This window comes from Rhodococcus sp. 06-470-2 (assembly GCF_002258235.1).
GTDB lineage: Bacteria > Actinomycetota > Actinomycetes > Mycobacteriales > Mycobacteriaceae > Rhodococcoides.
Map to the genome: position 1 here is coordinate 173,015 of NZ_NOYB01000032.1, position 230,686 is coordinate 403,700.

The following is a 230,686-nucleotide window of genomic DNA, read 5'->3' on the forward strand; positions in this document are numbered from 1 at the left end:
GAAGTCCTTCGGCCCCACGTCCATCTCCACCGACGACTGGGACGCCGAGCCGTACGGCCGCACCCTGCACTTCGGTATCCGTGAGCATGCGATGGGCGCGATTCTGTCGGGCATCGTGATGCACGGCCCGACGCGTGCATACGGCGGCACGTTCATGCAGTTCAGCGATTACATGCGGCCTGCGGTCCGGCTCGCGTCACTCATGGACATCGACCCCATCTACGTGTGGACCCACGATTCCATCGGCCTCGGTGAGGACGGCCCGACGCACCAGCCGGTCGAGCATCTCGCCGCGCTGCGGGCCATCCCCAACCTCTCGGTGGTACGCCCCGGCGACGCCAACGAAACCGCGTTCGCATGGCAGGCAGTGTTGGCCAGGTCCAGCAGCAGCGGACCCGTCGGCCTTGCGCTGACGCGTCAGGGCATCCCGATTCTCGAGGGCACCAGCTACGAGGGCGTCTCCAAGGGCGGATACATCCTCGTCGAGTCGTCCAAGGCGACCCCCGACGTCGTGCTGATCGGTACCGGTTCCGAGCTGCAGTACGCCGTGGAGGCACAGAAGCAGCTCGAGGCGCAGGGCATCGCCGCCCGCGTCGTCTCGATGCCGTGCGTCGAGTGGTTCGAGAGCCAGGATCAGAACTACCGCGACCAGGTGATCCCGCCCACCGTCAAGGCCCGGGTGTCGATCGAAGCCGGCATCGCGATGCCGTGGTGGAAGATCGTCGGCGGCTTCGGCGAGATCATCTCGCTCGAGCACTACGGCGAATCTGCCGACGCTGCAACACTTTTCCGCGAGTTCGGCTTCACGGCCGAGGCCGTCACGGCAGCCGCACAGCGCTCCATCACCAATGTGAAGGGATAATTCATGACCCAGAACAAGAATCTTGCAGAACTCTCCGCCGCCGGAATCTCGGTATGGCTGGACGACCTCTCCCGTGATCGCATCCGCTCGGGCAACCTCCAGGACCTCATCGACACGAAAAGTGTCGTCGGAGTGACCACCAACCCGTCGATCTTCCAGGCGGCCCTGAGCAAGGGCGAGGCGTACGACGAGCAGGTGAACAAGCTCGCCGGTGAAGGTGCCGACGTCGAGACCACCATCCGCACGGTCACCACGGACGACGTTCGCGAGGCCTGCGACATCCTGATGCCTCAATACGAGGCAAGTGCAGGCGTCGACGGCCGCGTGTCCATCGAGGTCGATCCGCGCGTGGCACACGACGCCGACAAGACGTACGAGCAGGCCGTCGAACTGTGGAAGATCGTCGACCGTCCGAATCTGCTGATCAAGATCCCTGCGACCGAGGAGGGGATTCCCGCTATCGCCAAGGTGATCGGCGAGGGCATCAGCGTCAACGTCACGCTCATCTTCTCCGTCGAACGCTACGAGCTGGTGATGAACGCCTACCTCGACGGTCTGGAGAAGGCGCGTGCGGCCGGCCACGACCTCGACAAGATCCACTCGGTCGCGTCGTTCTTCGTCTCCCGCGTCGACAGCGAGATCGATTCCCGTCTCGATGCAATCGGTACCCCTGATGCCGAGGCACTCAAGGGCAAGGCCGCTCTGGCCAACGCTCGTCTGGCGTACGTGGCGTACCAGCAGATCTTCGAGGTGGCCCCTCGGTTCCGCGAGCTCGTCGGCAGTGGCGCACGCCCGCAGCGTCCGTTGTGGGCGTCGACCGGCGTGAAGTCCGACGCCTACCCCGACACCATGTACGTCACCGAGCTCGTCTCACCGAACACGGTGAACACGATGCCGGAGAAGACCATGGACGCGGTTGCCGATCACGGCGAGATCGTCGGCGACACCGTATCGGGCAAGGGACCGGAATCGCAGGAGATCTTCGACCGCATCTCGGCACTCGGGATCGACATCACCGACGTCTTCCTGACGTTGGAGAACGAAGGCGTCCAGAAGTTCGAGGCGGCCTGGAACGAGTTGCTCGAAGCCACCGGCGAGCAGCTTCGCCAAGCGGGTCAGAAGAGCTGACCGACTGTGCCCACCGCAGAAACCGAACCTCTCCACTCCGCGGACTGGGTCAACCCACTCCGCGACGCGCGGGACAAGCGGCTCCCCCGCATAGCGGGCCCGTGCAGCATGGTCATCTTCGGAGTGACCGGCGATCTCGCGCGTAAGAAGCTCATGCCTGCGGTGTACGACCTGGCGAACCGGGGGCTTCTACCCCCCGGTTTCGCCTTGGTCGGCTTCGCCCGTCGGGAATGGCAGAACCAGGACTTCGCGAAGATCGTGCACGATTCCGTGCGCGATCACGCGCGCACCCCGTTCAGCGAGGAGGTCTGGAACACCCTCGCCGAGGGATTCCGGTTCGTCCAGGGCACGTTCGACGACGACGCGGCGTTCGACGAGCTGTCGCGGACACTGACCGAACTCGACGAGACCCGCGGTACCGGCGGCAATCACGCCTTCTACCTGTCCATTCCGCCCAGCGCCTTTCCCGTCGTTCTCGAGCAGCTGTCTCGGTCCGGTCTGGCGCAGGGCGAGGACGGCAACTGGCGACGTGTGGTGATCGAGAAGCCGTTCGGCCACGACCTGCAGAGCGCGAAAGAGCTCAATGCCGTCGTCAACCGAGTGTTCCCCGAGGACACCGTGTTTCGCATCGATCACTACCTGGGCAAGGAGACGGTGCAGAACATCCTCGCACTGCGCTTCGCGAACCAGTTGTTCGATCCGATCTGGAATGCGCACTACGTCGACCACGTTCAGATCACGATGGCCGAGGACATCGGATTGGGTGGTCGCGCAGGGTATTACGACGGAATCGGTGCCGCCCGCGACGTCATCCAGAACCACCTTCTGCAGCTCCTCGCCATCACCGCGATGGAGGAGCCGGTCAGCTTCAACCCCAAGGAGCTGCAGTCGGAGAAGATCAAGGTGCTCTCGGCGACCAAACTCGCCGAGCCACTCGATCGAACCTCGGCGCGCGGTCAGTACACCGCGGGGTGGCAGGGCAGCCAGAAAGTGAAGGGGCTCAAGGAGGAAGAAGGGTTCGACTCCGAGTCGAACACCGAAACCTACGCCGCCATCACCCTCGAGGTGGATACGCGGCGATGGGGTGGGGTGCCCTTCTATCTCCGTACCGGCAAGGCACTCGGGCGCCGAGTCACCGAGATCGCGATGGTGTTCAAACGCGCCCCGCACCTGCCGTTCGACGCCACGATGACCGAGGAACTCGGTCAGAATGCGTTGGTGATCCGAGTCCAGCCCGACGAGGGCGTGACGATGCGGTTCGGCTCCAAGGTGCCGGGTTCGAGCATGCAGGTGCGCGACGTCAGCATGGACTTCAGCTACGGCCAGGCGTTCACCGAATCCTCCCCCGAGGCCTACGAACGACTCATCCTCGACGTGCTGCTCGGCGAGCCGTCGTTGTTCCCGGTCAATGCCGAGGTGGAACTGTCGTGGAAGATCCTCGATCCGATCTTGGAGTTCTGGGCCTCCGGCGGCACCGCGGAACCGTACGAAGCCGGTACCTGGGGGCCCTCCTCGGGTGACGAGATGATGCACCGCACCGGACGCGAATGGAGAAGACCGTGATTGTCGACATCCCCGCCACGACGACGGCCGAGGTCGGCAAGAAGTTGGTGGAGGTGCGCGAAGCAGGCGGTGCGGTGACCATCGGCCGAGTGCTGACTCTGATCGTGGCCAGCCGTGATCCGGCCAAGGCCGAACGAGCGATCGACGCGGCGAACGAGGCGAGCCGTGAGCATCCGTGCCGCGTCATCGTGCTCATCCACGGAGATCGGTCGGCCGAGTCGAGCCTCGACGCGCAGATCCGGGTGGGCGGCGACGCCGGTGCATCGGAGGTCGTCGTGTTGCGCCTGAACGGCGAACTCGCCGACCACGAACACAGTGTCGTCATCCCGTTCCTGCTGCCCGATACCCCGATCGTGGCCTGGTGGCCGGACGAGGCACCGACCGTTCCGGCGAAGGATCCGTTGGGGCGCTTGGCGATTCGACGCATCACCGATGCGACGAACTCCCCCGATACCACCGCGACGATCAAGGGACGGCTCAGCAGCTACACCGAGGGCGACACCGATCTCTCCTGGAGTCGTATCACGTACTGGCGTGGCCTGTTGGCCACCGCGCTCGACCAGGCTCCGTACGAGGCTGTCGTCTCGGCCACGGTGTCGGGACTGGCCGAGGAGCCCGCACTCGACATCCTTGCCGGTTGGCTGGCCGCGAAGCTGGACGTGCCGGTCCACCGCCGTGCGGGTGAGCTGAAAGTCGAGCTGATCCGGGAGAACAGCAGCATCTCGCTGACGCGACCGCAGACCGGTAAGACCGCAACCCTGCGGCGTACCGGTCAGCCCGACGCCGAAGTCGCACTGGCGCGGCGCAACACGCGCGAGTGCCTCGCCGAGGAACTGCGCAGACTCGACACGGACGAGATCTACGAACTCGCCTTGAACGGACTGTCGAAAGTGAGCTATGAGTAAGACATCGGTACTCCAGTACCTGGACGCGCAAGCCCTTGTCGACGCAGCGCGATCGCGCTTCGTCGACGTGATCACCGCCGCGCAGGCCGAGCGAGGATCTGCGTCGGTGGTGCTGACCGGCGGTGGCACAGGAATCGCATTGCTGGAGGCGCTGCGCACGGACTCCGGCTCGATCGACTGGGGCAGAGTGGACGTCTACTTCGGTGACGAACGCTTCCTGCCCTCGGGCGATCCCGAGCGCAACGAAGTTCAGGCCTCGGAGGCGCTGCTCGATCACGTCGATGTCCATCCGGATCGGGTGTTCCGAATGGCCGCATCCGACGGACCACACGGAAGCGACCCCGAAGTTGCCGCGGCAACGTACGCACAGATCCTGCATTCCGGATCCGAAGGCGAGCCGACGCCTCGGTTCGACGTCCATCTGCTCGGCATGGGCGGCGAAGGCCACATCAATTCACTCTTCCCCCACACCGATGCGGTGCGCGAACAGCATCGCTTCGTCGTGGCGGTCGAGGACTCCCCCAAGCCCCCACCGGTGCGCATCACACTGACGCTGCCTGCGGTCCGCCGCGCGCAGCACGTGTGGTTGCTCGTCTCGGGAGCGAACAAGGCCGATGCCGTCGCTGCTGCGGTGGGCGGGGCCGATCCCGACGACGTCCCGTCGGCCGGAGCACTGGGCACCGAATCGACGGTCTGGTTCCTCGATACCGGCGCAGCGTCCAAGCTGGACACGGTGTGAGAGCCCGGAGCTAGTCCGGTTCGACTGCGTCGGGGTCACGTCCCGGCCACGCACCGTCGTAGTCGCCGACGCACCGAACACGTCCTGATGTCGAGCGATCGATCCGCCTACCGTTCGCACGGTAGGCGGATCCGTCGCGCCAGGCATCGGTGTCGTTGCTGCACTGCCTCATACCTCGTTGGACGCTTCTCGCCGCCGACCGGTTCCGCGCCCCTCGTGCGGGTCAGCCGCTGTTGCGCAGTGCCGTCGCGAGACCGTTCATCGTCAGCAGGATTCCTCGCTTGACGCGTTCGTCGTCGTCCCCGTTTCGGTAGCGCCGGAGCATCTCGACCTGCATCTGATTGAGCGGCTCGAGGTACGGGAATCGGTTGTGCACGGAGCGTTCGAGAGACGGATTGTCTTCGAGCAGTCGACTGTGACCGGTGATCTTCAGGTACATCCGCACCGTCGTGGCGTGCTCGGCCTCGATCATGCCGAAGATCCGAGCCCGGAGATCGGCGTCGGGAACCAACTCGGCGTAGCGAGCCGCGATGCCCAGATCGGACTTGGCCATGACCTGCGCGAGGTTGGACAGAACCGTCTGGAAGAACGGCCACTTCCGGTAGAGGTCGGTCAGCACCTCGAGCCTGGAATCGTCGTCGCCGACCCACTCCTCGAACGCCGATCCCGTTCCGTACCACCCGGGCAACATCACGCGGCACTGACTCCACGACATCACCCAGGGAATGGCACGCAGGTCGTACACCGAGTTGGTCGGCTTCCGCGATGCCGGACGGGAGCCGATGTTCAGCTCCCCTACCTCGGCAACGGGAGTCGACGTTCGGAAGTACTCGACGAAACCTGGCTCCTCGTGCACCAGACGGCCGTACGCTGCGCGTGCCTTGGCGGCCAGATCGTCCAGAATGTCGTACGCGGCTTCGGCACCGTCCCCGAGGCCCTCGACGTCGAGCAGAGTCGATTCGAGAGTTCCGGCAACCAGGGACTCGAGGTTTCGTCGCGCCAAGGACGGCTCCGCGTACTTCGCTGCGATGATCTCGCCCTGCTCGGTCAGACGCAGGGATCCCTGCACCACACCGGGCGGCTGCGCCAGGATCGCGTCGTAGCTCGGACCGCCGCCGCGGCCGACCGTGCCACCGCGACCGTGGAAGAGCCGCAACCGGATCCCCGTCTTGCGCGATGCCTCGAGTAGATCCAACTCGGCGCGATACAGCGCCCAGTTGGCCGCGAGGTATCCACCGTCCTTGTTCGAGTCGGAGTACCCGAGCATGACTTCCTGGTTCATGCCGCGACCGGCGACCAGCGCGCGGTAGATCGGAACGTCGAGCGTGGCCAGCAGAGTCGCCGCGCCCTGCTGGAGGTCCTCGATGGTCTCGAACAGCGGAACGACACCGACGGTCGAGGTCGGTGCCGAACCGTCGGCGCCGGGGTCGAAGATACCTGCCTCCTTGAGCAGCAAGGCCGCTTCGAGCATGTCGCTGACCGACTGGCACATGCTGATGATGTAGTTCTGGATGGTGTCGGGGCCCAGGTGGTCGATGGCCTCCTTGGCCGCCCTGACGATGCCCAGTTCCTTCGTCGCGAGCTCACTGAGCTGCGCGTTGGGGCCGACGAGCGGCCGCCTGGTCGCGAGTTCCCGCGACAGCACCGACACCCGCTCGTCCTCGCCCAGGGACACGTAGTCGGGGTGAACACCGGCCCAGGCCAGCAGCTCGGCGACCACCTCTTCGTGGGTCTCGGAGTTCTGCCGCATGTCCAACGCCTGCAGATGGAATCCGAACGTCTCGACCGATTGTCGAAGCCGGAGCAGTCGATCGTCGGCGATCAACGCGTCACCGTCCGCACGAAGTGCCCGGTCGATGATGTCGAGGTCGTCGAGGATGTCCTGCGGGCCGTCGTACTTCTGCGCTCCGAGGTCGATGCCGGAGACCGGTACGGCGTCGAGCACCGCCTCGGCGGTGGCGGTGAGCCGAGCCCGGATGCCGACCACCGCGACCCGATACGGTTCGTCCGATCGGCGATCGTCCGGTTCGGCCGATGCGCCGGCCAGAGCCGCGAGGTCCTCGGTGACATCCACCAGGCGCGCGGACATCGACAGTTCCTTCTCCAGCGCGACCAGCTCGTCCAGGTAGTGCTCGAACGCTACGTAACCCGCCTGATGTGTCGCAGTGTGCACCACGTCGGCGGTGACGTTCGGATTACCGTCGCGGTCGCCGCCGATCCAGGAACCGGGGCGAAGGATGGGGCGCGGCAGTAGATCGTCCTCGGGCCACCGTGCGCGCAGCGCGGCACGCACATCCGCATTGAGGGCAGGCATGACGTCGAACAGAGAAGACTCGAAGTAACGGAGGCCGACCTCGATCTCGTCCTGAATCCGCAACCGCGACAACCGAATCAGAGCTGTCTCCCACAGCGTCAGTACCTGCCTGCGGATCTGCACGTCGATGGCGGCCAGTTCCTTGGCCGCGCTGGCGGCCTTGCCCTCGACCGCCGCAGCGGCGACATCGCGGCGACGCATCAGCTCGGTGATCTTCGATTGCACGTCGAAGATGGTCCGTCGACGTGTCTCGGTGGGGTGCGCGGTGATCACCGGGGCGACCAACGCATCGGTGAGAGCGGCTGCCACCTGCTCGCGCGACGGTGCCGCGGCATCGATCTTGAGCCAGGTGGCGTCGAGGCTGCTGTCCTGCGGCGGATCCTGGCGGTCGAGGTGAATCGCTCGGCGACGTTCGCGGTGCAGGTCCTCGGCGAGATTGGCCAGCAGCGAGAAGTGACTGAACGCGCGAATGAGTGGAACTGCCTGTGCCACTTCCACATCGGTGTAACGTCCGACCGAATCGTCACGCTCGATCTCGGATCTGCGTACCGCGAAGGATTCGACGCGCGCTGCCTCGATCAGGTCGAAGACGTCCTCGCCCTCGTGCTCGCGAATGATCTCGCCCAAGATACCGCCGAGATAGCGGATGTCCTCACGGAGAGGCTCTGTCAACTCTCGACCCTGAGCTGTCGGTGGGACGAAGGCTGGGGAACCGACTGACTCGTAGGAGGATTCGCTCATCCACCCAGTATCGTCGCTCCGTCACCAACTCGCACTCGGAGCCGAATTCGATCAGGTGTACTTGATCTCGAGACCGATACCGAGGATGGCGATGAGCCAGATGATGCCGGTGAAGACCGTGAGGCGATCGAGATTCTTCTCGACGACGGTCGACCCGGAGAGGCTGGACTGCACTCCGCCACCGAACAGGCTGGACAATCCGCCGCCCTTGCCGCGATGCAGCAGGATCAGCAAGATCAGTGCCAGGCTGGTGATGACCAGCAGAATATCCAGAAACAGATCCATGTCCACCTCAAACTCGATTCGATGCCTTCAGCAGCCTACCTGGCCCCGTGAACGGCTTCGGACACCCCGCCGAAGCGAGGTGCCCGAAAACCGTTCGTCGTAGCGTTGCCGATCAGGGCAGGGGTCCTCCTGCAGCGATGGCCGACAACGTGGCGAACTCGTCTGCCTTGAGCGAAGCGCCACCGACCAGTGCGCCGTCGACATCGGGCTGACCGACGATCTCGCCGACGTTCTTCGCGTTGACCGATCCGCCGTAGAGCACGCGTACACCCGCGGCGACCTCGCCCGAGGAGAGCGACTTCAACTCCTCGCGGATGGCACCGCACACTTCCTGAGCGTCCGACGCGGACGCGACCCGGCCGGTTCCGATCGCCCACACCGGCTCGTAGGCGATGACGACCTTCGAGATGTCCTCGGCCGACAGTCCGTCGAGTGACCCGCGGAGCTGCGCGACGTTGTAGGCCACGTGCTCGCCCGCCTCGCGGATGTTCAGACCCTCGCCGATGCACACGATCGGGGTCAGTCCGTTCTTCAGCGCCGCCTTCGTCTTGGCGAGCACGACGGCGTCGTCCTCGTTGTGCAACGTGCGTCGTTCGGAGTGACCGACGACGACGAAGGTGCACCCCAGCTTGGCCAGCATCGATCCGCTGATCTCGCCGGTGAACGCACCCTTGTCCTCGGACGAGACGTCCTGCGCACCGTAGGTGAGCAGGAGCTTGTCGCCCTCGACCAGAGTCTGGACGCTCCGGATGTCGGTGAACGGCGGGATCACCGTGACGTCGACCTTGTCGAAGTACTTCTCGGGCAACGAGAATGCGATCTTCTGCACCAGCGAGATGGCCTCGAGGTGGTTGAGGTTCATCTTCCAGTTGCCCGCGATGAGCGGCTTACGTGCCATGCGTTACGCCTCCAGGACGGATAGGCCGGGGAGCTGCTTGCCTTCGAGGTATTCGAGGGATGCACCGCCGCCGGTGGAGATGTGCGAGAAGCCGTCGTCGGGCAGTCCGAGGGTGCGCACCGCAGCCGCGGAGTCGCCGCCACCGACGACGCTGAACGCGCCCTTCTCGGTGGCTTTGATGATCGCTTCCGCGATGCCCTTGGTGCCGGCCGAGAACTTGTCGAACTCGAACACTCCTGCCGGTCCGTTCCAGAAGACGGTCTTCGCATTCGAGAGCACGACAGCGAAACGACTGACCGAGTCGGGTCCGATGTCCAGGCCCATCCAGCCGTCCGGAATCTCGGACGCCTTGACGGTCTTCGCCTCGGCGTCCGCCGCGAACTTGTCTCCGACGACGATGTCGACGGGCAGGTGGATCACGTCGCCGAAGCGCTCGAGCAGGTCCTTGCAGACCCCGATCTGATCCTCCTGCAGCAACGAGTTGCCGACCGAATATCCCTGCGCGGCAAGGAAGGTGAACGCCATGCCGCCGCCGATCACGAGGGTGTCGACCTTGGGGGCCAACGCCTCGATGACGCCGAGCTTGTCCGAGACCTTGGAGCCGCCGAGCACAACCGCGTACGGACGCGCAGCGTCCTCTGTGAGCTTGGCCAGCACCTCGACCTCGGCAGCGACGAGGGTGCCCGCGTAATGGGGCAGCAGCTGCGCCACGTCGTAGACCGACGCCTGCTTGCGGTGCACGACGCCGAATCCGTCGGAAACGAACGCCGCGTCGTCGCCGGCCAGAGCCACCAGCTCGCGAGCCAGGGCAGCTCGCTCGGACTCGTCCTTGCTGGTCTCGCGCGGATCGAAGCGAATGTTCTCGAGCAGCAGTACGTCGCCGTCCGTCAGACCCTCGGCGCGAGCCTCGGCGTCCTGACCCACGACGTCGCCCGCGAGCTGAACATGGCGTCCGAGCAGCTCGCCGAGTTTCGCGGCGACCGGAGCCAGGCTGTACTTCGCGTCGGGCTTACCGTCGGGACGACCGAGATGCGCGGTGACGATGACCTTGGCACCGGCCTCGACCAGAGCCTCTAGAGTCGGGATCGACGCCTGGATACGGCCGGGATCGGTGATCGTGCCGTCCTCGAGCGGGACATTGAAGTCCGATCGCACGAGGACGCCACGGCCTTCGACACCGGCATCGAGCAGATCCTGCAGTGTCTTGACAGCCATCGGTGTCAGAGGGACTTGCCGACGAGACCGATGAGGTCGGCGAGGCGGTTGGAGTAGCCCCACTCGTTGTCGTACCAGGAGACGATCTTGACCTGGTCGTCGATGACCTTCGTCAGCGGCGCGTCGAAGATCGACGAGTGCGGGTCGGTGACGATGTCCGAGGACACGATGGGATCGGTGTTGTACTTCAGGATGCCCTTCAGCGGTCCCTCGGCAGCAGCCTTCATCGCAGCGTTGATGTCGTCGGCGGAGGCCGACTTCTTCAGCAGCGCGGTGAGGTCGGTGACCGAGCCGGTGGGGATCGGAACCCGGAGCGCGTAGCCGTCGAGCTTGCCCAGCAGCTGCGGGAGCACCAGGCCGATGGCCTTGGCTGCGCCGGTGCCGGTCGGCACGACGTTCAGAGCCGCAGCGCGAGCGCGACGCAGATCGCTGTGCGGGCCGTCCTGCAGGTTCTGATCCTGTGTGTACGCGTGGATCGTGGTCATCAGTCCCGAGACGATGCCGAACTCGTCGTCGAGAACCTTGGCGATGGGGCCGAGGCAGTTGGTGGTGCACGACGCGTTGGAGATGATGTTCTGGCTGCCGTCGTACTTGTCGTCGTTGACGCCCATCACGATGGTGATGTCCTCGCCCTTGGCGGGCGCGGAGATGATGACCTTCTTCGCACCGGCGTCGATGTGACCCTGGGCCTTCGCAGCGTCGGTGAAGATGCCGGTGGACTCGACGACGACGTCGACACCCAGGTCACCCCACGGAAGTGCGGACGGGCCCTCGCGCAGCGACAGTGCCTTGATCTTCTGGCCACCGACGACGATGGTGTCTTCGCCCTCGAGCGAGACATCGTGCGGCAAACGGCCCAGGATCGAGTCGTACTTGAGCAGGTGTGCGAGCGATGCGTTGTCGGTCAGGTCGTTGACAGCAACGATTTCGATGTCGGTGGTACCGAGCGCCTTCTGCGCGTCGACAGCCCTGAAGAAGTTACGCCCGATGCGGCCGAAGCCGTTGACGCCTACCCGGATCGTCACTGTTCGCTCCTAAAAGTTGTGAAAACAGATGTCTGATTGTGCCTGCGTGCGGGGTGCCACACGCGGTTCCCACCCTAGTGTGCGCGCAGGCAGAGCGCGCGCATCACGTGATCGGGCCGATCACGCCTCGTCGAGCAGCTCGGCGGTGACCGCGGACTCGGTGTCGGGAATTCCGGTTTCCTTGGCCTTGCGATCGGCCATGGACAGCAGGCGTCGAATTCGGCCGGCCACGGCGTCCTTGGTCATCGGAGGGTCGGCCAACTGGCCCAGTTCCTCGAGTGACGCCTGCCGGTGCTGGACTCGGAGCGATCCGGCTGCGGCCAGATGGTCCGGCACGTCGTCGCCGAGGATGTGCAGGGCGCGCTCGACTCTCGCTGCGGCGGCGACGGCGGCCCTGGCCGAGCGGCGCAGGTTGGCGTCGTCGAAGTTGGCGAGCCGGTTCGCAGTGGCTCTGACCTCGCGTCGCATGCGTCGTTCTTCCCAGATCAACCGGGTGTCCTGTGCTCCCATGCGGGTGAGCAGGGCTCCGATGGCCTCGCCGTCGCGGACGACCACTCGATCGGTGCCGCGGACCTCACGAGCCTTCGCGGCCACTCCGAGGCGGCGGGCGGCTCCGACGAGCGCGAGCGCCGCCTCCGGTCCGGGGCAGCTGATCTCCAGGGCCGAGGACCTACCCGGTTCGGTGAGGGAGCCGTGCGCCAGAAATGCGCCCCGCCATGCCGCCTCGGAATCCCCCACCGTGCCGCCGACGACCTGTGCGGGGAGGCCGCGAACCGGGCGTCCCCGCAGATCCAGCAGGCCGGTCTGGCGGGCCAGCGCTTCGCCGTCCTTGGCCACTCGGACCACGTACCGCGAGGTCTTGCGTAGCCCGCCTGCGCCGAGCATGTGCACGTCGGAGGAGTAGCCGTACAGCTCGAAGATCTCCCGCCGCAGCCGTCTCGCAATGGACCCGAGGTCCACCTCGGCTTCGACCACCACCCGGCCCGCCACGATGTGCAGTCCACCGGCGAATCGCAGCAGTGCGGACACCTCGGCCTTGCGGCAACTGACCTGGCTGACGGTCAGCCTGCTCAGCTCGTCCTTGACCTCCGCTGTCATGGCCACGAAGTGATCCCCTCTCTGCGTGCGGCAGTCGGTGCGGTGCCGCCGGTGGGCGACACGATGGAGCCGAGAGCCGCGGCAAGCTTGCCGTAATGATGTGCGTGGGTGCCGTTTTCGGCAACGTCGACGTAGACGACCTCGGCACCGAGCCGGGCCGCAGCCCGCGCCACGTGCTCGCGGTTGCTGCCTTCCGGGACCGAGGCGGAATCGACCAACACGTAGTCGATTCCCAAATCCGGTGCGTGTTGGGAGAGTACGTGGACATGGCGCTCGGCGGAGAATCCGGTGGTCTCACCGAGTTCGGGGGCCAGGTTCAGCACCAGTACCTTCGGCGCGCTCGTACGAGCCAGCGCGGTGAGCTGATCCGGCACCAGTACGTGCGGGATCACGCTGGAGAACCACGATCCCGGTCCGAGCACCACGAGGTCAGCCTTCTCGATCGCAGCGAGTGCATCCGCGGACGCCGGCGGTTCGGGTGGAAGCAGCCGAACGCGGCGAACCTTGCCGGGAGTCGTCGCCACCGCGACCTGTCCGCGAATGACGCGGCTCACGCGCGGATCGTCCTCGAGACCGGAGACGTCGGCCTCGATGTCGAGTGCGATCGGCGACATCGGAAGCACTCGTCCGTCTATACCGAGCATCCGCACCATCTCGTCCAGTGCGGCGATCGGGTCGCCCAGTACCTCGGTGAGGCCGGCGAGGATGAGGTTGCCCACCGAGTGCCCGGCCAGCGCGCCCGTGCCACCGAAGCGGTGCTGGAGGACGTCGGTCCACAGCTGTGTTCGCTCGTCCGAGCGTGCCAGCGCGGCCAGCGCCATGCGCAGATCCCCGGGCGGAATGACGCCGAGCTCGGCCCGCAGACGTCCCGAGGATCCCCCGTCGTCGGCGACCGTGACGATGGCGGTGACGTCGTGACCGAGCAACCGGGCCGCCGACAGCGTTGCGTACAGGCCGTGACCGCCTCCGAGTGCGACGATCCTGGGGCCCGATACCGGTACTTCGGTGTCGACCTCGCTCATTCGCGACCCAGATCCCGATGCAGCACCCGCACCGACACATCACCCTGATCGGCGAGAATCGCGGCCAGTGCCTCGGTCATCGCAACACTCCGATGTTTCCCTCCGGTGCAGCCCACAGCCACCGTCATGTATCTCTTGCCTTCCCGCACGTATCCCTCGATCGTCAGATTCAGCAGATGCGTGTACGTCTGCAGGTAGTCGCGTGCCCCGTCCTGCCCCAGCACGTAATCCCGGACGTCCGCGTCCTGGCCGGTGTGTTCGCGCAGCTCCGGAACCCAATGGGGATTGGGCAGAAAGCGAACGTCGCAGACCAGGTCGGCGTCCATCGGCAGGCCGTACTTGAAGCCGAACGACTGCACGGTGACCCCGACGCCGGTGGTGTCGGACTCGCCGAACACCGTCTCGATCTTGCGCCGCAATTGATGCACCGACAGGGATGTGGTGTCCACGGTCAGATCCGCGGCCGCCTTGACCTGGGCGAGTCGCAACCGTTCGGCGGTGATGCCCTCGGTCAAGGTTCCGTCCTGACCGTCGTTCTGCAGAGGATGGCTGCGCCGGTTGGACTCGAATCGACGGATCAGCACGGCGTCGGACGCGTCGAGGAAGAGCACTCTGTTGCGCACGCCCTTGGAATCGAGTTCTTTGACCACCCAGCCCAGATCGCCGGTGAACAGGCGACTTCGAACGTCCATCACCAGCGCCAGTCGCTCGATTCTGGGCTTGGACTCGCGGCCGAGATCGACCATCTTGGAGATGAGCTCCGGCGGTAGGTTGTCGGCGACGTACCAGCCGAGATCCTCGAGAATCTTGGCCGCCGTGCGCAATCCTGCTCCGGAAACCCCGGTGACCAACGCCACTTCGATCTCGTCGTGCCGCGACTCCCCCGCGGAGGGCTGTTCGAGATGGTCTTCGGACGGTGGGTGTCTCTGTCTCTGGTGTTCGCTCACTACGAAGCCTGTCCCGCCGATTCCACGCGCGGTGCGATCGCATGTTCCGCCGTGTTCTCGCCCGATGTCGTTGCAGTTGCGCTGCCATCATCGCCTACATCGGCGTCGTCCGTGTCGGAACCCAGTGCGGCCAGCACCGACTTGGCTGTGGTCTCTCCGATCCCGGGCACCTCGACGATCTCCGCGACCGTCGCACGCTTGAGGTTGGCGACGGAACCGAAGTGTGCCACCAGTGCCGTTCGACGCGACTCGCCGAGTCCGCGAACCGAATCCAGAGCCGAGGCCGTCATGCGTCGCGATCGCTTGCTGCGATGGAACGTGATCGCGAACCGGTGCGCTTCGTCGCGAACCCGTTGGAGCAGGTAGAGCGACTCGCTCGTACGCGGAAGGATCACCGGATCCTCCTCCCCCGGAACCCATACCTCCTCCAGCCGCTTCGCCAGACCGACCACGGCCACGTCGGTCACGCCGAGCTCGTCCAGCACGGCCGCGGCAGCGGCCACCTGAGGGGCACCGCCGTCGACGACGAACAGATTGGGTGGATACGCGAATTTGCGCGGTCTGCCGGTCTGTGGATCCAACGCCGCTTCGGGGGCGAGATCGCCTCCGGTCCCCTCGGCCGAACCGTCCGCGGAGTGCCGTAGGAACCGGCGACGGGTCACCTCGGCGATGCTCGCCACGTCGTCGGAGTGCCCGTCGCCTGCCGCTTCCTTGATCGCGTAGTGGCGGTAGTCGCTCTTGCGGGGCAATCCGTCCTCGAAGACGACGAGCGAGGCCACCACATCGGTTCCCTGCACGTGGGAGATATCGATGCACTCGATGCGCAGCGGTGCCGAGTCCAGATCGAGTGCCTCCTGAATACCCTGCAGCGCAGCCGATCTCGATGTGAAGTCGCCCGCGCGCTTGAGCTTGTGCTGCTGCAGGGCTTCCTTGGCGTTGCGTTCGACGGTCTCGGCCAACGCCTTCTTGTCGCCGCGCTGGGGAACACGCAGAGTCACGTTCGAGCCCCGAAGTTCACTGAGCCAGGCCTGAACCTCGTCGGCGTTGTCCGGCAGGACCGGAACCAGGACTTCCCTCGGGACGGCGTTGGAACCACCGTCGTCACCGCCCGGTGCCTGTGCGGACAGGGCGGCCTGCTCGCCGTAGAACTGCGTCAGGAACTGCTCGACCAGAGCGGGCAGATCGGCCTCGTCCTGGCGTTCGATCACCTCTCCTGCCTTCTCCACCACCCAGCCGCGCTGCCCGCGCACGCGGCCGCCTCGGACGTGGAAGACCTGAACGGCAGCCTCGAGGGCGTCGGTGGCGAAGGCGACGAGATCGGCGTCGGTGCCGTCGCCGAGCACCACCGCCTGCTTCTCCAATGCCCGACGCAGCGCACCGACGTCGTCTCGCAGACGTGCGGCGGTCTCGAAATCCAGGTCCTCGGATGCAGCCTGCATCTTCTTCTCGAGCTGACGAACGAGCTTGTCCGTCTTTCCGGCCAAGAAGTCACAGAAATCCTCGACGGTCGCCCGATGCTCCTCGGCGCTGACCCGTCCGACGCACGGTGCCGAGCACTTGTCGATGTAGCCCAGCAGGCAGGGCCGGCCGATCTGATTGTGGCGCTTGAACACTCCGGTCGAGCACGTGCGCGCGGGAAATACTCGCAGCAACAGATCCAGCGTCTCGCGAATGGCCCACGCGTGCGCGTAGGGGCCGAAATAGCGGACACCCTTGCGCCGGGGTCCGCGGTAGACGAACAACCGAGGAAACTCCTCGTTCATCGTCACCGCGAGCATCGGATAGCTCTTGTCGTCGCGGTAGCGGACGTTGAACCGTGGATCGAATTCCTTGATCCAGTTGTACTCGAGCTGGAGGGCCTCGACTTCGGTGGTCACCACGGTCCACTCCACCGATGCCGCGGTGGTGACCATCTGGCGAGTACGTGGATGCAGCGAGGCTATGTCTGCGAAGTAGGAATTGAGTCGACTGCGGAGGCTCTTGGCCTTTCCCACGTAGACGACGCGGCCGTGCGGATCGCGAAATTTGTACACCCCCGGCTCCACCGGGATGGTTCCGGTGGCCGGGCGGTAGGTAGCGGGGTCGGACACGGCATCCACGTTAGCCGTCGGGTCCGACGTTCTCCGCATCCGCAGCTCAGCCGCGGTGCGGAGGTAGGACGTCAGTCCCGATCGACCGGGATGTCCGGAACGGAGGCGGCGGGCGCGTAGGTGCGTTCGAGAGTGCGGAACTTTCGTACGGCCGCGACCGCATGGTCACGATCGTTGGACTGGATGGCCATCACGTTGATGAACTCGTCGTCGGGAATGTCGATCCTGGCCCACATGGCTCCTTCGGGGAAGGACAGACCACGCACCAGATCCCATTCGATCAGACGCTCCGACAACAGGTTCCGCACCGCGACACCTGCAGGCCCGACGCGAATGCGCGGGCGCGTCAGCACGAGCGCCAGGCCTCCCAGAAGAAGTCCGATACCTGCCATCGCCAGTTGGTCCGCGGTTCTGAAGTACACCCCGGTCGGCGAGACCCTCAGCAGGACGGCAACGGTCGAATGCGCCACCACGAGCAACACCGCCGTCGCGATGGCGTAACGAGCCGACTTGCGCGACTTCACCACCATGTCCCACTCGGTGGACGGTGCGCTGCCGGTCACGTGAACTCCTGATTCGTCCAGGGTTGGCGTAGGTGTTTGAGAGTCAGCGCTGTGTCGATCGCGGCCGCCGTGGCCTGCGCGCCCTTGTCCTCGAACGAACCGGGCAACCCTGCGCGATCGAGCGCCTGCTGCTCGTCGTTGGTGGTGAGCACGCCGTTGGTGACCGGAGTGCCCTCGTCGAGCGAGACGCGCGTCAGGCCTGCCGTGACGGCGTCGCACACGTACTCGAAATGCGGTGTGCCACCGCGGATGACGACGCCGAGTGCGACGACGGCGTCGTGGTTGCGGGCCAACGCCTGCGCGACGACGGGCAGTTCGATGGCTCCGGCCACACGGATGACCGTGACGTCCTCGATCCCGGCCGACTCGGCTTTGCGAAGTGCACCGTCGAGCAAAGCCTGAGAGATCTTCTGGTGCCACTGGCCGGCGACGATCGCCAGTTTGAGATCACTGGCACCTGCGAGCTGCAGGGTGGGTTCGCCTTCGCCGCTCATGAGGTGGCCCCGTTCTCGGATGCAGGAGTTGAGCCTGCGGAACGACCGTTCTCGTACTCGTCCAACCCGGTGAGGTCGTGGCCCATCCGGTCGCGTTTGGTGCGCAGGTAGGTGAGGTTCTCGGCGTTGGCGCGCAACGGCATCGGCACTCGTTCGGTGACGTGCAGACCGTAGCCGTCGAGTCCCACTCGCTTGGCGGGGTTGTTGGTCAGCAGCCGCATCGACGAGACGCCGAGGTCGACGAGAATCTGTGCGCCGATTCCGTAGTCGCGGGAGTCGGCCGGGAGGCCCAGTTGCAGGTTGGCGTCGACGGTGTCGGAGCCTGCGTCCTGGAGCTGGTAGGCCTGGAGCTTGTGCAGCAGACCGATTCCGCGACCTTCGTGTCCGCGCATGTACAACACGATGCCGCGTTCCTCGGCGGCGACCATTTCCAGGGCCGCGTCCAACTGTGGTCCGCAGTCGCAGCGCAGTGATCCGAACACGTCGCCGGTGAGGCATTCGGAGTGCACTCGAACGAGCACGTCGTTGCCGTCTCCGTCGGGGCCCGCGATGTCGCCGCGGACGAGCGCGACGTGCTCGACCTCGTCGTAGATGCTCTGGTAGCCGACGGCGCGGAAGGTGCCGTGACCGGTGGGTATCCGGGCGTCGGCGACACGGACGACGTGCTTCTCGTGCTTGCGACGCCAGGCGATGAGGTCGGCGATGGAGATGAGGGCGAGGTCGTGCTCGTCGGCGAAGACGCGCAGTTCGTCGGTCTGGGCCATCGCACCCTCGTCCTTCTGGCTGACGATTTCGCAGATGACGCCTGCAGGCCGCAGGTCTGCCATGCGGGCGAGGTCGACGGCAGCTTCGGTGTGGCCGGGGCGACGCAGCACTCCGCCGTCCTTGGCGCGCAGCGGTACGACGTGGCCAGGACGGGTGAAGTCGTTGGCCCCTGTGTCGGGGTCGGCGAGCAGTCGCATCGTGGCCGCCCGGTCGGAGGCGGAGATTCCGGTGCCGATGCCCTCGCGGGCGTCGACGGTGACGGTGTACGCGGTTCCGTGCTTGTCCTGATTGGTGGCGAACATCGGCGGCAGGCCGAGTCGGTCACAGTCCTCACCGGAGAGTGGAACGCAGAGATAACCGGAGGTGTAGCGGACCATGAAGGCGACCAGTTCCGGGGTGGCCTTCTCGGCGGCGAAGATGAGGTCGCCTTCGTTCTCGCGGTCCTCGTCGTCGACGACCACCACTGCTTTGCCCGCAGCGATGTCCGCAACTGCGCGCTCGATACTGTCGAACCTGGTCACCACGGTGTGCTCCATACGTCTCGGGCCTGGCTCAGCGCCCTGGAAATTCTCCGATGCACCATCGATTGCGTGCATGTCAACAGTACTTACTGTGCGTCGATCGTCTGCAGCCGCTCCACGTACTTGGCGATGACGTCGACTTCGAGGTTGACCGGCGATCCGACCTCGGCGGTGCCGAGAGTGGTCAGGTCGAGGGTGGTGGGGATCAGGGAGATCTCGAACCAGTGCGCTCCGTCGTCGACGCCGAGTCCGGAGACGGTGAGCGAGACGCCGTCGACGGTGATCGAGCCCTTCTCCACGACGTAGCGCGCGACCGAGGTGGGCAGTGCGATGCGCACGACGGTCCAGTTCTCGGACGGCGATCGGCCGATGATCGTTCCGGTGCCGTCCACGTGACCCTGTACGAGGTGGCCGCCGAGACGGCTGCCGAGCGCGGCCGCACGTTCGAGGTTGACGCGGCTGCCCACCTCGAGGGCACCGAGGCTCGAGCGGTTCAGCGTTTCCTGCATCACGTCGGCGGTGAATCCGCCGTCGGGCAGCACCTCGACGACGGTCAGGCACACCCCGTTCACCGCGATGGAGTCGCCGTGGCCTGCATCCGAGGTCACCACCGGGCCGCGAACGGTGAACCGGGCGGCGTCGGGCAGTTCGTCCTTGGCGACGATCTCGCCGAGCTCTTCGACAATTCCGGTGAACATCTACTTCGCTCCTTCGGGCACGACGCCGATCAGAATGTCGTTGCCGATCATGGTGACTGTCTCCGTGCGGAACCGAATTGCGTCGGCAATTGTTCCGATGCCCGCATTCTCCACCGCTGTGGGCCCGCTGCCCAACACTGCCGGTGCGACGTACGCCACGACGCGGTCCACCAGGCCCGCGGCGAGGAATGCCCCGGCCAACGTCGGGCCGCCTTCGATCTGGATGTCGGTGTGCTCGCTGAGGGCGTCGATCACGGCCGCGGGGTCGTGTGTGTCGAGGAACACCGTGGGGGCGTCCGTCCCACGGATTGCTGCGGTCGACGGTGTCGGCCGCGATCCGACGACGACGCGCACGGGTTGGTGCGGCGCGAGGGTCCCGTCCGGACGTCGTGCGGTCAGTCGCGGGTTGTCGGCCAGCACGGTGCCGGTTCCGACGACGATGGCGTCGAGCTTGGCCCGCTCGGCATGGACGTGCGCCCGGGCCTGCGGTCCGGTGATCCACTGGCTCGTGCCGTCCGCCGCGGCGCTGCGTCCGTCGAGGGTGGCGGCGTATTTCCACGTCACGTGCGGCCGACCGGTGCGTTGCTTGTGCAACCAGGCGCGCAGCGGCCCCTGCCGCACCGCCGTCTCACCGATCCCCTGTTCGACGCGAATGCCCGCGGCGCGCAGGGCCGCCGCGCCGCCCGATGCGAGCGGATTCGGATCGGCGACGGCGTGCACGACCGCCGCGATGCCCGCGTCGATCAGGGCCTGCGAGCACGGTCCGGTGCGGCCGGTGTGGTTGCAGGGTTCGAGGGTCACCACCGCGGTGCCGCCGCGCGCTCGGTCACCGGCATCGGCCAGCGCGACGATCTCGGCGTGCGGACCGCCGGGCGGACGCGTCGAGCCGATGCCGACGACGACGCCACCGGCATCGAGAATCACCGCACCGACCGCGGGATTGGGACTGCTGATGCCCCGGGCGGACTCGGATGCCTCGACGGCGAGGGCCATGGCGTCCGCGACGGACAGTGCTGCGCCCTGGCCGTTCATTACGACAGGTGGTGTGATGCGCGGGCGGCTCGGTCGCGTAGGTCGCGCACTGCGGCTGCGGGGTCGGCGGTGTTGTAGACGGCCGATCCGGCGACGAAGCAGTCGATTCCGGCCTCCGCGGCCTGCTCGATCGTGTCGGAGTTGATGCCACCGTCGATTTCCACGACCAGTCGCAGATCCCCGGAATCGACAAGTGCTCGAACGGCTTTCGCCTTCGCGAGTACCTCCGGCATGAACGACTGCCCACCGAAGCCCGGCTCGACGCTCATCACCAGCAGCGTGTCGAAGTCGCGCAGGATCTCGAGGTACGGCTCGATGGGTGTTCCCGGCTTGACGGACAGTCCGGCTTTGGCTCCCGCCGCCCGGATGTCGCGCGCAACCGCGGACGGGTCGTCGGTCGCTTCGGCGTGGAAGGTGACGTTGTACGCACCCGCCTCGGCGTACGGCGGTGCCCAGCGGGCCGGGTCCTCGATCATCAGGTGGCAGTCGAGCGGAATGTTCGTCGCCTTCAGCAAGCTCTCCACGACCGGCAGCCCCAGGGTGAGGTTGGGTACGAAGTGCGCGTCCATGACGTCGACGTGCAACCAGTCGGCTCCGGACACCGCCTCGGCTTCGGCGGCGAGCCGGGCGAAATCGGCGGACAGAATGGAGGGGGCGATCATCGGGGAAACCACGATTGACGAGCCTAGCCCAGCCGGTATCGTTCGCCCATGACCACCATGGATTCCGTGACAGCGGTGATCGCCGAGTTGCCCGAGGTCACCGAGAGTGTCCGGTACGGCCGTCCGGCGTGGTCGGTGGGCAAGAACGTGTTCGCGTGGGTCCGCCCGTTCAGCAAAGCCGATCTGAAGCGGTTCGGCAGCGAGATCCCGCCCAGCGGACCGATTCTCGCCGTCCGCACCGCGGATCTCAACGAGAAGGAAGCGATTCTCGCCGCACACCCGCGGGCGTGTTTCACCATCTCGCATTTCGACGGGTTCGCTGCCGTTCTGGTCGACCTCGACAACACCGAGGACGACGAACTGCGTGAACTGATTATCGACGGGTGGCTGGTCCACGCCCCGACAGACGTGGCCGAGACGTTCCTGGCCGGCAACTGATCACACCGCTTCCCGGTCACGACGGCTCACCGGTCACATCGGCTTACGCAGCGCCGCCATGAACATTGCGTCCGTGCCGTGTCGATGCGGCCACAATTGCACCGATGTACCGTCGCCGAGTTGCGGCACTCCTGGGACCAGCTCGCGGGTGTCGAGCTGTTCGACGCCGTAGCGGCGGACCGCGTCGGCGACGACGGCGGTGGTTTCGGACAGGTGCGGCGAACACGTCGAATACAGCACCACTCCGCCCGGGCGGACCAGCTCGATTGCCGCGGCCAGCAGTTCCTTCTGCAATGTCACCAGTGCCGCCACATCGGAGGGCAGTCGTCGCCACCGGGCCTCGGGCCTGCGTCGCAGAGCACCGAGCCCGGTGCAGGGCGCGTCCACGAGCACGCGATCGTAGCCGCCGTCGAGTCCGGACTGCCTGCCGTCGACGGTGTGCACCGTCACCGGAAGGTCCTTCGTCGTCTTGGACACCAGATCGGCTCGGTGCGGCGTCGGTTCGACGGCGTCGACCGTGGCACCGTCGATCTCGGCGATGGCACCGAGGAGGGCAGCTTTACCGCCCGGTCCGGCGCACAGGTCCAGCCACCGGCCACCGTCCTCGCCGACGAGCGGCGCCAAGGTGAGCGCTCGGCCGACGAGTTGACTTCCTTCGTCCTGCACCCCGGCCAGTCCGTCCCGGACGGCGTCGAGCTTGCCGGGATCTCCGCCGTCGAGGTGCACTGCGTACGGCGAATAGGGTCCCTCTTCTCCCCCGGTGATCAGCGCCAGTTCCTCGGCGGAGATCTCACCGGGCCGAGCCACCAGGTGGACCGAGGGACGGGCGTCGTCGGCCTCGAGCACCGCGGCGAGTTCACCGGCGTCGGCACCGAGTGCATCGGCGAAGGCCTGCGCGATCCACTTGGGATGGGCGTACTCGAACGCGAGGTGGCCGACGGGATCGGTTGCCGCAGCGGGCGCGAGCTCGTCGACCCACTGGGCAGCCGTCCGCTCGGACACGCGGCGCAGTACCGCGTTGACGAAACCTGCTTTGCCGGTGCCGAATTCGGCCCGAGCAAGGTCCACCGACGTGGCGACGGCCGCGTGCGGTGCCACTCGGGTCCGGAGCAGTTGGTAGGAGCCGAGTCGCAGAATGTCGAGCAGCGGCCCGTCGATCTCGGCGGCAGGCCGACCGGCTGCACGGGCGATCACCGCGTCGAGCACACCACGCGCGCGGGACGCGCCGTAGGCGAGTTCGGTGGCCAGTGCCGCGTCGCGCGAGTCCAGTTTGCGCTCTCGTAGCAGGCCCGGAAGCACCAGATTGGCGTAGGCATCCCGCTCGCGTACCGCCTTGAGGACGTCCCGGGCAGCCCGGCGGGCAGGGTCGATCGCGTCGACGGCACGCGGTCCCGCGCCTTGCGGGGGCCGGTTTCCCTTCGGCCCGCGGGCTCCGGGCGACTTCTTGACGTGCTTGCGAGCTGGACTGGACTCGCGCTTTCGGGGCCTGTCGGGTTCTGTCATCGTGCTACCGCCGTATCGTCCAGCCGAGCGCCGCGCGCCCAGTCGAGTGCCTTCATGAGCTTCTTGCCCTGCGGCTGAACTTCGCCGAGAACCACTGCCGTCGTGCCTGTTCCGATGTGTACGCCGGACTTTCGCACCGATATCTCGCCCGGGGCCAACGTGTCCTCCGAGGGCGTTGTCGGAGCGATCTTGACGCGGAGTTCACCGATCGTGGTCCATGCGCCCGGTGCGGGGGTGACCGATCTGATGTGCCGGTCGACGAATGCCGCAGACCGAGTCCAGTCGATGCGCGCGGCGTCGACGCTCACCTTGCTCGCGTAGGAGATCCCGTCCTCGGGCTGTGGATGCGCGGATGCCGTTCCGTCCTCGATCGCGTCGAGGGTGGCAGCCAGTAGGTCTGCTCCGCTCGACGCCAGTCGGGTGAGCAGGTCCCCCGTCGTATCGGTTGCGCGCACCCGCTCGGTGACGATGCCGAGTACCGGGCCGGTATCCATTCCTGCGTCGAGCAGGAAGGTGGAGGCGCCGGTGATCTCGTCGCCCGCGGCGATGGCGGCCTGTACCGGCGCGGCACCTCGCCACGCGGGCAGCAGCGAGAAGTGCAGATTGATCCAGCCGAAGCGAGGGATGTCGAGCACCGGCTGCGGCAGCAGTGCCCCGTATGCGACGACCGGACACACGTCGGGCGCGAGTTCGGTGAGCTGTGCGACGAAATCCGGATCCGAGGGCTTCGCGGGTGCGAACACGGGGATTTCGTGCTCGTCGGCCAGCAGGCCGACCGGTGAGCGCATCGTCTTGCGGCCCCTACCGGCTGCGGCGTCGGGCCGGGTCACCACCGCGATCACCTCGTGGCGTTCGGACTCCAACAGTCGCTGCAGCGACGGGACTGCGGGCTCCGGTGTACCGGCAAAGACGACGCGCACTCGAGCAACTCCCTGGATGGACGAAAGGATCTCGGGTGTTCATCCTAGGGAGTCGCGAGCGCCGCGGACGATTCCGCAGGTGCCGATCACGTCGCGTCGGGGGCGTCGACCGTGTCGTCGGGATCTCGATCGGTCGGACCGTCGTCGGCGAGGATCCGATACAGCGACCTGCGTGCTTCGGTGAGGATCTCGGCGGCCTGCTCCACCTGTGCCGGTGTGCCGACTCCGGCGACCTGACCGGCTGCGCCCATCAACTGGCCGATCAGGGCCCGAAGATCGCGAGCGTCGACACCGACGGACTCTGCCACGTCGTCCCATGGGCTGCCCAGATCGCCGCGATGAGCGTCGACGTGCGTTCGCCCCTCGTCGGTCAGCGCAGCCGTCTTGCGGCCGGCCACCTTGTCGATCAGGACCAAGCCCTCGTCTTCGAGTTGGGACAGGGCCGGATAGATGGAACCCGGACTCGGCTTCCAGGTTCCGTTGCTCTTCGCGGCGATCTGCTGGATCAGTTCGTATCCGTGCATCGGACGTTCCTCTAGCAGTAGCAGGATCGCAGCGCGCACGTCCCCGCGTCGTCCGCGTCCTCCCCGACCCCGGCCTCGACCGAAGTCTCCGTTCGGCCCGAAACCGCCGGGACCGAAGCCGGGGCGCATGCCTTCCCGTCCGAAAGGGACACCCTCACCGTGCCTGTTCCGTTCACCATGAGCTCTCCTTCCACGGCCTCGTTCTCGCGGACCGTGATCGTCCGACGGGCCTCGATCGTCGCTCTGCGCGACCCACATCTGAAAGGGCGCGCCTCGCATCTGGCGACGTACTGCGCGGCGTCCGAATTCGTGAGCGAATCCCTCGAATGCGTGATTCATGTCGTTCTCCTTTGTATCGATTGACAAGTCGACGATATATCGTCAATAGAACTTTGACAATACCCAGAGGCAACCTCCACGTTTTCCGGATACGAGGAACACGTCGTGGATCGCTTCCGCTCGTTAGAATGGCGCGGTCGGTGCGAGCTCACGTCCAACGAACCGTGTACAGCGGCCGGCTCGACAGCGATCGCTCACGAACGAGGGGGGCCGTGTGGCCGGATCGACGAGGCGACGCGTGACCGTCGTTCTCGGCTGCGTCCTGGCCATCGTTCTGCTCGCCGGCTCCAACGTTCTCGGCCAGAGAATCTCGGTACTGATCGACGACGTCGCACAGCTCGCAGGTGGCATCACCGCAACGGTCGTCTGCTGGCGAACGGCGTCGAGACGGACGGGCTCCGAACGGCAGTGGCGCGTTCTGATGGCCGCGGGAATGGCGTGTTGGAGCGCAGGCATGGCCGTGTGGGCTTTCTATCGATCCGCTCTCGACATGCCGCTGCCGAACACATCGGTCGCCGACGTGGGGTTCTTTCTCTTCCCGATCTTCGCCGTGCCCGCGCTGCTCGCCTTCGTCGGCCCGTCGCCCCGGCGGGCGGCCTCAGGTACACGCCATGTCTGGGTGATGTCGTTGCTCGACGGGGCCGTGGTCGTCGGGTCCCTCTTCGTTCTGTCCTGGGCCACCGTCCTCGGGGCGGTCGTGCACTCGTCGGAATCGGAGTCCATCGCGTTCCTCGTGGCGATCATGTATCCCATCACCGACCTCGTTCTCGTGGCCATGATCGTGCTGCTCGCCGTGATCCCGAAGATCGCGTCGCGTTACCGAACGCAACTCACCCTGCTCGGTGCCGGAATCCTCATGATGGCGGTGTCCGACAGCATCTACGCGTACCTCGTCGCCATCGGTGCGGACTTCATGCCGGTTCTGACCGACGGCGGATTCATCGCAGGCACTGCACTCATCGCTCTCGCGGCCGCCGCCCCGAGGACCGTCGAGGATGATCCGCCTGGTCCGCCGATACACGGCTCGTCACTGCACGGATCGGCGACAGCTGCGCGGGTGTACACCGAGACCGTCACCGGTGAGAGAACACAACTGTTGTTGCCGTACGGGCTGATGGGCGCGATAGGGATCGTGCTGGCGATACTGCGCGTGCAGACCGGGGACCTGGATTCGACGGTGGTGGTACTCGGGGTAGCGGTGGTGCTGCTCTCGCTCGTGCGCCAGGTGATCACCCTGGTTCAGAACGACAATCTGCTTCGGAGCCTGTCTCTGGCACAGGCCGAGCTGACGTATCGCGCGCACCACGACGGACTCACCGGGCTGCTCAACCGGTCGTCGTTCGACGAACACCTTCGAGCGGCGGTGAACGACGCCAGGGCGGGCCGGGGCCGCGCCGTCCTGCTGCTGATCGACCTCGACGACTTCAAGAGCGTCAACGACAGATTCGGCCACGGCGGCGGCGATCGACTACTCGTCGAACTCGCCCGCCGCCTCGACCGATGCGTGGTCGACGGAGTGGTTGCGCGCTTCGGCGGCGACGAGTTCACCGCCCTGGTGAACGCGGATCTGCGAACCGGCCGTACCACGGCGGTCCGCATCGCCGAGGCCATGCGGACCGCGCACGAGATCGACGGCCATTCGGTGTCGGTCGGCGCGTGCGTGGGTGTGGTGCAGATCGGTCGTCCCGACCGCACCGCCGACGGGACGACGACCGTGGCCGGCACCGACACCTCCGACGTCGACGAGGACGAGCTGATGCGCCTCGCCGATCGCGCGATGTACAAGGCCAAGCGCTCGGGCAAGGCCGGCGTCTACGCCTACGACACCGCAGGAATACTCCGCATGGTCCCGAGCGGTTCCGATCAGGGAAGCTTGGGAATCAATCCGAAAATGGTTGCAGGCGAACCGGATCCGGCCCGGTTGATCGGTCCGCCGACCAGAACGTAGGCACCCGTGGTCGGTATCGACTCCAGATTGGTCAGGTTCTCGAGACTGATCCGACGCCGGTCGTAGAGCTTGACCGATACCGGATAGGTTTCGTCGTTGCCCAAGTCGGGTCCGAAGGTGTCGGTTCCGAGGGCACCTCTGTCGGCGAGCCTGCCCGTGTCGATCAACCACTGCGCCGCCTCCGCCGAGAAGCCGGGTTGGTGCGTCACGCCGTCCGCGTCCGCGTTCGCGTAGGCGTCGGTACCCCAGCGTGACGCCCATCCGGTCCACAGAATTACGGCCGCGCCGTGCGGAATGGCTCCGTTGACTGCTTCCCAGTTCTGCAGGTCGGCCACGGTCACGGCGTAATCGGCGTCGGCTGCCGCCCGATCACGAATGTCGATCTTCACCGCGGGCAGAAACAGATCCTCCGGATCGAGCTGGTCGGCGGTCAGCCCACCTTCCTGGAAGTGTGCGGGCGCTCCCCAGTGCGTGCCGGTGTGCTCGCCCTCCTTGACGTACTGGAGGTAGAAACCGTCGTCCGCGACGGTGAACGCCGTCTCGAGCGAGAATTCGGGATCGCCGGGAAAAATCGGGGTGAGCGCCGGATCGTTGACGTGCGAAAGAGACACGATCCGTAGCAGTCGATCCAACGGAACGGCCGGTGTGGGCGGCTGCGCCGAGCCGGTACCGGGCAGGGCGTCGGCGGAGGCAGGTGCCACGAGCCGGGCTCCGATCACCACTGCCAAACCTGTTGTCGCACGGCGAAAGAGCTGCCTTCTCTTCATGTCCCCGACCCACCTCTCATCGGCGCCCCGTGCGCCGCCCCGACGCAACCTTAGGCCACGGCTGCCCCGGACGGCAGTGTCAGCCGATTCGAATCGGGTCTATCTGAACCCGCACTCCGCCGCCGAGCTTCTTGGCGCTACGAGATGCCTGAGCGGCGGCCAGCGCCCGCGCCAAGGCCGCCCCGGTGCTGCGCGGCACGCGTATCAACAGCCGCTGCACATCACCGGGAAGCACGTCCTCACCGCCGCCCGCGGGTGCGCGTTGGCCGTCCGGCAGATCGACCGGTCCGAGTATCTCCACTGCCTCGGGCAGATCTGCACCCTCCACCAGCGCCGTGATCGCATCGGTGGTTCCGTCGATCGCCGCGACGTGTACGGCGGGCGGGAACCGTACCTCCACTCGTTCGTCCAACTGACTTCTGGCGTGCCACAGCGGATCCCAGCGAACCAGCGCCTGCACCGTCGGTATCTCGGACTCGGCGACGACGACGACGCGACCTCCCGCAGAGCCGGGCCGGACCAACGCGGCGGCCGTCATCCACCGACGCAGTGTCTCCTCTGCCGCGCGCAGGTCTGCCCGGCCGAGCAGGGCCCAGCCGTCCAGCAGAAGAGCTGCGCCGTACCCACCGTCGACCGTCGGCTCGGCACCGACGGTCGACACGACCAGACCGGCACCGGGTCGGACGGAGTCGAGCACGGCGGCGCCTCCCGAGTTGTGTATCGGTACGCCGGGAAATGCCCGTCCGAGTTCCTCGGCGGTGCGGCCCGCTCCGATCACGACCGCCCGTAGGTTGCGTGATCCGCATACGGTGCAGCGATGCGCGGTGTCGGCGATTCCACACCACGAGCAGGTCGGACTGCCGGCTCCGTCGCTTCCAGGGGCCGACGGCAGGGCCAACGGCCCGTTGCACCGGCGACACCGAGCCGGGTGCCGACACTTCGCACACGCCAGTGACGGCACGTATCCGCCGCGCGGAACCTGAACCAGCACAGGCGAATCGGCTTTCAGTGCGGTTCGCGCCGCCTCGAACGCGATGGCGGGAAGCCGGGCGACACGGGCTGCCGGGTCCCGCGCGAGCGCATGGTCCGAGTCCGCCAAGGCCACCACATGGGGTTGACGCTCACGGACCAGCTCACGAGGAGCCACCAGATCGTGTGCCCAACCGGAATCGACGAGAGCTTCCGCCTCCGCCGTCCGCGAATGTCCGCCGATCACCACCGCCGCCCCGGATACGTGCGCTCGGAGCAACGCGACTTCTCTGGCGTGCGGATACGGCGAACGGGGCTCGGCGAAGCTGTCGTCACCGTCGTCCCAGACGGCGATCATGCCCAGAGTGGACACCGGAGCGAACACGGCGCTGCGCGTCCCCACCACAACGACCGGGCCCGATCGCAGACCGCGCAACCATTGCCGATACCGCTTCGCCGGACCCAGTCCGGCCGACAACGCCACCACCCGGTCGGCTCCGAGCAGAGCCGTGCAGGCCGTTTCCAGTCGATCGAGATCGCGCTGATCGGGTACCACCACCACGGCGGATCGACCGGCGGCGACGGTCACGGCAGCGGCCTCAGCCAGCCGCACCGGCCACCGCTCACCGGGCAATGCCTGCCACACCGCGCGGGGTACGCGTCCCGATGCCAACGCGTCGAGGAAGTTCGAGCCGTGGGTGTAGGCCGACCATGCCGACCCGTCGACGGCAGGCTCGACCGGGGGCTCGACGACGGGTGTCGGTTCCGCCTCGACTCGGGCGTGGCGAGCCGGGATCGCCAGACGCAGTACGTCCGCTCTGGTGCCGGCGTACCGATCGGCCACCGCCTCGGCCAGTTCCGCGATCTCGGGAGTCAGAACTTGCTCTGCCGACACCACCCGATCGAGCCAGCCGAGCTTGCCGGAGTGCTCGGTCTCGGCCAGTCTGGCCAGCACGAAACCGTCGACCAGTCGGCCCGCGAACCGAATCCGAACTCGCACACCGGGCCGAGCATCGGTGCTCATCTCCTCGGGTACGAGGTAGTCGAACTCTCGGTCGAGATGCGGCAGCGGCAACATCGGGAGAATGCGCGCGATCGGGAGATCCGACGCCGCCACCCGCGCTACGCCCGCCACCGCACCTCCTCCTCGATTCTCACCCCACACTCGATGACGGAGCACCGAGCCGGTGCGAGCAGGGTACGTGCAGAACGGTCGACGCCGAACTCAGAGTCCGGCAGCCTCGCGGAGCTTGCCTGCGCGATCGGTGGACTCCCACGGGAGATCGATGTCGGTGCGGCCGAAGTGTCCGTACGCCGCAGTGGGCGCGTAGATCGGTCGCAGCAGATCCAGATCGCGAATGATGGCACCGGGGCGCAAGTCGAACACCTCGCTGATCGCCGCCTGAATGCGCGCGGGATCGGTCTTCTCGGTGCCGAACGTCTCGACGAACAACCCGACCGGCGCGGCTTTGCCGATGGCGTACGCCACCTGGACCTCGATGCGATCGGCGAGCCCAGCCGCGACAGCGTTCTTCGCGACCCAACGCATCGCGTATGCAGCGCTGCGGTCGACCTTGGACGGGTCCTTGCCGGAGAATGCGCCGCCGCCGTGCCGTGCCATGCCGCCGTAGGTGTCGACGATGATCTTGCGACCGGTCAGCCCGGCGTCACCCATCGGACCACCGAGCACGAACTTTCCGGTGGGATTGACCAACAGACGCACATCGGACGTGTCCAGCGTCGGCACGTCCAACTCGGCGAGTACCGACCCCAGTACCTTCTCCCTGATATCGGGGGTGAGCAGGTTGTCGAGATCGATGTCGGCCGCGTGCTGAGTCGAGATCACCACGGTGTCGAGGCGAACGGCGTTGTCACCGTCGTATTCGATCGTCACCTGTGTCTTGCCGTCCGGACGCAGGTAGGGCAGAACCCCACTCTTGCGGACCTCGGTCAGCCGCCGAGAAAGACGGTGCGCCAACGCGATCGGCAACGGCATCAATTCGGGAGTGTCGGTGTTGGCGTAGCCGAACATCAACCCCTGATCCCCCGCGCCCTGACGGTCGATCTCGTCGTCGGACAGTCCTTCGACTCGGGCCTCGTGCGAATGATCGACGCCCTGCGCGATCTCGGGAGACTGCGCGCCGATCGCGACGTTCACACCGCACGAATTTCCGTCGAATCCCTTGGCCGACGAGTCGTACCCGATCTCGAGCACCTTCTCGCGCACGATCTTGGGGATGTCGGCGTACGCGGTGGTGTTGACCTCACCCGCAACGTGGACCTGGCCGGTGGTGACGAGGGTCTCCACGGCCACCCGAGCACGCGGATCCTCCGTCAACAGAGCATCGAGAATCGAATCGCTGATGGCGTCACAGATCTTGTCGGGATGACCCTCTGTGACGGACTCGCTGGTGAAAAGCCGACTACCGGACTTGCTCACGGACTTCCTCTCGACGCATGTTCCTGTCCGACCCGACGCCGCGCGCCGGTCGGGCACTCCATGAAAATTTGACGTTCCCTCGGTGTTATCGCCCCTGCCGGAGCCAGGCAAACCTCTACGGCCTCACACGTGGTGCTCAGCACGGTAGCCGGTGCGACATCGCTCGTGCACCCTCACCGTCGTCACTGTGTCGACCTCGTTCGGGGACTACGTGCGTCGAGCATCTGCGCCACAGAATCCAGTACGCGGCTCGCGAGAAGCGCTTTGGAGCCCTCGCCGAGCGCATCCTCGGAACCGTCGGAACCGAGCAACCATCCATCGTTGTGGTCGACCTCGAAGGCCTTACCGTCACCGACAGCGTTGACCACGAGCAGGTCGCAGCCCTTGCGTTCGAGCTTGGCCCGCGCGTACGTCAGTACGTCTCCGTCCGCGTCACCGGTCTCCGCCGCGAATCCGACGATGACAGTGGACGATTCGAGCTCACCGTCGCGGCGAGCCGAGACGAGGCCTGCGAGTATGTCGTCGTTGCGGACCAACGGGATCGACGACGGCTCGTTCGCCCCCTTCTTGATCTTGCTGCCCGCGATGGACTCCGGGCGGAAGTCCGCGACCGCGGCCGCCATCACCACTGCATCGACACCGACGGCGAGTTTACGAACCGCATCCTGCATGTCCGAGGCCGTCTTGACGTGCACCACGTCGACCGCGGCCGGATCGTCGAGGTCGCTGGTGTACCCGGCGACCAACGTCACCTGGGCTCCGCGTTGCGCTGCCACGCGGGCCAGTGCATATCCCTGCTTGCCCGAGCTTCGATTGCCCAGAAAACGGACCGGATCGAGAGGCTCACGAGTGCCGCCGGCAGACACCAGAACATGCCGTCCCTCGAGGTCACGAGGAAGCGCATCCGCTCGCTCGGTCACGAGCATCGACAGTGCGAAGATCTCGTCCGGCTCCGGCAGCCGACCCGACCCGGTGTCACGTCCGGTCAGACGACCCGACGCAGGTTCGATCACGTGTGTACCGCGCGAACGAAGCGTCGCGACGTTGGCGACCGTGGCCGGGTGCTCCCACATCTCCGTGTGCATCGCGGGAGCCAGAACCACCGGGCACCGCGCGGTGAGCAGGGTGGCCGTCAGAAGATCGTCGGCGTGTCCCCCGGCGATGCGCGCCATCAGATCTGCGGTGGCGGGGGCCACGACGACGAGGTCCGCCTCCTGACCCAGGCGCACGTGCGGGACCTCCGGCACGTCCGCGAAGACCCCGGTGTGCACCGGTTGGCCGGACAGCGCCTCGAACGTCGCACGCCCGACGAACTCCAGAGCGGACGCGGTCGGAATCACCCGTACCTCGTGCCCGCTCTCGGTGAAGCTGCGAATGAGCGAACAACTCTTGTAGGCGGCGATACCTCCGCCGACTCCGACGACAACGCGCAAGTCAGATGTCCTCTGTGAGGTTCTTATTCGCCTTCGGTGTGCTCGAGCAGATCCGCGTGGATCTCGCGGAGAGCGATCGACAGCGGCTTCTCCTGCAGACCCGGCTCGACGAGAGGTCCGACGTACTCGAGGATGCCGTCACCGAGCTGGTTGTAGTAGTCGTTGATCTGACGTGCACGCTTGGCTGCGTAGATCACGAGGGCGTACTTGGACGAGGTGCGGGCGAGCAGCTCGTCGATGGGTGGATTGGTGATGCCGAGCGGCGTGTCGTAGGCCGGCAGAGCGCTGCGTCCGTCGAAGTCGGAAACGGCCGCTGAAATGCTGCTCACTGATGATCTCCTGAAATTGCATCGTTGGTGCTACGAACTAGCTGGTCGGGGCCTCGTGCGCCGTGAAACTGGTCAGCTGTTGCCGACCGACGACCTACCGACCAACAAGGATACCAACTGTTCGCACGAATGGTCGACATCGGTATTGACAACCACGGTGTCGAACTCGTCCTGTGCGGCCAATTCCACCCGTGCGGTCTCCAACCTCCGCTCGGTGGCAGCGCTCTCCTCGGTCGCGCGCCCGACCAGACGGGCGACCAGGTCGTCCCACGTCGGTGGTGCCATGAACACCAACAAGGCCTCGGGCTTGGACACCCGCACGGCACGGGCACCGGCCAGATCGAGCTCGAGCAGCACCGGGCTGCCCGCCTCCAGCGCGGCCTCGACGGGTGCGGCCGGAGTTCCCGACCGCTGCAGACCACCGTGAATGCTCGCCCACTCGAGTAGCTCGTCGTCGGCGATCATTCGATCGAACTCGCCGGCGGAGACGAAGTGGTAATCCTGCCCGTCCACCTCGCCCGGCCGCGGCGATCGCGTCGTGACCGACACGCTGAAGACCAGCTCGGGCAGCGCCGCACGCACGAGCCGAACGACACTGGACTTGCCGACGCCGGAGGGGCCGGACAGCACCACCAACCGGCCGCGCTCGATCTCCGGGACCGATGTCGCCGCAGTGTCACTCACCGTCGTCAGGCCTCGAAATCGAACTTCGTCAACAGCGCCTTGCGCTGCCGATCACCGAGACCGCGCAGTCGACGGGTTGGCGCGATCTCCAATTCCGTCATCAACTCCGCGGCCTTGACCTTGCCCACCTTCGGCAGGGCCTCGAGCAGCGCGGAGACCTTCATCTTTCCGAGGATCTCGTCCGTCTCGGCGTCTTCGAGCACCTGCTTGAGGTCGGTGCCGCCGCGCTTGAGGCGCTCCTTGAGTTCGGCGCGCGCTTTCCGGGCGATCGCAGCCTTCTCGAGGGCAGCAGCGCGCTGCTCGGGGGTCAACTGGGGAAGGGCCACTGTCGGTTCCTCCGTCTTCTCGTTTCTGGGCGATACGACGCACACGATCGCTGTCGGCACGTCGACCATCGGTCTTCCACTGCCACCGGTCGCAGTCATCAGCGCTGCGCACTGGCGATCAGCACTGTTCGTCGGCAGCGTTAGCGACCGTACCGACGACCCGCGTGAACCGCTAACTCGCCCCCGAGCGCCGATGCGCCGCAGCATCGACTATGCGAGACCGGCTTCGATCTCGTCGCGCAATCGTGTCGCCGCATCACGCAAGGCCGTCACCGACGGGCCAGCGGCCAGGACACCGCGAGAGGAGTTGGGCAGCAACAGCTCACGCGAATAGCTGAAGATCTCCGCGAGATCGGCAACCGTTGCTCCCTGCGCTCCCAGACCAGGCGCGAGAATCGGACCGGTGTAGTTCGACAGGTCGAGACCGTGATCACGAGTGGCACCGACGACTATCCCCACCGTGTCGGCATCGACGCGATTGCGCGCGGCTGCGGCATCGACGATCGACTGAGCCACCGACCCACCGTTCGACGTCGCGGCCTGCTGCAGGGCCGAGCCCTCCGCATTCGAGGTGCGGGCCAGCACGAACAGCCCGCGCCGGTATCGCACCGCTCGATCGACGGTCTCCCCCAGCGAATCGAAGCCCAGGTACGGCGAGACCGTGACGGCATCGGAGGACAACGGCGAATCGGGTTCGAGCCAGGCCTGCGCGTACGCATCCATCGTGGTGCCGATGTCGCCGCGCTTCGCATCGGCGATCACCAGGGTGCCCGCGTCCCTGAGCACACTGACAGTGCGTTCGAGCACCGCGTACCCGGCCGATCCATAGGCCTCGAAGAACGCCACCTGAGGCTTGACGATCGCCACCTCACCGACGAACGCTTCGACACACAGCTCGGCGAACACCTCGAGACCGTCCGCCGAGCGTGGTAGGTCCCATGCCTCGAGCAGAGCCGGATGCGGATCGATACCGACACACAGTCGACCGCGCGCCGCGACTGCCGAACGCAGACGATCCGACCAACTCCGATCGTGCGTCATTCCACTCCCAGCCCATCGGGTCGTTCCGCAGGCTCCACTCCCAGCCCCTGCTTCAGACCCGCATGCAGATCCTGCAACGAGCGAACACCGATTCCGCCGGCGATACCGGCTTCGATGCCCTGCACGGCTGCCGACGCGCCCTGCACCGTGGTGATGCACGGAATGTTCTGCGCCACCGCGGCGCTACGGATCTCGTACCCGTCGACGCGGGGGCCCGAGTTGCCGTACGGGGTGTTGATCACCATGGCGATGTCACCTGCGAGTATCCGGTCGACGATGGTCCGCTCCCCCTCCGGCACGTCCTCGCCGGACTGCTTGTACACCTGCTCACACTTGATTCCGTTGCGCCGCAACACATCTGCAGTGCCTTCGGTCGCCAGAATCGTGAAGCCCAGATCCGCGAGTCGCTTCACCGGGAAGATCAGTGATCGCTTGTCCTTGTTGGCCACCGACACGAACACCGCGCCGCCCGCAGGCAACGAGCCGTAGGCGGCGGTCTGACTCTTGGCGAAGGCGGTACCGAAATCGAAGTCGATTCCCATCACCTCACCGGTGGACTTCATCTCCGGGCTGAGCAGAGTGTCCACTCCGGTTCCGTCCGCACGACGGAACCGGTTGAACGGCAACACCGCTTCCTTCACCGCGATCGGGGCGCCGGCCGGTACGGTGCCACCGTCTCCGGTCTCGGGCAGGATGCCTGCGGTCCGCAGCTCGGCGATGGTCTCCCCCAGCATCACTCGGGCGCAGGCCTTCGCGAGCTGTACCGCAGTCGCCTTGGAGACGAACGGAACGGTGCGGCTCGCACGCGGGTTGGCCTCGAGAACGTACAGGATGTCGTCCTTGAGTGCGTACTGCACGTTGAGCAGGCCGCGCACGCCGATGCCCTTCGCGAGAGCCTCGGTGGACCGTCGGACGTTCTCGATGTCGGTCTTGCCGAGTGTGATCGGCGGCAACGCGCACGCCGAGTCGCCGGAGTGGATACCGGCCTCCTCGATGTGCTCCATGATGCCGCCGATGTAGACCTCGGTGCCGTCGCACAGTGCGTCGACGTCGATTTCGACCGCGTCTTCTAGGAACCGGTCGACCAGCACCGGCCGGTCGTCCGAGATCTCCGTCGCGTTGGAGATGTACGTCGCGAGCGAGGCCTCGTCGTACACGATCTCCATGCCGCGTCCGCCGAGAACGTAGGACGGACGCACCAGTACCGGGTAGCCGATCCCCGCGGCGATCTCACGGGCTCCGTCGAACGTCGTCGCGGTGCCGTACTTCGCTGCCGGCAGTCCGGCTGCGTCGAGCACCTTGCCGAATTCGCCACGATCCTCGGCGAGGTCGATGGCCTCGGGCGATGTTCCGACGATCGGGACGCCTGCGGCCTTCAGTCGCTTGGCGAGTCCGAGCGGGGTCTGCCCGCCGAGCTGGACGATGACGCCCCGCACCGTGCCCGACGCCGCCTCGGCCCGGTACACCTCGAGGACGTCCTCGAAGGTCAGTGGCTCGAAGTACAGGCGGTCCGCGGTGTCGTAGTCGGTGGAGACGGTTTCGGGGTTGCAGTTGACCATCACCGTCTCGTAACCGGCCTCGGACAGGGTCTGCGCCGCGTGCACACAGCTGTAGTCGAATTCGATGCCCTGGCCGATGCGGTTGGGACCCGAGCCGAGGATGAGCACCTTGGGGCGGTCCGGCTGCGGGGCGACCTCGGATTCGGCTTCGGGGTCGAGCTCGTAGGTGCCGTAGTGGTACGGCGTCTTGGCCTCGAACTCGGCGGCGCAGGTGTCGACCGTCTTGTAGACCGGATGCACACCGAGCTCGGTACGGAGCGCCCGCACACCGTCCTCACCGTCGAGTTCGGGGCGCAGAGCCGCGATCTGGCGGTCGGAGAGACCGTGATACTTCGCCTGGCGCAGCAGCGCCTCGTCGAATTCGGCCGCCTCGCGAACCTGAACGCCGAGTTCGTGGATCTGCTGGAACTGGTCGAGGAACCACGGGTCGATCTTGGTCGCCTCGAACAGCTGCTCGAGGGTGGCACCCATCGCGAAGGCCTTCTCGATCCCGTACATCCGACCGTCCTGAGGAACGGACAGATCCTCGAGCAACGCCTCCAGGCTCTCTGCCTCGACCTCGGGGCCGGTCCAGTAGCCCGCGCGCTTGGTTTCGAGCGAGCGCATCACCTTGCCGAAGGCCTCGGTGAAGTTGCGGCCGATCGACATCGCCTCGCCGACGGACTTCATCGTCGTGGTCAGCGTGCCGTCGGCACCGGGAAACTTCTCGAACGCGAACCGCGGAGCCTTGACGACCACGTAGTCCAGGGTCGGCTCGAAGCACGCCGGGGTCTCGCGGGTGATGTCGTTGACGATCTCGTCGAGGGTGTAGCCGATGGCCAGCTTGGCCGCCATCTTCGCGATCGGGTAACCGGTTGCCTTGGACGCCAGCGCCGACGAGCGTGACACACGCGGGTTCATCTCGATGACGACGAGGCGACCGTCCGCCGGGTCCATCGCGAACTGGATGTTGCAGCCGCCGGTGTCGACGCCCACCTCACGCAGGATGTCGATGGAGAGGTCGCGCATCTTCTGGTATTCGCGGTCGGTCAGCGTCATGGCCGGGGCGACGGTCACCGAGTCGCCGGTGTGCACGCCGACGGGGTCCACGTTCTCGATGGAACACACGATGACCACGTTGTCGCGGCCGTCGCGCATCAGCTCGAGCTCGTATTCCTTCCAGCCGAGGATGGACTCCTCGATGAGGACGTTCGCCGTGGGCGAGGCCGCCAGCCCGCCGCCGGCGATCCGGGTCAGGTCCTCGTCGTTGTACGCCAACCCCGAACCGAGACCGCCCATCGTGAACGACGGACGTACGACCACCGGGAAGCCGAGCTCGGCGACGGTCTCGCGGACCTCGTCCATCGTGTAGCAGACGGCCGACTTGGCGGACTCGCCACCGACCTTGGCCACGATGTCCTTGAACTTCTGCCGATCCTCGCCGCGCTGGATGGCGTCGAAGTCGGCACCGATCAGCTCGACGCCGTACTTGGTGAGAATGCCCTGATCGTGCAGAGCAACAGCGGCATTGAGCGCCGTCTGTCCACCCAGAGTGGCGAGCACTGCCTGAATGGGGTGACCCTGCTCGGCTTCGCGGGCGAAGATCTTCTCGATGAACTCCGCCGTGATCGGCTCGACGTAGGTGGCGTCGGCGAACTCGGGGTCGGTCATGATCGTCGCGGGGTTGGAGTTGACGAGGCTGACCCGCAGTCCTTCCTCGCGCAGCACTCGGCAGGCCTGGGTGCCGGAGTAGTCGAACTCGCAGGCCTGACCGATGACGATCGGGCCGGATCCGATGACCAGGACGTGGTTCAGGTCTGTGCGGCGTGGCATTACTTCTTCTCCTGAAGGACGCTGGTGAAACGGTCGAAGAGGTACGCGGCGTCGTGTGGACCGGCCGCGGCCTCGGGGTGGTACTGCACCGAGAAGGCGCTACCGCCGATCAGCTCGACGCCCTCGACGGTGCCGTCGTTGGCGCAGGTGTGACTGATCCGGGCTCGACCGAAGTCGGTGTCGAACTCCTCGCCCGCTTCGCCTTCGAGTGCGAATCCGTGGTTCTGCGCGGTGATCGCGATGCGGCCGGTGGTGTGCTCGATGACCGGGATGTTCATCCCGCGGTGGCCGAACTTCATCTTGTAGGTGCCACGGCCGAGTGCGCGCCCGAAGATCTGGTTTCCGAAGCAGATACCGAACAGCGGCAGCTCACGCTCGAGCACTTGCCTGGTCAGTGCAACGCTGGTGTCGGCCGTGGCCGGGTCGCCCGGTCCGTTCGACAGGAAGACACCGTCGGGGTTCAGTTCCAGAACCTGCTCGATGGTGGTGTTCGACGGCACCACGTGCACGCGGATACCGCGCTCGGCGAACATCCGCGGGGTGTTGGTCTTGATACCGAGATCGACTGCGACGACGGTGAATCGAGCATCCCCGGTCGGCTCGATGGTGTAGCCGGCTCCGGTGGTCACTTCACCGGCGAGGTCGGCACCGAGCATCGACGGCTGACCGACCACCTGCGCGAGCATCTCGTCGGAGGTGCCGAGGGCGTCGCCCGAGAACACTCCCGCACGCATGGACCCGCGGGTGCGCAGGTGCCGGACCAGGGCGCGCGTGTCGATTCCGGCGATGCCGACGACGTTCTGCGCCTCGAGCTGGTCCTGCAGCGTTCCGGTGGAGCGCCAACTCGAGGTGCGGCGTGCCGGATCTCGAACGACGTAGCCGGCGACCCAGATCTTGTTGGGATCCTGCGCGCTTGCGGCTTCACCGTCTTCCTGGTTCCAGCCGGTGTTACCGATCTGCGGCGCGGTCGCGACGACGATCTGTCGGTGATAGCTCGGGTCGGTGAGAGTCTCCTGGTACCCGGTCATTCCGGTGCAGAACACGGCCTCGCCGAGGGTGCGCCCCTGTGCGCCGAATGTGGTGCCGCGGAATGTCCGGCCGTCCTCCAGAACAAGAACTGCGCTGCTCACGCGGTTTCCTCCTTGGTTTCTCCGGTGGAACTCGTTGTCCACACCGGGTAGATCTGCTTGTCGTCGGCCCGGAAGCCGGTGTCTATCTCGGTCCCCGTCGGCAGCTCCCAGCGAATGACCAGGAGTCCGTCCTTGGTCATGACCTTGCCTGCCAACCCGCGTTCGGTACGGATCGCGCGGATCGATTCCGCCGGGATCCAGATGGGAGATTCACCGTCTCGGTCGAGCAGGATGCCCTTCTCGTGTCGGGACAGTTCACCGGTGGCGCGGTGGCCGATGTCGCCGACGGCGATGCGGTCCTGCCAGCTCGGAGCGATGGTGCTGCCGACGTACAGGCCGGTGCTCGGCTCGACGAGGGTTGCTCCCAGATCGTCCGGCACGGCCGGGAAGTCACCGATTCGCTCTTCCTGGCGCTTCTGCCGTCCTCGCCAACCCCAGAAGATCAGCGCGATCATCAGTGCCCAGAACAGGATGAATCCGATGACGATGAGAACTCTGTCCACGGCTCTACTCTCCCGCTCTGTTCGCCACGACTCCGTCGCGGACGGTGATTCGCCCGCGCAGCACCGTCGTGGTCACCTTCGAGGAGAAGCTCATGTCCTCGAACGGCGTGTTGTGTGCGACGCTGGCCAGCTTCTTGCCGGAGACCGTCCAGCTCGCTTTCGGGTCCACCAGCGTGAGGTTCGCGATCTCACCGACCTCGATGGGTCGTCCCTGATCGGCCAATCCGACGATCTGGGCGGGACGCTCGCTCATCACCCGCGCCACGCCGCGCCAATCGAGCAGTCCCGGGGTCACCATCGTGTCGACGACGATGGACAGTGCGGTTTCGAGCCCGAGCATTCCGGGACGAGCGATCGAGAACTCGCAGCACTTGTCCTGCTCGGCATGCGGAGCGTGATCGGTTGCCACACAATCGATAACGCCGTCCGCCAAGCCCTTGCGCAGGGCGTCGACGTCGGACTTCTCACGTAGTGGCGGGTTCACCTTGTTGATCGCGTCGTACGTCTCGAGCCGCGAATCGTCGAGCAGCAGGTGATGCGGGGTGACCTCGGCGGTGATCGAAATACCCTGTCCGCGTGCCCATTTCATCAACTCGACGGTGCCTGCAGTGGATGCGTGACAGATGTGCACCCGCGCACCTGCGTCACGAGCCAGCAGGGCGTCGCGAGCGACGATCGATTCCTCGGCCGCACGCGGCCAACCGGCCAGTCCGAGGCGAGCCGCCGTCGGGCCCTCGTGTGCGACGGCACCGACGGTGAGCCGGGGTTCCTCGGCGTGCTGAGCGATGAGCACACCGAGGGAACTCGAGTACTCCAGCGCCCGACGCATGATCAGTGGATCGTCGACGCAGTGGCCGTCGTCGGAAAACATCTTCACCCGGCCGATTCCCGCGGCCATCGTGGCCATCTCGGCGAGCTGCTTGCCCTTCAATCCGACGGTGATCGCTCCGACGGGGTGGACGTCGACGAGACCGACTTCCTGTCCCCGACGCCATACGTGGTCGGTCACCACCACCGAGTCGGCGACCGGGTCGGTGTTCGCCATCGCGAACACCGCGGTGTAGCCGCCCAGAGCTGCTGCGGCCGAACCGGATTCGATCGTTTCGGTGTCCTCGCGGCCGGGCTCGCGCAGGTGCGTGTGCATGTCGACGAATCCCGGCAGCAGAATCTGGCCGCGGGCGTCGACGACCTCGGCTCCGTCGGCGTCGAGGTCCGAGCCGATCCCCGCGATCTCCTCACCGGCGATCAGGACGTCGGTCTCGGGGCCCTCGCCGTACAGCAGCACGCCGCGGAGCAGAACGGAGGTCGCGGGTGCGGTCACGACGCACCCCCGTCCGAACCGACCAGCAATCGGAACAGCACCGCCATCCGCACGTGAACTCCATTCGTAACCTGTTGCAGGACTGCAGTTTTCGGAGAGTCGGCCACCGAGGACGCGATCTCCATACCGCGCAGCATCGGACCGGGGTGCAGTACGACGGCATGCTCGGGCAGCAGGTCGAGCCTGCGCTGCGAGAGCCCGTACGTGATCGAGTACTCACGAGCGGAGGGGAAGAATCCGCCGTTCATTCGCTCGGCCTGCACTCTGAGCATCAGCACCGCATCCAGTCCGGGCAGTTCGGCGTCGATGTCGTGCGAGACCCGCACCGGCCAGCCGGTCACTCCGACGGGCAGCAGGGTCGGTGGTGCGATCAGCACCACCTCGGCACCGAGCGTGGCCAGCAGGATCGCATTCGAGCGCGCCACCCGGCTGTGCAGGATGTCGCCGACGATCGCGATCCGACGGCCGGCGATGTCGCCGAGTCGTTGGCGCACCGTCAAGGCGTCGAGCAGAGCCTGGGTGGGGTGTTCGTGCGTGCCGTCGCCGGCATTGATCACCGCGGGGCCCCCTCCAGGAGTGGAGCCTGCGGAACGACCGACTAGGCCGGGAGTGGAGCCTGCGGAACGACCGTCGGTGGTGCTGCCGGTGCCCTGATCGGCGGTCCATTGGGCGATCTGATGTGCGGCACCGGATGCCGGGTGCCTGACGATCAGTGCATCGGCTCCGGCGGCGCGCAGCGTCATCGCGGTGTCGCGGAGCGACTCTCCCTTCGACACCGACGAGCTGCTGGCGCTGACGTTGATGACGTCGGCGCTCATCCACTTGCCTGCGACCTCGAACGAGACGCGGGTACGTGTCGAGTTCTCGAAGAACACCGTCATGATGGTGCGTCCGCGCAATGTCGGGAGTTTCTTGACTTCGCGGCCGAGGAGCGCCTGCTCGAATCGTTCGGCTTCGTCGAGGAGTTCGGTGGCCGATTCGGCCGTCAGGTCGGCGACCGAGAGCAGATGCTTCATCGAGCGGATCCTCCCTCGGACAGGCTGACCCCGTCGCGGCCGTCGTGTTCGGAGAGCAACACCGACACGTCCTCGGTGCGCGCTGTGGGGACGTTCTTGCCGACATAGTCCGCCCGAAGCGGAAGCTCGCGGTGGCCGCGGTCGATCAGGACTGCGAGCTGCACGGCGCGAGGGCGGCCGAGGTCACGGAGGGCGTCGAGCGCAGATCGCACGGTTCGGCCGGAGAACAGCACGTCGTCGACAAGCACCACCAGTGCGTCATCGACACCGCCTGCGGGCACCGACGTACGTTCGAGTGGACGGTGCGGCTTGTTTCGCAGATCGTCGCGGTAGAGGGTGATGTCGAGAGAACCCAGCGGGGGGCGTACTCCGGAGAATGCCTCGATACGTTCGGCGAGACGTTCCGCCAACGTGGTCCCGCGGGTGGGAATGCCGAGGAGCACCACGCGCGGCGAGTCGGCGGCGTCGAGGGCCGTCTTCTCGATGATCTGGTGGGCCATGCGGGAGATGGTGCGCCCCACATCGGCCGAGGACAGCAATTCGCGAACGGCGGGGTTCGCGGACGAGCTTTCGGGCGCAGGCAAACTACGACCTCCTTCTCCGCCTCTCTGGACGGATCGTTAAAGGATGTCTGACAACAACTGCGTAGAGCCTAGCAACGCTCTGCGAACCACGACCAGCAGGCTCGCAGAGCGTTCGGTCACACGGGCGTCAACCGTTCGATCACTGCTCGGCGTCGACCGATGCCTCACCGGACGCGTCGGTCTGCGTACGGCTCGAGACCGCCGCGGCCGCGGCGCGTACCTGAGGCGCGACGAGGACGATCTGACCCAGTACGCCGTTGACGAAGCCGGGCGAATCGTCGGTGGACAACTGCTTGGCCAGCTCGACGGCTTCGTCGACGGCCACGACCGGTGGAACATCGGTGGCGTGGAACAACTCCCACACCGCGACGCGCAGGATGGCCCTGTCCACTGCGGGCAGACGGGTGAGCGTCCAGTCCTTGAGGTGATCGGCGATCACGCCGTCGAGGCGATCGAGATTCTCGGCGACGCCCTCGACCAGGGTCGAGGTGTAGTCGCTGACGGGAGCGATGGTGTCGTCGCCGCGTGCGAGTTCGATTCGCTCGGTGGTGAGGTTCACCGGATCGACGTTGCGCGCCTCCGCCTCGAACAGAAAGTCCACCGCGCGCTTGCGGGCCTTGTGGCGCGCACCCAGCTTCTTCGCACCGGGGGCACCGTTCTGCGAGGCGGAGGAGGTCGACTTCTTCGATGACACGTTAGGAGTTCACACGCCCGAGGTAGTTTCCGTCACGCGAGTCGACCTTGAGCTTGTCGCCGGTGTTGATGAACAGCGGCACCGAGATCTCGGCTCCGGTCTCGAGGGTTGCCGGCTTGGTGCCACCGGTGGAGCGATCACCCTGCAGGCCGGGGTCGGTGTGCTTGACCTCGAGCTCGACGGTGACGGGAAGCTCGACGTACAGCGGAACGCCTTCGTGCATGGCGACCTGGACGCGCAGGTTCTCGAGCAGGAAGCGTGCGCCGTCACCGACGGTTGCCTCACCGATCGAGAGCTGGTCGTACGTGTCGGCGTCCATGAACACGTAGTCGCTACCGTCGTGGTAGAGGTACGTCATGTCGCGACGGTCGACCGTTGCGGTCTCGACCTTCACACCGGCGTTGAACGTCTTGTCGACGACCTTGCCCGAGAGCACGTTCTTGAGCTTGGTCCGCACGAATGCGGGCCCCTTACCCGGCTTGACGTGCTGGAATTCGATGATCGACCACAGCTGGTTCTCCAAGTTGAGAACCAGTCCGTTCTTGAAATCGCTGGTGGAAGCCACTTGCTTCGCGTCTCCTCAATCGTTTGTGCGCGTGACGCGCCGTCGGTCACGTGCTTGGATTCGCTCCAGCCCGCGCGCTAGACGGACGTGAGTTCCTTGCTTGTCAGGGTGAGCAGTTCCGGACCCCCGTCGCGAACGACGAGTGTGTCCTCGATCCGAACGCCGCCGCGACCGGAGAAGTAGACACCCGGCTCGACGGTGACCGCTGCACCGCTCAGCAGTGTACCGGTGCTCGTCTTCGCGATTCCCGGCGCTTCGTGGATTTCCAGACCGACGCCGTGGCCGAGCCCGTGCAGGAAGTACTCCCCGTACCCCGCATCCTCGATCACCGAGCGCGACGCGGCGTCGACCGAGGCGGTGGTCACCCCTGGAGCCAGAGCGTCTCGACCGGCTGTCTGCGACCGCTGCACCAGCTCGTACAGATCGCGCTGCCACTGCGCGGGAGTCCCGATGACGAAGGTGCGAGTCATGTCCGAGTGGTAGCCGCCGACGAGTGCACCGAAGTCGAGCTTGACGAAGTCTCCGTCGGCCAGCACCGCATCGGTCGGCCGGTGATGCGGGACCGCCGAATTGGCTCCGGCAGCGACGATGGTCTCGAACGACACAGCATCGGCACCGTGATCGAGCATCGACGACTCGAGCTCGCGGGCGACCTCACGCTCGGTCCGGCCTGCACGGATCCCGCCCCCGCCGATCAGGTCGGCCAGCGCGTCGTCGGCGGCGCGGCAGGCGTCCCTGAGCAATCCCACCTCGAACTCGTCCTTGACCATGCGCAACGACTCCACGACACCCGGTGCGCGCACCAACTCCACGGCACCGTCGAGCTCCGACCACGCTCGGTGTGCATCCACTGTCACCACGTGGCTCTCGAAGCCCACGCGACCGGTGTTGCCCGCGACCGACGATCGAAGCAGATGCATCGCCGACGCCCGGTCGATCTCGGCGCGCAGATCCGGGACCTGTTCGGCCACCTGAGTGACGTACCGACCGTCGGTGCAGATCACCGTCCGATCCTCGTCGCCGGCCGAATCGGCCGCCGAGACCAGCAACGCGGCATTCGAGCCGGTGAATCCGGTCAGGTATCGGACGTTGAGAAGATCGGTGATCAACATCGAATCGAGTCCGTCGGCGGCCAACAGTTCTCGTAGGGCACCACGACGGGCACCGAAATCGGCAGGCATGGTTTCGACATTACCGGGCGTGGCACACGCTCCGTTCGACTCGACCGGGTCATCGAACTTGTGGGCCCCGACACACAAAGTTCGACGTGCGGATATGCTGTGCCGCATGACTGGGTGGGCAGTGCGTGGCATAAGTATGGGATTGGTCAACGTCGTCGTTCGACTGCTGCTGGGGGCGGCAGTGTCGATGTGGCCGCTGAGCGGATCGGCACTGCGCTGGGTGGCCTACGCCCTCGTGCTGCTCGTCATCATCGTGTGGGCCGGCATCGACGGAATCCGCGACCGACGCAAGCACCCCGACCCCGACGACGGCGAGGACCTGACCATGGTCTGGATCAAAGCCGCAGTGGTCGGCGGGCTCCTCGGAGGTCTCCTGAGCTGGATAGTGGACTTCTTCGTCGACTTCAGCCTGGGGCAGAACGGTCTGGTCTTCGAGTTGACGTCCGGAGCCGCGTTTACCATTCTCACCATCTTCATCGCCGCGAGCATCGCGGTGTTCGCGGGAAGGCAGATCGTCAACCGCGAGGCCAAGAAGAAACTGGCCACGTCGGACGCCGAACGCGCGCACGACCGCCAGCTGGTCAACGCCGGTCAGGAGAATCGGTCGAGACAGGGCGAGGCAACGCAGTCCGAACCCGCGCGGTCCGAAACTCAGCGGTCCGAAACTCAGTGGGCCTCCGAGCACGGCGAAGCCGACACCGAGGTGTTCTCGGCGGTGGACGCAGACGGCAAGCCGCGTCTGGACAAGCGTGGACGTCACGGCAGCGCCGACGGTTCCTGACTCCCCCACATCGACCGACGGGCGGTGATCGACGCTTTCGCGTCGATCACCGCCCGTTCTTCGTCCGTACCCGAGTTGCCTCTCACGAGGTCACAACAGAATGGCCGACCCCCCTGCGGCCGGGGCCTCACGACCGACCGCGGAGAATGCGGCGACGAGCAGTGCCGGGTCCGGCCCCTCGAGCCGTCCGGGCTTGGCGAGACCGTCCAGAACCACGAACCGCAACAGCCCGGCCCGGTTCTTCTTGTCCGTCTGCATGCCCTTGAGCAGATCCGAGAACGCGTGCTCGTCGTACGTGACCGGCAAGCCCACCGATTCGAGAATCGAGCGGTGGCGGTCGGCCGTGGCGTCGTCCAGGCGTCCGGCCAGGCGTCCGAGCTCGGCCGCGAACACCAGACCGACCGACACGGCGGCACCGTGGCGCCAGCGGTACTGCTCCCGCCGCTCGATGGCGTGGGCGAGCGTGTGCCCGTAGTTAAGAATCTCGCGCAGGTTCGACTCGCGCAGATCCGCCGCCACGACCTTCGCCTTGACCTCGACGGAGCGCCTGATCAGCTCGGGCAGCACGTCGCCGGTCGGATCCAGCGCTGCGGCAGGATCCGCCTCGATGATGTCCAGGATCTTCGAATCGGCGATGAACCCGGTCTTGATCACCTCGGCCAGGCCGGAGACGATCTCGTTCTTGGGGACGGTCTCGAGCGTCGCCAGATCGATCAACACGGCGGCCGGTTCGTGGAACGAGCCGACGAGGTTCTTTCCCGCATCGGTGTTGATGCCGGTCTTGCCGCCCACGGCCGCGTCGACCATGGCCAGCAGCGTGGTCGGGACGTGGACGATACGAACTCCGCGCATCCAGGTCGCTGCAACGAAGCCGGCCAGGTCCGTTGCCGCGCCGCCGCCCAGACTGACGATGGCGTCGCTGCGGGTGAGACCGATTCGACCGAGAACCTCCCAGCAGAACCCCGCCACTGCCAGATCCTTGCCGTCCTCGGCATCCGGGATCTCGATGCGGTGAGCGTCGATTCCCTTGTCCGCCAACGCAGCTCGCACAGCCTCCGCGGTCTCGGCCAGCGGAGGTTGGTGGAAGATCGCCACGGTGGCCGTTCCGGCGAGCTCGTCGACGAGGTCCGTCAACAGACCTCGGCCGATGATCACCGGGTACGGGTTGGCTGTCTCGACCTGGACGCGCACGGGCTCTGTCATCGAATCACCTTCATCTACTGGGGGTTTCTCTCGTTCGCATCGCGCCCGGGAACAGGGGCGATCGCCGTCAGCTTCGCCACCAACTGGCCCACGACCCGAGCGGGGCTGCGACTGTCGGTGCGCACTCGCACCGTGGCCACCGAACGATAGAGAGGTCGCCGATGACGCATCAGTTGCTGGTACTTCGCACGCGGGTCGGGGCCGGCGAGCAGCGGCCGAACCGTGTTCGCACCGGTTCGCCGAAGCCCCTCGGCCACACTGATCTCCAGGTACACCACTGTGTGCCCGGACAGTAGGGCGCGGGTCGCGGGCGACAGCACGGCACCACCGCCGAGGGAGACGATCCCGTCGTGCGAGGCCAGAGCACCGGCGACTATCCGCTCCTCGATCTGCCGAAACGCCGGTTCGCCGTCGTGCGAGAAGATGTCGGCGATCGTGCGACCGGTGTCTCGCTCGATGGCCACGTCGGTGTCGAACAGGTCCAGGTCCAGCGCCTGTGCCAGCCGTCGACCGATCGTCGACTTCCCTGCTCCCGGCGGTCCGACGAGGACCGCGTACGGGGTCATCGTGGAGGTCGGGCGGCGGTGCCCTTCACGTAGTGGTCGACGTTGCTCGTCGTCTCCGCCAGCGAGTCCCCACCGAACTTCTCCAACGCTGCCTGCGCGACCACCAGGGCGACCATGGTCTCCGCGACGACGCCTGCAGCCGGAACAGCGCAGACGTCCGAGCGCTGATGAATGGCCACTGCCTCGTCACCGGTCGTCATGTCGACCGTTGCCAGCGCACGCGGAACCGTCGAGATGGGCTTCATCGCCGCCCGCACTCGCAGTGCCTCACCGTTGGTCATACCGCCCTCGATGCCGCCTGCGCGGTTGGTCGAGCGCAAGACACCGTCGGGCCCGGGCTTGATCTCGTCGTGGGCGACGCTTCCGCGTCGACGTGCGGTCTCGAAGCCGTCCCCGATCTCGACCCCCTTGATGGCCTGGATGCCCATCAGTGCTGCGGCCAGTCGGGCGTCGAGTTTGCGTTCTCCGGAGACGAACGATCCGAGGCCGACGGGTAGGCCGTGCACGACGACCTCGACGACGCCGCCGAGGGTGTCGCCGTCCTTCTTCGCGGCTTCGATCTCGGCGATCATCGACTCCTCGGCGGCCTTGTCGAAGGCGCGAACCGGGGAGGCGTCGATCGCGTCGAGGTCGGCACCTGCGGGCGGCGGTCCAACGTAGGGGTCGGACGCACCGATGGAGATCACATGGGACACGACGTCGACGCCGAACGCCTGCTTCAGGAACAGACGGGCGACAGTGCCGATGGCGACCCGGGCGGCGGTCTCACGAGCACTGGCGCGTTCGAGCACCGGACGAGCGTCGTCGAATCCGTACTTGAGCATTCCGGAGAAGTCGGCATGACCGGGCCGCGGCCGGGTCAACGGAGAGTTGCGCGCAAGATCCGCGAGCACTGCGTCGTCGACGGGGTCGGCCGACATCACCTGCTCCCATTTGGGCCACTCGGTGTTGCCGACCTCTATCGCAACCGGCCCGCCCATGGTGCGTCCGTGTCGAACACCGCCGGTGAGGGTCACTTTGTCGGCCTCGAACTTCATGCGGGCACCGCGGCCGTAGCCGAGGCGACGGCGCGCGAGTTGAGAGGCAATGTCGTCCGAGGTCACCTCTACTCCCGCGACCATTCCTTCGAGGATGGCGACGAGAGCGGGTCCGTGGGATTCTCCGGCAGTTATCCAGCGCAGCACTCGAACATCTTTTCACGCCAGGGACGCCGCGGATGCCAGCAGGGTGGCCGCGCACATGGACGGGCCGTGCGCGATGCGCGCGCGCCCGTGCCCGAACGCCGCGACGACCGACCCCACCACGGCAGTTACCACCGGTGCCGCCACTGCGGCGATCGCCCATCCTTCTCCGCCGCCCACGCCTGCGATCGAGCCGACCGACCAGGCGAGTTTGACGTCCCCCGCGCCGAACGCGGCGGGCGCGAGAAGGTGAACGACCAGATAGATCGCGAACAGCAGAGCGCCGCCGAGCACTGCGCTCGCCGAGCCGGTGACGACGAGCGCGATCGTCACCACGATCGCTCCGGGGACGGTCAGGATGTTCGGCAACCGGCGCTGCTGCAGGTCGACGGCGCTGAGGGCGGCGAACCACCACATCGTTATGCACAACGAGAACGCGTACTCGGAGCCGCCGAACCGCCACCAGACCCATCCGGTCCCGATCGCAGACAGCAGCGGCAGGAGCCGAGGATTCCATCGGACCAGGCAGCGGCGCATCGTCATCCCCGCGGCGGCGCCGACCACGACCGCGACACACAGACCCGTCATGATCGAAGGGTTGCATCGCGGTGGCGGCCGGCTGTGACGAAAGCCCAGGTGGCAGATTGCCCTGTGTACAACTCACGGCCTGTGGACAACTCGCGGCCCGTGGACTATCGGCGGATGAAGCTCACCGCACGGTGGCCAGCGCGTCCCGCATGATGGCTCGTGGTGCCGGCTTGCCGGTGAATTGCTCCACCTGCCCGTAGGCCTGATTGAGCAGCATCGACAATCCGCTGATGACGGTTCCACCGGCCGCCTCCACGGCAGCTGCCAGGGGCGTCGGCCACGGGTCGTAGATGGCGTCGAGTACCAGCGGCGCATGGGCGAGATCCGACGCGATGGCGGCCGCTCCGGCCGCCGGAACGGTGCTCACCAGTACCGCCGAGGCCGCTGCGACAGTGGCGAGACGAGGGTCTGTCATGTTCACGAACTCCGCGCGCATTCCCGCGGCGACGGCGCAGTCCAGTGTGTCCCGGGCGCGCTCGGCCGACCGCGCGACCACGGTGACCGCAGCCGCTCCGAGCCCGGCCAGCGCCACGATCGCCGGCCTCGACGTTCCCCCGGCACCGACCACCGTCACGGTGCCACCGGACAGGTCCTCGACTCCGGCGTCGCGCAGTGCACCCACGATTCCGTCGACGTCCGTGCAGTCGGCGCGCCAGCCCGACGCGGTCCGCACCAGGGTGTTCGCCGAGCCGGCCAGAACTGCCCGCGCGGTGCGTTCGGTCGCGTACTCCAGAGCGGCAACCTTGCCCGGCATGGTGACCGACACGCCGACCCATTCGGGGCCGAAACCGTCGAGCAGGCCGGGCAACTGCTCACCGGTGCAGTCGATGCGCTCGTAGGTCCAGTCGGTGAGGCCGAGCGCGCGGTACGCAGCGCAGTGCAGCACGGGCGACTTCGAGTGTTCGACGGGGCTTCCCAGCACGGCGGCGCGCACGTCAGCGGCCGCTGTCGAGGAAGCCACCCTCGACCTTGGTGATGTTGGCCAGGTGTTCCTCGTAGCTGCGGGTGAACAGGGTTTCGCCCGCCTGGTTGATGGTCACGAAGTACAACCAGTCACCGTCGGCGGGCATCTCGACCGCCTGCACCGCACCGATGCTCGGCGAGGAGATCGGGGTTGCCGGTAGCCCTTCGCTGGCATAGGTGTTCCACGGGGTGACTCGGGCGCGGTCGGCGTCGGTGGTGGCCACCTCGGTCGTGTCGAGCGAGTAGTTGACCGTCGAGTCGAACTCGAGCTTCTGCGGTACGGCGAGGCGATTGAGAATCACCCGGGCCACTTTGCTGAAGTCCTGGGGCAGGGACTCACGTTCGACGAGCGACGCGGCGACGAGGGTGTCGTACGGAGTCAGCCCGGAGTTGGCGCCCGCGGTGAGAATTCCGGTGTCCTCGTAGCGGGTGGCACTCTCGGACACCAACTGCTCGAGAATGTCGGTCGGAGCCGCGCTGGGATCGAAGTCCCAGGTTCCCGCGGCGATCAGGCCCTCGAGCTGCCGATCGCGGTCCGGGACTCCTTCGACGCGATCGGTGGCCCAGTCGGGCACGCCGAGGGCAGCCGGGTCGTCCACAGCTCCGGCCGCGTTGAGGTCGTCGTAGCTCACGCAGGTGGGGGTTCCACTGCCGGTTCGGTCCACGCAGCTGGCCTCGGAGATCAGGGTGTAGATGCCCTTCTTGACCGCACCGGTGTTCACGTCGCGAGCGTCGTGCAACTGGCGGCCCTCGGAGATCACCATGTTGCCCACTCGGGACGCGGGGTCGACCAGTTCGGAGACGGCCTGCGAGGCAGGCACGTTGCTGGCGAGCAGATAGAAGCCGGGTTGAACCGAGGTGATGGCGTTGTTCGACAGCGCTGCTTCGAGGAACGCCCCCGAGCTGGCCACGACACCTTTGTCCGCTGCCTGGGTACCGATCTGTTGCGCGGTGTCGTTCGGATGAACCTGAATCACCACGCCGTCCCCCGGTGAGCCCGCGGCGAAGTCAGCGTTCGGTGTCGTGCGATTGCCGAACTTGTTCACCGCGAAATACCCTCCGCCTGCCACTGCCACGATCAACACGAGCCCGAGCACCGCAGCCACCAAGCGGCCGCGACGCTTGCGGCTGGACGCGGCTCGGTTCTTGCGGCTCGCAGCACGGCTGCGTCCGACCTCCTGGGGCACCGCTGGGCGCTCGGCCTCGCGATCGCCGTGACGAGAGGCCCGTGGGTGCGGCTCCTGCCGCTGCGGATGGCCGTGCAGGCTGCGGTGGAACTCGCTGCCCTCGTCCACCGAATAGCCGATCGGGTCGGTGTGCGCCTCGTCCGCGCGCGCGTCTCGGCGGTCCCGATCGGGCCCTTGGTAGTTCACTCGTCGACCTCCGTCGATCCTGAATTCGTCGCTGCACGATCCGATACGGCGCGGCGCTCGTCGAGCCACCCCTGCAGTATCGCCACCGCCGCAGCCTGATCGATCACCGATCGTTGGTTCTTGGCTCGCACTCCACTGTCCCGTAAGGCACGCGATGCGCTCACGGTAGTCAGTCGCTCGTCGGCCATCCGAATCGGAACATCACCCAACCGCCGGTACAGGGAACGGCCGAATCTCTCGGCTGCCTCGACGGCGCTGCCGCGTTCTCCGCGCAGCGTCCGCGGAAGCCCGATCACGATCTCGACTGCCTCGTACTCGGCGACGATCTCCGCCACTCGCACCACGTCCGGCGCGTCGGGACCCTTGATCTTCGAGCGTGGCACGGTCTCGACCGGCGTGGCCAGCACACCGTCCGGATCGCTCGCGGCGATGCCGATGCGGACGCTGCCGACGTCGATGCCGATACGACGGCCACGTCCGGGATCGTCGGCACCGGGCCGATCGGGGCCACGCCCCTGAGTCACCACGATCGTCAGTGGGTCGTGAGTTCGGTCAGTCGAGCCCGCGCGGCGTCGATACCGGCGTCGATTCCGGCGACGTCCGATCCCGACCCCTGGGCCAACTCGGGCTTGCCTCCGCCTCGGCCACCGATGCTCGGACCGAAGGCCGTCACCAGATCGCCTGCCGCGACGCCTGCATCCTGAGCTGCCTTGTTGGCGGAGACCACGAACGGGACCTTGCCGCTCACGGTGCCGAACAGCACCACCACGGCCGGATCGGTGCCCAGCCGTCCTCGGATGTCGGTCACCAGGGTGCGCAGATCGTTACCGCCGACACCCTCCGGTGCTCGGGCAACCACCGCTCGCACGTCACCGAATCGCTCGGCCTTGCCGACGAACTCACCTGCCGAGGCCAGCACAGCGGCAGCCTTGACGGCGTCGAGTTCCTTCTCCGCGACCCGCAGGCGCTCGACCAAGGTCTCGATGCGCGCCGGGACCTCCTCGGACGGAACCTTCAGCGAGGACGCGATGCCGGCCAGCAGCGCGCGTTCCTTGGCGAGGTAGCGGTAGGAGTCGAGGCCGACGAATGCTTCGACGCGGCGCACTCCGGAGCCGACGGACGATTCACCGAGAATGGTGACCGGTCCGATCTGCGACGAGTGCTGCACGTGCGTACCACCGCACAGTTCCATCGAGAACGGTCCGCCGATCTCGACCACCCGCACCTCGTCGCCGTAGTTCTCGCCGAACAGGGCCATCGCGCCCATCTTCTTGGCGCTGTCGAGGTCGGTGACCAGGGTGTTGACCGCGAAGTCCGAGCCAACCGCGTCGTTGGCGACGTTCTCGATGTCGTCGCGCTGCGCCTCCGAGAGCGCGCCCTGCCACGAGAAATCGAATCGAAGGTAGCCGGGCTTGTTCAACGAACCCGCCTGCGTCGCGTTCGGACCGAGGACCTGTCGCAGGGCCGCGTGCACCATGTGGGTACCGGAGTGGCCCTGGGTCGCACCCTTGCGCCAGGCGTGATCGACGTCGACGTGGACGGTGTCGCCCTCGGTGATCTGCCCCGACTCGACCACGGACTTGTGAGTCCAGAGCTTCTTGGCGATCTTCTGCACGTCGTCGACCTTGACCGAGAGCCCGGGCGCGGTGATGGTGCCGATGTCGGCGATCTGGCCACCGGACTCGGCGTAGAGAGGGCTGCGGTCGAGAATGATCTCGATCCGCTCTCCCGCAACCGCGGTCGGAACCCGGACGCCGTTGGAGATCAGCGCCAACACCGTTGCGTCGGAACCGAGCTCGTCGAATCCGGTGAACTCGGTCGGCGAACCGTCGACGAAGTCCTTGTAGACCGTCAGGTCGGCGTGTGCGTGCTTACGGGCGCGAGCGTCGTCCTTGGCCCGGTTGCGCTGCTCGGCCATCAGCGACCGGAAGCCGTCCTCGTCGACCGACAACCCCGCCTCGGCGGCCATTTCGAGCGTCAGATCGATCGGGAACCCGTAGGTGTCGTGCAGTGCGAACGCTTCTGCGCCGCCGATCTTCTTCGCACCCGACGCCTTGACTGCCTCGGCGGCACCCTCGAACAGCCGTGAACCCGAGGTGAGGGTCTTGAGAAACGCGGTCTCCTCCCCCACAGCGACGGTGAGAATTCGATCGAAGTCGGTGACGAGGTTCGGATAGGACTCGGCCATCGTGTCGCGCACGACGGTGATGAACTGCGCCATCGTCTCGTCGGGTGCTCCGAGCAGCCGTGCCGATCGCACGATGCGGCGCAGCAACCGGCGCAGCACGTAGCCGCGGCCGTCGTTGCCGGGGTTGACGCCATCGGAGATGAGCAGCGCGGCGGTGCGCGCGTGATCGGCGATGACGCGGAAGCGGACGTCGTCCTCGTGATTCGCACCGTAGGCGCGTCCCGAGAGCTCCTCGGCCTTGGCGATGACCGGTCGGACGAGGTCGGTCTCGTAGACGTTGTCCACGCCCTGCAGTAGGAATGCGACGCGCTCGACGCCCATGCCGGTGTCGATGTTCTGCTTCGGCAGCGGACCGAGAATCTCGAAATCGTCCTTGCTGATCCCCTTGCCGCGTTCGTTCTGCATGAACACGAGGTTCCAGATCTCGATGTACCGGTCCTCGTCGGCCTCGGGACCACCCTCGGCACCGAACTCGGGTCCGCGGTCGTAGTAGATCTCCGAGCACGGGCCACAGGGCCCGGGAATGCCCATGGACCAGTAGTTGTCGGCCATTCCGCGACGTTGAATTCGTTCGTCGGGCAGGCCTGCGATCTCCTTCCAGAGCTCGATGGCCTCGTCGTCGTCGAGATACGCAGTGGCCCAGATCCGCTCGGGGTCGAACCCGTACCCGCCGTCCTCGACACTGTCGGTCAACAGCGACCAGGCATGCCGAATGGCGTCGCGCTTGAAGTAGTCGCCGAACGAGAAGTTGCCTGCCATCTGGAAGAACGTGTTGTGGCGGGTGGTGATACCGACGTTCTCGATGTCGAGGGTGCGCACGCACTTCTGGACGCTCGTCGCCGTCTTGTACGGCGGTGTCTGCTGACCGAGGAAGAACGGGACGAAGGGCACCATGCCCGCATTGACGAACAGCAGATTCGGGTCGTCGAGGATCAACGACGCACTGGGTACTTCGGTGTGTCCCGCCTTCACGAAATGGTCGAGGAAACGCCTGCGGATCTCATGGGTCTGCACTGATACAGGTTAGCGTCCGAGGCCGTGTACCGACTCGAGGGCCTATCGGCCTCGGATGATGCGTCGCAGTTTCCCCACTCTGGTCGCGATTTCTCGCTCGGCGCCGTGTTCGGTGGGCTCGTAGTAGTTCACGCCCACCAGCTCGTCCGGTGGGTACTGCTGCCCCAGCACGCCGCCGGGACTGCTGTGCGGGTACCGGTACCCGACGGCGTTTCCCAATCCTTGCGCTCCCTTGTAGTGGCCGTCGCGTAGATGCGGCGGCACCGATCCCGACTTGCCCGCCGCCACGTCGGCCATCGCCGCACCGAGTGCGCCGATCACCGCCCCGGACTTGGGGGCGGTCGCCAGGTGGATCGTGGCCTGCGCCAGCGCCAACCGCGCCTCGGGCATCCCGATCATCTGCACCGCGCTGGCAGCGGCCGTCGCGGTCTGCAGGGCGGTGGGATCGGCCATCCCGATGTCCTCGCTGGCGTGCACCACCAGACGCCGCGCGATGAACCGCGCGTCCTCGCCTGCCGTGATCATCCGAGCCAGATAGTGCAGGGCGGCGTCGACGTCGGACCCTCTGATCGACTTGATGAACGCACTGATGACGTCGTAATGCTGGTCTCCGTCGCGGTCGTATCGCACGGCGGCCTTGTCGACACTGGCTTCGACCGTCGCGAGGTCCAGCGTTCCGTCGGTCGCGGCACCCGCCGCCGCCTCGAGAGCCGTCAGCGCTCGGCGGGCGTCGCCGGCCGCGAGACGCACCAGGTGATCCATCGCGTCCTCGGCGATGGTCACCGCACCGTCCAATCCGCGCGGATCGTTGGCGGCACGAGTGAGCAACAACTCGATGTCCTCGGATCCCAGCGGTTGCAACTGCAGCACCAACGACCGGGACAGCAGCGGAGACACCACCGAGAACGACGGGTTCTCGGTGGTCGCAGCCACCAACAGCACGATCCGATTCTCGACGGCGGCGAGCAGTGCATCCTGCTGCGTCTTGGAGAACCGGTGCACCTCGTCGATGAACAGCACGGTCTGCTCACCCGAGAGGAGTCGGCGTCGCGCCAGTTCGATGACGTTGCGCACTTCCTTGACTCCGGCCGACAGGGCCGACAGCGCCTCGAACTTGCGTCCGGTCGCCCCCGAGATCAACGACGCCAGCGTCGTCTTGCCGGTTCCCGGTGGACCGTAGAGCATCACCGAGGACGCACCGGAGCCCTCGACGAGCCGCCGCAGCGGTGCGCCGGGAGCCAACAGATGAGACTGCCCCACCACCTCGTCGAGGGTCGTCGGCCGCATTCGCACCGCCAGCGGGGCGTCGGGCCTGACATAGGCGGACGTCGGACGGGATTCGGCGATCGTCGCCTCCGGTGCCGCAGGACTGTCGAAGAGTCCGTCCTCGCCGAACTCGTCGCTCCCCGAGATGTCCCCGCCCGAGATGTCACTTCCGAAACCGCTGCTCACCGGTCGAACGCTACCGATCCGACCGCCGCGAGCGCGAACGACGTCTTCCTCAGCGCTCCCACTTCGTCCGCAGAGCGGTTCCGACCGACGTCGCGTACTCCGCGATGCCTGTTTCGCCGACGCGCGCCGCACTGTCCGCCAGCACCGCCCACCGCGAGATCAGTGCCTGCGACCGCGGAACCGACAGATGGTGCGCCCGCGCGGCTGCGATGCGAGTGTGGTCGTCGGGCAGGAACCAGTAGGTGCTCAGCCATACCCAGATCAGACGCGCGTCGAGGATCTTGCTCGCCAGGGCGGTGTCGTCGGCCAACGCCGGCCAGATGCCCACCACTTCCGCGCGCCAGGCGTCGATCATCGCCTGCTCGCGATCGTGCGAGAGCTCGAAGCTGCACAGGCAACCGGGGAACGACGCCAACGCGTAGGTGATGTCGAGGGTGGCGTCACGGAATCCGCCCCACTCGTAATCGAGGAATCGCACGCCTTCGTCGTTGACGATGATGTTGTCGGGGCACAGGTCGGACGGGCTGAAGGCACGGAAGGCTCCGTGCGCGAACAGCCGTCCGCTGCGAGAGACGCGATCGAGAATCGCATCGGGGGTGGCTCCGACGCCCAGGAGATCGGTCAGCATCCCTGGAACGTCGGCGAGCGCGCCCGGTATCTGGGCGGAGATCCCGTCGGTGGAATCCGGTTGCCCCACCCGACGCAACAGAGCGGCGAAGTCGTCCTCGCGGCCGACGGTGGCGGCATGCATGCGGCCGAGGGCCTGGGCCATGGCCATCAGAGAATTGGTCACCGCGGCTTCGTCGGAATTACGCAGCAGAGTGGTGATGGGACTGGCGTCGCCGAGATCGCTGAGCACCAGCAGCCGCGCATCGAGATCGTAGGCGTGCAGCTCGGGTCCTGGCCTGCTGTCCGTGGCCAGGGCGTTGGCGAACTGGTACGAGGCCGCCTCGCGCAGGAACGCACTCGAGCTGGAGATGTCGGCGAGCTCGGCGGGCTGTCCGGATTCGGCGGGCAGGTCGCGGACCTGCTTGATCACCAGGGTGCGGGGAAGTTGAAACGGGTTCTCGGAGACTCGGACTCGCAACACGATCGCTTGGCCGCTACCCCCCAGGTTCACCGGGTCGATCAACGTCACCGGAGCTCCGGTGCGTTTGGTGAGGAGTCGCTGAGCTGCTGCTACTACCTCTGATACAGGGTCTGCCAGTGTTGCGGTCATCGATGTCCAAGCTACCCGTTCGGTGCGTTCTGCTGTGCTGTGTCGACGACTACGAATGAGACACGATTGTCCGTTTTGCGGCATTTTTCGTTCTGCATCCCCAGATTCGACCAGGTGGTCGGTTACCCCCGAGCCATCAGATTATGCCGGGTTCGCTACAGCGGTGCAACGTCCACCGACACGGCGATGGTGCTCTCCTCCGCTTCGGTGTAGATCACCCCGCGCAGTGGAGGTACATCGGCGTAGTCGCGTCCCCACGCCACGGTCGCGTACCGCTCGTCCACCAATTGATCGTTGGTGGGATCGAAGGCCAGCCAACGATCGTTCGGCATCCACACCGCAGCCCACGCATGGGTCGCGTCGACACCGATCATCCGCTCCTTGCCGGGCGGAGGTTCGGTGGCGAGATAACCCGACACGTACCTCGCCGCGAGACCCTGGGACCGCAAGCACGCGATCGCGAGACGAGCGAAGTCCTGACACACTCCCGATCGCGCGGCGAGCACGTCGACCACGGTGGTCGAGACCGTCGTCGAGCCCGAGAGATAGCGAAAATCGGTGAAGATCCGATGCGTCAGATCGACCACGACGTCCGCCAGAGGACGACCCGGCCAGAAGCTGGGTGCGGCGTAAGCGCGTACCTCGTCGGTGATCTCCGGGGTCGGCAGATCCAGAGCGAACTCCACAGCCGACGCGCGAGCCGGATCGGCAGGCACGTTCGCACCGAACAGCGCCATCCGAGCTGACTCCCACGACGCCGTCGCCGGCCACGACGTGGTTTCGTCCGCCGGGCGCGGATACACCTCCACGAGAGAATCCGCCGTCACCACCAGTTTCTCGTGGTCCTGGGTGACGTGGAAGTACACATCCTCGTTGCCGTAGACGTCGACACCGAAGGATTGATCGGTCGGTGCCGGCTCCACCGTGACCGACTTCTCCACGCAGTGCTGCCCGTCCATGTCGCGCGGAGCCAGGAATCCACGGCCGTAGGACGAGGTCACGCGGTCGGAGTACGTGTAGGTGGTGATGTGCTTGATTCGATACCGACGACTCATCACCGCACCCCGTTCGCAGATCGGATGTTCGAGCTGCCCCACAGCGGCTGCGTGCCGCCGGGCAACGACATGTGCGTGGCGAGGACGACGCGAGACAACTCCTCGAGTGAGTCGTGGATTCCGTCCACCAGTTCGAGCAACTCCACCCGGCGACCGTTCGCGTCGACCGACTCCAGATCGCCCGGGTCGACCCGTCGCAATCGCACCCGCATCTGCTCGACGAGCTGCTCGGGCCGTGACGTGCCCGAGGCATCGGGCAACGAACCCAGATCGTCCCGAAGCCGGTCGAGCTGGTAGACCAGCGCTCGCGGGTTGCCTTCGTCGAACAGCAACAGCTGCGCGACGGCCGCCGGACGCGCGCGCCCACTGTTGCGTCTGCGGTAGATCACCGAGGACTCGGCGGCGGACAACACCGAATCGATGACCGCCTGTTCCGTGGACGGAGTGAGAGCGTGACTCAGGGTGGCCGAGAGCAGCGCAGTCAGCTGCAGACCACGCTCGATCCGCTTACCGGCGTCCATCAGGTACCAGCCCGCGTCTCGCACCATCGATTCCGACGCCAGGCCGGACAGTGCGAGCAGACCACGCAGCACACTCGACTGCGACGACGCCAGTTGCGCGCCGTTGTGAACCGGCGACTCGGCCAGCTCCTCCAGCGCGGTGTCGATGCGGTTCAGCACCGCCCAGGTGTCATTCGAGAGCTGGTCGCGTACCGCGCGCGCCGCTTGCTGCATCCGGTCCACCGATTGCGCCAGCGAACCCATACGGCCCGTCGACAGCATCAGCGAACGCATTTCCACGGTCGCGTCGCCGTGGTTCTTCTCGTCGAGGAACCCCGGCCAGGTACGCGAGACCTTCGTGACCGCTTCGAGCAGGATCGGCAGACTGTCGCTGCCCTCGAGCCACGGCATCGAGCGATAGTCCTGATTGCGTTCGCGCGCAGCGATCAGCAAGCGAGTCATGTCCTCGGCACGTTCGCTGTAGCGCCCGAACCAGAACAGGTCACCGAGCACACGCGGAGAGCTGACGACATCGACGTTGGACGCGGCGTACTGCGGCAACTCCTCCACCGTGGCGGGAGGGGTGTGCGGAGCGGAGTCCGCCGGGGTGACCCGTTCCACCGACTTGACCCACACGTCCTTCGACGCCACCGTGATGAGCGGATCGGTGACCGGTGCGGTGAGCACCACCTGCCCCAGGCCGCCGCGCATCGGTGTGTACCCACCCCGTTGCGCAACCGTGAACAGCCGCATCCCCACCTGCGCAGGGGCTACCGCCAACTGCGACCCCGACTCGCCGTCGATCGACGAACCGACCGGAGCCAGCGAGAACTCGGGGACTTCCTGCCCGGTCCACTTCCACGGCTCGGCCACGATTCGATCCCACAGCTCCCTGGCTGCGACGTCGGTGAGATCGTGCCCCACCACCGTGCGACGCGAGGTGGTCGACCGCAGTACCAGCGAACGCAGCCGGCTGCCGATGTGCGAGAGCTGATTCGGGTCACCGCCCCAGTAGGTCCGTACCGAACCGAGAATCAGATCCTCGTCCAGCAGCGCACGGCTCAACGCCGGAAGCAGCGGAAGCAGAGCCGGGTTCTCGAGCACACCGCTACCGAGGGTGTTCACCACGCTCACGGCCCCGCGGCGTAACACCTCGACCAGACCGACGACACCCAGGTGCGAATCCGGACGTAGATCGAGTGGGTCCGCGAACTCGGCGTCGACTCGGCGCAGCACCACATCCACCCGGCGCAACTTGCCGAGCGACCGCATCCACAGACAACCGTCACGGACCACGAGATCGGCATTCTCCACCAGCGGAAAACCGAGAACCGTTGCGAGATAAGCCTGATCGAATGCCGTCTCGGAGTGCGAACCAGGACTGAGCACCACCACGACCGGATTCTCGGCCGACGCGGGCGCAGCATCGCGAAGCGCCAGGCGCACCGCGCGCGCGAACGTCGAGAGCGGCCTCGGGTTGCTCGCCTGGAACAACTCGGGCATCGCGCGCGACATCACCCGTCGATCGGCGAGCGCGTACCCCACTCCCGACGGTGCCTGCGTGCGGTCGGCGACGACTCGGAACTCACCGTCCGAACCTCGGGCGACATCGGCGGCATGCATGAACAGCTGATGCGGCCCCGGAATGGTGATCGCGTGCGCAGTGCGCAGATAACCCGGATTACCGAAGACCAACTCCGGCGGAATCAACCCCCGACGAACGGTTTCCTGGGCGCCGTAGATATCGGTGAGCACCGCGTCGAGCAGCATCGACCGCTGAACCAAACCGGCTTCCAGACGATCCCACTCATCGGCCGCGACCACCAACGGAACACTGTCCAACCCCCACCGAACAGCACTGGGCAATGCCTCGCTGCCACCCGACGGCGGAATGGGGTTGTACGTGATGCCGTGGTCGTCGACCAGACGGCTCACCCGCGACTGCAACGTCTGCATGGCACCGGAGCCGGCCTCACGCATACCGTCGACCAACTCCGCCCAATGCGGACGAACGGCGTCGTCGGCGTCGAGCAACTCGTCGAACCGATCGACGCGACCGCTCACGGCCTCGCGCCGACCGCGATACGCGAGCCACGGCGACCCGGCACCACTCGAAACACCGTCGTTCCTGCCGGCTCCACTCGAGACATCGTCGTTCCTGCCGGCTCCACTCGAGACATCGTCGTTCCTGCCGGCTCCACTCAGGGTGGTATCCACGGGCACCATCGAGCCGTTGTTCCTTCCGTCGGTCGATCACACTCCGCCGCCGGGCGGCTCCGCTTGCTGCGGACCCACCCGATACGCGTCGGACCGAGATCGCTACCGGTCGACTCGTTCTCCTGTGCAGTCGCGTCTCAGGACGTGATGACTCCGGTCCGGCGCAGGTCGAGCATGCCGGGCGCGGACACATCGATCGCTTGGCGAGCGTGCATCTCGAGCAATCTTGCTACGTCCACCTTCCCCGAGGTGAACCCGCCCTCCTCGAAGCGGCCGTTGCGGCGAGCCTCGGCTTCGACCGAGTTGACGGGAGGCCCCTCGTACGAGCGCCCGCCCGGATGCACGACGTGGTACGAGCATCCACCGACTGCGCGTCCGGTCTGCATTTCCACCAGGTCGAAACGCAGTGGACTCTGCACCTCGATCGTCGGGTGCAGAGCGCTCGGCGGCTGCCAGGCGCGGTAGCGCACACCGGCGACCTGAACGTCCTGACGCTCGGTGCGCACCATCGGTACCGGCACCCCGTTGCACGTCACCATGTATCGGCCCGCGTCGGCTCCGGCGACCCGAACCTGGATCCGCTCCACCGAGGAGTCCACGTACCGCGCGGTGCCGGAGGACGTCGACTCCTCGCCGAGGGTGTTCCAGGGCTCGATCGCGCCACGTAGTTCGATCTCGGCATCGCCGACCACGGTGGTGCCGATCCGCGGGAATCGGAATTCGGTGAACGGATCGAGCCAGCTGGTGTCGAAGTCGATACCGTGCTCACGGAGGTCCTCGGCCACGCGGCCGATGTCGCTGATCACGAAGTGCGGAAGCATGTATCGGCCGTGCAGATTGGCACCGTGCCGGATCAGCGGAGCTTCGAGCGGGGTGTCCCAGAATCGCGAGACCATCGATCGCACGAGCAGTGACTGCACCATCGCCATCTGATGGTGCGGCGGCATCTCGAACCCGCGCAGTTCGAGCAATCCGAGTCGGCCGCGGGTGGAGTCGGGGCTGTAGAGCTTGTCGATGCAGAACTCGGCGCGGTGCGTGTTGCCGGTGATGTCGGTGAGCAGGTGCCGCAGTGCTCGGTCGACCACCCAGGGTGAGGCCGATCGATCGGCCCCGGTCAGTCGCTTGATCTCGCTGAATGCGACCTCGAGCTCGTAGAGCGATTCCTCTCGACCCTCGTCGGCGCGAGGTGCCTGCGAGGTGGTGCCGATGAAGCGGCCCGAGAACAGGTACGACAGCGACGGGTGCCGCTGCCAGTGAGTGAGCAGCGACACCAACAGATCCGGTCGACGCAGAACGGGTGAATCGACCGGCGTCACGCCGCCGAGAGTGATGTGGTTGCCGCCGCCGGTTCCGCGGGTGGTGCCGTCGTTGTCGAATCCTTCGGTGCTCAACCGGGACTGGCGAGCCTCGAGGTAGAGACGCTCCATCAGTTCGTTCTGTTCGGCCCACGAGGAGGTCGGTTGCACGTTGACCTCGATCACACCGGGATCCGGTGTGACAGTGAGGGTTTGGATACGCGGATCCGACGGCGGGCCGTAGCCCTCGATCACGACGGGGGTGTCGATGGTCGACGCCGCCTGCTCGACGCGTGAGACGAGGTCGACGAAATCGTCCAACCGATCCATCGGCGGCATGAACACGTGCAGGATGCCGTCACGGACCTCGGCGACCAGAGCGGTGACGGCGGTGCCGCCGACCCTGGACGTCTCGTCGACCAACTGCGCGTACCGCGACTCGGCCGGGTTCACCGCGCGCGGCGGCTGCTGCGTGAGCTGCGGTGTCGGCAGATCCGGCTTGGGGGCGGTGGGGTCGGCCGGGTTCTCGACCGGTCCCCCATCCCAGGAGATCGCTCGCAGGGGCAGCCGCAGGCCCGCAGGAGAATCGCCTTCCAACAACACGATTCGGCCACGGCGCAACTTCCAGTCCGAGCTCTCCCAGCCGGACCCGTCCTCGGTGCGCGAGATGGGCAGCACGAATGCCGCCGGCTCGTCGGTGCTGGCATCGAGCCGTTCGAGCAGTCGCTTCCTGGCGTCCGCGGAATCGGCTCCAGGTTCGAGGTCGTCGTCGTCGGCGGGCGGGTCACCGTAGGGCTGACGAACCAGGTCCAACAGTTTCACCAACGGGTCCTCGTAGGCGGGACGCGCTTGTGAGGCAGGCAGTCCGAGAGCCTTGACCAACTCGTCGATCAATTCCTGCGACGCCAAGTTGTCCACCGGTTCCGGGCGCAGATCCTCTGCCAACCAGGGATCGGCGATCAGGTCGGAGTCGTGCCACAGGGCTTGACCATCGGTGCGCCAGAACAATCCCACTTGCCACCGTGGCAGCGGCTCACCCGGGTACCACTTGCCCTGACTGCGTTGCACCAGGCCGTCCGGTGCATAGATGGTGCGAAGCCGTTCGGCGAGCACACTTGCCAGCTTGCGCTTGTGTGGGCCATCGGCCGTGGTGTTCCACTCGGGCGCTTCCTGATTCTCGATCGCGACGAATGTGGGCTCGCCGCCGACGGTCAGTCGAATGTCCTGATCGAGCATCCGCTTGTCGATCTTCTCGGCTGTCGCCTTGATCGACTCCCACTGTTCGGCGGTGTAGGGCAACGTCGTTCGCGGATCCTCGTGGACGCGTACGACGGTGTTGGAGAAGTCGAGTTCGGCCTTGCACTTGCTCGTGGCACCGGAGATCGCGGCGGCAGTCGACGGGTGTGGCGTCGCCGACAGTGGAATGTGACCTTCGCCGGCGAACAGGCCGGAGGTCGGATCCATCCCGACCCAGCCCGCACCGGGGAGATAGACCTCGGTCCACGCGTGCAGATCGGTGAAGTCCTCCACCGGCCCGGACGGGCCGTCCAAAGACTTGACGTCGGAGGACAACTGAACCAGGTAACCCGAGACGAAGCGCGCGGCCAGACCCATCTGACGCAGGACCGACACCAGCAACCACGCCGAGTCGCGGCACGACCCGACGGCGGACGTCAGGGTCAGATCCGGGGTCTGCACTCCCGGTTCCATCCGCACCGAGTACCCGACGTCCCCCATCACGGCTTGGTTTGCCATCACGAGAAAATCGATGGTGCGCAACGACTCTCCGCGTTCGACGACGGCTGCCTGTAGCTTCTCCACCCAGGCCGAGACCACCGGGCCCGGTCCTGATCCCGCCTTGCCCTCGTCCACCGGGCGCAGGTACGGCTCGAGGTCGGGAAGGTCGTGCTCCTCGTACGCGAACCCGAAGTGCTCGGCCCATTCCTCGACGAAGAAGTCGAGGGGGTTGATCGACGCCATGTCCGCGACGAGTCCGACGGTGATCGACAGGTGGTCGGTTCGCTCGGGGAAGACCACCCGAGCGAGGAAGTTTCCGAACACGTCCTGCTGCCAGTTGACGAAATGCTCCGCCGGTTCGATCTTCAGCGAGTACGCCTCGATGGGAGTACGCGAATGCGGTGCCGGTCGCAGCCGAATCTCGTGCGGAAAGATCTTGACGGTGCGGTCGAATTTGTAGCTGGTGCGGTGTTCGAGTGCAACCTTGATGCCCACGGCGAGCCCCTCGTGATAGTCCCGGTATGGGTAGAACACCCAACCCTAGTAGGACCGGGCCCGGTGCGCTCGGCGAGAAATCGTGTCCGAAATGTGCCGACCGGGCAGGCGCGTAGTCATTGACACCCCCTTCGTGGTGCGGTTCGCTCAGCGAGAATCGAGTACTCGTTCGACGCACGTCACACTTTGCAATCAAAGGGAATCTCGTGAGCGACAATCCATCCGACGGACCGCACTACGGCTCCGATCCGAACCGACCCCAGTACCCCACGAATCCAGCGTCCGGCTACCCGCCACCCGGCAACTACCCGCCCCCGGGCAACTATCCACCGCCGCCGGTCGGCGGCAACGCGGCCTTCGGCATGGGTTCCCCGCTGCCCGGCGGCGCGCAGCCCGGCAGCCTCGGAGCACGGTTCGCCGCCCGCTTCCTGGATGGGCTCGTTCTCGCGGTCGTCCAGTTCATCCTGTACGTGATTCTCCCGAGCGGGTTCTTCGGAACCGTGCTGCTGAGCCTCGCGTCCGCACTCCTCGGCTTCGCGTACTTCACGCTGCTCGAGTCCTCGCGCGGCCGGACCCTGGGCAAGCAGCTCCTCGGTCTGCGAACCCTCGGCGCATCGGGCGGACTGCCCACCCAGGCCGAAGCGGCCAAGCGCAACGCCTTCCTGCTGCTGAACGTGGTACCGCTGCTCGGCACCTTCCTGGTGATCGTGGCGTACATCGTCATTGCGGTGACCATCAACTCGAGCCCGACCAAGCAGGGCAAGCACGACGAGTTCGCCGGCGGAACCCAGGTCGTCGCCATCTCGTAAACCCCATCCACGCACGAGCGGACCTCCGACACACGGCGGAGGCCCGCTCGTCTGCGTCCGGGTGTTCAAGGGCCTCGACGCCCCGAATGACCCCATTGCTCCCGACCACAGACCAGGAGAACGACGTTGAGCGACAATCCGACCGGCGAACCCCGGCCCGGCGAGGGATCCGATCCCGACCGCACCGACACGCCCAACACTCCCCCGCCGAGCACGGGAAACACCCCGCCGACTCCCGGCGGTCAGTACCCACCCCCGACCGAAAGCTACCCGCCGCAGGGCAACTACCCGCCGCAGGGGAACTACCCACCGCAGGGCAGCTACCCACCGCAGGGTGGCTACCCGCCTCCCGGCAACTATCCACCTCAAGGGAACTATCCACCGCAGGGCGGCTACGCGCCTCCCGGCAACTACCCACCGCAGGGTGGTGCACCCGGCGGCTATCCACCGCCCCCCGGTGTGTACCCGCCGCCGCACGGCACCTGCGGAAACCAGGGTTACGGGCAGACGCCACTGGGTCCGAATCCCGGACGGCTCGACGTCGGGGCAGCGCTGAGTTACGGGTTCGACAAGTTCAAGGCCAACGTCGGCCCATGGCTCGGAATCACCGCCATCGTGTGGGCCGTGACGGCTATCGGTCTCGCCGTGGTCTTCGCCTCGACGTTCACCGCGGCGATGGTGGCAGCCGACAGCGGCGACACGACATTCACGGCCACGACATCCGGGGTGGCCGTCGTCCTGACGGCGATCCTCACGTTCGTGTCGTATTTCGTCAACGCCGCGTACGTTCGAGGTGCGCTGGACGAGACCGGTGCCCCGCAGAAGCCGTCGTTCGGTAGATTTTTCCAGCTCACCAACGTCGGCCAGATCGCCGTTCTCGCGCTGATCTGGACGATCGTGAGTGTGGTGGTCAGTTTCATCCCGTTCCTCGGAACGGTCGTTCTGATCGTGATCGGCTTCCTCGCCAATTTCGCACTGACGTTCCTGATCGATCGCAACCAGACGGCGATCGAATCCATCAGATCGAGTGTCGACCTGACCGTGAAGAACTTCGGTCCCGTGGTGTTGCTTCTGCTGCTGCTGGCCGCGATCAACATCGTCGGTGCGCTGCTGTGCGGTCTCGGTCTGCTGTTCACCATCCCGATCTCGGTGATCGCAACCAACTACGCCTACCGCGTACTGACCGGTGGGCCGCTGTCCCCCGCACGCTGACCTGCTCGACAACAGACGACTGTCCCCGTAGCGCACAGCGCTACGGGGACAGTCGTTTTCGAAACTTCTCAGGCCTCGACCGGTTCTTCCTTCTTCTCCGGCTTGAAGTCGACGCCCGATTCCTTACGCTGCTGCGGGGTGATCGGGGCGGGCGCGTCGGTCAACGGGTCGATGCCGCCACCGGACTTGGGGAACGCGATGACCTCGCGGATGGAGTCGACACCGGCGAGCAGCGCAGTGATGCGGTCCCAGCCGAACGCGATGCCGCCGTGCGGCGGTGCGCCGTAGGAGAAGGCGTCGAGGAGAAAGCCGAACTTCTCCTGGGCTTCTTCCTTGCCGATACCCATGATCGCGAACACCCGTTCCTGAATGTCCTTGCGGTGGATACGAATACTGCCGCCGCCGATCTCGTTGCCGTTGCAGACGATGTCGTAGGCGTAGGCCAGGGCGGATCCGGGATCGGTGTCGAACGTATCCATCGACTCCGGCTTCGGCGACGTGAAGGCGTGGTGCACGGCAGTCCACGCACCGGATCCGACGGCCACGTCACCACTGGCGGTGGCGTCGGACGTGGGCTCGAACAGCGGAGCGTCGACGACCCACACGAATGCCCATGCCTTCGGGTCGATCAGGTCGAGCTTGCGAGCGATCTCGCCGCGCACAGCACCGAGCAATCCACGTGATGCCTTGATCGGGCCCGCGGAGAAGAAGATCGCATCGCCGTTGTTCGCGCCGACGTGCGCGGCGAGGCCGTCACGCTCGGCGTCGGTGAGATTCTTGGCAACCGGGCCACCCAAGGTGCCGTCCTCGCCGACGAGCACGTAGGCGAGGCCTTTGTGGCCACGCTGCTTGGCGAATTCCTGCCACCGGTCCAACTGCTTGCGGGGCTGCGATGCACCACCGGGCATGACGACGGCACCGACGTACGGGGCCTGGAACACTCGGAACGTGGTGTCGGAGAAAAAGTCCGTGCATTCGACCAGTTCGATGTCGAAGCGGAGATCGGGCTTGTCCGAACCGTAGCGACGCATCGCCTCGGCGTAGGTGATCCGTGGAATCGGAGCCGTGAAGTGGTGGCCGACGAGCTTCCACAGCGACGCCAGGATCTCTTCGGCCAGGAGGATGACGTCGTCCTGGGTGACGAAGCTCATCTCGACGTCGAGCTGAGTGAACTCCGGTTGACGGTCGGCGCGGAAATCCTCGTCTCGGTAGCACCTGGCGATCTGGTAGTAGCGCTCGATACCGCCTACCATGAGCAACTGCTTGAACAGCTGCGGGCTCTGCGGCAGAGCGTAGAAGCTGCCCGGCTGCAACCTCGCCGGCACCAGGAAGTCGCGGGCGCCCTCGGGAGTGGATCGCGTGAGCGTCGGAGTCTCGACCTCGACGAACTCGTGGTGCGCGAGTACCGAGCGGGCTGCTGCGTTGACGTGCGAGCGCAGGCGAATGGCGTGGCCCGGTCCCTCGCGACGCAGGTCGAGGTAGCGGTACTTGAGCCGCGCTTCCTCGCCGGGCTGGTCGTCGAGCTGGAACGGCAGCGGCGCGGCCTCGGACAGGACCTCGATCTCGGAGGCCTCGACCTCGATCGCACCGGTGGGGATCTCGTAGTTCGCGTTGCCCTCCGGACGACCCTCGACCTTGCCGGTCACCTTCACCACGTATTCGGCGCGCAGGCGATGGGCCTGCTCGAGTGCTGCGCCCTCACGGAAGACGACCTGGGACACACCGGACGCGTCGCGCAGATCGATGAAGATGACGCCGCCGTGATCGCGTCGGCGGGCCACCCATCCCGTCAGCGTCACGGTTCGGTCGACGTGCTCGGGGCGTAATGAGCCGGCGAGGTGGGTGCGCAGCACGGGTGTCCTTTCGAGAAAAATCCGCTGATCGTGTTGTTCGATCCTCGATCCTACGGAGCACATCGCCGTAGAAGGAAACGAGATCGCAACGCGGCATGCGAAGCTAAGGCCGACAGTGGCGGTATCGGTTCGCATCACAGATGCGCGCTCGGCGGAGGGGAACTCCAGCATGACGTTCAGAGAAGGCTCGCAATCGACACCAGGCCGAGTCTCCGTCGGTGGCAGCGGAGGGGGTGGCGGACGCGGCAAGTTGGCGATCGGAGGCGGCGCGGGTGGACTGGTCGTCATCGTCCTTGCCCTGCTGTTCGGCGGCGATCCCGGCGCAATCCTGAACCAGATCAGCGGCGGCGACAGTTCCGCCGGCCAGAACGACTCCGGGTCGTCCGGAACGCTCGACTGTGACGTCACAGAGGCGAACAGCAACGTCGACTGCCGGGTGGATTTCACGGTGGCGAGCCTCGATACCGTGTGGGAATCGCAGCTGCAATCGCAGACCGGCGTCGCCTACGTCCAGCCGGCCGTGAGATTGTTCTCCGGTTCGACCGGCACCGGCTGCGGCAACGCCACCAGCGCCGTCGGGCCGTTCTACTGCCCGGCCGATTCCACCGCCTACTTCGACACGAGCTTCTTCCAAGTACTCGTCGACCAGTTCGGCTCCAGCGGCGGACCACTCGCACAGGAATACGTGGTGGCGCACGAGATCGGCCACCACATCCAGAATCAGCTGGGCGATATCGGACGCGCGCAGGCCGATCCCCAAGGACCCGAGTCCGGTGGCGTCAAGGTGGAGTTGCAGGCCGACTGCTACGCGGGAATCTGGGCGCACTACGCAGCCGAGACGGTCGACCCGAAAACTGGAGTCCCCTTCCTCGAGCCGCTGACCGCTACCGACATCGACGACGCACTCTCGGCGGCGTCGTCGGTGGGCGACGACCGCATCCAGCAGGCATCCACCGGCCGCGTCAACCCCGAGGGTTGGACGCACGGTTCTTCTGCGCAGCGTCAGGCATGGTTCACCGCGGGCTACGAAACCGGACAGGTGGCGGCCTGCGACACGTTCTCGGCACGCGACCTGAACAACCCCTGATCATCCAGCTCAGAACAGGGTGAGAGCCGGCCCCGAGGTCACCGGTGCTCGGGGTTCGGCAGGCTCGTTGGCGGGCAGCGAGCGGGTCTGCTCGGCGGCGAACCCGTAGGTGTCGAGCAGCGGATCGATTCTCGCTTTGAGCCACTGCTTGTACTCAGGAGTCACATAGGCCCCGTGTCCGTAGAGCTGACGGTACCGACGCACCAACGCGGGGTGTTCCTTCACCAGCCAGCTCATGTACCAGTCCTTGGTGCTCGAACGCAGATGCATCGGCAGCGCCGTCACGGTTGTCGCACCTGCCTCTGCCAGGGCACCGATGAGGCCGTCCAACTGCTTGGCCCCGTCGGTGAGAAACGGAATCACCGGTGCCACCAGAACGCCGCAGTCCAGGCCCGCGTCGCGGACCGCACGAACGAGATCCAATCGCGCTCGTGGACTGGGGGTTCCGGGCTCGAGCTGCTTCTGCAGGTCGGCATCGTGAATGGCCAGGCTGATGCTCACCTGCACCTCCACCTGCTGCGCAGCCAGCGTCAACAGGGGCAGATCACGCCGCAGCAGTGTGCCCTTGGTGAGAATGGAGAACGGCGTCCCGGATTCGGCCAATGCTCGAATGATCCCCGGCATCAACCGATATCGCCCTTCCGCGCGCTGATAGGGGTCGGTGTTGGTCCCGAGCGCCACCGGCTCCCGTTTCCACGACCGGCGCGCGAGTTCCTTGCGCAGTACCGCAGCAACGTTCGTCTTCACGACGATCTGCGAGTCGAAGTCGTTGCCGGAGTTCAGATCCAGATATTCGTGCGTCGGGCGGGCGAAGCAGTATCGACATGCGTGCGAGCACCCGCGCATCGGATTGACGGTCCACGAGAAGGGCACCTGAGATTCGCTCGGCACTTCGTTCAGAGCGCTCTTGCACAACACTTCGTGGAAGGTGATGCCCTCGAACTCGGGCGTCTGGACGCTGCGGACCAGTCCCGATCGCTCGAGCCCCGGTAGCGCCCCGTCGTCCGCGGCATCGAGAGTCTGGCCGGCCCATCGCATGCACACAGTCGAACATTTGTTCTATGTCGTGTCAAGGGCGGCTCTCCCCCGCGGATCCCCGCTCGGGCATGGTCACCGGAAGGCGATAGCGTAGGTCCCCAGCCGATCCTAGGAGTGCACCACAAGTGACCGCCCCGAACACACCGACCCTCGAGCCGATTCTGCGTCTCGGCCTCACCCTCGGACCGGGAATCGACATCGGCTCGGTGCCGGCCGGTGAGCGGGTGGTCACCACCGTGCTCGGCGGCGCAGCTCCCGGCCCCGACATCGAGGGCACCCTCGCCGCCGGGTCGACCGTCGTCAGCGTGACGCGGCCCGACGGATGCACCGAGTTCAGCACCGACCTCGTCCTGGAGTTGGCAACCGGCGGTTATCTCTCGCTCGACTACCGCGGAGTTCAGTTCGGGCCGGCCGAGGTGATCGACGCTCTGAACGATCCCGAGCGTGAGGTGGACCCCGCCACGTACTACTTCCGCGGCACCCTTCGCGTGTCGACCGCGGTCCCGAAGTTCACCTATCTCAACCGTGCGCTCGTCGTCACGTCCGGATCTCGCTCGGCCGAAGCCGTCGTACTCGACGCATTCCTGGTCACCTGATCCCGGCTCAGCCGAGCAGTTGGGCGACCTCCCGGTCGGTCAGAGTCGCCTGCGGAGTTCGTCCCTTGCTACGGACGAGTTCGACGGCGCGGTAGAGCGGCCGTTGGTCGAGCCCGGCGTCGCGTGCCTCGGCGCGCAGCTGATCGACCAGCACCGATGCGATCGCCGCAGCCGGCACCAACTCGGTTGTCCACAGCGAGTCGGCGAGGGTGCGCAACGACAGAATCGGCAGTTCCCGGCCCCCGTCCCTGGTGTAGAGCGCAAGCGGAACCACGACGTGGGTACGCCCGTCGTAGAGCCGTAGCGAGATCTGATCGATTCCGGCCGTCCGAATGGTCAGTTCGGCGGTCACCACCTCCGGCATCTTCAGTCGGCGCGTGCGCAACCCTCGTGCACACAGTTGCGGACCGTCGAGCCAAATCCGGCGGCGCAGACCGAGCCAGCCGGACAGTACCGCGGGACCGCCGACGATCACTCCGACGAGAACTGCGACCCACACCGGCGCGAACAGCGCCAGCACGACGGCGACAACGATCCCGATCGCCGCCGACCCGACCATGATCTTGCGCAGGCGCGGTTTCAGGAACTCCACCGAGACCAGGTCCAGTGCTACCGGCCCCGCGTTGGACCGGGAGTCACCGGGCGGGGACTCACCGGGCAAGACGCGCTCCGAGGGCGTCGACCACGTCGGCCATCGGAACGGTGTCCTGCTCACCGTTCGAAAGGTCCTTCACCAGAACCGCTTCGGCAGCCAGTTCCTGATCCCCGAGCACCAACGCGAAACGTGCTCCGGATCGGTCGGCAGCCTTCATGGCACCCTTGATTCCGCGATTCCCGTAAGCCATGTCCACCGCTATTCCTCGTTCGCGTAGCTGAGCCGCGATGTCGACGATCGCCAGCTTCGCACCGGCACCCATCGGAACACCGAAGACCTGGCATCGTGCCGTCGCGCCCGCAGTCTTGCCCTCGGCGGCCAGGGCCAGCACCGTGCGGTCGACGCCGAGGCCGAACCCGATTCCGGACAGTGCCTGCCCGCCGAGCTGTTCCATCAAACCGTCGTAGCGGCCGCCGCCGCCGATGCCCGATTGCGCGCCGAGTCCGTCGTGCACGAATTCGAACGTCGTCTTGGTGTAGTAGTCGAGGCCACGCACCATTCGCGGGTTCACCAGGTACGGGACGTTCATCACGTCCAGGTAGGCCAGCACTTCGTCGAAGTGTTCCTTCGCCGAATCCGAGAGGTGATCGAGCATCAGCGGTGCGTCCGCGGTCATCGCGCGCACCTCGGGCCGCTTGTCGTCGAGCACACGCAGCGGGTTGATCTCGGCACGTCGGCGAGTGTCCTCGTCGAGCGGAAGAGCGAACAGGAACTGCTGCAACAGCTCTCGGTACTGCGGGCGACAGGTGTCGTCGCCGAGCGAGGTGATCTCGAGCCGGAAGCCGGTCAGACCCAGGGCCCGGAAACCGGCGTCGGCCACGGCGATGACCTCGGCATCCAGCGCAGGGTCGTCGACGCCGATCGCCTCGACCCCCACCTGCTGCAGCTGCCGGTAGCGGCCGGCCTGCGGGCGTTCGTAGCGGAAGAACGGCCCGGCGTAGGCCAACTTGACCGGTAGCGCTCCCCGATCCAGTCCGTGCTCGATCACCGCGCGCATGACTCCGGCGGTGCCCTCGGGGCGCAGCGTCACCGATCGGTCTCCGCGATCGGAGAAGGTGTACATCTCCTTGCTCACCACATCGGTCGACTCCCCGACCCCACGGGCGAACAGGCCGGTGTCCTCGAAGATCGGCAGTTCGATGTGGCCGTAGCCGGCGGTGCGGGCTGCGTCGAGCAACCCTTCGCGTACGGCGACGAACTCGGCCGAGTTGGGCGGGAAGTAATCGGGAATGCCCTTGGGCGCGGAAAAGGCGGTCGGCTTGCTCACGCTCACAGCTTTCCTTGCCCGGGGTCGGTGAGTCCAACGAGGAACGGGTTGGATGCGCGCTCCTGGCCGATCGAGCTCTGTCCGCCGTGCCCCGGGAGCACCACCGTGTCGTCGCTCAGAGGGAGCAGCCGAGTCGCGATGGAGCGCAGCAGTTGATCGTGATCGCCGCCGGGCAGATCGGTGCGCCCGATCGAACCCGCGAAGAGGGTGTCCCCGGTCAGAGCCAACGGAACCGAGCCGTCGGGCCCGTCGGCGTGAGCGAGGAACACCACCGATCCCTGAGTGTGCCCGGGGGTGTGTACCACCGTGAATTCGATTCCGGCGAGTTCGAGCCGTCGACCGTCCGTGAGCTCGATCACCTCGGCCGGTTCGTGGAACTCGAGGTCGCCCAGTACCGCCGCCAACGTCGGGCCGGTTCCCTTGATCGGATCGGCCAGCATGTAGCGGTCCTCGGGTGCGATGTACGCCGGGATGCCGTACTTTGCGCAGATCGGCTCCACCGACCACGTGTGGTCCAGATGACCGTGCGTGAGCAGTACTGCGGTGGGGGTGAGCGAGGACTGCGTCAGGAAGTCGATCAGCGGATCCGCGGCGTCCTGACCGGGATCGACGACGACGCACTCGGACGCGTCGTCCTGGGCCAGGATGTAACAGTTCGTCTGAAACATGCCTGCGGGGAATCCGGTGACGAGCAAGACAAACGCTCCTAAATGGCTGAGGCCGAAGTACCGAACAAGCTTAGTGGGGCCGATCCCGTCGGGTCCCCCCAGCATGCTCTCAGGCAGTGATGGCAAACTCGCGTTGGCCGATTCTCGGCCGGTTAGCACACGATCGGTCCGTGCAGCGAGCGGGCGAGGTCGTTTTTCGACAAGCGGGAGGAACACGAATTGCCCAGCAACGAGCAACGGCGCGAGGCTGCCAAACGAAAGCTCGAACGCCAACTCGTACGCCGTGCCGAACGAGCCCGGCGTCGTAAGCAATTGACGATCGCCGGTTCCATTCTCGGCGTCGTTGCGGTGGTGGCCGTCGTCTCGGTCGTGTTCGTGGTGACCCGCGGTGACGACGATGCCAGTACCGCCCAGGAATCCTCGACGTCGGCACCCGCCGATTCGATCATCGCAGCCGGACGCACCGAGCCGTTGCCCGAGACGGTGAACTGCTCCTACCCCGCCGCGGCGGGGCCTGCGGCCAAGCCGAACACTCCCCCGCGCACCGACAACGTGCCGACCAGCGACGAGCCGCTGAGCTACAGCATGACCACGACTGCGGGAAACATCGGTCTGACGCTGAACAACCCCGAGTCTCCCTGCACGGTCAACAGTTTCGTCTCGCTCGCCAATCAGGGTTACTTCGACGGCACCACCTGCCATCGACTCACCACGGGCGCGGGTCTGCAGGTTCTCCAGTGCGGCGATCCCACCGGCACCGGCTCCGGCGGGCCGGGCTACCAGTTCGCCGACGAATTCCCCACCGATACGTTCGCCGAAGGCGACCCTGCCGCGCAGACCCCGATCTCCTACCCACGGGGAACGTTGGCCATGGCCAATGCGGGCCCGGGAACCAACGGCAGCCAGTTCTTCCTCGTCTACGGCGATTCCGAACTGCCGCCCGCCTACACCGCGTTCGGCACCATCGACGAGACCGGACTCGCCACCCTCGACGCCATCGCGGCCAAGGGAGTCGAAGGCGGCGCGTCCGACGGAGCCCCCGCCGAACCGGTCGACATCACGTCCATGTTGAGCGACCTGTGAACCGCACCTCGGCTCTGACGATCGCGATCTCGGCCACCGCGCTGGTTCTCGCAGGGTGTTCCGGTTCGGCCGAACCGGCAGCAGCGCCGGCCACCACGCCGTCGTCGACGACCACCACGACAACCGAGGCACCCGCGCCGCGGCCTGCACTCGATCTGTCCCGTTTCGGGGCTCTGCCGCCCGTGCCGCAGCCGACGACCGACACGGTCTCCTGCTCGTATCCGGAGCAGTCTCCGGCCGTCAAGCAGGTCACCGCTCCGGCTACCGACAACGTCGACGTGTACGGAACCGTCGATGTGACGTTGTCCACCACTGCAGGTCCGATCGGCATCACACTGGACCGGACACCAGCACCGTGCACGGTCAACAGTGTCGTGAGCCTCGTCGAGCAGGGGTACTTCGACGGCTCACCCTGTCACCGACTGACGACGTCACCAGGCCTCGAGGTACTGCAGTGCGGTGACCCGTCCGGTTCCGGTCGAGGCGGACCGGGATACACCTTCGCCAACGAGTACCCCACCACCGCGTACACGGACGATCCGGCGCAGGCCGAGAACCCGGTGGTCTACCCCCGCGGAACGCTGGCGATGGCCAATGCCGGCCCCGACACCAACGGCAGCCAGTTCTTCCTGGTGTACGCCGATTCGGTGCTGCCGCCGCAATACACGGTGTTCGGCACCATCTCGGACGCCGGTCTGCAAACCCTGGACGCCATCGCAGCGGGCGGGGTGACCGGTGGCTCGGAAGACGGCGCACCGGCGACTCCGGTGATCGTGGAATCGGCAACGGTGTAGCTCCGATCGAACGACGAGAGGGTGAGCAGAGATTCTCTGCTCACCCTCTCGTCGTTCTCCGGACCGCTCAGGCGGCCGACGTCAGCCGGTACACGTCGTACACGCCCTCGACGTTGCGCACGACATTCAGCACGTGCCCGAGGTGCTTCGGGTCACCCATCTCGAACGTGAACTTGCTGATCGCCACCCGGTCCCCGGACGTGGCAACCGATGCCGAGAGAATGTTGACTCGCTCGTCGGCAAGCGCCTTGGTGACGTCGGAGAGCAGTCGGTGACGGTCCAGTGCCTCGATCTGGATGGCGACCAGGAACACCGAGGACGCCGACGGTGCCCACTGAACCTCGATGAACCGCTCGGACTGCTCTTCCAGCGATCGTGCATTGGTGCAGTCGGTGCGGTGGACACTCACCGATCCACCACGGGTGACGAATCCGAGGATCTCGTCTCCCGGCACCGGCGTACAGCACTTCGCAAGTTTCGCGACGACGCCCTCGGCACCGGTGACCAGCACGCCCGCGTCGCCGACCTGACGGGGTCGAGTGGGAATGGTCGACGGTGTCGACCGCTCGGCGAGCTCTTCCTCGACGTCGCCGACTCCACCGAGATGGGCGACCAACCGCTGCACCACGTGGCGAGCGGATACGTGATTCTCGCCGACCGCGGTGTAGAGAGCGGAGACGTCGACGTACCGTAGCTCGTGCGCGATCGCCGACATGGACTCGGCATTCATCAAGCGCTGCAGGGGAAGTCCGCCTCGACGGACCTCCTTGGCGATGCCGTCCTTGCCTGCCTCCAGGGCTTCCTCGCGACGCTCCTTGGCGAACCACTGGCGAATCTTGGTCTTGGCTCGCGGTGACGCGACGAATCCCTGCCAGTCCCGACTCGGGCCTGCGGTGGCGGCTTTCGAGGTGAACACCTCGACCACTTCACCGTTGTCGAGTGTTCGTTCCAGGGCGACGAGTCGACCGTTGACCCGCGCGCCGATGCAGCGATGTCCCACTTCGGTGTGCACGGCGTACGCGAAGTCGACCGGGCACGATCCGGCAGGCAGGGTGACGACGTCGCCCTTGGGGGTGAAGACGAAGATCTCCTTGACCGCGAGGTCGTAGCGCAGCGACTCGAGGAACTCCCCCGGATCGGCGGCTTCTCGCTGCCAGTCGAGTAACTGGCGCATCCACGCCATGTCGTCGACCTCGGCGTTGTCCTGCGAGTGCTTGCCCTTGGTCTCCTTGTACCGCCAGTGTGCCGCGATGCCGAACTCGGCTGTGCGGTGCATGTCGCGCGTACGAATCTGCACCTCGAGGGGCTTGCCCTCCGGTCCGATCACCGTGGTGTGCAGCGACTGGTAGACGCCGTAACGCGGCTGCGCGATGTAGTCCTTGAAACGGCCCGCCATCGGCTGCCACAGCGAATGCACCACGCCGACAGCGGCGTAACAGTCACGGATCTCGTCGCACAGAATTCGGACGCCCACGAGGTCGTGGATGTCGTCGAAGTCGCGACCCTTGACGATCATCTTCTGGTAGATCGACCAGTAGTGCTTCGGGCGACCCTCGACGACCGCGCTGATTCTCGACGCGGCGAGCGTCGCGTTGATCTCGGCCCGAACCTTCTCGAGGTAGGTGTCGCGGGACGGTGCCCGATCGGCGACGAGCCGCACGATCTCGTCGTACTTCTTGGGATGAAGAATCGCGAACGCCAGGTCTTCGAGCTCCCACTTGACCGTGGCCATTCCGAGCCGATGGGCAAGCGGCGCAATGACTTCCAACGTCTCCTTGGCCTTGCGCGCCTGCTTCTCCGGGGGCAGGAACCGCATGGTGCGCATGTTGTGCAACCGGTCGGCGACCTTGATGACCAACACCCGCGGATCTCGCGCCATCGCGATGATCATCTTGCGGATCGTTTCGCCCTCGGCTGCGGTTCCGAGCACGACCTTGTCGAGCTTGGTCACCCCGTCCACGAGATGGGACACCTCGTCGCCGAACTCCTCGGTCAGCTTGGCGAGCGAGTATCCGGTGTCCTCGACCGTGTCGTGCAGCAGAGCTGCAACCAGCGTTGTCGTGTCCATCCCCAGCTCGGCCAGAATGTTGGCCACGGCGAGCGGATGCGTGATGTAGGGATCGCCGGACTTGCGCATCTGCGAGGCGTGCAGCTCGTCGGCAACGTCGTAGGCCCGCTGCAGCAGCGTCAGGTCTGCCTTGGGATAGAGCTCACGGTGCAGGCTGACGAGTGGCTCGAGCACCGGTTTGACCGCCGCGCTGCGCCCAGCGGTGATGCGGCGCGCCAGGCGTGCGCGGACCCGCCTCGACGCGGAGGTGGGAACGGGTGCCGAATTACGGGTTCCGGACGGAGCCTGCGAATCGGTCGCCGCCGGATCGTGGGGAACCGGGCCGTGAGGTACCGGAGCGTCGACGGCCGGGCGGACACGACCGGACGCGGACTCGTCGGTCGTGACGACGTCGACTCCGGTCCGATCGGTAACTCCGGTCCGATCGGCAACTACGGGCCGCTCGGGGACGGCAGGCCCGTCGGGCAAGGGTTGATCGATGTATCGGGTCACTCTCATCACCTCCTGCCACACATTCCGCGCTGTCGTCGAAACGTCAACGCATTGTGACAGAGACTTTAGTCCTCATACTCGAACCAGGCAGCCGAGCGGGTAGCCACTGCACTTGTCGCGCCCGCCCAGAACGGCGATCTCGAGAACGACAGCGGCACCGACGATCACCGCTCCCTGCTCGGTCAACAACCGAGCCGTTGCATCGACGGTACCGCCGGTCGCCAGCACGTCGTCGACCACGAGCACTCGTTTTCCGGCCACGTCGATCGCAGTCGGGATCTGCAGTGCGGCGGTTCCGTACTCGAGTTCGTACGACCGTGAATGCACCGGAGGCGGCAGCTTGCCCGCCTTGCGTACCGCCAGCACACCGCACCCGAGTTCGAGGGCAACTCCGGCACCGAGCAGGAACCCCCGTGCATCGATACCCGCCACCAGGTCGACGTCCTCGAAACCCTGCGCCAGCTCCGACACGACACTGCGTAACGCCGGTCCGTCCGCGAACACCGGCGTCAGATCGCCGAAGCGAACGCCCGCGACGGGGAAGTCGTCGACCCACCGCGTCAGCCTGGTCACCGCGGCGGCAGCGCCCGCTCGCTCGTCCACGTCGTTCATCGAAGAAGCACCCACCGATCCATGTTCCAACCGGCACCTGCGGCCGTCGGGTTGGGCACCACGTCCTGCATGCCGTCGCTGACGACGGTGGTCCGTGGCTCGTTGTACAGGGGAAGCGACGGCATGTCGTTCCACAGGATGTTCTCACCCTCGGTGGCCAGAGCCAGCACTCGCTCGGGGTCGTCGGTCACCGCCAACTGATCGACGATGGAATCGATCCTGCCGTTGCTGTATCCGCCGACGTTCAGGCCGATTCCCGTCCGCAACGAATACCGTGCGGTGACCGCGGCGGCCGAACCCGACGGTCCGGGAAGGGATCCGCTGCTACCGAGCACGGCGTCGACAGCCCCGGCGGCCAGTGCGGACGGTGTGAAGTCCGGTGAGCTCGCGTCCTCGACGGTGATGCCCGCAGCCGCGCAATCGGCAGCCATGCGACTCACCACCTGGGCGCGGCGCGCGTCCGGTCCCCGGTAGCCGACACGAACGGTCAGAGCATTCTCGCCCGCAGCCTCGAGTTCTCGGCTCGCCTGGTCCAGGTCCGAGCGCTGGTATCGATCGCCCACCACCGTTGCGACCGACGGATACTCGAGCGTGTCGGGCTGGACGAGACGAGAGTCGACGACGCCCGAACCCAGACCCGCCGCCTCCGCCTCGAAACCGGGGTGACCCAGAGTGTCGAACAGGTCCGACCGCGGGATGCACGCGGCCACGGCTCGACGAGCACTCGCATCGGCCAGCACCCCCTGGGTGGCGAACGTCAACTGCTCGACGCCCCGCGACGGTTCCTCGGTCGTCGTGAATCCCTCGGTGGTCCCGAGGTCGACGGCACCGGCACCGTGGTCGATCACGTCCAACGATCCGTCCGCGGACTTCGCGGCCAGGTCGGTGCCCTTGGGCCAGACCACCACCTGCTGGGTCTGGGGTGGGTTTCCCCACCAGGCGTCGTTCGCCACGAGCACGAGACCGTCCTCGGCGGTGTAGGACTCGATGCGGTAGGGGCCGGCCGAGGGCAAGAGCGCGAGGTCGATCGAGCCCGGTGTCAGGGTCCAGCCGGTGTTCCAGAAGTCGGCGATACGGGTCACCACGTCGTCGTCCTCGGCCAGGATGGGATCGACGACGTTCGGCACGCCCGCTGCTCGAGCCGCGACATGTGCCGGTAGCAGGTCGGTGGCTCCGAACAGGGCACGCCAGTTCTGGTAGCTGCGGCCGGACGCGAAGACGACCGTCGCTTCCTTGGCCCCCGGGACGCAATCGATGCGCTCGATGTCGGAGTACCCGGCCGTCGACGCCGCGTCGAACAGGGGGCGGTCGGTGGCGAACTTTCCACTGTTCGCCGCCCACGCCAACACCAGATCGTCACAGGCCATCGGCGCACCGTCCGAGTACGTCGCCGCGGGGGCGATGGAGTACTGCACGGTCAGGGTGTCGCCGGGAACCACGGACACGGTTCCGATGTCGTTGTCCGACAACGCGTCTCCCTCGGGCCCGAGATAGCTGAAGCCCACCTGCACCCGAGTGAACGCCTGCCGGGCTCCCGACGCCGCGCCGTCGACGGTTCTCGCGTTGTAGGTGTCGACCACGTTGTCGAAGGAATAGCCGATCGAGGGCACCTTGTCTTCGGGCGACGAGCACGCAGTGATGGACACCGCACCGACACTCGCTGCCACCAGTGCCGCGCTCCACCGTCGTTTCACGTGCACTCTCCGTCCCTGTCGAGGATGGACATCTACCGTCGCTTCTTGTTTCGCTTTCCGGTGGGCCGGTTGCCCGGCTGCGGAGCTGACGCCTTCGGGGCGGCCACACCGACGGCCACCGGTTCCGGAGCGTGGCCTGCTGCACGAGCTGCCGCTTCGGCACGCTTGGAGTGGACCTTGCGCGTGTGAGCTGCGACGGGACCCCACTTCTCCTTGAGCGTCACCAGCAACGGAGTGGCGAAGAAGATCGACGAGTAGGCACCGACGATCATGCCGACCAGCTGTACCAGAGCCAGGTCCTTCAGCGTGCCCACTCCGAGCAGCCACACCGCGATGATCATCAGTGCGATCACCGGGAGGACACCGATCACGGTGGTGTTGATCGAGCGCATCAGGGTCTGGTTGACGGCCAGGTTGGCCTGTTCGGCGTACGTCTTGCGATGCAGGTTGAGGATGCCGCGAGTGTTCTCCTCGACCTTGTCGAACACCACCACCGAGTCGTACAGAGAGAAACCGAGGATCGTCAACAAGCCGATCACGGTTGCAGGCGTCACCTCGAACCCGACGAGCGAGTACACGCCTGCGGTCACGAGGAGGTCGAATGCCAGGGCGGCCAGCGCCGCCAACGCCATGTCTCGCTCGTATCGGACACCGATGTAGATGCTGACGATCACCAGGAAGACCACGAGTGCGATCAGGGCTTTCTGGGTGATCTGGCTACCCCACGTCTCACTGACGTCGGACACACTGATGGCGTTGGGGGTCGCGGTACCGGAGTTGTCCTGCGGCTGGAATGCCTCGAACAACGCCTGGCGAAGGGTGTCCACTTCGGCGGGGTCGAGTGCTTCGGAGCGAATCTGCACCGTTGCTGCGGCACCCGAACCGACGGTCTGCACCGACACCGGCGGCATGCCGAGCGAGTCGTCGTACACGGTTTCGACCTGCTCGGTGGTGATGTTGTCGGCCGCGGGCAGCGCAATCCGCGTTCCGCCCTCGAAATCGATACCGAGGGTGAAGCCGCGGACGACGAAGCTCAGCAGGCACACCAGCACGATGACGCCGGTGAGGATGTAGTAGAACCGGCGACGACCGACGATGTCGAAGGCTCCGGTACCGGTGTACAGCCTGGACAACCAGCTGTGCTTGGGCTGGGCGGATTGATCGACACCCGAGTCGTCGAGGGGCGATGGGGTCGACGTGGTCGTGTCCGACATGTCATGCCTCCTTCGACGGCGCAGCGCCGGTCTTGACGGCGAGTGCCTTGTTGGCTGCGCGCTTGCGTTCGAGCGCGATCTGCTGGACGGCACCGAGACCGTTGACGGACGGCTTGGACCAGAACGTGGATTTCGACGCCAGGTACACCAGCGGCCACGTCACCAGCACCACGACGATGATGTCCAGGATCGTCGTGAGCCCGAGGGTGAACGCGAAGCCGCGGACCTGACCGACGGCCAACACGTAGAGCACTGCGGCGGCGATGAAGCTGACCGCATTGCCCGACAGGATCGTCTTGCGTGCGCGTGCCCAACCGCGAGGAACCGCCGATCGGAAGCTGCGGCCCTCCCGGATCTCGTCCTTGATGCGCTCGAAGAACACAACGAACGAGTCAGCGGTCATGCCGATACCGATGATCAGGCCGGCGATGCCGGCGAGGTCGAGCGTGAAGCTGATCCATCGACCCAGCAGAACGATGATTCCGTAGACGACGAGACCGGCCAGCGCCAACGACAGCGCAGTGAGCAGCCCGAGGGCCCGGTAGTAGAGCAGGCAGTAGACCAACACCAGAGCCAGTCCGATGGCACCGGCCAGCAGTCCGGCTTCCAGAGAGGCCAAGCCCAGCGTTGCCGACACCGTCTCGGCCTCGGAGGACACGAAGGACAGCGGCAGGGAGCCGTACTTGAGGGTGTTGGCGAGCTCGGACGCGGTCTGGTTGTTGAAGTTGCCGGTGATCGAGGTGGCGCTGCCTGCAGGGGTGGCCCCCTGAATGACCGGCGCACTGATCACCTTCGAGTCCAGTACGAACGCGGCCTGCTTCTGGAGATTGGCCGCGGTGAACTGAGCCCAGGTGTTCGAGCCGTCCGTGTCGAACGTCAGGCTGACCTGGAACTGGGCCTGCTGACTGTCGAAGCCGGAGGTCGCGTCGGCTATCTGCTGGCCGTCGATGATCGTCGGACCCAGCAGGTAGACCGCTGTTCCGTCGGTCGAGCACGCCACCAGGGGAAGCGCCGGATCGTCGTTGCCTGCGAGCGGGTCGGCGGCGTTGCAATCGAGGGACTGCATGGCCAGCTGCTGGATCTGCGGATCCTCGCTCTGTCGGAGCGTCTTGGCGTCGGCGATCTCCTGCGCTGCGCGCTCGGCGTCGGACAGGTTCGCGTCGGTGGCGGGATCGTCTGCCGCCGGTGCGTCGGTGGCGGGCGCATCGGTGGTGGGGGCGGGAGCCGGATCGACCGTGGTCGGATCCTGCGCCGGGAACACCCGGTTCTGCGGAGTGGCCGGGTCTGCGGGCGCAGCCGGATCGGCCGAAGCAGCAGGGTCTGCCGGTGCAGCAGGATCGACCGGCGCGGCCGGGTCGAATGGGGCCTGCTGCGAACCTGCTCCCTCGCCTGCCGACGGAGCTACCGAGCTCAGAACCGGTCGAATGAACAGTCGCGCCGTTTGCCCGAGAGTGCGCGCCTGGGAGCTGTCGTCGCCGGGCACCGTGATGACGAGATTGTCGCCGTCGATGACCACCTCGGAGCCCGAGACACCGAGACCGTTGACACGAGTCTCGATGATCTGCTGCGCCTGCTTCAGGCTGTCCTGCGTCGGCGCGTTGCCGTCGGGTGTCCGCGCGGTGAGTGTCACGCGCGTGCCGCCCTGCAGGTCGATTCCCAACTTCGGCGAGGGGTCTTTGTCTCCGGTGAAGAAGACCATGGCGTACACCGCTGCCATCAGCACCGCGAAAACGGCGAGATAGCGGGCGGGTTGCACCGGTCCGCTGGAAGGTGCCACGGTGTGTGTTTCTCCTCTGGGCGATGAAAAGTGTCGGTTCCTGCAGGGCCTGGCGGCCCGATGTGTCGGCGATGAGCGGTGCGATTGTGCACCACATCGGTCACCGCAGAGAAAACCGCTGCCGGATACTGTCTCCGACAGCGGTTTCGATCACATCCTGCTCACTCTTTTTCCAGCCTCTTCGACGTCTGCTCGATGGTCTCGTCCGGCCGACTCACGTCCGCCTTGCTCAGCGACGGTCCAGCGGTGTCGTTCGAGCCGAGCGCCGTGATGTCCGACTCGGTGGTGGCGTCGAGGTCGGTGTCGTCGAACTCGGAGTCGTCGGGCAGAACCTCACGTACCACTGCACGCGACCAGGTGGTGATCACGCCGTCGGCGATCTCCAGATCGATGGTGTCGTCCTCGACCAGGACCACTCGGGCGTACAGGCCTGCGGTGGTGACCACCTCGTCACCGATCTTCAGCGAGTCCTGCATTTCCGTTGTCTTGGCCAACACCTTCTTCTGTCGACGCGCATTGAGAAACAGCGGTACCAGAAGTGCCACGATCAGCAGCGGGAACAGCAAATCCATCGGAAGGTCAGTCCTCGAAGTCGGGTTCGAAATACGTCATTGTCTCGTGCGAGAGCGTCGCCGGTGCGGGCCTCGCAGCTACCCAGTGTGCCATTACCTGGAACCGGTCCGGTCCGTTCGTGTCCTGTTGTGCCCGATTCATTCGAATAATCCCTGCTGGACCTCCGAGGATCGGACCGAAATTCCACCCACCGCGAGATCCGGTGGCGGCGTCAGACCGAGGTGTTGCCACGCAGCAGCGGTCGCGACGCGCCCGCGGGGGGTACGGGCGATCATTCCGGCACGTACCAGGAACGGCTCGCACACTTCCTCGACCGTCGACGGTTCCTCCCCGACGGCGACGGCCAGCGTGGACACACCCACCGGCCCTCCGCCGAAGCTCCGGATGAGCGCGCTCAGTACGGCGCGGTCGAGTCGATCGAGCCCGAGTTTGTCGACGTCGTACACCACCAGGGCGGCCTTCGCGGTGTCCTGAGTGACGGTGCCGTCGCCGCGCACGTCCGCGTAGTCGCGGACTCGGCGGAGCAATCGGTTCGCGATACGGGGGGTGCCACGCGAGCGCCCGGCGATCTCCGCGCATCCGTCCCGATCGATCGGCACACCCAGGATTCCCGCGGACCGCATGAGGATGCGCTCGAGTTCGTTCGGCTCGTAGAAATCCATGTGCGCCACGAATCCGAACCGGTCGCGCAGCGGTCCGGTGAGCGCACCCGACCTGGTGGTGGCACCGACGAGGGTGAACGGTGCGACCTCGAGTGGAATCGACGTCGCTCCCGGCCCCTTGCCGACGATGACGTCGACGCGGAAATCCTCCATCGCCAGATACAGCATCTCCTCGGCCGGGCGAGCGATGCGATGGATCTCGTCGATGAACAGCACGTCGCCTTCGACCAGGTTGCTGAGCATCGCTGCGAGATCGCCTGCCCGCTCGAGCGCCGGACCCGACGTGAGCCGCAGCGAGGTTCCCAACTCGGCGGCGATGATCATCGCCATACTGGTCTTGCCGAGGCCCGGCGGCCCGGACATGAGGATGTGATCGGGGGTTCCGCCGCGCATCTTGGCACCCGACAACACGAGCTGCAGCTGCTCCCGCACCCGAGGTTGACCGATGAAATCGGTGAGGTTCTTCGGACGCAGACTCGTCTCGACATCCAGGTCGTCGGACATCGGGTCCGCACCGACCTGGGATTCTGCGAACCGATCTTCCTCGGTCACCCGGGCCTACCTGGACTTTCCGAGGTATGCCAGCGCCGACCTCAGCGCGGTCGACGTCGTGGCCTCGGGCTGCTGAGCGAGCACCGCGTCGGTCGCTTCCTCGGCCTGTTTCACGGGGAATCCGAGACCGATCAGCGCCTCGACGATCTGGTCTCGCATCGAGTTGCCGACTCCGGATCCCGGCACGGCCGCGCTTCCTGCGCGTCCGACCACTGCGTCGACCTTGTCGCGCAGCTCGACGACCATTCTCTCCGCGCCGCGCTTACCGATACCGGGAACCCTGGTCAGTGCTCCGATATCACTGTCGGCCAACGCAGTTCGCAGTGCGTCGGGCTCGTGTACGGCAAGAGTTGCCATGGCGATCCGCGGGCCGACGCCGGTCACGGTGAGGAGCAACTCGAACAGCTCCCGCGACTCCTTGTCGGGGAATCCGTACAGCGTCTGCGAATCCTCGCGCACGATCATGGTCGTCAGGAGGGTCGCTTCGCTCCCCCGGTGCAAAGTGGCCAACGTGGCCGGCGTGGCGTTGACGCGGTACCCGACGCCCGCAGCCTCGAGCACGGCGTGATCGAGCGCGATGTCGAACACCGAGCCCCTGATCGACGCGATCATCGGGCGCCCGCCTCCTTCTTGGCCATTTTCTCGATCCTGCGTGCCACGACGGCGCGAGCTTTGCGCTCCTCGGCCAGACGAGCGTCGTACTTGCGTTTCTGTTCGGCGGCCATGGCCTCGGCCTTGGCCATGCGGGCGATCATGGGCGCTCGCCAGCAATGACAGATGCCGAGGGCCAGCGCGTCGGCGGCGTCGGCGGGAGTCGGTGCCGTCTGCAGACCGAGAATGCGCATGACCATCGCGGTCACCTGAGCCTTGTCGGCCGAGCCGTTGCCCGTGACGGCGGCCTTGACCTCACTGGGAGTGTGAAAGCAGACGTCGATGCCGCGTCTGGCCGCCGCGAGGGCGATGACGCCACCGGCCTGGGCCGTACCCATGGCCGTACGCACGTTGTGCTGAGCGAAGACTCGCTCGATGGCCACCACCGAGGGCTTGTGGGTGTCGAGCCAGTACTCCGCGGCCTCGGAAATCGCCAGCAACCGCTGCGCCAGATCCATGTCCGCAGGCGTTCGCACCACATCGACATCGAGGGCGACCACCGTTCGGCCCACACCACCCTCGATCAGACTGAGCCCACACCTGGTGAGACCGGGGTCGACACCCATCACCCGCACGCCACCACACCTTCCGCTTACGAACTGTTGTTCGATAGCGTAGCGGAGCCCACCGCTGGATCAGGGATACGACACCCGGTCGAACACGTCGTCGGATGCGAGGGGCGTCAGTCCTCGTCGTCGAGCTCGGCCATGACCTCGTCGGAGAGGTCGACGTTGGACCACACGTTCTGGACGTCGTCGCTGTCCTCGAGGGCATCGATGAGCTTGAACACCTTGCGGGCACCGTCCGCATCGACCGGGACGTTGACCGATGCCTGGAAGCTCGCCTCGGCCGAGTCGTAGTCGATTCCGGCCTCCTGCAACGCGGTGCGCACCGCGACCAGGTCGGTCGGCTCGCTGACGACCTCGAACGTATCGCCGTTGTCGTTGACTTCCTCGGCGCCGGCTTCGAGGACGGCCATGAGCACGTCGTCCTCGCTCTGCCCGTTCTTCTCCAGGGTGACGACGCCCTTACGGGAGAACAGGTAGGACACCGATCCCGGATCGGCCATGTTCCCACCGTTGCGGGTCATCGCCACGCGTACCTCGCCCGCGGCGCGGTTGCGGTTGTCGGTGAGGCACTCGATCAGAATGGCGACACCGTTGGGGCCGTAGCCCTCGTACATGATGGTCTGCCAGTCGGCACCGCCGGCTTCCTCGCCCGCTCCGCGCTTGCGCGCGCGCTCGATGTTGTCGTTGGGGACCGACGTCTTCTTCGCCTTCTGGATGGCGTCGTACAAGGTCGGATTGCCCGTCGGGTCACCACCACCCGTGCGGGCCGCCACCTCGATATTCTTGATGAGCTTGGCGAAAGACTTGCCGCGTCGGGCGTCGATCACCGCCTTCTTGTGCTTGGTGGTGGCCCATTTTGAGTGGCCGCTCATGCGATAGGGCCCCTTCCTGCTCGAAATCAGTGTTGTCGACTTTACTCGCCCGGTACCGCGCTCGGCACCGACCGACCGCCGAGGGATTCTAGCGGCGTCGCACCATGTCGACGAAGAGTGCGTGAACGCGATCGTCCCCGGTGACCTCGGGATGGAAGCTCGTCGCCATGACGGAGTTCTGGCGAACGGCCACCACGCGTCCGGCAGCCGGGCCGTGCGGCACGGTGGCGAGCACCTCGACATCCTCGCCCACCCGCTCGACCCAGGGCGCGCGAATGAACACCGCCCGCACCGGTCCGCCGTCGACGCCGGTGACATCGAGATCGGTCTCGAAGGAATCGACCTGGCGCCCGAAGGCGTTTCGCCGGACGGTGATGTCGAGCGCATCGAGATGCCGGGCGTCGGGCCTGGTGTCGAGGATCTCGGAGGCCAGCAGAATCATGCCCGCGCACGAACCGTAGGCGGGCAGTCCCTCGGCCAACCGAGCACGCAGTGGATCGAGAAGGTCGAACACGCCGAGCAGGTTGCTCATGGTCGTCGATTCCCCGCCGGGGACGATGAGTCCGTCGATCTGCGCGAGCTCGGCGGGCCGACGCACCGTGACACCGCGTGCACCGCTCGATTCGAGCGCAGCCAGGTGTTCGCGAACGTCGCCCTGCAGGGCGAGAACACCGATGGTCGGAGCGCTCACTTGCGGCCGAAGGGATCGACATGGGGCGCGTCGGGGTCCCGCTCGTAACGCATCAACCCCTCTTGCACCACCGCGGCGACCAACCGGCCGGACGTATCGAAGATTCGTCCCTGCGTCAGCGCCCGCCCGAAATCTGCCGACGGAGACGTCTGGTCGTAGAGCAACCATTCGTCGGCCCGGAAGGGCCGCAGGAACCACAGCGCATGATCGAGCGAGGCCGTCTGAGTGACGGCGTCCGGGTGCGGAACCTTGGCCGATCCGAGCAGCGTCATGTCGCTCATGTAGGCCAGCGCACACACATGGAAGACCTGGTCGTCGGGCAAGGTGTCGCGGTAGCGGAACCAGACACGTTGTTGCGCAGCGAAACTGGGATGCTTGACGGTCTGGTCCTCGGGAATGAGACGGATGTCCCACTCGGACCACTCCTTGTAGTAGGAGTGGTCGTACTCGGCGAGGGTGGTGGGATCGGGCAGGGTGTCCGGCCCGACGACCTCGGGCATGACGTCCTGGTGCGAAATGCCGTCGTCGTCGCCGTGGAACGAGGCGGACATCGTGAAGATCGCCTTGCCGTGCTGAATGCCGGTGACGCGGCGGGTGCAGAACGACCGTCCGTCGCGAATCCGGTCCACCATGAACACCGCCGGCTCGTTCGGATTGCCCGGACGCAGGAAGTAGCCGTGCAGCGAGTGCACACGAAACTCGGGGTCCACCGTGCGCACCGCAGCAACGAGCGCCTGGCCCGCAACCTGACCGCCGAACGTACGGGGCAGCCGAGAAGGAAAGGTCCGTCCCCGATAGATGTCGTTCTCGATCCGTTCCAATTCGAGAATGTCCTCGATGCTGGCCATGGCTGGTGTCCACCTTTCTGTGACAACGGCTCAGGCTAACAATGATCGGACCAGGCAAGATGGTCGGCGTGGGTCAACCGATGCCGATATTTCCCGACCTTCTCGTCGAGTCGATCGTCGATTCGTGCCGGGACGGTGCCCGATCGATCGTCGTGATCGACGGCGCGGATGCCGCGCGGCCGGTCGAGTTCGCAACGCGCACAGCCGAACACGCCCGCTCTCGGGGCCGTCCGGCTGCCGTCGTCGACCTGCACGACTACGTCCGACCTGCGTCCATTCGATTCGAGTACTCGCGCACCGACGAATTGAGCTATCGCACACTGTGGTTCGACTACGACGCCCTCGTCAGAGAGGTCATCGCCCCACTACGCCCCGGTGGCGGAGGTCACTTCCTGCCGCGACTGTGGGATGAGGCCACCGATCGTTCGGCGCGAGCCCGCAGCGCCTCGGCAGCAACGAATCAGATAGTCCTGATCGCGGGACCGATGCTGCTCGGCCGCGGATTGGACATCGATCTGTCGGTGCATCTACGCCTGTCCGGCAGCGCATTACGCCGCAGAACGAGCGCCGACGATCAGTGGACCTGCGCCCCGCTGCTCGAGTACTACGACGGCCTCGACCACGCGGCCGGGCGGCCGGACTTCCTGGTCCGCTGGGACCATCCCGACCGCCCGGCCCTCGAACGCAACTGATCGAAAACCGTCACCAACCGCGCTCGGCGAGACGGTGTCCGACTGGGAGGTCGTCGACGTTGATTCCGACCATCGCCTCGCCGAGACCGCGCGAGACCTTGGCGAGCACATCGGGGTCGTCGAAGAACGTGGTGGCCTTGACGATCGCCTCGGCGCGCTCCTTGGGGTTGCCGGACTTGAAGATTCCCGATCCGACGAACACGCCCTCGGCACCGAGCTGCATCATCATCGCCGCGTCTGCGGGAGTGGCGATGCCGCCCGCGGTGAACAGGGTGACGGGCAGCTTGCCTGCCCGGGCGACCTCGACGACGAGGTCGTACGGGGCCTGCAGTTCTTTCGCCGCCACGTACAGCTCGTCCTCGGGAAGCGAGGTGAGGCGACGGATCTCGTCACGGATCTTGCGCATATGCGTCGTCGCGTTCGAGACGTCGCCGGTTCCGGCCTCGCCCTTGGAGCGAATCATGGCCGCGCCCTCGGTGATTCGGCGCATTGCCTCACCGAGGTTGGTGGCACCACAGACGAAGGGAACGGTGAAGTTCCACTTGTCGATGTGATTCGCGTAGTCGGCCGGGGTGAGCACCTCGGACTCGTCGATGTAGTCGACGCCGAGGCTCTGCAGGATCTGCGCTTCGACGAAGTGGCCGATGCGAGCCTTCGCCATCACCGGGATGCTGACCGAGGAGATGATGCTGTCGATCATGTCGGGATCGCTCATTCGCGACACCCCGCCCTGCGCGCGAATGTCGGCGGGGACGCGCTCGAGCGCCATGACGGCCACGGCTCCTGCGTCTTCGGCGATCTTGGCCTGATCGGCGGTGACCACGTCCATGATGACGCCGCCCTTGAGCATCTCGGCCATTCCTCGCTTGACGCGTGCGGTGCCGATTCCGTTCTCGGCCGCCCCGCCTTCGGCGGATCCAGCGGGTGTAGTGGATGCGTGTGGGGTACTCAAGCCGACTCCTGTGTTCTGGGCACCGAACCGGTGCTCCGGACTGATACACGCGACCACGCTCAGCCGCGGTAACCGAGGACGATCGCACGCGGCGCGAAGTCGCGCCCAGAACTGTAGGCCTCGTCGCGACGGTTTCCCATAACCACTTGACGATTGCTGGACTGCTCGAAAAGGGTCCAGATCGCTAGCGGATAGCGCGCACGTCCGGATCACCGCGTCGAGCGAGAGCCACGTTGACCTCGTCGAGCAGTTCCGCCAGGTCCTGGGGATAGACGTTCTCGCCGACCGCGCTCAGCGCACGGATGTCGGCCTCGGTGCACCACTGATGGCCGGTCACGGTGCGGCGTTCGAAATCGGTGAAACCAGCACTGTGCGGTTCGAACTCCTGCGTCCGGATCGCGAAGAACAATTCTTCCGAGCGGATCAGAGTTCCGTTGAACGGGAACGTCGCAACCCGACGCCACAGCGGACCGCGCAGGTCGGCCGGAGCGATGGTCAGGCCGGTCTCCTCGTGTACCTCCCGCACCGCTGCCTCGCGGAGCGATTCGCCCTTCTCCACTGCCCCACCGATGGTGAACCAGAAGAAGGTGTCGGGAACCGTCGGATCGTGTCCGCGCAGCAGCAGTACGCGACCGCGCTCGTCGAGCAGCACCACCCGCGCGGACGTTCTCGGGGTGGCGCGGTTCTCGCTGCCGAACGTCGCGGCAGCAGACCGCTCGGCGATCTCGAAGTACGACGGCAGTGCCGCGGTTCCGCCGAGGTGCAACCAACGGACGGGACGTCTGACGCGCAGGGCAAGGGTGTCGCGAACTGCGTCGTTGTGAAACCGTCGTGCGATCAACACGCGGGCCTCGGCGTCGGCCAGTTCGGCGACCAGTTGCGGGGGCAAGTCGTTCGGTTCGACGACGGCCAGAGCTATGGACACCGCGTTCTCGGCCTCTTCACGCTGCGACCGGTCGACGCGTTCGGCCCGATCGGCCAACGCAGCGAGTTCTCTGCTCGACGGGGCCGAGTCCCGGGTCGCCGCGGACACCGCGCGCGCGACGACGGCCCGGCGGGCGAGTGCTGCATCGAGCGCCTGCCAGGCGAGGTCGGTGCGCACGTGGAGGCGGTCGAGTCGGTTCGCCGTTCCGTAGGCCCACAGGCCGACGACGAGGATCAGTACGGCGATCAGCCCGAGTACCAGAATCGTGAGCGCTGAAAAGGTCATCAGTTCGCTGCCCGCACCTTCTGGCCCCCGAGGGTGACGGTTTCGTAGACACGCAGGATCTGCTCGGCGACGACGGGCCAGTCGTAGGTGGTGACAGCCACGGAGGCGGCGTCGACCAGACGTGCACGGACGGCATCGTCGCCGAGGATCGAGCAGACGGCGACGGCGAGGGCAGCGGAGTCGTCGATCGGAACGAGGAGTCCGCACGTGCCGTCCCGCAGGACCCGTCGGAAGGCGTCGAGTTCGCTTGCCACCACCGGTGTTCCGGCGGCCATGGCCTCGACCAGGACGATGCCGAAGCTCTCACCGCCGAGGTTGGGTGCGCAGTAGACGTCGGCGCTGCGCATCGCGGATGCCTTGGTCGCATCGTCGACCTGCCCCAGAAACGTCAGGTGCGACGCGAGTGCGCCCGCGTCCTTGCGTAGCTTGTCCTCGTCGCCACGGCCGACGATCAGGATCTCGATGTCGGGGTGGGATTCGACGAGTGTGGGCAGAGCGCCGAGCAGGACTGCCATTCCTTTGCGCGGTTCGTCGAAACGGCCGAGGAAGAGCACCGTGCGACCGGCGCGTGGATAGCCTTCCAGCACAGGGGCGTCGGCGAATGCGGGCACGTCGACTCCATTGGGGATCTCGACGGCGTCGGAGCCGAGGGCCTCGACCTGCCAGCGCCGGGCGAGCTCCGACACGGCGATACGGCCGCTGATCTTCTCGTGGTACGGACGCAGCACTCCTTGAAAGGTGCTGAGCACCAGGGACTTCGTCGTCGAGGTGTGGAAGGTCGCCACGATCGGGCCGTCCGCGGCCTTGAGCGCCAGCATCGACAGGCTCGGCGCGTTCGGTTCGTGGATGTGCAGCACGTCGAAGTCGTTGTCGGAGATCCACTTCCGAATTCGAGAATATGTGATCGGTCCGAATCGCAGCCGTGCGACGGATCCGTTGTACGGAATGGCGAGAGCCTCGCCCGCCGACACCACGAAGTCCGGTAGCTCGACGTCGTCGGACGCCGGAGCCAGGACACTGACGCGATGCCCGCGTTCGATGAACACCTCGGCCAACTGCTGAACGTGTGCTTGCACTCCACCGGGAACGTCGAACGAGTACGGGCACACCATGCCGATCTTCACGCGCCCTCGATTCGGGCGCGTCGATCGGCCGACCAGTCGCTAATCCACAACGGCTGCAGCATGTGCCAGTCCGCCGGATGGGCTCGGATTCCGGCTGCGAAATGATCGGCCAACGTCTGGGTGGCAGGCCCGACCCCGGCCGAGACATCCACTGCGGGCGAGATGTCGAATCCCCAGCCGTCGCCGTCGAAGTAGCCGTGCACCGGGAGCAGCGCCGCCCCGGTGTCGATCGCGAGTTTCGCCGCGCCCGCAGGCATCCGGGTCGGTTCACCGAAGAAGGTGACCGGCACCCCGTGCTTGGCGAGGTCCCGCTCGCCGAGCAGGCAGACGACCTTGTTCTGCCGCAGTCTCTCGGACAGTGCGAGCAGAGGCGGTTGCTCGCCGCCGCTGAGCGGGAATATCTCGAAGCCCAGGCTCTCTCGATAGGCGACGAATCGCTGGTACAGGGATTCGGGCTTCAGCCGTTCGGCAACGGTGGAGAGTCCTCCGTGCGTGCGCACCAGCCACATTCCGGCCATGTCCCAATTGCCACTGTGCGGCAGAGCCAGGACCACTCCCTTACCGGCCGCGAGCGCACCCTCGAGATGTTCCTTGCCGTTCACGCACCGATCGATGACGGCGGCCTGCGCAGCCAGATCCATCGACGGCAACCGAAACGCCTCGCGCCAGTATCGAGCGTAGGAGCGCAGGCTGTCGCGAATCAGCTCGTCGGGTACCTCGGCGGGAGTGGTTCCCAGGACGCGAGCGAGATTGCGACGCAACTGATCCGGGCCGCCGTTGCGCGTCGACGCGAAGTCTGCGCCGCGATCGAACAGGCGTCGTGCCACCGGCTCGGGCAGAGACCGGACCAGGCGCCAACCGGCCGCGTAGCCGGCGTCGCTCGCTCTGTCGGAGAGATTCACGACGCGGCCACGTCGCCGTCGTCGGGTGCCGGTGCCACCGGAGGCACGATGATGTCACGGGCACCCTCGGATCCACGAACTGCGAGAACGCGCTGAAACACGGTGACGATGCTCAGGGCGGCGAGAATCCACATGGCCGGGTAGATCAGGCTGTCCAGCCACGGAATGTCGAAATGTCTTCCGACACCGGTGAGCCCAGCTCCGACCAGAACGATGACGAGGCGGTCCGGTCGTTCGATCCAACCACCGTCCGCTGACAGGCCGCTGGCCTCGGCGCGGGCTTTGGCGTACGAGATGACCTGCGAGGTGACCAGGCAGATCAGGGTGGCCACCAGCAGCAGCTTGTCCTGCTCGGAATAGACGGCCCACCAGGCCAATCCGCCGAAGATCGCACCGTCGGCCACTCGATCGCACGTCGCATCGAGGACGGCACCGTACTTGGTACCACCACCCCGAGCCCGCGCCATGGCACCGTCGAGCATGTCGAACAGGACGAACAGGGTGATGACGATCGAGCCCCACCACAGGTAGCCGGCGGGGTACATCGTGACCGCCGCGGTCACGGTGACGACGGTGCCGATGATCGTCACCGAGTTGGGGGTCAGTCCGGTGCTGTTGAGGGCGCGCCCGAGCGGGGCGGTCACCTTCGAGACCGGCGCACGGCCGAAAATGCTCAGCACGGCGCGTGCTCCTCTCGCCTGTGGTTCATTCGTTCCAGGCCGACGCCAGAAGGGCCCGAGTGTCGCGGAGCAGCTGCGGCATCACTTTTGCGCCGCTGATCACGGTGATGAAGTTCGCGTCGCCGCCCCACCTGGGCACGATGTGCTGATGCAGATGCTCGGCCAAGGACCCGCCCGCGGCAGCTCCGAGGTTGAGCCCGACGTTGAACCCGTGCGGACGTGACACTCGCTTGATGACGCGAATCATCTGCTGTGTGAAGGCCATCAGTTCCGCGCTCTCCGCGGGCGTGAGGTCTTCCAGTGCCGCGACGCGACGGTACGGCACGATCATCGCGTGGCCCGGGTTGTACGGATACAGGTTGAGGACCGCATACACCGATTCGCCTCGTGCTACGACGAGACCGTCCTCGTCGCTCATCTTGGGGATGTCGGAGAACGGCTCGTTCGACTTCGCCGAGCCCTGAGGAGCCTCGGCGATGTAGGACATTCGATGCGGCGTCCACAGTCGCTGCAGCCGATCGGGCTCACCGGCCCCGGTGACGACGATCGACTCGTCCTGTTCCGACATGATCAGCTCACTCCTGCGGGTTCGGTCTGCACGAGCTCGGCGGTCGGTGATGCGTTGTTGCGCTGGGAGATCCAGTCGGTGACGACGGTGACGGCCTGCGCCACCGGGACGCCGTTGACCTGAGTGCCGTCCCGGAATCGGAAGCTCACGGCACCGGCTTCGACGTCGCGTTCGCCGGCGAGGAGCATGAAGGGAACCTTCTGCGCCGTCTGGTTGAAGATCTTCTTCTGCATCCGGTCGTCACTGGCGTCGACCTCGGCGCGTACGCCACGCTTCTTCAGCTCGTTCACCACCGCGAACAGGTGGTCCTGGTAGACCTCGGCAACCGGGATGCCCACGACCTGGACCGGTGCGAGCCAGGCCGGGAACGCGCCCGCGTAATGCTCGGTGAGCACTCCGAAGAAGCGCTCGATGGATCCGAACAGCGCGCGGTGAATCATCACCGGGCGTTCCTTGGTTCCGCCCGAGCCGGTGTATTCGAGTTCGAAGCGTTCGGGCAGGTTGAAGTCGAGCTGAATGGTCGACATCTGCCAGGTACGCCCCAGCGCATCCTTGGCCTGTACCGAGATCTTCGGTCCGTAGAACGCCGCACCACCCGGATCGGGCACCAGGTTCAGGCCCGACGCAGCCGCCACCTCGGCGAGGGTGTTGGTCGCTTCTTCCCAGACCTCGTCGCTGCCGACCGACTTCTCCGGGTTGCGAGTGGAGAGTTCGAGGTAGAAGTCGTCGAGGCCGTAGTCCTTGAGCAGCCCGAGAACGAACTCGAGGGTGCTGGTGAGCTCGCCGCGCATCTGCTCGCGGGTGCAGAAGATGTGCGCGTCGTCCTGGGTCATCCCGCGCACCCGGGTCAGACCGTGGATGACGCCGGACTTCTCGTAGCGGTAGACCGAGCCGAACTCGAACAGGCGCAACGGCAGTTCGCGGTACGAACGGCCGCGAGAGCGGAAGATCAGGTTGTGCATCGGGCAGTTCATCGGCTTGAGGTAGTAGTCCTGGCCGGGCTTGCGCACGTCGCCGTTCTCGTCGAGTTCGGCGTCCAGGTGCATCGCCGGGAACATGCCGTCCCGGTACCAGTCGAGGTGACCCGAGACCTCGTAGAGATGGCCCTTGGTGATGTGCGGGGTGTTGACGAACTCGTAGCCCTCTTCGATGTGCCGCTGGCGGGAGTAGTTCTCCAGCTCGTTGCGGATCACACCACCCTTCGGATGGAACACCGGAAGACCGGAGCCCAATTCGTCGGGAAAGCTGAACAGGTCCAGCTCGGATCCGAGCTTGCGGTGATCGCGACGCTCCGCCTCGGCCAGCAGTTCGAGATGCGCATCGAGCGCTTCGGCCGACTCCCAAGCCGTTCCGTAGATGCGCTGCAGGCCTGCGTTGTCCTGATTGCCGCGCCAGTAGGCGGCCGAACTGCGGGTGAGCTTGAACGCGGGCACGTACTTGGTGGTGGGGATGTGGGGTCCGCGGCACAGATCGCCCCAGATGCGCTCGCCGGTCCGGGGATTGAGATTGTCGTAGGCGGTCAGCTCTCCCCCGCCGACCTCCATGACCTCGGGATCGTCGATGCCGGATTTGTCGTCGATCAGCTCGAGCTTGTACGGCTCGTTCGCCAACTCCTCACGGGCCTGCTCCACCGACTCGTACACCCGACGTGAGAAACGTTGTCCGGCTTTGACGATCTGCTTCATCTTCTTCTCGAGGGCCGTCAGATCCTCGGGAGTGAACGGCTGCTGAACGTCGAAGTCGTAGTAGAAGCCATCCTTGATGAACGGTCCGATGCCCAGCTTGGCGTCGGGAAAGAGATCCTGAACGGCCTGCGCCAGCACGTGCGCAGCCGAGTGCCTGATGACGCTTCGTCCGTCCTCGGTGTTCGCAGGAACGGGCTCGACCTCGGTGTCGCCCTGCGGTGCCCATGACAGGTCACGGAGCTTGCCGTCGGGATCGCGCACGACGACGATCGCGTCGGGTCCCTTGTTGGGCAGGCCGGTGTCGCGGAGCGCCGTACCTGCCGTGGTTCCGGCCGGCACCATGATGCGGGCGGGCGAAACAGCGGCGACAACGGGCATGCTCACAGCGATGTACTCCTCGATCGGTTCTTCTGGCCAGGAAGGCCTCCGACAGCCTATCGGCATCGGTCCACTCGATTGGCCTCAGCGCGACGCGTGACGTCAGATCGGGCTTTCGAGCCACGTCCAGTCGAGCCCGATCCACCCTCCGACCAACGCGAACGTTCCCAGCAGCCACAGCGTGGCCAGCACGACCACGGTGGTGAACAGAACGCCGAGGCCCTTGACGAACATCGATTGCTTGGAGAACCACGCCATGAATGCGTCGTATCTCTTGCGGACGAACCGCAGCGCACTCTTGGCCCACGCGAATTCCGAGGCCAGGATGCCCAGACCCGCGAACACGATCAGCCACCCGGGCCCCGGGTACGGAATGGCGAGTACACCCAGCACCAGCACGACCGTTCCGACGACACCGATCGTTATCCGGTACGCGAGATCGAGCGACTTGTTCTCGGCGATGCGCGCCCGGAAGCGCCGATGCTTCACCTTGGCTGTGTCCATCGGACCCTGGTCGTCGACGGCCTGCGGCTTCGTCTCTTCGGTGCTCACCGACCCAGGTTACCGGCCTCGAACGCAAGAAGGCCCACACCGACGAGCGGTGCGGGCCTTCTTTTCTGTGGTCCCGGCTGGGATCGAACCAGCGACCTTCCGCGTGTGAAGCGGACGCTCTCCCACTGAGCCACGGGACCGAACGAGGCAAAACATTAACACGAGGTGCCGCGGCGAACCGAATCGCCTGCCCGATCATCGAATTCGTCGATGGACTACCTCCACTGGACTCGTTCCGCCTCTGCTTTCACATCTTTCACATGGGCCGATCGGTCGAATTCCGCGGCTGACCACGAGATTTGTGAGTTTCACTCCCGTTGGGTTAATGTTTTCCCCGCACCACGGAGACAGCAACTGCCCAGCAGTGAACGGCTCCGGGGTATGCGGATGTGGCGCAGTGGTAGCGCATCACCTTGCCAAGGTGAGGGTCGCGGGTTCGAATCCCGTCATCCGCTCGAGGGTCTCGACCCATGGTGGAGTGGCCGAGTGGTGAGGCAACGGCCTGCAAAGCCGTGCACACGGGTTCGATTCCCGTCTCCACCTCGCTAGTGCGTCGGTCGCAAGGCCGATGCGAGGACACGCGCGATTAGCTCAGCGGGAGAGCGCTTCCCTGACACGGAAGAGGTCACTGGTTCAATCCCAGTATCGCGCACCACAGCAACACAACGAAGGCCCCCTTTCGAGGGGGTCTTTTTTGTGCTTGACGAATCAAATGTGGTGATTCACGCCATAGAAGTGCACAGTGGAGATGACGCACACACTTCGACGGAAGGACACTCACGTGTCGGACGATGCTCAGAGCGAACCCACAGTCGACGACGCCACCCTGGAGGAAGCGAAGAAGTCCGTCGAGGGCCTCGACGACCGGTATCGACCCGGTGCCCGGCCCACCGTGGCCCTTCCGGGAACCAACGGGACCGTCGCCGGCACCGCGTTCGCGGACATGGTCGACGACAACGGTGAGATGGTGGACCCCGACGACCGGGACTCCGCCGGCTCCGATGACGATTCCGCCACGGATCACGCTGACACCCAGGAAAAGGTAACGTCCTCGAACGATGCCTGAACTCGAAGGTCCCGACGCCCCCGCCGACATCGATCTCGGCGGGGGCGTCGCCTTTCTGCACACGCCCGCGATCCCGTCACGGGGCGGCCTGGCTCTCACCCACGGTGCGGGCGGCAACTGCGAGTCGCCGCTGTTGCAGCGCATCGCCGCAGTATGGACGGCGGCCGGGTTCACGGTGCTGAGGTTCGACCTTCCCTTTCGGGTACGCAAACCCAAAGGACCGCCGCACCCGTCCCGCTCGGCCGAGGACCGGCTGGGTATCTCGGTGGCCGTCGAACGCCTCCGCGCCGAGACACACGGATTCATCGCGTTCGGTGGGCATTCCTACGGTGGCAGGCAAGGGTCGATGATCGCGGCCGAACGACCGGGCCTCGTCGACGGGCTCGTGCTGACGTCCTACCCCTTGCACCCGCCGGGCAAGCCGGAAAAGGTTCGTACCCAGCACCTTCCGGAACTGCGAACACCGGCTGTGGTGGTGCACGGCACGAAGGACCCGTTCGGCACCACTGCCGAGCTGAGCGCTGCGCTCGCGCTCGTCCCGGCACCCACACTGCTCGTCGACATCGAGGGCGCAGGCCACGACCTCGCTCCGGTCAGGTACGACGCGGCGACGAAAACCCTTGCCGGTGCCACCTCGTTGTTCGCTGCCCCGACGTCCGATTCGTCCGTTGACGTCCCGCTCTTCGACCCGTCACGCTGAAGTGGTCTACTAAGGCATGCCGACCTGGGGATGGTTCATCGTGGCGTTGGTCCTCGTCGACGCGGCGGTGCTCGCGGCGTGGCTGCTGGCCCGCAAGAAGCCCGGCTCGTCCTCGGACACCTCACGCCACATCATGTTCGTCGGTCTCGACGAGAGCGCCCGCGCAGACATTCATCAGCTTTTGGCCGCCAACAAGAAGCTCCAGGCGATCAAGGTCTTTCGCGAACGAACAGGTGCCGGCCTCCACGACGCGAAGATCGCGATCGAAAGCGTCCAGCGCGGCGAGCCCCTTCCGTCCTCGGCCACCATCGTCGACGCCGCGCAATCCGGTCCGACACCCTGGAACGATCTGATCCCGCGACTGCAGTCCCTCAAATCGGAGGGCAAGACGATCTCGGCCATCAAACTGCTGCGCGACCGGACCGGTATGTCGTTGCGCGATGCCAAGAACGCAGTGGATCTGCTGTGACCGTGCGGGTAGCAACACTCGGCGATGCACATCGCGTCGCCGAGGTGGCCGCATCGACCTTTCCGCTCGCCTGCCCGCCGGGAACCCGGCCCGACGACATCGAGCAGTTCATCTCGAACGTGCTGTCGGTCGAGCACTTCGAGAACTACATCGCCGACCCGAACAGAGCCGTCCTGATCGACGAAACTGTGGACGCTCACGTGGTGGGCTACGCGATGCTCGTGTCGGGGACGCCCACCGACCCGGATATTCGCGCCACCCTGTCGCACGAGCCGACCATCGAGATCAGCAAACTCTACGTGGAACCGACCCAGCACGGCAGCGGAGCCGCGGGCCGACTGATGTCGTCGTCGCTGAGCCACGCACACGAATCCGGTTGTGCGGCAGCATGGTTGGGCGTCAATCAACAGAACGTACGGGCGCAGAAGTTCTACACCAAACACGGCTTCCAGATCGTGGGCACCAAGAAATTCGTCGTCGGCGTCCAGACACACGACGACTACGTCATGGAGGTGAGGCTGTGACGACCGCTCAGCCGACTGCGGCGAACCGGGACAACGCGAGCAGCCGCGACGTGGCGCGCAGATACTTCTTGCGGTAGCCGCCGGCCAACATCTCCTCGGTGAAGATCTCGTCGAGCTTGCCGCCCGACGCCGTCACCGGGATACCCGCGTCGTACAGGCGATCGGCGAGGACCACCAGGCGCAGGGCGATGGCCTGATCCGATGCCGGGTGCACGTTCTTCAGGAACACCGCAGGAATGCCGTCGAGCAACTTGCCGTAGCGCGAGGGGTGCAGCGTGCTCAGATGCGCCAGCAGCTCGTCGAAATCGTCCAGAGTTGCGCCCTCGACGGTATCGGCGCGGTCCACCAGCTCGGCCTCGGACGTGGGCTCGGGGGCCGGGGGCAGGTCGCGATGGCGGTAGTCGGGTCCGTCGACCCGGATGGACTCGAAGATCGAGCCGAGTTTCTTGATCTCCCGCATGAAGTCCTCGGCGGCGAAGCGACCCTCACCGAGCTGCCCGGGCAAGGTGTTCGAGGTCGCGACGATGGACACTCCGCGCTGCGAGAGCTCGGAGAGCAACCGAGAGACCAACATCGTGTCGCCGGGATCGTCGAGCTCGAACTCGTCGATACACAGCACGCTGTGGTTGGAGAGTTCTTCGAGAGCCTTGTTGAAGCCCAGAGCACCGACCACGTGCGTCAGCTCGACGAACGTGCCGAACGCCTTGGGCTCGGGAACGCTGTGGTAGATCGAGGCGAGCAAGTGAGTCTTGCCGACACCGAAGCCGCCGTCGAGGTACAGGCCTGCACCGATGGCCGGGGTCTTCTTGCCGAACAGACCTCGTTTGCCCTTGCCGCGGATCTTCTGCACCTTGTTCGCGAACTCCTCGGCCTTCGCGACCGCAGCAGCCTGCGTCGGCTCCTTGGGGTCGGGAATGTACGAGGAGAAACTGACGTCGTCGAACATCGCCGGCGGGACCATCTGCGCGATCAACTGATCGGAGGGGACCACGGGATTTCGGTCGACAAGGCGTGCGGGCATTTGTCGAGCGTAACGACGTGGTCTGATCTCTCTCATGCAGCTTCTCGATATTGGGACCTACTTCACATCGGAGCAGGCAGCCGACTCCGCGCCCGCCGTCGGCTCGATCCTCGACGACGATGCCATCCGGGCCCTGTACTCCTACCCCACACAACTGGACCGACCGTGGATCCGCACGAACTTCGTCGCCAGCATCGACGGATCGGTCACCGCTGAAGGTAAGTCGGCGGGCCTGGGAACCCCCGCGGACGCCCGACTGTTCGGCATTCTGCGTGAACTCTGCGACGCCGTACTGGTCGGTGCCGGAACCGCTCGCGCCGAGAACTACGGCGGCGTTTCGCTGTCCGCCGAAGCGAAGGCACGGCGGGTGGCCGGTGGACTCGAACCGGTTCCGACGATCGTGGTGGTGACCGCCTCCGGTTCCATCGATGCGGATTCTCGATTGGTCACCGACGCCGACGTGCAGCCGGTGGTGCTGACCTCCGCGGCGGCGGACAGCTCGACGGTGGCCGCGCTTCGTTCGGCGGGTGCGACGGTGATCGGGGTGTCCGGCGAATCGGTGTCTACCGGCGACATCGTTGCGACGCTGAGCGACCTCGGATTCCGCCGCATCCTGTGCGAGGGCGGACCGGGACTGTTCGGGCAACTCGTCTCCGACGGGGCGGCGGACGAATTGTGTCTGACGACCTCGCCGATGTTGGTCGCAGGAGAGGCGGGCCGTATCGCCCACGCAGGCGTCGCGTCCGACACGCCCATGCACCGGGCACACGTTCTGGGCGATGCGGACGGAACGCTGCTCACGCGCTGGGTTCGTCGCCCATGAGCTGCGCGCCGCCCGGCAACGATCGAAAAGTCGATAGCCTCGCACGGTGACGCAGAAACGAACGTTGCTCGCCGCGGTCCTCGTCCTCGCTACGATGTGCGCGGCCTGCGGCGCCGGCCCGTCGCTCCGACCCGACGTCGCGGTGGAACAACGATCCCCCGGTCAACCGGCAGAAACCTCGGCGGACGCGCCACCGGAACCGGTCGCGCTTGCCGTTCCCGCTACCGATCTCGCCTGGACCGACTGCACCACAGCCACACTCGGCACCTTCGGGCTCACCTCCACCACCCCCGGGCTGACACTCGAATGCGCAGAGTACGAAGCCGACGTCGATGCCAGCGGGCAGATGTTCGGCACCTTCGCCGTCGGCGCGCTGCGAGCTCGGCTCGACCGAACACCCACCGATGCGGGACCGCTGGTGTTCACGTCCGGTTCGGATCGGTCCTCGATTGCCACGTTGGCCACGATGGCCGCCGGCCCGCTCGCGACGCTGCTCGAGGCCCATCCGATCGTCGCGGTGGATCGACGCGGCATCGGCCGATCCACCGCCGTCGACTGCATCGACCCGACGACCAAAACGGACGTCGACGCGCTGGGGCAGTTCACCAGATCCGATGCCGACAGCGTCGACCGCGCTGTCGACGCCGGTCGTGACGCCACGATCGAGTGCACCGACACGTTGCAGCCGCAGGAGCTCGCCTTCGGAACCACTTACGCCGCCGACGATCTCGACCGTCTGCGTCAACTCTGGGGCGTTGAACAGATCGGCCTGATCGGCTCGGGCAACGGCGCGCTCACCGCGTTGGCCTACGCAGCGAAGTTTCCGGCCAACATCTCGCGCCTGATCCTGGACTCACCGGCCGGAGTGGGTGCCGACCAGATCACGTTGGCAGAGCAGCGGACACAGGGCAAGGAAGCAGCGTTCGGTGCGTTCGCGCAGCGATGCGTCGCGCTGAACTGCTCCCTCGGCCCCGACCCGACGGCCGCCGTCGGGCAGCTGCTCCGACGCGCCGCCGGTGGCGAATTCTCGCCGCTGTCCACCCACGAGATTCTCGACGGCATCACCTTCGCCCTCGCCTCGACTGCAGGCGACGCGTCGTCTCGGGCCACCGGGCTCGCCGCCGCCCTGTCCTCGGCTGCCGGGTCCGACACCACCGCGTTGTCCGCCCTCGCCGAGCGAGGCCGCAACGCCTACGGCACCGACGGGCAATTCGTGTCTCGGTGCACGGACGGGCAGCAGTGGCCATCACCGCAGGGCGTTCGCGACCTGACATCGCAGTGGACCGACCGCTATCCGATCTACGGCACCGATGCTGCACTGACGGCGTTGCTGTGCTCGTCCTGGCCGACGGCTCCGTCCACTCCCCTGCCCACCTCTCTGGACGTTCCGGTATTGGTCCTGTCCAACGCAGGCGACCCGATCGTCGGCAACGGCGGACTGTCCTCGGTCACCGGGTTGGTCGGTGCGACCGGTGCAGGCGTCGCCTCGGCTGCATGGCAGGGCAGCGGGCATCCGAGCCTGGGCGGATCGCAGTGTCTGCAGAGCGCAGCGGTGAACTACGCACGCGACACCGCGCTTCCGACCGACGGCACGGTCTGCCCCGCCTGAGTCGGTACCCGTCGCGGGGTGTCCTTCGCCGGGACGGTCACCGCCTCGGGTACCGTTCCCGGGTGTCACTTAGCTTTCTGGAGCCGCGTTCGGGGCGGACGACCGCCGAGGTAATCAAGTACGCCCTGTGGCCGATCGCCATCATGACCGTCATCCAGCGCGTGGTGATCAAGGCGGTCAACGGTGACATCACCAACGACTTCAACCCGGTGTACAGCGCTGCCCTGGCATTTCTCAACCGTCAGCCGGTCTACACCGCGAACTTCGACTCCGTAGATCCGCACTACCTGTACCAACCGAGCGCGACGATGCTGCTGTCCCCCATCGCCGTCATCGACCCCGAGCGGTCTCGTTGGCTGTTCATCCTCGCCAGCACGATCGCCATTCTCCTGGCGTTGTACATCCTGTTGCGCATCTTCGGGTTCCGGCTCGATTCGGTCGCGGCCCCCGCTCTCCTGCTGGCTGCCTTCGTCAGCGAAACCGTCACCAACACGCTGGTGTTCACCAACTTCAACGGCTTCGTTCTGCTCGGCGAGGTGGCCTTCCTCGGGTTCCTCCTTCAGCGCAAGGACCTGTCGGCGGGCGTCGCCATGGGTTTGACTCTGGCGATCAAGCCGATGCTCGCGCCGCTCCTCCTGCTCCCGCTGATGACGCGTCAATGGAAGGTGTTCATCACCTCGATCGCCATTCCGGTCGTGATGATGGCCATCGCCTGGCCGTTGTCGGTGGATCCGATGAACTTCATCGACCGGACGCTGCCGTACCTGCTGCAGACTCGCGACTACTTCAACAGCGCGGTCGTCGGCAACGGCCGCTACTACGGTGTCCCCGAACTCCTCACCCTCGGAATACGAGCGGTACTGGGAATCATGGTTCTGATCTCGCTGTGGCTGCTCTACCGATACTGCCGCGAGGACCGTCTGTTCTTCTTCGCCACCACATCGGGGTTGATCCTCACCGCGCACTGGCTGCTGGGCTCGCTCGGCCAGATGTACTACTCGATGATGCTGTTCCCGCTGCTGATGACCGTCGTACTGAAGAATTCGGTGCTGCGGAACTGGCCCGCCTGGCTCGCGATCTACGGGTTCATGAACTACGACCGATGGCTCTCGGGGCGCTGGATCGAAACCGGCCGGGCCTTGGACTACCTGCGCACCACCTTCGGCTGGGCACTGCTGATCGTCGTCATCTTCGGGGTCCTCGTCGCCCGCTGGTTCGCCGCACGCAGCGAAGGGCGGTTGGAGGACGGAATAGAACCCAGCTACCTACTGCCGAGCGCGCCACCAGCGAAAACGGCATAGCCCGACAAAACGTATTAGCGTGTGAGCATGAGTTCAGCTACCGACAACAATTCCGCCCCGGCCGTCCAGCTCACCGATGCACAGTGGCGCGAGAAGCTGACCCCCGAGGAGTACGCGGTGCTGCGGCAGGCAGGCACCGAGCGCCCAGGAGTCGGCGAATACACCGACACCACCACCGAGGGCATCTACGAATGCCGCGCCTGCGGTGCCGAACTGTTCCGCAGCACCGAGAAGTTCGAGTCGCACTGCGGCTGGCCGTCGTTCTTCGACCCGGCCGACAGCGACGCCGTCATCCTGAAGGAGGACACCTCGCTCGGGATGCGTCGCGTCGAGGTCATCTGCCGCACCTGCCACAGCCACCTCGGCCACGTCTTCGAAGGGGAGGGCTACCCCACGCCGACCGACCAGCGGTACTGCATCAACTCGATTTCGTTGACACTCAAGCCTGCATCCTGATCTGCCCGGAAAATACCGGAGATCACGGTGTCGAATTGCGAGTCATGAACGGCGGATGCGCCGACGCGCAGCCGGGGTATTCCTGAATTTACTTTTGTTTTGCTTAATACATAGAGTAAATTTTACTGGCATGGCCACGTCGATCAAGACTTTCTGGTGGCGCCAGGTGAAACTGACCGGCGTCAGACCCAATTTCGGCGACGAACTGACGCCCGGACTGGTGAGATCACTGTTCGGACAGAAATGCTCCTGGCGTCGTGCGAAGCGGAGCGACATGATCGGGGCGGGTTCCACTCTCGAAATGGTCCAGCTCATGCAGGCGCGGAAAGGTCTGAAGGTCTGGGGTTCGGGATTCATGCTCGGCGACACTGCCCGTGAAAGGAACTTCAGCTACCCCGACTTCGACTTCTACGCTGTGCGAGGGCATCTGTCGTTGAGTCGCATCGAGTCCGAGCGCAAGGTCGCGGTCGGGGACCCAGGGCTTCTCGCGAACAGGGTCTATTCACGCTCCCCAGTCGTACCCGGTCGAATCGGCCTCGTTTACCACTAGGTGCACAAGAAGGATCCTGTCGTGCTCGCGCTTGCGCGAGAAAAGAACGTGACGTTGATCGACCCGTCCAGAAAGCCTGCCGACGTCATCGCGGACATCACTGCATGTGAGTTCGTGATGTCGACGAGTCTGCACGGGTTGATCGTCGCGGATTCGTACGGCGTCCCCAACGCGTGGATCAAGCTGACCCAGGACATAGGCGGCAACGGATACAAGTTCGACGACTACTACTCCGCTTTCGACCGACAAGCACTCCAGCATTCGTCGGACCTTGCGCGGGATCACGAGAAAATCGCGCAACTTCGGAAGGAATATCGACCGATCCCGAATCTGACGGAAATCCAAGACGATCTGATCGCCGCATTTCCGTTCGCTGCGCGCTACACCGCCTGAATTCAGCAGGCCGAGAACAGAGCTGAACATCGTTCGCGCTACTCGATCGCCTGCTCCGACGGTGCATACTGTGAGCATGCGCACTTTCACGTCACCAGAGCAGATCAAAGCGGCCGTCGGCGAAGACCTGGGCACCAGCGATTGGTTGCAGATCACCCAGGAACGGGTGAACACCTTCGCCGACGCCACCGGCGATCATCAGTGGATCCACGTCGACGTCGAGCGGGCGAAGAAGGAAAGCCCCTTCGGCGCACCTATCGCCCACGGATTTCTGAGCCTGTCCCTGGTGTCGATGCTCAACTGGCAGATCTACACCATCGAGAACACCAAGCTCGGAATCAACTACGGCTCCAACAAGGTTCGCTTCATCAACCCGGTGAAGGTCGGAGCCCACGTGCGTCTGCAGACCACCCTCGTCTCGGTCGAAGAGGTATCCGGCGGAGCACTGCAGATGGTGACGGCGGGAACGTTGCAGATCGAGGGCGAGGACAAGCCTGCACTCGTCGCCGAGATCATCTCTCGGGTCGTGTTCTGACCCTGGACCGAACCGGTGGATCGAACGCTGTGATCGGCGGCAACGGCTCGTCGTAGCGTTCGATCTCCACCAACACGTGTTGGCCGGTGCAGCCGCGTGCGAGCGCCGACGATCCCTCGTCTGCGGTGAGCACGTTCACGCTCCCGTGAACGCACATCGAATCGGGATCGGCCGGATCTTCGGGGTCGTACCAGGCCCCGGTGGACAACTGGACGACAGACTCGAGCAGCGCGTCGTCGACGACCACACCGGCCAGGCACGAACCGCGGTCGTTGAACACCCGCACCACGTCGCCGTCCGACACTCCCCTGGCCCCGGCCGCCGACGAGTGCATGCGTATCGGCTCGCGGCCCCGAATTTTCGAGTTCCGGCTCACCGCACCGTGATCGAGCTGACTGTGCAGCCTGGTGCGCGGCTGATTCGCAATCAGGTGCAACGGAAACTGCTCGGCCCTCGGTCCGCCGAGCCACTCGGTCGGCTCGAACCACATCGGATGACCCTGGCAGTCGTCGTAGCCGAAGCCGTCCACCGTCGCCGAGAAGATCTCGATTTTCCCGCTCGGGGTGCGCAACGCGTTGCCCACCGGATCGCGTCGGAAATCCTCGAAGAACGTCAGATCGTCCTCGGTCTTCATCCGAAACGAACCTTCACGCCGGAAGTTTTCGTATTCCGGAGTGTCGACGCCGTCGGCGCGTAGATACCCGCGCCACTGCTCGTACATGTGCTCGAGCCACTGCTGCGAGCTACGCCCCTCGGTGAATTGCTCGCCCACACCGAGTTTCGTCGCCAGCTCGGCGAACGTGTCGTAATCGTCGCGGGATTCGGCGAAGCGCTCGGCGGCGGGTGACATGGCGACGAGCAAGGGATCGTTGCGCGTGCAGCTCAGGTCCGATCGCTCCAACGACGTGGTCGACGGGACGACGATGTCGGCGTGCTTGGCCATCGGTGTCCAGTACGGATCGTGTACGACGACCGTGTCGGCTCTGCCGAGCGCGCGACGCAGCCGCCCGAGGTCTTGGTGGTGGTGGAACGGATTGCCGCCGGCCCAGTAGACGATCTTGATGTCGGGATAGGTCAATCGCTTACCGTCGTAATCGAATTCGGAACCCGGATTCAGCAGCATGTCCGAGACGGCGGCGACCGGAACGAGGTCGGGAACGGGATTGATCCCCTGCGGCAGAGTCGGCAACGGATACGGCACCGGGGCCAGACCGGGCTCGTTCATCGACCCGTACCCGTGCCCGAATCCTGCTCCCGGAACGCCTATCCCACCGAGCATCGACGCCAAGGTGACGCCCATCCACGGGGCCTGCTCGCCATGCCGCGTCCGTTGCAGCGACCAGGTGACCGTCACCATCGTGCGTTTCGACGCCATCTCCCGGGCCAGATCCGCGATCACCGCGGCCTCGATGCCGCAGATCGTCGACGCCCACTGCGGGGTCTTGGGTGTGCCGTCCGTGCTGCCGAGCAGGTAGCGCTCGAACTCGGGGTATCCCTCGCAGTACTTCTCCAGAAACGCTGTGTCGTGCAGCTTCTCGTCGGCCAGCACGTACGCGAGTGCCAGCATCATCGCCACGTCGGTACCGGGTCGCGGCGCGATCCATCGAGCGTCGCCGCTCATGTCGTTGCGTAGCGGACTCACGGTGACGATCTGCCCACCGCGAGCCCGCATCGCGCCGAGTGAGTCGACCGTCGGATGATCGGACGTACCGCCGTGATTGATGCCGGTGTTCTTCACCGGAACTCCACCGAACGCCACCAACAATTCGGTGTGCTCGGCTATGACGTTCCAGGATGTGGAGCGCGAGAACATCTTCCAGTGCGCGCCGAGAACGTGCGGCATGATGACACCGGTCGCACCGAGTGAGTAGCTGTGAACCGATCGCGTGTAACCGCCGATGCAGTTCAGGAAGCGATGCACCTGGCTCTGCGCGTGATGGAAGCGTCCGGCACTCGCCCACCCGTACGAGCCGCCGTAGATGGCGCTGTTGCCGTATGTGCCGACAACTCTGCGCAATTCGTTGGACAGCAGGTAGGTCAACTCGTCCCACGAGACGTCGACGAACTCATCGCTGCCACGCTTGTCGGTCGGACCCGGGCCGCGCTCGAGCCAGCCTCTGCGTACCGCGGGTGAGGTAACGCGCGATCGATGGGTCACCGACCCGACGAGGTTTCCCAACACCGGGGAAGGGTTGCTGTCGGTCACCTGGGGATGGACCGCAGTGACTTCTCGTCCGTCCGACTCGGCCCGAAACATTCCCCAATGGCCCATGTGCTGGGCGCCGGCCGCTGCGGTCATCGAACCACCACCCTGGTCATCGAATTCCGAACGCGCTCAACGCTGCCAGCAGTGCATCCGGCCGCTGCGCCGTCGGCACCGGATCCACGAGCGCGAAGTTGCATCCGATCTCCCGCGCGGCACCGTCGGCCTCGTCGCTGTCGCCGACCATCAGCGTCCGCGACGGATCGACGCCCAGAGCGGCGACGGCGTGCCGAAAGATCTCGGGCTGCGGTTTGACGTGACCCACCTCGAACGAGAGCACGAATTCGTCGACGTACCGATCGAGACCGCGATCGACGAACGCAGGACGGATGTCGAAGGCGATGTTGCTCAACACTCCGACCCGAACCGACTCGTGCGCAAGCCTTTTCAGCACCGCCTCGGTGTCCGGATACGGCGTCCAGGAATCTGCGTCGATCACGCGTCCGTACACCGACTCGGCCTGCTGCGGGTCGCTGACCCCCGACTGTGCGAGTACGTGCAGGTACGCCTGTCGGTGCAGCGCCGGGTCGAGATCTCGGTTTCGCCAGGCGTGCCTGGTGGCGTCGTCGAACTCCACCGTCTCCCCGACCGGAGCAGTCATGCGCCGCATCAGCTCTGCAGCTCCCGCTCCGTCGACCGGAGTGCCGTCGGCGTCGTGGACGCCGTCGAACCACGAGGGCTCCTCCTCGAGCCTGAACAGCGTGCCCGAGAAGTCGAACAGGACGGCTTCGATCGCGGGTGTGCCCGTGGTCGTCACGGCAGAGATTCGACGAGCGCGTCCACCTCGACCCGAGGGCCGGTGAAGAACGGAGTCTCCTCGCGCACGTGACGCCTCGCCTCGGTGGCCCGCAGGTCACGCATCAGGTCGACGATGCGGTCGAGCTCGGGAGCCTCGAAGGCCAGAATCCACTCGTAGTCGCCGAGCGCGAACGACGGCACGGTGTTCGCCCGAACGTCCTTGTAGTCGCGTGCTGCCTTGCCGTGGTCGGCCAGCATCGTGCGACGCTCGTCGTCGGGCAGCAGGTACCAGTCGATCGAGCGGACGAACGGGTAGACGCAGATGTACGCGCCCGGATCCTCACCGGCGATGAAGGCCGGGACGTGGCTCTTGTTGAATTCGGCCGGACGGTGCAGCGCGGTGTTGCTCCACACCGGTGTGCTCGCCTTGCCCAGCGCGGTGGTGCGACGGAAATCGGAATACGTCGCCTGCAGGTCCTCGATGCGCTCGGCGTGGGTCCACACCATGAAATCGGCGTCGGCGCGCATGCCGGCGATGTCGTAGACCCCGCGCACCGCGACACCCTTGTCCTCACGACCTTCGAAGAACACCTTCGCTTCCTTCGCGGCCGCGGCCCGATCCTCGCCCAGAACGCCGGGCGTGACCTTGTAGACCGAGAACATCAAGTAGCGAAGTGTCGAGTTGAGCGCTGAGTAATCGAGGCGTGCCATGGCCCTATCGTGCCACTTCGATCAGACGAGCGGCAGCGGTGGTGGCGGACGCAATACACGCCGGCACCCCGACGCCGCGCTGCCAGGCCCCGGTGACCTCGAGGCCGGGTAGGTCGGCGACCCCGGCCTCGATGGCGGCGACGCGATCGAGGTGACCCGGCGCGTACTGCGGCAGGCTCCCCGGCCAGCGCTGCACGGTCGCGGCGAGCGGCCTCACATCGATTCCGGCTACCGTCCGCAGATCGTTCGAGGCTGTCTCTATCGACTCCGCATCGGATCGGTCCGACGCCGTGGTGTCACCGAATCGGCCGAGCGAGGCCCGCAGCAGTACCGCGTCACGCTCACCGAGGTGTGGCCACTTGCGGCTCGACAGGGTGAATGCCTTGACGTCCAGGCCCGCGTCCGTGGCCACCAGGATTCCCGAATTCTGGGGTAGCTCCGTGGTCTTGGGGAACGCGAGCGCGACGACGACCGAGGATGCGAGTTCGATCTCCCGCGCGGCCTGCGACGCCGCGGGTGCCACCTCGGCGATGAGCCGACCGAGAACTGGGGCAGGGACCGCGAGCACCACTCCGTCGACGGATCCGACTCCGTCGACGAACCATCCGTCGGACCCGCGGCGGATCTCGCCGACGCCTGCTCCGAAGACCGTCCTGGCATCGGTCGCAGCGACGAGGGCATCGAGCAACACCGCATAGCCGTCGCGCAGTCCGCCGAACACCGGCCCCGGCGACGGGGTGGGCAGTGCTGCCTGCACTGCCTCGGTGAGGTTCGCCGCTCCGCCGTCCAATGCCGCAGCCAACGTAGGCAGTGCCGCGCGGACGCCGATGGAGCTCGACGAACCGGAGTACACGCCGCCGAGCAGCGGATCGACCGAACGGCTGACCACCTGGGAGCCGAATCTGGTGCCCACGAGTTCGGCCACGCTGACATCGGATCCCGCGGTCCAGGCGAAGGGCCGGGCGGTTTCGGTCTCGATGACGTGCAGGTCTTCGGGGTCCACCAGATCCCGAACGGAATCGGCGGACGACGGGATGCCCATCAGGGTGCCGGGCGGAAGCGGGTGTGTTCGACCGCCGGAGAAGACGAGCGGTCGCACCGGTGCCGGGTACACCAGCTGATCCGACAGACCGAGCTCGGCGAGCAGTGCCGGCACCTCGGGACGTCGACCGATGAAGGCCTCCGCACCGACGTCGAGGGAGTCCGTGCCGACCGCGGTGGTGCGCAGCGTGCCGCCGATGCGAGACGAGGACTCGACGAGAGTGATCTCGGCATCCGGCCCGCAGGACTGCCGAAGGCGATACGCCGCGACGAGGCCGGAGATTCCGCCGCCGACGACGGCATATCGCCGCACCGTCACAACGAATGCACCAGCGACACCACGCGCGTAAGAATGTCGGGATCGGTATCGGGAAGCACTCCGTGTCCGAGGTTGAACACATGTCCGCGCGCACCGGCCGCGACAGCGCGGTCTCCCTCGGCGGCGATGCGTCGAACTTCGGTCTCGACGGCGTCCCAACCGGCGAACAGCACCGCTGGATCGAGATTGCCCTGCAAGGCTTTGCCGTTGCCGACACGATGCACGGCGTCGTCGAGTGGAATCCGCCAGTCGACGCCGACCACATCGGCACCTGCCTCACCCATCGCCCCGAGCAACTCTCCGGTTCCGACGCCGAAGTGGATCTTCGGCACACCGGCCGAGGACACGGCCTCGAACACTCGCTGCGAGTGCGGCAGGACGTACTCGCGGTAGTCGGCGAGGGACAGCGCACCCGCCCAGGAGTCGAACACCTGCACGGCGTCGACGCCTGCGGCCAACTGAGCCTGCAGGAAGGTGATCGTCGTGGTGGCCAATGCGTCGAGCAGGGCGTGCCAGGTCGCCGGATCGGACCGCATGAGCGCTTTGGTCTTCTCGTGGTTGCGACTCGGGCCGCCTTCGACCAGATACGACGCGAGGGTGAACGGTGCACCCGCGAAACCGATGAGCGGCGTACCGGCGAGCTCGCGGGTGAGGATCCGCACCGCGTCGGCCACCGGCTCCACCTGATCGACGGTCAGGACCGGCAGAGCCGCGACGTCGGCAGCCGACCGCACCGGCTGCGCCACGACCGGTCCGGTGCCTGCGACGATGTCGAGATCGATACCGGCGGCCTTGAGCGGAACGACGATGTCCGAGAACAGGATTGCCGCGTCCACGTCATGACGGCGAACGGGTTGAAGAGTGATCTCGGCCACGAGATCGGGCCGGAAGCACGAATCCAACATGCCGATGCCTGCACGAATCTTGCGGTACTCGGGCAGCGACCTACCGGCCTGTCGCATGAACCACACCGGCCGACGCGAGGGAGTTCGACCCGCGATCGCGGCCAGGAACGGTGCGTCCGGGAGTTCCCGGCGGGCTGGGGCTGTGGCGTGCGGTTCGGCGTTCATCGGGTTCCATGCTGCCACGCGTCGGGAAAGCTCCCGCCACCAAGGGCGACACACCCACTTCGGTTGCATCACGGCTCGGCGCGCCTCCGCCTCGGGGCAACGTGACGCGTCTAACGTCCGGTGACGTGACCGAACCCCATTCCACCGCCGAACCTGCGCCGTTCCGCGCCGCCATCGACGCGATGCATCGGGCTCAGGTACACCCGGCGATCGAAATCGGTCCGATCCGGCCGCCGCAGCGTCTCGCCCCCTACAGCTACGCGATCGGTGCCGAGGTCAAGCATCCCGATTCCGAACAGGTCGACGAACAGAGCGACGGCGACGCCTTCGGCCGCCTCATTCTGCTGTACGACCCCGACGGTGCCGAGGCATGGAACGGCACCCTTCGACTGGTCGCATACATCCAGGCGGACGTCGACGAGTCCCTCGCCGACGATCCCCTGCTCCCCGAGGTCGGATGGAGTTGGCTGGTCGACGCGCTGGAGTCACGGTCGGAGCCGCTCAACGCACTCGGCGGCACGGTCACTTCGACCAGCTCGGTGCGCTACGGCGACATCGCCGGTCCACCCAAGGCCCACCAGCTCGAACTGCGCGCCTCGTGGACGGCCACGTCCGAGGACCTCTCGACGCACGTCGAGGCGTTCTGCGAGGTGCTCGCCTACGCGGCCGGTTTGCCGCCTGCGGGCATCACCACCCTCGGCCAGCGCAGTTCCAGCCGGACATAGTGGGCGGTTCTCGAACCCGCAGGGCCTAGAGTCACATCTCATGTCAGCCGAGAGTTCTCCCGAGACCACGCCGGACGACGAGGCGAACGCGCCTGTCGCCGTTCCGCTACTGGCCCCGGCTGACGGCGTACCCGACGTGGTCGACACGCCGGACGCCGTGCGCGCCGCTGCCGCTCTGCTCGCAGCAGGTCACGGCCCACTCGCCGTCGACGCCGAACGCGCCTCCGGCTTCCGCTACTCCCAGCGCGCCTACCTGCTGCAGTTCCGTCGCCGCGGCGCTGGCACGGTCCTGCTCGATCCGATCCCGGTCACCGGCGATCTCGCCCCGCTCGCCGAGGTGATCAACCCGCTCGAATGGGTATTGCACTCCGCCGATCAGGACCTACCCGGGCTCGGCGAACTCGGCCTGGTGCCTGCCACGCTGTACGACACCGAACTGGCAGGACGCCTCGCCGGATTCGATCGCGTGGGGCTCGGTGCCATCGTCGAACGCACCCTCGGACTGGCCCTGCAGAAAGGCCACGGGGCAGCCGACTGGTCCACCCGGCCGCTGCCCGACACCTGGCTGAACTATGCCGCGCTCGACGTCGAGGTTCTTCTCGAACTGCGCGACGCGATGGCCGAGGAGCTCGAACAGCAGGGCAAGACGGACTGGGCAGCGCAGGAATTCGCCCACATCCTCACGCTCGGGCCACCCAAACCCAAGACCGACAGATGGCGTCGGACGTCGGGGATCCATGCGATCAAATCTCCCCGCACCCTCGCTGCCGTTCGCGAATTGTGGACCACGCGAGACGAACTGGCAGCCAAGCGTGATGTGGCACCGAGCCGGGTACTGCCCGACTCGGCGATCGTGGCGGCGGCAACAGCGGACCCGAAATCCTCGCGGGAGCTCGAGCAACTGCCGGTCTTCGGCGGTCCCCGTCAGCGCAGATCGTCCCGATTGTGGGCCTCGGCCCTGACCCGTGCGCGGGCGCTCCCGACCTCCGAATTGCCCTCGATGGCAGCCTCGTTCGACGGGCCACCTCCGGTCAATCGGTGGGCTCGCCGCGATCCCGACGCAGCGGCGCGACTCGCCGACGTACGAGCCGCGATGACCGAGCTCAGCGAATCGGTTGCAGTGCCGGTCGAGAATTTGTTGATGCCGGATCTGCTGCGCCGCCTGGTGTGGGATTGGCAGAATCCGGTCGATTCCGACGTCGACCCGGCCGAGCTGATCGAGGCCCGACTGGCCGACGGCGGGGCCCGACCCTGGCAGCGGACGCTGGTGGTGCCGGTACTGGCGAAGGCACTGGACCCTTCCCAAGTTACCGACGGGTAATACCGGCTACAGTAGTGGACGCGTCCGGGCACCCGGGCGAGTCGTCCGCATCTGTCGGGAGGATCGAAAAGCGTGTCTGTACCCGCGTCCACCAGCTCACAGAGGAATGTCGTCTTCGTCGACGGCATCCGTACCCCGTTCGGCAAGGCAGGCCCCAAGGGCATGTACGCCGACACTCGCGCAGACGACCTCGTCGTCAAGGCAATCCGCGAACTGCTTCGCAAGAACCCCAACCTCCCTCCCGAACGGATCGACGAGGTCGCGATCGCCGCGACCACGCAGACCGGTGACCAGGGCCTGACCATCGGACGTACGTCCGCACTGCTCGCCGGACTCCCCCGCAGCGTCCCCGGCTTCGCCATCGACCGCATGTGCGCAGGCGCGATGACCTCGGTGACCACCACCGGATCGGGCATCGGCTTCGGCCAGTACGACGTCGTCATCGCCGGTGGCGTCGAGCACATGGGCCGCCACCCGATGGGCGAAGGCGTCGACCCCAACCCGCGCTTCCTCGCCGACAAGCTCGTCGATCCCAGCGCACTGGTCATGGGCAACACCGCCGAGAACCTGCACGACCGGTTCCCGAGCATCACCAAGGACCGCACCGACGCGTACGCCGTCGCCAGCCAGAACAAGTACGACGCCGCCAAGAAGGCCGGCTACATCGCCGACACCCTCGTGCCCGTCGCCACCAAGTCGGCCGCAGGCTGGGGCCTGGCCACCGAGGACGAGCCGCCTCGCCCCGGCACCACCATCGAAGACCTCGCCAAGCTCAAGACGCCGTTCCGGCCCGCAGGCCGCGTCACCGCAGGCAACGCCGCTGGACTCAACGACGGCGCAACCGCCGCGATTCTGGCCGGTGAGGACACCGCGCACGAGCTCGGCCTGAACATCGGAATGCGGATGGTCGGCTTCAGCTTCGCCGGCGTCGACCCGGCCGTCATGGGTATCGGACCGGTCCCCGCGACCGAAAAACTGCTCGGCCGAACCGGATTGAGCATCGACGACATCGGCCTGTTCGAGATCAACGAGGCCTTCGCCATCCAGGTTCTCGCCTTCCTCGAGCACTACGGAATCGCCGACGACGACCCCCGCGTCAACCAGTGGGGCGGTGCCATCGCGTGCGGCCACCCCCTCGCCTCCTCGGGCGTTCGCCTGATGACGCAGCTGAGCCGCCAGTTCGCTCAGCAGCCCGACGTGCGCTACGGCCTGACGACCATGTGCATCGGTCTCGGCATGGGCGGCACCGTCATCTGGGAGAACCCCAACCACGCTGATTACTCGGGAGCAGCCAAATGAGTGATATCACCACAGCGTTCACCGACGAGGTAGTCACGAACGCGTTCACCAAGATCGTCTCCGTACCGGGGCTCGAGGGCTCCATCGCCCTCGTCACGCTCGACAACGGCTTCGATCACACCAAGCCGTCGACCTTCGGTCCCGGCGGTCTGGCCAAGTTCGACGCCGCACTCGACGAGGCGTTCGCAGCGAACCCGGTGGCCATCGCCGTCACCGGCAAGCCGTTCATCTTCGCCGTCGGTGCCGACCTCAACGGTGTGCCGAACATCGAGACCAAGGACGAGGCGCTGCAGATCGGGCAGCTCGGGCACAAGGTGTTCCGTCGCCTGCGCGAGTCGACGATTCCGACGTTCGCCTTCATCAACGGTGCTGCACTCGGCGGCGGCCTCGAAGTGGGACTGCACTCGCACTACCGCACCGTCGCAGAGAACGCCGCTGCCCTCGGCCTGCCCGAGGCCTTCCTCGGCCTGGTCCCGGGATGGGGCGGAACCCAGTTGTTGCCCAACATCATCGGAGCCTCGAACGCCGTCACCGTCGTCATCGAGAACGCTCTCAACCAGAACCGCGTCCTCAAGCCGCAGCAGGCACTCGATCTCGGCATCGCCGACGCCCTCTTCGGCGGAGCCGACTTCCTCGAACAGTCCCTCGCGTGGGCTGCTCAGGTCGTCAAGGGCGAGATCGTTCCCGACCGTCCCGAGATCGACCGCGGACAGGCCTGGGACGACGCCATCGCCCGTGCCAGGGGCATCGTGGCCGGCAAGACCGGTAATTTCGCACCGGGCCCCGTCGCCGCAGTCGATCTGCTCGAGCTCGCCAAGAGCACCGACATCACCGACTCGGCCTCGCTCGACAAGGCCTTCGCGGCCGAGGACGAGGCGCTGTCGACGTTGCTGGTCAAGGACGAGCTCCGCGCCGGGCTGTACGCCTTCGATCTGGTGCAGAAGCGCGCGAAGCGTCCGGCCGGTGCACCCGACAAGTCGTTGGCGCGCAAGATCTCCGGCGTCGGCATCGTCGGTGCCGGCCTGATGGCCAGCCAGCTCGCCCTGCTGTTCGTGCGCCAGCTGAAGGTGCCGGTGATCCTCACCGACATCGATCAGGAGCGCATCGACAAGGGTGTCGGGTACGTCCACGGGGAGATCGACAAGCTGCTCGGCAAGAAGCGTCTGTCCCCCGATGCCGCGAATCGGTTGAAGGCGTTGGTGTCCGGCTCCATCGACAAGTCGGCGTTCGCGAACACCGATTTCGTCATCGAGGCCGTGTTCGAGAACCTCGACGTGAAGAAGAAGGTGTTCGCCGAGGTCGAGGAGTTCGTCTCTGCCGAAACGATCCTTGCTACCAACACGTCCTCGCTGTCGATCACCAAGATGGCTGCAGACCTGAAGCACCCCGAGCGCGTCGTGGGCTTCCACTTCTTCAACCCCGTTGCGGTCCTGCCACTGCTCGAGGTCGTCAAGGGTGAGAAGACCGACGACGCCACCCTGGCAACGGCATTCGCGACGGCCAAGACCCTCAAGAAGTCGGCCGTGTTGTCTGCGGATCTCCCCGGATTCGTCTTCAATCGTCTCGTCACACGTGCGTCCAACGAGATCATCAGCGCCATCGACGAGGGCACCCCGTTCGATGTCGCCGACGGCGCAGTGGGCGAACTCGGCATGCCGATGAGTCCGCTGACCCTGCTGGCTCTCGTCGGCCCGGCCGTGGCACTGCACACCGCGGAGACCCTCGCCGAGGCATACCCGGAGAGGTTCAAGGACTCGCCGGGATTCCGCGCTCTCGTCGAGGCGAAGAAGCCTGGTGTGTGGACCTACGGACCCGAGGGCCAGGTCGTCGATCCCGAGGTCGCCGCGCTGTGGCCGCAGGGCGATTCACCCTCGACTGCCGAGCAGGTTCTCGACCGGACCCGTCGGGCATTCGCCGACGAAATCCGCATCATGCTCGACGAGGGAGTCGTAGCTGCAGCCGAGGACATCGATCTCTGCCTGCTGCTCGGCGGCGGCTTCGGCTTCTGGAACGGCGGCATCACCCCGTACCTGGACCGCAGCGGTGCCTCCGAGGCAGCGACCGGTCGGCGCTTCCTCGCGCCGGGTGTCGCCAGCGTCTAGTACGGCCCGCCGAGTTCGAGGTTACGGACGGATTTTCGCGTTTTTTCGTCCGTAACCTCGAACTCGGTATCGTCCGCTCGCGCTATGGTGCGATCCGATGAACAACGAACGCGGTCGGCTGATCGGGATCGCCTACCGAATGCTGGGCTCCTACAGCGACGCCGAGGACGCCGCATCCGAGGCTCTCGTTCGCTGGTACCGGCTCACCGACGTCGAACGTGACGCCATCGACGTTCCAGCGGCGTGGCTGACCCGCGTCGTGAGCCGCATCTGCCTCGACCTGCTCGGCTCTGCTCGCGCTCGCCGCGAGAACTACGTCGGGCAGTGGCTGCCGGAACCCGTCTGCGGCCTCGACTCCGAGACTCGTGCCGCCGCGGACCCCGCCGACCGAGTTGCGCAGCAGGAATCGGTGACGCTGGCACTTCTCGTGGTACTCGAATCGCTCGGTCCGGCGCAACGAGTCGCATTCGTACTGCACGACGCGTTCGCCGTTCCGTTCGACGAGATCGCGACCGTTCTCGATCGATCCCCGGCCGCCTGCCGTCAACTCGCCTCTGCTGCACGAACTCACGTCCATTCCCGTCGCCGCTCCGTTGCCGACCCCATCGAACACGACCGCGTGGTGCGGGCTTTCGCGTCGGCCTCCGCAAGCGGGGACATCGCATCCCTGATCTCGGTGCTCGCACCCGACGTCACGTTGGTCAGCGACGGCGGCGGCCATGTATCCGCGGCCCGCAATGCCATCCTCGGATCCGATCGGGTCGCTCGCTTCGTTCGCGGCATCACTGCCAAGTCGATCGATCTCGACTGGTCGATAGAACCCGTCAACGGCCTGTCGGGCATCGTGATGCGGCGCGACGGCGCGGTGTTCGGCGTCATCGGGTTCGACGTCATCGGGTTCGACACCGCCGACTGCATGGTCGCGAGCGTCTGGATCGTGCTCAATCCGGACAAACTCCGGCACTGGGTCGCCACACACGACAGACATTCGCCTCGGCTGCGTCGTCAGAGAGTGGAGGGCCGCGCAGTGCGGTCCGCATCATCACTCGAGAATCAGGTGGAAACGCGATGAAGCTAGCCGTAGCCGGTGGAACCGGAACCGTGGGAGTGCACGTCGTCGAGGTTGCGCGGGAACGCGGACAGGAGGTTGTAGTCCTGTCGCGGTCTGCCGGTGTGGATCTCGTCTCCGGATCGGGACTGCCCGACGCCCTGTCCGGCGTCGACGCGGTGATCGACGTCGCCTCGACGCAGACGATCTCGGCGAAGGAATCGACGGCGTTCTTCGCTGCCGTCACCCGTAATCTGCTGACGGCGGAAGGCGCGGCCGGAGTCCGGCACCACGTGGCGTTGTCGATCGTGGGGATAGACAAGGCCCCGTACGCGTACTACGCCGGAAAGGTGGAGCAGGAGCGCCTCGTTCGCGCTGGAGCCGTACCGTGGACGATCCTGCGAGCTACTCAGTTCCACGAGTTCGCCGCGCAGATCCGGTCGCAGACCTCGTTCGGTCCACTGACGGTCGTCCCGAGGATGGTCTCGCAACCGATCGCAGCCCGCGAGGTCGCCGAGCGACTGATCGACCTGGCGGAGCGGCCACCGGCAGGCCGAGTCGCCGATCTCGGTGGACCACGGGAAGAGCGCATGGCGAAGATGGTGCGGCGCTACGCACGAGCAATCGGTGCGCGCGGCCCGGTGCTCGAGGTGCCGCTTCCCGGCGCGTACGGCCGCGCGATGCGAGACGGAACGCTGGTCACCACACAGGATTCGGATCACGGTCTACAGACCTTCGATCAGTGGTCGGACGCCCAGGCGCGTTGAGTCGCATCTCGCCGAACTCGAAGTTGTGGACGATATTCCGGCCTTTTTCGTCCACAACTTCGAGCTCGACCGGTGGAATATCGGACAATTCGCCGTTTTCGGCGAGCCGTTTTCCACCCGCCGCGAATGCCGTGTCGATTTCGCTCCCATTGCGTCGGTGCGAGGACGATGATGGCGATCGACCACCAAGGACGCTGGTTCACCTCGAAAGCTGGGTCACGTGATGACGCAATCCACCGATCGGCACACTGCCAAAGTCATCGGAGTCACCGTTGCCGCCGCTGTCGGCGGCTTCTTGTTCGGGTTCGATTCCTCCGTTGTCAACGGCGCAGTGGACTCCATTCAGGAGAACTTCGCCCTGTCGTCGGTCGTCACCGGCTTCGCCGTCGCCATCGCACTTCTCGGTTGTGCGGTCGGTGCCTGGTTCGCCGGCCGTCTCGCCGACACCTGGGGCCGGAAAAAGGTGATGCTGCTCGGTTCCGCGCTGTTCACCATCTCGTCGCTGGGGTCCGGGTTCGCGTTCAGCGTCCCGGATCTCATGCTCTGGCGTGTACTCGGCGGCCTTGGTATCGGTATCGCCTCGGTGATCGCGCCCGCGTACATCTCGGAGATTGCCCCGGCCCGCTACCGGGGTGGTTTGGCCTCGCTGCAACAGCTGGCGATCACCGTCGGAATCTTCGCCGCGCTGCTGTCGGACGCGGTGCTGCAGAACGCCGCGGGCGGACCGTCGAACGACCTGTGGTTCGGACTCGAAGCCTGGCGGTGGATGTTCTTGGTCGGCGTCGCACCGGCCCTCGTCTACGGCTTTCTCGCCACTCTGATTCCGGAGTCGCCCAGATATCTCGTCGGAAAGCACCTCGACGAAGAAGCGGCCCGCATTCTGGGAGACATCACCGGGGAAGTGGACCCGAACGAGAGGGTCAAGGAAATCCGGTTGACCCTGCGCCGGGAATCCAAGTCCTCGTTCGCCGATATCCGTGGACCGAAGTTCGGTCTGCAACCGATCGTCTGGGTCGGCATCACCATGGCGATTCTGCAGCAGTTCGTGGGAATCAACGCGATCTTCTATTACTCGACAACGTTGTGGAAGTCCGTCGGTTTCAGCGAGAATCAGTCGTTCGTCACCTCGGTGATCACCTCGGTCATCAATGTCTCGATGACATTCGTCGCCATCTTGTTCGTCGACCGATTCGGCCGACGAAATCTGCTCATGATCGGCTCGATCGGGATGTTCGTCGGTCTCGTACTGGCGGCCATCTCGTTCACTCAGGCCGTGGGCAGCGGCGACCAACTCGAATTGCCGTCGCCGTGGGGCCCGGTTGCTCTCGTCGGAGCCAACCTGTTCGTGGTCTTCTTCGCCGCGACCTGGGGTCCGATCATGTGGGTGATGCTCGGCGAGATGTTCCCCAACCGAATGCGCGCCGTCGCCCTCGGTATCAGTACCGCCGCGAACTGGATCGCCAACTTCGCCATCACACTGGCATTTCCGCCGTTGTCCGACACCATCGGACTCGGATTCATCTACTCGTTCTTCGCGTTCTTCGCGATCCTGTCTTTCTTCTTCGTCAAGTACAAGATCAAGGAGACCAAGGGAATGGAGCTCGAGGACATGGAGATCTGACATGCCGATGTTCGTCGTCCAATACACCTACACCCCCGAAACGTCCTCCGGGCGTGACGATCACCGAACCGATCACCGCGCGTGGCTGCGCGAACTCGAGCGCCGCAAGATCCTCCGATCGTCGAGCCCACTCGCCGATCACAGCGGTGCCACGATGATCGTCGAAGGCACCGACAAGGCAAGTGTGGAGCGAATGTTCGCACACGATCCCTTCGCCCTGGCCCATCTGATCGATCGCGTTCAGATCGAAGAACGTGTGGCCGGGACGTAGCAGGCCGTCGAGTCCTTGCGCAGTCCTACGGCCACCACCGCCAGAACGATCACGTAGACAACGCAATACGCGTTCCGTAGTCCGGCGTCGACGATCGGCGATACGGACTGCATGAACGTGCCGATCACCACAACATCGGCCTGTGTGCGATACCAGGCCACGAAAGGTGCAGTGGCGGCGAGCACTCCGAGGACACGCAGCGTGCGGCCGCGCCCGCTCGTTCGCGAACTCGTACACGCGTCGAGTCCGATCACCAGCAGCGGAACACACCACACCCAATGGTGGCCCCAGGAGAACGGCGAGACCATCGGGGCCGTGAGACCACACACCGTCATGGCCAGCAGTGTTCTACCCGCACGGTGAGCTCGGTACGACACCCACATCCCCGCAGCGAGGACGACCACCGCGGCCGGCAACCACACGATCACCGGCGGGTGCTCGGTTCCCCACGCCCGCGCCACCATTCCCCGAACCGACTGATTCGCGGGAGACGTGGTCGACCCCACTCGGTCCGAGGCGAGGATCGCCGAGGTCCAATAGCGCCACGCGTCGGAGGACACGACCACGAACCCGATCACCACCGTGACCAGACCGGTGCCGGCCGCCGTCCATGCCGCTCGCCACTGCCGCTGCACGATCGACATGACGATGAAGAGGCCGGGCGTCAGCTTCAGACCGGCCGCGATTCCGACGCCGACCCCCCGAAGCCGACTGCCCTCGGGCCGGCCGAGATCCCACAGCACCAACACGAGCAACAGCAGGTTGATCTGACCCAACCACAGCGACATGCGCACCGGCTCGAGCCACGAGCAGCCCAGTGCCAGAGCAGCACTCACCACTCTGGTCCGTGTGCAGTTCTCGTATCCGAGTCGTCGCCAACTCAGATGGACGACGACGTAGAGCAATACGACATTGGATATGTTCACCAGCAATCCGGCCGCGGTGTCGGACAGCAACCCCAGCGGAGCGAACAGCACAGCAGCGAACGGCGGATACGTGAACGGCAGTGTGCCGAACAGCGAGAACGAGTACAGCTCTTCGCTACTGAGCACGGTTGCACCGCCGTGTCGGTAGACGAGCGCGTCGACACCGTTGCCGAACAATCCGTACAAGGAGTCGAACGACAGCAGACGATCGTGTGCGGCGAACGCCACCACACCGATTACCGCCGTCATCGCCACGAACCACCGCGAATGCCGTCGCCCGGTCCCGTCGTTCCGGGAATCCGGTGCCGGTGTTCCATCCACGGATTCCATGGCCGCCCAGTCGGGGTCACCGTTGCGTGGAGTCGGATCGATTTCGCTGTCCGAGACGCCGGTTCTACCGTCGAAGACGAGGGTCATGAGCGAAACATGCCAGTCGTCCCGGTTTCGGCATCTACGACACACCAGTCACACAGGTCACATATTCGCAAAGAAAAACATCGAAGCCCGGAGACGACGCCGACGAACCTGCGGGCCGCAACGGCACGCGACGGTGCATTGCCGAGTTCGATTGCTCGGACTGTCGGCTACGGTGCCGGCATCCCGCGGGCCTTCGGTGTGCTGCGTCGTGCAATGGGCGACGCAACGGTGGGAACCGTCGGTTCTGTTCCTTCTCGTGATGACGGCTCCGAGAGCAGTCGCGGGCGCGGTGGCCGGACGACGCGCGTTCTACGGCGTCGACGTCCGGCGAGAGACCGTCGTCAGAGGCTCTTGACCCAGTGCGACACGCGCTGCACGACGTCCTCGCAGGTGAGGCCGAGTTCGTGGTGCAGCTGATCGCGCGATGCGTGGTCCAGGAATCGTTGTGGCACACCGAGATCGCGGCACGGGGTATCGACGCCTGCGCCACGCAGAGCCGCAGACAGTGTCGAACCGATGCCACCGTGCAGGCCACTGTCCTCGAGGGTGACCACGAGCCGGTAATCCTCGGCCAGCTTCAACAGCGACTGCGGGATCGGCAGCACCCACCTTGGGTCGACCACGGCAGCGGAGATGCCGTCGTGCTGCAGCTTCTCGGCTGCATCCATGGCCATCTGCCCGAACACTCCGACGGCCACGATCAGCACATCGCCCGTGGCACCGGACGGCTCGGTCAGCACGTCGACGATTCCGTCCAGTCTGCGCGTCGCGGGCACGGTTTCGGTCACCGCGCCCTTCGGGAAGCGCAGGGCAGTGGGTCCGTCGGACGTTGCGATGGCCTCTGCCAGTTCTTCTCGCAGGGTCTCGGCATCTCGCGGTGCCGCCACCTTCATACCGGGGACGATGCCGAGCAGAGACATGTCCCACATGCCGTTGTGGCTGGCACCGTCGGCCCCGGTGACACCGGCACGGTCCAGCACCACCGTGACCGGCAGTCCGAGCAACGCCACGTCCATCAGCAACTGATCGAACGCGCGATTGAGGAAGGTGGAGTAGATGGCGACCACGGGATGCATTCCGCCCAGCGCGAGCCCGGCCGCCGACGTCATCGCGTGCTGCTCGGCGATCCCGACGTCGAACAACCGATCGGGGAAGCGAACCCCGAACGCGGCGAGACCGGTGGGCGCGGCCATCGCTGCGGTGATCGCTACGACGTCCTCGTTCTGCTCGCCCTGCTCGATCAGTGCCGCAGAGAACACCGAGGTCCAGTCCGGAGCCGACTTGGACCGCGCCAGCCCCGTCAACGGATCGATGATCCCGGTGGCGTGCATCTGATCTGCGACGTCGTTCTCGGCGTGAACGTAGCCCATACCTTTGCGCGTCACCGCGTGGACGATGACCGGACCGCCGTATGCCTTGGCTCGGCGCAGCGCGGATTCCATTGCATGCTGGTCGTGACCGTCGACCGGACCCAGGTACTTGATGCCGAGATCGGTGAACATGACCTGCGGGCTGATGGCGTCCTTCACCCCGGCCTTCATACCGTGCAACATGGCGTAGGCAGTGGGACCGACGATCGGAATGCGACGAACGATGCGGCGACCGTTGTCCAGCACCTTCTCGTACCCGGGCTGAAGGCGAAGGGCCGCCAGATGATCGGCCAATCCCCCGATGGTCGGGGCGTACGAGCGACCGTTGTCGTTGACGACGATAACCAGGGATCGATCGCGGCCTGCGGCGATGTTGTTGAGCGCCTCCCAACACATTCCGCCGGTGAGCGCGCCGTCACCGACGACAGCGACGACGTGCCGGTCGGTTTCGCCCTTGAGCGCGAAGGCTTTGGCCAGGCCGTCGGCATAGGAGAGCGAGGCCGACGCGTGCGAGGACTCCACCCAGTCGTGCTCGCTCTCGACCCGTGACGGGTAGCCGGACAGGCCGCCCTGCTTACGGAGCGTGTCGAACAGACCCGTGCGTCCGGTCAGCATCTTGTGCACGTACGCCTGATGACCGGTGTCGAAGATGACCGGATCGTTCGGGGAGTCGAAGATGCGATGAATCGCCAACGTCAGTTCCACGACACCGAGATTGGGACCGAGGTGGCCGCCGGTAGCGGACACCTTCTCGACGAGAAACGCGCGGATCTCGCGAGCCAGTTCGGCCAGCTCCGCACTGCCGAGGTCGCGCAAGTCCTCGGGCGTCTGAATTCGAGCTAGGACACCCAACGAGATCGCTCCCTTCGGCCGGAAAACACAATGGAAATTTCAGTCTACGGAGTGACCGTGCCCTGCTGCTCCGCCCAGCGTCGTGACGCCGACAGTACCGTCGAACGTCGAGGTGCCCTGGGTCAGCCGCCCCTAACCTCGACGCTGCCGAATCGGACATCACACATACAGTGTGGCCCATGAGCAACGTGGTCGATGCCATCCTGCGCCGAGTTCACGAACTGTGCCGTGACGACACGTCCGGGCAGGTGGCGGACTACATCCCCGAACTCGCTGCCGTCACGCCGGACGGATTCGGTATCGCGCTGACGACCACGGACGGTTACGTCTACGAAGTCGGCGACACCGGACTCCCCTTCACGATCCAATCGATCTCCAAGCCGTTCACGTACGCATTGGCGCTGGCCGACCGGGGCCTGGACGTCGTGGCGAGCAAGATCGACATCGAACCGTCCGGGGAACCCTTCAACGAGATCAGCCTCGATCCCGTCACCGAGCGACCACGCAACCCGATGATCAACGCCGGTGCCATCACGTCGGCGTCGCTCATCGCCGGTCGCAGTGCCGAGGATCGATTCGAGCGCATTCGCGCCTCGTACTCGCGGTATGCGGGGAGGTCTCTGACGTTCAACGACGCCGTCTATCGGTCGGAGGCGCGCACCGGCAATCGCAACCGCGCCATCGGGTACATGCTCCGTTCGTTCGACATCATCGACCACGATCCCGATGCTGCCGTCGATCTGTACTTCCGCCAGTGCTCGATCGATGTCACCGCCGCCGACCTCGCCATGATGGCGGCCACCATGGCCAACAACGGCGTCAATCCCCGGACGCGGGAGCGTGCGCTCGCACCGGCCCTCGTCGAACGAGTGCTGTCGGTCATGACGACATGTGGGATGTACGACGGCGCAGGCGACTGGGTCGCGAGGGTCGGCCTGCCGGCCAAGAGCGGAGTCGGGGGCGGGATCCTCGCGGTTCTTCCGGGACAGATGGGCATCGCCGTCTACTCCCCGCGGCTCGACTCGCACGGCAACAGCGTGCGCGGAGTCGCCGCCTGTCGCGAACTCTCGACACGCCTCGAACTGCACTTTCTGCACGTCACTCGTGCGGCGAAGTCCTCGATCCGGCGTCGCTACGTGGTGACCGAGGCTCCGTCGCGCAAGCGGCGTTCCGACACCGAACAGGCCACTCTGGCCGCCGTGGGCGAACGCGCCCGCGTGTACGAACTGCACGGCGATCTGCTGTTCTCCGGTGCCGAGACCGCCGTTCGTGAGATCGGCGACCTGGATCGGGAACTCGATGCGCTCGTCATCGACGTGCGCGGCGTCGACGAGGTCAGTGCGATCGCCCGCACCATGTTCGAGGACCTTCGTCGGGATCTCGCCGAACACGGCTGCGTGGTGGCTCTGGTCGACCCGAGAGCGATCATGGGGCACACCACCTCGAGCCTCGACCCGTCCGATCCGGCCGGTCGGGTGTACTCGAGCCTCGGTTCGGCCGTTCAATGGGCAGAGAACCTGCTGCTGGATCGTCACTGCGCAGGCGCGCGACAGCCGGCCGTCGTCGCTATCGCAGAGCACCCGCTGCTTGCCGGGCTCTCGGCCGAACAGTTCGAGGCGGTGACGCCCTACCTGGAGAAGCGGCACTACGCGCGTGGCGACGTGATCGTTCGTCACGGTGCCCCGGCGGCAGGCCTGTTCCTGATGCTGCGCGGCGAGGTGACCTCGACGGCCGTCGCCGCCGACGGTGGCAAGCACCGCATCACGACTCTCTCCCCCGGCATGAGCTTCGGCGAGATGCCGTTGCTGATGTCGGTGCCCTTCTTGCTCGACATGGTCGCCGAGACACCGGTCGACCTCGTTGTGGTGTCGGTGGAGCACTTCCAGGCACTCACACGCGACGCACCGGAGGTCAAGCTGGCGCTGCTGGAGAACCTCGCCACCGGAGCCTACGGCCAGATGGCAGCGGTGATCAGAACGCTCGGGCGGTTCGACATCGGCATCTGACCGAATGTCGAACCGCCCGAGGCGACTGTTCTCGTGCTGTGGTCAGGCACCCAACGTGAGCATCGTGAGCACCTCGGTGGGCTGGGCCGACCCGCCTGCGGGTTCCAGCGAGAACGCGAAGTTGGTCGAGGAACCGAGACCGTCGACCACCGTTCCGGACTCCGAGGTCAGCTGATCCTCGGTCACGACGCCGGCCGAGCGAGGTGAGCCGTCCACGAACCACATCTGGTACACGCGACCGGGCGGCGGCTGTGGGACTCCGTCGAGATCGACGACGACCGCGTTCTGGGAAAGCGAGTACGACACGGTGGCCGAGCCGCCACCGGGGAACTCCGCCGACACCTGACGTGAGTCGGGCGCGGCCACGATCTGCTCCGCCTGAGACGGCTGCGCATCGTTGCCCATCGTCTGGCTGACGACCACCACTCCGCCGACGGCGACGACCACCGCGGCCGCAGCCGAGACCATCGAGTACCGCCAGGCCTTCGAGCGCTCCCGCCGATGCCGGTGCAGTGGTGTGACGTTCGGTGGCAACTGGTGGACCGTGGGCTCCTGGTCGCTGACGGCGACCCGATCGAGCACCGAACGACGCAGTCGGTCGGGTGCGGGTGTCGCATCCGCCGCGGCCGCCAGGGCCAGCGTCTCGTGGATCTCGCTCACGAGAATGTCGAACTGGGCTCGCGCGGTGTCGTCGACGCGTAGGCGCTCGGCCTCGATGTCGCGTCGCTCGGCGTCGGTGGTCGCGTGGAGGGCGTAGACCTCCGCGTCGTCGAGTAGTCGCTGCCGTGACGAGTCGCTCATTGCGGGATCACCCCCAGACATGTTTTCAACTTGATCAATCCATCTCGTATGCGCGATTTGATGGTGGGAACCGCGACCCCGAGCCGCTCCGCAACTTCGCGATAGGTGTAACCGCTGTAATAAGCCATTCGTACCGACTCGCTCTGCGTATCGGTCAGAGTTTCGAGACAGGCCACGACGGCCTCGGACTCGAGCCGCTGCGTCACCGTCTCGAGTACCTCGTCGTGCTCCGGTGTGTGGCTGACTGCGCCGTACGCGGCCTCACGATCGGTACCCGATTGCTCGCTCCGGACACGATCGACCGCGCGACGGTGCGCCAGAGTCATGATCCACGCCAGTGGACTGCCCTGGTTCGGGTCGTAATTGGGTGCCGCGCGCCAGATCTGGAGGAACACCTCCTGCGCTGTCTCCTCGCTGTACCCCGGGTCTCGAAGCACCCGCAGCACCATTCCGTAGACCCGCGACGACGTCGCGTCGTACAGCTCGGCGAACGCCGCCCGGTCGCCTTGGGCAACCGACGCCATCAACCGTCGCAGACGATCGGTCTCGTCGGCACGCAGGTTCTTGAGCTGTGGACTGGGAACAGCGCACACCGCGTCCTGTGCCGCGTAGCTATCCGAGGCATCGGGCGTCGTCCGGTCACGGCCGGCATTCGACGTTCCCGACGCATCCGACATCGGCGCGCTCATCGGAAGGTCGTCCCAACAGACGGGTTCATGATCGAGTTCATCGATCACGACACTAGTGGTCATATCGCTCTCATATCGAAACCTCCGCGTTTTCCCGCCGCAGTACATATTCGGAACAAACCGACCGGAGGATGGTTCGGGACGAAAATTCGTTTGCGCAGATGTGGACCGCATTTCATCCTTGGTGGAGAATCGGACAATCGCGGGGAATCGGGCGGCGGCCCATCGGAGGAATCGAGAGACATGGCGGCGATCGAGACACACGGTCTGGTCAAACGTTTCGGAACGAACACCGCGGTCGATGGAGTCGACCTCTCCATCCCCTCCGGCGGTGTCTACGGCGTGCTCGGGCCGAACGGCGCAGGGAAGACGACGACCATCCGGATGCTGGCCACACTGCTTCCGATCGACGGAGGCAGCGCCCGGGTGCTCGGTCACGACGTCGCGAGCGAACCGGAGGCCGTACGGCAGAAGGTCGCTCTGACAGGGCAATTCGCGTCTCTGGACGAGGATCTCACCGGTACGGAGAACCTGGTGCTGCTCGCCCGGTTGCTCGGCTACTCCCGTCCCGCCGCCCGATCACGAGCCGAGCAGCTGCTGACGGCATTCGACATCGCCGATGCCGGACCACGACAGGTCAAGACGTACTCCGGCGGCATGCGCCGTCGCATCGACATCGCCGCCAGCATCATCGTCACTCCCGAACTGATCTTCCTCGACGAGCCCACCACCGGGCTCGACCCTCGCAGCCGAAACCACGTGTGGGAGATCGTCCGCGCCTTGGTCGCAGGCGGGACGACTGTGTTGCTGACCACACAGTATCTGGACGAGGCCGATCAATTGGCCGGGCGTGTCGCAGTCATCGATCGCGGCAAGGTCATCGCCGAGGGAACGACGGGCGAGCTGAAGGCGTCGGTGGGATCGAATTCACTGCACCTGCGAGTTCTCGAGGCGTCCCAGCGGTCGGCCGCCGCAGGGATCCTGCGAGATCTAATCGGCAGCAACGTCACCGAGGACCCGGATCCGTCCACCGTCACCGCACGGTTGAGCAACCCGGCGCAGGCCGCGCCGGTCCTGCCTGCACTCGAGACCGCAGGCATCTCGATCGCGTCGTTCACGCTGGGACAGCCGAGCTTGGACGAGGTGTTTCTCGCTCTCACCGGGCACGACGCCGGTGCCACAGTCGAATCCGACCGGGAGGTTGCATCGTGACCACCGAAGCCCAGCAGACGGCGCCACAGGCGTCGACGATTATCGATGTACTCGGTGCCGCCGGGCCTCGCCCGCCTCGTCCGTCGTCGTTGTCGACGTCGTTGAGCTTCGGATGGCGAGCGCTGCTCAAGATCAAGCACGTTCCCGAGCAATTGTTCGACGTGACGGCCTTTCCCATCATGTTCACGTTGCTCTTCACGTACCTGTTCGGCGGCGCACTGGCCGGGTCGACCGAGGCGTACATCCAGTTCCTGCTCCCCGGCATTCTCGTGCAGACCGTGGTGATGATCACCATGTACACCGGAGTGACGATGAACAAGGACATCGAGAAGGGCGTCTTCGATCGATTCCGTTCGCTGCCCATCTGGCGGCCGTCGCCGTTGGTCGGTGCCCTGCTCGGCGACGTCGTGCGCTACACGCTGGCTTCGGTGATCGTGCTGATCCTCGGATTGATCCTCGGTTTCCGGCCGCAGGGTGGTCTTGTCGGTGTGGTCGCGTCGATCGCTCTGCTGCTGCTGTTCTCGTTCTGCCTCTCCTGGATCTGGACCATGATCGCGATGATCGTCCGTACCGAGGCTGCGGTGATGGGGGTGTCGATGTTCATCCTGTTTCCGCTCACGTTCGCGAGCAACATCTTCGTCGACCCCAGCACGATGCCCGGTTGGCTGCGCGCGTTCGTCGACGTCAACCCGGTCAGCTTTCTGGTCACGTCGCTGCGTGGACTGATGCAGGGCGATGTCGACACGGGCGGGCTTGGAGTGACGCTGATGCTGTGCGCGGCAATGCTGGCGGTGTTCGGGCCGATCACGATGCGCCTGTACAACCGAAAGTCCTGACGAACGCGCTGCGCTGCGCCTCGATCACGAGGCCGCGCGTGCTCGATGCCTGCGTACTGCGTCGCGATTGGAGCACACCGTTCCGCAGTACCGCTGCCTGCCCGTTCTCGAGGTGTCGGCGAAGGCGAGTGTGCAGTCTGCGGCGGCGCAGCGAGCGAGGCGAGACATCCCGCGTCCGGTCAGATGCAACGCGGTGCCGACGCTCACCAGGGCCCTGATGACCCCGCCGAGTTCGATGTTGGGGTCGCGATAGTGCATGTGCCAGCCGTCGTCGGCATGGTTGGTCAACCGTGGGTAGGCCGACGCCTGTGCCAGTAGAGCATTGAGCTCGTCGGCCCGATCGGTTTCGGTGCTCGCGTCCACCACCCGCGCCCAGTCACGCAGGAACTGGAGGGTGTCGACCAGATCGGCATCCGTGGCGATCCAGTCCGGTACGAGGCCGGCGTCCACGCAGCGTTCGCCCAGCTCGGTCGCCGACGTGGGCGGCGAATTGAGCAGGTCGATACCGAGTTTCACGGCATACTCGCCGTAAGGGTTGATGTGCACAAGACCATTACATCACGATGGACGCATGCACACCGAACACACCACACACACCTGGACCACCCACTCCACCCACGACACGAGCGAGGGGCTCGTCGGATACCAGGGCTGCCGGTGCGGTGCTCAGCGCATCGTGTCCGTTCCCATGCACACCTTCGCCCCGGTCGCCGAAGTTGCACACCGGATCTGATCGATTGCCGCAGCCCTCACCGACGAACGAAACGACCGATGCACTCGACGTGGCTGGTCGACGGAAAGGCGTCGAAAGCGCGCATGTCGTCGAGCTCGTATCCAGCAGCCCGATACAAGCTCACATCCCGTGCGAACGAGGCCGGATCGCATCCGATGTGCACCACCGAACGCGGAGACCGGACGGCGACGGCATCGACGACGTCCCGTCCTGCTCCCGCGCGAGGTGGATCGAGCACCGCTACCGACACCGGATCGGTCAACGCATCGATCGAGCGCTCGACCCGACCCGGCACGAACGTGACCTGCGGCAGATCCCGCAGCGCCGAACGGCCGTCCTCGGCTGCCCGACGAGAGAACTCGACACTGGTGACCCGGCCGCTCGGACCCACCCGATCGGCCAGGGCGGCGGCGAACACCCCGACGCCTCCGTACAGATCCCACGCACCGTCACCCGACGTGGCGTCCGCCCATTCCCGCACCACATCGGTGTACACCTGCGGCGCGCCGCGGTGAGCCTGCCAGAACCCGGTGGCGTCGAGGGTCCATGCCCTGCTCGAGACGTATTCGGTCACCCGACCCGATCCGATCACGGCCTTCTCGGGCCGGGAGCGAGACGACGCTGCCCGACGCGCCGACGCTCCACGACGACCCGGCGATCGGCGTCCGGTGGGCGAGAGTTGCGCCGGCGCGATCTCCACCACATGCCGCTCGCCGTCCCCGTCGAGCACCACCTGCAGCTCGGCACCCGGCCGCCACTGCTGATCCGACAGTCCCACGAACGCGGCAGAATCCATTTGGGGACAGGTGAGTTCGGTGACGATCGAGCTACTGCGATAGCGGTGATAGCCGGGCCTACCGCCGGCATCGACGGCGAGTCGCACTCGGGTTCGCCACCCGGTTCCGTCGCCGGACCCCGGTAGTTCCTCCACCTGCACCTCACGCTCGATTCCGGCGACGCGGCGAAGTTGTTCGGCGACGACGAACGACTTCAGTCGCCGCCCGGCATCGGCAGTGGCGTGGGAGTAGTCGCAGCAGCCCGAGCCGCCCGGTCCGGCAATGGGACAGCGCGCGTCCACCCGGTCCGAAGACGCCGACAGAATCTCGACGGCATCGGCACGACAGAACGACCCGCCCCGATCTTCGGTCACCTTGGCCACGACCCGTTCACCCGGCAGTCCGTGCCGTACGAACATCACCCGGCCGTCGTGGCGGGCCACGCAGAATCCGCCGTGCCCCGGCGCGCCCAGTTCGACCTCGAGCAGCAGCCCGAACCAGCTCTCGCTCACTTGCCCGCCGGAGGCTCGTAGCCGCGACGCGACGCACCGGGCGCATTGCCGAGCACCTCACGCTTGGCCTTCTCGGACGACCGCAGCTGCCACGGCACGCTCGTGACCATCACGCCCGGCTGGAACAGCAGGCGAGACTTCAGTCGCAACGCACTCTGATTGTGCAGAACCTGCTCCCACCAGTGACCGACCACATACTCGGGAATGAAGACCGTGACGACGTCCCGAGGCGAGTCGCGACGAACCCGCTTGACGTAGTCCAGGACCGGTTTGGTGACTTCTCGGTAGGGCGACTCGACGACCTTGAGCGGCACCGAGACGTCACTGGCTTCCCACTCCCGAACCAGTGCGCGAGTATCGGCTTCGTCGACGTTGACGGTCACGGCCTCGAGGGTGTCGGGCCTGGTTGCTCGGGCGTACGCCAACGCGCGCAGGGTCGGCATGTGCAGCTTCGAGACCAACACGATCGAGTGTGTGCGGCTGGGCAGAACTCCGTCCCATTCCTCGTTCTCGAGCTCCCGCGCCACGGTGTCGTAGTGCTTTCTGATCATGCGCATCAGGACGAAGATCGCCACCATCGCCACGATCGCGATCCACGCGCCGGCGGCGAACTTGGTGATCAACACGATGACCAGCACCGTTCCGGTCATGCCGAGACCGACTCCGTTGACCACCCGTGAGCGGTGCATGCGCCGCCGTTGCTCGGGATCGGTCTCGGTGGCCAACAGCCGCGTCCAGTGCCGAACCATCCCGGTCTGACTGAGGGTGAACGAGACGAACACCCCGACGATGTAGAGCTGAATGAGCTTGGTTACCTCGGCACCGAACGCGACGACGAAGACGATCGCAGCTCCGGACAGAAAAAGGATGCCGTTGCTGAAGGCAAGACGGTCGCCACGAGTGTGCAGCTGCCTCGGCAGGTACCGGTCCTGGGCCAGAACCGAACCGAGAACGGGGAAGCCGTTGAACGCGGTGTTGGCCGCAAGCACCAGGATGAGGGCCGTGACGGTCGTGATGAAGAAGAATCCAGCGGGGAATCCGCTGAACACCGCCTCCGCGAGCTGCGCGATCAACGTCTTCTGCTGGTACCCCTCCGGCGCGCCGACCAGCTGAATATCGGGATCCAGGGCGTACTTGATGCCGATCTTCTGTGCGAGCACGATGATGCCCATCAGCAATGTGATGCCGATGGCTCCGAGCAGCAACAAGGTGGTCGCGGCGTTACGCGACTTCGGCTTCTCGAATGCGGGTACCCCGTTGCTGATGGCCTCCACCCCGGTCAGCGCCGCGCAACCGGAAGAGAAGGCGCGCGCGATGAGGAACGCGAATGCGATGCCGTACAGGTGCGAATCCTCGGCCTTCAGATCGAAGGTTGCCGATTCTGCATGAATGTCGTCGCCGAGAACGTAGACCCTGAACAGGCCGTACGCCAACATCAGGAACATGCCACCCATGAAGGCATACGTCGGGATCGCGAACGCAGCCCCGGACTCGCGGATGCCCCGAAGATTGACGGAGGTGACCAGGACGATGGCCACCACGGCGAACAGCACCTTGTGCTGGGCCACGAACGGAACCGCTGATCCGATGTTCGACGCCGCCGCCGAGATCGACACCGCCACGGTCAACACGTAGTCGACCAACAGTGCGCTGCCGACCGTCAATCCGGCCGCGGGGCCCAGGTTTGTGGTCGCGACCTCGTAGTCGCCGCCGCCGGACGGATAAGCATGCACGTTCTGTCGATAGCTGGCCACGACGACGGCCATCACCACGCAGACGGCGAGACCGATCCACGGGGTGAAGGCGACTGCCGAGATGCCCGCCACCGACAGCACCAGGAAGATCTCTTCCGGTGCATAGGCAACCGACGACATGGCGTCCGAGGCGAACACCGGCAACGCGATCCGCTTGGGAAGCAACGTATGACCGAGCTTGTCACTGCGGAACGGCTTACCGAGCACTAGCCGCTTGGCGGCAGTCGAGACCTTGGACACGCACAGAAGCGTAGGCCGTCCTCCTGCGGACGTCTCAACCACGCGCCCGAAACTGCGTCGGAGCGCACCCTCGGTCGGTACGGTGACCGATCCCCCGATACGTTGGTGCACGCCTGCCGGTCGTGGCAGTGTCGGTCGGCAGTGGTCGACCATCGAGATCGGGACGGAGCTGGGCGTTGTACGTAGTTGTGATGGGATGTGGCCGCGTCGGCGCATCGCTGGCCGGGGCGCTCGAACGCATCGGACACGAGGTCGCGATCATCGACCGCGACGAAACAGCCTTTCTGCGCCTGGACCCCGACTTCGCCGGGCATCGCGTCGTCGGCATGGGTTTCGACCGAGATGTGTTGGTGAGCGCGGGAATCGAGAAGGCCGAGGCCTTCGCGGCCGTGTCGTCCGGCGACAACTCCAACATCATCTCCGCCCGTGTCGCTCGAGAGACGTTCGGCGTCGACAAAGTGGTCGCAAGGATCTACGACGCCAAGCGCGCGGCCGTCTACGAACGCCTCGGCATCCCGACGGTCGCCACCGTCCCCTGGGCCACCGATCGTTTTCTGCACAACCTGTTGCGCGACGACCCCACCACCAAATGGCGCGATCCCTCGGGCAGCGTCGCCGTCGTCCTGCTCGACTTCCACGACGCCTGGATCGGCAAGAAGCTCTCGGTACTCGAGGACGCCACCAACTCGCGGGCCGCGTTCGTCATCCGGTTCGGCAGCGGACTGCTACCGGACAAGCGAACCGTCATCCAGGCCGGCGACGAGGTGTACGTCGCCGCGGTCTCGGGAACCGTCGCCGAAGCCATTGCGCTGGCCGGCAACCCGCCGCCCTCGGACGACTGATGCACGAGCGCACGTTCCCCACCTCCCCCATCGACCCGAACGGGAAGCCATGAAAGTCGCTATCGCCGGAGCCGGCGCAGTCGGCAGATCCATCGCACGCGAGTTGATTCGCAGCGAACACGATGTGATGCTCCTCGAACGCAAACTCGACCACGTCGATCAGGCCGCCATCCCGGAAGCGGAATGGGTGTTGGCCGACGCGTGCGAGTTGAGTCTGCTCGAAGCCGCGCACCTCGAGAATTACGACGTGGTGATCGCTGCCACCGGAGACGACAAGGCCAACCTAGTGCTCAGCCTGCTGGCCAAGACCGAGTTCGGCGTCAACCGCGTGGTGGCCCGGGTCAACGATCCGCGCAACGAATGGCTGTTCGACGCTGCCTGGGGTGTCGATGTCGCCGTGTCCACCCCGCGCATGCTCGCGTCCCTGGTCGAGGAGGCCGTATCGGTGGGCGACCTCGTTCACCTGATGACGTTCCGTAAGGGTCAGGCCAACCTCGTCGAGATCACGCTGCCGGAGAACACTCCCCTGGCGGGCAAGCCGGTCCGCAAGCTCCAATTGCCCAGGGACGCAGCGTTGGTGACGATTCTGCGCGGCGGTCGAGTAATCGTTCCCCAGCACGACGATCCGCTGGAGGGCGGCGACGAACTGCTGTTCGTCGCGGCCAAAGAGGTCGAGAACGAACTACGCGCCGCTGTCGGCCTGATCTGACGGCCGGTCCTGCTTGCGGTCTTCGCTCGACGCTGCGTCGAGCGCACGATCGGCCGCACGCACGGCCCAGAGCGTGACCAACAGCGCCACTCCCGTGAGCGGCCAGCCCATGCCGATGCGGGCAACGGCGAGCCAACCCGTCTGGTCGGAGTCGTAGAGCTGGGACTGAACGATGTATCGGGCACCGAACACCGACGCCCAGGCGATCGTGGCCACGTCGTAGTACCGCACGGCCGACCGGTTGCCACGCCACGACGTTCCGTTGCCGTTGAGGTATCCCCAGATGATGCCGACCAACGGCCAGCGCGCGAGCACCGACAGCACGAACGCCGCGCCGTAGGCGAGCGAGGTGTAGATACCGAACAGGAAGTAGCCCTTGGCATCTCCCGTCCGGTATGCGATGAATGCGCAGATTCCGACCCCGAAGAATCCCGAAATGGCGGGCTGAATCGGGCTACGACGAACCAGCCGCCACACCAACACCGCAGCGGCGACTCCCAGAGCGGACCACAGAGCAGCGGCGAGACCGGCATAGCTGTTCACCGGAACGAAGACGACGACGGGCAAGGTCGAGTAGACGAGCCCGCTCAACCCGCCGAGCTGCTCGAGGACGGTGGGAGCCACCTTCTCGGCGGTCGTCGACGCGTCGGGCGCAGGTTCCGGCGTCGTCGACGGGGGCGGCACGGAATCGTCGCTGTTGGTCACGACAACGAGAGTGCCATACCGGCGACGATCAGCTGTCGTCGCGCAGTTCGTAATAGGGGTTGTAGACGATCTTGCGTCCGTCGCGCTCGCCGACGCGTCCGCGAACGAGCAGAGTCTTGCCGGGCTCGATTCCAGCGATCTTGCGTCGTCCGATCCACAGCAGCGTCACCGTGTCGGTGCCGTCGAAGAACTCGGCCTCGATGTTGGCGTTGGCCGCCTTCGAACAGGCTTCGACGCTGCGCAGTCGACCCAGCATCGTGACTTCTTCACCTCGCGAGCAATCGCACGCCCGCCGAGCCCCGGAGGCTTCGGAGGTTTCGGCCATCTCCTCGGCATCGAGTTGATCGATGTCCTCTGTCAACTTCCGCGTCAGACGGCGAAAGTATCCTGCGGCAGCGGGTGCCATTCTGTGCTCCAGCGGTGTGGGTCGTCCCCTCGTCGGGGTGGTACTTCGCCACTGTAGACCCGAAGTGTCACGCTGACCAACCGTCGTCACAGCGGTGTCGGCAGGCGTGCACAATCGTGTCGTGCACAGCCGATTCCACACCAGCACCGCGGTCGTTCTACCGGGGACGGGGTCCGATGCGCGGTTCGCCGCCGACGCGTTCTCGGCGGCATTCGACAGTGTGGGATTGACCACCGTGGCCGTCGAACCCGACCCGACCGCGGTGGTGGAAAGCTACCTGTCCGCCCTCGACGACGCAGCACATCGCCTCGGACCCGTCGTGGTCGCAGGGATATCCCTCGGGGCGGCCGTCGCGGTTCGCTGGGCTGCCGACAACGCATCGAACACCGCGGCTCTCGCACTCGCGCTGCCTGCGTGGACCGGAGACCCGGCCGGCTCCCCCGCGGCCCTGAGTGCGGAGTTCACCGCGCGATCCCTGCGCGAGCAGGGACTCGACGTCGTCACCGCGGCGATGGCAGCGTCGAGCCCGCCGTGGCTCGCGCACACTCTGCGCAGATCCTGGGCTGCCCAGTGGCCCGCCCTTCCCGGCGCGCTGGACGAGGCGGCTCGCCACCGCAGCCTCGAACTCGACGAGCTCGCTCGGGTAGAGGTACCCGCTGTCGTCGTGGGTGCGGTGGACGATGCAGTCCATCCGATCGAGGTCGCTCGACAGTGGGCTCGGGCACTGCCGAACTGCGAACTGCGCACGGTGACCCTGGACGGCATTGGAAGCGACCCGGGATGCCTCGGCCGAGCGGCCGTCGACGGTCTCGGCGAGCGGTCGGGTCAGCCGCCCAGCTGCTGAATCGCCGATCCCGACGCTCCCCGACGCGGCGCTCGGTCACGCTCGGCAGCGGTCGGCTGCGGAGCCGTTTCCTGTTGCGGCGCTGCAGATTCCGACGTCGGTACCGCAGCCCGAGGCTCCGCGGCCGGTTGCGCCGCGCTCTGCTGAGCTGCCGCCTGCTGCTGTGCGGCTGCCGCGAGCTGCTCGGCCAACACCTGCGGCAACACCACCGGTAGCGGTGTCCGAACGGGGTGCGGTTCGGTACCCCGATCCACCACTGTCTGCCGCAGGATCGTGTGTGCCAGCCGGACGAGCGGTTGGCCCTCGGCCACCGCGCCCGAGGGACCCGCCAGCACGCAGCGAACCATCCAGCGATATCCGTCGACTCCGATGAAGCGCAGGTCTGCGTTGGCCGTGACACCGAGCAGTTCGCGTCCCCACGGACCCGTCTCGACCGTCGTCTCGGCCTTGTCGTTGCGCAGAGACGTCGCCAGATCCGCTGCCACCTCACGCCACTGACCGGGCGATTTCGGTGCCGCGTAGGCCGCGATGGTGATGCGCCCGAACTGCGTGACGATGTGCACTGCCTGCGGGCTGCCTGCCTGCGACATCTCGACCTGGAGTTGCCCGCCCTCCGGCAACGGAATCAGTACCGAACCGAGGTCGAGACGCGTCGCCGCGACCGTCTCGCGATCGTCGTCGAGGTCCCCGAGGTCGTGGGGACCGTCGGCGGCTTTGTTCGCGGCCTCGATATCGTCGTCCTCGTCTTCGACGCTGTCGACGAATGGCTCCGCACCGGGCGCGGAGGCACTGCCGGCGTCGTTCTTCTTACGCCGTCCGAACATGTTCAACTCTCTTCTTCTCGGTTGCTTCCACTGTGCCTGCCCGCGGCGAACGTCGTGGCGGAACTCACTGCTCCAGACTCGCATGGCCACCGGTCGAACCGTGACCACCGGCCCCTCGAACGGTGTCGTCCAACTCGTCGACCTCGACGAAAGTCACCAGCTCGACTCGCTGCACTAGCAGTTGAGCAATACGGTCGCCTCGCTCGAGCTCGATCGGAGTGTGCAGGTCGTGATTGATCAGACAGACCTTGATCTCGCCGCGATATCCGGCATCGATGGTGCCCGGGGTGTTGACCACCGACAGACCCGATTTCGCCGCCAACCCCGATCGCGGATGCACCAGTCCGACGGTTCCGACCGGGAGAGCGATCGCGATTCCGGTCCCCACCAGGACGCGTTCGCCCGGAGCGATGGTCACTGCGGCCGTCGTTCGCAGATCGACTCCCGCATCACCCTCGTGCGCCCGTGTCGGCACCGGAAGCTCCGGATCGAGTCGGCGCACCCGGACCTCGGACAACGGATCGGAGGGCCGGCGCGGGGTGCGGGGTCGGTCGACGGACGGTTCGGTGCCGGTCTCGGTGACTTCGTCGCTCACGTCGAACGAGACTACGCTGGCCGGCTTCGGTCTCGGCGTGGCGACTACCCTGGGACTCGTGACTGCAGATCGACAGGCCGAACACGCGTCGGAGTCCGGCGACTCCACCCCCGACACGGGCTCCACCGCACCCGAGAACTCGATGCTGTACTCCGAGCGACTGTGGGTACCGATCTGGTGGTGGGGAGCGGGCGCGGCCGTCGCTGTGTTGCTGGCTGCGGAGATCCACATGGGTGCGCCCGGCATCCGTGCCTGGCTGCCCTACGTCGTGTTGCTCCCGCTCATCGCGTGGGCGTTGTTCGCTTTCAGCAGGCTGCGCGTCGAGGTGGTCGCCGGTGCGACCGGTGCCGAGTTACGCGTCGGGTCCGCTCATCTGCCCCTCGATGTGGCGTCCAAGGCCGCCGTCGTTCCCGGGACAGCAAAAAGTGCGGCGCTGGGAAGGCAGCTCGATCCGCTGGCCTTCGTGCAGCACCGCACCTGGGTGAAACAGATGGTGATCGTGGTCCTCGACGACCCCGACGATCCGACGCCCTACTGGCTGATCAGCACCAAACGCCCCGAGGAGCTGTTGGCCGTCCTGACCGCGCACGGTGTCGAGGCGCGCTGACCTACCGGTCGCTCGACGGTCGGAGCCGTCGACACAGACCTGACCGAACCGATCAGGTCTGTGCGGAGAAGGTCACGCCGCGCAGTCGCGGCACATCAGAACACCGTTGGCGTCACTGGCCAGACGGCTGCGGTGATGGACCAGGAAGCAGCTCGAGCAGGTGAACTCGTCGGCCTGCTTGGGAACCACCCGGACCGAAAGCTCCTCACCGGACAGATCTGCACCGGGGAGCTCGAAGGACTCCGCGGTGTCGGATTCGTCCACGTCCACCACGGCGGACTGGGCCTCGTTGCGTCGGGCCTTCAATTCTTCGAGCGAGTCCTCCGACACATCGTCGGATTCTGTTCTTCTCGGTGCGTCGTAGTCGGTTGCCATTGTCCTCGTACCCCTCATCTTCGTGCGTGTGTGTGGTGAAAGCTGCCGATGTGGTCGGCTTGTGGCCGTCGGCTGTGAAGAGGGCGCTTGCTCGCTCCCACCGATGTTCGTATCTGTTCGAATCGTTCGTCGTCGCGCGGTGCCCGAAACTACACCGGGTAGTTCCCAGAACTCGCGGGTTGAAACCCGATCGAGACCTCGCTCACCTGATCGATTGGTGCACCGGCGTCCGATTCTTGAAGCACCGCGGCCGCCAGACAATAGCCGAAGCCGGTAGCAAAGCAGAAACCGAACCGCCGACGAGTCCATCACCTGGGTGCACGCCGCATCAACACCGGGATGGGCAGCTTCATTCCACCCTTCACAGAACACCTCTCGGTGCCGGTTTCGGCCTCCGAATCGGCCACCGCGCACTGGATCGAAGGAGGGTACGGCCGAGTGTGCCGCCCTCGCGCACCCCGGCCATCTACAGTAGGCACCGCGTCGGTGTGAACCGACTCTGCGAACCGGTCTCGGCGACTGCCGACGGAAAGGCGAAGATCACTGTGGTTTCTCTGATCACCGAAGGCCATTCGGTCGACGGCAAAGGTCGTCCGTTCCGTCGACGCCGTGCGTTTCCGATCATCGCGGTCTTCACGGTGCTCGCTCTCCTCGGAGTGCTGGTGTGGGTCAAGGTGTTCACCACCGCCGAGGCCACCTCGGCGACCGCCGAGTGCAATGCCCCGACCACAGCCGCCGCGACGGACGGTACCCAGCCGGTACCGCTCGGCGAGGAAGTGGACCCGTCGACCCTGCTCGACGTCGAGCCCGCCGCCCTGTCCGCATCGAAGGTCCGTGTCTTCAACGCGAACGGTGAGCGCGGACAGGCCGCTCACGTGGCCGCCCAGCTCAGCGATTACGGGTTCGCGAGCGCACCGGACGTCCAGGTCGGCAACGATCCGGTCTACATCGACCAGAACATGCAGTGCCAGGGGCAGATTCGGTTCGGCCCGGCCGGCCTGGCGGCAGCGAGCGCGGTGTCGCTGGTCGCCCCATGCGCCGAACTCATCGAAGATGCCCGCACCGACGACTCGGTCGATCTGGCACTCGGTACTTACTTCAGCGAGATCCAGCCCAACGACGACGCCGAGGAAGTGCTGCGCACTCTGGCCGGGGCCGCACCCGGTACTCCGCCTGCCCCACTCGATGCCGATCTGCTCGCGGCAGCACGCGAATCCCGCTGCTGACGCGCCGACGGCCTGTCAGCCGGGAATCGGATCGAGGGCGCCCGCGCTGCGCAGGACGGCCACGAAGGCGTCCGCGATCCCCGGGGCCGTTGCCACCGTCACCGCACCCTGCGCACTGCTGCTGTTGGCGGCGGGCACCCTGACGATCGCGCCTGCCTCGGCGGCGATCAGCGCACCCGCCGCCCAATCCCACGGACTGAGTCCGTGTTCGAAGTGAGCGTCCACCACTCCGGACGCGACCATGCAGAGATCGAGCGCAGCCGAACCGATCCGGCGTATGTCTCGCACCTGAGGCAGCAGTTCGGCGATGATCGCGCCCTGCACCGCTCGACGCCCTGATCCGTAGCCGAATCCGGTGGCCAACAACGTCATCGACACGTCGGTCACACCGGAACAGCGCAGCTGCTCCTGCGTACCGTCGGCCCTCTCCACCGTCGCCCCACGCCCGAGAGCGGCCGAGTAGACGAGCCCGCGGGCAACATCGATCACGGCCCCGGCAACACTGACACCGTCGATCTGGACCGCGACCGAGACCGCGTACGCCGGAATTCCGTACATGAAGTTGACGGTTCCGTCGATCGGGTCCAGCACCCAGCGCACACCGTCGAGCGAGTCGTCGTCGCTGCCTTCCTCCTCTCCGAGAATCGCATCCTCCGGCCGCAGCCGCGCCAGCATCTCGCGCAGGACGCGCTCGGTCTCGGTGTCCACGACGGTCACCGGATCGGTCGGCGTGCTCTTGGAGTGCACCGCGCCGTCACCCTCGCTCGAATCGCCGCCGAAGACCTCCGGGCGGCGCCGTCCGACATGCTCGGCGGCTCGCGTCGCGACCCGTACGGCGACCTCGCGCAGCGCATCGACCTCGCGCGTGTTCGATCCCTCGGCTGCCACCTGCTCTTCCGGCAATCGTGTACTGGCGGTGTCGGTCTGCGATCGGTCTGGTGTCGGCACGCGTACATCGCAACACACACCGACCTCCGAGCACCACCGCAGCGACCGCCGATGACGTCAGCGTCCCGCGAGCGCCGAAACGCACTATTGTTCGGAGGCGACGGCATCACACGGATTCGATCACGCCAGGAGCGGCATCCTCATGACACAGGCAGGTTCGGACAACACCACCGCTGCGGCAGCGCGCCACGGATTCGGCGTGGACGTGGGCGGCAGCGGCATCAAGGGCGGAATCGTGGACCTGAGCACCGGAGAGCTCGTCGGCGACCGCCACAAGATCGAGACGCCGCAACCGTCGACCCCCGATGCCGTCGCGCGCACCGTCGCCGAGATCGTCGCGCACTTCGAATGGACCGGCCCGGTGGGCGTGACGTTGCCCGCCGTGGTGACCGGCGGTGTCGCTCGCTCGGCCGCCAACATCGACAAGTCCTGGATCGACACCGACGCCCGCGCGTTGTTCGCGAAAGCCATCGGCACCGACAACGTCACCGTGCTCAACGATGCGGATGCGGCCGGAGTGGCCGAGGACAAGTACGGCGGCGGCAAGGGCAAGGACGGAGTCGTCGTGCTGTTGACGTTCGGCACGGGGATCGGTTCGGCCGTCCTGCACAACGGGGTTCTGCTTCCCAACACCGAATTCGGCCACATGGAGATCGACGGCAAGGAAGCCGAGCATCGTGCGGCGTCGTCGGTGAAGGAGAACCAGGGACTGTCCTACAAGGAGTGGGCCAAGGAGGTCTCGAAGGTTCTCGAGACGTTCGAGGCGCTGTTGTGGCCGGATCTGTTCATCGCAGGCGGCGGCATCAGCCGCAAGAGCGAGAAGTGGATTCCGCACCTGACCAATCGCACGCCCGTGGTTCCGGCAACCCTGCTGAACACTGCCGGGATCGTCGGTGCCGCTCTCGCAGCGGACTCCGCCGTACCGTCCGCCGAGACCGGTACGTCCGCGGGATCGGCACACTGACACGCGGGTTGCCACCTGCATAGGGCAAGGGTCGGTAACAAACTCCTGAGAGGTCGTTACAATGGTGTGTGCCGGTACGCAGCCGGCCGAATCCGAAGACCTCTCCGCCGGAAACAACTCTGGCGTGACGCCGCACGACTTCGTCACGAAAGGGCGTACGTGGCAGCCACCGATATCCGTCAGACCGTAGATTCCGAAACCGAGTCTGCGACACCTGCACCTGCTGTCAAGGCACCCGCTGCGAAGGCACCGGCAAAGAAGGCTCCCGCCAAGCGCGCCGCAGCCAAGAAGGCACCGGCGAAGAAGGCCGCAGCAAAGAAGACAGCAGCCGCACCGGCATCCGGGGACGACGCCGACGAGAGCACTCCCGGCATCGAGGACATCGACATCTCCGAGGGCGACCTCGCCGCCGCCGCCAACGATGTCGTCGAGGTGGTCGCTGCAGGTGACGACACCGAGGAGGACGTCACCGCCGAGCCGACCGCCGAGGACAAGGCATCCGGTGATTTCGTCTGGGACGAAGAAGAGTCCGAGGCACTGCGCCAGGCCCGTAAGGACGCCGAGCTCACCGCGTCCGCCGACTCCGTCCGCGCCTACCTCAAGCAGATCGGCAAGGTCGCGCTCCTCAACGCAGAGGAGGAAGTCGAACTGGCCAAGCGCATCGAGGCCGGCCTGTTCGCGGTCGAGAAGATGCGCGAGTCCGCGGAGAAGGGCGAGAAGCTCCCCGTTGCGCAGCGCCGCGACATGACGTGGATCTGCCGTGACGGTAATCGCGCCAAGAATCACCTCCTCGAGGCAAACCTTCGTCTCGTCGTCTCCCTCGCCAAGCGCTACACCGGTCGTGGCATGGCTTTCCTGGACCTCATTCAGGAAGGCAACCTCGGTCTGATCCGCGCGGTCGAGAAGTTCGACTACACGAAGGGCTACAAGTTCTCGACGTACGCCACGTGGTGGATCCGACAGGCGATCACCCGGGCCATGGCCGACCAGGCCCGCACCATCCGAATTCCGGTGCACATGGTCGAGGTCATCAACAAGCTCGGCCGTATCCAGCGCGAGCTGCTCCAGGATCTGGGCCGCGAACCCACCCCTGAAGAGCTGGCGAAGGAAATGGACATCACGCCGGAAAAGGTGCTGGAGATCCAGCAGTACGCGCGTGAGCCGATCTCGCTCGACCAGACCATCGGTGACGAGGGCGACAGCCAGCTCGGCGACTTCATCGAGGATTCCGAGGCGGTCGTCGCCGTGGACGCCGTGTCGTTCACGCTGCTCCAGGATCAGCTGCAGTCGGTTCTCGAGACGCTGTCCGAGCGCGAGGCGGGCGTGGTTCGACTGCGATTCGGCCTCACCGACGGTCAGCCCCGCACCCTCGACGAGATCGGTCAGGTCTACGGTGTCACGCGCGAGCGGATCCGTCAGATCGAGTCCAAGACGATGTCCAAGCTGCGGCACCCGTCGCGTTCTCAGGTACTGCGCGACTACCTGGACTGATTCGTTCGCTCCACCTCCAACAACGACCGCCGATCACGTGATCGGCGGTCGTTGTTCTGTGCGCGGGCGTCACACCTGCGGCGCCCCGAACGTTCCGTCCGGCCCCGGCCGATAGTCGAGCACTGCCGTGACGGCCGCGATCGGAAGCGGTCCGTACAGGTGCGGAAAGCGCATGGACTCCGGATCGGACGGTACCCCCGGTTCCCACCGAACGGGTGCAGTCAGACGAGTCGGATCCACCCGCAGCAGAACCAGATCCGTGCGGCCCGAAAAGAGCCGGTTCGCAGGCAAGTGCACTTGCTCGGGTGTGGACAGATGCACGAAGCCCACGGATTCGTACGAGTCCGGGGTGTAGTCGGCCCGACCACGCATCGCGAGCCACTCCCCTGCCGTACAGATGTGAACGAGGTCGTCCTGCTTGCTGGTCACAAGTCCATTCTGCCGTGTCGTGCGCGGGTCAGGGCGGCGGAATGTCGGCAACGCCCCGATCTCTTCGGGTCGGCAGCCCACCGACCACGACTGCCACGATGACGGCCAGGATTCCAAGAGCCTCGTACGTCGTCGGAATCTGAGTCAGCACCACGGCACCGACCACCGTCGCCGTTGCCGGAAGCAGAGCCAGCAACAACGCGAAGCGGGCCCGGCCCACTCGCACCAGGACGTACTGATCGAGAACGTAGGGAACCACACTCGACAACAGCCCGACGCCCAAACCGAGAACCCAGATCCGCCAGTCTCCCAACGCATTCGGGTGCGCGACCGCGAACGGCCCGAACAAGGGAACGGCCAGGAGAACGGACGCGATTGCGAAACCGGCAGCCATGTCGTCGAGTCCCTGGCCAGCGTCGGCAACCGACTTGCCCAGCACGATGTAGGCAGCCCACAGCGCCGCCGAGCCCAGCGCGAACGCGATCCCGACCAACCCCACCTCGCCGCCCTCGAACTGCGCAGAGGCGATGGCTCCGACGCCGGCCACCACCAGCAGCAGCGCGCACACGTCGGCAGGCCTTCTGGACCCGGCAGCGGCGACCGCGATCGGCCCGAGAAACTCGATGGCCACGGCCGCGCCGAGCGGCAACCTGGCGATCGCCTCGTAGAACATCGCGTTCATGCCGATCGTCGCACCGCCGAACGCGGCGGCCGTGATCGCCCGACGCACGGTCCATGCGCCGGCACCGGCCCGACGCCGCCACGGCCGCCGCCAGAGCACCAACACCAGCGCCGCACCGAACCCGCGCAGCCACGCCACCGCGGCCGGATCGACGGTGTCGAACAGGAACACACCGATCGCCGCACCGACGTACATGCACAGCGCACCGATCACGAACAGCGAGGGGATACCCAGCTTCGATGCGCCGGAGAGCGAAGTAGAAGTCGAAGCCACACCGGCGACCCTACTGCCGCGGCACGGGCGAACTCCGATCAGCTGTCAGCGAACACCGTCGACTGCGTTCCTGCTCGTGAACGATGTTTCGTGTTAGTGACAACACAAAGAAACGCGCTCGGGAACAACGCATGACCGCCATACGTCTGACAGAGTGAACGGACCGCGCCATACCGACGCGGCGGACCGGCCCCAGGCGAACGGGACAACCCGCAAGCCAGTACGGAGGAGTCATGCCCGGAACATTGACCAGCCCACAATTGACAGCAGCGGACCGGTGCGACCGGTGCGGTGCAGGGGCTCGCGCGCGTGTCGTGCTCTCGACCGGTGGAGAACTTCTCTTCTGCGGTCACCACGCCACCGAGCACGAAGCCCGTTTGCGTGAAGTGAACGCAACGGTGATGACCGAATCGGACTCCACGGTGTAACCCACCTTTTGTGTCGGGGGAAAACAGGTTCGCCACGATCGACGAACACAACGACGAAGACGGACGGTCACCAGACCGTCCGTCTTTTTCGTGCCCGGACCCGCCGGGGATCTCTACATCTTCCGCAACTGCGCGATTCGCTCACCCAACTGATCCGCCGACGCCATCGCCGTCGGCGGGCCACCACAGATTCGTCGCAGATCGCCGTGAATCACCCCGTGCGGCTTCCCGGTGCGGTGGTGGTACACCGCAACCAAACTGTTCAGCTCACGCCGCAGACCGGCCAACTGGCCCGCACTGGTGGCCCTGTCGTTGACGACGGCAGGTGCCGGAACCGCCGGTCCGGCGGCCGGCTTGTCGATCTGTTCCTGTTGGCGCTGGCGCAGCAGGTCGCGCATCTGCGTCGCGTCGAGCAAACCGGGCAGACCGAGATAATCGGCTTCCTCGTCGCTGCCCGAGAACGTCGCGGTACCGAACGACGAACCGTCGTAGATCACCTGGTCCAGTTCCGCATCCGCGCCCAGCGAGGTGTACGCCTTCTCCTCCTCGCCCAGCTCGTCCTTCTGCTTGTTGGCGTCGGCCAGCAACTCGTCGTCGAAGCCGTCCTTCTCCCGATGCGGCTTGCCGAGGATGTGATCGCGTTGCGCCTCGAGCTGCGACGCGAGATCCAGTAGCACCGGTACCGACGGCAGGAAGACGCTCGCCGTCTCACCCTTGCGCCGAGACCGCACGAATCGGCCGATGGCCTGCGCGAAGTACAGCGGGGTCGACGCACTCGTCGCGTAGACACCGACGGCCAGACGCGGAACGTCGACGCCCTCGGACACCATGCGGACGGCAACCATCCACCGCTGGTCGCTCTTGCCGAACTCGGCGATGCGAGCAGAGGACGTGGGGTCGTCCGAGAGCACGATCGCAGGCGTCTCCCCCGTGATCACCTCGATCAGTTTCGCGTAGGCCCGCGCCACCGTCTGATCGGTCGCGATGACCAGACCGCCGGCATCGGGCATGCCGCCTGCGCGCAGTTGCGCGAGCCGGGTGTTGGCCGCCAACAGCACCGCAGGCATCCAGTCGCCCTGCGGATCCAGAGCGGTGCGCCATGCCCGCGCGGTCTGTTCGGCATTGAGCGGCTCCCCCAGCCGAGCGGTGTATTCCTCGCCTGCGCTGTCCCGCCAGCGCGCCTCACCGGAGTACGCGAGGAACACGACCGGACGGACGACGCCGTCCGCGAGAGCATCGGAGTAGCCGTACGCGTGATCGGCCTTGGACCGCATCAACCCGTCCTGATCGGGTTCGTAGTTGACGAACGGGATGGGACTGTCGTCGCTACGGAACGGCGTACCGGTCAGTGCGAGACGTCGGGTGGCGTCTCCGAACGCTTCGCGAATTCCCTCACCCCAGCTCTTCGCGTCGCCGCCGTGGTGGATCTCGTCGAGAATCACGAGGGTCTTGCGTGATTCGGTGCGCACTCGATGCTTGAACGGGTGCGAGGCGATCTGCGCATACGTCACGACCACGCCGTGATAGTCGCTCGACGTCTGACCGGTCGAGTTCGAGAAGCGCGAGTCCAAGGCGATTCCGACCCTGGCGGCCGACTCCGCCCACTGGTGCTTGAGGTGTTCGGTGGGCGCAACGACCGTCACCTGGTCGACGGTGCGATGCGCGAGCAGCTCCGCGGCCACCCGGAGGGCGAAGGTCGTCTTGCCTGCGCCGGGCGTCGCGACCGCGAGGAAATCCTTGGGCGAGGCGACGAGATACTTCGTCAACGCCCGTCGCTGCCACGCACGCAGCGGTGCGCCCCCGATCGCGGGAGCGGCAGTCTGCTCGGTGGACGGTGGTGTGGGATCGAACATGTCAGCGCTCACTGGCCGCCGGTTCCTGGCATCGATGTAAATTCCTCGCGCTCTCGGTAGCCCTGCAGTGTCCGCGGAGGAGCCTATCGCTCCGCACCGACCGATCCCACATCGCTGGGGTGAGTCGGATGCGACACGGCGAGTCGGCTGTTAGGCGAAGTCGCCTGTCGTCAGGAATGCTGGAGGAACCATGAGCGAGTCTGCAGGCGGAACTCCACCACCGGAACGGTTGTCGGCGAGAAGGCCGATACACGCCGCGTGGAAAGTGACTCTGCGCACTCTGAGCAAGGCGTGGGACGACTCGATCTTCAGCAAGGCCGCAACGGCCGCGTTCTGGCAGACGCTGTCGCTGCCACCGCTGTTGCTCGGCGTGCTGGGCAGCCTGGGACTCGTCGGCGGATGGTTCGGACCCAACACCGTCGAGATCATCGAGTCCAAGATCATCACGTTCAGCAACACCCTCTTCAGCGGTAGCGTCGTGGACCAGATCATCGCTCCGACGGTCAAGGACGTTCTCGCCCAGGGCAGCGGGGAGATCGTGTCCGTCGGCTTCCTGCTCTCGTTGTGGGCCGGGTCCTCTGCGATCTCGACGTTCGTCGACTCCATTGTCGAAGCGCACGGTCAGGCCGACGCACGACATCCCGTCTGGCAGAGGTTCTTCGCGCTGCTTCTCTACGTGGGTTTCCTGGTGATCGCGGTCTTCGTGCTTCCGCTCGTCGCACTCGGACCGGTGTACGTGCAGCAGATCCTGCCCGACTCGTGGATCACCGTGGGCAGCGAGGTCATCGACTTCTTCTACTATCCGGCCGTCGGGCTCCTGCTGATAATAGGTTTGACCACGCTGTACAAGGTGGCCCTGCACACCTCGTTGCCCTGGCATCGCCTCCTCGGCGGAGCTCTGCTGGCCGGGGTGTTCTTCATGATCGCGAGCGCGGTACTACGCCGGTACCTCGGCTGGGTGACGAGCACCGGATACACCTACGGCGCGCTGGCGACGCCCATCGCGTTCCTGCTGTTCACGTTCTTCCTCGGCTTCGCCGTCGTTCTCGGTGCCGAGTTCAACGCAACGATCCAGGAGTTCTGGCCCGCCCGGGCGACACGAATGGACCAGATGCGGGAGTGGATCGCGGCGCAGGCCGCCACCGACGACAAGTCGTCGGGACCGGTGACCGCCGTCGCCCGACGGCTGGCCACGGGGCCGATCAAACTGACCGGCGACCGAGCCCGTTCGGATCGACCGGAACCGACCCAGGACCGGCACCCGGGCGACGGTGCTCAGTCGCCTTTCTTGAGACCCTCGTAGACCTTCTTGCAGTCCGGGCACACCGGTGATCCGGGCTTCGCGGACTTGGTGACGGGAAACACCTCACCGCACAGCGCGACGACGTGTGTACCCATCACCGCGCTCTCGGCGATCTTGTTCTTCTTCACGTAGTGGAAGAACTTCGGCCGGTCGTCATCGGTGGTTTCGTCCGGTGCGATATCGGGACGGTCCTTCGTCTGAGTGCTCATGAACACAGATTAATCCGTGCATCCACAGCATGGGGTAACCGGTTCCACAGCTCGTCGTATGCATTCTGTGAGCAGTAGTGCCACAGTGGAGGTATGACGAGAACCCCAGGGTTCGACGGAAGCGCGTACAGCGACTCGCCGGATGGGCCCGTCCTGATCACCGAGGCGCAGCAATCGGTCGAGGAGCAGCACAAAGCTCGCGTCCGCAAATACATGTTCATCATGTCGTTCCGCATCCCGGCGCTGGTGTTGGCTGCCATCGCGTACGGGATGTGGATGAATCCGTGGATCTCCATGGCGATAGTCGGAGCGTCCATCCCACTGCCGTGGATGGCGGTGCTGATCGCCAACGATCGGCCGCCCCGCACCAAGGACGAGATGAGCCGATACGACTACCGGACCGTGGACAGGCCGCAACTGGAATCGAGCAACCACCGCGTGATCGAACCGGGCGACGACTGACGCCCCGGCCGTCGCCGGTGCGACACTTGCGTCGTGACTGCACCGAATCCCACGTCCCCGCTCACCGTCGCCTGCTCCGGTCTTCGTGAGGCCTTCGAGCGGGCGGGATACGACGCCGACGGCGTACTGACACTGCTCGGCGAAGACGCCCACGCTGCCCTCGGTCGCAGCGAACCGGTGCCGGTACGTGATGCCAGTCGGGACGGGGGTGCGCTGGGTGTTCTGGTACGCCTGTTCCTTCTCGTCGACGACTGTCCCGAGTCCGACGTCGCCGACGCCATCGCGCCACTGACGGTCGCCGACGCCGTCGCAGCCGGAATTCTCTCCCGATCGGGATCGACGGTGCGGACGATCCTCGACATTCGGCCTCTCGACGCCGGCCACGGGACTCGGTGGATCGTCTCGGATCCCGACGGCAGCATGCGCGCCGCCGAGACCGCTCCCGATCACGTGCTCGGCGTCGGACAGGCTTCCCTGTCTCTGTTGCGCGGAACGCCCACGTCCCCGGCGACCAGTGTTCTCGACGTCGGTACCGGCTGCGGCGTCCAGGCCGTACACGCCTGCGGCTACGCAGAGCAGGTGACCGCGACCGACATCAGTCCGCGATCGATGGACCTGGCTGCGGCGACGATGGCGCTCAACAACCTCGACGTCGAGTTGCTGCACGGTTCCTGGTTCGAGCCCGTCGCCGGGCGTCGGTTCGATCGCATCGTCGCCAACCCGCCCTTCGTCGTCGGCCGCGCCGAAGTGCAGCACTCGTACCGCGATTCCGGCCTCGACCTCGACGGAGCGAGCGCTCTGATGATCGGCCGAGCCCCGGACCACCTGACGCTCGGCGGTACCGCGGCGATCCTGGCGTCCTGGGTGCACGTCCGCGGCGAGGACTGGCGCGCGCGGGTGGCGTCGTGGCTGCCTGCGCACGGCATCGACGCCTGGGTCGTCGAGCGTGACGTCGCCGATCCCGCGCTCTACGTGGGCACGTGGATGCGCGACGGCGGACTCGATCCACGCGATCCCGACGCGGCCGCAGTGGCACAGTCCTGGCTCGATCACTTCGCCGCCGCCGACGTGGAAGGAATCGGTTTCGGGTTCGTGTATCTCCGCAGAACGGACGAGCCGACCGATCTTCTCGCGGAGGAACTCACCCATGGCTTCTCCGACCCGCTCGGCAACGAATCGATCGAGTACTTCGCGCGGCTGGACTGGCTGCGGGAGCACGACATTCTCGACTCGGTGCTCACCGTCGACCCGAACACCGCGCTCGAACGCGTCTACCTTCCCGGCGAGGAGGGCTGGGCCGAAGTGGCGGTGCGGGTCCATCGCGGGAACGGCCCGCAGTGGCAACACGACATCGACGAACTCGGTGCGGCTCTGCTCGCCGGGCTGCGACCCGACGGTCTATCGGTCGGTGAACTGGTGGAGTTGCTCGCTGCTGCGCACGGCGAGGACGCCGAGGAACTGGCAGTGCATGCGGTGACGATGATGCAGGGTCTCGTCCGGCACGGGTTGGTTGTGCCGGCTCGATGAGTCGCCGACATCGACCCGGGAGAGCGCGCGTTCCCGGCGGCTTCACTTCTCAGCAACTTCTCAGGACGAACATGACGTAATCCCTGGTCACGCGGGTATCCACGGGATCGGCGTGGGAACTTATCGGAGTCTCCCAAGCGTTGAGCCTTGTGAGACACCACCGACCAGGAGGCAAGTCATGACCAGCCCCAGCACCACGATTCGTCCGCGGCCAACCGATGCCGATCTGGACGCTCAGAGCCCAGCAGCCGATCTCGTTCGCGTGTACCTCAACGGCATCGGCCGCACCGCATTGCTGACGGCTGCCGAAGAGGTCGATCTGGCCAAGAGGATCGAGGCCGGTCTCTACGCGAAGCAGGTTCTCGAGAACACGAAGCGACTGAGCGCGGTCAAGAAGCGCAACCTCGCCATCATCGTTCGCGATGGAAGTGCTGCGCGTAGCCACCTGCTCGAAGCGAACCTTCGCCTGGTCGTGTCTCTCGCCAAGCGGTACACCGGTCGCGGTATGCCCCTGCTCGACCTGATCCAGGAGGGCAACCTCGGACTCATCCGCGCGATGGAGAAGTTCGACTACGCCAAGGGCTTCAAGTTCTCGACCTACGCGACGTGGTGGATTCGTCAGGCCATCACCCGCGGCATGGCAGATCAGAGCCGCACGATCCGGCTGCCCGTCCACCTGGTCGAACAGGTCAACAAGTTGGCCAGGATCAAGCGTGAGCTGCATCAGCAACTCGGCCGCGAGGCGACGGACGAGGAACTGTCGAGCGAATCGGGCATCGCGGTGGAGAAGATCGCTGACCTGCTCGACCACAGCCGCGACCCGGTCAGCCTGGACATGCCGGTCGGCAGCGACGAGGAAGCGCCTCTCGGCGACTTCATCGAGGATTCCGAGGCGACGTCCGCCGAGAACGCCGTCATCGCCGGCCTGTTGCACAGCGACGTCCGTGTCGTCCTCGGAACTCTCGACGAGCGAGAGCAGCAGGTCATCCGTCTGCGCTACGGCCTGGACGACGGACAGCCCCGCACCCTCGATCAGATCGGCAAGCTCTTCGGGCTCTCCCGCGAGCGCGTCCGTCAGATCGAGCGCGAGGTGATGGTCAAGCTTCGGCAGGGCGACCGCGCCGAGAAGCTGCGGTCCTACGCCAGCTGAGCACAGCCACCGACCGGTGCAGCAGCGGTGACCGTCCCCGTTCGCTGCACCTCACGCGGTAGCCGGGCCGACGTTCTCTCCCCCCGGGACGTCGACTCGGCTGCCGCTTTGTCGTGGCCCGTCCGCTCAGCGCAGGCGACGCGGACCCAGATCGGCCTTGGTGGGCTCGGGCCCGATGCGCACCCGAGCGTCGGTGATCTGCGCGCCGTCGGCGGAGGCCAACACCGGCTCGCACGAGATCTCGCGAATGTCGGCGATGTCCTCTGCAAGAGCAGAAATACGCTGAACGAGGTCGATCAGGGCATTCTTGTTGACGGGCACCGCATTTCGGTATCCGGACAGCAGCGGAGCCGCTTTGGGCGCGTCGATGAGCTGCGCGGCCTCGTCTTCGGTCAGCGGCAGCACCCGGTACGCGCGGTCACCCAACAAGTCCGAGATGACCCCGGCCAGCCCGAACGAGATGAGTGATCCGAACGACGGGTCGTCCTGCACGCGTACGACGCATCCGATGCCCTTGACCGCCATACGCTGAACGTGCAGCAACGGCTCGCCGGAGTCCGCAGCGAGGTTCCGGTACGCCACGCGCACTGCCGAGGCGTCGGCCATGTCCAAGCGCACTCCCCCGAGATCGGGCCGGTGTCGCCACCGCTCCCCGGTCGCCTTCACCGCCACCGGGTAACCCAGTTCGTCCGCCGCGGCGACCGCCTCGTCCTCGTCGGTCACGATTCTGAAGGCCACGACGTCGAGTCCGTAGCAGGACAACAGTTCTGCGGTCTCGAAGTCCGAGAGCCACCGTCCGTGACTGCCCGACGACCGCCACCCTTCCACCAGTCGCTTCGCGCGATCGGAGTCGATGCTCTTGGGACGGACGAGGTTCGACACCGGTCGCGAACGCCACGACGAGTAGCGCCACGCGGCAGCCAGGGCCGCAACCGCCCGCTCCGGACTCGAATACGACGGCACCGAACCGCGAACGGGATGACCACCCGGTCCGCGTACCGCCAGGACGTCGGGGATTCCTTCGGTGGCCAGGAAGGTCGAGAGCACGGGCTTGTCGGATCCACGAACGGCATTGCCGAGCGCGGCCGCGAACGGTTCGACCTCGACGGCGACCGGAGGCACGAACACGACGATGACGGCATCGATGTCCGACGCGGCCAAGGCCGAGGACACCGCCGCAGCGAACTCTTCGGGACCCGCCTGCGGACCTACGTCGGTCGGATTGCTCGCATGCAGGCCCTTGGCACGCGCAGCGTCGACGGCCAGCACACCCAGAGCCGTCGAATTTCCCACCACGGCAACCCGCGGGCCGACAGGAAGAGGCTGATTTCCGAACAGGACGGCGCAGTCGAACAGTTCGGAGATGGTGTCGACCTGGATGACGCCGGCCTGCGCGAACAGTGCGCGCACGATCGAGTCGTCGATGTCGGCACCGATCGCGTGGGCGGGCGGCACGGCACCGCGTCCGCTCTTGACCGCGATGATCGGCTTGGTGCGTGCGACCCGTCGCGCGATCCTGGTGAACTTCCTGGGATTACCGAAGCTCTCGAGGTACAGCAGGATCACCTCGGTGGCCGGATCCGAGTCCCAGTACTGCAGTAGGTCGTTTCCGGACACATCGGCGCGGTTTCCGGCCGAGACGAACGTCGACAGTCCCAGCCTGCGGTTGGCGGCCTCGTCCAGAATCGCGATGCCGAGGGCTCCGGACTGACAGAAGAACCCGACGTTGCCCGGCGTGGGCAGATGCGGAGCCAGGGTGGCGTTCAGACCGAACTCGGGATCGGTGTTCGCCACACCGAGCGCGTTGGGCCCGATCAAGCGCATTCCGTGCGCCCTCGCGGCGAGCACCAGCCTGCGTTCGCTCTCCTGTCCCGCGGGTCCGGTCTCGCCGAATCCGCCCGAGACCACCAGCAACGCTTTGACGCCCTTGTCGAGGCAGTCGTCGAGTACCGCGTCGATCGCATCGGCGGGCACCGCAGCGATCGCCAGATCGACCGGATCCGGGATGTCGTGCACCGTGGCGTAGGCGCGGACTCCGCGGACCGAACGGTGGTCGGCGTTGACGGGATACACCGGGCCGGTGAAGTTGCCCGCCAGCAGATTCGCGAGAACGGCGTTGCCCACCTTGGAGCTGTCCGTCGACGCTCCGATCACGGCGACCGATCGAGGGCTGAGTACGTTGCGCACACTGCGGGCCTCGGCGGCACGTTCACGCGAATTGCGCACCGAGAGCAGCGCTTCGCTCGGGTCGATCGCGAACTCGAGTCGCAACACTCCCCCCTCGAAGGACCTGCTGACCTGATAACCCGCTTCGCGGAAGACGGTGACCATGTTCCGGTTCTCGGCGAGCACCTCGGCGACGAACATGTTCACCCCGTTCTCGGCGGCCGCCCCCGCGAGGTGTTCGAGCAGGATCGGCCCCAGCCCGCGGCCCTGATGCGCGTCGGCGACGACGAAGGCCACCTCGGCGGAATTGCCGTCTCCCTCGGGAAGTCGTTCGTACCGGCCGACCGCGATGATGTCGTCACCGAGCACCGCGACGAACGCGACTCTGTCGTGGTGGTCGACGGTGGTGAAGTTGAGCACGTCACGCTGGGGCATCGTGGGGTAGGGACCGAAATACCGCAGGTACCTCGTCCGCTCGGACAGCCGGCCGTGGAACGCGACGATGCGCTCGGAGTCCGACGGGACGATGGGACGCAGGTGCACCACACCGCCGTCGGAGGTCAGGACGTCGGCAACCCAGTGCCGCGGAAACGACGTCTCCGCTCGCTCCCGTGCCAGGTCCTTCTCGCTCGGCTCCGACGCCGCAACGGCAGGCTCCTCGGCCGAGGGGCTGTCGGTCGGATCAGTCACGCGGGTCCTCCGGATCGAGTCCGAGCAGTGGAAACACTGCTCGACGGGTGGCGATGATCGCCGAATCGACGCGTTCGAGCGCCCTGTCCGTGCCGTCCGCGCCTGCGAGAGACCCACCGGGTCCGTCCCAGGCGGGATAGTCGACGTCTCCCCCGTCACCCATGGTCTGCGGTAGGTCGACGCTCGGTGCCATGGTCCGCACCCGCTCGCGCCACGTGTCCGGCAGCGCCGACATCGGGTCGATGTCGCGGCCGAGCGCGGCAGCGATGAGGTGCGTCCAGGACCGTGGAACGACGCGCACCAAGCCGTACCCGCCACCGCCGACGGCCAACCACCGACCTTCGGAATGCTTGTCCGCCAGATCGCGCATGGCCAGGAACGCAGCGTTCTGGCCGTCGACGGTCAGGGCGAGGTCCGCGAGGGGATCCTCGCGGTGGCTGTCCACACCGCATTGGCTGACGATGATCTGGGGCCGGAACGCCGCGATCGCGCCCGGCACGATCGCGTGGAACGCGCGCAACCACAACCTGTCCGCGGTCCCGGGCAGCAACGGGACATTGATCGAGGTTCCCTCACCGCGCTCGGTTCCCACCTCGGTGGACCATCCGGTGTTCGGCCACAGCGTCGCCGGATGTTGATGCAACGAGACCGTGAGCACTCTCGGGTCACCGAGGAAAGCCGCTTGAACGCCGTCCCCATGGTGAGCGTCGACGTCGATGTAGGCGATTCGGTCGAACCCGTTGTCCAGCAACCACGAGATGGCGATGGCGGCGTCGTTGTAGACGCAGAAGCCCGATGCCCAGTCGGCCATCGCGTGGTGCATACCGCCACCGATGCTGACCGCGCGTCGAGCGCGACCCGACGCGATCTCGCGGGCGGCGGCCAGCGAGCCGCCGGCGAGCATGGCGCTCGCCTCGTGCATCTGCGGAAACACCGGATTGTCGTCGGAACCGAGTCCGTGGACGACGTCGTCGGGATCGCGCAGGGCCGGGCCCTGCGACGGTGCCTGTTTGACGGCCTCGATGTACGCGCTGGTGTGAAACCGGAGCAACTCCGAATCCGGTGCTGCGGCGGGCTCGACCAATTCGACACCCTCGAGCAGGCCGACGTCGGTGGCGAGCGCCATCGTCAGATCGAGTCGAGTCGGGTTCATCGGGTGGTCGTCGCTCCACCGGTAGCCGAGGTAGTCCGCGCTCCACACGACGATGTCCTCGGGGCGGTTCGGGATGGACGCGGCGGCGCGTGTCGCCTGATCAGACATAGGGACAAAACTACGTTGTCGGGCGGGATGGTGTTGCCGGGTTCCGTTGTTGTCCCCGGAGTCCCCCTGTGAGAAGCCACGGGAAAAGACGTCCTCCGTTGTGGTGCGCCGCGCCCGCTGCGACTGGGTGAAGCGCCTATTTCGGGACGCTGACGGTAGGATCGAGCCCGACGAAGGGGTTGAGTGTGAAGGATCTGGTCGACACCACGGAGATGTACCTCCGGACGATCTACGATTTGGAAGAAGAGGGCGTGATTCCGCTCCGCGCGCGAATCGCCGAGCGGCTCGAACAAAGTGGTCCCACCGTCAGCCAGACCGTTGCTCGGATGGAGCGCGACGGGCTGTTGTCCGTCGCGGGCGATCGGCACCTGGAGCTGACCGAGAAGGGCCGAAGTCTGGCGGTTGCGGTCATGCGCAAGCACCGTTTGGCAGAGCGCCTGCTCGTGGACATCATCGGTCTGCGCTGGGAAGACGTTCACGCCGAGGCGTGCCGCTGGGAGCACGTGATGAGCGAGGAGGTCGAGCGTCGTTTGGTGACCGTACTGAACAACCCGACGACCTCGCCGTACGGCAACCCGATCCCGGGGTTGGCCGAACTCGGTCTCGGCCAGTCGACTCTGGCACCGGAGGCTCTCATCCGCCTCACCGACGTTCCGGTCGGCCAACCGACGGCCGTCGTGGTGCGTCGTCTCGCCGAGCACGTCCAGTCCGACCCCGAGGTGATCGCTCAGCTCCGCGAGGCAGGCGTGGTCCCCGATGCTCGCGTTACAGTCGAGGCCAAGCCCGGATCGATCACGATCACGGTGCCAGGACACAGCGGTGTCGACATATCCGAGGAGATGGCGCACGCCGTCCAGGTGAAGAAGGTCTGACCTCCCACCGACGACGGCGTTCGACGCGTGTGAGGGAGAACGAACAGTGAAGCTTCTGGTCACCGGTGGTGCGGGCTACGTCGGCAGCGTCTGCGCGGCCGTGCTCGTCGAGCGCGGACACGAGGTCGTGGTCGTGGACAACCTGTCCACCGGTAACCGGGACGCCGTGCCCGGTGGTGCCACGTTCGTCGAAGGTGACGTCAAGGACGTCGCCGCGGACGTGTTGATCGGCGGCGGCTTCGACGCCGTCCTGCACTTCGCCGCGCAATCACTGGTGGGCGAGTCGGTGGTCTCGCCCGACAAGTACTGGAGCGGGAACGTCGTCACCTCGCTGGCGTTGCTCGATGCCATCCGAGCATCCGACACCGCGAAGCTGGTGTTCTCCTCGACCGCCGCCACGTACGGCGAGCCCGAGAAGACTCCCATCACCGAGGACGCACCCACCCGCCCCACCAATCCCTACGGTGCCACCAAACTCGCGATCGATCACGCGATCACCTCGTACGCCGCGGCCTACGGCCTCGCAGCCACCAGCCTCCGGTACTTCAACGTCGCCGGTGCCTACAACGGTTTCGGCGAGAATCGCGTCGTCGAGACCCACCTGATTCCGCTCGTGCTTCAGGTCGCTCTGGGGCAGCGCGAGAAGATCTCGGTGTTCGGCACCGACTGGCCCACTCCGGACGGTACGGCTGTTCGCGACTACATCCACGTCGCAGACCTGGCCGAGGCACACATTCTCGCCGTCGATGCCGCACAACCGGGTGAGCACACCATCTACAACCTCGGCAGCGGCACCGGGTTCTCGGTGCACGAGGTCATCTCGTCCTGCGAGCGCGTCACCGGTCTGCCCATCGCCGTCGAACATGCTCCCCGTCGTGCCGGTGATCCTGCGGTCCTGATCGCCTCGAGTGCACGTGCGGTCGAGGAGCTGAAATGGACGCCGGAGCTGACCGATCTCGATCGGATCGTGGCCGATGCGTGGACCTTCCTGCAGCAGCTCGGCGATCGGTCGCACGCAGCGCGCTGACCCGCGTTGCCGGCCGATCATCGATGTGCCCGACCGGCCGTCACCGTCGACCGAACGGGTCGCCGGGCAACCGAACTCCGCAGGCGCGCGCGCACGCGAAGCCGCTCTCGGCCACTTCGCGAACGAGTTCGGGACCTGCTCCTGCGCTGAGCGATCGGTCCAGCAGTCGCGCCAGTGAGTAGGTCTCGTCGGCTTCCAGTGCAGCGTCGATCGCGACGCGGGCCATCGGCCCGTCTCCCCGCACGTACGCGCTGAAGGCCAGAAGTGTTGCGGCGACGGCGCGTGCGCCCTTCGGCAGGACGCGGGACATTCTTGCCCAGAACTCTTCGACGAATCCGGCGTCGTCGCCAAGCGTCAACGCCAGCACTGCGTCACGCACCTGGACGTGGCCGATCGCGAGTGCGATGCGAGCGATGTCGGTCGGATCCAATTCGGTCTCGTACGGCCCGCGTGCGATGTACGACAGCACCGAGGTCAAGTCGTCGGTACGAGACCGGGTGCCCTCGCGTCGTTGTCGCGACATCTCGGCCGCCACGGCCCGCACCGTCGCGTCGGGGCCCGGTGCGATGGTCTCGGCGAGCTCGCACCTGGACTTTCGCACGGAGTAGCCGTCGAGCACGCGTGCCACGGTCATCGGAGACGCCGAAGGATCGGATATCAGGCCGTGCCGCTGCGGTCCGCGCAAGGTCCACCACTCGGCGGAATCGGCGATCTCCGACGCCGCGAGGGCCTCGCCGAGCTGCACTCCGAACGATGCGAGTGCAGCGTCGAGTTCGATCACCAGCGCTTCGACGTCGAGCAGATGCGCTGTTCTGACGGCTCGGTCGAGCCTGTCGTCGACGAACACCGCCATGACCGCGGGGATGTTCTCCCTCGCGCAGTAGCCGGCAAGGTGGCCGATGGCGTCGAGCATCTCCTCGGTCGCGCGGGTACGACCGCCTGCGCGCCGATCGGCGTGTTCGCCCGCCAGGACGAGGTCGTGACGCATCGTGGGTCCGACGCCGGCACCGCCGTCCTGGACCGCGATGAGCACCATCGATCGATGCGGGTGGAATCCGAGCATGGCCGGCACGGCTGCCATCAGGTCGCTCACGTGACCGAGTCGAACGCGATGGCGGGAGTCGAAGTTGTCGTGTGAATTCGTCGGTGTGTGCATACCGGAGAATCCTGGCCGGGGTCCTGACGACCGAAGAAGTCCCGACCTGGGCTTTCGAACTGCCCTGTGGAGAACCGGTGTGTTGTGGACCGATCGTGTCGCCGGAACTGTGGACGACCGATTCGTGTCGGTGCGATCTGCTATCGCTCCGTCAGCCCTGGCCGACCTTCTGGACGGCCGCGGTGAACAGCTCGTCGAGGGTCGTCGCGTCGGGCGTGCCCGAGCCGAACGACATGAACGTGGCCGACACTCGCACCCCGTCGATCTGGGCCATCAACGTCAGCATCGACTGCGTGACGGAGTCGCCGCCTGCTCCCGATGCAACGGTCTGCCGGACGGCCAAGGTGTCGTCCGCGTCGATGGGCGGTGCCGGCGTCAGAGTCGAGGTCACCGTCGAGGTCGCACCGGACTTGGTTGCCGTCACCTCCCCGCACTGTTCGAGCTGCTCCTTGCGCGCCGAGAGCGGTTCGTCCACTGCGGTCAACTCGATCGAGATGGTCGATCGACTGTCGTTGTCGGTTCCGACGATCATGGCCGTTCCCGTCGGGCCGAAGTCCTGGTCGGCAGGCTTGCATCCCGCCGGGCTGACCTCGGCACCGGCCGGTATTCCGCTGAGATCGGGTGCGGCTTGCGAGATCGCCTGCTGGGGCAGAACCAGGGCGTCGTACGGTGCCGGGAAGCTGGACGGGTCGATCAGCAGCGTGTTCAGATCCACACCGGACCGCGCCGACGAGGTGGCACTGCCTGCGCTGGGTTCAGCGGTGCCCGTGACGGTCGAGCTGCACCCCACCAGTACGAGCGCTCCGATCGCCGCCGACGTGGCAGCGCTGGTCAGGCGGGTTCTCCGTGCGGCGGGGCTCACAAGACGTCCTCTTCGAGTAGGTGGGACGCCGCAGCACTCGCTCCGGCGTCCCACCACTGTCTCATTCCGACCACCTCGAACGCGGCAGGCGACCTACCGCAGTGTCGCGATGTCAGCTTCCGCGGGCGATCCACTCCTCGAGGTGCGGTGCCTCGTCGCCGATACGCGTGCCGTCGCCGTGCCCGGTGTTGACGCGAGTCTCGACGGGAAGCGCGAAGAGTCGATCACGGATGGACCCGATGATGGTCGGGAAATCCGAGTACGACCGGCCGGTGGCACCCGGACCGCCGGAGAAGAGGGTGTCGCCGCTGAACAACTCCCCCGCCTCCGGCAGGTACAGGCACGTCGATCCCGGTGAGTGTCCGGGTGTGTGCAACGCCAGGATGTCGGTTCCGGCCACGGTGATGCGCTGGCCGTCCTCGAGGGTCGAGTGCCCGACGCCCGGGTGCGTCTGCTCCCACAGCATCTCGTCGGCCGGGTGCAGCAGAATCGGCGCGTCGAGGGTGTCCGAGAGCTCGGGTGCCACGGTCACGTGATCGTTGTGACCGTGTGTGCAGACGACGGCCTTGACCGTGCGACCGGCTACCGCGTCGACGATCGGGGCCGCGGTGTGGGCTGCGTCGACGATCACGACCTCGTCGTCGTCGCCGATCAGCCAGATGTTGTTGTCGACGTCCCAGGTGCCACCGTCGAGACTGAACGTGCCCGAGGTGACCACGTTCTGGACACGGAATCGACCACTCACAGGATCACCACCGACCGCAGCACGGTGCCCTTGTGCATCTTGTCGAACGCGGCTTCGACGTCCTCGATGGTGATGCGTTCGGTGACGAACTTCTCGAGCGGCAGACGGCCCTGCTGGTAAAGATCCACCAACTGCGGGAAGTCGCGCTCGGGCAGGCAGTCGCCATACCAGGACGACTTCAGCGAGCCGCCGCGGGAGAAGAAGTCGATGAGCGGCATCTCGAGAGTCATCTCGGGAGTCGGAACGCCGACGAGCACCACGGTTCCGGCGAGGTCGCGTGCGTAGAACGCTTGCTTCCAGGTCTCCGGACGGCCGACGGCGTCGATCACCACATCGGCACCGAAGCCTCCGGTCAGCTCCTGCACGGCCTCGACGGCGTCGACCACGGAGGAATCGACGGTGTGGGTGGCTCCGAGTTCGAGGGCCCATTCGAGCTTGCCCGGGTCGCGATCGACCGCGATGATCGTCGATGCGCCCGCCAATCGGGCTCCGGCGATCGCGGCATCGCCGACGCCGCCGCAGCCGATCACGGCCACCGAGTCTCCGCGCGAGACGTTGCCGGTGTTCATCGCTGCCCCGAGCCCGGCCATCACTCCGCAGCCGAGCAGTCCGACGACGGCGGGATCGGCGTCTGCGGCGACCTTGGTGCACTGGCCCTCGTGCACCAGGGTCTTCTCGGCGAATGCGCCGATGCCCAGCGCAGGGGTCAGCTCGGTGCCGTCCTCGAGGGTCATCTTCTGTGCTGCGTTGTGGGTGTCGAAGCAGTACCACGGGGTGCCGCGCTTGCAGGCTCGACATTCGCCGCACACGGCACGCCAGTTCAGGACGACGAAGTCGCCGACCTCGACGTGCTCGACGCGGTCGCCGATGGTCTCGACGATTCCGGCTGCCTCGTGTCCGAGCAGGAACGGGAACTCGTCGTTGATGCCGCCTTCGCGGTAGTGCAGGTCGGTGTGGCACACCCCGCAGGCCGCGATCTTGACCACGACCTCGTTCGGCCCGGGATCGGGGATGGTGATCGTCTCGATGGAGACGGGCTCGCCCTTGCTCTTGGCAACGACAGCGCGGACCTGCTGCGGCATGTGTTCCTCCACTGTGAATCGGGTGTTTCGTGCTGGGCTCAGCCTCGCACAACGCATCAGTACGTGGCGACATCTGCATGGGTTCGGCTTCCGAATCTCGGAGTTCACAAGGTTGTGACCGGGTGGGCACGCAGTCTTTGCGTGCGGGCGGTACCTATGACGAATGTCTGAACCCATGGAGTACGACCTGGTGGTCATCGGCTCCGGCCCAGGTGGCCAGAAGGCGGCCATTGCGGCTGCGAAGCTCGGCAAGCGGGTGGCGATCGTGGAGAAGGGCCACATGCTCGGCGGGGTCTGCGTCAATACCGGCACCATTCCGTCCAAGACGCTGCGCGAGGCCGTTCTGTACCTCACGGGCATGAATCAACGTGAGCTGTACGGGGCGAGCTATCGGGTGAAGGCCGACATCACTCCGGCCGATCTGTTGGCGCGAACCCAGCACGTGATCGGTAAGGAGATCGAGGTGGTGCGCTCGCAACTGCTGCGCAACCGGATCGAGCTCATCACCGGCGTCGGAAAGTTCCTCGACGTGCACACCATCGTGATCGAGGACGAGTCGCGAGGTGAACGCATCACGGTCAAGGCAGCCAATGTGGTGATCGCCACCGGCACCGCTCCCGCGCGTCCCGCCGACATCGCGTTCGACGATTACCGCGTCCTCGACTCCGACGGGATTCTCAATCTCGAATTCATTCCGGCGTCCATGGTCGTGGTCGGGGCCGGGGTCATCGGAATCGAGTACGCATCGATGTTCGCTGCCCTGGGAACGAAGGTCACCGTTGTCGAGAAGCGCGATTCGATGCTCGACTTCTGCGATCGCGAGATCATCGAGTCGTTGCAGTTCCACCTCCGCGATCTCGCGGTGACGTTCCGCTTCGGGGAGGCGGTGACCGCGGTCGACGTCGGCCCGAACGGAACGGTGACCACCCTTGCCAGCGGCAAGCGGATCCCGGCGGAGACGGTGATGTACTCGGCCGGCCGTCAGGGTCTGACGACAGCACTCGAACTCGAGAACGCCGGTCTGGAGGCCGACGCGCGCGGTCGCATCTTCGTCGACGAACATTTCCAGACCAAGGTCGATCACATCTACGCGGTCGGTGATGTCATCGGATTTCCGGCGTTGGCCGCGACGTCGATGGATCAGGGCAGGCTGGCGGCGTACCACGCGTTCGGCGAATCCAGCGCGAAACTGACCGATGTGCAGCCCATCGGCATCTACTCGATTCCCGAGGTCTCGTACGTCGGAGCCACCGAGGTCGACCTGACGAAGGGATCGATTCCCTACGAGGTGGGGGTGTCGAGGTACCGCGAACTCGCTCGGGGTCAGATCGCCGGCGACTCGTACGGCATGCTCAAGCTGCTCGTCTCCACCGAGGACCGGTCGATTCTCGGCGTACACATCTTCGGGTCGGGTGCGACGGATCTGGTGCACATCGGACAGGCCGTGATGGGGTGCGGCGGCACCGTCGACTACCTCGTCGATGCGGTGTTCAACTACCCCACACTGTCGGAGGCGTACAAGGTTGCCGCCCTCGATGTCACGAACAAGATCCGTGCGCTGGCCAACTTCGACCGCTGATGTCGTCCTCGGCACGAGGGCAACCCGGGACGGGGAATGAACAGCGGTCCACCGGTTGTTCTTTCGGATAGTGAATCGCCACGATCGACGTCGGCGGGTACGGGGCTCGCGCCCAGGATCGGCGTATTCTTACCCGATGCTCGCTTCGAGGTACCTACGAGTCGATCCGAAAGGGGCCCGGCCATGACCGAACAGTCGAAGATGTACGAGCTGGAGTTTCCGGCACCGCAAATCTTCTCCAACGACGGAGTCGGACCCGTCCTCGTGCACGGTCTGGAGGGCTTCTCCGACGCGGGTCACGCAGTGAAGTTGGCGACGACTCATCTGCGCGAGAGCCTGGAGTCGGAACTCGTCGCGTCGTTCGACGTCGACGAGTTGATCGACTACCGGTCCCGTCGGCCGACGATGACGTTCAAGTCCGATCATTTCTCGGACTACGACGCTCCCGAACTGAATCTCTATGCCGTCAAGGACCGCACCGGCACCCCGTTCCTGCTGCTGGCCGGTATGGAACCGGATCTGCGGTGGGAGAAGTTCACCACTGCCGTTCGCCTGCTCGCCGAACAGCTCGGAGTCCGTCGGACCATCGGTCTCGGCTCGATCCCGATGGCCATTCCGCACACTCGGCCGCTCGGTGTGACGGCCCACGCCAGCGACAAGGAGCTGGTGAAGGAAGGCAACAGCTGGGCAGGTGACCTGCAAGTGCCCGGCAGCGCGTCGTCCCTGCTCGAGCTCAGGATGGCGCAGCACGGTCACGAGTCGATGGGCTTTTCGGTGCACGTACCGCACTACCTCGCCCAGACGGACTACCCCGGTGCAGCCGAAACGCTGCTCGAGAACGTCAGCGAAGCCGCCGAGTTGGACCTGCCGCTGGCCGCGCTGGGTGAAGCTGCCGCACGGGTTCGGGAGCAGGTGAACGAGCACATCACCGGAAACGAAGAAGTCCAGTCGGTGGTGCAGGCACTCGAGCGTCAGTACGACACCTACGTGGCCGCGCAGGAACAGCAGTCGACGCTGCTGGCCAGCGACGAGCCACTGCCGAGCGGCGACGAGCTCGGGGCCGAGTTCGAGCGCTTCCTCGCCGAGCAGGCCGGTCTCGACGAGGGAGAAGACACCACCGAGCAGTAGCAGTGTGAGCGGTCACAGAGGATGATCGCTCGGGCGCGCACATCGGACAGTTCGGGCGGATCGAAACATACCTGTAACCGCAAATACGCCCGATGTTCTGCCCCGAGCGTCATCTCGTGCAAGAGTCGTACCAACACGTACTCGGGTACGTACGTCCACACACTCGTGCACGGCGTCGCCGTCGTGTGCCGCTTCGCGCGGTGCACCAGGGAATTTCAGGAGGCGCAGATGAGCACCAATCCGCGCAGTCGCAAGCTCCGCCCGGTTCCCGACGAAGAGCCACGGCTGATCTTCCGGACCATTCACGGATACCGGCGGGCGTTCCGCATGGCCGGTGAAGGACCGGTCCTGTTGTTGATCCACGGGATCGGCGACAACTCCGAGACGTGGAACGAGGTGATCCCGCACCTCGCGAAGAACTACACCGTCATCGCTCCGGATCTGCTCGGGCACGGTCGCTCGGACAAGCCCCGTGCCGACTACTCCGTCGCCGCGTACGCCAACGGCATGCGTGACCTGCTCTCGGTGCTGGGCATCGAACACGTGACCGTCGTCGGACACTCACTGGGCGGCGGGGTCGCCATGCAGTTCGCCTACCAGTTCCCGGGCATGGTCGACAGGTTGGCTCTGGTGTCCTCCGGTGGCGTCACCAAGGACGTTCATCCCCTCCTTCGACTGGCATCCATGCCGTTTCTCAGCGAGGCGGTCAAACTGCTCCGCCTGCCCGGTGCCATCCCCGCGGTGAAGTTGGCGGGCAGCCTCCTGAGCACACTGCACAGCTCTCCCCTGCGTCCCGGGTCGCTCCTGCACGACACTCCGGATCTGATCCGAGTGCTGAGCGAGCTTCCGGCCCCGACGACGTACGAGGCGTATCTGCGGACCCTGCGCGCCGTCGTGGACTGGCGCGGCCAGGTGGTCACGATGCTGGACCGGTGTTACCTGACCGAGAATCTGCCGGTGCTGCTCGTCTGGGGTGATCAGGACTCGGTGATTCCGGTCAGTCATGCGCACCTCGCTCATTCGGCCATGCCCGGTTCCACGTTGGAGGTGTTCGAGAATTCCGGACATTTTCCGTTCCGAGACGACCCGATGCGCTTCCTGCAGGTCGTGGAGGACTTCATCGATTCCACCCCGTCGTTGACGTTCGACGAAGTGCGGTGGCGCAACCTGCTCATCACCGGTGTCGGCGAGGACATGATCACCGGCAGCGCGAGTACGAGACTGGCAGTGCTCGGAGCCATGGGCTCGGACGAACGCAGCGCCACCTGACGCATCGACGGACCCCGCCCGGCGCAGTGTCGATGCGGGTCCGGCCGTCGATCCCACATAGCCTGTAGAGGTGCTTCTCACCGAACTGATTCCCGATACCGCCGCCGCTCGGTCCGACGGCGTCGACCCGGACGTCCTGTTCGACACGTTCACCACCTGGACTGCCGATCGCGGTCTGACCCTGTATCCCGCGCAGGAGGAAGCTCTCATCGAGCTGGTCTCCGGCTCCAACGTCATCCTCGCGACGCCGACCGGATCGGGTAAGTCGATGGTGGCCATCGGAGCTCACTACGCCGCGATGGCCGCGGGCATACGCAGCTTCTACACCGCGCCGATCAAGGCACTGGTCAGCGAGAAGTTCTTCGCTCTGTGCGAGATCTTCGGTGCTCAGAACGTCGGCATGATGACGGGCGACGCGTCGGTCAATTCCGGAGCCCCGATCATCTGCGCCACCGCCGAGATCGTCGCGAACCTCGCCCTGCGTCAGGGCCGCGGCTCCGACATCGGCCAGGTGATCATGGACGAGTTCCACTACTACTCCGAGCCCGATCGAGGGTGGGCCTGGCAGGTGCCGTTGATCGAACTGCCGCACGCCCAGTTCCTGTTGATGTCCGCGACCCTGGGCGATGTCTCGTTCTTCCGGGACGATCTGACCCGGCGCACCGGACGCACGACCACCGTCGTCTCGGGCTCCGAACGTCCGGTTCCACTGATGTTCTCGTACGTCACCACTCCGATCAGCGAGACCATCGAAGAACTGGTGGAAACGCATCTCGCGCCGGTGTACGTCGTACATTTCACGCAGGCCGCGGCACTCGAACGAGCCCAGGCGCTGACGAGCGTCAATGTCGCGTCCAAGCAGGAGAAGGCCGAGATCGCCGAGGCCATCGGCGCCTTTCGCTTCACCACAGGTTTCGGGAAGACCCTGTCGAGACTGGTTCGGCACGGCATCGGGGTGCACCACGCCGGCATGCTTCCCAAGTATCGACGGTTGGTCGAGAAGCTGGCGCAGGACGGTCTGCTCAAGGTGATCTGTGGAACGGACACGTTGGGGGTGGGCATCAACGTTCCCATTCGCACGGTGTTGTTCACCGGACTGACCAAGTACGACGGCATCCGCACCCGCAAGCTTCGGGCCCGCGAGTTCCATCAGATCGCGGGACGCGCGGGCCGAGCCGGCTACGACACCCTCGGCACCGTCGTGGTGGAGGCCCCCGAACACGACATCGAGAACGCGCGTCTGGTGGCCAAGGCCGGCGACGATCCGAAGAAGCTCAAGCGTGTGCAGCGCAAGAAGGCACCCGACGGTTTCGTCTCGTGGGGTGAGCCGACATTCGAGCGGATCATCGCCGCCAGCCCGGAGCCGCTCACGTCCCGGTTCTCGGTGAGCAACGCGATGTTGCTCAATGTCATTGCCCGGCCGGGCAATTGCTTTCATGCCATGCGACACCTGCTCGAGGACAATCACGAGACCCGGCCCGCTCAGCGCAAGCACATCTTACGGGCGCTCTCGCTCTACCGTGGTCTGGTCGATGCGGGCATCGTCGAGCAACTCGACGAGCCGGACGCCGACGGTCGACATGCTCGACTGACGGTGGACCTGCAACCGGACTTCGCGCTCAATCAGCCGCTGTCGACGTTCGCGGTCGCGTCCTTCGACCTGCTTGACGCCGAATCACCGACCCATGCCCTCGATGTGGTGTCGATCATCGAATCGACCCTCGACGATCCGCGTCAGATCCTCATGGCACAGCAGCACGCCGCGCGCGGCGAAGCGGTGTCGCAGATGAAGGCCGACGGCATCGAGTACGACGAGAGAATGGAGCTGCTCGAGGAGGTCACGTGGCCGAAACCTCTTGCAGAGCTGCTCGTTCCGGCATTCGAGATCTACCGCGGCACCCATCCGTGGCTCTCCGAGGTCGGTCTGTCGCCCAAGTCCGTGGTCCGCGACATGGTCGAGCGCGCGATGACGTTCGCAGAATTGATCAGCCACTACGGTCTGATGCGGTCCGAGGGACTCGTCCTGCGGTATCTCGCCGACGCCTATCGCACACTGCGCCAGACGGTTCCGCCGGAGTCTCGAACCGAAGAGGTACAGGACATCACCGAGTGGCTGGGTGAGCTCGTTCGGCAGGTGGATTCGAGCCTGCTCGACGAGTGGGAGAACCTCACCGATCCCGGTGCCGAGCCGGAAGCGCTCGTGGAGGCGTACGGATCCGACGTGCCGCGTCCGATCTCGGCCAACCCGCGAGCCTTCCGAATCCTCGCGCGCAATGCGATCTTCCGCCGCGTGGACCTGGCGGCGCGCCGACAGTGGAACACGCTCGACGACCTCGACGACGGCCCGGACTGGGAGGCCGAACTCGAACCGTTCTTCGCCGAATACGGCTCGATCGGAACCGGCCCGTCGGCCCGTGGCCCCGCATTGTTCACCCTGAACGTCGGTGCGGAGTCCACGACGGTGCGTCAGGTGTTGGAGGACCCCGACGGGGACCACGGCTGGTCGCTCGACGCCGTCGTCGATGTGCCCGAGTCCGATGCGGCAGGCGAGATCGTGTTCGACGAGATCGTGATCACGCCCGGCTGAGGCCATCTGCTTGGCCGGCACGAACCTGGGTGGCGAGAAGACTTGCCAGCGCCCGGTATTCGGCCGAGCGCGCACTCGTGGATCGGTGCACGAGACCGATCGTGCGGCCGGGAGCCGGGTGTGCGAATTCCGCGGTGGACAGGCCCGCACGAGCGACCTCGACCTCGACGGCGCTGCGCGGCAGCAGCGTCAGACCCAGCCCGCCTGCAACGCACTGCACCACCGTGGTCAACGACGCCGCCCGGGTAGCGCTCGCGTCGGGCGCGATGTCGACCGAGCGGCACAGGTCGAGGGTCTGCTCGCGCAGGCAGTGCCCCTCGTCGAGCAGGAGCAGAGGCAGGCCTCGGAGGTCGGCGACGTCCAGATCCCGCCGCCCCGCCAGTGGGTGCTCGGCAGGTAACGCGAGCACGAAATCCTCGGTGTACATGGATATTTCGATCAATCCCGGGTCGGCGAGGGGCAGCGCGAGAACGGCGACGTCGAGGTCACCGGAGCGGAGTGCGTCCAGCAGTCGGGCGGTGTGATCCTCCACTATCCTCGGCACGAGGTCGGGATACTCGGCGCGTACGGCCGGGAGTACTGCCGGCAGCACGTACGGTGCCACGGTCGGAATGATTCCGAGCCTGATACCACCGGTCAGGTGGCCACCCAATCCTGCTGCGGTAGCGACGAATCCGTCCACCGCGTCCAGTGCCGCGGTGGCCCGAGCGAGCAACTGACCGCCGGCAGGCGTCAACAACACCCGGCGAGTGCTGCGCTCGATCAGCTGCACCCCCAGCCCCTGCTCGAGCGCAGCAAGAGCCTGCGACAGCGAAGGCTGGGTGATACTCAGTTACGCTGCGGCAGAACCGAAGTGGCGATGACGTGCGATCGCCGCGAAAGCCCGCAGATGCGACAGGGTCGGCTGATAGCTTCGATCGGTCACGCCTATCAGTGTAGTGCCACTCATCACGTTTACCTTTGACCACACTTTTGGCACACTCGTACCGGTCGGCCGGGCTCGTACGGCTGCATTCACGCCACCGACCCCGAACCGCTCACATACGGAACCGACGCGATCATTCGACACGAGGAGACCACATGGCACTGTTGACAATTGGCGACCAGTTCCCTTCATACAACCTGACCGCCGTCATCGGCGGAGACCTGTCCAAGGTGAACGCTCAGCAGCCCGACGATTACTTCACCACCGTCACCAGTGACGATCATGCAGGCAAGTGGCGCATCGTCTTCTTCTGGCCCAAGGACTTCACGTTCGTGTGCCCCACCGAGATCGCCGCGTTCGGCAAGCTGAACGAGGAGTTCGAGGACCGTGACGCACAGGTCCTCGGTGCGTCGGTGGACAACGAGTTCGTCCACTTCCAGTGGCGGGCACAGCACGACGAGCTCAAGACCCTCCCGTTCCCGATGCTGTCGGATCTCAAGCGTGAATTGGCTGCTGCCACGGGTGTTCTCAACGCCGATGGTGTCGCCGACCGCGCCACGTTCATCGTCGACCCCAACAACGAGATCCAGTTCGTGTCGGTCACGGCAGGCTCGGTGGGCCGCAACGTCGACGAGGTCCTTCGAGTTCTCGATGCCCTGCAGTCCGACGAGCTCTGCGCCTGCAACTGGAAGAAGGGTGATCCCACCATCGACGCAGGCGAACTGCTGACGGCGAGCGTCTGACATGACGATCGACAACCTCAAGAACGCCGTCCCCGAGTACGCCAAGGACCTCAAGCTCAATCTCGGTTCCATCGCCCGTTCCACGGTGCTCAGCGAGCAGCAGCTGTGGGGCACGCTGCTGTCGGTGGCGGCAGCGTCGAAGTCCGCGACGACGTTGAAGGAGATCGCCGAGGACGCTGCCGATTCACTGTCGGCCGAGGCGTACAACGCGGCACTCGGTGCGGCGTCGATCATGGGCATGAACAACGTCTTCTACCGAACCAAGGGATACCTCGGCGGCAAGTACGACGATCTGCGCGCCGGCCTGCGCATGAACATCATCGGCAACCCTGGCGTGGACAAGGCCGACTTCGAGCTGTGGTCGCTCGCGGTGTCGGCCGTCAACGGGTGCAACCACTGCCTGGAGGCACACGAGAAGACCCTGCGCGCCGAGGGCGTCGACCGCGAGAAGATCTTCGAGGCCATCCGTGCCGCGTCGATCGTCGCAGGTGTCGCGCAGGCGATCGAAACAGGGCGAATCCTCGACGGTGCCGCCGTCTGAGCGTCGTCTCGCACTGTTCACCGAACGAGGGATCCGCGGCCGCGGGTCCCTCGTTCTGCGTTCGGTACCATCCGGGCATGGCTACCGACGTCTCCGTCGTCCGAGTGTTCACCGATGCCGACGGCAGGTTCGGCAACCCCCTCGGCATCGTGGCCGCGGGCGACGTGCACGAGGCCGACAGGCAGCAGTTCGCCGCCGAGCTCGGCTTCAGCGAGACGGTGTTCGTCGATCGCACCGAGTCCGGTACGGCCTCGGCGACCATCCACACCCCCGCCGTGGAGCTGCCCTTCGCCGGACATCCCACGGTCGGACTCTCGTGGTGGCTCCGCGAGCAGGGACATCCCGTCGACGTGCTCACCGTCCCTGCCGGACCGTTGAGCATCCGCTACGGCGGCGAGCACACCTGGGTTCGCGCTCGCGCCGACTGGACTCCGCAGTTCACCTTCCATCGGGTTCACGATGCGGCCGAGGTGGCGGCAGCCGATCCGAGTGCCTACGACAGTGGGCACCACTACGTCTGGGCCTGGACCGACGAGGAACACGGCACGCTGCGATCGCGCATGTTCGCACCGATGATGGGTATCGCCGAGGACGAGGCGACCGGTGCTGCCGCCGTCCGGCTGACCGGTGAACTCGGCCGGAGCCTGAACATCGTGCAGGGAGCCGGATCTCGGTTGCGCACCACCATCGGCGACGGCTGGGTGGAACTGGGCGGACGCACCGCGGCGGACGCGTCGATCAGCGTGTGACGGGTACGTCCACTTCGATTTCCTCGCCGAGACGAACTCCGTCGGCCAGTGGCAGTCGGTCGCCGCTCCAGAACTTTCCCGGGTCGAACCAGTTGGCTTTCTTGTTGCCCGTGAGCAGACCCATCGCGTCGTAGGTCATGGCGACCACCTCGGCGCAGTAGGCGGTTTCGAGTGCCGCTCCCTCGCGTCGGTTGCGACGCAGTGCGGGGACTCGGCCCCGGAACCACCGACCGGCGAGCGCCGCAGTGGTCGGGAACGCGGTTCCGTCCATGCGGGCGATCGTGCGCAGCAGGGCGTCCTCCTGCGCAGTCGTCACGGACTCGTCCAATTGCCGCAGCCAACAACGCTGTTCGTACTTTGTGGCCCACTGTGTGACGGCCGCACGCAGATCGTGCAGCTGAACCCCGCGTTGGAAATTTCCGCTCCACATGTCCTGCAACGACTTTCCCAGCTCGGCGTGCCACATCAGCGGAGGCAGGTCGTCGATCACGACGGCCATTCCGACGTGGTTGACGGGACTGTTGGTCAGTGCCTGGATAGCGCGATCGGCGTTCGACTGTCCGCGGAAGATCCAGATGTCGCCCGTTCTGGTGGCCTCGACTGCAGTATCGAGGCTGATTCGCGACGGATTCATGGTCCACACCCTAGATCTCGTGACGGTACGGTGGCCGGATGAACGTGTGGAAGGCCCTCGGTCTCGCCGGGATGGTCGGTGTCGCGGCCACCGGGGCGTTGGTGGTCCGATCCGAACGCAAGCGTCGCGCATACGCGCCCGAGGAAGTACGAGATCGGCTGCACCGGCGCTTCGCCGCCGTCCCCGACGAGCCGCAGCCCGCAGCTGCTGCCCCGCGCTCACGCGGACAGCAGCTGCGCAGCAGGCTCCGGTTCAGCCGAGCGCGCTGAGGATTCGCGCGGCCAGCTCTTCGATCTCGGCATTCGTCATGACGAATGCCGGCGAGATCTGCATCGCACCCTGACCGGCCGCGCGACTGGACACACCGTGCGCTCGAAGCGTCTTGACGAAGGGCAATGCCTCGGCCGGGTCGGCGAGCTGCACGGCGGCAACCGCACCGATTCCGCTCCGGATCTCCGAGACCCGCTCGTGTGCGGCCAACGGCGCGAGGTGGGTGTGCAACGCCGCCTCGATGCGCTTCGAGTGTGACAGCAGTTCCTCGCGCTCGATGATGTCGAGGTTGGCCATCGCGGCCGCGGCCGCTCCGGCATGGCCACCGTAGGTGTACCCGTGCCGCCACCACACGCCGCCCGCGAAGAACGGCTCGGCGATCGTCGGGGCGATGAACACCGCACCCATCGGTACGTATCCGGACGTGAGCCCCTTGGCGGTGGTCATCAGATCCGGTTCGAGCTCGAATCGAGTGGAGGCGAACCAACTGCCGCCGATACGGCCGAATCCGGTGACGACCTCGTCCGCGACGAACAGTACGTCGTTGTCGCGGCAGATCTGCCGCACCTCGCGCAGGTAGCCCTCCGGTGGGAGGTAGATGCCGCCGGCACCGATCACGGGCTCGCAGAAGAATGCGGCCACGTTCTCGGCACCGACCTCCTCGATCAGTGCCAGCAGCGACTTCGCGTCGTCCCACGCCACCGTTCGGGCGTCGGACATGAGCTCGCCGTAGTGCTCCTTGTTCACCGGAATGCCGGCCAGCGCTGTTCCCGCGACGTGCATCCCGTGGTAGGCCTTCTGCCGGCCGACGATCAGTGTCTTGCTCGGTCGACCCATTTCGACCCAGTAGCGCCGGGCGAGTTTCGCGGCGGTGTCGATGGAGTCCGAGCCACCCGAGGTGAAGAAGATCTTGCTGCCCGGTACCGGGGCGATCGCCGCGAGACGATCGGCGAGTGCCAGTGTGGTCTCGGGTACGAAGTCACCGAAGTTCGAGTAGTGGGCGATCGAGCTCAACTGCGTCGCAACGGCGTCGGCGATCTCCCGACGGCCGTGGCCGACGTTGGTGAACCACAGGCCCGCGGTGGCGTCGAGGTATTCGGTACCCGCGTGGTCGTAGATGTAGGCACCTTCACCGCGGGAGACGACGAACGGGCCGCTGGTCGTGACGGCTCCCATGTCGGCGAAACCGTGCCAGAGCGCGGAAGAGTGTGTGGTTCCGGTGGCAGAAGACATGCGGTACACAGTAGTCACGTGGTTCCGGCCGAGCCCGATCCGTACCTCCACCGTCCGGCGATCCTCCCGAGTGCACCGACCGCGAGAGCCATCAACGCGAAGGCGACGGTGAGAACGAGCAGGCCGATGGCGAGCGCGAGGTAGCCCTGGACGCGTGGGTCGAGGAACGGATAGGGATACCAGTCGACAACGGGCCCACGGACGAGGGTGTAGATCCCGTAGAGAAGCGGAAACAGCAGCCATGTCAGGCTGCGCGATTCCGAGATCTGCCGTCGCGGTGGCGTGAGGATCCAGTCGATCAGCAGGACGACGGGCATGATGCGGTGCACCACGTTGTTCGTCCACGGATCCGCCACGCCCACATCGATGTTGGCGAGCAGTACGGCGTAGATGATGCCGGTGATGACCATGTAGAGGGTGACGGCACCCCGAACGAGCTGCCAGTGCGCTGCGCGTGGATCGACGACGCCGCCGACCAGCAGCACCAGCACCGTCAGCACGTTGCTCATGACGGTGAAGTAGCTGAAGTAGTTGGCCAGCGAGAACGTCGTGGAGGCGAGACCGTCCAGGACGATCGAGATCAGTGCCGAGGCGGTGAGCGCCGCGAACAGTACGCGCAACGTCCTGATCGGTACGGGAGTGCGCGGCTGGACCATCACATCCTGCGAGATGCTCATGTGGCGATCCTGGCACAGTCACGACCTGCATTCGGTGGCACTGCCGAAACCGATATCCTGGGTGAAGTATGTCTACCTCGAACCCGTCCGTTCAGCGTCGCGCTCTCGCCACACGTCTGGCCCAGGTCACCATCCGCGACGAGAACCGGCTGCGGCGGCGATTGGACAAGGCGCGTACCGACGACGCGTTCGCCGCACTCGACCGCGACATCACCCGCGCCGAGACCGTGGTCGCCAACCGCCGCGCTGCGGTGCCCAAGCTCGAATTTCCCGAGTCACTTCCGGTCAGTCTTCGCAAGGACGACATCGCCGCGGCCATCGCCGAGCACCAGGTGGTGATCGTCGCCGGCGAGACCGGCTCCGGCAAGACCACTCAGATCCCCAAGATCTGCCTCGAACTGGGGCGCGGGATCCGGGGCTCCATCGGTCACACACAGCCCCGTCGACTCGCCGCTCGCACCGTGGCCGAACGTATCGCCGAGGAGGTGGGTGAACCACTGGGTGAATCCATCGGCTACAAGGTGAGATTCACCGATCAGTCCTCGGATGCGACCCTCGTCAAGCTGATGACCGACGGCATCCTGCTGGCGGAGATCCAGCGAGACCGGCTGCTCCGCCAGTACGACACCCTGATCATCGACGAGGCCCACGAGCGCAGCCTCAACATCGATTTCATCCTGGGCTACCTCGCGCAGCTCCTCCCCCGCCGACCCGACCTGAAGATCGTCATCACCTCGGCGACGATCGATCCCGAGCGTTTCGCTCGGCACTTCGCGCGCGACGGCGTGCCCGCGCCGATCATCGAGGTCTCCGGCCGCACGTTCCCGGTCGAGATGCGCTACCGGCCACTGACCGTCGACGCCGGGGACACCACGATCGATCTCGACCCCGTCGACGCGACGTGCCAGGCCGTCGACGAGTTGATGGCCGAGGGCGACGGTGACATTCTGGTGTTCCTGTCCGGTGAGCGCGAGATTCGCGACACCGCCGACGCCTTGAACGACCGAAATCTGCGCAACACCGAGATCGTTCCACTCTATGCGAGACTCTCTGCGGCCGAACAACATAGAGTGTTCTCCCCGCACTCGGGCAGGCGCGTGGTGCTCTCGACGAACGTTGCGGAAACATCGCTGACGGTCCCCGGAATCCGCTACGTGGTCGACCCGGGTACCGCCCGAATCTCGCGATACTCGTTGCGTACCAAGGTTCAACGACTTCCCATCGAGCCGATATCCCAGGCATCGGCGCGGCAGCGGGCCGGCCGCTGTGGTCGCGTCGCCGACGGCATCTGCATCCGGCTGTACTCGGAGGAGGATTTCGAGTCACGTCCGCAGTTCACCGAGCCGGAGATTCTGCGTACCAACCTGGCGTCGGTGATCCTTCAGATGACCGCACTCGGGCTGGGCAAGATCGACGCGTTCCCGTTCGTCGAACCACCCGATCCGCGGAGCATCCGAGACGGAATCGGACTGCTCGAAGAGCTCGGGGCACTGAAGCCTGCTACCAAGGACGGCACCGCGGAGCTCACCCCCATCGGCCGGGAACTCTCGGCGCTTCCGGTCGATCCACGGATGGCGCGAATGCTGGTCGAGGCCAACGGCAACGGATCTCTCCGCGATGCGTTGGTGGTCGTTGCCGCGCTATCGATCCAGGACGTTCGGGAGCGGCCGGCAGAGCATCAGCAGGCGGCGGACGAGAAGCATGCGCGCTTCGCGGTGGAGAACTCCGACTTCCTCGCGTACGTGAAGCTGTGGACCTATTTGCGCGAACAGCGGAACGAGTTGTCCTCCAACCAGTTCCGCCGTATGTGCCGCACCGAGTTCCTGCACTACCTACGTATTCGCGAGTGGCAGGATCTGCACGGTCAGCTACGTCAGATCACCCGTGGACTCGGGTGGACGGTTCCCGACACCGACTCCACCGAGACCGCGCTGCATCAGTCGCTGCTGTCCGGACTGCTCTCGCACATCGGGCTCCGGGAGGGTGACAAGCGTGAGTTCCTCGGCGCGCGTGGGGCTCACTTCGCGATCTTCCCCGGGTCGGGTCTGTTCAAGAAGCCCCCGCGCTGGGTCATGGCCGCCGAATTGGTCGAGACCGGACGCCTGTGGGGCCGGATGGCTGCGCGCATCGAGCCCGAGTGGGCCGAGCGGTTGGCGCCGCACCTGGTCAAGCGGACGTACTCGGAGCCGCACTGGTCCATCAAACGGGAATCGGCGATGGCCTACGAACGGGTGACGCTCTACGGCATTCCGTTGGTGACGCAACGTCCGGTGAACTATCACCGCATCGACGCCGAGGCGTCTCGAGAGCTGTTCATCAGACATGCGCTGGTGGAGGGTGAATGGAAGACCCAGCACGCGTTCTTCCACAAGAATCGGGCGCTGCTCGACGACGTGGGTGAACTCGAACATCGCGCTCGGCGACGAGACATCGTGGTCGACGACGACGCTCTCTTCGACTTCTACGACGCACGTATCGCCCCGGAGGCGGTGTCGGCGCGACACTTCGACACCTGGTGGAAGAAGGCACGCAGACAGGACCCGCACCTACTCGACTTCACCACCGACACCGTCGTCAACTCCGACGCGGCCTCGGTTCTGACCGGCGCGTATCCCGACGCATGGCGACAGGGCGAGATCCAGTTCCCACTGACGTATCAGTTCGAGCCGGGCACCGCGGCCGACGGAGTCACCGCGCGCATTCCGATCGCGCTGCTCGCTCAGGTACAGCCGGTGGGCTTCGACTGGCTGGTCCCGGGAATGCGCGGCGAGCTGGTCACCGCATTGATCAAGACGCTACCGAAGGCACTGCGGCGCAACGTGGTTCCGGCTCCCGACTTCGCGGCCGCGGCGTTGGCGGCCATGAAGCCGCGCGCGGAAACTCTGGTGACGGCGCTGGCCCGTGAGTTGTCCCGGGCTGCCCGGTGCGACATCACGGCGAAGGACTTCGACCCCGCCGCGCTGCCCGAGCACCTGAAGATGACGTTCGCGGCCGTCGACCCGTCCGGAAAGGTGCTGGGCAGCAACAAGGATCTGACTGCTCTTCGGACGAGCCTGTCGGGTGAGGTCGGCCGTCAGGTGGCGAGCGCGGTCGGCGACGCGGAGCGCGCACCCTCTCTGGCCTGGACCTCCGGCACGCTGGGTCGGTTGGAGCCGACGGTGACTCGGCAGGTCGGTGGACAGAAGGTCACCGGCTATCCGGCGCTGGTTCCGGAAGGACCCGGCGTCGCGGTGCGGGTCCTCAGCACCCCCGCCGAGGCGCGGGCGGCAATGCGCTCGGGAACCAGAACTCTGCTTCTGTCGACGGCTCCGAAGGGCACCAAGGCATTGCTGGCCGGCCTACCGACCGCGGAACGTCTTGCACTGGGCCAGAATCCGTACGGTGGAGTCGACGCACTCCTCGAGGAGTGCCGAGTACTTGCGGTCGAAGAGGCCATGGATGCGCACGGAGGACCGGTCCGGGATCCGGATGCCTTCGAGAAACTGAGGGCACTCGTCAACGCCGAGGTTCCGCAGCGCACCGCTGCGATACTGGCGTTGGTTCGCCCGGTGTTGACCGCCGCCCTGGCGCTGTCCGCACAACTTCAGTCCTCCTCGGGCGAGCCGGCGGACGATGTTCGGGAACAGTTCGACGGCTTGATCTTTCGAGGGTTCGTCACCGAATTCGGCTCTCGCAGACTCGCAGACCTGCCGCGCTACCTCGCCGCGGCGACCAAGCGGTTGACGACGCTGCCGAGCAGTGCAGGCCGGGACGCGGCTGCGATGGACGTACTCGATCGGGTGTACGCCTCGTACGGGCGACTGTTGGATTCGCTGCCGGAGAGCAGAAAGAACAGTTCCGGGGTTCAGGAACTGTTCTGGATGATCGAGGAGTTGCGCGTCGGACTGTTCGCGCAGGGCATTCGCACGGCGTACCCGGTGTCGGAGAAGCGCATCGAGAAGGCGATCTCGGACCAGCGTCGCTGATGGGCGGGCCTGTCAGTCGATGTCTGCGGACTCGCGGTGCTTGCGCAGTTCGTGGATTTCCTTCTCGAAGTCTTCTGCCGAGCTGAACGAGCGGTAGACGGAAGCGAAGCGCAGGTAGGCCACTTCGTCCAGGTCGCGGAGTGGACCGAGAATGGCCAAGCCCACTTCGTTGCTGGGGATCTCCGCGGATCCCGCTGCACGGATGGCGTCCTCGACCTGTTGTGCCAGAAGGTTCAGCGCGTCGTTGTCGACATCTCTGCCCTGGCAGGCGCGACGGACTCCCTTGACGACCTTCTCTCGGCTGAACGGCTCGGTGACACCACTGCGTTTCACGACGGCCAGCACTGCGGCCTCGACCGTCGTGAATCGGCGACCGCACTCCGGGCAGGAGCGACGACGCCGGATTGCTTGCCCCTCGTCCATCTCACGCGAGTCGACCACGCGTGAGTCGGGATGCCTGCAGAACGGGCAATGCATGAGGGATCCTCCGTCGTAGCCGATGCTCCGACGACGAGCACGCACATCGGGGCAGTCTGTCGAGGATACTCAGTCTCCTCGAACCCGACGGTGCCGGTGGTCATCTGCCGGGCGTGTACTCGACGACAGCTCCGTCGTGCACCTCGACCACACCCGCCGGTTGCGCGCCGGCATCGGGGGCGACGGCCCGCAGGTTCGCGATGCCGATCAGCCCGCCCGCCACCACCAGGACCGCCAACACCGTCAGCACGATCGAACGCATCCGAACCGGCTGGCCGGCAAAGTGCGCCGAGGTCGCGTCGAACTCGCGATCGGCCTGCTCGCGATCGGTGACATCGGTCCACGACGAATCGAGGACCGGGAGGCACGGTGAACTCTGTGTGCGGGGTCCCGTGACACCGTGCGTTCCGATGGGACTCTGCAGAACGGGACGCGCCCGGCGGCGGCGCTCGACGGCAGTGGATCGGGCGCGGACACCGGCGGCGGTGGGGCGATCGGTGATGATGGTCATCGGAACCTCGACTTCGCTCGTTGGATCGATTGTTCGATCAGGCGTTCGATGGACGCTTGTTCGAAGTTCTATCACGAGCCTCCGACAAAGTCTGCAGAAAACGCGACACGAGTCGAACAGATGTTTGATTCAACAGCTGATACACGCTAGATTCGTGTCAGAAACCACACGCCACACGAGTCGACACCATCAACTCCAGTCCGCGCAGACCTACCACGCAGACCGGATCCAGGACACCAGCAGGAGGCCGACAGCATGAAGGACGAGACCTCGACGAGGTCGACCACGCTTTCCACGACCACCGGTTCCAAGGCGACCGGAGCCAGGGCCACCGCACCGAAGGCCGCAGCGGGTAAGCCTGCCGCAGAACCGACATCCAAGGCCATGGAAGTCGGCACCGACATCAGCGCGGGTCTGACGGAGCGGCAACGGAAGGTACTCGAGGTCATTCGGGCTTCGGTGACCGAGCGCGGTTACCCACCGAGCATTCGAGAGATCGGTGACGCGGTCGGCCTGACATCGACCTCCTCCGTCGCTCACCAGCTCCGTACGCTCGAACGCAAGGGTTTCCTCCGGCGCGACGCCAACCGGCCCCGCGCGGTCGACGTCCGCGGTCTCGACGAGGTGCAGGCCGATCAGGCAGCCGCCGCGGTCGACGGATCGCAGGCGTCCGAGGAGCAGGATCGGTTGCCTACCCCGACATTCGTGCCGGTACTGGGCCGGATCGCTGCAGGCGGTCCGATTCTGGCCGAGGAAGCCGTCGAGGACGTCTTCCCGCTCCCCCGCGAGCTGGTCGGACAGGGTTCGCTGTTCCTGCTCAAGGTGGTCGGTGAATCGATGATCGATGCGGCCATCTGCGACGGTGACTGGGTGGTGGTTCGTCAGCAGTCCGTGGCCGACAACGGCGACATCGTCGCTGCGATGATCGACGGCGAGGCCACCGTCAAGACCTTCAAGCGGTCCAAGGGCGAGGTGTGGCTGCTGCCGCACAACCCGCTGTTCGAGCCGATCCCGGGCAACAACGCCGCGATCCTCGGCAAGGTCGTCACCGTGATGCGCAAGCTGTAGGGATCGTCACCGAGGTGACACGCGAAGGGCCGCAGCACAGGAGTGCTGCGGCCCTTCGCGTCTCTCGGATCAGCGGATCACAGATTCAATCCGCGGCCGATGATCTCCTTCATGATCTCGGTGGTGCCGCCGTAGATGGTCTGTACACGGGAATCCATGTACGCCTTGGCGATCGGGTATTCCTTCATGTAGCCGTAGCCGCCGTGCAGCTGCAGGCACCGGTCGATCAGTTTGACCTGATTCTCGGTGGTCCACCACTTCGCCATGGCGGCTTCTTGCACAGTCAACTTGTCCGCGTTGAGCAGTTCGATGAACTTGTCCACCATGATGCGGGTGGCGGTAGTTTCGGTGGCCAATTCCGCCAACACGAAGCGCGTGTTCTGGAACTTGCCGATCGACTTTCCGAAGGCCTTGCGGTCGCGGCAGTACTGGATCGTCATGTCCAGTGCCGATTCCATTGCCGCGGCGGCGACGACAGCGATCGAGAGTCGCTCCTGCGGCAAGTTCTGCATCAGGTAGATGAAGCCCATGCCCTCGTCGCCGAGCAGGTTGGCGGCGGGCACACGAACGTCGGTGAAGCTGAGTTCGGCGGTGTCCTGGGCCTTCATGCCGATCTTGTCGAGGTTGCGGCCGCGCTCGAATCCGGGCATGTCACGTTCGACGACCAGCAGACTGAAGCCCTGTGCGCCCTTCTCGGGGTCGGTGCAGGCCACGACGATCACCAGATCGGCGTTGATTCCGTTGGTGATGAACGTCTTCGAGCCGTTGAGCACCCAGTCGTCGCCGTCACGTACCGCCTTGGTCTTGATGCCCTGCAGGTCGCTTCCGGTTCCCGGCTCGGTCATCGCGATCGCGGTGATCAGTTCGCCGGAGCAGAATCCGGGAAGCCAGCGCGCCTTCTGCTCGTCGTTCGCGAGATCGATCAGGTACGGCGCGACGACGTCGTTGTGCAGGGTGAAACCGATACCGCTGTATCCGCCACGGGTCGTTTCCTCGGTGACGATGGCGTTGTAGCGGAAGTCCTTGACTCCGCCGCCGCCGAATTCCTCGGGCGCTGCCGTTCCGAGGAAGCCCTGCTTACCGGCCTCGACCCAGACGTCGCGATCGACGATGTTCTGCTCTTCCCACTTCGCGTGGTTCGGCGCTACGTGCTGATCGAGAAATTTCCGGTACGACTCCCGGAACAGCTCGTGCTCGGGCTCGAAAAGTGTGCGTTCCACGAATGTCTCCTTGTTCGGTGCGTACCGGCAGCGACCACGCGAAATCTCTACGAATCTCGATCGCCGGTACGACTGACGTCACAGGGACACACTACGTCCGCGGCGTCGGGGCGGTCGATGACCAAAACGCGCGCGATCCGTGACCGACCCCGCTAACGACCTCGGGTGCCTGCACTCCTGGCGAGCGCCGAGACGATCGGGTACCCCAGCAGGATGCCCACCGAACCCCAGGCGATACCGCCGAGTTCGACCGATCCGACGGACAGTGTCAGGTCACCGATTCCGGCGACCAGCGCCGCCGCAACGACGATGAGATTGACCGGGTCGGTGAAGTCGACCTTCGCGTCGGTCCAGATGCGTACGCCGAGAAGCCCGATCAGGCCGTACAGCACCAGAGTCGCGCCGCCGATGACCCCGTCGGGGACGGTGAAGATCAGCGCACCGAACTTGGGCGAGAACGCGAGCACCGTCGCCGTGATCGATGCGACCCAATACGCCGCGGTCGAGTACACGCGGGTGGCAGCCATGACACCGATGTTCTCCGCGTAGGTGGTGGTTCCCGAACCGCCGCCTGCTCCGGCGAGTGTGGTCGCCAGCCCGTCGGCGATCAATGCGTCACCGGCCACGTCGTCGAGGTTCTTGCCGGTCATCGCGGCGACGGCTTTGACGTGTCCCACGTTCTCGGCGACGAGGACGATCACCACCGGCAGCGCCACGAGGATCACCGACAGCTCGAAGGACGGACCGCGAAACTCGGGCAGACCGATCCAGCTCGCCGCGCTCAGTGCGTCGAGACGCGGTTGCGCGATGCCTCCGGTGACGGCGGCGAACAACCACCCCACGACGACACCGAGCAGAATTCCGAGTCGTCCGATCAAGCCGGGTCCGAGCGCCGTCGCCAGCAGAATCGCGATCAGGGTGACGGCTGCGATCAGCGGCTGTGCCTCGAACGACGTGGTGGCGGCCGGCGCCAGGTTCAGCCCGATGAGCACGACGACGGCACCGGTCACGACGGGCGGCATGGCCGCGTCGAGTACCCGTTGGCCCGCGAACTTCACTACGACGCCGACGGCGGCCAGTACGAGGCCGACACACAGGACCGCTCCGAGTTGGGCGGCGGGTCCGTTCGCTTGGGTGGCACCGAGCGGGGCCAGGAAAGCGAAGGACGAACCCAGGTAGCTGGGAACGCGCCCTCGAGTGATGACGAGGAACAGTGCCGTTCCTATGCCCGAGAACAGCAGCGTCGTCGATACCGGAAATCCGGTGATCGTCGGAACCAGCAGTGTCGCACCGAACATCGCGACGACGTGCTGCATTCCGATACCGATGGTGCGTGGCCACGTCAATCGTTCGTCGGGTGAGACCACCGCCCCGGCCTCGACGGTCTTTCCGTTTCCGTGCAGCGTCCAACCCAGAGTTCTCATGATGGAAGGCAACACTATTGGATCAGCCGAGGATCGCGCTCACTGCCTCGCGGGCGGCGGCGGTGCTGTCCGTTTTCAGGGCTGCGGCGGCCGCTTCCTTGCACTGATCGAGCGTGACCGTCGCCAACTTCGAACCCACGTGCGCGACGGCAGCCGATGCAGCGGACAGAGAGGTGATGCCGAGGCCGACCAACACACAGGCCAGGAGCGGATCGGCAGCGGCCTCGCCGCAGACCCCGACCGGCTTGCCTGCCTTGGCTCCCGCGGCAGCGGTGTGGGCGACCAGTGCCAGTACCGCCGGCTGCCACGGATCGGTCAGGCCTGCGAGCTGAGCGGACATGCGGTCGGCGGCCATCGTGTACTGCGCCAGGTCGTTGGTGCCGATGGACAGGAAGTCGACGTGCTCGAGGATGTGTTCGGCGAGCAGCGCGGCTGCGGGTACCTCGATCATGACACCGGGGGTGAGTCCTCGTTCACGGACGTCGGCGGCGAAATCCTTCGCTTCCAACGCGGTTGCGATCATCGGAGCCATCACCCACGGGGAGGAGTCGGTCGCCTTCGCGGCTGCCGCGATGCCGTCGAGCTGCCGGTACAGAATCCCGCGGTCGGCCTCGGCGATGCGGATTCCGCGAATGCCGAGGGCCGGGTTTGCCTCGTCGGGATGCGTGGCGAACCGAAGCGGCTTGTCCGAGCCTGCGTCGAGCGTCCGTACGACGACCTTCTTGCCCGCGAACGCGTCGAGTACCTGGGCGTAGATCTCGGCCTGCTCGTCGACGGTGGGTTCGGAGTCGCGGTCGAGGAAGCACAGTTCGGTACGGAACAGTCCGACGCCGTCCGCTGCACTGGATCGCGCCGCGCGAGCACCGGCACCGTCCTGGACGTTGGCGAGAATGTCGACCGCGTGGCCGTCGGCGGTGGTACCGGGACCGACCCACTGGGACACCCGGTCGAGCTCGTCGCGGGCGGAGACGACGGCGGCGCGGGCCGACTCGGCATCGGGTTCGAGTTCGATCCGGCCGCTGGTGCCGTCCACCGATGCGTTCGTACCCGCGGCGATGTCGTCGAGGCCTGCCACGGCGACGATGCACGGAATGCCCAACTGACGCGCGATGATCGCGGTGTGGCTGGTCGGACCGCCCAGCGAGGTGGCCAGACCCACGATCAGCGCGGGGTCGAGGCCGGCGGTGTCGGCGGGTGCCAGGTCGTCGGCGAACAGCACGGACGGTTCGTCCGGCACCGGAACACCGGGCTCCGGAACGCCGAGGATCTCGGCGATGACGCGATCACGGATGTCGCGCAGGTCGGTCACGCGCTCTGCCATCAGTCCGCCGAGCTGGGTGAACATCGCGGCGAACTTGTCCGTCGCCGCCGCTGTCGCGGTGACGGCCGAACTGCCCTTGGCGATCGAGGAGCGCGCGGCTCCCAGCCAGCCGCGGTCCGTTGCCATCGCGGCGTTGGCCGACAGGACTTCCGAGGCAGCTCCGGTCGCCAGCTCCGCGCGACCGCGCAGTCGAGCGGCGACGGCGTTCGCTGCGGCGTCGAAGACGTCCTTCTCGGCATCTCGATCCGCCTCGGCCACCTCGCCGGTATCGGCAGGGATGGCGGGACGGGCACCGGGGCGGATCACGCGGCCGTATCCCACGCCGGGCACGACAGGCGTGCCGTGCAGCGTGGTCTGCGCTGCTCCGATTCCGGCTGCATCGACTGTCGTGTCGCTGTGTCCGGTCGAAGCGGTGCTAACCGATCCCGTCATGTGGTCCTCCTCGGATCCTGCGTGAACAAAGGTCTTCGTACTGTCCGGCGAGCTGTGGTGGGGGCCATCAGTCGCTTGTGTTGTGACCGAGATTACTCCAAACCCTTGACATGTCAACACACACGGGCGTAAAACAACATAAAGCAACATCAACGAGGAAGGAGACGCAGGTGTACGCAGAAGAACGACAGCACTCCATAGCCGAACTCATCAGCACCCAGGGCCGCGTCTCCGTCAACGATCTCTCCGCCACCTACGGCGTCACAACGGAAACCGTGCGCCGCGACCTAGCCACCCTCGATCGAATGGGTGTCGTGCGCCGCGTCCACGGTGGAGCAGTGCCCGCATCGGCCCTGACCACACTCGAACCGGGCGTCTCGGAACGAGAGTTCACTCGGGCCGATCAAAAGGACGCGATCGCGGCCGCCGCCCTGTCCTTCCTCCCTCCCGTCGGAGGCAGCGCCGTGTTCGATGCCGGCACCACAACCGGTCGACTTGCCGGTTTGCTTCCTCACGACCGCGAACTGACGTTGGTGACCAACTCGGTCCCGATCGCCGCGCGCGCCGCGACGATGTCGAATGTCAACCTTCGACTACTCGGCGGGCGGGTACGCGGGACCACCCAGGCGGCAGTCGGCGACGAAGCGCTGAGTGCCCTCGAATGGCTCCGGGTGGACGTCGCGTTCATCGGCACCAATGCCATCAGCGTCGGGCACGGACTGTCCACTCCCGACAGTGACGAGGCAGCCGTCAAGCGTGCCATGGTCGAGGCAGCCAATCATGTCGTGGTGCTGGCGGATTCGTCGAAGATCGGGCGCGAGCATCTGGTCAGCTTCGCCCGAGTGGGCTCCATCGATGTCATCGTCACCGATAGCGACATCTCGATAAATGACCGAAAGAATCTCAGCGACAAAGGAATCGAGGTGGTGATCGCATGATGGTCACACTCACGGCCAACCCGAGCATGGACCGGACGGTCACGCTCGACACGCCGCTCGTCCGTGGCGGCGTCCACCGGGCATCGACGTCGGCCATCGACCCAGGAGGCAAGGGCGTCAACGTCGCTCGCGTTCTCGGCGGATCGGGAGTCGGGGCGTTGGCAGTTCTCCCGGCCAACGTCGGAGACCCCCTGCTCGACGCGATGGCCGCGAAGGGAGTGCGGTATTCCGCGGTTCCGACGTCGGGTCCGGCGCGGACCAACATCACGGTGAGCGAAGTCGGTGGCACCACCACCAAGATCAACGAGCCCGGTGCCACGGTGTCGGAGCGGACCCGTGCTGAGCTGCGGGAGCGGATCCTCGCTCTCGCAGTCGATGCCGAATGGGTGGTTCTCTCCGGTTCGCTCCCGCCGGGCCTCCCCGTCGACTGGTATGCCGAGCTCGTCACTGCCCTGCGTGCCACGTCGGCGAAGGTAGCGGTGGACACCTCCGACGAGCCGCTGCTCGCTCTCGCCGCTGCCTTCCCGGAGTCGGCACCCGATCTGATCAAACCCAATTCCGAGGAACTCGCCCAACTCACCGGGTACGATTCCGAAGAGCTGGAAAGCGCAGCGGCGCAGGGTGATCCGACGGCTGCCATCGCAGCCAGCACGATCCTTCTCGGCCGAGGCGTCGGCGCGGTACTTGCCACTCTCGGCAGTGCCGGAGCCGTACTGGTCACCGAGGACGGTTCCTGGTACGCCAGCCCGCCCCCGATCACCGCGGTCAGCACGGTCGGCGCAGGCGATTCCTCGCTCGCCGGCTACATCCTCGCCGACGCCGAGAACTGTTCCGATGCAGACAAACTCCGCCGCGCCGTCGCCTACGGAACGGCAGCGACCGCGCTTCCAGGCACCACGCTTCCCCTGCCCGAGCAGACCCACCCGAATTCGGTGACGGTCCGTGCGCTCGACATCCCCACCTCCGTCACTCCGTCCACGCTCTCCCCTTCTTCGAACCGTCTCTAGGAGCCTGCAATGTCCACCCCCACCGAAGATCAGCAGATCATCGCCGAGGATCTGATCCTCCTCGACGCCGATCTCGGCGAGTCCAAGGAAGCCGTCATCGAACGCCTCGCAGGCGTTCTGGCTTCCGCGGGTCGCGCAACCGAAACCGATGCCCTGCGCGACGCCGCTCTGGCCCGCGAGGCGCAGTCGGCAACCGGCCTGCCCGGCGGCATCGCCATCCCGCACTGCCGCTCCGAAGCGGTCACCTCGGCCTCTCTCGGATTCGCCCGCCTGAACCCGAAGGTCGACTTCGGTGCCCCCGACGGCCCCGCGGACCTGGTGTTCCTCATCGCCGCTCCTGCCGGTGCCGGTTCGGCCCATATGAAGCTGCTCTCGAGCCTTGCGCGCGCACTGGTGAAGCCGGAATTCGTCACCTCCCTGCGCAACGCGTCCTCGGCCGCCGAGATCGTCACCCTCGTCGACGGGGTCATCAACCCCGCCGCCAAGCCGGCCGTGACGGCCCCGGCCGCAGCTCCTGTGTCGACTGCCAAGCACAGCGCGGCCGCCACCCCGGCCGAGACCACTGCCCCGAAGCACATCGTCGCAGTCACCGCCTGCCCCACCGGAATTGCGCACACCTACATGGCTGCCGATTCACTCGTCGCAGCGGGCGAGCGTGCCGGAGTCACCGTTCACGTCGAGACCCAGGGCTCGAGCGGCAGCACGCCGCTGGACCCCTCGATCATCGCCGGAGCCGAAGCAGTCATCTTCGCAACCGATGTGGGCGTCAAGGGTAGGGAGAGGTTCGCCGGTAAGCCCGTCATCTCCTCGGGCGTCAAGCGCGCCATCAACGAGCCCGACGTCATGCTCACCGAAGCCCTTCGCGCTGCATTGAACCCGGACGCAGCCCGCGTCGGCGGTACCGCAGTGGCCGCAGGCTCCACCGAATCCGCGGGCGAACTCGGCTGGGGCACCCGCATCCGCCAGATTCTCTTGACCGGCGTCAGCTACATGATTCCGTTCGTCGCCGCCGGCGGTCTGCTGATCGCCCTCGGCTTCCTGCTCGGCGGATACGAGATCTCCGGAGTTGCCGAGGACATCGTCGTCAACAACTCCATCACCTCCCTCCCCGAAGGCGGAATCGCCGCCTACCTCGGTGCCGTGCTCTTCCAGATCGGCGCACTGTCCTTCAGCTTCCTGGTGCCCGCACTGGCCGGCTACATCTCCTACGCCATCGCCGACAGGCCGGGACTCGCGCCAGGCTTCACCGCCGGTGCCGTGGCCGTTCTCGTCGGCGCAGGCTTCATCGGCGGCCTCGTCGGTGGTCTCATCGCCGGCTTCGTCGCACTGTGGATCAGCAAATGGAAGATCCCCGCGGTACTGCGTGGCCTGATGCCCGTCGTCATCATCCCGCTGTTCGCCACCCTCATCGTCGGCGCGATCATGTTCCTGCTGCTCGGCAAGCCGCTCGCCGCGATCACCAGCGGACTGACCGACTGGCTCAACGGTCTCAGCGGCTCCTCGGTCATCATCCTCGGCATCATTCTCGGCCTGATGATGTGCTTCGACCTCGGCGGACCGGTCAACAAGGCTGCCTACGCATTCGCAACCGCAGGCCTGTCGGTCACCGACACCGCATCACTGCGCATCATGGCAGCTGTCATGGCCGCAGGTATGGTGCCGCCGCTGGCCATGGCACTGGCCTCGACCGTTCGCTCGCGTCTGTTCACCGAAGCCGAGCGTGAGAACGGCAAGGCAGCCTGGTTCCTCGGAGCAGCATTCATCTCCGAGGGTGCGATTCCGTTCGCCGCGGCGGACCCGTTCCGCGTCATCCCCTCGATGATGGCCGGCGGCGCAGTCACCGGTGCCATGATCATGGCCTTCGACGTCACCCTCAGCGCTCCCCACGGCGGAATCTTCGTGTTCTTCGCCATCGGAAACATCCTGTGGTTCATCGTGTCTCTGGCCGTCGGCACCATCGTCTCGGCGTTCCTGGTCGTCTCGGCCAAGCAGTTCGTCAAGGGCAAGAACGCCCCGACCGAGGCCGAGCTCGATCCGGCACTCGCCACCGTCTGACACTCGCTACGATCGCAACAACCCCACTACGAAGGAGCACCACATGCCCAGCACCACAGTCGCCGTCGGATCCTCGATCGGTCTGCACGCTCGACCCGCAGCACTGATCGCCGACGCCGTCGCCGAAGCCGGCGTGGACGTCACCCTCGCAGTGGCCGACTCCGAGCCCGTGGACGCAGGTTCGGCCCTGATGATCATGACGCTCGGTGCCACCAAGGGCACCGAGGTCACCGTCAGCAGCGACGACCAGGCAGCACACGACAAGGTGGTCGCCCTCGTCGAAGCAGACTTGGATGCCTGACCAGACTGTTTGGCCAAGCGCCTAGCGAGAACGCATCGATCGCCGGACGGTGAATCCCACCGCTCCGGCGATCAGCACCACACCGGCAGCGACGGCCGCTCGGAATGTCCATTCCGAGTCCGTCGCTGTCGGCGTCTGTGCCGACTGCTCGGGAACGACGGTCGGCGATACCGGCTCCACAGCAACAGGTTCGGGGGCAGACATCTCGAGATCGACCGCGTCGGGGACCCGCAGGAGCGGCGGAAGCGTGGCCTCCGCGGATCCGAATCCGGCCTCGGATGCGATGAGCAAGGAACCGTCGTCGGTGAAGACCAGAGCCTCGCCCTGCGGCTGGTCGGGCAGCGGCACCACGGCGCGAGGCGCTGCCGGATCGACCAATGCCGACGCGATGTCCCCGTCCGACACGCGGAACAGGTAGGCGTCGGTGTAGGTGCGCACTGCGGCCACGGCACCGTCGGCGCTCACCGCTCCCCCGGTCGCCAGTATCGATCCGACCACGAACGGCGGCCCACCGACCGTGTCGGTCGCCGTGAACGCCAGTTCTCCGACCTTGCGCATCGGCGTCGGGCCAGGGCTGGACAGATCTGCGACCGATTGGTCGGCGGCGGGTACGTACACCCCGCTCACGCCCGAGAGATCCTTTGTCACGATCACCGGCCTACCACCGGGCTCGATCAGTATCGTCTCGGCGTCGTGCGCGCCGTCGGGGTAGGTCAATCGGTACAATTCGCCCGCGCCCGAGGCCGGTTCCATTCGCGTCAATGCCACTGTGTCGCGGCGCATCCGATTGTCGCCGATGTCCGCCAACCACAGCGAGCCGTCGTACGACGTCAGGTCCTCGACGTCGTACGGGTCGACGGGCACGTCGATCCATCGCGCGACCGCGCAGTTCGCATCGAGTTCGGCGACCCGATCATCGGCTCCGCTGTCTCCGATCGCGTAGAGGACGCCGTCGATCGAGGTCAGCCCCGACAACTCCGCGAGTCCAGGATCGGTTGGACCACAATAGGTTTCGGTCTCGATCGGTGCACCCGAGGCGACTCCCCCGAATGCGGCGGCCGAGGCCACGACAGCCACGACAGCACCGCGGGCCACCAGCCGTGGTCCCACCACCGAGGTCAGACGCTGGGCACGATCGCCGTGAATTCGACGAGCGCCGCCGCAAGCGATTGCGGCACACGAGCTTCCACACGCGTGCCCTCTTCCTCGTGGGCCGTCTTCACGATCCGGCCGTCGGTGTGGATTCGCGCGACCAGATCACCACGGGTGTAGGGCACGAGAACATCGACCAACACGTCCGGCTCGGAGAGGATCTCGGCCAGATGATCTCGCAGAGCGTCGATTCCCTCGCCGGTCTTGGCCGAGACGAATCGAGCGCCGTCGAGCAGCCCGCGCAGCTGAGTCAGTTGAACCGGATCGGCAGCGTCGATCTTGTTGACCACCAACAACTCCGGCGGCATCTTCGCGTCCTGCTCGCGAACCACCTCGGTGATCACCTCGCGCACGGCCTTGATCTGATCGATCGGAAGAGGATCCGAACCGTCGACCACGTGCAGCAGCAGATCTGCATCGGTGACCTCCTCGAGCGTCGAGCGGAACGCCTCGACCAACTGAGTCGGAAGATGCCGGACGAAGCCGACCGTGTCGGTCAGCACGATCTCGCGACCGTCCTCGAGCGTCGACTTGCGCGTGGTGGGATCGAGGGTGGCGAACAGAGCGTTCTGAACCAACACTCCGGATCCGGTCAGCGCATTGAGCAGGCTCGACTTGCCTGCGTTGGTGTAGCCCACGATAGCGATCGACGGCACCGTACCGCTCAGGCGCTGTTCGCGTTTGGTGTCGCGGGCCTGCTTCATGCCCTTGATCTCACGGCGCAGCTTGGCCATGCGCTCACGGATGCGTCGACGGTCGGTCTCGATCTTCGTCTCACCCGGTCCGCGCAGACCCACACCACCGTTGCTGCCTGCCCGTCCACCGGCCTGCCGCGACATGGATTCGCCCCAGCCGCGAAGCCTGGGCAACATGTATTCCATCTGCGCGAACGCGACCTGCGCCTTGCCTTCTCGTGAGGTCGCGTGCTGGGCGAAGATGTCGAGGATCAGCGCGGTGCGGTCGATGACCTTGACCTTGACGACCTTCTCCAGCGCATTGAGCTGAGCAGGGGTCAGTTCACCGTCGCAGATGACCGTGTCGGCGCCGGTCGCGAGGACGATGTCGCGCACCTCCTTGGCCTTACCGGAACCGATGTACGTCGCGGCATCGGGCTTGTCGCGTCGCTGCATCAGCGCTTCGAGCACCTCCGAGCCGGCGGTCTCGGCCAATGCAGCCAGTTCGGTCATGCTGGACTCGGCCTGCGCGGCCGTGCCGGTGGTCCAGACTCCGACCAGCACGACGCGTTCGAGCCGCAGCTGCCGGTACTCGACCTCGGTGACGTCGGTGAGCTCGGTGGACAGTCCGGCCACTCGACGCAGCGCGGTGCGGTCTTCGAGCTGCATGTCGCCGGAGGACGGGGAATTCTCGTCGCCGAGCGGAGACCGAGCCAGTCGTCTCGACCACGCGTCGGACTCTTCGCGGGTCCAGGCGGATTCGGTTTCGGAAGCGCCGTCGATGTCGTCGCGACCGTCGTCGACCGGCTCGCCTGCAGGGGATGTTTCATGTGAGTTCGTCATACGAGCTCCATGATCCACGAAAAGCCCAGCGTATGCACGCGGGTTTCGGTCCACGTGGGTGCCGAGGCCTGCGCGATCGTCAGGACTGAGCCTTCAGCCACCGGTCGTCGATCTCGCCCCGGGCCAGCAACACCGACGGCCCGCGCAGAGTGGCACCGACGTGATCGATGTTCACACGCACCCGACCGCCGAGCACACCGACGCTCACCTCCCCTGTCTCGAGGCCCTCGTAGGACAGCGCCGCTGCGGCCGCTGCCACGGTTCCGGTGCCACAGGATCGCGTCTCCCCGACACCACGCTCGAACACACGCATCTGGACGGCACCGTCGTCGAGCCTGGTCAGGATCTCGACGTTCGCACCGTGGGGAAAGAACTCGGAATCCAGTGTCGGCGGTTGGGACAAGTCGAGCGCGCCGAGAGATGCGCGTGTCAACGCACCGTCGACACAGGCCAGATGAGGATTGCCGACGTCGATTCCGATGCCCTCGTACGTCCCGCCCGCGAGGGTCGCCGAGCTCGAGCCCATCAGCGTGACGTCCCCCATCGCCACGGTGACATCGGCGTCGGTGTCGTCGAACGAGTGAACGGTCACAGCGCGAGCACCGGCCCGCGAACCCACCACGAACTGGTCACGTTGTTCGAGGTCGTGCACCCGCAGGTAGTGCGCGAACACCCGCACACCGTTGCCGCACATCTCGGCGATGGTGCCGTCACCGTTGCGGTAGTCCATGAACCAGTCCTCGGGCTCGACACCCGGCGGCATTCGGTCGAGTACGCCTGCATCTCGGAGCACACCGGCCCGGGCGACGCGCAGAATCCCGTCGGCACCGAGGCCCTGGCGTCGATCGCACAACACCGACACCGCCGACCTGGTGAGTTCGAGCTCGGCTGCCGGATCCGGCAGCACGACGAAGTCGTTCTGAGTTCCGTGGCCTTTGGCGAATTCCATGGTCGCGAGTCTACGGGCGTACGGCTAGGAGGGGTCGATCGCGGACAGCGCGTCCGAGGTCAGCGTCGGCGAGGTGCCGTCAAGCCACCGGACGCGTTCGTCGCGACGAAACCAGGATCGCTGGCGTCGTACGTAGCGTCGGGTTCCGATGAACGTCCGTTCGCGTGCGTGCTCGACGTCGTAGTCCCCCGCCAGCACGTCGAGAGCCTGCGCGTACCCGATCGCCCGCGACGCGGTGACGCCCTCACGCAGCCCCAGGGCGAGCAGCCCTTCCACTTCGTCGAGCAATCCGGTCTCGAACATCAGCCGAGTGCGCTCGGCGATCCGCTCGTCCAGTTCGGCAGTGTCGCGGTCGACTCCCAACACCACCGTGCCCCAGCGAGGTGCACCGATCTTCGGGGCCGATGCCGCGAACGGCTGCCCGGTCAGCTCCACCACCTCGAGCGCTCGGACCATGCGCCTGCCATCGGTGGGCAGGATCGACGCGGCAGCCTCGGGATCGGCGGCCGTCAACACGCGATGGATCTCCTCGACGCCGTCGCGCTCGAGGACTGCTTCCCATTTCGCTCGAACGACGGGGTCGGTAGCCGGAAACGCCCACTCGTCGAGCAACGACTGCACGTACATCATCGATCCGCCGACGATGATCGGCCGCGAACCCCGCGATCGAATGTCCTCGACGTCGGCGACCGCAGCCTCCTGGTAGCGGGCGACGGTAGCGATGTCGGTGACCTCGAGCACATCGAGTTGGTGGTGCGCAATCCCGCGCCGCTGCGCGACGGGCACTTTCGCGGTCCCGATGTCCATCCCCCGGTACTGCTGCATCGCGTCGATGTTGACGATTTCGCCGCCGAGTTCCTCGGCCAGATCGAGAGCCAGATCGGACTTTCCTGTGGCAGTCGGCCCGATGACCGCGACCGGTGTCGTGGCCGAATCGCTCGCCCCGTCAGTCACGAGCCCAGGTCCCCACGAAGTATCCGACCCCGAAGGGCGCACCTCGGTAGAGCTCTGTCGTCGTTGTCGCATCGGCTCCAGCGAGTGCCGCCAGCACCTGCCACGCCGCTCTGCCGCCCACACCGAGCGAAGCGCACAGGTCCGGATCCAGATCCGCCAATGCATCGACGTCGGCGCTCGCGAGGGCATCGTCGATACTGCGCTGGACCGCCTCGGCGCGCTCGTCGAACGATCCGGGTGCCTTCGGAGTCAGTGTGTTAGCCCCGTCTGCCAGCAGCAGAACGCCCCAGGTCTCCGCCGAGGCGTCGAACTCTCGGCGCAGCTGCTCGCCGAACTCGGCGCACGACCCTGGGCTCGCATCGGCCGCGATCGTGCGGACCTCGACCGCAGCGTCGGGCGCTGCCACCCCGCGCAGCCACCCGGCGATCAGAACCGCCAGCGGCAGGTCCGGATCTGCCGCAGAGTGCGCTGCGCCGCCGGACAGGCTCACCACCACGTCGACTCCGAAGCCCCGGAACGTGCCGACGGTGGCCGTTCCGTAGGTGGACGACACGCGGTCGACGCCGACGGCGATCCAGCGGTCGACCGTCGACGCCAGATGGGTGGTCGCGTCGACGGCGGCGGTCCGCAGATCGGCTGTCCGGGCCGCCCCCGCGCCCATCAGTTCGGGGACCAGCAACGGTGGAGAGGGCACCAGGGCCGCGGCACGAAACACGAGTACCACGCTAGTCGGTGGCGCGACTTGCCCCGACGAGTCCACCTCGAGTCGTCTGAGCTGTTTCAATGGTCCGATCGGTCGTCACCTAGTTCAATGGTGTCCAGATCGCGATTGAAGGCAGCCGTGACGCGCGGCAGAGATGAGGAACAATGACCGACCCGAACGCCGGCACTCCCACCACCCCCGAGGCTGCATCCTCGGATGCACCCGCCCAGACCCCCGGTGCGACCGCGCCCGGTGCAGCGAACCACGGCGGACCCAAGCCCGGCGGTGGACCCAAGCCCGGCGGTGGACCGAAGCCCGGTGGAGGACCCAGGCCCGGCGGCCCGGGTCCCGGCTCTCCTCGTCCCGGCGGTTCGGCCGGTGCCAAGCCCCACCCGACCCCCTCCCACGTCCCGACCGCGATCCCGACGGTCGCGCCTGCGAGCGACCCCAGCAAGTTCGGCAGAGTCGACGACGACGGCACCGCATGGGTGACCACCGCCGACGGTGAGCGGCAGATCGGGTCCTGGCAGGCAGGAGACGCGGCGGAAGGACTCGCCCATTTCGGTCGGCGCTACGACGATCTGGCCACCGAGGTCGCTCTGCTCGAAGCTCGATTGACCTCCGGTACCGGCGATGCCAAGAAGACCAAGGCCGCAGCGTCCGCGTTGTTGGAGAGCCTGCCGACCGCTGCTGTGATCGGCGACCTCGATCTGCTCGCCAGGCGACTCGACGCGGTCGTCGAGCATTCGGACGCCGCAGCAGCGGTGGCCAAACACGAAAGGGAGCTCGAACGCGCCGAGCACACCGCGCGCAAGGAAGCCCTCGCCGTCGAAGCCGAGCAGATCGGTAGCGAATCGACCCAGTGGAAGCACGCGGGCGATCGGCTGCGAGAGATCCTCGACGAGTGGAAGACGATCCGCGGGGTCGACCGCAAGATCGACGATGCCCTGTGGAAGCGGTACTCCAAGGCACGGGAGAACTTCAACCGTCGCCGCGGTGCCCATTTCGCCGATCTCGATCGTGAGCGCGGTGCGGCCAAGACTCGCAAGGAAGAACTGGTCGAGCGGGCCAGAGCCTTGTCGTCGTCCACGGACTGGGGACCCACCGCAGCAGCGTTCCGCGATCTGCTGGTGGAATGGAAGGCATCCGGCCGTGCCCCACGCGATGCCGACGACGCGCTGTGGAAGAACTTCAAGGCCGCACAGGACGTGTTCTTCGCTGCCCGCAACGCCGCGGCCTCCGAGCGGGACGCCGAGTTCGAGGCCAACGCCGAGGCCAAGGAAGCCCTGCTGGCCAAGACACACATAGATCCGAGCAAGGACCTCGATGCCGCCCGTTCGGCACTGCGCGACCTGCAGGACAAGTGGGATGCCATCGGCAAGGTTCCGCGCGAGAAGATGCAGGAACTCGAGGGCAAGCTGAGGGCGATCGAGAAGTCCGTCCACGACGCGGTGGAGGCCCAGTGGCGTCGTTCGGATCCCGAGGCCGTCGCCCGCGCCGCCCAGTTCCGCGAGCGGGTGGCTCAGTTCGAGGATCAGGCCGCCAAGGCGACCGCAGCAGGCAAGACCAAGGATGCCGAGCGTGCGCTCGCGCAGGCGCAGCAGTGGCGCGAGTGGGCCGACGCAGCAGAGAGCGCCGTCGACGAGTTGTGATCGACCGGCACTCCTGACCGGGGGCGGCCGATCGGACCTACGGGGCCGAGTGGCCGTCCCACAGGCGCAGCTTCTGTTCGCCCGACGCGGCGGCGATGCGTCGCTGCTCCTGGGCCGCGAGCTGGGCGTTCGTCTTGTTCCACACGGCCTTGAGCCAATGGAACGTCAACGCGATGACGGCGATCCACGCGATGATCAGTCCGATTCCCGGTCCGGCACCCTGCAGGTTGTCCGGCACGGTCTGCCGCGTCCAGATCGAGAGCATCCCGTACACCGACGACACCGCACATCCCGCGAGGGCGGCCCACGCCAACGCCCAGATACGGGTGACGAGCGCGAGCACCGACATCACCACGCCGAACGTCAGCACCAGCACGACGAAGACGCGTGACGGCAGCGCGATGGACTCGGCAACTGCGGCTTCTCCACCCGTGAGCACGTCGAATCCGCTGGCCGATCCGGTGTGCGGCAACGCGAACGTGACCAACAGGACCAGCACCAGCCCGGCCACGACCATGGCCCGCGCTCCCGGGTCCAGTTCCGTCATGACCGCCCTCTCCGTTCGCCCGAGTTCCTCGGCGGATCGAGAGGGTACGACGCGATCGGGTCCGTCTGTGTCTGTCATGCGGTGCATCCTGTCTCTACCGGTAGCGGCGCCGGTGCGCCGATCGAGGGAAGTCCGAGGCCGACGCCGATCGGTGCCGTCTTGGGCATCACACCGCGTTCGTGGGCGTCTCCTGCTGCCGTACGGCGATGCGTGAGCACGCCGGCGTCGGCGATGAGGTGGTACGGCGCAGCGGCCGTCAGCGTGGTGGTGACGACGTCGCCCGGGCGGATCTCGCTCACGCGATCGGCGTCGACTGCGAAATGCACGAGTCGGCCGTCCCTGGCTCGCCCGCTCATCCGATGCGTCGCGGCGTTCTTGCGACCTTCACCGGTGGCGACGAGTAGTTCGACCTCGGTACCGATCAACTCTCGGTTGGCAGCGAGAACGATCTCTTCCTGCAGAGCGATCAATCGCAGATACCGTTCTTGCACAACCTCTTTGGGGATCTGATCGGGCATCTCGGCGGCAGGCGTTCCCGGCCGCTTCGAGTACTGGAAGGTGTAGGCATTGGCGAACTTCGCCCGCCGAACCACGTCGAGCGTCTGCTCGAAGTCCTCATCGGTCTCACCGGGGAAGCCGACGATGATGTCGGTGGTGATGGCCGCGTGTGGCATGACCGCGCGCACCTTGTCGATGATGCCCAGGAACTTGCTCTGCCGGTAGGACCTGCGCATCGCCTTGAGGATGCGATCCGATCCGGATTGCAGCGGCATGTGCAGGGTGGGACAGATGTTCGGGGTGGACGCCATCGCCTCGATGACGTCGTCGGTGAACTCGGCCGGGTGCGGAGAGGTGAACCGCACTCGCTCGAGACCCTCGATCGAGCCGCATGCGGCCAGCAGCGACGCGAACGCGCCGCGGTCGCGAGGCATGTCCGGATCGGCGAACGAGGCACCGTACGCATTGACGTTCTGGCCGAGCAGCGTCACCTCGAGTACACCCTGATCCACCAAAGCCTGTACCTCGGCGAGGATGTCGCCCGGCCTGCGGTCGATCTCCTTGCCGCGCAGGGCCGGGACGATGCAGAACGTGCAGGTGTTGTTGCAGCCCACCGAGATCGAGACCCAGCCCGCGTATGTCGATTCGCGTTTCGCCGGCAGGGTCGACGGGAAGGCCTCGAGGGATTCGAGAATCTCGACCTGTGCCCGTTCGTTGTGCCGGGCGCGCTCGAGCAACACCGGCAACGACCCGATGTTGTGGGTTCCGAAGACCACGTCGACCCACGGAGCCTTCTCGACGACGGTGCTGCGATCCTTCTGCGCCAGGCAACCACCGACCGCGATCTGCATGTTGGGGTTTCGCGTCTTCGCGGGCCGCAACATGCCGAGGTTGCCGTACAGCTTGTTGTCGGCGTTCTCGCGCACCGCGCAGGTGTTGAAGACGACGAGATCTGCGTCGGTGCCTGCGTCGGCCGGAACGTAGCCCGCTTCCTCGAGCAGCCCGGACAACCGCTCGGAATCGTGGACGTTCATCTGGCATCCGTGCGTACGCACTTCGTAGCTGCGGGGAACCGACGCCGACGGGTCCGTCACCGGGACGGGATCGGTACTCCCGTGATCGGCCACGTCCACGGTCGGAAAAACACTCGTTTGCACCCCTCCAGGGTACGTCCATCGCACCGACCGGCCCGCCGGGGTCGCGGGCTCCACCACAGACTGTGCAGGGCCGATGCGGGGCAACAGTAAAGTTTCCATTACATAATCGAAGATGACGGGCGAAAACACCGGTCGGCGAGGAAACTACGCATAGGGTTTCGACTTATGACGCACGCCACCGACGCGCCGGCATCGACACCCCCGCCGGGCGCGCCCTCGATGATCTCGCTCAAATCCGTCGACAAACATTTCGGTGATCTGCACGTCCTCAAGGACATCAACCTGGAAGTGCCGGCCGGTCAGGTCGTCATCGTCGTCGGCCCCTCCGGCTCGGGCAAGTCGACTCTGTGCCGGACGATCAACCGCTTGGAGCCGATCGATTCCGGTGCCATCGAGGTCGACGGAGATCTACTTCCCGCGGAAGGCAAGGCCCTTGCGGCCCTGCGCGCCGACGTGGGCATGGTGTTCCAGTCGTTCAACCTGTTCGCGCACAAGACGATCCTGCAGAACGTCATGCTCGCGCCCATGAAGGTACGCAAGCAGAAGAAGGACGAGGCCGAGAAGAGCGCCTTGGCTCTGCTCGAACGCGTGGGAATCGCCAACCAGGCCGACAAGTACCCCGCTCAGCTCTCCGGTGGTCAGCAGCAGCGTGTCGCCATCGCGCGATCTCTCGCCATGAACCCCAAGGTGATGTTGTTCGACGAGCCGACCTCGGCCCTCGACCCCGAGATGGTCAACGAGGTACTCGACGTCATGACCTCGCTCGCCAAGGAGGGCATGACGATGCTCGTCGTCACCCACGAGATGGGCTTCGCCCGCAAGGCCGGCGACCGCGTCATCTTCATGGCCGACGGAGCCGTCGTCGAGGACACCGATCCCGAGACCTTCTTCAAGTCGCCCAAGTCCGAGCGTGCCAAGGACTTCCTCGGCAAGATCCTCGGTCACTGACCCGCTTCACCGTTCACCCCGAATACCCGAACCGATCCCTAAGGACATTCACTGTGAGAATCACCCGACCGCTTCGCTTCGGTGTCGCCATCGCCGCTCTGTCCATCGTCGCCACCGCCTGCGGCGGCGGAGAGGAAGCTCGCACCATCTCGAGCAGCGCCGAGTCCGGCAACCTCATCGTCGGCATCAAGTTCGACCAGCCCGGTCTCGGTCTGCGCAATCCCGACGGCACGTTCAGCGGCTTCGACGTCGAGGTGGCCAAGTACGTCGCCGGCAAGCTCGGTGTCGACGAGGCCAACATCGAGTTCAAGGAGTCCCCCTCGGCGCAGCGCGAGACTCTGATCGAGAACGGCGAGGTCGACTACATCGTCGCCACCTACTCCATCACCGACACCCGCAAGGAAAAGGTCGGTTTCGCCGGCCCGTACTTCGTGGCGGGACAGTCGTTGCTCGTTCGTGAGGACAACACCGACATCACCGGTGCCGATTCGCTCAACGACGGCAAGCGACTCTGCTCGGTCACCGGTTCCACCCCGGCCCAGAACATCGCCGACGAGTACCCCGGCGTGCAGCTGCAGCCGTTCGACACGTACTCCGCGTGCGTCGAGGCGCTGCGCAACGGCACCGTCGATGCGGTGACCACCGACGACATCATCCTCGCCGGCTACGCCGCTCAGTCCCCCGGACAGTTCAAGGTGGTCGGTGAGCCGTTCACCACGGAGAACTACGGCATCGGCCTGAACAAGGACGACACCGAAGGACGTAACCAGATCAACGACGCCATCGAGGAGATGGTGTCGAGCGGTGCATGGGAGCAGGCCTTCAACGACACGGTGGGCGCATCGGGCTACCCGCTGCCGACCCCGCCCACCGTCGACCGCTACTGATCGACCCTCTCGTCGTGTTCCGCGAGCGCGTGCGCGCGGAACACGACGGTTGGATCTCGCCGAGCCGTGAGGATCAACAAGCACCGTGAACCTATTGAGCAAGTACGGCGATCAATTGATCGACGCGTTTCTCTCGACCATCTACCTGACTTTGGCATCCCTCGTCGGCGCGCTGGTCATCGGAACGATCATTGCCGCGATGCGGGTGTCTCCCATCCCGATCGCGCGTGGCATCGCCGCGACGTACGTCACCATCTTCCGTAACACCCCGTTGACCCTGATCATCCTGTTCACCTCGTTCGGCCTGTACCAGACCATGGGTGTCTCGCTCGCGTCGGAATCGTCCTCGACCTTCCTCGACGACAACAACTTCCGTCTGGCAATCCTCGGTCTGAGTGTCTACACCGCGTCGTTCGTCGCAGAATCTCTGCGATCGGGAATCAACACGGTCCCCGTCGGTCAGGCCGAGGCCGGCCGCTCACTGGGTATGACGTTCACCCAGAACATCTCCATCGTCGTTCTGCCACAGGCGTTCCGCGCCGTGGTCGGACCGCTCGGCAGTGTCGTGATCGCACTGACGAAGAACACGACGATCGCATCGGTCATCGGCGTCGCCGAGGCGTCGTTCCTGATGAAGAACATGATCGAGAACGAGGCCGCGATCTTCGTGGTCGGCGGCATCTTCGCGCTCGGTTTCATGATCCTGACGCTCCCGACCGGGTTGCTGTTCGGCTACATCAGCAAGCGATTGGCGGTGTCATGATGAGTGATGCAGTAGCAGTTCTCTACGACGTTCCGGGCCCGAAAGCGGTACTGCGCTACCGGATCCTGACCGGGGTCGTTGCCGTCGTCTCGCTGGGCGTCGCGTTCCTCATCTACCGAGCACTCGACTCCAAAGGTCAGTTGACCGCCGAGAAGTGGGATCCGTTCCTCGAATCGACCACGTGGACCACGTATCTGATCCCCGGAATCCAGGGCACGCTGGTTGCAGCGGCGCTCTCGATCGTGTTCGCACTGATCCTCGGTGCCGTCCTCGGTATCGGCCGCCTCTCGGATCATCGCGCGGTACGGATCGTCAGCGGCGCGATCGTCGAGGTGTTCCGCGCAGTACCCGTACTGATTCTGATGATCTTCCTGTACGCGGTCTACGCCGATTACGAGGTCTTCAAGGTCAAGTACCTGGCGTTGGCGGCCGTGGTCACCGGCCTGACGCTGTACAACGGATCGGTCATCGCCGAAATCGTTCGCGCGGGAGTCAATTCACTGCCCAAGGGGCAGCGGGAAGCTGCATCCGCGCTGGGAATGCGCAAGAGCCAGGTCATGCTTCTGGTTCTGCTCCCCCAGGCCGTCACCGCCATGCTTCCGGCGATCATTTCGCAGATGGTTGTGGCGTTGAAGGACTCGGCGCTCGGTTACGTCATCGGGTACGTCGAAGTGGTCCGTTCCGGTCAGCAGGTAGGCGCGTTCTACAGCAACTACCTCCCCTCGCTGATCATCGTCGCCGTCATCATGATCATCATCAACTCCGCGTTGACGAAGCTGGCCACCGTGGTCGAACGTCGTTTGCGTTCGCGTAAGCGCAAAGCCGGCGCGACCGACGTGGTTCCCGCTCTCGATGGTGGTCAGGCAGCCTGATCGCCATCGCCGGCAACGAGTAAGGCCCGCAACACCGATGGTGTTGCGGGCCTTACTGTTTCTCGACGGCTACTACTCGAGGTGGACGATCACATCGAGTCTGGGCCGTCGAAGCCTTCGGTGTCGGCACCTGCGCGGTCGAGTTGCTCCTTGACCACCGCGAACGCCATGCCCTGCGAGTAGCCGCGGCGCGCGAGCATACCGACCAATTTTCGGACAACCTTGTCACGCTCGGCGCGGGCATCCGGCCCACTCGAGTCCGGCATTTGCAGTGTGCGAAATCGCTTGCGTACCAGCTCGGCTGCGCGCTGACGTTCGTCGTCGGCATCGATCGTATCCAGTGCGTGCAGAGCGAGTTCGTTACTGACTCCCTTGTTGCGGAGCTCCATACTCAGTGCGCGTTTACCCTTGCCCGAGTACTTGTGCCGGGATTGAACCCATTGCTGCGCGAAGGACTCGTCGTCGACAAGCTTTGCCTTTTCGAGCCGGTCGAGAACGGCGTTCGCGATCTCGGCAGTGAAGCCCTTCTTCGCAAGATTTGCTTCGAGTTCGTGCCTGCTACGCGCTCGGTCGGTCAGCAACCGAAGGCAGACATCTTTCGCCTGCGCCTCGGTGCCGCCACTCTCGTCTCGCTGCTGCACGGCGACAACAGGTTAGAAGTCCACCGGAGCGGCTGCAGGCTCCTCCGCGGTGACGTCCGCGCCGATCTGCAGCTTCTCCATGATCTTCTTCTCGATCTCGTCCCGCACGTCGGGGTTCTCGAGCATGAACTTGCGGGCGTTCTCCTTGCCCTGACCGAGCTGGTCACCCTCGTAGGTGAACCACGAACCCGACTTGCGGATGAAGCCGTGCTCGACGCCCATGTCGATCAACGAGCCCTCGCGGCTGATGCCCTTGCCGTAGATGATGTCGAACTCGGCCTGCTTGAACGGCGGCGCAACCTTGTTCTTGACCACCTTGACCCGGGTGCGGTTACCGATGGCGTCGGTTCCGTCCTTCAGGGTCTCGATGCGGCGGATGTCGAGGCGAACCGAGGCATAGAACTTCAATGCCTTACCACCGGTGGTGGTTTCGGGAGAGCCGAACATGACGCCGATCTTCTCGCGCAGCTGGTTGATGAAGATCACGGTGGTACCGGAGTTGCTCATCGCGCCGGTGATCTTGCGCAACGCCTGGCTCATCAGGCGGGCCTGCAGACCGACGTGACTGTCGCCCATCTCGCCCTCGATCTCGGCGCGCGGTACCAGTGCCGCCACGGAGTCGATCACGAGGATGTCGAGTGCACCCGAACGGATCAGCATGTCGGCGATCTCGAGAGCCTGTTCACCGGTATCGGGCTGCGACACGAGCAATGCATCGGTGTCGACACCGAGCTTCTTGGCGTAGTCCGGATCCAGGGCGTGCTCGGCGTCGATGAAGGCCGCGATGCCGCCTGCTCGCTGAGCACTGGCCACCGCATGCAGGGCGACGGTGGTCTTACCCGAGGATTCCGGACCGTAGACCTCGATGACACGTCCACGCGGCAACCCTCCGATGCCGAGTGCCACATCGAGCGCGATCGATCCCGTGGGGATGACGGCAATGGGCTGGCGGACCTCGTCACCGAGGCGCATCACCGAACCCTTGCCGAAGTTCTTGTCGATCTGCGCGAGTGCGAGATCGAGCGCTTTGTCGCGATCGTATGCAGCCATCGTGAGCTCCCTGTGTCGTGTCGTTCAGCTGTGTCGTGTCGATCAGCTTTGTCGTCGGTAACGCTAGATCGGGGTACCGACAAGAAGTTTCTCGACACCGACCGGCAACCGTTGACCCAAGCATAGGGGAACACGTGTTCGAGTCAACTACCGCAGCAATCGACACGCCGAGAGGATCGACCGGACCTGGGGAACTACCAGCGTTCTCTCGGTACATCGAACTCGTAGCAGATCGACCGCCACACTTCCCGTGGATCGACGCCGTCCTCGATGGCCTGCGCTCCGGTTCGGCCGATACCGGACAGCACGTGATCGGTCAGCAGCGAATCGCCACGAACGGAGCCGAACTCCTCGGTGAGCAGTTCACGAAATTCGGTCAGACGCACAACGACAACCCTAACGTCCGCGCCGTGGAGTGCTGCGGTCGAGCACCCGATGACAGACGGACACGGGATCCTCGACGGACTGCGCCCCGTCCGCCGCCGTCGCCGCCGCCCGGGCGAAGCGCGGATCGGACAGTACGGTGGCCACCGCGTCGGCGATCGAGGTCGGCGTCGGGGGTCGTACGATGACGGCGCTCCCCTGCCGTGCGGCGCGATTGGCCAGCTCCCACTGATCGCCACCGCCCGGGACGGTCACCACCGGAACGCCGTGCATGAGCGCCTTGGCCAGCATTCCGTGCCCACCACCGCACACCACCACATCGGCATGACGCAGCAGTTCGTCCTGGCGGCCCAAGCCGGCGTTCGCCCAGTTCGGGAGTACGGCGGGAACTCCGTCGAGAACGGACGCCACCACCCGAACTCCCCTGCCGTCCAACCCTTTCAGCGCCATCTCGAGCATTCCCTCCGCCCCGGTGAAGGCTGTCGACGGCGCGACCATCACCAGCGGTGACGTGCCGTCCGGAGTGTCGAGCAGGTCGTCCGTCGGTTCCCACAGCAGCGGGCCGACCACGTGGGCGTCCTCCGGCCAGTCGGGACGGCGCACCTCGAGCGCAGGAATGGTGGCGACGAGCCGAGCAGCCGGGCCCGGATCCTCGGCAGGCAGCCCGATGCTCGTCCGTGCGCTGGACCGCTGAGCTCGTCCCTGAGCGATCGAGCGTGCCGTCAACGCGCGCATCACGGTATCGCGCAACCTGCCGCGAACCCCGGTACCCGGAGCCAGGCCACTTCCGATGGGAGGCAACCCTTTCGAGGGCGAATACAGTGGATGGGGCGAGAGCTCCACCCAGGTGATCCCGAGCCGCTCCGCGGCCATGCCGCCCCCTGCGGTCAGGATGTCGGACACGACGAGATCGACGTTCTCCCGCTCGAGGTCGGGCAGCAACTCGGTCGAGACGAACGCCGCCCGTGAATGGATACGTTGTCCGGCGTCGAGATCGTCGTCCTCCGGCCGCGGCGCAAGACCACCCAGCGGAAACGCCCGCAGCCCCGCTGCGTGCGCGTCGGGCACCCAGCGGCTACCGGTGAAGAGGATCGGTTCGTCGCCTGCCGCGCGGAAGAGCAGGGACAGCGCGATCGCCGGAAAGGCATGCCCCGGATCGGGCCCGGCCACCACTGCTACTCGCACGAACCCAGCGTGCCACACTCGAGCCCTACCGCTCGACGGGTGCCGGGATCAGGTCGGGAGAGCCGGCCCGAACCCGAGCGGCGAAATGTGCACTCGGTCCCGCATAGCGGTCGACGCAGACTCGTTCACGCACTCTCGGGCCGCAGGTAACTGTCCACTGCGTACGCCATCTGACGCGTCACCTCGGTCCCCGAGACGCGCTCGGACACCATCTCCGCGGACTGCACCGCGGACTGCACCATCAGTAGCACCAGCGTGGCCAGCGTGGTGGGATCCCCTGCGCGAATCGAGCGATCACGTTGTCCGGCAACGACCAGAGAAGACAACGCGTCGATGATCAACGACTGACTGGTTCCGAGTCGATGAAGAATGTATGTGGCCAGCACGTCGGAATCGGAACGCAGAATCTTCACGAACAACGGATGGAGTCGAATGCGGTCGGCCACTTCACCCACGGCAGTGACGATCTGATCGCGAGCCGACGCGGTGGCGTCGAAACTCGGAATCAGGGCACCGATCTCACGAGTGAGCAGGCTCGACACCACAGCTCGCGTGTCGGCCCATCTCCGGTACACGGTGGGCCTGCTGACCTTGGCGCGGCGCGCAATTTCGGCCAAGGTGGTGCGCTTGACGCCGTGTTCGAGGATGCAGGACCGGGCCGCGTCGAGAACGGCGTCTTCGACCGACTTCTCGGGAGCTTCTGTTCGGGACGGCGACTGCAGGGGCTCGGACGAGGCAGGACTCGACACCGGCTGCTCGATCACGTGCCACCCTTCGTAGTTCGGACAAAAGGACTGTATTTCCAGCAATAACAGTCTCTTTCGTTACAGTACCTCACGGTTACACGCACCTTCGGCCCCGAAATCACCGGCCACACGCCCGCACAACGTACGCCGGAGGCATACCGCTGCGAATCGCCTCGGTCACCACCACGGGAACCGTCGACCCTGGCAAGCTGATCGATGTGATCGACGAATCGTTGCGACCATGACCCGATCGGTGACGGTGTTGACCAATCCGATGGCCGGCGGTGGTCGCGCGGGCCACGCCGGGCGCTGCGCCGTGGCGCGCTTGCGGGAGCGAGAACTTCACGTCACGACCATCGAAGGCCGCACGCCCGGGGATGCATTGTCATTGCTCGAGAAGGCCGTCGGCAGCGGTACGGACGCCGTGGTCGCCGTCGGCGGCGACGGGCTCGTCAATCTCGTCGTTCAAGTACTCGCCGGCACCGACGTTCCGATGGGCCTGATCCCGGCAGGCACCGGCAACGACCTGGCCCGAACTCTGGGCCTACCTCGCGACGACGCTGCCCACGCAGCCGACATCGTCGCCGACAACGTCACGCGCGCAATCGATCTCGGACGGATCGGCGAACGGTGGTTCACCACCGTCCTGTCCAGTGGTTTCGACTCGCTGGTCACCGAGAGGGCCAAGCGACTGCGCTGGCCGCGCGGACCTCTCCGGTACAACGCGGCCATGGTGCTACAGCTGGCGTCACTCACGAAGCTCCCGTACGTCATAGAACTCGACGATGCCGAACTTCGACTCGATGCCACCCTGGTCGCGGTCGGAAACGGCAGGAGTTACGGAGGCGGCATGGCCGTGTGCCCTGCCGCGCGAGTGGACGACGGTCTGCTCGATGTCACCGTCGTTCGCGGGGCGAGTCGGACGCGCCTGCTCGGACTGTCGCCGACTCTCTATCGGGGAACACACATCGACTTACCGGAGGTCGACACGTACACCTCGACGCAGGTCACCTTGCGGTGCGACGGAATCGTCGCCTACGCCGACGGGGAACGTGTCGCGGAACTACCCGTCACGGCACGCTGCGTACCGCGGGCCCTTCGGGTGTTCGTCGAGCAGGGCTCTGCTGCTCTCGGGTGACGGAACGGCGCATCGGCGTCAGAACTTCAGCGACGAGCGATCGTTGTCGGAGGCGATCGCCTTGTACAGCCACACCAATCCCATCACGATCGCGCCTGCCACCACCAGCCAGAACAGACCCTTGATGATGCTGCCCAGAAGCGCGAGCGCAATCCAGATCAGAACGATGAATCCCAGAATCTTCCAGAACATGAGTGCTCCTACCGTGTCGCCGCGCACCGTGTCGTATCGCGTACGTCGATCCTGGCATCCGGCCGCGACGAACACATCGGGGTGAACCCTGAATTGTCTCAGCGGTGCCGCGACCGGATCTGATCGATTTCGGTGAGTGCCTCGGCCCATCCCTGCAGTCGATCCGTCGCCGACAACAGCTCACGTCGGTGCGATTCCACGACCGTCGTCGACGCCGGTCCGGCCGGTCCGGTCATCCGCGCGGCCGCGGCGACGAGCTGCTCGTACTGATCGACCCCGGTCGCGAGTTCGGCTGCCGCCGAGGCTATTGCGCCGCGGAGGTGCTCGCGGGTCACAGCGCTCGCCGCCCCCGCACGTTCCAGAGCAGCGATGTCGACAGCAACTCCTTCGAGACCGCGGGCCGCATCGGAAGTAACCCCGATCATCTCCTCGACGTCGTCGGTACCGATCGTCTCGGACCTCGCGAGGATCCCCAGCAGCTCGAACAGACTCTGCTCGGCACCGGCCAGTCGGGCCATCGACTCGTACGCGGCGGATCCGCGCTGCGGCGACACGCGCTTGGTGGGCAGGCCGACGGGGACCGGTTGGGCGCGAAGACGCCGCAACCGCGTCACCGCGAATGCCGCCGGTACCGCCATGAGGGCAGCACTACCGCCGCCCACGAACAGAGTCCACTCCGGAGCCGACAGCACTGCCATCCCCGCGGTTCCCACCGCTGTCGTCGTGGACGCAGCACCGAACCTGATTCCGCGTCGTCTGGCACGGCGAATCTTCTTCAGATGCTTGACACGGGGGTCTTTCCGACGGCCGGCGGCGTCGAGGATCGAGGTACCGACACTTCGAGCGGACTCCGCCAGAGATCTGACCACTGCACCGGACTCGGAGACGGCGGTGGTCACGGATTCTCGATCGAGCGAAACGGCCGGCCGCTTACGCGACCGGCCGGATTCGTGATCTCTTCTACCCATCTCGGCGCTGCTGTCGGACGACCGAGTTGTTCGTCAGGTCGATCTACGCCTGAGCCGGGGGCTCGGGCGTCGCGTCCGGGGACTTGGCAATCGACGGCTTCGCCGCCGCATTGCCCGACGGCAGCGAGTCGCCTGCCATCGAAGCGCGGATCTGCTCGAGGCGGCTGTGGCCCGCCATCTGCACGGATGCCTGCTGGACCTCCATCATGCGACCGGAGACCGAGTTCTGAGCCAGCTCCGCCGATCCAAGGGCGTCTGCGTAGCGACGTTCGATCTTGTCCCGCACGGCGTCGAGGCTCGGGGTGTTGCCGGGCGCGGACAGGGTGCTGTCCATCGACCGAAGGGATTCGCTAACCTTCTCCTGCATCTTCGCCTGCTCGAGCTGGCTGAGCAGCTTGGTACGTTCTGCGACCTTCGACTGCAGGGCCATGGCGTTCTGCTCGACGGCCTTCTTGGCCTGAGTGGCCGCCTGCAGCGACTGATCGTGCAGGACCTTGAGATCCTCGACGCTCTGCTCGGCGGTCACCAGCTGCGCGGCGAAGGCCTCTGCGGCGTTCGTGTACTGCGTGGCCTTCTCGATGTCGCCCGCAGTGGCGGCCTGATCGGCCAGCGTCACCGCTTGCCGAGCGTTCGCATTGAGCTTCTCGACCTCGTCCAGCTGCCTGCTGAGCTTCATCTCGAGCTGGCGCTGATTACCGATGACGGACGCGGCCTGCTGGGACAGAGCCTGATGCTGGCGCTGTGCGTCCTCGATCGCCTGCTGAATCTGAACTTTGGGGTCGGCCTTCTCGTCGATCTTGGAATTGAAGAGCGCCATCATGTACTTCCAGGCTTTGACGAAAGGATTAGCCATGGGGTGGTCCTGCCTCCATCTGTTGCGCCGCGGTGGCCGCGTACGGGTCGGCTGCTCTCGCAGTGACCGAAATGAACCTGTCCGTGCTGTGAAAGTCGGGTGCGTGATCTGGGTCAGGAGTGGAAACTGATTGCTTTTCCGATCTTAGGCGGCTGCGAGAGCTCTGGCAGCAGGTGCCGGAATCACGACGCGAGTATCGCCGTCGATACGGGTGGCGACCGCTGCCTCGTCGAGCCGCGCTGCGGCGGTGGAGGCGTCGGACAGCGTCACACTGACATCGCTCATGACGTCCGAGAGCGGGACGGCGAGTGCGTCGCAGATCGCGGCGAGGAGTTCGCTCGATGCCTCCTTGCGACCGCGTTCCACCTCGGAAAGGTATCCGAGGCTCACGCGTGCGGTGTTCGAGACTTCACGCAGGGTTCGGCTCTGTGCGACGCGAGTACGCCGCAAACTGTCGCCGAGTGCTTCACGCAATAGCAGCGCCATCTCGCTCCTCCTCGTTGGTGTTCGTGCCGACGACTGTGCCGTCGGGACGACAACGTTCATATCTCGTTCGTCCGGAGCCGTCACGATGTTCAACGTCCCAGCCGGTCCGATTGGTTCCCGACCCTATATGCCCGTTCACTCCAACACGTGCCGAAGCTGCTCCGACACGGCTTCCAAGACTGTATCCCGCCGAATCCTCATCCTGCTCGCCCGCGCGCGACACGGCCGCCGCAGAGGTCACGTCGGAGCAATTCACGTCGAGGACACGCCTCGGCGCAGGCGAACGGCCTGCACCACGTAGTCCAGGCCGGTGTACACGGTGAGCAGTACCGCCAGCGCCATCAAGGCAACGGCGAACGGGTCGACGACACTCGGCAGCGGGCACAGGTACACCCCAATCGCGAACGTCTGCACCAGTGTCTTGACCTTGCCGCCGCGGCCTGCGGGTATGACGCCGTGGCGGATGACGGCGAACCGCACTGCGGTGATGCCGATTTCTCGCACTCCGATGATCACCGTCACCCACCACGACAGGTCGCCCAACATCGACAGCCCGACGAGCGCGGCGCCGATCAATGCCTTGTCTGCGATGGGGTCGGCCATTTTCCCGAAGTCGGTGACGAGACCGTACTTGCGGGCCAGCTGGCCGTCGATCCGGTCGGTGATGGCAGCGGCGGCGAAGATCGCGGTCGCGGTCAGCCGCCAGGACGTGTCGTGGCCGTCGCCGACGAACAGCGCTGCGAGAAAGACCGGAACCAGTGCGATCCGGAGCACCGTGAGCACGTTCGCGATATTGAGCAACGGCACTTCGTCCGGGCCGCCCGCGACAGCGTTGCTGTGGGGCAGCCCCGTCGTGCGCGGAGCATCAGCCGGTCCGGAGGCGCGGTTGCCGGAAATCTCACCGCTGGACGGAACGCCGTGATCGGGCGCAACCGGCCCGGTCATCGGCACACCCGCGAGCCGTCGACGACGTACCGGCTCGTATGTCCGCTGTTGCGCAGCACCGATCCGCCGAGACGGGGACACAGCTGCAGAAGCGACACACGGAAAGTTTATCGGTTGAGGGACTGACTACTGTTCACCCCATGACTTCTGGGCCGAATCGGGCGAGTCGCGACATCGCAGACCCCGAATCCGACGTGCATTCCGACCTCGCGGACCGTGGCTCCGTGAACGACGGCACCCTCGTCGTGCGTCGAGCCAGGACCTCCGACATCCCCGAGATCAAACGTTTGATCGACATCTACGCAGGACGCATCCTGCTCGAGAAGAACCTCGTCACCCTCTACGAGGCGGTGCAGGAGTTCTGGATCGCCGAACGTGACGGTGAGATCATCGGCTGCGGTGCGTTGCACGTGCTGTGGGCCGATCTGGGCGAAGTTCGCACGGTGGCCATCGATCCTGCGGCGAAGGGGCACGGCGCAGGCCACCTGATCGTCGCAAAACTGATCGAGGTCGCTCGTGAGCTGGCACTGCAGAAGGTGTTCGTGCTGACCTTCGAGGTGGACTTCTTCTCCCGACACGGGTTCGCCGAGATCGACGGAACCCCGGTCACGGCGGAGGTCTACGCGGAGATGTGCCGGTCGTACGACACCGGCGTGGCCGAATTCCTGGACCTTAGCTACGTCAAACCGAACACTCTGGGCAACACGCGGATGCTGCTCTCACTCTGACAGAATCCCGGTATCGATCCTCGAATCCGGAAGAGAGCTCCATGCCCCTGATCGCCGTCACTTACACCTACTCCCCCGCCACCACGGACGGACGCGACACCCATCGCGCGGCACATCGCGCCTGGCTGGCCGATCTGCTCGACCGGAAGACGCTGGTGTCGAGCGGACCGTACGCCGACGGCAGCGGAGCGCTGCTGCTGGTCGAGGGACCGGATGCCGCCACCGTCGAAACACTGTTCGCCCAGGACCCGTTCGCGGTGGAGAACCTCATCGAGACGGCGACGTTCCACGAGTGGACGCCCGTCATGGGGACCTTCACGTCCTGATCGGCCCGCTCACCCGGTTCGGGTGAATGGACCCTTCCACCGCCCAGACGGCTGCAGTGGTCCATTCACCCGGGACCGGGGAGCGCTCAGAACTCGTCCGACGCGGGCTGCTCGTCCGGGTCGCCGCCCTTGATCGACCACAGCAGACCGTCGAGCTCGTCCGGCTTGACGAGCACCTCGCGGGCCTTCGATCCCTCGCTCGGGCCGACCACCCCGCGGTTCTCCATCAGATCCATCAATCGACCGGCCTTGGCGAATCCGACTCTCAATTTCCGCTGCAACATCGACGTCGACCCGAACTGACTCGTCACGACCAACTCGACCGCCTGCAACAGCACGTCGAGGTCGTCGCCGATGTCGGGGTCGACATCCTTCTTGTCCGAGACCTTCGCTGCGGTGACGGTGTCGTTGTACTCCGGCTCCGCCTGATTCTTGGCGAAGTCGACGACCGCAGAGATCTCCTCGTCGGTGATGAACGCGCCCTGCAGACGCGTCGGCTTGCCCGCGCCCATCGGCAGGAACAGCGCGTCACCCATACCGATCAGCTTCTCCGCACCCGGCTGATCCAGGATGACGCGAGAGTCGGTCAGGGACGAGGTCGCGAAGGCCAGACGCGACGGCACGTTCGTCTTGATCAGACCGGTGACGACGTCGACCGACGGACGCTGAGTGGCGAGCACCAGGTGAATGCCGGCCGCACGTGCCTTCTGTGTGATCCGCACGATCGCTTCCTCGACGTCGCGGGGAGCGGTCATCATAAGGTCGGCCAACTCGTCGACGATCGCGAGGATGTAGGGGTAGGGCCGATAGACGCGCTCGCTGCCGAGGGGTGCGGTGATCTCGCCGGAACGCACCTTCTTGTTGAAGTCGTCGATGTGGCGGACCTTGTTGATCTGCATGTCCTGGTAGCGCTGCTCCATCTCCTCGACGAGCCAGGCCAACGCCGCGGCGGCCTTCTTGGGCTGCGTGATGATCGGAGTGATCAGGTGCGGAATGCCCTCGTAAGGCGTGAGCTCGACCATCTTCGGGTCGATCAGGATCATCCGAACCTCGTCCGGCGTCGCCCGTGCGAGCAGTGAGACAAGCATCGAGTTCACGAAGCTCGACTTACCGGAACCGGTGGATCCGGCCACCAGCAAGTGCGGCATCTTCGCGAGATTGGCACTGACGAAGTCGCCCTCGATGTCCTTGCCCAGTCCGATCACCAACGGGTGGTGATCCTTGCGGGTCGACGGCGCGGTCAGCACGTCCGCCAGGCGGACCATCTCCCGGTCCGAGTTGGGTACCTCGATACCGACCGCGGACTTCCCGGGGATCGGCGCGAGCAGGCGAACGTTGTCGGTGGCGACGGCATAGGCGATGTTGCGTGCGAGCGCGGTGATCTTCTCGACCTTGACGCCGGGTCCGAGCTCCACCTCGTAGCGAGTGACCGTGGGCCCGCGGGTGAAACCGGTGACCGCGGCATCGATCTTGAACTGTTCGAGTACCTCGGAGATCGCCTCGATCATGGCGTCGTTGGCCTGGCTGCGGGTCTTGGGCGGATCACCGTCGATCAGCAGCGACAGCGACGGAAGCGTGTAATCGCCGTCGACGACGCGATCGACGACGATCTTGTCGTCCTCGGCTGCCTGCTTCGGTTCGGCCGCTTTGACGATCGGCTTGGGCTTGGGCCGTGGGGGCGCGACCGGCTCGGGGGCAGGTGCGGGGACAGCCGCGTCGGGCACGATGACCTCGGTGGCCGCCTCGGGTGGCGGGGTCTTGCGCGCGCGGGGCGGCTTGGTGACCGGGATGTACTCCTCGGTCGGGTAGTTGTCGTACGGGTCCGCGCTGCCGTGGACCGGGTAGCCGTCGGCGTCGAAGTTGCTGTCGTAGTCGCCGTAGCCCTCGTCCCCGAACTCGGAGCCGAAGTCGGCCGGGTCGTACTCGTCGTATTCGTCACCGCGACTGTCGGTGCCGAACAGTGCTCGCATCCGATCCGGCACGTCGCGCACGGTGGTGCCGGTGAGCAGGAGTACTCCGAACAGACCGGCGAGCAGCAGCAGCGGCACAGCCAGCCACACGGTGAGGCCGTCGGCGATGGGTCCGCCCGCTACGTAGCCGACGAAGCCTGCGCCCTCGGATCGGCCGGCGGCATCGGTCGGTGAACCGGCGGCCATGTGCCACAGTCCGAGGATCGGCAGACCGAGCAGGATCGAGCCCAGGACCAGTCGCGGTCGTACCTCGGGATGCGGTTCGGACCGCATCAGAACAACGGCGATCGCGACACCAAGCACGGGCGCGACGTAGCCGGCTTCACCGATGACGGCGCGGATGCCCACCTCTATCCATTCACCGACCGGTCCCCCGGCGCTCAACCAGACACTCGCGGCGACGACCACGCTGACGGCGATCAGTCCGAGAGCGATACCGTCCCGGCGGTGGCCGTGCTCGATGTCGGCGGCCTTGCTCACCGTCCGAGTCGTGGCACCGACTCCGCGTGCGGCCATCGACCAGGTGGACGCAATGCCCCGCCCGATCGCATCGAGAGCACCGCGTGACTTCTTCTTCGCCGCAGGCCGCCGAGCCGTCGACGCACCCCTGGCGGGTCCCTTGCCGCGCGAGGATGCGTTCGCACGGGAGGTCGCCGGGTTGCGCGGCGCGGTGGGCTTCTTGGGCGTGGTGACGGTGCGCGCGGTGCGGCCGCCACCGGACTTACGGGCGGTGCCGGACGCGCGCGAGGAGCCGGATCCACTGGACCCGGCCCTGGCGGTGGAGGTGCTGGTCTTTCCTGCCATGCCCCCAGGCTAGTCGCAACAGCCCCGTCGAAACCATCCGCAACACCAGTAACAGCGGAGCCGAATGTGTCAGAAGCTCAGATCGAGTGCCTTCACGACAGCGACATCGTCGGCCGAACCCTCGTACAGAACCTCGATCCGGTCGCGTCCGAATGCGTAGAGCAACAGTTCCGACGGCTCCCCCACCACGGTCACGCCGGGGCCGGACCCGCCCTTGAACGTCGCCCGTCGCCCATCGGGTGTGCGTACGTGAACCGGTACGGGTGACGAGCGATGACCACCCCGACCCACCAAACGGACCTGCGTCCACAGTCGGGTCTCCACGGCGGTGGGCAACACTCGCCGAGTCCAATTCTCGCCTGCCCGGCGCAGATCCTCGTGATGAACGAACATCTCACCGAGGTTGATCAACGGGTCCAGCAGTGCGAACGGTGACCACATGGGCGGCCCGGTCCGAACGTCCTCCACCACGGCGGCGAACGGCTTGTTCGCCACGGATCGCTGAACCCGCGCCGTGTACCCCGCGAGCGGAGACAGAAATATGCCCGGCGAGGCGTCCAGGCGTCGCTCCCGAACGACGAGATGCGCCGCCAGATCGGCCGCTGTCCACTCACCGCACAGCGTCGGCGCATCGGGACCCACGTCGAGAAGGGTCTGGACCAGTTGGGAACGTTCATCCTGGGCAAGGCTCACGTGCTCCAGGCTACGGCCAGACGGAACCAGCGGCATCCTGCCGCGGGATACCACCCTTTGCCTGGGTAACCTCCCAACAGTGCCGGTATCGGAAATTCTCGTCATCCTGCTCGCCGGGTTCGGAGCCGGAGCCATCAACGCCGTCGTCGGCTCCGGGACGTTGATCACGTTTCCGACGTTGGTCGCATTCGGCTATCCCCCGGTGGTTGCCACCATGTCCAATGCGGTGGGACTGGTCGCGGGAAGTGTCTCGGGTACGTGGGGCTATCGCCGCGAGCTGCGCGGACAGTGGCATCGACTGCGATGGCAGTTGCCTGCCTCGTTCTTCGGAGCACTCGGCGGGGCCTGGCTGCTGCTGCACCTGCCCGAAACGGTGTTCGCCGCGGTGGTTCCGGTGTTGCTCATCGGCGCGCTGATCCTCGTTGTCGCACAACCGAGAATCCAGGCCTGGGCGAAGCGTCGATCGGAGGCCGCGGGCAAGGCCGCGAACCACATCGGTCGCACCAGGATGGCGTTGGTCACCGGAGGCACTCTGCTGGTCGGCATCTACGGCGGCTATTTCACTGCCGCACAGGGAATTCTGCTCATCGGAGTGATGGGGGCACTGCTCCCCGAAACCATGCAGCGGATGAACGCCGCCAAGAATCTGTTGTCACTGGTCGTCAATGTCGTTGCGGCGGTGACGTACACGATCTTTCGATTCGACGACATCAGTTGGCAGGCAGCTGGACTGATCGCGGTCGGCTCTCTGATCGGTGGAGCCGTCGGAGCACGCTACGGCCGCCGGCTCTCGCCGGCGGCCCTGCGTAGTGCCATCGTCGTTCTCGGTCTGATCGGACTCTGGCGACTGCTCGTCTAGCCGATCGCGTCCAGTTCGGCTGCGGGCGTGCCTAGTTCGACTGCGGCTGCGGCTTGACCGCGATGATCGTCGGAACGATCATCGGCTTGCGGCGATACTTGTCCGCCACCCACCGACCGACCACGCGGCGCACGGCCTGCGCGATGCGATGCGTATCGGACACGTTGTCGGAGGCCAACCGCTGCAACTCCGACTCGACGAGTTGACCGGCCTCCTTGAGTGCGGCCGGATCGTCGGAGAATCCGCGACCGGACACCTCGGGTGCGGTCACCGCACGTCCGGTGGCCGAGTCGACGGCAACGCTGATCGCGATGAATCCGCCCTCGCCCAGTACCAATCGATCGGAGAGCGTCGAATCGCCGACGTCACCGACCGAGAGGCCGTCGACGTACACATGCCCCACGGGCACCTGTCCGACGATCTCGGCGAGACCGTCGACCATGTCGACCACCACGCCGTCCTCGGCCAGCACCACGCGTTCCTCGGGGACACCCGTCGCCTTGGCCAGCGCCGCGTTGGCGCGCAGGTGACGCCACTCGCCGTGTACCGGCATGGCATTGGTGGGCCGCACCGCGTTGTAGAGGTACAGCAGCTCGCCCGCCGAGGCATGGCCCGAGACGTGAACCTTCGCATTCTGCTGCGTCACGACGGTCGCACCCCGCTTGGCGAGGCCGTTGACCACTGCGAACACCGAGTTCTCGTTACCCGGAATCAGCGAGGACGCCAGCACCACGAGGTCGTTCGCCTTGACGTTGATCTGGCGGTGCTCGCCGCGAGCCATCCGGGACAGCGCCGACAACGGCTCGCCCTGCGAGCCGGTGGAGATGAGCACCAACCGGTCGTCGGGAAGTGTTGCGGCCGTGTCGACATTGACCTCGAGGCCGTCGGGCACACGCAGGTAACCGAGGTCCTGAGCGATCTGCATGTTGCGGACCATCGACCGCCCGACGAATGCCACTCGGCGGTTGTACCGCTCGGCGACGTCGATGACCTGCTGGATGCGGTGCACGTGACTGGCGAACGACGCGACGATGACGCGCTGCTTCGCCTTGCCGATGACGGTGTCGAGCACTCCGCCGATCTCACGTTCCGGGGTGACGAAGCCGGGCACCTCGGCATTGGTGGAGTCGACCAGAAACAGGTCGACGCCCTCGTCGCCGAGCCGTGAGAAGCCGGCCAGGTCGGTCAGGCGACCGTCGAGCGGCAGCTGATCGAGCTTGATGTCACCGGTGTGCAGCACCAGACCGGCGTCGGTCCTGATGGCGATGGCAAGCGCATCAGGAATCGAGTGGTTCACCGCGAAGTACTCGCAGTCGAACGGACCGTGCTGGGTGTGCTGGCCCTCGATGACCTCGACGAGGTTGGGACGCAAGCGATGCTCACGGCACTTGGCCGCGACGAGTGCGAGGGTGAACTTGGATCCGACGACGGGCAGGTCGGGACGCAGACGCAGCAGGAACGGCACTGCTCCGATGTGGTCCTCGTGACCGTGCGTCAGGACCACTGCCTCGACGTCGGCCATGCGATTCTCGATGTGGCGGAAGTCGGGCAGGATCAGGTCGACGCCGGGCTGCTGGTCCTCGGGAAAGAGCACGCCACAGTCGATGATCAGCATCTTTCCCTGATGCTCGAACACCGTCATGTTGCGACCGATTTCTCCGATGCCGCCGAGTGCGACCACCCGAAGGCCCTTGAACGGGGCCTTCGGCGGTGTCCCGAGGCGCTCCGTCGGATCGAACTCACGACGCTTGTCGGGACGCTGAGTGCGCGCAGAGTTCTGCACCATCGGCTTGCCCTGGCGGGATCCTGCCGGTTGGCCCTGCTTCGGGGCCGGACGCTCGGAGGGAGGTCCGGCGTTTCGGGTTGCGCGTCCGCGCGATCGGTTCGGTCGTGTCATACAAGAACTCCTGCCGCCCGCAGCTCTGCTGCGAGCAATTCGATGTGGTCGATGCTCGGTGGCACCTGGGGAAGTCGTGGTTCGCCGACATCGAGTCCGATGAGGCGAAGTCCGGCCTTCGATGCGCTGACGCCGCCGAGGCGCGCGACCGAACGGATGACCGGGATGAGGCTGACGTTGATCGCCTGTGCGCGTGCGATGTCGCCCATCATGAAAGCGGTGTGCAGCTCACGCAGACGCGCCGGAACGAGGTGGCCGATGACGCTGACGAAGCCGGTGGCACCCACCGAGAGCCAGGGCAGGTTGAGCGGGTCGTCGCCGGAGTAGAACTGCAATCCGGTCGACGCGATCAGTTCGGCACCGGCGTTCAGATCGCCCTTGGCGTCCTTGACCGCGAGGATCCGGGGATGCTCGGCCAGCCGACGCAGTGTCTCGGTCTCGATGGGAACGACCGATCGCGGCGGAATGTCGTAGAGCATCACGGGCAGGTCGGTGGCATTCGCGACCGCGGTGAAGTGCGCGTACAGACCGGCCTGCGGTGGCCGCGAGTAGTACGGGGTGACGACCAGAAGACCGTGCGCGCCTGCGCGAGCGGCATCACGAGCGAGTTCGACGCTGTGCGCGGTGTCGTTGCTGCCTGCCCCGGCGATGATGCGAGCCCGATGGCCGACCGCGGCGATCACCGCACGGAGAAGTTCGAGCTTCTCGTTCTCGGTGGTGGTGGGCGACTCGCCCGTCGTGCCGGCCAGAACCAATCCGTCGTTGCCTTGCTCGACGAGGTGGTGTGCCAGCCGAACGCCTGCATCGATGTCCAACTTACCGTCCGCTGTGAACGGGGTCACCATGGCGGTGAGCACCGTACCGAACACAGGCGCAACGGAAGGAGCGGCGTCACCGTAGGTCATGGCAGCAGATTACCCGGTGCTTTGCCCACTCTCGCGCAGCGGGACTCCCCGCCGACACCGCCGGTGCATACCCGGTCTTCGAGGCAACCGAACCTCGTCGTCAGACCTCGGTCACGAACGGGCTGCGGGCGACTTCCGTGCCGTCCGGCAGCGTCGAGATCTCGAAGTCACCGAAAACGTCCGGAGCCACGTCCACGAGCTTACGCAGACATTCCACGGCAACACGTCGAATTTCCACGTCCGCATGTTCGGAGGCTCGCATCGACACGAAATGTCGCCATGCGCGGTAGTTTCCGCTCACCACGACCCTCGTCTCGGTCGCATTCGGCAACACCGACCGGGCCGCCTGACGCGCCTGCTTACCTCGCAGCGCGGCGTTGGTGACCGATTCCAGCTTTCCTTCGAGCGCACCGAGCAGTTCGGTGTAGGCCGCCCGGCTGGCCTCGGTAGCCGAGGCGAACAGCGCCTCGAGTTCGGGATCGCCTTCGACTGCGGGCGGAAGAACCACGTTGGCGTCGTGCTCGGGAACGAATCGCTGCGAGAGCTGCGAGTAGGAGAAGTGCCGGTGCCGAATCAGCTCGTGCGTGCACGATCGTGAGATTCCGGTGATGTAGAAGCTCACGCTCGCGTGTTCGAGAACCGAGAGGTGTCCGACGTCGAGCAGATGCCGCAGGTACGACGCGTTGGTCGCGGTCCGGGGATTGGGCTTGGACCAGCTCTGATAGCAGGCCCGGCCGGCGAACTCGACCAGCGCCTGTCCCCCGTCCGCGTCGGTTTCCCAGGGGATGTCGACGGGCGGAACGAACTCGGTTCGGGCGACCAGTTGCACTCTCAACGCAACCGTCCGCGGCACAGCTCTACCTTCGTTTTCTGCTGACACCGCACAACCCTAAACTCGGCACCGATGCCCGGCGAGCGATGGCGTCACTGCGCGGAAACGTGACGCCACCAGCACTCCTTGACCGACGTCATTCATGGCGTCACACTGGCGTCATGGAACTGGACAAGTACACCGCGTCACTGCGCACGGATCTACTCGCGGCGGCCGCCCTGGGAGACGAGCACACCCGACAGACAGCGGAGGCTCTCGGAAAGACGGCCGAAGCGTCGGCCAGATTGATGCTGCTCACCGCGCTGTCCGACTTCGCGGCCGAGGTCTCGAACGATCTGGACGGACATACGGTCACCGTTCGTCTCGACGGCACGCAGGCGCACGCCGATGTTCGACGCGACAGCCCGGTGCCCGGTCTGCACGAGGGCGATCCGGCGGAGCCCGTCACCGAGGACTACCCCACCATGGACGATGTGTCCGGTGAGGTGCGACGGGTCACGCTGCGACTGGTCGAGCAGATCAAGGAACGTGCCGAGGACGCCGCGAACAACAGCGGAGTGTCGCTCAATTCGTGGTTGTCGCAAGCAGTTCAGGGCGCACTGCGCGATCAGATGCGCAAGGAACGCGGCTGGAACAACTGAGCCCAGGAGTTCGAGCGAGCGCTGGCCCTACTTCTTCTCGCGCCACTCCCGCTCGAACGGCAACCGCCACGCGTGTGGGGCGATGAGTTGATGGATTGCGTTGGGACCCCACGACCCTGGTGCGTACAGACGAACCGGGGGCGGATCGGCGAGCAGCGGCTCCGACACCTGCCACAGCCGCTCGATGCCCTCGGCCGTGGTGAACAGCGTGTGGTCGCCGTACATGGCGTCGAGAATGAGCCGTTCGTACGCCTCGAGGACGTCGCCGACCCGCTCGGTTTCCTGGATGGCGAACTGCATGCTGAGTTTGTCCAGACGCATACCGGGTCCTGGACGCTTGCCGTAGAACGACAGTGACACCTTCGAGGCGTCCGCGAGGTCGAAGGTCAGGTGGTCGGGACCTTGCGCACCCACGCCCGAGCCGGCCGGGAACATGCTCTTCGGTGGTTCCCTGAACGCGATCGAGATGATGCGCTGCCCCTCGGCGAGGCGTTTGCCGCTGCGCAGGTAGAAGGGCACTCCGGCCCAGCGCCAATTGTCGATCTCGCACTTGAGGGCCACGAAGGTGTCGGTGTCGGAGTCGGCGGCCACACCCTCCTCCGAGCGATAGCCCGTGTACTGGCCCCGGACAACGTTTTTCGGGTCGAGCGGCATCATGGACCGGAAGACCTTGTTCTTCTCCTCGCTGATGGCGCGGGGTTCGAGCGCCGTCGGCGGTTCCATCGCCATGAATGCCAGCACCTGGAACAGGTGGGTGACCACCATGTCCTTGTACGCGCCGGTGGATTCGTAGAACCCGGCTCGTCCGTCGAGGGCGAGCTTCTCCGGGATGTCGATCTGGACGTGATCGATGAAGTTGCGATTCCAGATCGGCTCGAACAACCCGTTGGCGAAGCGGAAGGCCAGGATGTTCTGCGCGGGTTCCTTGCCGAGAAAGTGATCGATCCGGAAGATCTGATCCTCGTCGAACGTCTCGTGAACCCGAGCGTTCAGGGCGATCGCACTCTCGAGGTCTGTGCCGAACGGCTTCTCCATGATGATTCGGGAGCGCTTGACCAGATCTGCCGACGCGAGCGTATCCACCACTGCCAGAGCAGCTCTCGGCGGAACGGACAGGTAGTGGAGCCGTTTGGCGCTTCCTCCGAGTTCGATCTCGGCCTCGGCCACGGCCTCCCCCAGCGCCGCCGGTCCTGCCTTCTGCGACACGTAGGTCAGTCGCGAGGCGAAACGACTCCACTGCTCGTCGCCGACTTTGCGGCTCGAGTAGGTGTTGATCGATTCGCGAGCGAGAGCGCGGAATTCGTCGGTCGACATCTCTTCGAGCGAGGTTCCGACAACCCGGATGTTCGGCGCGAGATCGGACAGCGCCAGATGCATCATCCCGGACAGCAGTTTTCGCTTGGCCAGGTCTCCTGTCGCCCCGAACAGGACGACGACCTGGGGTGGGAGTTCCGTGGCGGTGTCCGACCGGCGTGAAGTCACGGTTCGAATAGTGGCACCGATTCTGCCCGAGTGCACTTCGGCGGGACCCGACCCAGCCGACGAAGGTCAACGCAATGCGGCGACGAGGTCTCCCCGGTCACCCACCACCACGCGTTCGAGTTCGAGCCAATCCGCCATCTCCCGCAGCACCTCTCGCAGTCGAGGCGCGATGTCGCCCGCGTTGCGGTCGCCTTCGACGAAGGCCGCGACCACGTGCAGCTCGGACCGCGCTCGCACTGCCTTGAGATCGAGTCGGGCCACCAGATGCCCGTCCAGCAGAAAGGGAAACACGTAGTAGCCGTGAACTCGCTTGTGCTGTGGGGTGTATATCTCGATTCGATAGTGGAAGTCGAAGATTCGCTGGACCCGCGGCCGGTAGAAGATCATCGGATCGAACGGGCACAGCAGAGCGGCAGCGGTGGCCGTTCGCGGTGTCCTGGCCTCGCGGTGCAGGAATGCCGGTGCGTTCCAGCCTCGGACGGTCACCTGTTCGAGCACACCGTCCTCGACGAGTTCGGCGATCGCCGCCTTGGCCTGCTTCTGCGAGAGTCGGTAGTAATCCCTCAGATCCGGCTCGGTGGCGACTCCCAGTGCCCGCGAGGACTTCTCGATCAGTGCACGTACCGCGACCGGTTCGTCGACGCGCCTGCGCAGAACGTCGTCCGGGATCACCCGCTCGCTGAGCTCGTACCGGCGCACGAAACCCGTCCGGGCCGGCACGGTCACCACGCCCGCCGCGAACAGCTGTTCGCAGACGACCTTGACGTCACTGCGATCCCACCACGGCCCCTTGCGACCGGGTGTGTCCACCTCGAGGTGCTTCTCGATCTCACCTGCGCTGGCCGCACCGTTGTCGCCGATCACCGCGAGGACGTCGTCGGCGAGAGTCGGTTCACGGTCGAGAATGTGGGCAGCTCCGCCCCACCGCCCGTGTCGATACAGCTCCATTCGCCACCGCATCAGCGCCCAGTCCTCGACGGGTAGCAGCGCGGCCTCGTGTGCCCAGTACTCCACCAATCGACGGGGCCGACGAGCGGTGTCGGTCCATGCGGCGTCGTCGACGATCGAGCGGTCGTACACGCCGACGCGGCTGAACACCGGTGCATAGTGCGCACGAACCACCACCGACACCGAGTCGATCTGCAGCAACCCGGTGGTGTCGATCGCCGCGTGCACCGCGGCCCTGCTCGCCGGCCGAGTACGCGACCGCCTCGACGCCAGCCCCTGGGCGGCCAGGGCCGTGCGACGGGCGGCGGCGGCACTCAACTCCTGCATCGGGCCAGCCTGTCACGGCCCACCGACACGTCGAATCAGGTACTGAACAGATTCGCCGCCTTGAGGATCAATTCGTACAGTCCGTAGGCGAACGGCACGCCGACCCACGCCCATGCGACCGCCATCGTGACCTGCCTCTGTACGCCGCTCATGCTTTCACTCCCGTAGTGGCTGCAGAACCCGCGTGATCGGATTCGTGGTACTTGGAGGCGACCGGTTTGATCGCCTCGTTGGCCAGGAAGCCGACCACCAGCAGGCCGATCATCACGTAGAACGCCGGCAGGTATCGGCCGGTGGTCCCCGGCTCACCCGCGTCGGCGATGGCGTTGACGATCAGTGGCCCCAACACACCGGCCACCGACCATGCGGTGAGCAGTCGTCCGTGGATCGCGCCGACCTGGTACGTACCGAAGAGGTCCTTGAGATAGGCCGGAACCGTCGCGAAACCCGCACCGTAGAACGAGAGAATCAACAGAGCCGAGACCATGAACAGGATCTTGTTGGTGTTGGTGAACAGCGCGATGTACAGGTACAGCAACGCTCCGACACCGAGATACATCCGGTAGATGTTCTTGCGACCGACCACATCGGAGACCGAGGACCAGACGAACCGCCCGATCATGTTGGTCAGGGAAAGGAACGCGACGAAACCGGCGGCTGCGGCAGCAAGGGATTCGGGCGAGGTCGCGTCGGGAAAGAAGTCCTGATAGATGCCCGATCCGCGTTCGAGAATGCCGATTCCGGCAGTGACGTTGAAGCACAACACAACCCACAGCAGCCAGAACTGCGGAGTCTTCACTGCGTTCGCGGCGGAGACGTTGTGCGTCGAGATCATCGACGACGACGCGGGCGGGGTCCAGCCTGCCGGCTTCCATCCCTCGGCCGGCACTCTGATGAGCACGACACCGAGAGCCATGAACACCGCGTATCCGACGCCCAGCGTGAGGAACGTCTTGGCGATGGAACCGTCGGTGAAGCCGCCGAAGTTGACCATCAGCTGGCTGGTGAGCGGAGACGCGATGAGTGCGCCGCCGCCGAAGCCCATGATCGCGATTCCCGTGGCCATACCCGGCCGGTCGGGGAACCATTTCATCAGCGTCGAGACAGGTGAGATGTAGCCGATTCCGAGGCCGATGCCGCCGACGAATCCGTAGCCGAAGATCACCAGCCAGAACTGTCCGAGGGCCATGCCGAGCGCGGACAGCAACAGTCCGGAGACGAAGAAGACCAGGGAGACGGCCATGGCCCACCGTGGACCGTTCTTCTCGACGCGGGTTCCGAAGATCGCCGCGGACAGGCCGAGCATGACGATGGCGAGCTGGAACGGAATGGCGGTGACGGTTCCGCTGAGTCCGAGCGCGTCGGGCTGCGAGATGGCGTTCTTGAACACGCTCCAGGCGTAGGCGGACCCGATCGCGAGGTGAATCGACAGGGCCGCCGGGGGTATCAACCAGCGACTCCACTCGGGTGTGGCGACGATTCTGGACCGGTCGAGAATGGGGAGGGTCATCGAAATCCCTTGGAATAGAAAGTGGTACAAACTTGTACGAGCCCTAGCAGTCAAACACGGGCACCACCCCGGCTGCTCACAATCAGGAATAGTTTCTGTGCCGAAGTCACTATCGGCTCCGGGTATCTTCGAGAAAGTGGATATCGAACGGTGGCGCAGTCGCCTGCCCGTCAAACGGGCCTCCGACGGCGAAGTGATCGGATGGACCGTCGCGCACGAATCGAATACGCGGGACGAGTACGACGAGGGCTATCTCGTCGATGCCGTCAATCCTGTCGGGGTCACCGTGGCTCGGGGCGTTCCGATCGAGCGCGCAATCGAGCACCTGGAGGATCGGGGGCTGGCATCGCTGTCGGCGCCGCACTGGACGAAGGCCCCGCTACCACTCGAGCCGGAGACGGACCTGTCCGCACCGCATGACGATTGGCCCTGGCGGCGGGTGCTGATGACACAACTCGACGACAACCGGGTGTGGATCAGGCCCGCGTATCCGAGCTGGCCGGAGCGGCTGCTCGAGATTCCGCTGCAGATTCCTGCCGACGAGATTCTGCGTGCCGACTCCCCCGACAATTCCGACTGAATTCGGTGGCGACCCGGGACGGACCTGATGGCGTCGGCCGTCGCAGGTGTCGGACGGACCGTCGTAGTTCTCGGGGCGCGCGAGTCAACGTGGAAGCCCGTCGGGAAACCGCCACCGTCAGTCGGACAGCCCCGCCGCGACGGTTCCGCCCAATTCGTAGCAGCGTTCACGTGCGGGCTTGCCGCTCTCGGCAATGTGTACGGTCCCGAAGACCTTCTCGAGGCCCCAACCCGACGCGATCTTCTCGATGGCCCGTCCGGCACCCACGGTGTCGTCGTTGCCGTGAACCCAAGCGGCGTAGGGCTTTCCGGCAACGGCACCGAGGCACGGGTAGTACACGGTGTCGAAGAAGTGTTTCAGCGCCCCACTCATGTACCCGAAGTTCGCCGGCGTTCCGAAGAGAAATCCGTCGGCACCGAGGACATCCGGAACGGTCGCACCGAGAGCAGGCACACTGCGAACGTCAACGCCGGTGATCTCGGGGTCGTGTGTGCCGTCGAGCACTGCCTCGAGCAGCTCACGTGTGAGCGGGCTCGGGGTGTGATGAACGACCAGCAGGGTGCGCGGCATCGACGGTCAGTTCTCGTTCCGTTCGAGTGCCACGGCGCGCTTCATCGTCTCGCGGGCCCGCCCGCGGTCACCGGCGTAATCGTAGGCACGAGCCAACCGGTACGAGTTGCGCCAGTTGTCCGGATCCTTCTCCCACTCGGTCTTGATCCGTTGGAACAACTCGTCTGCGGCATCACGTTCGATGCGTCCCGACGGTCTGCGCGGAAGGTCCGAGACGTCGAGTTCGAGGCCTTCCTCGTGAATGCGCGATGCCAGCCTCTGATGGTCGAAACCGGCTTTCAAGGTGGCCCACACGATCCACAACCCGAGTATCGGCAGCAGCAGGACCCCGATCCCCAGGGAGATGCTCGCCACACCACCGTTCTGGATCAGCGTCACACCGCGCTGACCGAGCAGGAAGAAGTAGAAGCCGAGGATCAGCACCATCACCGTGATGATGGCGAGCACCTTCGTCGTCTTGTTCACCGTCGATCAGCTCACAGATCCAGCAGCGGATCGAGCCCGACGGTCAACCCCGGTCGTCCGGCGATCTCGCGGACTCCCAGAAGGACTCCGGGCGCGAAGGACGTTCGGTCGAGCGAATCGTGCCTGATGCTCAGCGTCTCCCCCTGCGTGCCGAGCAGAACCTCTTGGTGCGCAACGAGTCCCGCGAGCCGGATCGAGTGCACCCGCACGCCGTCCACGTCGGCACCACGTGCGCCGTCGAGTTCGGTGGTCGTCGCATCGGGGCTCGTCGGAGTTCCTGCGGCGGCGCGTGCCTCGGCGATCAGCGCGGCAGTGCGATACGCCGTGCCCGACGGCGCATCGGCCTTGTTGGGGTGGTGCAGTTCGATCACCTCGACGGAGTCGAAGAACCGCGCTGCCTGCTGCGCGAATCGCATCGACAGCACCGCACCGATGGCGAAGTTGGGCGCGATCAGCACACCCGTCTGCGGCGATCCCGCCAGCCATTCGCGAACCTGCTCGAGCCGCCGGTCGTCGAAACCGGTGGTACCGACCACAGCATGGATGCCCTGCTCGATCAGAAACTGCAGGTTGTCCATCACCACGTCGGGATGGGTGAAATCGACGACCACCTGGGCGTTCGCGTCGACGAAATTCGCCAGCGGATCACCCTGGTCGACGGTCGCCACGAGCTCGAGATCGTCGGCCGCCTCGACGGCGGCACAGATTGCCTGACCGACCTTGCCGCGTGACCCCAGTACCCCTACTCGAACAGGTGCCGTTGCACTCACGTCGTACCCACACTCGTTTCGTCGTCTTGTCGGTTGTACCGACCTCAGAGCCTACTTCTCCGCGATCCGCACCGGCAGCTACGGTCGTCCGGTGCCATCCAGCGTCCTGTTCGCCGACCGAGTCGATTTCGTGCGCGGCGGCCGATACCTGCTCAGCGACGCCACGATACGGGTCGAGGAGGGCGAGCACTGGGTGTTGCTCGGTGCGAACGGCGCAGGTAAGAGCACTCTGCTCAGCTTGCTCGGTGCCGTGGTGCATCCCACGCACGGTTCCGTGCACGTTCTCGGTCATCGCCTCGGCCGGGTGGACATGCGCGAATTGCGGACGCGCATCGGCCACGTCGATCCCCGTCTGACGGTCGAGGCTCCGCTGACTCTGTTCCAGGTGGTGCTGACCGGCCTGACCAACACTCCCGACCTGATCCCGAGATGGTCGGCCACCGAGGACCAGATCGCCCGTGCCCATCGGTTGATCGGTTCCCTCGGCGTCGCCCATCGCACCGAGGCATCGTGGCACACGCTCTCCCAGGGAGAACGTGGCCGAGCGCTCATCGCGCGCGCCCTGCTCCCCGACCCCGCAGTGCTGTTGCTCGACGAGCCCGCCACCGGACTCGATCTCGCTGCCCGCGAACAACTCCTCGGTGCGCTCGACTCGTTGCGGGCCGAGCACCCGAGCCTGGCGAGCATTCTGGTGACGCACCACCTCGAAGAGATCCCCGTCTCGACCACCCACGCCCTGCTCATCCGCAACGGAAAGGTGTTGGCGCAGGGAGCCGTCGACGCGGTGCTGACCACCGCAAACATCAGTGAGTGTTTCGACCATCCCATCGAGATCTCGACGCAGCGCGGCCGGTGGGTCGCGACCGCCGCCAACAGCTGATGCTCAGTCGAAGACGATGACCTGACGGATCGCGTTGCCGTCGGCCAATTCGTCCATGCCGCGGTTGATCTCGTCCAACGTGATTCTCGAGGAGATCAGCTTCTCGACGGGAAGCCGTCCCTCACGCCACATCTGGGCATAGGTCGGGATATCGCGCGCCGGCACGGCGGAGCCCAGG

220 protein-coding genes, 4 tRNA genes and 1 pseudogene (2 of these 225 cut by a window edge) are annotated in these 230,686 nt (G+C 65.9%); 83 read left to right on the plus strand and 142 right to left on the minus strand.

What is annotated here, in order from left to right:
- The 5 genes in view from tkt to pgl are tightly spaced (at most 6 nt apart) and all read left to right on the plus strand, a layout consistent with a single transcriptional unit that may run on beyond the window.
- Positions 1-862 carry the final stretch of a transketolase gene (tkt, locus tag CH276_RS16410; protein ID WP_094630015.1) on the plus strand. It extends 1,238 nt beyond the left edge of the window, so 862 of the gene's 2,100 nt are visible here — the last part of the coding sequence; the start codon falls outside the window, past its left edge; it ends in the stop codon at positions 860-862.
- Between the two features lie 3 nt (positions 863-865).
- The gene (gene tal / locus CH276_RS16415; RefSeq protein WP_094630016.1) at positions 866-1,990 is read left to right on the plus strand and encodes a transaldolase; all 1,125 of its coding nucleotides are present in this window, start codon (positions 866-868) and stop codon (positions 1,988-1,990) included.
- Between the two features lie 6 nt (positions 1,991-1,996).
- A complete protein-coding gene (gene zwf / locus CH276_RS16420; RefSeq protein WP_032398013.1) occupies positions 1,997-3,553 on the plus strand; it encodes a glucose-6-phosphate dehydrogenase in 1,557 nt (518 codons plus the stop codon).
- Positions 3,550-4,458 (plus strand): glucose-6-phosphate dehydrogenase assembly protein OpcA, encoded by a 909-nt coding sequence (gene opcA / locus CH276_RS16425; protein ID WP_176459282.1) that lies wholly within the window; start codon positions 3,550-3,552, stop codon positions 4,456-4,458. The genes zwf (CH276_RS16420) and opcA overlap by 4 nt, the downstream gene beginning before the upstream one ends.
- A complete protein-coding gene (pgl, locus tag CH276_RS16430; RefSeq protein ID WP_094630017.1) occupies positions 4,451-5,197 on the plus strand; it encodes a 6-phosphogluconolactonase in 747 nt (248 codons plus the stop codon). Before opcA ends, pgl begins: the two co-directional genes overlap by 8 nt.
- Positions 5,198-5,420: 223 nt before the next feature.
- Here pgl and ppc read toward each other — a convergent pair whose 3' ends face one another.
- The 15 genes from ppc to rpe all read right to left on the minus strand — a co-directional run bounded on the left by ppc (position 5,421) and on the right by rpe (position 21,579).
- Entirely contained in the window at positions 5,421-8,252 is a 2,832-nt protein-coding gene (gene ppc, locus CH276_RS16435) for a phosphoenolpyruvate carboxylase (protein ID WP_094630018.1), read from the minus strand.
- A gap of 51 nt (positions 8,253-8,303) precedes the next feature.
- A complete protein-coding gene (gene secG, locus CH276_RS16440) occupies positions 8,304-8,537 on the minus strand; it encodes a preprotein translocase subunit SecG (protein WP_032398009.1) in 234 nt (77 codons plus the stop codon).
- 112 nt (positions 8,538-8,649) lie between these two features.
- The gene (gene tpiA / locus CH276_RS16445; RefSeq protein WP_032398008.1) at positions 8,650-9,435 is read right to left on the minus strand and encodes a triose-phosphate isomerase; all 786 of its coding nucleotides are present in this window, start codon (positions 9,433-9,435) and stop codon (positions 8,650-8,652) included.
- Between the two features lie 3 nt (positions 9,436-9,438).
- Entirely contained in the window at positions 9,439-10,650 is a 1,212-nt protein-coding gene (locus CH276_RS16450) for a phosphoglycerate kinase (protein ID WP_094630019.1), read from the minus strand.
- Between the two features lie 5 nt (positions 10,651-10,655).
- Entirely contained in the window at positions 10,656-11,675 is a 1,020-nt protein-coding gene (gene gap, locus CH276_RS16455; RefSeq protein ID WP_032398006.1) for a type I glyceraldehyde-3-phosphate dehydrogenase, read from the minus strand.
- A 120-nt stretch (positions 11,676-11,795) separates the two neighbouring features.
- Entirely contained in the window at positions 11,796-12,779 is a 984-nt protein-coding gene (gene whiA, locus CH276_RS16460) for a DNA-binding protein WhiA (RefSeq protein WP_032398005.1), read from the minus strand.
- The gene (locus CH276_RS16465) at positions 12,770-13,795 is read right to left on the minus strand and encodes a gluconeogenesis factor YvcK family protein (protein WP_032398004.1); all 1,026 of its coding nucleotides are present in this window, start codon (positions 13,793-13,795) and stop codon (positions 12,770-12,772) included. The genes whiA and CH276_RS16465 overlap by 10 nt, the downstream gene beginning before the upstream one ends.
- Positions 13,792-14,742, minus strand: a complete 951-nt coding sequence (gene rapZ / locus CH276_RS16470; RefSeq protein WP_441344218.1) for an RNase adapter RapZ — start codon at positions 14,740-14,742, stop codon at positions 13,792-13,794. Before rapZ ends, CH276_RS16465 begins: the two co-directional genes overlap by 4 nt.
- Complete coding sequence (uvrC, locus tag CH276_RS16475) at positions 14,742-16,832, minus strand: excinuclease ABC subunit UvrC (protein WP_094630103.1); 2,091 nt, start codon at positions 16,830-16,832, stop codon at positions 14,742-14,744. Before uvrC ends, rapZ begins: the two co-directional genes overlap by 1 nt.
- A 71-nt stretch (positions 16,833-16,903) precedes the next feature.
- Complete coding sequence (locus CH276_RS16480) at positions 16,904-17,362, minus strand: PH domain-containing protein (RefSeq protein ID WP_032398448.1); 459 nt, start codon at positions 17,360-17,362, stop codon at positions 16,904-16,906.
- A gap of 29 nt (positions 17,363-17,391) precedes the next feature.
- Entirely contained in the window at positions 17,392-17,889 is a 498-nt protein-coding gene (ribH, locus tag CH276_RS16485) for a 6,7-dimethyl-8-ribityllumazine synthase (protein WP_032398003.1), read from the minus strand.
- The gene (locus tag CH276_RS16490) at positions 17,886-19,175 is read right to left on the minus strand and encodes a bifunctional 3,4-dihydroxy-2-butanone-4-phosphate synthase/GTP cyclohydrolase II (protein ID WP_052050500.1); all 1,290 of its coding nucleotides are present in this window, start codon (positions 19,173-19,175) and stop codon (positions 17,886-17,888) included. Before CH276_RS16490 ends, ribH begins: the two co-directional genes overlap by 4 nt.
- Positions 19,176-19,261: 86 nt before the next feature.
- Positions 19,262-19,873 carry a riboflavin synthase gene (locus tag CH276_RS16495; RefSeq protein ID WP_094630020.1) on the minus strand — a complete coding sequence of 204 codons (612 nt, stop codon included), beginning with the start codon at positions 19,871-19,873 and terminating at the stop codon, positions 19,262-19,264.
- The gene (gene ribD, locus CH276_RS16500) at positions 19,874-20,905 is read right to left on the minus strand and encodes a bifunctional diaminohydroxyphosphoribosylaminopyrimidine deaminase/5-amino-6-(5-phosphoribosylamino)uracil reductase RibD (RefSeq protein WP_094630021.1); all 1,032 of its coding nucleotides are present in this window, start codon (positions 20,903-20,905) and stop codon (positions 19,874-19,876) included. It lies immediately after the preceding gene.
- Positions 20,905-21,579 (minus strand): ribulose-phosphate 3-epimerase, encoded by a 675-nt coding sequence (rpe, locus tag CH276_RS16505; RefSeq protein ID WP_032398000.1) that lies wholly within the window; start codon positions 21,577-21,579, stop codon positions 20,905-20,907. Before rpe ends, ribD begins: the two co-directional genes overlap by 1 nt.
- 36 nt (positions 21,580-21,615) lie before the next feature.
- Between rpe and CH276_RS16510 the strand changes: the two genes are divergently transcribed.
- Complete coding sequence (locus CH276_RS16510) at positions 21,616-22,005, plus strand: MmcQ/YjbR family DNA-binding protein (RefSeq protein WP_032397999.1); 390 nt, start codon at positions 21,616-21,618, stop codon at positions 22,003-22,005.
- A 33-nt stretch (positions 22,006-22,038) separates the two neighbouring features.
- On the opposite strand, the gene CH276_RS16515 is transcribed toward CH276_RS16510, so the two are convergent.
- The 3 genes from CH276_RS16515 to CH276_RS16525 form a co-directional block, all read right to left on the minus strand.
- Positions 22,039-23,508, minus strand: a complete 1,470-nt coding sequence (locus CH276_RS16515) for an RsmB/NOP family class I SAM-dependent RNA methyltransferase (protein ID WP_176459283.1) — start codon at positions 23,506-23,508, stop codon at positions 22,039-22,041.
- Positions 23,505-24,428 carry a methionyl-tRNA formyltransferase gene (fmt, locus tag CH276_RS16520; RefSeq protein WP_094630023.1) on the minus strand — a complete coding sequence of 308 codons (924 nt, stop codon included), beginning with the start codon at positions 24,426-24,428 and terminating at the stop codon, positions 23,505-23,507. Before fmt ends, CH276_RS16515 begins: the two co-directional genes overlap by 4 nt.
- A gap of 86 nt (positions 24,429-24,514) precedes the next feature.
- Complete coding sequence (locus tag CH276_RS16525; protein ID WP_254924125.1) at positions 24,515-25,210, minus strand: PadR family transcriptional regulator; 696 nt, start codon at positions 25,208-25,210, stop codon at positions 24,515-24,517.
- Between CH276_RS16525 and CH276_RS29025 the strand changes: the two genes are divergently transcribed.
- A complete protein-coding gene (locus CH276_RS29025; RefSeq protein WP_254924128.1) occupies positions 25,130-25,315 on the plus strand; it encodes a hypothetical protein in 186 nt (61 codons plus the stop codon). The two genes, CH276_RS16525 and CH276_RS29025, sit on opposite strands and share 81 nt — an antisense overlap.
- A gap of 214 nt (positions 25,316-25,529) precedes the next feature.
- Complete coding sequence (locus CH276_RS29185; RefSeq protein WP_303396060.1) at positions 25,530-27,239, plus strand: GGDEF domain-containing protein; 1,710 nt, start codon at positions 25,530-25,532, stop codon at positions 27,237-27,239.
- Here the strand turns inward: CH276_RS29185 and CH276_RS16535 are convergent.
- From CH276_RS16535 to CH276_RS16615, 17 genes are all read right to left on the minus strand, one after another.
- Positions 27,155-28,006: a cyclase family protein gene (locus CH276_RS16535; RefSeq protein ID WP_094630025.1), complete on the minus strand. Its 852-nt coding sequence runs from the start codon at positions 28,004-28,006 to the stop codon at positions 27,155-27,157. The two genes, CH276_RS29185 and CH276_RS16535, sit on opposite strands and share 85 nt — an antisense overlap.
- A gap of 79 nt (positions 28,007-28,085) precedes the next feature.
- Positions 28,086-30,053: a primosomal protein N' gene (locus tag CH276_RS16540; RefSeq protein ID WP_176459317.1), complete on the minus strand. Its 1,968-nt coding sequence runs from the start codon at positions 30,051-30,053 to the stop codon at positions 28,086-28,088.
- A gap of 147 nt (positions 30,054-30,200) precedes the next feature.
- Positions 30,201-31,415, minus strand: a complete 1,215-nt coding sequence (gene metK, locus CH276_RS16545) for a methionine adenosyltransferase (RefSeq protein WP_032397994.1) — start codon at positions 31,413-31,415, stop codon at positions 30,201-30,203.
- Between the two features lie 182 nt (positions 31,416-31,597).
- Positions 31,598-32,848, minus strand: a complete 1,251-nt coding sequence (gene coaBC, locus CH276_RS16550) for a bifunctional phosphopantothenoylcysteine decarboxylase/phosphopantothenate--cysteine ligase CoaBC (RefSeq protein ID WP_094630026.1) — start codon at positions 32,846-32,848, stop codon at positions 31,598-31,600.
- Positions 32,849-32,871: 23 nt separating this feature from the next.
- Entirely contained in the window at positions 32,872-33,177 is a 306-nt protein-coding gene (rpoZ, locus tag CH276_RS16555) for a DNA-directed RNA polymerase subunit omega (protein WP_032377808.1), read from the minus strand.
- Positions 33,178-33,249: 72 nt separating this feature from the next.
- On the minus strand, positions 33,250-33,861 hold the full coding sequence (gene gmk / locus CH276_RS16560; RefSeq protein WP_094630027.1) for a guanylate kinase: 612 nt from the start codon (positions 33,859-33,861) through the stop codon (positions 33,250-33,252).
- A 5-nt stretch (positions 33,862-33,866) separates the two neighbouring features.
- Positions 33,867-34,187, minus strand: a complete 321-nt coding sequence (gene mihF, locus CH276_RS16565) for an integration host factor, actinobacterial type (protein WP_045199768.1) — start codon at positions 34,185-34,187, stop codon at positions 33,867-33,869.
- A 210-nt stretch (positions 34,188-34,397) separates the two neighbouring features.
- A complete protein-coding gene (gene pyrF, locus CH276_RS16570; protein ID WP_094630028.1) occupies positions 34,398-35,228 on the minus strand; it encodes an orotidine-5'-phosphate decarboxylase in 831 nt (276 codons plus the stop codon).
- Positions 35,225-38,599 (minus strand): carbamoyl-phosphate synthase large subunit, encoded by a 3,375-nt coding sequence (carB, locus tag CH276_RS16575; RefSeq protein ID WP_094630029.1) that lies wholly within the window; start codon positions 38,597-38,599, stop codon positions 35,225-35,227. The genes pyrF and carB overlap by 4 nt, the downstream gene beginning before the upstream one ends.
- Positions 38,599-39,729 carry a glutamine-hydrolyzing carbamoyl-phosphate synthase small subunit gene (gene carA / locus CH276_RS16580; protein ID WP_032397989.1) on the minus strand — a complete coding sequence of 377 codons (1,131 nt, stop codon included), beginning with the start codon at positions 39,727-39,729 and terminating at the stop codon, positions 38,599-38,601. The genes carB and carA overlap by 1 nt, the downstream gene beginning before the upstream one ends.
- Positions 39,726-40,232 carry a PH-like domain-containing protein gene (locus CH276_RS16585; RefSeq protein WP_094630030.1) on the minus strand — a complete coding sequence of 169 codons (507 nt, stop codon included), beginning with the start codon at positions 40,230-40,232 and terminating at the stop codon, positions 39,726-39,728. The genes carA and CH276_RS16585 overlap by 4 nt, the downstream gene beginning before the upstream one ends.
- A gap of 4 nt (positions 40,233-40,236) precedes the next feature.
- Positions 40,237-41,553 (minus strand): dihydroorotase, encoded by a 1,317-nt coding sequence (locus tag CH276_RS16590; RefSeq protein ID WP_094630031.1) that lies wholly within the window; start codon positions 41,551-41,553, stop codon positions 40,237-40,239.
- Positions 41,550-42,569 carry an aspartate carbamoyltransferase catalytic subunit gene (locus tag CH276_RS16595; protein WP_094630032.1) on the minus strand — a complete coding sequence of 340 codons (1,020 nt, stop codon included), beginning with the start codon at positions 42,567-42,569 and terminating at the stop codon, positions 41,550-41,552. Before CH276_RS16595 ends, CH276_RS16590 begins: the two co-directional genes overlap by 4 nt.
- Positions 42,566-43,153, minus strand: a complete 588-nt coding sequence (gene pyrR, locus CH276_RS16600; protein WP_032397985.1) for a bifunctional pyr operon transcriptional regulator/uracil phosphoribosyltransferase PyrR — start codon at positions 43,151-43,153, stop codon at positions 42,566-42,568. The genes CH276_RS16595 and pyrR overlap by 4 nt, the downstream gene beginning before the upstream one ends.
- A gap of 139 nt (positions 43,154-43,292) precedes the next feature.
- Positions 43,293-43,847, minus strand: coding sequence for a transcription antitermination factor NusB (gene nusB, locus CH276_RS16605; protein ID WP_045195309.1), 555 nt, complete (start codon positions 43,845-43,847; stop codon positions 43,293-43,295).
- 1 nt (position 43,848) lies between these two features.
- Positions 43,849-44,412, minus strand: coding sequence for an elongation factor P (gene efp / locus CH276_RS16610; protein WP_027496978.1), 564 nt, complete (start codon positions 44,410-44,412; stop codon positions 43,849-43,851).
- A gap of 77 nt (positions 44,413-44,489) precedes the next feature.
- Positions 44,490-45,593, minus strand: coding sequence for a M24 family metallopeptidase (locus tag CH276_RS16615; RefSeq protein WP_094630033.1), 1,104 nt, complete (start codon positions 45,591-45,593; stop codon positions 44,490-44,492).
- Between the two features lie 106 nt (positions 45,594-45,699).
- Here CH276_RS16615 and CH276_RS16620 point away from each other — a divergent pair, with 106 nt between their 5' ends.
- Positions 45,700-46,374 carry a B-4DMT family transporter gene (locus CH276_RS16620; protein WP_094630106.1) on the plus strand — a complete coding sequence of 225 codons (675 nt, stop codon included), beginning with the start codon at positions 45,700-45,702 and terminating at the stop codon, positions 46,372-46,374.
- A gap of 90 nt (positions 46,375-46,464) precedes the next feature.
- On the opposite strand, the gene aroB is transcribed toward CH276_RS16620, so the two are convergent.
- The 13 genes from aroB to CH276_RS16685 all read right to left on the minus strand — a co-directional run bounded on the left by aroB (position 46,465) and on the right by CH276_RS16685 (position 65,420).
- Complete coding sequence (gene aroB / locus CH276_RS16625) at positions 46,465-47,577, minus strand: 3-dehydroquinate synthase (protein WP_094630034.1); 1,113 nt, start codon at positions 47,575-47,577, stop codon at positions 46,465-46,467.
- Between the two features lie 14 nt (positions 47,578-47,591).
- A complete protein-coding gene (locus CH276_RS16630) occupies positions 47,592-48,143 on the minus strand; it encodes a shikimate kinase (RefSeq protein WP_032397982.1) in 552 nt (183 codons plus the stop codon).
- Positions 48,140-49,327: a chorismate synthase gene (gene aroC, locus CH276_RS16635; protein WP_032397981.1), complete on the minus strand. Its 1,188-nt coding sequence runs from the start codon at positions 49,325-49,327 to the stop codon at positions 48,140-48,142. The genes CH276_RS16630 and aroC overlap by 4 nt, the downstream gene beginning before the upstream one ends.
- A 12-nt stretch (positions 49,328-49,339) precedes the next feature.
- Entirely contained in the window at positions 49,340-49,912 is a 573-nt protein-coding gene (locus CH276_RS16640) for a prepilin peptidase (RefSeq protein ID WP_045195316.1), read from the minus strand.
- Between the two features lie 121 nt (positions 49,913-50,033).
- Positions 50,034-50,873, minus strand: a complete 840-nt coding sequence (locus CH276_RS16645; protein ID WP_441344219.1) for a shikimate dehydrogenase — start codon at positions 50,871-50,873, stop codon at positions 50,034-50,036.
- Positions 50,848-52,248 carry an endolytic transglycosylase MltG gene (locus CH276_RS16650; protein ID WP_094630036.1) on the minus strand — a complete coding sequence of 467 codons (1,401 nt, stop codon included), beginning with the start codon at positions 52,246-52,248 and terminating at the stop codon, positions 50,848-50,850. The genes CH276_RS16645 and CH276_RS16650 overlap by 26 nt, the downstream gene beginning before the upstream one ends.
- Positions 52,245-52,775: a Holliday junction resolvase RuvX gene (ruvX, locus tag CH276_RS16655; protein ID WP_373453912.1), complete on the minus strand. Its 531-nt coding sequence runs from the start codon at positions 52,773-52,775 to the stop codon at positions 52,245-52,247. Before ruvX ends, CH276_RS16650 begins: the two co-directional genes overlap by 4 nt.
- Positions 52,776-52,780: 5 nt before the next feature.
- Positions 52,781-55,450, minus strand: coding sequence for an alanine--tRNA ligase (gene alaS / locus CH276_RS16660; protein ID WP_094630037.1), 2,670 nt, complete (start codon positions 55,448-55,450; stop codon positions 52,781-52,783).
- A 42-nt stretch (positions 55,451-55,492) separates the two neighbouring features.
- Positions 55,493-56,902: a replication-associated recombination protein A gene (locus CH276_RS16665; RefSeq protein WP_254924105.1), complete on the minus strand. Its 1,410-nt coding sequence runs from the start codon at positions 56,900-56,902 to the stop codon at positions 55,493-55,495.
- Positions 56,903-56,951: 49 nt separating this feature from the next.
- Positions 56,952-58,121 carry a kinase gene (locus tag CH276_RS16670; RefSeq protein ID WP_094630038.1) on the minus strand — a complete coding sequence of 390 codons (1,170 nt, stop codon included), beginning with the start codon at positions 58,119-58,121 and terminating at the stop codon, positions 56,952-56,954.
- 155 nt (positions 58,122-58,276) lie between these two features.
- Positions 58,277-59,176: a transglutaminase family protein gene (locus CH276_RS16675; protein WP_045199773.1), complete on the minus strand. Its 900-nt coding sequence runs from the start codon at positions 59,174-59,176 to the stop codon at positions 58,277-58,279.
- Positions 59,176-61,902 carry a circularly permuted type 2 ATP-grasp protein gene (locus CH276_RS16680; RefSeq protein ID WP_254924106.1) on the minus strand — a complete coding sequence of 909 codons (2,727 nt, stop codon included), beginning with the start codon at positions 61,900-61,902 and terminating at the stop codon, positions 59,176-59,178. Before CH276_RS16680 ends, CH276_RS16675 begins: the two co-directional genes overlap by 1 nt.
- A 128-nt stretch (positions 61,903-62,030) precedes the next feature.
- On the minus strand, positions 62,031-65,420 hold the full coding sequence (locus CH276_RS16685) for a transglutaminase family protein (protein ID WP_094630109.1): 3,390 nt from the start codon (positions 65,418-65,420) through the stop codon (positions 62,031-62,033).
- A 206-nt stretch (positions 65,421-65,626) separates the two neighbouring features.
- Between CH276_RS16685 and CH276_RS16690 the strand changes: the two genes are divergently transcribed.
- Both CH276_RS16690 and CH276_RS16695 read left to right on the plus strand, forming a co-directional pair.
- Complete coding sequence (locus tag CH276_RS16690; RefSeq protein ID WP_254924107.1) at positions 65,627-66,229, plus strand: RDD family protein; 603 nt, start codon at positions 65,627-65,629, stop codon at positions 66,227-66,229.
- Positions 66,230-66,355: 126 nt separating this feature from the next.
- Complete coding sequence (locus CH276_RS16695) at positions 66,356-67,441, plus strand: hypothetical protein (protein WP_094630039.1); 1,086 nt, start codon at positions 66,356-66,358, stop codon at positions 67,439-67,441.
- Positions 67,442-67,509: 68 nt separating this feature from the next.
- Here the strand turns inward: CH276_RS16695 and aspS are convergent, their stop codons facing one another.
- Complete coding sequence (gene aspS / locus CH276_RS16700; RefSeq protein WP_094630040.1) at positions 67,510-69,294, minus strand: aspartate--tRNA ligase; 1,785 nt, start codon at positions 69,292-69,294, stop codon at positions 67,510-67,512.
- A 169-nt stretch (positions 69,295-69,463) separates the two neighbouring features.
- On the opposite strand from aspS, the gene ypfJ reads away from it, so the two are divergent.
- The gene (ypfJ, locus tag CH276_RS16705) at positions 69,464-70,381 is read left to right on the plus strand and encodes a KPN_02809 family neutral zinc metallopeptidase (RefSeq protein ID WP_094630111.1); all 918 of its coding nucleotides are present in this window, start codon (positions 69,464-69,466) and stop codon (positions 70,379-70,381) included.
- Between the two features lie 9 nt (positions 70,382-70,390).
- On the opposite strand, the gene CH276_RS16710 is transcribed toward ypfJ, so the two are convergent.
- Complete coding sequence (locus tag CH276_RS16710) at positions 70,391-71,419, minus strand: Rv2578c family radical SAM protein (RefSeq protein ID WP_094630041.1); 1,029 nt, start codon at positions 71,417-71,419, stop codon at positions 70,391-70,393.
- 125 nt (positions 71,420-71,544) lie between these two features.
- Here CH276_RS16710 and CH276_RS16715 point away from each other — a divergent pair, with 125 nt between their 5' ends.
- Positions 71,545-72,015, plus strand: a complete 471-nt coding sequence (locus CH276_RS16715) for a DUF3237 domain-containing protein (protein ID WP_032397972.1) — start codon at positions 71,545-71,547, stop codon at positions 72,013-72,015.
- Between the two features lie 7 nt (positions 72,016-72,022).
- On the opposite strand, the gene CH276_RS16720 is transcribed toward CH276_RS16715, so the two are convergent.
- From CH276_RS16720 to CH276_RS16730, 3 genes are read right to left on the minus strand one after another with little or no spacing between them, the layout of a single operon-like run.
- Positions 72,023-72,676, minus strand: a complete 654-nt coding sequence (locus CH276_RS16720) for a hypothetical protein (RefSeq protein ID WP_094630042.1) — start codon at positions 72,674-72,676, stop codon at positions 72,023-72,025.
- Entirely contained in the window at positions 72,666-73,937 is a 1,272-nt protein-coding gene (gene hisS / locus CH276_RS16725) for a histidine--tRNA ligase (RefSeq protein WP_032397971.1), read from the minus strand. The genes CH276_RS16720 and hisS overlap by 11 nt, the downstream gene beginning before the upstream one ends.
- Positions 73,938-73,939: 2 nt before the next feature.
- On the minus strand, positions 73,940-74,632 hold the full coding sequence (locus CH276_RS16730) for an MBL fold metallo-hydrolase (protein ID WP_094630043.1): 693 nt from the start codon (positions 74,630-74,632) through the stop codon (positions 73,940-73,942).
- A 192-nt stretch (positions 74,633-74,824) separates the two neighbouring features.
- Here CH276_RS16730 and CH276_RS16735 point away from each other — a divergent pair, with 192 nt between their 5' ends.
- Together CH276_RS16735 and CH276_RS16740 are read left to right on the plus strand one after the other, a co-directional pair.
- A complete protein-coding gene (locus tag CH276_RS16735) occupies positions 74,825-75,688 on the plus strand; it encodes a peptidylprolyl isomerase (protein WP_094630044.1) in 864 nt (287 codons plus the stop codon).
- Positions 75,685-76,482 carry a peptidylprolyl isomerase gene (locus CH276_RS16740; protein ID WP_045195339.1) on the plus strand — a complete coding sequence of 266 codons (798 nt, stop codon included), beginning with the start codon at positions 75,685-75,687 and terminating at the stop codon, positions 76,480-76,482. The genes CH276_RS16735 and CH276_RS16740 overlap by 4 nt, the downstream gene beginning before the upstream one ends.
- Positions 76,483-76,549: 67 nt before the next feature.
- On the opposite strand, the gene CH276_RS16745 is transcribed toward CH276_RS16740, so the two are convergent.
- The 12 genes from CH276_RS16745 to CH276_RS16800 all read right to left on the minus strand — a co-directional run bounded on the left by CH276_RS16745 (position 76,550) and on the right by CH276_RS16800 (position 89,757).
- Complete coding sequence (locus CH276_RS16745; protein ID WP_176459284.1) at positions 76,550-79,042, minus strand: RelA/SpoT family protein; 2,493 nt, start codon at positions 79,040-79,042, stop codon at positions 76,550-76,552.
- A gap of 72 nt (positions 79,043-79,114) precedes the next feature.
- Positions 79,115-79,645 (minus strand): adenine phosphoribosyltransferase, encoded by a 531-nt coding sequence (locus CH276_RS16750; RefSeq protein WP_373453533.1) that lies wholly within the window; start codon positions 79,643-79,645, stop codon positions 79,115-79,117.
- Between the two features lie 5 nt (positions 79,646-79,650).
- Entirely contained in the window at positions 79,651-81,354 is a 1,704-nt protein-coding gene (locus tag CH276_RS16755) for an ABC transporter substrate-binding protein (RefSeq protein WP_094630045.1), read from the minus strand.
- Positions 81,355-81,380: 26 nt separating this feature from the next.
- Entirely contained in the window at positions 81,381-82,562 is a 1,182-nt protein-coding gene (gene secF / locus CH276_RS16760) for a protein translocase subunit SecF (RefSeq protein ID WP_094630046.1), read from the minus strand.
- Position 82,563: 1 nt separating this feature from the next.
- Positions 82,564-84,339, minus strand: coding sequence for a protein translocase subunit SecD (gene secD / locus CH276_RS16765; protein ID WP_176459285.1), 1,776 nt, complete (start codon positions 84,337-84,339; stop codon positions 82,564-82,566).
- Between the two features lie 161 nt (positions 84,340-84,500).
- On the minus strand, positions 84,501-84,911 hold the full coding sequence (yajC, locus tag CH276_RS16770) for a preprotein translocase subunit YajC (protein ID WP_094630047.1): 411 nt from the start codon (positions 84,909-84,911) through the stop codon (positions 84,501-84,503).
- Between the two features lie 138 nt (positions 84,912-85,049).
- Positions 85,050-86,078, minus strand: a complete 1,029-nt coding sequence (gene ruvB, locus CH276_RS16775) for a Holliday junction branch migration DNA helicase RuvB (protein ID WP_045199784.1) — start codon at positions 86,076-86,078, stop codon at positions 85,050-85,052.
- A gap of 54 nt (positions 86,079-86,132) precedes the next feature.
- Positions 86,133-86,738, minus strand: coding sequence for a Holliday junction branch migration protein RuvA (ruvA, locus tag CH276_RS16780; RefSeq protein WP_045195348.1), 606 nt, complete (start codon positions 86,736-86,738; stop codon positions 86,133-86,135).
- Complete coding sequence (ruvC, locus tag CH276_RS16785) at positions 86,735-87,352, minus strand: crossover junction endodeoxyribonuclease RuvC (RefSeq protein WP_032397961.1); 618 nt, start codon at positions 87,350-87,352, stop codon at positions 86,735-86,737. Before ruvC ends, ruvA begins: the two co-directional genes overlap by 4 nt.
- A 107-nt stretch (positions 87,353-87,459) precedes the next feature.
- A complete protein-coding gene (locus tag CH276_RS16790) occupies positions 87,460-88,218 on the minus strand; it encodes a YebC/PmpR family DNA-binding transcriptional regulator (RefSeq protein ID WP_032397960.1) in 759 nt (252 codons plus the stop codon).
- An 88-nt stretch (positions 88,219-88,306) separates the two neighbouring features.
- On the minus strand, positions 88,307-88,909 hold the full coding sequence (gene pdxT / locus CH276_RS16795; protein ID WP_094630048.1) for a pyridoxal 5'-phosphate synthase glutaminase subunit PdxT: 603 nt from the start codon (positions 88,907-88,909) through the stop codon (positions 88,307-88,309).
- Positions 88,906-89,757: an acyl-CoA thioesterase gene (locus CH276_RS16800; protein WP_094630049.1), complete on the minus strand. Its 852-nt coding sequence runs from the start codon at positions 89,755-89,757 to the stop codon at positions 88,906-88,908. Before CH276_RS16800 ends, pdxT begins: the two co-directional genes overlap by 4 nt.
- Positions 89,758-89,798: 41 nt before the next feature.
- Here CH276_RS16800 and CH276_RS16805 point away from each other — a divergent pair, with 41 nt between their 5' ends.
- A complete protein-coding gene (locus CH276_RS16805; protein WP_254925924.1) occupies positions 89,799-90,449 on the plus strand; it encodes a hypothetical protein in 651 nt (216 codons plus the stop codon).
- 10 nt (positions 90,450-90,459) lie between these two features.
- On the opposite strand, the gene pdxS is transcribed toward CH276_RS16805, so the two are convergent.
- From pdxS to CH276_RS16850, 9 genes are all read right to left on the minus strand, one after another.
- Positions 90,460-91,401, minus strand: coding sequence for a pyridoxal 5'-phosphate synthase lyase subunit PdxS (gene pdxS / locus CH276_RS16810; RefSeq protein ID WP_082073976.1), 942 nt, complete (start codon positions 91,399-91,401; stop codon positions 90,460-90,462).
- A 184-nt stretch (positions 91,402-91,585) separates the two neighbouring features.
- Positions 91,586-92,611, minus strand: a complete 1,026-nt coding sequence (locus tag CH276_RS16815) for an NUDIX hydrolase (protein WP_094630050.1) — start codon at positions 92,609-92,611, stop codon at positions 91,586-91,588.
- Positions 92,611-93,735: a glycosyltransferase family 4 protein gene (locus CH276_RS16820; protein ID WP_032397956.1), complete on the minus strand. Its 1,125-nt coding sequence runs from the start codon at positions 93,733-93,735 to the stop codon at positions 92,611-92,613. The genes CH276_RS16815 and CH276_RS16820 overlap by 1 nt, the downstream gene beginning before the upstream one ends.
- Entirely contained in the window at positions 93,732-94,637 is a 906-nt protein-coding gene (locus CH276_RS16825; RefSeq protein ID WP_094630051.1) for a phosphatidylinositol mannoside acyltransferase, read from the minus strand. The genes CH276_RS16820 and CH276_RS16825 overlap by 4 nt, the downstream gene beginning before the upstream one ends.
- The gene (gene pgsA, locus CH276_RS16830) at positions 94,634-95,317 is read right to left on the minus strand and encodes a phosphatidylinositol phosphate synthase (protein ID WP_032397954.1); all 684 of its coding nucleotides are present in this window, start codon (positions 95,315-95,317) and stop codon (positions 94,634-94,636) included. Before pgsA (CH276_RS16830) ends, CH276_RS16825 begins: the two co-directional genes overlap by 4 nt.
- A gap of 25 nt (positions 95,318-95,342) precedes the next feature.
- The gene (locus CH276_RS16835) at positions 95,343-95,885 is read right to left on the minus strand and encodes an HIT family protein (RefSeq protein ID WP_032397953.1); all 543 of its coding nucleotides are present in this window, start codon (positions 95,883-95,885) and stop codon (positions 95,343-95,345) included.
- A gap of 2 nt (positions 95,886-95,887) precedes the next feature.
- Positions 95,888-97,948: a threonine--tRNA ligase gene (thrS, locus tag CH276_RS16840; protein WP_094630052.1), complete on the minus strand. Its 2,061-nt coding sequence runs from the start codon at positions 97,946-97,948 to the stop codon at positions 95,888-95,890.
- A gap of 102 nt (positions 97,949-98,050) precedes the next feature.
- On the minus strand, positions 98,051-98,452 hold the full coding sequence (locus CH276_RS16845) for a TIGR02611 family protein (protein ID WP_094630114.1): 402 nt from the start codon (positions 98,450-98,452) through the stop codon (positions 98,051-98,053).
- A gap of 116 nt (positions 98,453-98,568) precedes the next feature.
- Positions 98,569-98,640: transfer RNA gene (locus CH276_RS16850), tRNA-Val, on the minus strand.
- 243 nt (positions 98,641-98,883) lie between these two features.
- On the opposite strand from CH276_RS16850, the gene CH276_RS16855 reads away from it, so the two are divergent.
- The 7 genes from CH276_RS16855 to CH276_RS16885 all read left to right on the plus strand — a co-directional run bounded on the left by CH276_RS16855 (position 98,884) and on the right by CH276_RS16885 (position 101,259).
- Positions 98,884-98,955 (plus strand) — tRNA-Gly (locus CH276_RS16855).
- Positions 98,956-98,972: 17 nt separating this feature from the next.
- Positions 98,973-99,043: transfer RNA gene (locus CH276_RS16860), tRNA-Cys, on the plus strand.
- 37 nt (positions 99,044-99,080) lie between these two features.
- Positions 99,081-99,155, plus strand: a tRNA-Val gene (locus tag CH276_RS16865).
- A 126-nt stretch (positions 99,156-99,281) separates the two neighbouring features.
- A complete protein-coding gene (locus tag CH276_RS16870; RefSeq protein ID WP_254924112.1) occupies positions 99,282-99,566 on the plus strand; it encodes a hypothetical protein in 285 nt (94 codons plus the stop codon).
- Complete coding sequence (locus tag CH276_RS16875) at positions 99,559-100,266, plus strand: alpha/beta hydrolase family protein (RefSeq protein WP_094630053.1); 708 nt, start codon at positions 99,559-99,561, stop codon at positions 100,264-100,266. Before CH276_RS16870 ends, CH276_RS16875 begins: the two co-directional genes overlap by 8 nt.
- Positions 100,267-100,282: 16 nt before the next feature.
- Positions 100,283-100,735 carry a hypothetical protein gene (locus CH276_RS28240; RefSeq protein ID WP_032397950.1) on the plus strand — a complete coding sequence of 151 codons (453 nt, stop codon included), beginning with the start codon at positions 100,283-100,285 and terminating at the stop codon, positions 100,733-100,735.
- On the plus strand, positions 100,732-101,259 hold the full coding sequence (locus CH276_RS16885; RefSeq protein WP_094630054.1) for a GNAT family N-acetyltransferase: 528 nt from the start codon (positions 100,732-100,734) through the stop codon (positions 101,257-101,259). Before CH276_RS28240 ends, CH276_RS16885 begins: the two co-directional genes overlap by 4 nt.
- 7 nt (positions 101,260-101,266) lie before the next feature.
- On the opposite strand, the gene zapE is transcribed toward CH276_RS16885, so the two are convergent.
- Positions 101,267-102,280, minus strand: coding sequence for a cell division protein ZapE (zapE, locus tag CH276_RS16890; protein ID WP_094630055.1), 1,014 nt, complete (start codon positions 102,278-102,280; stop codon positions 101,267-101,269).
- Positions 102,281-102,314: 34 nt separating this feature from the next.
- Between zapE and CH276_RS16895 the strand changes: the two genes are divergently transcribed.
- From CH276_RS16895 to CH276_RS16925, 7 genes are all read left to right on the plus strand, one after another.
- A complete protein-coding gene (locus CH276_RS16895; RefSeq protein WP_094630056.1) occupies positions 102,315-103,103 on the plus strand; it encodes a pyrimidine reductase family protein in 789 nt (262 codons plus the stop codon).
- Between the two features lie 46 nt (positions 103,104-103,149).
- Positions 103,150-104,712, plus strand: coding sequence for an alpha/beta fold hydrolase (locus CH276_RS16900; RefSeq protein WP_094630057.1), 1,563 nt, complete (start codon positions 103,150-103,152; stop codon positions 104,710-104,712).
- A 62-nt stretch (positions 104,713-104,774) separates the two neighbouring features.
- Positions 104,775-106,013 (plus strand): glycosyltransferase family 87 protein, encoded by a 1,239-nt coding sequence (locus tag CH276_RS16905; RefSeq protein ID WP_032397945.1) that lies wholly within the window; start codon positions 104,775-104,777, stop codon positions 106,011-106,013.
- Between the two features lie 27 nt (positions 106,014-106,040).
- A complete protein-coding gene (gene msrB, locus CH276_RS16910; protein WP_032397944.1) occupies positions 106,041-106,469 on the plus strand; it encodes a peptide-methionine (R)-S-oxide reductase MsrB in 429 nt (142 codons plus the stop codon).
- Between the two features lie 130 nt (positions 106,470-106,599).
- On the plus strand, positions 106,600-107,019 hold the full coding sequence (locus CH276_RS16915; protein ID WP_094630058.1) for a hypothetical protein: 420 nt from the start codon (positions 106,600-106,602) through the stop codon (positions 107,017-107,019).
- A 21-nt stretch (positions 107,020-107,040) separates the two neighbouring features.
- On the plus strand, positions 107,041-107,412 hold the full coding sequence (locus tag CH276_RS16920; protein WP_176459286.1) for a polysaccharide pyruvyl transferase family protein: 372 nt from the start codon (positions 107,041-107,043) through the stop codon (positions 107,410-107,412).
- Between the two features lie 76 nt (positions 107,413-107,488).
- Complete coding sequence (locus tag CH276_RS16925) at positions 107,489-107,947, plus strand: MaoC family dehydratase (RefSeq protein WP_045195371.1); 459 nt, start codon at positions 107,489-107,491, stop codon at positions 107,945-107,947.
- Here CH276_RS16925 and CH276_RS16930 read toward each other — a convergent pair.
- From CH276_RS16930 to hemE, 5 genes are read right to left on the minus strand one after another with little or no spacing between them, the layout of a single operon-like run.
- Positions 107,925-110,246, minus strand: coding sequence for a molybdopterin-dependent oxidoreductase (locus CH276_RS16930; RefSeq protein ID WP_176459287.1), 2,322 nt, complete (start codon positions 110,244-110,246; stop codon positions 107,925-107,927). The two genes, CH276_RS16925 and CH276_RS16930, sit on opposite strands and share 23 nt — an antisense overlap.
- 16 nt (positions 110,247-110,262) lie before the next feature.
- A complete protein-coding gene (locus CH276_RS16935; protein WP_032397942.1) occupies positions 110,263-110,967 on the minus strand; it encodes an HAD family hydrolase in 705 nt (234 codons plus the stop codon).
- Positions 110,964-111,659, minus strand: coding sequence for a hydrogen peroxide-dependent heme synthase (gene hemQ, locus CH276_RS16940; protein WP_032397941.1), 696 nt, complete (start codon positions 111,657-111,659; stop codon positions 110,964-110,966). Before hemQ ends, CH276_RS16935 begins: the two co-directional genes overlap by 4 nt.
- Before the next feature lie 4 nt (positions 111,660-111,663).
- Positions 111,664-113,019 carry a protoporphyrinogen oxidase gene (locus CH276_RS16945; protein WP_094630060.1) on the minus strand — a complete coding sequence of 452 codons (1,356 nt, stop codon included), beginning with the start codon at positions 113,017-113,019 and terminating at the stop codon, positions 111,664-111,666.
- Positions 113,016-114,089: a uroporphyrinogen decarboxylase gene (hemE, locus tag CH276_RS16950; protein ID WP_045195375.1), complete on the minus strand. Its 1,074-nt coding sequence runs from the start codon at positions 114,087-114,089 to the stop codon at positions 113,016-113,018. The genes CH276_RS16945 and hemE overlap by 4 nt, the downstream gene beginning before the upstream one ends.
- Positions 114,090-114,214: 125 nt before the next feature.
- On the opposite strand from hemE, the gene CH276_RS16955 reads away from it, so the two are divergent.
- The 8 genes from CH276_RS16955 to CH276_RS16990 all read left to right on the plus strand — a co-directional run bounded on the left by CH276_RS16955 (position 114,215) and on the right by CH276_RS16990 (position 123,243).
- Entirely contained in the window at positions 114,215-114,814 is a 600-nt protein-coding gene (locus tag CH276_RS16955) for a DUF3000 domain-containing protein (RefSeq protein WP_032397938.1), read from the plus strand.
- 40 nt (positions 114,815-114,854) lie between these two features.
- On the plus strand, positions 114,855-116,135 hold the full coding sequence (locus tag CH276_RS16960) for an HRDC domain-containing protein (RefSeq protein ID WP_094630061.1): 1,281 nt from the start codon (positions 114,855-114,857) through the stop codon (positions 116,133-116,135).
- 72 nt (positions 116,136-116,207) lie between these two features.
- Positions 116,208-117,434, plus strand: coding sequence for a thiolase family protein (locus tag CH276_RS16965; protein ID WP_045195380.1), 1,227 nt, complete (start codon positions 116,208-116,210; stop codon positions 117,432-117,434).
- Positions 117,431-119,536, plus strand: coding sequence for a 3-hydroxyacyl-CoA dehydrogenase NAD-binding domain-containing protein (locus CH276_RS16970; protein ID WP_032397935.1), 2,106 nt, complete (start codon positions 117,431-117,433; stop codon positions 119,534-119,536). The genes CH276_RS16965 and CH276_RS16970 overlap by 4 nt, the downstream gene beginning before the upstream one ends.
- A gap of 97 nt (positions 119,537-119,633) precedes the next feature.
- Complete coding sequence (gene sigJ, locus CH276_RS16975; RefSeq protein WP_094630062.1) at positions 119,634-120,608, plus strand: RNA polymerase sigma factor SigJ; 975 nt, start codon at positions 119,634-119,636, stop codon at positions 120,606-120,608.
- Complete coding sequence (locus CH276_RS16980) at positions 120,605-121,351, plus strand: SDR family oxidoreductase (RefSeq protein WP_094630063.1); 747 nt, start codon at positions 120,605-120,607, stop codon at positions 121,349-121,351. The genes sigJ and CH276_RS16980 overlap by 4 nt, the downstream gene beginning before the upstream one ends.
- Positions 121,352-121,574: 223 nt before the next feature.
- Entirely contained in the window at positions 121,575-122,972 is a 1,398-nt protein-coding gene (locus CH276_RS16985; protein ID WP_094630064.1) for a sugar porter family MFS transporter, read from the plus strand.
- Position 122,973: 1 nt separating this feature from the next.
- Positions 122,974-123,243 carry a YciI family protein gene (locus CH276_RS16990; RefSeq protein ID WP_032397932.1) on the plus strand — a complete coding sequence of 90 codons (270 nt, stop codon included), beginning with the start codon at positions 122,974-122,976 and terminating at the stop codon, positions 123,241-123,243.
- On the opposite strand, the gene CH276_RS16995 is transcribed toward CH276_RS16990, so the two are convergent.
- Positions 123,213-124,586 (minus strand): glycosyltransferase 87 family protein, encoded by a 1,374-nt coding sequence (locus tag CH276_RS16995; protein ID WP_094630065.1) that lies wholly within the window; start codon positions 124,584-124,586, stop codon positions 123,213-123,215. The two genes, CH276_RS16990 and CH276_RS16995, sit on opposite strands and share 31 nt — an antisense overlap.
- A gap of 172 nt (positions 124,587-124,758) precedes the next feature.
- Between CH276_RS16995 and CH276_RS28245 the strand changes: the two genes are divergently transcribed.
- Entirely contained in the window at positions 124,759-124,941 is a 183-nt protein-coding gene (locus CH276_RS28245) for a hypothetical protein (protein ID WP_141214742.1), read from the plus strand.
- Here CH276_RS28245 and dxs read toward each other — a convergent pair.
- Positions 124,928-126,808, minus strand: a complete 1,881-nt coding sequence (gene dxs / locus CH276_RS17000; RefSeq protein WP_032397931.1) for a 1-deoxy-D-xylulose-5-phosphate synthase — start codon at positions 126,806-126,808, stop codon at positions 124,928-124,930. The genes CH276_RS28245 and dxs overlap by 14 nt on opposite strands.
- 179 nt (positions 126,809-126,987) lie before the next feature.
- Between dxs and glsA the strand changes: the two genes are divergently transcribed.
- Complete coding sequence (gene glsA, locus CH276_RS17005) at positions 126,988-128,814, plus strand: glutaminase A (protein ID WP_094630066.1); 1,827 nt, start codon at positions 126,988-126,990, stop codon at positions 128,812-128,814.
- Positions 128,815-128,856: 42 nt separating this feature from the next.
- On the opposite strand, the gene CH276_RS17010 is transcribed toward glsA, so the two are convergent.
- Together CH276_RS17010 and CH276_RS17015 are read right to left on the minus strand one after the other, a co-directional pair.
- On the minus strand, positions 128,857-129,615 hold the full coding sequence (locus tag CH276_RS17010) for an anti-sigma factor (RefSeq protein ID WP_032397929.1): 759 nt from the start codon (positions 129,613-129,615) through the stop codon (positions 128,857-128,859).
- Positions 129,612-130,367 (minus strand): sigma-70 family RNA polymerase sigma factor, encoded by a 756-nt coding sequence (locus CH276_RS17015; protein WP_094630067.1) that lies wholly within the window; start codon positions 130,365-130,367, stop codon positions 129,612-129,614. Before CH276_RS17015 ends, CH276_RS17010 begins: the two co-directional genes overlap by 4 nt.
- Before the next feature lie 180 nt (positions 130,368-130,547).
- On the opposite strand from CH276_RS17015, the gene CH276_RS17020 reads away from it, so the two are divergent.
- Positions 130,548-131,516: an ATP-binding cassette domain-containing protein gene (locus tag CH276_RS17020; RefSeq protein WP_094630068.1), complete on the plus strand. Its 969-nt coding sequence runs from the start codon at positions 130,548-130,550 to the stop codon at positions 131,514-131,516.
- A complete protein-coding gene (locus CH276_RS17025) occupies positions 131,513-132,352 on the plus strand; it encodes an ABC transporter permease (RefSeq protein WP_032397926.1) in 840 nt (279 codons plus the stop codon). Before CH276_RS17020 ends, CH276_RS17025 begins: the two co-directional genes overlap by 4 nt.
- Positions 132,353-132,376: 24 nt before the next feature.
- On the opposite strand, the gene CH276_RS17030 is transcribed toward CH276_RS17025, so the two are convergent.
- The gene (locus CH276_RS17030) at positions 132,377-132,898 is read right to left on the minus strand and encodes a CGNR zinc finger domain-containing protein (RefSeq protein WP_032397925.1); all 522 of its coding nucleotides are present in this window, start codon (positions 132,896-132,898) and stop codon (positions 132,377-132,379) included.
- A gap of 25 nt (positions 132,899-132,923) precedes the next feature.
- Here CH276_RS17030 and CH276_RS28525 point away from each other — a divergent pair, with 25 nt between their 5' ends.
- Complete coding sequence (locus tag CH276_RS28525) at positions 132,924-133,085, plus strand: hypothetical protein (RefSeq protein WP_176459288.1); 162 nt, start codon at positions 132,924-132,926, stop codon at positions 133,083-133,085.
- Between the two features lie 16 nt (positions 133,086-133,101).
- Here the strand turns inward: CH276_RS28525 and CH276_RS17035 are convergent, their stop codons facing one another.
- Both CH276_RS17035 and CH276_RS17040 read right to left on the minus strand, forming a co-directional pair.
- Positions 133,102-134,373: a class I SAM-dependent RNA methyltransferase gene (locus tag CH276_RS17035; protein WP_094630069.1), complete on the minus strand. Its 1,272-nt coding sequence runs from the start codon at positions 134,371-134,373 to the stop codon at positions 133,102-133,104.
- Positions 134,370-136,367 carry an APC family permease gene (locus CH276_RS17040; protein ID WP_045199809.1) on the minus strand — a complete coding sequence of 666 codons (1,998 nt, stop codon included), beginning with the start codon at positions 136,365-136,367 and terminating at the stop codon, positions 134,370-134,372. Before CH276_RS17040 ends, CH276_RS17035 begins: the two co-directional genes overlap by 4 nt.
- A 176-nt stretch (positions 136,368-136,543) precedes the next feature.
- Between CH276_RS17040 and CH276_RS17045 the strand changes: the two genes are divergently transcribed.
- Both CH276_RS17045 and CH276_RS17050 read left to right on the plus strand, forming a co-directional pair.
- Complete coding sequence (locus CH276_RS17045; RefSeq protein WP_176459289.1) at positions 136,544-137,209, plus strand: potassium channel family protein; 666 nt, start codon at positions 136,544-136,546, stop codon at positions 137,207-137,209.
- Between the two features lie 49 nt (positions 137,210-137,258).
- Positions 137,259-137,918 (plus strand): potassium channel family protein, encoded by a 660-nt coding sequence (locus CH276_RS17050; RefSeq protein WP_032397923.1) that lies wholly within the window; start codon positions 137,259-137,261, stop codon positions 137,916-137,918.
- Here the strand turns inward: CH276_RS17050 and CH276_RS17055 are convergent.
- Complete coding sequence (locus CH276_RS17055) at positions 137,892-138,542, minus strand: DUF3159 domain-containing protein (RefSeq protein WP_032398421.1); 651 nt, start codon at positions 138,540-138,542, stop codon at positions 137,892-137,894. The two genes, CH276_RS17050 and CH276_RS17055, sit on opposite strands and share 27 nt — an antisense overlap.
- Positions 138,543-138,651: 109 nt before the next feature.
- Positions 138,652-139,029, minus strand: coding sequence for an OB-fold nucleic acid binding domain-containing protein (locus tag CH276_RS17060; RefSeq protein ID WP_032397922.1), 378 nt, complete (start codon positions 139,027-139,029; stop codon positions 138,652-138,654).
- A gap of 121 nt (positions 139,030-139,150) precedes the next feature.
- On the opposite strand from CH276_RS17060, the gene CH276_RS17065 reads away from it, so the two are divergent.
- Positions 139,151-139,873, plus strand: a complete 723-nt coding sequence (locus CH276_RS17065) for an alpha/beta fold hydrolase (RefSeq protein ID WP_254924113.1) — start codon at positions 139,151-139,153, stop codon at positions 139,871-139,873.
- Here the strand turns inward: CH276_RS17065 and CH276_RS17070 are convergent.
- Both CH276_RS17070 and dut read right to left on the minus strand, forming a co-directional pair.
- A complete protein-coding gene (locus tag CH276_RS17070; protein WP_094630070.1) occupies positions 139,855-140,697 on the minus strand; it encodes a DUF3710 domain-containing protein in 843 nt (280 codons plus the stop codon). The genes CH276_RS17065 and CH276_RS17070 overlap by 19 nt on opposite strands.
- A 64-nt stretch (positions 140,698-140,761) precedes the next feature.
- Positions 140,762-141,214 (minus strand): dUTP diphosphatase, encoded by a 453-nt coding sequence (gene dut, locus CH276_RS17075; protein WP_032398419.1) that lies wholly within the window; start codon positions 141,212-141,214, stop codon positions 140,762-140,764.
- A gap of 220 nt (positions 141,215-141,434) precedes the next feature.
- On the opposite strand from dut, the gene CH276_RS17080 reads away from it, so the two are divergent.
- On the plus strand, positions 141,435-141,899 hold the full coding sequence (locus CH276_RS17080; RefSeq protein ID WP_045199816.1) for a DUF3093 domain-containing protein: 465 nt from the start codon (positions 141,435-141,437) through the stop codon (positions 141,897-141,899).
- 72 nt (positions 141,900-141,971) lie between these two features.
- Here the strand turns inward: CH276_RS17080 and CH276_RS17085 are convergent, their stop codons facing one another.
- The gene (locus tag CH276_RS17085) at positions 141,972-142,274 is read right to left on the minus strand and encodes a DUF4193 domain-containing protein (RefSeq protein WP_027496891.1); all 303 of its coding nucleotides are present in this window, start codon (positions 142,272-142,274) and stop codon (positions 141,972-141,974) included.
- 545 nt (positions 142,275-142,819) lie between these two features.
- Here CH276_RS17085 and cei point away from each other — a divergent pair.
- Positions 142,820-143,500: an envelope integrity protein Cei gene (cei, locus tag CH276_RS17090; RefSeq protein ID WP_094630117.1), complete on the plus strand. Its 681-nt coding sequence runs from the start codon at positions 142,820-142,822 to the stop codon at positions 143,498-143,500.
- 15 nt (positions 143,501-143,515) lie between these two features.
- Here cei and CH276_RS17095 read toward each other — a convergent pair whose 3' ends face one another.
- Entirely contained in the window at positions 143,516-144,403 is an 888-nt protein-coding gene (locus CH276_RS17095; protein ID WP_373453534.1) for an inositol monophosphatase family protein, read from the minus strand.
- Positions 144,404-144,590: 187 nt separating this feature from the next.
- Here CH276_RS17095 and ppgK point away from each other — a divergent pair, with 187 nt between their 5' ends.
- Complete coding sequence (gene ppgK / locus CH276_RS17100; protein ID WP_052050332.1) at positions 144,591-145,412, plus strand: polyphosphate--glucose phosphotransferase; 822 nt, start codon at positions 144,591-144,593, stop codon at positions 145,410-145,412.
- 159 nt (positions 145,413-145,571) lie between these two features.
- Positions 145,572-146,903, plus strand: a complete 1,332-nt coding sequence (locus CH276_RS17105; protein ID WP_032397920.1) for an RNA polymerase sigma factor — start codon at positions 145,572-145,574, stop codon at positions 146,901-146,903.
- Between the two features lie 69 nt (positions 146,904-146,972).
- Here CH276_RS17105 and CH276_RS17110 read toward each other — a convergent pair whose 3' ends face one another.
- Together CH276_RS17110 and CH276_RS17115 are read right to left on the minus strand one after the other, a co-directional pair.
- Entirely contained in the window at positions 146,973-147,332 is a 360-nt protein-coding gene (locus tag CH276_RS17110; RefSeq protein ID WP_094630071.1) for a DUF952 domain-containing protein, read from the minus strand.
- A gap of 28 nt (positions 147,333-147,360) precedes the next feature.
- A complete protein-coding gene (locus CH276_RS17115) occupies positions 147,361-148,287 on the minus strand; it encodes an EamA family transporter (RefSeq protein ID WP_094630072.1) in 927 nt (308 codons plus the stop codon).
- A gap of 233 nt (positions 148,288-148,520) precedes the next feature.
- Between CH276_RS17115 and CH276_RS17120 the strand changes: the two genes are divergently transcribed.
- Entirely contained in the window at positions 148,521-148,715 is a 195-nt protein-coding gene (locus CH276_RS17120; RefSeq protein WP_027496884.1) for a DUF7455 domain-containing protein, read from the plus strand.
- Between the two features lie 113 nt (positions 148,716-148,828).
- Here the strand turns inward: CH276_RS17120 and CH276_RS17125 are convergent, their stop codons facing one another.
- Complete coding sequence (locus CH276_RS17125) at positions 148,829-150,568, minus strand: DEAD/DEAH box helicase (protein ID WP_032397917.1); 1,740 nt, start codon at positions 150,566-150,568, stop codon at positions 148,829-148,831.
- A gap of 190 nt (positions 150,569-150,758) precedes the next feature.
- Here CH276_RS17125 and CH276_RS17130 point away from each other — a divergent pair, with 190 nt between their 5' ends.
- On the plus strand, positions 150,759-151,871 hold the full coding sequence (locus CH276_RS17130; protein WP_254924115.1) for a YihY/virulence factor BrkB family protein: 1,113 nt from the start codon (positions 150,759-150,761) through the stop codon (positions 151,869-151,871).
- On the opposite strand, the gene CH276_RS17135 is transcribed toward CH276_RS17130, so the two are convergent.
- Positions 151,844-152,080, minus strand: coding sequence for a DUF3039 domain-containing protein (locus CH276_RS17135; protein ID WP_032398413.1), 237 nt, complete (start codon positions 152,078-152,080; stop codon positions 151,844-151,846). The genes CH276_RS17130 and CH276_RS17135 overlap by 28 nt on opposite strands.
- Before the next feature lie 93 nt (positions 152,081-152,173).
- Here CH276_RS17135 and CH276_RS17140 point away from each other — a divergent pair, with 93 nt between their 5' ends.
- The 3 genes from CH276_RS17140 to CH276_RS17150 all read left to right on the plus strand — a co-directional run bounded on the left by CH276_RS17140 (position 152,174) and on the right by CH276_RS17150 (position 155,219).
- Positions 152,174-152,542: a DUF3099 domain-containing protein gene (locus CH276_RS17140; protein WP_032397916.1), complete on the plus strand. Its 369-nt coding sequence runs from the start codon at positions 152,174-152,176 to the stop codon at positions 152,540-152,542.
- A gap of 33 nt (positions 152,543-152,575) precedes the next feature.
- A complete protein-coding gene (locus CH276_RS17145) occupies positions 152,576-154,069 on the plus strand; it encodes a N5-glutamine methyltransferase family protein (protein WP_094630074.1) in 1,494 nt (497 codons plus the stop codon).
- A gap of 178 nt (positions 154,070-154,247) precedes the next feature.
- Entirely contained in the window at positions 154,248-155,219 is a 972-nt protein-coding gene (locus CH276_RS17150; RefSeq protein WP_032377730.1) for a sigma-70 family RNA polymerase sigma factor, read from the plus strand.
- Positions 155,220-155,345: 126 nt separating this feature from the next.
- Here CH276_RS17150 and CH276_RS17155 read toward each other — a convergent pair whose 3' ends face one another.
- Entirely contained in the window at positions 155,346-158,003 is a 2,658-nt protein-coding gene (locus tag CH276_RS17155) for a bifunctional acetate--CoA ligase family protein/GNAT family N-acetyltransferase (protein ID WP_032398411.1), read from the minus strand.
- A 64-nt stretch (positions 158,004-158,067) separates the two neighbouring features.
- The gene (locus tag CH276_RS17160) at positions 158,068-159,336 is read right to left on the minus strand and encodes an acetoin utilization protein AcuC (RefSeq protein WP_094630075.1); all 1,269 of its coding nucleotides are present in this window, start codon (positions 159,334-159,336) and stop codon (positions 158,068-158,070) included.
- 185 nt (positions 159,337-159,521) lie between these two features.
- On the opposite strand from CH276_RS17160, the gene CH276_RS17165 reads away from it, so the two are divergent.
- Together CH276_RS17165 and galE are read left to right on the plus strand one after the other, a co-directional pair.
- Positions 159,522-160,208, plus strand: a complete 687-nt coding sequence (locus tag CH276_RS17165; protein ID WP_032397915.1) for a metal-dependent transcriptional regulator — start codon at positions 159,522-159,524, stop codon at positions 160,206-160,208.
- A 46-nt stretch (positions 160,209-160,254) separates the two neighbouring features.
- Positions 160,255-161,235: a UDP-glucose 4-epimerase GalE gene (galE, locus tag CH276_RS17170; RefSeq protein WP_094630076.1), complete on the plus strand. Its 981-nt coding sequence runs from the start codon at positions 160,255-160,257 to the stop codon at positions 161,233-161,235.
- 40 nt (positions 161,236-161,275) lie between these two features.
- Here galE and CH276_RS17175 read toward each other — a convergent pair whose 3' ends face one another.
- From CH276_RS17175 to CH276_RS17190, 4 genes are all read right to left on the minus strand, one after another.
- Positions 161,276-162,328: a DUF4192 domain-containing protein gene (locus CH276_RS17175; RefSeq protein ID WP_176459291.1), complete on the minus strand. Its 1,053-nt coding sequence runs from the start codon at positions 162,326-162,328 to the stop codon at positions 161,276-161,278.
- 214 nt (positions 162,329-162,542) lie between these two features.
- On the minus strand, positions 162,543-163,253 hold the full coding sequence (locus tag CH276_RS17180; protein WP_094630078.1) for a DUF5642 family protein: 711 nt from the start codon (positions 163,251-163,253) through the stop codon (positions 162,543-162,545).
- Between the two features lie 112 nt (positions 163,254-163,365).
- Positions 163,366-163,998 carry an MBL fold metallo-hydrolase gene (locus CH276_RS17185; protein WP_045195419.1) on the minus strand — a complete coding sequence of 211 codons (633 nt, stop codon included), beginning with the start codon at positions 163,996-163,998 and terminating at the stop codon, positions 163,366-163,368.
- Positions 163,995-165,080 (minus strand): S-(hydroxymethyl)mycothiol dehydrogenase, encoded by a 1,086-nt coding sequence (locus tag CH276_RS17190; protein WP_032397911.1) that lies wholly within the window; start codon positions 165,078-165,080, stop codon positions 163,995-163,997. The genes CH276_RS17185 and CH276_RS17190 overlap by 4 nt, the downstream gene beginning before the upstream one ends.
- A gap of 163 nt (positions 165,081-165,243) precedes the next feature.
- Here CH276_RS17190 and sthA point away from each other — a divergent pair, with 163 nt between their 5' ends.
- The 4 genes from sthA to CH276_RS17210 all read left to right on the plus strand — a co-directional run bounded on the left by sthA (position 165,244) and on the right by CH276_RS17210 (position 171,643).
- Positions 165,244-166,659, plus strand: a complete 1,416-nt coding sequence (sthA, locus tag CH276_RS17195) for a Si-specific NAD(P)(+) transhydrogenase (RefSeq protein ID WP_094630079.1) — start codon at positions 165,244-165,246, stop codon at positions 166,657-166,659.
- 183 nt (positions 166,660-166,842) lie between these two features.
- Positions 166,843-167,787: a proteasome assembly chaperone family protein gene (locus CH276_RS17200; RefSeq protein WP_032397909.1), complete on the plus strand. Its 945-nt coding sequence runs from the start codon at positions 166,843-166,845 to the stop codon at positions 167,785-167,787.
- Positions 167,788-168,015: 228 nt separating this feature from the next.
- Positions 168,016-169,056, plus strand: a complete 1,041-nt coding sequence (locus CH276_RS17205) for an alpha/beta fold hydrolase (protein WP_032398408.1) — start codon at positions 168,016-168,018, stop codon at positions 169,054-169,056.
- Positions 169,057-169,126: 70 nt separating this feature from the next.
- Positions 169,127-171,643 carry a DEAD/DEAH box helicase gene (locus tag CH276_RS17210; protein ID WP_045195424.1) on the plus strand — a complete coding sequence of 839 codons (2,517 nt, stop codon included), beginning with the start codon at positions 169,127-169,129 and terminating at the stop codon, positions 171,641-171,643.
- Here CH276_RS17210 and CH276_RS17215 read toward each other — a convergent pair.
- Positions 171,630-172,568: pseudogene (locus CH276_RS17215) on the minus strand (hydrogen peroxide-inducible genes activator). The gene CH276_RS17210 and the pseudogene CH276_RS17215 overlap by 14 nt on opposite strands.
- Before the next feature lie 155 nt (positions 172,569-172,723).
- Between CH276_RS17215 and CH276_RS17220 the strand changes: the two are divergent.
- The 3 genes from CH276_RS17220 to CH276_RS17230 all read left to right on the plus strand — a co-directional run bounded on the left by CH276_RS17220 (position 172,724) and on the right by CH276_RS17230 (position 174,601).
- Positions 172,724-173,311 (plus strand): peroxiredoxin, encoded by a 588-nt coding sequence (locus tag CH276_RS17220; protein WP_032397906.1) that lies wholly within the window; start codon positions 172,724-172,726, stop codon positions 173,309-173,311.
- Between the two features lies 1 nt (position 173,312).
- Positions 173,313-173,852, plus strand: coding sequence for a carboxymuconolactone decarboxylase family protein (locus CH276_RS17225; protein WP_032397905.1), 540 nt, complete (start codon positions 173,313-173,315; stop codon positions 173,850-173,852).
- Between the two features lie 77 nt (positions 173,853-173,929).
- A complete protein-coding gene (locus CH276_RS17230; RefSeq protein WP_094630080.1) occupies positions 173,930-174,601 on the plus strand; it encodes a PhzF family phenazine biosynthesis protein in 672 nt (223 codons plus the stop codon).
- Here the strand turns inward: CH276_RS17230 and CH276_RS17235 are convergent.
- Positions 174,591-175,235, minus strand: a complete 645-nt coding sequence (locus CH276_RS17235) for a hypothetical protein (protein WP_032397903.1) — start codon at positions 175,233-175,235, stop codon at positions 174,591-174,593. The two genes, CH276_RS17230 and CH276_RS17235, sit on opposite strands and share 11 nt — an antisense overlap.
- A 38-nt stretch (positions 175,236-175,273) precedes the next feature.
- On the opposite strand from CH276_RS17235, the gene CH276_RS17240 reads away from it, so the two are divergent.
- A complete protein-coding gene (locus tag CH276_RS17240; RefSeq protein ID WP_032397902.1) occupies positions 175,274-175,504 on the plus strand; it encodes a hypothetical protein in 231 nt (76 codons plus the stop codon).
- Here CH276_RS17240 and CH276_RS17245 read toward each other — a convergent pair.
- Together CH276_RS17245 and CH276_RS17250 are read right to left on the minus strand one after the other, a co-directional pair.
- Positions 175,488-176,738, minus strand: a complete 1,251-nt coding sequence (locus tag CH276_RS17245; protein WP_032397901.1) for an aminotransferase family protein — start codon at positions 176,736-176,738, stop codon at positions 175,488-175,490. The genes CH276_RS17240 and CH276_RS17245 overlap by 17 nt on opposite strands.
- 14 nt (positions 176,739-176,752) lie before the next feature.
- A complete protein-coding gene (locus CH276_RS17250) occupies positions 176,753-177,415 on the minus strand; it encodes a Pr6Pr family membrane protein (protein WP_254924118.1) in 663 nt (220 codons plus the stop codon).
- A 68-nt stretch (positions 177,416-177,483) separates the two neighbouring features.
- On the opposite strand from CH276_RS17250, the gene hrpA reads away from it, so the two are divergent.
- Positions 177,484-181,380, plus strand: a complete 3,897-nt coding sequence (gene hrpA, locus CH276_RS17255) for an ATP-dependent RNA helicase HrpA (protein WP_094630081.1) — start codon at positions 177,484-177,486, stop codon at positions 181,378-181,380.
- Between the two features lie 12 nt (positions 181,381-181,392).
- Here the strand turns inward: hrpA and nrdR are convergent, their stop codons facing one another.
- Together nrdR and CH276_RS17265 are read right to left on the minus strand one after the other, a co-directional pair.
- On the minus strand, positions 181,393-181,857 hold the full coding sequence (gene nrdR, locus CH276_RS17260) for a transcriptional regulator NrdR (RefSeq protein WP_008716872.1): 465 nt from the start codon (positions 181,855-181,857) through the stop codon (positions 181,393-181,395).
- Between the two features lie 100 nt (positions 181,858-181,957).
- Positions 181,958-182,368, minus strand: coding sequence for a hypothetical protein (locus CH276_RS17265; RefSeq protein WP_094630082.1), 411 nt, complete (start codon positions 182,366-182,368; stop codon positions 181,958-181,960).
- Positions 182,369-182,752: 384 nt separating this feature from the next.
- On the opposite strand from CH276_RS17265, the gene lexA reads away from it, so the two are divergent.
- Complete coding sequence (gene lexA / locus CH276_RS17270; RefSeq protein ID WP_032398406.1) at positions 182,753-183,436, plus strand: transcriptional repressor LexA; 684 nt, start codon at positions 182,753-182,755, stop codon at positions 183,434-183,436.
- 77 nt (positions 183,437-183,513) lie between these two features.
- On the opposite strand, the gene CH276_RS17275 is transcribed toward lexA, so the two are convergent.
- The 3 genes from CH276_RS17275 to ptsP form a co-directional block, all read right to left on the minus strand.
- Positions 183,514-184,656 (minus strand): acyl-CoA dehydrogenase family protein, encoded by a 1,143-nt coding sequence (locus CH276_RS17275; RefSeq protein ID WP_045195435.1) that lies wholly within the window; start codon positions 184,654-184,656, stop codon positions 183,514-183,516.
- 152 nt (positions 184,657-184,808) lie between these two features.
- Positions 184,809-186,080 carry a uracil-xanthine permease family protein gene (locus CH276_RS17280; protein ID WP_176459292.1) on the minus strand — a complete coding sequence of 424 codons (1,272 nt, stop codon included), beginning with the start codon at positions 186,078-186,080 and terminating at the stop codon, positions 184,809-184,811.
- A 22-nt stretch (positions 186,081-186,102) separates the two neighbouring features.
- Positions 186,103-187,833, minus strand: a complete 1,731-nt coding sequence (gene ptsP, locus CH276_RS17285) for a phosphoenolpyruvate--protein phosphotransferase (RefSeq protein ID WP_254924119.1) — start codon at positions 187,831-187,833, stop codon at positions 186,103-186,105.
- Between the two features lie 170 nt (positions 187,834-188,003).
- On the opposite strand from ptsP, the gene CH276_RS17290 reads away from it, so the two are divergent.
- Genes CH276_RS17290 through CH276_RS17305 form a run of 4 tightly spaced genes read left to right on the plus strand, consistent with a single transcriptional unit; the run spans position 188,004 to position 192,134 of the window.
- Positions 188,004-188,771, plus strand: a complete 768-nt coding sequence (locus CH276_RS17290) for a DeoR/GlpR family DNA-binding transcription regulator (RefSeq protein WP_032397896.1) — start codon at positions 188,004-188,006, stop codon at positions 188,769-188,771.
- Positions 188,768-189,778 carry a 1-phosphofructokinase family hexose kinase gene (locus tag CH276_RS17295; protein WP_032397895.1) on the plus strand — a complete coding sequence of 337 codons (1,011 nt, stop codon included), beginning with the start codon at positions 188,768-188,770 and terminating at the stop codon, positions 189,776-189,778. The genes CH276_RS17290 and CH276_RS17295 overlap by 4 nt, the downstream gene beginning before the upstream one ends.
- 9 nt (positions 189,779-189,787) lie before the next feature.
- Complete coding sequence (locus CH276_RS17300; RefSeq protein WP_032397894.1) at positions 189,788-191,833, plus strand: PTS fructose transporter subunit IIABC; 2,046 nt, start codon at positions 189,788-189,790, stop codon at positions 191,831-191,833.
- Between the two features lie 43 nt (positions 191,834-191,876).
- Positions 191,877-192,134: an HPr family phosphocarrier protein gene (locus CH276_RS17305; RefSeq protein ID WP_032397893.1), complete on the plus strand. Its 258-nt coding sequence runs from the start codon at positions 191,877-191,879 to the stop codon at positions 192,132-192,134.
- A gap of 21 nt (positions 192,135-192,155) precedes the next feature.
- Here CH276_RS17305 and CH276_RS17310 read toward each other — a convergent pair whose 3' ends face one another.
- The 5 genes from CH276_RS17310 to CH276_RS17330 all read right to left on the minus strand — a co-directional run bounded on the left by CH276_RS17310 (position 192,156) and on the right by CH276_RS17330 (position 197,421).
- A complete protein-coding gene (locus CH276_RS17310; RefSeq protein ID WP_254924120.1) occupies positions 192,156-193,211 on the minus strand; it encodes a hypothetical protein in 1,056 nt (351 codons plus the stop codon).
- Between the two features lie 41 nt (positions 193,212-193,252).
- Positions 193,253-194,803 (minus strand): GTPase HflX, encoded by a 1,551-nt coding sequence (gene hflX, locus CH276_RS17315; RefSeq protein WP_230597009.1) that lies wholly within the window; start codon positions 194,801-194,803, stop codon positions 193,253-193,255.
- A gap of 79 nt (positions 194,804-194,882) precedes the next feature.
- Positions 194,883-195,752, minus strand: a complete 870-nt coding sequence (gene dapF, locus CH276_RS17320; protein ID WP_094630083.1) for a diaminopimelate epimerase — start codon at positions 195,750-195,752, stop codon at positions 194,883-194,885.
- Positions 195,753-195,776: 24 nt separating this feature from the next.
- On the minus strand, positions 195,777-196,706 hold the full coding sequence (gene miaA / locus CH276_RS17325; protein ID WP_094630084.1) for a tRNA (adenosine(37)-N6)-dimethylallyltransferase MiaA: 930 nt from the start codon (positions 196,704-196,706) through the stop codon (positions 195,777-195,779).
- Entirely contained in the window at positions 196,699-197,421 is a 723-nt protein-coding gene (locus CH276_RS17330; protein ID WP_176459293.1) for a class III extradiol dioxygenase subunit B-like domain-containing protein, read from the minus strand. Before CH276_RS17330 ends, miaA begins: the two co-directional genes overlap by 8 nt.
- A 152-nt stretch (positions 197,422-197,573) precedes the next feature.
- On the opposite strand from CH276_RS17330, the gene CH276_RS17335 reads away from it, so the two are divergent.
- Positions 197,574-199,061: a DUF349 domain-containing protein gene (locus tag CH276_RS17335; RefSeq protein WP_094648042.1), complete on the plus strand. Its 1,488-nt coding sequence runs from the start codon at positions 197,574-197,576 to the stop codon at positions 199,059-199,061.
- 37 nt (positions 199,062-199,098) lie between these two features.
- Here CH276_RS17335 and CH276_RS17340 read toward each other — a convergent pair whose 3' ends face one another.
- Together CH276_RS17340 and miaB are read right to left on the minus strand one after the other, a co-directional pair.
- Entirely contained in the window at positions 199,099-199,686 is a 588-nt protein-coding gene (locus tag CH276_RS17340; protein WP_032398401.1) for an Rv2732c family membrane protein, read from the minus strand.
- The gene (gene miaB / locus CH276_RS17345) at positions 199,683-201,200 is read right to left on the minus strand and encodes a tRNA (N6-isopentenyl adenosine(37)-C2)-methylthiotransferase MiaB (RefSeq protein WP_094631816.1); all 1,518 of its coding nucleotides are present in this window, start codon (positions 201,198-201,200) and stop codon (positions 199,683-199,685) included. Before miaB ends, CH276_RS17340 begins: the two co-directional genes overlap by 4 nt.
- 282 nt (positions 201,201-201,482) lie before the next feature.
- On the opposite strand from miaB, the gene CH276_RS17350 reads away from it, so the two are divergent.
- The 4 genes from CH276_RS17350 (at position 201,483) to CH276_RS17365 (ending at position 204,733) form a co-directional block, all read left to right on the plus strand.
- Positions 201,483-202,211: an amino acid ABC transporter ATP-binding protein gene (locus CH276_RS17350; protein ID WP_170944851.1), complete on the plus strand. Its 729-nt coding sequence runs from the start codon at positions 201,483-201,485 to the stop codon at positions 202,209-202,211.
- Between the two features lie 53 nt (positions 202,212-202,264).
- Complete coding sequence (locus CH276_RS17355; protein ID WP_045195442.1) at positions 202,265-203,098, plus strand: glutamate ABC transporter substrate-binding protein; 834 nt, start codon at positions 202,265-202,267, stop codon at positions 203,096-203,098.
- An 85-nt stretch (positions 203,099-203,183) separates the two neighbouring features.
- Positions 203,184-203,861 (plus strand): amino acid ABC transporter permease, encoded by a 678-nt coding sequence (locus tag CH276_RS17360; protein WP_032377154.1) that lies wholly within the window; start codon positions 203,184-203,186, stop codon positions 203,859-203,861.
- On the plus strand, positions 203,861-204,733 hold the full coding sequence (locus tag CH276_RS17365) for an amino acid ABC transporter permease (RefSeq protein WP_032397888.1): 873 nt from the start codon (positions 203,861-203,863) through the stop codon (positions 204,731-204,733). The genes CH276_RS17360 and CH276_RS17365 overlap by 1 nt, the downstream gene beginning before the upstream one ends.
- Positions 204,734-204,822: 89 nt before the next feature.
- Here the strand turns inward: CH276_RS17365 and CH276_RS17370 are convergent, their stop codons facing one another.
- From CH276_RS17370 to CH276_RS17390, 5 genes are all read right to left on the minus strand, one after another.
- Positions 204,823-205,374 (minus strand): regulatory protein RecX, encoded by a 552-nt coding sequence (locus CH276_RS17370; protein WP_094631729.1) that lies wholly within the window; start codon positions 205,372-205,374, stop codon positions 204,823-204,825.
- A gap of 12 nt (positions 205,375-205,386) precedes the next feature.
- Positions 205,387-206,424 (minus strand): recombinase RecA, encoded by a 1,038-nt coding sequence (recA, locus tag CH276_RS17375; protein ID WP_008716921.1) that lies wholly within the window; start codon positions 206,422-206,424, stop codon positions 205,387-205,389.
- 194 nt (positions 206,425-206,618) lie between these two features.
- Positions 206,619-206,810 (minus strand): DUF3046 domain-containing protein, encoded by a 192-nt coding sequence (locus CH276_RS17380; RefSeq protein WP_032397886.1) that lies wholly within the window; start codon positions 206,808-206,810, stop codon positions 206,619-206,621.
- 10 nt (positions 206,811-206,820) lie between these two features.
- Positions 206,821-207,993, minus strand: coding sequence for a glycosyltransferase (locus CH276_RS17385; protein WP_176459294.1), 1,173 nt, complete (start codon positions 207,991-207,993; stop codon positions 206,821-206,823).
- Between the two features lie 125 nt (positions 207,994-208,118).
- The gene (locus CH276_RS17390; RefSeq protein WP_045199841.1) at positions 208,119-208,715 is read right to left on the minus strand and encodes a TetR/AcrR family transcriptional regulator; all 597 of its coding nucleotides are present in this window, start codon (positions 208,713-208,715) and stop codon (positions 208,119-208,121) included.
- A gap of 265 nt (positions 208,716-208,980) precedes the next feature.
- Here CH276_RS17390 and CH276_RS17395 point away from each other — a divergent pair, with 265 nt between their 5' ends.
- Entirely contained in the window at positions 208,981-209,877 is an 897-nt protein-coding gene (locus CH276_RS17395; protein WP_094631730.1) for a diacylglycerol kinase, read from the plus strand.
- 18 nt (positions 209,878-209,895) lie between these two features.
- On the opposite strand, the gene CH276_RS28530 is transcribed toward CH276_RS17395, so the two are convergent.
- From CH276_RS28530 to pgsA (CH276_RS17420), 5 genes are all read right to left on the minus strand, one after another.
- Complete coding sequence (locus tag CH276_RS28530) at positions 209,896-210,069, minus strand: hypothetical protein (protein ID WP_032398397.1); 174 nt, start codon at positions 210,067-210,069, stop codon at positions 209,896-209,898.
- 98 nt (positions 210,070-210,167) lie between these two features.
- On the minus strand, positions 210,168-210,968 hold the full coding sequence (pspM, locus tag CH276_RS17405; protein ID WP_179272752.1) for a phage shock envelope stress response protein PspM: 801 nt from the start codon (positions 210,966-210,968) through the stop codon (positions 210,168-210,170).
- A 112-nt stretch (positions 210,969-211,080) separates the two neighbouring features.
- Positions 211,081-211,890, minus strand: coding sequence for a PspA/IM30 family protein (locus CH276_RS17410; RefSeq protein WP_037189526.1), 810 nt, complete (start codon positions 211,888-211,890; stop codon positions 211,081-211,083).
- Positions 211,891-212,034: 144 nt separating this feature from the next.
- Positions 212,035-212,376, minus strand: a complete 342-nt coding sequence (locus CH276_RS17415) for a helix-turn-helix domain-containing protein (RefSeq protein WP_032397883.1) — start codon at positions 212,374-212,376, stop codon at positions 212,035-212,037.
- Positions 212,377-212,628: 252 nt separating this feature from the next.
- A complete protein-coding gene (pgsA, locus tag CH276_RS17420) occupies positions 212,629-213,321 on the minus strand; it encodes a CDP-diacylglycerol--glycerol-3-phosphate 3-phosphatidyltransferase (protein WP_373453525.1) in 693 nt (230 codons plus the stop codon).
- Between the two features lie 140 nt (positions 213,322-213,461).
- On the opposite strand from pgsA (CH276_RS17420), the gene CH276_RS17425 reads away from it, so the two are divergent.
- Positions 213,462-214,049, plus strand: coding sequence for an amino-acid N-acetyltransferase (locus tag CH276_RS17425; RefSeq protein WP_094631731.1), 588 nt, complete (start codon positions 213,462-213,464; stop codon positions 214,047-214,049).
- A 41-nt stretch (positions 214,050-214,090) separates the two neighbouring features.
- Complete coding sequence (locus tag CH276_RS17430) at positions 214,091-214,375, plus strand: YciI family protein (protein WP_045195454.1); 285 nt, start codon at positions 214,091-214,093, stop codon at positions 214,373-214,375.
- An 86-nt stretch (positions 214,376-214,461) separates the two neighbouring features.
- Here CH276_RS17430 and CH276_RS17435 read toward each other — a convergent pair whose 3' ends face one another.
- Both CH276_RS17435 and CH276_RS17440 read right to left on the minus strand, forming a co-directional pair.
- Positions 214,462-217,149: a DNA translocase FtsK gene (locus CH276_RS17435; RefSeq protein ID WP_176459295.1), complete on the minus strand. Its 2,688-nt coding sequence runs from the start codon at positions 217,147-217,149 to the stop codon at positions 214,462-214,464.
- 69 nt (positions 217,150-217,218) lie between these two features.
- Positions 217,219-217,842: a TIGR03085 family metal-binding protein gene (locus CH276_RS17440; RefSeq protein ID WP_032397881.1), complete on the minus strand. Its 624-nt coding sequence runs from the start codon at positions 217,840-217,842 to the stop codon at positions 217,219-217,221.
- A gap of 79 nt (positions 217,843-217,921) precedes the next feature.
- Between CH276_RS17440 and CH276_RS17445 the strand changes: the two genes are divergently transcribed.
- Entirely contained in the window at positions 217,922-218,701 is a 780-nt protein-coding gene (locus tag CH276_RS17445; RefSeq protein ID WP_094631732.1) for a sulfite exporter TauE/SafE family protein, read from the plus strand.
- Positions 218,702-218,732: 31 nt separating this feature from the next.
- Here CH276_RS17445 and CH276_RS17450 read toward each other — a convergent pair whose 3' ends face one another.
- The 3 genes from CH276_RS17450 to thyX form a co-directional block, all read right to left on the minus strand.
- On the minus strand, positions 218,733-220,487 hold the full coding sequence (locus tag CH276_RS17450) for a ribonuclease J (protein WP_094631819.1): 1,755 nt from the start codon (positions 220,485-220,487) through the stop codon (positions 218,733-218,735).
- A gap of 107 nt (positions 220,488-220,594) precedes the next feature.
- On the minus strand, positions 220,595-221,503 hold the full coding sequence (gene dapA, locus CH276_RS17455) for a 4-hydroxy-tetrahydrodipicolinate synthase (RefSeq protein ID WP_027496818.1): 909 nt from the start codon (positions 221,501-221,503) through the stop codon (positions 220,595-220,597).
- Between the two features lie 100 nt (positions 221,504-221,603).
- Positions 221,604-222,356 carry an FAD-dependent thymidylate synthase gene (thyX, locus tag CH276_RS17460; RefSeq protein ID WP_094631733.1) on the minus strand — a complete coding sequence of 251 codons (753 nt, stop codon included), beginning with the start codon at positions 222,354-222,356 and terminating at the stop codon, positions 221,604-221,606.
- A gap of 140 nt (positions 222,357-222,496) precedes the next feature.
- Between thyX and CH276_RS17465 the strand changes: the two genes are divergently transcribed.
- Positions 222,497-222,976 (plus strand): hypothetical protein, encoded by a 480-nt coding sequence (locus CH276_RS17465; RefSeq protein ID WP_094631734.1) that lies wholly within the window; start codon positions 222,497-222,499, stop codon positions 222,974-222,976.
- A gap of 27 nt (positions 222,977-223,003) precedes the next feature.
- On the opposite strand, the gene zwf (CH276_RS17470) is transcribed toward CH276_RS17465, so the two are convergent.
- The 4 genes from zwf (CH276_RS17470) to CH276_RS17480 form a co-directional block, all read right to left on the minus strand.
- The gene (gene zwf, locus CH276_RS17470) at positions 223,004-224,458 is read right to left on the minus strand and encodes a glucose-6-phosphate dehydrogenase (RefSeq protein WP_032398392.1); all 1,455 of its coding nucleotides are present in this window, start codon (positions 224,456-224,458) and stop codon (positions 223,004-223,006) included.
- Positions 224,459-224,524: 66 nt separating this feature from the next.
- Complete coding sequence (locus CH276_RS17475) at positions 224,525-225,733, minus strand: winged helix-turn-helix domain-containing protein (RefSeq protein ID WP_094631735.1); 1,209 nt, start codon at positions 225,731-225,733, stop codon at positions 224,525-224,527.
- Between the two features lie 35 nt (positions 225,734-225,768).
- Positions 225,769-225,885: an MFS transporter small subunit gene (locus CH276_RS29370; protein ID WP_441344239.1), complete on the minus strand. Its 117-nt coding sequence runs from the start codon at positions 225,883-225,885 to the stop codon at positions 225,769-225,771.
- Complete coding sequence (locus CH276_RS17480) at positions 225,882-227,243, minus strand: OFA family MFS transporter (protein WP_032397875.1); 1,362 nt, start codon at positions 227,241-227,243, stop codon at positions 225,882-225,884. Before CH276_RS17480 ends, CH276_RS29370 begins: the two co-directional genes overlap by 4 nt.
- A gap of 97 nt (positions 227,244-227,340) precedes the next feature.
- Here CH276_RS17480 and CH276_RS17485 point away from each other — a divergent pair, with 97 nt between their 5' ends.
- Positions 227,341-227,823 (plus strand): hypothetical protein, encoded by a 483-nt coding sequence (locus tag CH276_RS17485; protein ID WP_254924382.1) that lies wholly within the window; start codon positions 227,341-227,343, stop codon positions 227,821-227,823.
- 117 nt (positions 227,824-227,940) lie between these two features.
- On the opposite strand, the gene CH276_RS17490 is transcribed toward CH276_RS17485, so the two are convergent.
- From CH276_RS17490 to dapB, 3 genes are read right to left on the minus strand one after another with little or no spacing between them, the layout of a single operon-like run.
- Positions 227,941-228,393, minus strand: coding sequence for a flavodoxin family protein (locus CH276_RS17490; protein WP_032397874.1), 453 nt, complete (start codon positions 228,391-228,393; stop codon positions 227,941-227,943).
- A gap of 6 nt (positions 228,394-228,399) precedes the next feature.
- Positions 228,400-228,819 carry a hypothetical protein gene (locus tag CH276_RS17495; RefSeq protein ID WP_052050479.1) on the minus strand — a complete coding sequence of 140 codons (420 nt, stop codon included), beginning with the start codon at positions 228,817-228,819 and terminating at the stop codon, positions 228,400-228,402.
- A gap of 50 nt (positions 228,820-228,869) precedes the next feature.
- Complete coding sequence (dapB, locus tag CH276_RS17500; RefSeq protein ID WP_032397872.1) at positions 228,870-229,628, minus strand: 4-hydroxy-tetrahydrodipicolinate reductase; 759 nt, start codon at positions 229,626-229,628, stop codon at positions 228,870-228,872.
- A 91-nt stretch (positions 229,629-229,719) separates the two neighbouring features.
- On the opposite strand from dapB, the gene CH276_RS17505 reads away from it, so the two are divergent.
- Complete coding sequence (locus CH276_RS17505; RefSeq protein ID WP_094631736.1) at positions 229,720-230,508, plus strand: ABC transporter ATP-binding protein; 789 nt, start codon at positions 229,720-229,722, stop codon at positions 230,506-230,508.
- A 3-nt stretch (positions 230,509-230,511) separates the two neighbouring features.
- On the opposite strand, the gene CH276_RS17510 is transcribed toward CH276_RS17505, so the two are convergent.
- Positions 230,512-230,686: the 3' end of an alcohol dehydrogenase catalytic domain-containing protein gene (locus CH276_RS17510; RefSeq protein ID WP_094631737.1), read on the minus strand. It continues 932 nt past the right edge of the window; 175 of the gene's 1,107 nt are visible here — the last part of the coding sequence; the start codon falls outside the window, past its right edge — the gene reads right to left on this strand; it ends in the stop codon at positions 230,512-230,514.

Coding starts and splice junctions, on each gene's coding strand:
- msrB (WP_032397944.1), top strand. CDS start 106,041: ATGAGTTCAGCTACCGACAACAATTCCGCCCCGGCCGTCCAGCTCACC.
- CH276_RS16930 (WP_176459287.1), bottom strand. CDS start 110,246: ATGACCGCAGCGGCCGGCGCCCAGCACATGGGCCATTGGGGAATGTTT.
- CH276_RS16680 (WP_254924106.1), bottom strand. CDS start 61,902: ATGGTGCCCGTGGATACCACCCTGAGTGGAGCCGGCAGGAACGACGAT.
- CH276_RS16875 (WP_094630053.1), top strand. CDS start 99,559: ATGCCTGAACTCGAAGGTCCCGACGCCCCCGCCGACATCGATCTCGGC.
- CH276_RS17365 (WP_032397888.1), top strand. CDS start 203,861: ATGAGTGATGCAGTAGCAGTTCTCTACGACGTTCCGGGCCCGAAAGCG.
- lexA (WP_032398406.1), top strand. CDS start 182,753: ATGGAAGTCGGCACCGACATCAGCGCGGGTCTGACGGAGCGGCAACGG.
- CH276_RS16800 (WP_094630049.1), bottom strand. CDS start 89,757: ATGGCCAGCATCGAGGACATTCTCGAATTGGAACGGATCGAGAACGAC.
- CH276_RS16925 (WP_045195371.1), top strand. CDS start 107,489: ATGCGCACTTTCACGTCACCAGAGCAGATCAAAGCGGCCGTCGGCGAA.
- CH276_RS16480 (WP_032398448.1), bottom strand. CDS start 17,362: ATGGTGGTGAAGTCGCGCAAGTCGGCTCGTTACGCCATCGCGACGGCG.
- CH276_RS17350 (WP_170944851.1), top strand. CDS start 201,483: ATGATCTCGCTCAAATCCGTCGACAAACATTTCGGTGATCTGCACGTC.
- tpiA (WP_032398008.1), bottom strand. CDS start 9,435: ATGGCACGTAAGCCGCTCATCGCGGGCAACTGGAAGATGAACCTCAAC.
- CH276_RS16895 (WP_094630056.1), top strand. CDS start 102,315: ATGCAGCTTCTCGATATTGGGACCTACTTCACATCGGAGCAGGCAGCC.
- CH276_RS16640 (WP_045195316.1), bottom strand. CDS start 49,912: ATGACGGGTCTGTGTGTCGCGGTCGTGGTCGGCGCCGCCGCGGGGATG.
- CH276_RS17340 (WP_032398401.1), bottom strand. CDS start 199,686: ATGACAGACACAGACGGACCCGATCGCGTCGTACCCTCTCGATCCGCC.
- CH276_RS17305 (WP_032397893.1), top strand. CDS start 191,877: ATGCCCAGCACCACAGTCGCCGTCGGATCCTCGATCGGTCTGCACGCT.
- CH276_RS17250 (WP_254924118.1), bottom strand. CDS start 177,415: ATGAGCATCTCGCAGGATGTGATGGTCCAGCCGCGCACTCCCGTACCG.
- CH276_RS16525 (WP_254924125.1), bottom strand. CDS start 25,210: ATGTGGGTCGCGCAGAGCGACGATCGAGGCCCGTCGGACGATCACGGT.
- CH276_RS17080 (WP_045199816.1), top strand. CDS start 141,435: ATGCTGTACTCCGAGCGACTGTGGGTACCGATCTGGTGGTGGGGAGCG.
- CH276_RS16835 (WP_032397953.1), bottom strand. CDS start 95,885: ATGTCGGAACAGGACGAGTCGATCGTCGTCACCGGGGCCGGTGAGCCC.
- CH276_RS17135 (WP_032398413.1), bottom strand. CDS start 152,080: ATGAGCACTCAGACGAAGGACCGTCCCGATATCGCACCGGACGAAACC.
- pyrF (WP_094630028.1), bottom strand. CDS start 35,228: ATGACGCACGATCGGAGTTGGTCGGATCGTCTGCGTTCGGCAGTCGCG.
- ruvB (WP_045199784.1), bottom strand. CDS start 86,078: ATGTCCGACGACCTGGATGTCGAGACGAGTCTGCGTCCGAAGAACCTC.
- CH276_RS17060 (WP_032397922.1), bottom strand. CDS start 139,029: ATGGCACCCGCTGCCGCAGGATACTTTCGCCGTCTGACGCGGAAGTTG.
- CH276_RS17125 (WP_032397917.1), bottom strand. CDS start 150,568: ATGTTCGATCCCACACCACCGTCCACCGAGCAGACTGCCGCTCCCGCG.
- CH276_RS17220 (WP_032397906.1), top strand. CDS start 172,724: ATGGCACTGTTGACAATTGGCGACCAGTTCCCTTCATACAACCTGACC.
- CH276_RS17020 (WP_094630068.1), top strand. CDS start 130,548: ATGGCGGCGATCGAGACACACGGTCTGGTCAAACGTTTCGGAACGAAC.
- CH276_RS28525 (WP_176459288.1), top strand. CDS start 132,924: ATGCACACCGAACACACCACACACACCTGGACCACCCACTCCACCCAC.
- CH276_RS17490 (WP_032397874.1), bottom strand. CDS start 228,393: ATGCCGCGCACCCTGCTGGTCGTTCATCACACCCCGAGCCCGCTCACA.
- CH276_RS17200 (WP_032397909.1), top strand. CDS start 166,843: ATGACCGAACAGTCGAAGATGTACGAGCTGGAGTTTCCGGCACCGCAA.
- CH276_RS17245 (WP_032397901.1), bottom strand. CDS start 176,738: ATGTCTTCTGCCACCGGAACCACACACTCTTCCGCGCTCTGGCACGGT.
- zapE (WP_094630055.1), bottom strand. CDS start 102,280: ATGCCCGCACGCCTTGTCGACCGAAATCCCGTGGTCCCCTCCGATCAG.
- CH276_RS29025 (WP_254924128.1), top strand. CDS start 25,130: ATGAGCTCTCCTTCCACGGCCTCGTTCTCGCGGACCGTGATCGTCCGA.
- CH276_RS16510 (WP_032397999.1), top strand. CDS start 21,616: ATGACCACCATGGATTCCGTGACAGCGGTGATCGCCGAGTTGCCCGAG.
- CH276_RS29370 (WP_441344239.1), bottom strand. CDS start 225,885: ATGAGCGGCGTACAGAGGCAGGTCACGATGGCGGTCGCATGGGCGTGG.
- CH276_RS17450 (WP_094631819.1), bottom strand. CDS start 220,487: ATGGTGCAGAACTCTGCGCGCACTCAGCGTCCCGACAAGCGTCGTGAG.
- CH276_RS17495 (WP_052050479.1), bottom strand. CDS start 228,819: ATGGTGCTGATCCTCGGCTTCTACTTCTTCCTGCTCGGTCAGCGCGGT.
- ppc (WP_094630018.1), bottom strand. CDS start 8,252: ATGAGCGAATCCTCCTACGAGTCAGTCGGTTCCCCAGCCTTCGTCCCA.
- recA (WP_008716921.1), bottom strand. CDS start 206,424: ATGGCTGCATACGATCGCGACAAAGCGCTCGATCTCGCACTCGCGCAG.
- CH276_RS17190 (WP_032397911.1), bottom strand. CDS start 165,080: ATGCCGCAGCAGGTCCGCGCTGTCGTTGCCAAGAGCAAGGGCGAGCCC.
- CH276_RS17070 (WP_094630070.1), bottom strand. CDS start 140,697: ATGTTCGGACGGCGTAAGAAGAACGACGCCGGCAGTGCCTCCGCGCCC.
- CH276_RS16995 (WP_094630065.1), bottom strand. CDS start 124,586: ATGACCCTCGTCTTCGACGGTAGAACCGGCGTCTCGGACAGCGAAATC.
- ribD (WP_094630021.1), bottom strand. CDS start 20,905: ATGAACGGCCAGGGCGCAGCACTGTCCGTCGCGGACGCCATGGCCCTC.
- CH276_RS17225 (WP_032397905.1), top strand. CDS start 173,313: ATGACGATCGACAACCTCAAGAACGCCGTCCCCGAGTACGCCAAGGAC.
- CH276_RS17150 (WP_032377730.1), top strand. CDS start 154,248: ATGACCAGCCCCAGCACCACGATTCGTCCGCGGCCAACCGATGCCGAT.
- CH276_RS16595 (WP_094630032.1), bottom strand. CDS start 42,569: ATGAAGCATCTGCTCTCGGTCGCCGACCTGACGGCCGAATCGGCCACC.
- secF (WP_094630046.1), bottom strand. CDS start 82,562: ATGTCGGACACGACCACGTCGACCCCATCGCCCCTCGACGACTCGGGT.
- ypfJ (WP_094630111.1), top strand. CDS start 69,464: ATGACGTTCAGAGAAGGCTCGCAATCGACACCAGGCCGAGTCTCCGTC.
- ruvA (WP_045195348.1), bottom strand. CDS start 86,738: ATGATCGCGTCGATCAGGGGCTCGGTGTTCGACATCGCGCTCGATCAC.
- CH276_RS16670 (WP_094630038.1), bottom strand. CDS start 58,121: ATGACCGCAACACTGGCAGACCCTGTATCAGAGGTAGTAGCAGCAGCT.
- secG (WP_032398009.1), bottom strand. CDS start 8,537: ATGGATCTGTTTCTGGATATTCTGCTGGTCATCACCAGCCTGGCACTG.
- CH276_RS17240 (WP_032397902.1), top strand. CDS start 175,274: ATGAACGTGTGGAAGGCCCTCGGTCTCGCCGGGATGGTCGGTGTCGCG.
- nrdR (WP_008716872.1), bottom strand. CDS start 181,857: ATGCATTGCCCGTTCTGCAGGCATCCCGACTCACGCGTGGTCGACTCG.
- CH276_RS17480 (WP_032397875.1), bottom strand. CDS start 227,243: ATGACCCTCCCCATTCTCGACCGGTCCAGAATCGTCGCCACACCCGAG.
- aroB (WP_094630034.1), bottom strand. CDS start 47,577: ATGACAGAGCCCGTGCGCGTCCAGGTCGAGACAGCCAACCCGTACCCG.
- CH276_RS16615 (WP_094630033.1), bottom strand. CDS start 45,593: ATGCCTGCCGATTTCGGTGCCCGTCGTGGTGCCCTACGAGAACTGTTG.
- CH276_RS16845 (WP_094630114.1), bottom strand. CDS start 98,452: ATGGACACAGCCAAGGTGAAGCATCGGCGCTTCCGGGCGCGCATCGCC.
- CH276_RS16515 (WP_176459283.1), bottom strand. CDS start 23,508: ATGACAGAACCCGACAGGCCCCGAAAGCGCGAGTCCAGTCCAGCTCGC.
- CH276_RS17415 (WP_032397883.1), bottom strand. CDS start 212,376: ATGGCGCTGCTATTGCGTGAAGCACTCGGCGACAGTTTGCGGCGTACT.
- carB (WP_094630029.1), bottom strand. CDS start 38,599: ATGCCACGCCGCACAGACCTGAACCACGTCCTGGTCATCGGATCCGGC.
- hrpA (WP_094630081.1), top strand. CDS start 177,484: ATGTCTACCTCGAACCCGTCCGTTCAGCGTCGCGCTCTCGCCACACGT.
- dapF (WP_094630083.1), bottom strand. CDS start 195,752: ATGGAATTCGCCAAAGGCCACGGAACTCAGAACGACTTCGTCGTGCTG.
- CH276_RS17435 (WP_176459295.1), bottom strand. CDS start 217,149: ATGGCAGGAAAGACCAGCACCTCCACCGCCAGGGCCGGGTCCAGTGGA.
- CH276_RS16915 (WP_094630058.1), top strand. CDS start 106,600: ATGGCCACGTCGATCAAGACTTTCTGGTGGCGCCAGGTGAAACTGACC.
- CH276_RS16990 (WP_032397932.1), top strand. CDS start 122,974: ATGCCGATGTTCGTCGTCCAATACACCTACACCCCCGAAACGTCCTCC.
- CH276_RS17265 (WP_094630082.1), bottom strand. CDS start 182,368: ATGACCATCATCACCGATCGCCCCACCGCCGCCGGTGTCCGCGCCCGA.
- hflX (WP_230597009.1), bottom strand. CDS start 194,803: ATGACGAACTCACATGAAACATCCCCTGCAGGCGAGCCGGTCGACGAC.
- CH276_RS17205 (WP_032398408.1), top strand. CDS start 168,016: ATGAGCACCAATCCGCGCAGTCGCAAGCTCCGCCCGGTTCCCGACGAA.
- hemE (WP_045195375.1), bottom strand. CDS start 114,089: ATGAACGCCGAACCGCACGCCACAGCCCCAGCCCGCCGGGAACTCCCG.
- CH276_RS16985 (WP_094630064.1), top strand. CDS start 121,575: ATGACGCAATCCACCGATCGGCACACTGCCAAAGTCATCGGAGTCACC.
- glsA (WP_094630066.1), top strand. CDS start 126,988: ATGAGCAACGTGGTCGATGCCATCCTGCGCCGAGTTCACGAACTGTGC.
- hemQ (WP_032397941.1), bottom strand. CDS start 111,659: ATGGCACGCCTCGATTACTCAGCGCTCAACTCGACACTTCGCTACTTG.
- CH276_RS17300 (WP_032397894.1), top strand. CDS start 189,788: ATGTCCACCCCCACCGAAGATCAGCAGATCATCGCCGAGGATCTGATC.
- CH276_RS17410 (WP_037189526.1), bottom strand. CDS start 211,890: ATGGCTAATCCTTTCGTCAAAGCCTGGAAGTACATGATGGCGCTCTTC.
- CH276_RS17050 (WP_032397923.1), top strand. CDS start 137,259: ATGAAAGTCGCTATCGCCGGAGCCGGCGCAGTCGGCAGATCCATCGCA.
- pgl (WP_094630017.1), top strand. CDS start 4,451: ATGAGTAAGACATCGGTACTCCAGTACCTGGACGCGCAAGCCCTTGTC.
- CH276_RS17085 (WP_027496891.1), bottom strand. CDS start 142,274: ATGGCAACCGACTACGACGCACCGAGAAGAACAGAATCCGACGATGTG.
- CH276_RS28240 (WP_032397950.1), top strand. CDS start 100,283: ATGCCGACCTGGGGATGGTTCATCGTGGCGTTGGTCCTCGTCGACGCG.
- CH276_RS17395 (WP_094631730.1), top strand. CDS start 208,981: ATGACCCGATCGGTGACGGTGTTGACCAATCCGATGGCCGGCGGTGGT.
- ppgK (WP_052050332.1), top strand. CDS start 144,591: ATGACACAGGCAGGTTCGGACAACACCACCGCTGCGGCAGCGCGCCAC.
- CH276_RS16980 (WP_094630063.1), top strand. CDS start 120,605: ATGAAGCTAGCCGTAGCCGGTGGAACCGGAACCGTGGGAGTGCACGTC.
- CH276_RS17425 (WP_094631731.1), top strand. CDS start 213,462: ATGACTTCTGGGCCGAATCGGGCGAGTCGCGACATCGCAGACCCCGAA.
- CH276_RS28530 (WP_032398397.1), bottom strand. CDS start 210,069: ATGTTCTGGAAGATTCTGGGATTCATCGTTCTGATCTGGATTGCGCTC.
- CH276_RS17140 (WP_032397916.1), top strand. CDS start 152,174: ATGACGAGAACCCCAGGGTTCGACGGAAGCGCGTACAGCGACTCGCCG.
- CH276_RS16630 (WP_032397982.1), bottom strand. CDS start 48,143: ATGACCCCGTACGCGGTCCTCGTCGGACCGCCGGGAGCAGGGAAGTCG.
- CH276_RS16805 (WP_254925924.1), top strand. CDS start 89,799: ATGATCGGACCAGGCAAGATGGTCGGCGTGGGTCAACCGATGCCGATA.
- CH276_RS17120 (WP_027496884.1), top strand. CDS start 148,521: ATGCCCGGAACATTGACCAGCCCACAATTGACAGCAGCGGACCGGTGC.
- CH276_RS16465 (WP_032398004.1), bottom strand. CDS start 13,795: ATGAGCGAGGTCGACACCGAAGTACCGGTATCGGGCCCCAGGATCGTC.
- CH276_RS17235 (WP_032397903.1), bottom strand. CDS start 175,235: ATGAATCCGTCGCGAATCAGCCTCGATACTGCAGTCGAGGCCACCAGA.
- CH276_RS16535 (WP_094630025.1), bottom strand. CDS start 28,006: ATGAAGAGAAGGCAGCTCTTTCGCCGTGCGACAACAGGTTTGGCAGTG.
- sthA (WP_094630079.1), top strand. CDS start 165,244: ATGTCTGAACCCATGGAGTACGACCTGGTGGTCATCGGCTCCGGCCCA.
- CH276_RS17475 (WP_094631735.1), bottom strand. CDS start 225,733: ATGCAGGAGTTGAGTGCCGCCGCCGCCCGTCGCACGGCCCTGGCCGCC.
- CH276_RS17295 (WP_032397895.1), top strand. CDS start 188,768: ATGATGGTCACACTCACGGCCAACCCGAGCATGGACCGGACGGTCACG.
- CH276_RS17230 (WP_094630080.1), top strand. CDS start 173,930: ATGGCTACCGACGTCTCCGTCGTCCGAGTGTTCACCGATGCCGACGGC.
- CH276_RS16790 (WP_032397960.1), bottom strand. CDS start 88,218: ATGAGCGGCCACTCAAAATGGGCCACCACCAAGCACAAGAAGGCGGTG.
- CH276_RS16710 (WP_094630041.1), bottom strand. CDS start 71,419: ATGCGATGGGCCGGCCAGACTCTCGATGCCGCGGACGACGGGGCGCTA.
- CH276_RS17010 (WP_032397929.1), bottom strand. CDS start 129,615: ATGAGCGACTCGTCACGGCAGCGACTACTCGACGACGCGGAGGTCTAC.
- CH276_RS16495 (WP_094630020.1), bottom strand. CDS start 19,873: ATGTTCACCGGAATTGTCGAAGAGCTCGGCGAGATCGTCGCCAAGGAC.
- CH276_RS16675 (WP_045199773.1), bottom strand. CDS start 59,176: ATGAGTCGTCGGTATCGAATCAAGCACATCACCACCTACACGTACTCC.
- CH276_RS17280 (WP_176459292.1), bottom strand. CDS start 186,080: ATGAGAACTCTGGGTTGGACGCTGCACGGAAACGGAAAGACCGTCGAG.
- ribH (WP_032398003.1), bottom strand. CDS start 17,889: ATGAGCGGCGAAGGCGAACCCACCCTGCAGCTCGCAGGTGCCAGTGAT.
- CH276_RS16540 (WP_176459317.1), bottom strand. CDS start 30,053: ATGTTGCCGCTGCCGCATCTCGACCGAGAGTTCGACTACCTCGTACCC.
- CH276_RS17130 (WP_254924115.1), top strand. CDS start 150,759: ATGAGCGAGTCTGCAGGCGGAACTCCACCACCGGAACGGTTGTCGGCG.
- CH276_RS16815 (WP_094630050.1), bottom strand. CDS start 92,611: ATGACCTTTTCAGCGCTCACGATTCTGGTACTCGGGCTGATCGCCGTA.
- CH276_RS16970 (WP_032397935.1), top strand. CDS start 117,431: ATGAGTGATATCACCACAGCGTTCACCGACGAGGTAGTCACGAACGCG.
- CH276_RS17335 (WP_094648042.1), top strand. CDS start 197,574: ATGACCGACCCGAACGCCGGCACTCCCACCACCCCCGAGGCTGCATCC.
- CH276_RS17430 (WP_045195454.1), top strand. CDS start 214,091: ATGCCCCTGATCGCCGTCACTTACACCTACTCCCCCGCCACCACGGAC.
- tal (WP_094630016.1), top strand. CDS start 866: ATGACCCAGAACAAGAATCTTGCAGAACTCTCCGCCGCCGGAATCTCG.
- thrS (WP_094630052.1), bottom strand. CDS start 97,948: ATGCCCGTTGTCGCCGCTGTTTCGCCCGCCCGCATCATGGTGCCGGCC.
- CH276_RS17015 (WP_094630067.1), bottom strand. CDS start 130,367: ATGACCACTAGTGTCGTGATCGATGAACTCGATCATGAACCCGTCTGT.
- yajC (WP_094630047.1), bottom strand. CDS start 84,911: ATGGATTTGCTGTTCCCGCTGCTGATCGTGGCACTTCTGGTACCGCTG.
- dapA (WP_027496818.1), bottom strand. CDS start 221,503: ATGACCTACGGTGACGCCGCTCCTTCCGTTGCGCCTGTGTTCGGTACG.
- CH276_RS17465 (WP_094631734.1), top strand. CDS start 222,497: ATGGAACTGGACAAGTACACCGCGTCACTGCGCACGGATCTACTCGCG.
- CH276_RS16450 (WP_094630019.1), bottom strand. CDS start 10,650: ATGGCTGTCAAGACACTGCAGGATCTGCTCGATGCCGGTGTCGAAGGC.
- CH276_RS17160 (WP_094630075.1), bottom strand. CDS start 159,336: ATGTCTGATCAGGCGACACGCGCCGCCGCGTCCATCCCGAACCGCCCC.
- ptsP (WP_254924119.1), bottom strand. CDS start 187,833: ATGACGGGATCGGTTAGCACCGCTTCGACCGGACACAGCGACACGACA.
- sigJ (WP_094630062.1), top strand. CDS start 119,634: ATGAACAACGAACGCGGTCGGCTGATCGGGATCGCCTACCGAATGCTG.
- pgsA (WP_373453525.1), bottom strand. CDS start 213,321: ATGACCGGGCCGGTTGCGCCCGATCACGGCGTTCCGTCCAGCGGTGAG.
- CH276_RS16960 (WP_094630061.1), top strand. CDS start 114,855: ATGTCAGCCGAGAGTTCTCCCGAGACCACGCCGGACGACGAGGCGAAC.
- CH276_RS16620 (WP_094630106.1), top strand. CDS start 45,700: ATGACTGGGTGGGCAGTGCGTGGCATAAGTATGGGATTGGTCAACGTC.